Source organism: Paenibacillus sp. W4I10, from assembly GCF_030816325.1.
In the GTDB taxonomy this organism is placed as follows: domain Bacteria; phylum Bacillota; class Bacilli; order Paenibacillales; family Paenibacillaceae; genus Paenibacillus; species Paenibacillus amylolyticus_B.
Genome location: NZ_JAUSXX010000001.1, coordinates 6,632,221 through 6,862,906, shown reverse-complemented (window position 1 = coordinate 6,862,906; position 230,686 = coordinate 6,632,221). Strand labels below are relative to the sequence as shown.

General features: G+C 46.3%; 201 protein-coding genes, 9 tRNA genes, 3 rRNA genes, 4 pseudogenes, 2 riboswitches and 1 other annotated feature (2 of these 220 running past the window's edge). Of the genes and pseudogenes, 34 read left to right on the top strand and 183 right to left on the bottom strand.

The genetic code is table 11. The features are described 5' to 3' along the window. Positions 1–696, top strand: the 3' portion of a protein-coding gene (locus QF049_RS30805) for an SDR family NAD(P)-dependent oxidoreductase (protein ID WP_307542856.1). 183 nt of this gene lie to the left of the window's left edge; the window shows 696 of its 879 coding nt (coding positions 184–879); its start codon lies beyond the left edge, outside the window; its stop codon occupies positions 694–696. Between the two features lie 71 nt (positions 697–767). Here QF049_RS30805 and QF049_RS30800 read toward each other — a convergent pair whose 3' ends face one another. From QF049_RS30800 to QF049_RS30760, 9 genes are all read right to left on the bottom strand, one after another. Then, on the bottom strand, positions 768–1,595 hold the full coding sequence (locus QF049_RS30800; RefSeq protein ID WP_307542854.1) for a sugar phosphate isomerase/epimerase family protein: 828 nt from the start codon (positions 1,593–1,595) through the stop codon (positions 768–770). Between the two features lie 146 nt (positions 1,596–1,741). Next, positions 1,742–3,064: an LLM class flavin-dependent oxidoreductase gene (locus tag QF049_RS30795; RefSeq protein ID WP_307542852.1), complete on the bottom strand. Its 1,323-nt coding sequence runs from the start codon at positions 3,062–3,064 to the stop codon at positions 1,742–1,744. A gap of 33 nt (positions 3,065–3,097) precedes the next feature. Next, positions 3,098–4,282 (bottom strand): MFS transporter, encoded by a 1,185-nt coding sequence (locus QF049_RS30790; RefSeq protein ID WP_307542850.1) that lies wholly within the window; start codon positions 4,280–4,282, stop codon positions 3,098–3,100. Between the two features lie 335 nt (positions 4,283–4,617). After that, positions 4,618–5,058 (bottom strand): GNAT family N-acetyltransferase, encoded by a 441-nt coding sequence (locus QF049_RS30785; RefSeq protein ID WP_307542848.1) that lies wholly within the window; start codon positions 5,056–5,058, stop codon positions 4,618–4,620. Positions 5,059–5,311: 253 nt separating this feature from the next. Continuing rightward, entirely contained in the window at positions 5,312–6,211 is a 900-nt protein-coding gene (locus tag QF049_RS30780) for an ROK family protein (RefSeq protein WP_307542846.1), read from the bottom strand. A 28-nt stretch (positions 6,212–6,239) separates the two neighbouring features. Beyond that, on the bottom strand, positions 6,240–7,712 hold the full coding sequence (locus tag QF049_RS30775) for a glycoside hydrolase family 32 protein (protein WP_307542844.1): 1,473 nt from the start codon (positions 7,710–7,712) through the stop codon (positions 6,240–6,242). A 25-nt stretch (positions 7,713–7,737) separates the two neighbouring features. After that, positions 7,738–9,345 (bottom strand): ABC transporter substrate-binding protein, encoded by a 1,608-nt coding sequence (locus tag QF049_RS30770; RefSeq protein ID WP_307542842.1) that lies wholly within the window; start codon positions 9,343–9,345, stop codon positions 7,738–7,740. A 55-nt stretch (positions 9,346–9,400) separates the two neighbouring features. After that, on the bottom strand, positions 9,401–10,282 hold the full coding sequence (locus QF049_RS30765; RefSeq protein WP_036617174.1) for a carbohydrate ABC transporter permease: 882 nt from the start codon (positions 10,280–10,282) through the stop codon (positions 9,401–9,403). Between the two features lie 16 nt (positions 10,283–10,298). Further along, positions 10,299–11,159 (bottom strand): ABC transporter permease, encoded by an 861-nt coding sequence (locus QF049_RS30760; RefSeq protein ID WP_223200008.1) that lies wholly within the window; start codon positions 11,157–11,159, stop codon positions 10,299–10,301. A 539-nt stretch (positions 11,160–11,698) separates the two neighbouring features. Here QF049_RS30760 and QF049_RS30755 point away from each other — a divergent pair. Beyond that, positions 11,699–12,775, top strand: coding sequence for a LacI family DNA-binding transcriptional regulator (locus QF049_RS30755; protein WP_307542840.1), 1,077 nt, complete (start codon positions 11,699–11,701; stop codon positions 12,773–12,775). Between the two features lie 119 nt (positions 12,776–12,894). Here QF049_RS30755 and QF049_RS30750 read toward each other — a convergent pair whose 3' ends face one another. From QF049_RS30750 to QF049_RS30685, 14 genes are all read right to left on the bottom strand, one after another. Then, entirely contained in the window at positions 12,895–13,713 is an 819-nt protein-coding gene (locus tag QF049_RS30750) for a purine-nucleoside phosphorylase (RefSeq protein ID WP_307542838.1), read from the bottom strand. Between the two features lie 165 nt (positions 13,714–13,878). Then, positions 13,879–14,049: a hypothetical protein gene (locus QF049_RS30745; protein ID WP_167483657.1), complete on the bottom strand. Its 171-nt coding sequence runs from the start codon at positions 14,047–14,049 to the stop codon at positions 13,879–13,881. Between the two features lie 199 nt (positions 14,050–14,248). Continuing rightward, the gene (locus QF049_RS30740) at positions 14,249–15,250 is read right to left on the bottom strand and encodes an endo-1,4-beta-xylanase (RefSeq protein WP_307542836.1); all 1,002 of its coding nucleotides are present in this window, start codon (positions 15,248–15,250) and stop codon (positions 14,249–14,251) included. A gap of 241 nt (positions 15,251–15,491) precedes the next feature. After that, entirely contained in the window at positions 15,492–15,839 is a 348-nt protein-coding gene (locus QF049_RS30735) for a hypothetical protein (RefSeq protein WP_307542834.1), read from the bottom strand. A 65-nt stretch (positions 15,840–15,904) separates the two neighbouring features. After that, the gene (locus tag QF049_RS30730; RefSeq protein ID WP_307542833.1) at positions 15,905–16,801 is read right to left on the bottom strand and encodes an aminoglycoside phosphotransferase family protein; all 897 of its coding nucleotides are present in this window, start codon (positions 16,799–16,801) and stop codon (positions 15,905–15,907) included. A gap of 19 nt (positions 16,802–16,820) precedes the next feature. Further along, positions 16,821–17,300 carry a DinB family protein gene (locus QF049_RS30725; protein ID WP_307542831.1) on the bottom strand — a complete coding sequence of 160 codons (480 nt, stop codon included), beginning with the start codon at positions 17,298–17,300 and terminating at the stop codon, positions 16,821–16,823. 29 nt (positions 17,301–17,329) lie between these two features. Then, complete coding sequence (locus QF049_RS30720) at positions 17,330–17,866, bottom strand: GNAT family N-acetyltransferase (protein WP_307542829.1); 537 nt, start codon at positions 17,864–17,866, stop codon at positions 17,330–17,332. A gap of 209 nt (positions 17,867–18,075) precedes the next feature. Further along, complete coding sequence (locus QF049_RS30715; RefSeq protein WP_307542827.1) at positions 18,076–18,354, bottom strand: hypothetical protein; 279 nt, start codon at positions 18,352–18,354, stop codon at positions 18,076–18,078. Between the two features lie 12 nt (positions 18,355–18,366). Continuing rightward, positions 18,367–18,849, bottom strand: coding sequence for a hypothetical protein (locus QF049_RS30710; RefSeq protein WP_307542825.1), 483 nt, complete (start codon positions 18,847–18,849; stop codon positions 18,367–18,369). Beyond that, complete coding sequence (locus QF049_RS30705) at positions 18,849–19,370, bottom strand: cysteine hydrolase family protein (RefSeq protein ID WP_307542823.1); 522 nt, start codon at positions 19,368–19,370, stop codon at positions 18,849–18,851. The genes QF049_RS30710 and QF049_RS30705 overlap by 1 nt, the downstream gene beginning before the upstream one ends. A 30-nt stretch (positions 19,371–19,400) precedes the next feature. Continuing rightward, positions 19,401–19,823 (bottom strand): hypothetical protein, encoded by a 423-nt coding sequence (locus tag QF049_RS30700; RefSeq protein ID WP_307542821.1) that lies wholly within the window; start codon positions 19,821–19,823, stop codon positions 19,401–19,403. Between the two features lie 41 nt (positions 19,824–19,864). Then, entirely contained in the window at positions 19,865–20,410 is a 546-nt protein-coding gene (locus QF049_RS30695) for a GrpB family protein (RefSeq protein ID WP_307542819.1), read from the bottom strand. 98 nt (positions 20,411–20,508) lie between these two features. Beyond that, entirely contained in the window at positions 20,509–21,063 is a 555-nt protein-coding gene (locus QF049_RS30690) for a hypothetical protein (RefSeq protein ID WP_307542817.1), read from the bottom strand. Between the two features lie 116 nt (positions 21,064–21,179). Continuing rightward, positions 21,180–22,670: a glycoside hydrolase family 43 protein gene (locus QF049_RS30685; protein ID WP_307542815.1), complete on the bottom strand. Its 1,491-nt coding sequence runs from the start codon at positions 22,668–22,670 to the stop codon at positions 21,180–21,182. A gap of 180 nt (positions 22,671–22,850) precedes the next feature. Here QF049_RS30685 and QF049_RS30680 point away from each other — a divergent pair, with 180 nt between their 5' ends. Beyond that, on the top strand, positions 22,851–23,756 hold the full coding sequence (locus QF049_RS30680) for an ArsR/SmtB family transcription factor (RefSeq protein WP_307542813.1): 906 nt from the start codon (positions 22,851–22,853) through the stop codon (positions 23,754–23,756). Between the two features lie 65 nt (positions 23,757–23,821). Here QF049_RS30680 and QF049_RS30675 read toward each other — a convergent pair whose 3' ends face one another. From QF049_RS30675 to QF049_RS30625, 12 genes are all read right to left on the bottom strand, one after another. Next, the gene (locus QF049_RS30675; RefSeq protein ID WP_307542811.1) at positions 23,822–24,349 is read right to left on the bottom strand and encodes a DinB family protein; all 528 of its coding nucleotides are present in this window, start codon (positions 24,347–24,349) and stop codon (positions 23,822–23,824) included. A 15-nt stretch (positions 24,350–24,364) separates the two neighbouring features. Next, on the bottom strand, positions 24,365–24,514 hold the full coding sequence (locus tag QF049_RS30670) for a hypothetical protein (RefSeq protein WP_165790026.1): 150 nt from the start codon (positions 24,512–24,514) through the stop codon (positions 24,365–24,367). A 33-nt stretch (positions 24,515–24,547) separates the two neighbouring features. After that, positions 24,548–25,297: a metallophosphoesterase family protein gene (locus tag QF049_RS30665; protein ID WP_307542810.1), complete on the bottom strand. Its 750-nt coding sequence runs from the start codon at positions 25,295–25,297 to the stop codon at positions 24,548–24,550. Continuing rightward, the gene (locus tag QF049_RS30660; protein WP_307542808.1) at positions 25,294–26,238 is read right to left on the bottom strand and encodes a GNAT family N-acetyltransferase; all 945 of its coding nucleotides are present in this window, start codon (positions 26,236–26,238) and stop codon (positions 25,294–25,296) included. Before QF049_RS30660 ends, QF049_RS30665 begins: the two co-directional genes overlap by 4 nt. Positions 26,239–26,445: 207 nt before the next feature. Then, the gene (locus QF049_RS30655; RefSeq protein WP_307542806.1) at positions 26,446–26,610 is read right to left on the bottom strand and encodes a hypothetical protein; all 165 of its coding nucleotides are present in this window, start codon (positions 26,608–26,610) and stop codon (positions 26,446–26,448) included. 4 nt (positions 26,611–26,614) lie between these two features. Next, positions 26,615–27,205 carry a DUF1361 domain-containing protein gene (locus QF049_RS31455; RefSeq protein ID WP_373428382.1) on the bottom strand — a complete coding sequence of 197 codons (591 nt, stop codon included), beginning with the start codon at positions 27,203–27,205 and terminating at the stop codon, positions 26,615–26,617. A gap of 179 nt (positions 27,206–27,384) precedes the next feature. Beyond that, positions 27,385–27,813, bottom strand: coding sequence for a GNAT family N-acetyltransferase (locus QF049_RS30650; RefSeq protein ID WP_307542804.1), 429 nt, complete (start codon positions 27,811–27,813; stop codon positions 27,385–27,387). Between the two features lie 17 nt (positions 27,814–27,830). Beyond that, a complete protein-coding gene (locus QF049_RS30645) occupies positions 27,831–28,055 on the bottom strand; it encodes a GNAT family N-acetyltransferase (RefSeq protein WP_307542802.1) in 225 nt (74 codons plus the stop codon). A 69-nt stretch (positions 28,056–28,124) separates the two neighbouring features. Then, the gene (locus QF049_RS30640) at positions 28,125–28,535 is read right to left on the bottom strand and encodes a GNAT family N-acetyltransferase (RefSeq protein ID WP_307542800.1); all 411 of its coding nucleotides are present in this window, start codon (positions 28,533–28,535) and stop codon (positions 28,125–28,127) included. Positions 28,536–28,663: 128 nt separating this feature from the next. After that, positions 28,664–29,890, bottom strand: a complete 1,227-nt coding sequence (locus QF049_RS30635) for an amidohydrolase (protein WP_307543496.1) — start codon at positions 29,888–29,890, stop codon at positions 28,664–28,666. Between the two features lie 219 nt (positions 29,891–30,109). Next, positions 30,110–30,664, bottom strand: coding sequence for a methylated-DNA--[protein]-cysteine S-methyltransferase (locus tag QF049_RS30630; RefSeq protein ID WP_307542798.1), 555 nt, complete (start codon positions 30,662–30,664; stop codon positions 30,110–30,112). Between the two features lie 42 nt (positions 30,665–30,706). Next, a complete protein-coding gene (locus tag QF049_RS30625; RefSeq protein ID WP_307542795.1) occupies positions 30,707–31,411 on the bottom strand; it encodes a DNA alkylation repair protein in 705 nt (234 codons plus the stop codon). A gap of 190 nt (positions 31,412–31,601) precedes the next feature. Between QF049_RS30625 and mgtE the strand changes: the two genes are divergently transcribed. After that, positions 31,602–32,972, top strand: coding sequence for a magnesium transporter (gene mgtE / locus QF049_RS30620; RefSeq protein ID WP_307542793.1), 1,371 nt, complete (start codon positions 31,602–31,604; stop codon positions 32,970–32,972). 69 nt (positions 32,973–33,041) lie between these two features. Here mgtE and mmsB read toward each other — a convergent pair whose 3' ends face one another. The 6 genes and pseudogenes from mmsB to QF049_RS30590 form a co-directional block, all read right to left on the bottom strand. Next, complete coding sequence (gene mmsB / locus QF049_RS30615; protein WP_091020326.1) at positions 33,042–34,205, bottom strand: multiple monosaccharide ABC transporter permease; 1,164 nt, start codon at positions 34,203–34,205, stop codon at positions 33,042–33,044. Continuing rightward, positions 34,174–35,739 carry a multiple monosaccharide ABC transporter ATP-binding protein gene (gene mmsA / locus QF049_RS30610; protein ID WP_047844003.1) on the bottom strand — a complete coding sequence of 522 codons (1,566 nt, stop codon included), beginning with the start codon at positions 35,737–35,739 and terminating at the stop codon, positions 34,174–34,176. The genes mmsB and mmsA overlap by 32 nt, the downstream gene beginning before the upstream one ends. A gap of 21 nt (positions 35,740–35,760) precedes the next feature. Further along, entirely contained in the window at positions 35,761–36,846 is a 1,086-nt protein-coding gene (gene chvE, locus QF049_RS30605; RefSeq protein WP_307542790.1) for a multiple monosaccharide ABC transporter substrate-binding protein, read from the bottom strand. A 318-nt stretch (positions 36,847–37,164) separates the two neighbouring features. Further along, positions 37,165–38,463, bottom strand: coding sequence for a response regulator (locus QF049_RS30600; protein ID WP_373428380.1), 1,299 nt, complete (start codon positions 38,461–38,463; stop codon positions 37,165–37,167). Between the two features lie 8 nt (positions 38,464–38,471). After that, a pseudogene (locus QF049_RS30595) lies at positions 38,472–40,341 on the bottom strand (cache domain-containing sensor histidine kinase). 91 nt (positions 40,342–40,432) lie between these two features. After that, positions 40,433–41,440: a substrate-binding domain-containing protein gene (locus tag QF049_RS30590; RefSeq protein ID WP_124116413.1), complete on the bottom strand. Its 1,008-nt coding sequence runs from the start codon at positions 41,438–41,440 to the stop codon at positions 40,433–40,435. 206 nt (positions 41,441–41,646) lie between these two features. On the opposite strand from QF049_RS30590, the gene QF049_RS30585 reads away from it, so the two are divergent. Further along, on the top strand, positions 41,647–42,228 hold the full coding sequence (locus QF049_RS30585) for a LysE family translocator (RefSeq protein ID WP_307542788.1): 582 nt from the start codon (positions 41,647–41,649) through the stop codon (positions 42,226–42,228). A 19-nt stretch (positions 42,229–42,247) separates the two neighbouring features. Then, positions 42,248–43,033, top strand: coding sequence for an AraC family transcriptional regulator (locus QF049_RS30580; RefSeq protein ID WP_307542786.1), 786 nt, complete (start codon positions 42,248–42,250; stop codon positions 43,031–43,033). 328 nt (positions 43,034–43,361) lie between these two features. Here QF049_RS30580 and QF049_RS30575 read toward each other — a convergent pair whose 3' ends face one another. Further along, a complete protein-coding gene (locus tag QF049_RS30575; protein WP_307542784.1) occupies positions 43,362–43,952 on the bottom strand; it encodes a hypothetical protein in 591 nt (196 codons plus the stop codon). 169 nt (positions 43,953–44,121) lie between these two features. Between QF049_RS30575 and QF049_RS30570 the strand changes: the two genes are divergently transcribed. Then, positions 44,122–44,790, top strand: coding sequence for a phosphatase PAP2 family protein (locus tag QF049_RS30570; protein WP_307542782.1), 669 nt, complete (start codon positions 44,122–44,124; stop codon positions 44,788–44,790). 87 nt (positions 44,791–44,877) lie between these two features. Here the strand turns inward: QF049_RS30570 and QF049_RS30565 are convergent, their stop codons facing one another. The 4 genes from QF049_RS30565 to QF049_RS30550 all read right to left on the bottom strand — a co-directional run bounded on the left by QF049_RS30565 (position 44,878) and on the right by QF049_RS30550 (position 50,250). Then, entirely contained in the window at positions 44,878–45,984 is a 1,107-nt protein-coding gene (locus QF049_RS30565; RefSeq protein ID WP_307542780.1) for a Ger(x)C family spore germination protein, read from the bottom strand. 6 nt (positions 45,985–45,990) lie between these two features. Then, positions 45,991–47,490 carry a spore germination protein gene (locus QF049_RS30560; RefSeq protein ID WP_307542778.1) on the bottom strand — a complete coding sequence of 500 codons (1,500 nt, stop codon included), beginning with the start codon at positions 47,488–47,490 and terminating at the stop codon, positions 45,991–45,993. Further along, on the bottom strand, positions 47,487–48,605 hold the full coding sequence (locus tag QF049_RS30555) for a GerAB/ArcD/ProY family transporter (RefSeq protein WP_307542776.1): 1,119 nt from the start codon (positions 48,603–48,605) through the stop codon (positions 47,487–47,489). Before QF049_RS30555 ends, QF049_RS30560 begins: the two co-directional genes overlap by 4 nt. Positions 48,606–48,816: 211 nt before the next feature. Further along, a complete protein-coding gene (locus tag QF049_RS30550) occupies positions 48,817–50,250 on the bottom strand; it encodes a glycoside hydrolase family 1 protein (RefSeq protein ID WP_036617092.1) in 1,434 nt (477 codons plus the stop codon). 88 nt (positions 50,251–50,338) lie between these two features. Between QF049_RS30550 and QF049_RS30545 the strand changes: the two genes are divergently transcribed. The 3 genes from QF049_RS30545 to QF049_RS30535 all read left to right on the top strand — a co-directional run bounded on the left by QF049_RS30545 (position 50,339) and on the right by QF049_RS30535 (position 52,170). Beyond that, on the top strand, positions 50,339–50,989 hold the full coding sequence (locus QF049_RS30545; RefSeq protein WP_307542774.1) for a helix-turn-helix transcriptional regulator: 651 nt from the start codon (positions 50,339–50,341) through the stop codon (positions 50,987–50,989). A 19-nt stretch (positions 50,990–51,008) separates the two neighbouring features. Next, positions 51,009–51,281 (top strand): WCX domain-containing protein, encoded by a 273-nt coding sequence (locus tag QF049_RS30540; RefSeq protein ID WP_483874763.1) that lies wholly within the window; start codon positions 51,009–51,011, stop codon positions 51,279–51,281. A 73-nt stretch (positions 51,282–51,354) separates the two neighbouring features. Then, positions 51,355–52,170 (top strand): class I SAM-dependent methyltransferase, encoded by an 816-nt coding sequence (locus QF049_RS30535; RefSeq protein ID WP_307542770.1) that lies wholly within the window; start codon positions 51,355–51,357, stop codon positions 52,168–52,170. A gap of 99 nt (positions 52,171–52,269) precedes the next feature. Here the strand turns inward: QF049_RS30535 and QF049_RS30530 are convergent, their stop codons facing one another. The 3 genes from QF049_RS30530 to QF049_RS30520 all read right to left on the bottom strand — a co-directional run bounded on the left by QF049_RS30530 (position 52,270) and on the right by QF049_RS30520 (position 54,135). Then, complete coding sequence (locus QF049_RS30530) at positions 52,270–53,064, bottom strand: hypothetical protein (protein WP_307543492.1); 795 nt, start codon at positions 53,062–53,064, stop codon at positions 52,270–52,272. Positions 53,065–53,187: 123 nt separating this feature from the next. Then, complete coding sequence (locus QF049_RS30525; protein ID WP_036674484.1) at positions 53,188–53,604, bottom strand: hypothetical protein; 417 nt, start codon at positions 53,602–53,604, stop codon at positions 53,188–53,190. Between the two features lie 297 nt (positions 53,605–53,901). Beyond that, a complete protein-coding gene (locus QF049_RS30520) occupies positions 53,902–54,135 on the bottom strand; it encodes an XRE family transcriptional regulator (protein WP_307542767.1) in 234 nt (77 codons plus the stop codon). Positions 54,136–54,314: 179 nt separating this feature from the next. On the opposite strand from QF049_RS30520, the pseudogene QF049_RS31520 reads away from it, so the two are divergent. Next, positions 54,315–54,407: pseudogene (locus QF049_RS31520) on the top strand (DUF3626 domain-containing protein); the annotation flags it as partial. 67 nt (positions 54,408–54,474) lie between these two features. Here QF049_RS31520 and QF049_RS30515 read toward each other — a convergent pair. Further along, a complete protein-coding gene (locus QF049_RS30515; RefSeq protein WP_307542765.1) occupies positions 54,475–55,695 on the bottom strand; it encodes an XRE family transcriptional regulator in 1,221 nt (406 codons plus the stop codon). Between the two features lie 264 nt (positions 55,696–55,959). On the opposite strand from QF049_RS30515, the gene fabV reads away from it, so the two are divergent. Continuing rightward, positions 55,960–57,153, top strand: a complete 1,194-nt coding sequence (fabV, locus tag QF049_RS30510; protein ID WP_307542763.1) for an enoyl-ACP reductase FabV — start codon at positions 55,960–55,962, stop codon at positions 57,151–57,153. 179 nt (positions 57,154–57,332) lie between these two features. On the opposite strand, the gene QF049_RS30505 is transcribed toward fabV, so the two are convergent. The 3 genes from QF049_RS30505 to QF049_RS30495 all read right to left on the bottom strand — a co-directional run bounded on the left by QF049_RS30505 (position 57,333) and on the right by QF049_RS30495 (position 60,317). Beyond that, the gene (locus tag QF049_RS30505; protein WP_124116410.1) at positions 57,333–58,562 is read right to left on the bottom strand and encodes a DNA glycosylase AlkZ-like family protein; all 1,230 of its coding nucleotides are present in this window, start codon (positions 58,560–58,562) and stop codon (positions 57,333–57,335) included. A gap of 131 nt (positions 58,563–58,693) precedes the next feature. Further along, positions 58,694–58,921: a hypothetical protein gene (locus tag QF049_RS30500; RefSeq protein WP_124115668.1), complete on the bottom strand. Its 228-nt coding sequence runs from the start codon at positions 58,919–58,921 to the stop codon at positions 58,694–58,696. A 277-nt stretch (positions 58,922–59,198) separates the two neighbouring features. Beyond that, complete coding sequence (locus QF049_RS30495) at positions 59,199–60,317, bottom strand: NADH-dependent flavin oxidoreductase (RefSeq protein WP_105601763.1); 1,119 nt, start codon at positions 60,315–60,317, stop codon at positions 59,199–59,201. Positions 60,318–60,542: 225 nt separating this feature from the next. Here QF049_RS30495 and QF049_RS30490 point away from each other — a divergent pair, with 225 nt between their 5' ends. Next, positions 60,543–61,010 (top strand): MerR family transcriptional regulator, encoded by a 468-nt coding sequence (locus QF049_RS30490; protein WP_307542759.1) that lies wholly within the window; start codon positions 60,543–60,545, stop codon positions 61,008–61,010. A gap of 210 nt (positions 61,011–61,220) precedes the next feature. Here the strand turns inward: QF049_RS30490 and QF049_RS30485 are convergent, their stop codons facing one another. Beyond that, positions 61,221–61,817 (bottom strand): restriction endonuclease, encoded by a 597-nt coding sequence (locus QF049_RS30485; RefSeq protein WP_036617077.1) that lies wholly within the window; start codon positions 61,815–61,817, stop codon positions 61,221–61,223. 270 nt (positions 61,818–62,087) lie between these two features. On the opposite strand from QF049_RS30485, the gene QF049_RS30480 reads away from it, so the two are divergent. Together QF049_RS30480 and QF049_RS30475 are read left to right on the top strand one after the other, a co-directional pair. Continuing rightward, positions 62,088–63,347 carry a hypothetical protein gene (locus tag QF049_RS30480; RefSeq protein WP_307542756.1) on the top strand — a complete coding sequence of 420 codons (1,260 nt, stop codon included), beginning with the start codon at positions 62,088–62,090 and terminating at the stop codon, positions 63,345–63,347. A gap of 284 nt (positions 63,348–63,631) precedes the next feature. Continuing rightward, the gene (locus QF049_RS30475; RefSeq protein ID WP_373428323.1) at positions 63,632–64,513 is read left to right on the top strand and encodes a putative RNA methyltransferase; all 882 of its coding nucleotides are present in this window, start codon (positions 63,632–63,634) and stop codon (positions 64,511–64,513) included. Between the two features lie 89 nt (positions 64,514–64,602). Here the strand turns inward: QF049_RS30475 and msrA are convergent, their stop codons facing one another. The 6 genes from msrA to QF049_RS30445 form a co-directional block, all read right to left on the bottom strand. After that, on the bottom strand, positions 64,603–65,118 hold the full coding sequence (gene msrA / locus QF049_RS30470; protein ID WP_124115665.1) for a peptide-methionine (S)-S-oxide reductase MsrA: 516 nt from the start codon (positions 65,116–65,118) through the stop codon (positions 64,603–64,605). A 337-nt stretch (positions 65,119–65,455) separates the two neighbouring features. Next, positions 65,456–65,713: a GlsB/YeaQ/YmgE family stress response membrane protein gene (locus QF049_RS30465; protein WP_017686880.1), complete on the bottom strand. Its 258-nt coding sequence runs from the start codon at positions 65,711–65,713 to the stop codon at positions 65,456–65,458. A 310-nt stretch (positions 65,714–66,023) separates the two neighbouring features. Then, positions 66,024–67,328, bottom strand: a complete 1,305-nt coding sequence (locus QF049_RS30460; RefSeq protein ID WP_307542752.1) for an AAA family ATPase — start codon at positions 67,326–67,328, stop codon at positions 66,024–66,026. Then, the gene (locus QF049_RS30455; RefSeq protein WP_307542750.1) at positions 67,328–68,791 is read right to left on the bottom strand and encodes an RtcB family protein; all 1,464 of its coding nucleotides are present in this window, start codon (positions 68,789–68,791) and stop codon (positions 67,328–67,330) included. The genes QF049_RS30460 and QF049_RS30455 overlap by 1 nt, the downstream gene beginning before the upstream one ends. Positions 68,792–69,293: 502 nt before the next feature. Then, complete coding sequence (locus tag QF049_RS30450) at positions 69,294–70,115, bottom strand: TerC family protein (RefSeq protein WP_083657153.1); 822 nt, start codon at positions 70,113–70,115, stop codon at positions 69,294–69,296. Positions 70,116–70,389: 274 nt separating this feature from the next. Then, complete coding sequence (locus QF049_RS30445; protein WP_036617062.1) at positions 70,390–70,701, bottom strand: DUF3817 domain-containing protein; 312 nt, start codon at positions 70,699–70,701, stop codon at positions 70,390–70,392. 215 nt (positions 70,702–70,916) lie between these two features. On the opposite strand from QF049_RS30445, the gene QF049_RS30440 reads away from it, so the two are divergent. Beyond that, positions 70,917–72,020: a glycosyltransferase family 4 protein gene (locus QF049_RS30440; protein ID WP_150364636.1), complete on the top strand. Its 1,104-nt coding sequence runs from the start codon at positions 70,917–70,919 to the stop codon at positions 72,018–72,020. Positions 72,021–72,041: 21 nt separating this feature from the next. Here QF049_RS30440 and QF049_RS30435 read toward each other — a convergent pair whose 3' ends face one another. From QF049_RS30435 to QF049_RS30370, 14 genes are all read right to left on the bottom strand, one after another. Then, the gene (locus QF049_RS30435; RefSeq protein WP_307542746.1) at positions 72,042–72,404 is read right to left on the bottom strand and encodes an HIRAN domain-containing protein; all 363 of its coding nucleotides are present in this window, start codon (positions 72,402–72,404) and stop codon (positions 72,042–72,044) included. Positions 72,405–72,446: 42 nt separating this feature from the next. Further along, a complete protein-coding gene (locus QF049_RS30430; RefSeq protein WP_307542745.1) occupies positions 72,447–73,418 on the bottom strand; it encodes a helix-turn-helix transcriptional regulator in 972 nt (323 codons plus the stop codon). Between the two features lie 273 nt (positions 73,419–73,691). Further along, complete coding sequence (locus tag QF049_RS30425) at positions 73,692–74,213, bottom strand: hypothetical protein (protein WP_307542742.1); 522 nt, start codon at positions 74,211–74,213, stop codon at positions 73,692–73,694. A 167-nt stretch (positions 74,214–74,380) separates the two neighbouring features. Next, on the bottom strand, positions 74,381–75,010 hold the full coding sequence (locus QF049_RS30420) for a 50S ribosomal protein L25 (protein WP_307542740.1): 630 nt from the start codon (positions 75,008–75,010) through the stop codon (positions 74,381–74,383). A 280-nt stretch (positions 75,011–75,290) separates the two neighbouring features. Then, a complete protein-coding gene (gene pulA / locus QF049_RS30415) occupies positions 75,291–78,167 on the bottom strand; it encodes a type I pullulanase (RefSeq protein ID WP_307542738.1) in 2,877 nt (958 codons plus the stop codon). Between the two features lie 480 nt (positions 78,168–78,647). Further along, a complete protein-coding gene (gene pulA / locus QF049_RS30410; RefSeq protein ID WP_307542736.1) occupies positions 78,648–80,696 on the bottom strand; it encodes a type I pullulanase in 2,049 nt (682 codons plus the stop codon). 171 nt (positions 80,697–80,867) lie between these two features. Continuing rightward, on the bottom strand, positions 80,868–84,539 hold the full coding sequence (locus QF049_RS30405; RefSeq protein ID WP_483874757.1) for a DUF5704 domain-containing protein: 3,672 nt from the start codon (positions 84,537–84,539) through the stop codon (positions 80,868–80,870). Positions 84,540–84,566: 27 nt separating this feature from the next. Beyond that, positions 84,567–85,826 carry an S-layer homology domain-containing protein gene (locus QF049_RS30400; RefSeq protein WP_307542732.1) on the bottom strand — a complete coding sequence of 420 codons (1,260 nt, stop codon included), beginning with the start codon at positions 85,824–85,826 and terminating at the stop codon, positions 84,567–84,569. Between the two features lie 346 nt (positions 85,827–86,172). Then, positions 86,173–87,684 carry an extracellular solute-binding protein gene (locus QF049_RS30395; RefSeq protein ID WP_307542730.1) on the bottom strand — a complete coding sequence of 504 codons (1,512 nt, stop codon included), beginning with the start codon at positions 87,682–87,684 and terminating at the stop codon, positions 86,173–86,175. A 108-nt stretch (positions 87,685–87,792) separates the two neighbouring features. Further along, complete coding sequence (locus QF049_RS30390; protein WP_307542728.1) at positions 87,793–88,896, bottom strand: glycoside hydrolase family 88/105 protein; 1,104 nt, start codon at positions 88,894–88,896, stop codon at positions 87,793–87,795. A 24-nt stretch (positions 88,897–88,920) separates the two neighbouring features. Continuing rightward, complete coding sequence (locus QF049_RS30385; protein ID WP_124115653.1) at positions 88,921–90,420, bottom strand: extracellular solute-binding protein; 1,500 nt, start codon at positions 90,418–90,420, stop codon at positions 88,921–88,923. A 62-nt stretch (positions 90,421–90,482) separates the two neighbouring features. After that, positions 90,483–91,355, bottom strand: coding sequence for a carbohydrate ABC transporter permease (locus QF049_RS30380; RefSeq protein WP_062835838.1), 873 nt, complete (start codon positions 91,353–91,355; stop codon positions 90,483–90,485). A 45-nt stretch (positions 91,356–91,400) separates the two neighbouring features. After that, positions 91,401–92,354, bottom strand: coding sequence for an ABC transporter permease (locus QF049_RS30375; protein ID WP_017686861.1), 954 nt, complete (start codon positions 92,352–92,354; stop codon positions 91,401–91,403). A gap of 282 nt (positions 92,355–92,636) precedes the next feature. After that, a complete protein-coding gene (locus QF049_RS30370) occupies positions 92,637–94,973 on the bottom strand; it encodes an AraC family transcriptional regulator (RefSeq protein WP_307542724.1) in 2,337 nt (778 codons plus the stop codon). A gap of 525 nt (positions 94,974–95,498) precedes the next feature. On the opposite strand from QF049_RS30370, the gene QF049_RS30365 reads away from it, so the two are divergent. After that, positions 95,499–97,502 carry an endonuclease MutS2 gene (locus tag QF049_RS30365; RefSeq protein WP_307542722.1) on the top strand — a complete coding sequence of 668 codons (2,004 nt, stop codon included), beginning with the start codon at positions 95,499–95,501 and terminating at the stop codon, positions 97,500–97,502. 139 nt (positions 97,503–97,641) lie between these two features. Further along, on the top strand, positions 97,642–97,899 hold the full coding sequence (locus tag QF049_RS30360; RefSeq protein ID WP_307542720.1) for a cysteine-rich CWC family protein: 258 nt from the start codon (positions 97,642–97,644) through the stop codon (positions 97,897–97,899). Between the two features lie 61 nt (positions 97,900–97,960). Here the strand turns inward: QF049_RS30360 and QF049_RS30355 are convergent, their stop codons facing one another. From QF049_RS30355 to gcvH, 5 genes are all read right to left on the bottom strand, one after another. Then, entirely contained in the window at positions 97,961–99,106 is a 1,146-nt protein-coding gene (locus QF049_RS30355) for a mannitol-1-phosphate 5-dehydrogenase (protein WP_307542718.1), read from the bottom strand. After that, complete coding sequence (locus QF049_RS30350; protein ID WP_017686856.1) at positions 99,103–99,537, bottom strand: PTS mannitol transporter subunit IIA; 435 nt, start codon at positions 99,535–99,537, stop codon at positions 99,103–99,105. Before QF049_RS30350 ends, QF049_RS30355 begins: the two co-directional genes overlap by 4 nt. After that, positions 99,534–101,636, bottom strand: coding sequence for a BglG family transcription antiterminator (locus QF049_RS30345; protein ID WP_307542715.1), 2,103 nt, complete (start codon positions 101,634–101,636; stop codon positions 99,534–99,536). The genes QF049_RS30350 and QF049_RS30345 overlap by 4 nt, the downstream gene beginning before the upstream one ends. Before the next feature lie 38 nt (positions 101,637–101,674). Further along, the gene (locus tag QF049_RS30340; RefSeq protein WP_307542713.1) at positions 101,675–103,129 is read right to left on the bottom strand and encodes a PTS mannitol transporter subunit IIBC; all 1,455 of its coding nucleotides are present in this window, start codon (positions 103,127–103,129) and stop codon (positions 101,675–101,677) included. 421 nt (positions 103,130–103,550) lie between these two features. Then, positions 103,551–103,943 carry a glycine cleavage system protein GcvH gene (gene gcvH, locus QF049_RS30335; protein ID WP_047844042.1) on the bottom strand — a complete coding sequence of 131 codons (393 nt, stop codon included), beginning with the start codon at positions 103,941–103,943 and terminating at the stop codon, positions 103,551–103,553. Positions 103,944–104,286: 343 nt separating this feature from the next. Then, a riboswitch (glycine riboswitch) is annotated at positions 104,287–104,409 on the top strand. Between the two features lie 3 nt (positions 104,410–104,412). Further along, a riboswitch (glycine riboswitch) is annotated at positions 104,413–104,513 on the top strand. Positions 104,514–104,729: 216 nt separating this feature from the next. Between gcvH and gcvT the strand changes: the two genes are divergently transcribed. The 3 genes from gcvT (at position 104,730) to gcvPB (ending at position 108,795) form a co-directional block, all read left to right on the top strand. Then, on the top strand, positions 104,730–105,866 hold the full coding sequence (gene gcvT, locus QF049_RS30330; RefSeq protein WP_307542711.1) for a glycine cleavage system aminomethyltransferase GcvT: 1,137 nt from the start codon (positions 104,730–104,732) through the stop codon (positions 105,864–105,866). Further along, positions 105,863–107,218 (top strand): aminomethyl-transferring glycine dehydrogenase subunit GcvPA, encoded by a 1,356-nt coding sequence (gene gcvPA, locus QF049_RS30325; protein WP_307542709.1) that lies wholly within the window; start codon positions 105,863–105,865, stop codon positions 107,216–107,218. Before gcvT ends, gcvPA begins: the two co-directional genes overlap by 4 nt. A 137-nt stretch (positions 107,219–107,355) precedes the next feature. Then, positions 107,356–108,795, top strand: a complete 1,440-nt coding sequence (gene gcvPB / locus QF049_RS30320; RefSeq protein ID WP_307543490.1) for an aminomethyl-transferring glycine dehydrogenase subunit GcvPB — start codon at positions 107,356–107,358, stop codon at positions 108,793–108,795. 234 nt (positions 108,796–109,029) lie between these two features. Here the strand turns inward: gcvPB and ptsP are convergent, their stop codons facing one another. The 11 genes and pseudogenes from ptsP to QF049_RS30265 all read right to left on the bottom strand — a co-directional run bounded on the left by ptsP (position 109,030) and on the right by QF049_RS30265 (position 122,655). Further along, positions 109,030–110,742: a phosphoenolpyruvate--protein phosphotransferase gene (gene ptsP / locus QF049_RS30315; protein WP_307542707.1), complete on the bottom strand. Its 1,713-nt coding sequence runs from the start codon at positions 110,740–110,742 to the stop codon at positions 109,030–109,032. Next, positions 110,735–111,010 (bottom strand): HPr family phosphocarrier protein, encoded by a 276-nt coding sequence (locus QF049_RS30310; RefSeq protein WP_036617010.1) that lies wholly within the window; start codon positions 111,008–111,010, stop codon positions 110,735–110,737. Before QF049_RS30310 ends, ptsP begins: the two co-directional genes overlap by 8 nt. Before the next feature lie 77 nt (positions 111,011–111,087). Continuing rightward, positions 111,088–113,139, bottom strand: coding sequence for a glucose-specific PTS transporter subunit IIBC (gene ptsG / locus QF049_RS30305; RefSeq protein WP_307542706.1), 2,052 nt, complete (start codon positions 113,137–113,139; stop codon positions 111,088–111,090). 286 nt (positions 113,140–113,425) lie between these two features. Beyond that, positions 113,426–114,280, bottom strand: coding sequence for a glucose PTS transporter transcription antiterminator GlcT (glcT, locus tag QF049_RS30300; RefSeq protein WP_307542704.1), 855 nt, complete (start codon positions 114,278–114,280; stop codon positions 113,426–113,428). A gap of 164 nt (positions 114,281–114,444) precedes the next feature. Next, positions 114,445–115,995, bottom strand: coding sequence for a flotillin lipid rafts scaffold protein FloT (locus tag QF049_RS30295; protein ID WP_124115635.1), 1,551 nt, complete (start codon positions 115,993–115,995; stop codon positions 114,445–114,447). Between the two features lie 63 nt (positions 115,996–116,058). Beyond that, entirely contained in the window at positions 116,059–116,595 is a 537-nt protein-coding gene (locus QF049_RS30290) for an NfeD family membrane protein (protein WP_307542702.1), read from the bottom strand. Between the two features lie 279 nt (positions 116,596–116,874). Next, complete coding sequence (locus QF049_RS30285) at positions 116,875–118,038, bottom strand: iron-containing alcohol dehydrogenase (protein ID WP_047844049.1); 1,164 nt, start codon at positions 118,036–118,038, stop codon at positions 116,875–116,877. 93 nt (positions 118,039–118,131) lie between these two features. Beyond that, positions 118,132–118,719, bottom strand: a complete 588-nt coding sequence (locus QF049_RS30280; RefSeq protein ID WP_307542700.1) for an MSMEG_1061 family FMN-dependent PPOX-type flavoprotein — start codon at positions 118,717–118,719, stop codon at positions 118,132–118,134. 149 nt (positions 118,720–118,868) lie between these two features. Continuing rightward, positions 118,869–120,468: pseudogene (locus tag QF049_RS30275) on the bottom strand (UDP-glucose--hexose-1-phosphate uridylyltransferase). A 14-nt stretch (positions 120,469–120,482) separates the two neighbouring features. Continuing rightward, positions 120,483–121,472, bottom strand: coding sequence for a UDP-glucose 4-epimerase GalE (gene galE, locus QF049_RS30270; RefSeq protein ID WP_017686840.1), 990 nt, complete (start codon positions 121,470–121,472; stop codon positions 120,483–120,485). 1 nt (position 121,473) lies between these two features. Beyond that, positions 121,474–122,655, bottom strand: coding sequence for a galactokinase (locus QF049_RS30265; RefSeq protein ID WP_307542697.1), 1,182 nt, complete (start codon positions 122,653–122,655; stop codon positions 121,474–121,476). A gap of 153 nt (positions 122,656–122,808) precedes the next feature. Between QF049_RS30265 and QF049_RS30260 the strand changes: the two genes are divergently transcribed. Further along, positions 122,809–123,783 (top strand): AraC family transcriptional regulator, encoded by a 975-nt coding sequence (locus tag QF049_RS30260; RefSeq protein WP_307542695.1) that lies wholly within the window; start codon positions 122,809–122,811, stop codon positions 123,781–123,783. An 83-nt stretch (positions 123,784–123,866) separates the two neighbouring features. On the opposite strand, the gene mgrA is transcribed toward QF049_RS30260, so the two are convergent. From mgrA to QF049_RS30230, 6 genes are all read right to left on the bottom strand, one after another. After that, positions 123,867–124,874, bottom strand: a complete 1,008-nt coding sequence (gene mgrA, locus QF049_RS30255) for an L-glyceraldehyde 3-phosphate reductase (protein ID WP_307542693.1) — start codon at positions 124,872–124,874, stop codon at positions 123,867–123,869. A 78-nt stretch (positions 124,875–124,952) separates the two neighbouring features. Next, positions 124,953–125,693: an NAD-dependent protein deacylase gene (locus QF049_RS30250; RefSeq protein ID WP_307542691.1), complete on the bottom strand. Its 741-nt coding sequence runs from the start codon at positions 125,691–125,693 to the stop codon at positions 124,953–124,955. Between the two features lie 28 nt (positions 125,694–125,721). Further along, positions 125,722–126,489 (bottom strand): HAD family hydrolase, encoded by a 768-nt coding sequence (locus QF049_RS30245; protein ID WP_307542689.1) that lies wholly within the window; start codon positions 126,487–126,489, stop codon positions 125,722–125,724. Between the two features lie 64 nt (positions 126,490–126,553). Then, positions 126,554–127,321, bottom strand: coding sequence for an alpha/beta fold hydrolase (locus tag QF049_RS30240; RefSeq protein WP_307542687.1), 768 nt, complete (start codon positions 127,319–127,321; stop codon positions 126,554–126,556). Positions 127,322–127,411: 90 nt separating this feature from the next. Beyond that, positions 127,412–128,077: a bifunctional 2-keto-4-hydroxyglutarate aldolase/2-keto-3-deoxy-6-phosphogluconate aldolase gene (locus QF049_RS30235; protein ID WP_017686833.1), complete on the bottom strand. Its 666-nt coding sequence runs from the start codon at positions 128,075–128,077 to the stop codon at positions 127,412–127,414. Positions 128,078–128,165: 88 nt separating this feature from the next. Beyond that, positions 128,166–129,131, bottom strand: a complete 966-nt coding sequence (locus QF049_RS30230; protein WP_307542685.1) for a sugar kinase — start codon at positions 129,129–129,131, stop codon at positions 128,166–128,168. Between the two features lie 222 nt (positions 129,132–129,353). Between QF049_RS30230 and QF049_RS30225 the strand changes: the two genes are divergently transcribed. From QF049_RS30225 to ilvD, 3 genes and pseudogenes are all read left to right on the top strand, one after another. Next, positions 129,354–130,394 (top strand): acyltransferase family protein, encoded by a 1,041-nt coding sequence (locus QF049_RS30225; protein ID WP_307542683.1) that lies wholly within the window; start codon positions 129,354–129,356, stop codon positions 130,392–130,394. A gap of 123 nt (positions 130,395–130,517) precedes the next feature. Then, positions 130,518–130,760, top strand: a pseudogene (locus tag QF049_RS30220) (KGG domain-containing protein); the annotation flags it as partial. A gap of 317 nt (positions 130,761–131,077) precedes the next feature. Further along, positions 131,078–132,763 (top strand): dihydroxy-acid dehydratase, encoded by a 1,686-nt coding sequence (gene ilvD, locus QF049_RS30215; protein ID WP_074096200.1) that lies wholly within the window; start codon positions 131,078–131,080, stop codon positions 132,761–132,763. A 116-nt stretch (positions 132,764–132,879) separates the two neighbouring features. On the opposite strand, the gene QF049_RS30210 is transcribed toward ilvD, so the two are convergent. Continuing rightward, entirely contained in the window at positions 132,880–134,283 is a 1,404-nt protein-coding gene (locus QF049_RS30210) for a polysaccharide deacetylase family protein (protein WP_307542681.1), read from the bottom strand. A gap of 174 nt (positions 134,284–134,457) precedes the next feature. On the opposite strand from QF049_RS30210, the gene QF049_RS30205 reads away from it, so the two are divergent. Next, complete coding sequence (locus QF049_RS30205; RefSeq protein WP_091020423.1) at positions 134,458–135,654, top strand: AI-2E family transporter; 1,197 nt, start codon at positions 134,458–134,460, stop codon at positions 135,652–135,654. Here QF049_RS30205 and QF049_RS30200 read toward each other — a convergent pair. From QF049_RS30200 to cymR, 15 genes are all read right to left on the bottom strand, one after another. Next, positions 135,633–137,330: a peptidoglycan D,D-transpeptidase FtsI family protein gene (locus tag QF049_RS30200; RefSeq protein ID WP_307542678.1), complete on the bottom strand. Its 1,698-nt coding sequence runs from the start codon at positions 137,328–137,330 to the stop codon at positions 135,633–135,635. The two genes, QF049_RS30205 and QF049_RS30200, sit on opposite strands and share 22 nt — an antisense overlap. A 237-nt stretch (positions 137,331–137,567) precedes the next feature. Next, the gene (locus QF049_RS30195) at positions 137,568–139,856 is read right to left on the bottom strand and encodes a methyl-accepting chemotaxis protein (protein ID WP_373428321.1); all 2,289 of its coding nucleotides are present in this window, start codon (positions 139,854–139,856) and stop codon (positions 137,568–137,570) included. A 235-nt stretch (positions 139,857–140,091) separates the two neighbouring features. Then, entirely contained in the window at positions 140,092–141,420 is a 1,329-nt protein-coding gene (locus QF049_RS30190) for a peptidase U32 family protein (protein WP_076252944.1), read from the bottom strand. A 17-nt stretch (positions 141,421–141,437) separates the two neighbouring features. Continuing rightward, on the bottom strand, positions 141,438–142,367 hold the full coding sequence (locus QF049_RS30185; RefSeq protein WP_307542673.1) for a peptidase U32 family protein: 930 nt from the start codon (positions 142,365–142,367) through the stop codon (positions 141,438–141,440). A gap of 14 nt (positions 142,368–142,381) precedes the next feature. After that, positions 142,382–143,422, bottom strand: coding sequence for an endolytic transglycosylase MltG (mltG, locus tag QF049_RS30180; protein ID WP_307542671.1), 1,041 nt, complete (start codon positions 143,420–143,422; stop codon positions 142,382–142,384). A gap of 76 nt (positions 143,423–143,498) precedes the next feature. Continuing rightward, positions 143,499–143,813, bottom strand: coding sequence for a DUF1292 domain-containing protein (locus QF049_RS30175; protein ID WP_307542669.1), 315 nt, complete (start codon positions 143,811–143,813; stop codon positions 143,499–143,501). After that, positions 143,814–144,113, bottom strand: coding sequence for a DUF1292 domain-containing protein (locus QF049_RS30170; protein ID WP_017686820.1), 300 nt, complete (start codon positions 144,111–144,113; stop codon positions 143,814–143,816). 12 nt (positions 144,114–144,125) lie between these two features. Further along, positions 144,126–144,542, bottom strand: a complete 417-nt coding sequence (ruvX, locus tag QF049_RS30165) for a Holliday junction resolvase RuvX (protein WP_062835871.1) — start codon at positions 144,540–144,542, stop codon at positions 144,126–144,128. A 128-nt stretch (positions 144,543–144,670) separates the two neighbouring features. Continuing rightward, the gene (locus QF049_RS30160; protein WP_036616950.1) at positions 144,671–144,931 is read right to left on the bottom strand and encodes an IreB family regulatory phosphoprotein; all 261 of its coding nucleotides are present in this window, start codon (positions 144,929–144,931) and stop codon (positions 144,671–144,673) included. Between the two features lie 277 nt (positions 144,932–145,208). Next, complete coding sequence (alaS, locus tag QF049_RS30155) at positions 145,209–147,839, bottom strand: alanine--tRNA ligase (protein ID WP_307542667.1); 2,631 nt, start codon at positions 147,837–147,839, stop codon at positions 145,209–145,211. Positions 147,840–148,273: 434 nt separating this feature from the next. Beyond that, positions 148,274–149,341, bottom strand: coding sequence for an AI-2E family transporter (locus tag QF049_RS30150; protein WP_124115619.1), 1,068 nt, complete (start codon positions 149,339–149,341; stop codon positions 148,274–148,276). Positions 149,342–149,635: 294 nt separating this feature from the next. Continuing rightward, positions 149,636–149,845, bottom strand: coding sequence for a hypothetical protein (locus QF049_RS30145; RefSeq protein WP_017686815.1), 210 nt, complete (start codon positions 149,843–149,845; stop codon positions 149,636–149,638). 10 nt (positions 149,846–149,855) lie between these two features. Beyond that, positions 149,856–150,377 (bottom strand): PRC-barrel domain-containing protein, encoded by a 522-nt coding sequence (locus tag QF049_RS30140; protein WP_017686814.1) that lies wholly within the window; start codon positions 150,375–150,377, stop codon positions 149,856–149,858. A gap of 164 nt (positions 150,378–150,541) precedes the next feature. After that, entirely contained in the window at positions 150,542–151,693 is a 1,152-nt protein-coding gene (locus tag QF049_RS30135) for a cysteine desulfurase family protein (protein WP_307542663.1), read from the bottom strand. A 174-nt stretch (positions 151,694–151,867) separates the two neighbouring features. Next, positions 151,868–152,287 carry a cysteine metabolism transcriptional regulator CymR gene (gene cymR, locus QF049_RS30130; protein WP_062835876.1) on the bottom strand — a complete coding sequence of 140 codons (420 nt, stop codon included), beginning with the start codon at positions 152,285–152,287 and terminating at the stop codon, positions 151,868–151,870. Between the two features lie 320 nt (positions 152,288–152,607). Between cymR and mnmA the strand changes: the two genes are divergently transcribed. Beyond that, a complete protein-coding gene (gene mnmA / locus QF049_RS30125; protein ID WP_307542661.1) occupies positions 152,608–153,732 on the top strand; it encodes a tRNA 2-thiouridine(34) synthase MnmA in 1,125 nt (374 codons plus the stop codon). 130 nt (positions 153,733–153,862) lie between these two features. Here mnmA and crcB read toward each other — a convergent pair whose 3' ends face one another. From crcB to QF049_RS30105, 4 genes are read right to left on the bottom strand one after another with little or no spacing between them, the layout of a single operon-like run. Continuing rightward, positions 153,863–154,222 (bottom strand): fluoride efflux transporter CrcB, encoded by a 360-nt coding sequence (gene crcB, locus QF049_RS30120; protein WP_307542659.1) that lies wholly within the window; start codon positions 154,220–154,222, stop codon positions 153,863–153,865. Beyond that, on the bottom strand, positions 154,219–154,620 hold the full coding sequence (locus tag QF049_RS30115) for a fluoride efflux transporter FluC (protein WP_307542657.1): 402 nt from the start codon (positions 154,618–154,620) through the stop codon (positions 154,219–154,221). Before QF049_RS30115 ends, crcB begins: the two co-directional genes overlap by 4 nt. 32 nt (positions 154,621–154,652) lie before the next feature. Then, on the bottom strand, positions 154,653–155,960 hold the full coding sequence (locus tag QF049_RS30110; RefSeq protein ID WP_307542655.1) for a replication-associated recombination protein A: 1,308 nt from the start codon (positions 155,958–155,960) through the stop codon (positions 154,653–154,655). 42 nt (positions 155,961–156,002) lie between these two features. After that, positions 156,003–156,893, bottom strand: a complete 891-nt coding sequence (locus QF049_RS30105) for a LysR family transcriptional regulator (RefSeq protein ID WP_307542653.1) — start codon at positions 156,891–156,893, stop codon at positions 156,003–156,005. Positions 156,894–157,029: 136 nt separating this feature from the next. Between QF049_RS30105 and QF049_RS30100 the strand changes: the two genes are divergently transcribed. Then, positions 157,030–157,773 carry an SDR family NAD(P)-dependent oxidoreductase gene (locus QF049_RS30100; protein ID WP_307542651.1) on the top strand — a complete coding sequence of 248 codons (744 nt, stop codon included), beginning with the start codon at positions 157,030–157,032 and terminating at the stop codon, positions 157,771–157,773. Next, positions 157,770–158,672 (top strand): DMT family transporter, encoded by a 903-nt coding sequence (locus QF049_RS30095; RefSeq protein ID WP_307542649.1) that lies wholly within the window; start codon positions 157,770–157,772, stop codon positions 158,670–158,672. Before QF049_RS30100 ends, QF049_RS30095 begins: the two co-directional genes overlap by 4 nt. 125 nt (positions 158,673–158,797) lie before the next feature. Here the strand turns inward: QF049_RS30095 and QF049_RS30090 are convergent, their stop codons facing one another. From QF049_RS30090 to QF049_RS30060, 7 genes are all read right to left on the bottom strand, one after another. Continuing rightward, positions 158,798–160,978 carry a HelD family protein gene (locus tag QF049_RS30090; RefSeq protein WP_307542647.1) on the bottom strand — a complete coding sequence of 727 codons (2,181 nt, stop codon included), beginning with the start codon at positions 160,976–160,978 and terminating at the stop codon, positions 158,798–158,800. Between the two features lie 227 nt (positions 160,979–161,205). Beyond that, the gene (locus QF049_RS30085; RefSeq protein ID WP_307543487.1) at positions 161,206–162,984 is read right to left on the bottom strand and encodes an ABC transporter ATP-binding protein; all 1,779 of its coding nucleotides are present in this window, start codon (positions 162,982–162,984) and stop codon (positions 161,206–161,208) included. Positions 162,985–163,069: 85 nt separating this feature from the next. Continuing rightward, positions 163,070–164,368: an NCS2 family permease gene (locus QF049_RS30080; protein WP_307542645.1), complete on the bottom strand. Its 1,299-nt coding sequence runs from the start codon at positions 164,366–164,368 to the stop codon at positions 163,070–163,072. A 434-nt stretch (positions 164,369–164,802) separates the two neighbouring features. Beyond that, positions 164,803–165,561, bottom strand: a complete 759-nt coding sequence (locus QF049_RS30075; RefSeq protein WP_307542643.1) for a tRNA threonylcarbamoyladenosine dehydratase — start codon at positions 165,559–165,561, stop codon at positions 164,803–164,805. 18 nt (positions 165,562–165,579) lie between these two features. Then, positions 165,580–167,358, bottom strand: coding sequence for an aspartate--tRNA ligase (aspS, locus tag QF049_RS30070; RefSeq protein ID WP_091027644.1), 1,779 nt, complete (start codon positions 167,356–167,358; stop codon positions 165,580–165,582). 213 nt (positions 167,359–167,571) lie between these two features. Then, positions 167,572–168,825 carry a histidine--tRNA ligase gene (hisS, locus tag QF049_RS30065; protein ID WP_307542640.1) on the bottom strand — a complete coding sequence of 418 codons (1,254 nt, stop codon included), beginning with the start codon at positions 168,823–168,825 and terminating at the stop codon, positions 167,572–167,574. A 943-nt stretch (positions 168,826–169,768) separates the two neighbouring features. Then, entirely contained in the window at positions 169,769–171,760 is a 1,992-nt protein-coding gene (locus QF049_RS30060) for a serine hydrolase domain-containing protein (protein ID WP_307542638.1), read from the bottom strand. 202 nt (positions 171,761–171,962) lie between these two features. On the opposite strand from QF049_RS30060, the gene QF049_RS30055 reads away from it, so the two are divergent. Both QF049_RS30055 and QF049_RS30050 read left to right on the top strand, forming a co-directional pair. Next, positions 171,963–172,550 carry a sensor domain-containing protein gene (locus QF049_RS30055; RefSeq protein WP_307542636.1) on the top strand — a complete coding sequence of 196 codons (588 nt, stop codon included), beginning with the start codon at positions 171,963–171,965 and terminating at the stop codon, positions 172,548–172,550. A gap of 110 nt (positions 172,551–172,660) precedes the next feature. Beyond that, positions 172,661–174,460 carry a helix-turn-helix transcriptional regulator gene (locus QF049_RS30050; protein WP_307542633.1) on the top strand — a complete coding sequence of 600 codons (1,800 nt, stop codon included), beginning with the start codon at positions 172,661–172,663 and terminating at the stop codon, positions 174,458–174,460. A gap of 32 nt (positions 174,461–174,492) precedes the next feature. Here QF049_RS30050 and QF049_RS30045 read toward each other — a convergent pair whose 3' ends face one another. The 7 genes from QF049_RS30045 to QF049_RS30015 form a co-directional block, all read right to left on the bottom strand. Continuing rightward, positions 174,493–175,428 (bottom strand): tetratricopeptide repeat protein, encoded by a 936-nt coding sequence (locus tag QF049_RS30045; protein WP_307542631.1) that lies wholly within the window; start codon positions 175,426–175,428, stop codon positions 174,493–174,495. Beyond that, a complete protein-coding gene (locus tag QF049_RS30040; protein ID WP_307542629.1) occupies positions 175,394–175,762 on the bottom strand; it encodes an SEC-C metal-binding domain-containing protein in 369 nt (122 codons plus the stop codon). The genes QF049_RS30045 and QF049_RS30040 overlap by 35 nt, the downstream gene beginning before the upstream one ends. A 662-nt stretch (positions 175,763–176,424) precedes the next feature. Then, complete coding sequence (locus QF049_RS30035; RefSeq protein ID WP_091020461.1) at positions 176,425–176,871, bottom strand: hypothetical protein; 447 nt, start codon at positions 176,869–176,871, stop codon at positions 176,425–176,427. A 106-nt stretch (positions 176,872–176,977) separates the two neighbouring features. Continuing rightward, complete coding sequence (locus QF049_RS30030; RefSeq protein ID WP_105601829.1) at positions 176,978–177,484, bottom strand: type 1 glutamine amidotransferase domain-containing protein; 507 nt, start codon at positions 177,482–177,484, stop codon at positions 176,978–176,980. A gap of 267 nt (positions 177,485–177,751) precedes the next feature. Then, positions 177,752–177,919: a hypothetical protein gene (locus tag QF049_RS30025; RefSeq protein WP_017686784.1), complete on the bottom strand. Its 168-nt coding sequence runs from the start codon at positions 177,917–177,919 to the stop codon at positions 177,752–177,754. A gap of 75 nt (positions 177,920–177,994) precedes the next feature. Then, positions 177,995–178,456, bottom strand: a complete 462-nt coding sequence (gene dtd, locus QF049_RS30020; RefSeq protein ID WP_091020464.1) for a D-aminoacyl-tRNA deacylase — start codon at positions 178,454–178,456, stop codon at positions 177,995–177,997. A gap of 12 nt (positions 178,457–178,468) precedes the next feature. Next, positions 178,469–180,646, bottom strand: coding sequence for a RelA/SpoT family protein (locus QF049_RS30015; RefSeq protein ID WP_036616894.1), 2,178 nt, complete (start codon positions 180,644–180,646; stop codon positions 178,469–178,471). Between the two features lie 372 nt (positions 180,647–181,018). Here QF049_RS30015 and uraA point away from each other — a divergent pair, with 372 nt between their 5' ends. Next, on the top strand, positions 181,019–182,335 hold the full coding sequence (gene uraA / locus QF049_RS30010) for a uracil permease (protein WP_307416356.1): 1,317 nt from the start codon (positions 181,019–181,021) through the stop codon (positions 182,333–182,335). A 154-nt stretch (positions 182,336–182,489) separates the two neighbouring features. Here uraA and QF049_RS30005 read toward each other — a convergent pair whose 3' ends face one another. From QF049_RS30005 to QF049_RS29980, 6 genes are all read right to left on the bottom strand, one after another. Next, positions 182,490–183,002 (bottom strand): adenine phosphoribosyltransferase, encoded by a 513-nt coding sequence (locus QF049_RS30005; protein WP_307542624.1) that lies wholly within the window; start codon positions 183,000–183,002, stop codon positions 182,490–182,492. Positions 183,003–183,039: 37 nt separating this feature from the next. Then, a complete protein-coding gene (recJ, locus tag QF049_RS30000) occupies positions 183,040–185,448 on the bottom strand; it encodes a single-stranded-DNA-specific exonuclease RecJ (protein WP_307542622.1) in 2,409 nt (802 codons plus the stop codon). A gap of 40 nt (positions 185,449–185,488) precedes the next feature. After that, positions 185,489–186,448: a cation diffusion facilitator family transporter gene (locus QF049_RS29995; protein WP_150364586.1), complete on the bottom strand. Its 960-nt coding sequence runs from the start codon at positions 186,446–186,448 to the stop codon at positions 185,489–185,491. 73 nt (positions 186,449–186,521) lie between these two features. Then, on the bottom strand, positions 186,522–187,430 hold the full coding sequence (gene secF, locus QF049_RS29990) for a protein translocase subunit SecF (RefSeq protein ID WP_307542618.1): 909 nt from the start codon (positions 187,428–187,430) through the stop codon (positions 186,522–186,524). Further along, positions 187,420–188,670: a protein translocase subunit SecD gene (secD, locus tag QF049_RS29985; protein WP_307542616.1), complete on the bottom strand. Its 1,251-nt coding sequence runs from the start codon at positions 188,668–188,670 to the stop codon at positions 187,420–187,422. Before secD ends, secF begins: the two co-directional genes overlap by 11 nt. A 91-nt stretch (positions 188,671–188,761) precedes the next feature. Next, positions 188,762–189,001 (bottom strand): post-transcriptional regulator, encoded by a 240-nt coding sequence (locus tag QF049_RS29980; RefSeq protein ID WP_036617497.1) that lies wholly within the window; start codon positions 188,999–189,001, stop codon positions 188,762–188,764. A 227-nt stretch (positions 189,002–189,228) separates the two neighbouring features. On the opposite strand from QF049_RS29980, the gene spoVB reads away from it, so the two are divergent. Beyond that, entirely contained in the window at positions 189,229–190,836 is a 1,608-nt protein-coding gene (gene spoVB, locus QF049_RS29975) for a stage V sporulation protein B (protein ID WP_307542614.1), read from the top strand. Between the two features lie 3 nt (positions 190,837–190,839). On the opposite strand, the gene QF049_RS29970 is transcribed toward spoVB, so the two are convergent. Continuing rightward, positions 190,840–191,568, bottom strand: a complete 729-nt coding sequence (locus QF049_RS29970; RefSeq protein WP_373428379.1) for a YetF domain-containing protein — start codon at positions 191,566–191,568, stop codon at positions 190,840–190,842. A gap of 227 nt (positions 191,569–191,795) precedes the next feature. Here QF049_RS29970 and QF049_RS29965 point away from each other — a divergent pair, with 227 nt between their 5' ends. Continuing rightward, positions 191,796–192,188, top strand: a complete 393-nt coding sequence (locus QF049_RS29965) for a TIGR04086 family membrane protein (protein ID WP_105407174.1) — start codon at positions 191,796–191,798, stop codon at positions 192,186–192,188. 125 nt (positions 192,189–192,313) lie between these two features. Here QF049_RS29965 and yajC read toward each other — a convergent pair whose 3' ends face one another. The 46 genes from yajC to QF049_RS29735 form a co-directional block, all read right to left on the bottom strand. After that, a complete protein-coding gene (yajC, locus tag QF049_RS29960; protein ID WP_036616875.1) occupies positions 192,314–192,625 on the bottom strand; it encodes a preprotein translocase subunit YajC in 312 nt (103 codons plus the stop codon). Positions 192,626–192,693: 68 nt separating this feature from the next. After that, positions 192,694–193,830, bottom strand: a complete 1,137-nt coding sequence (tgt, locus tag QF049_RS29955; RefSeq protein ID WP_036616872.1) for a tRNA guanosine(34) transglycosylase Tgt — start codon at positions 193,828–193,830, stop codon at positions 192,694–192,696. Between the two features lie 43 nt (positions 193,831–193,873). Beyond that, positions 193,874–194,902: a tRNA preQ1(34) S-adenosylmethionine ribosyltransferase-isomerase QueA gene (gene queA / locus QF049_RS29950; protein ID WP_307542610.1), complete on the bottom strand. Its 1,029-nt coding sequence runs from the start codon at positions 194,900–194,902 to the stop codon at positions 193,874–193,876. Between the two features lie 6 nt (positions 194,903–194,908). Then, positions 194,909–197,014: a SpoIID/LytB domain-containing protein gene (locus QF049_RS29945; RefSeq protein WP_373428319.1), complete on the bottom strand. Its 2,106-nt coding sequence runs from the start codon at positions 197,012–197,014 to the stop codon at positions 194,909–194,911. A gap of 73 nt (positions 197,015–197,087) precedes the next feature. Further along, complete coding sequence (ruvB, locus tag QF049_RS29940; RefSeq protein WP_091020485.1) at positions 197,088–198,098, bottom strand: Holliday junction branch migration DNA helicase RuvB; 1,011 nt, start codon at positions 198,096–198,098, stop codon at positions 197,088–197,090. A 55-nt stretch (positions 198,099–198,153) separates the two neighbouring features. Further along, positions 198,154–198,768, bottom strand: coding sequence for a Holliday junction branch migration protein RuvA (gene ruvA, locus QF049_RS29935; protein ID WP_036616866.1), 615 nt, complete (start codon positions 198,766–198,768; stop codon positions 198,154–198,156). Next, complete coding sequence (ruvC, locus tag QF049_RS29930; RefSeq protein WP_017686765.1) at positions 198,765–199,268, bottom strand: crossover junction endodeoxyribonuclease RuvC; 504 nt, start codon at positions 199,266–199,268, stop codon at positions 198,765–198,767. Before ruvC ends, ruvA begins: the two co-directional genes overlap by 4 nt. 316 nt (positions 199,269–199,584) lie before the next feature. Further along, a complete protein-coding gene (locus tag QF049_RS29925; protein ID WP_307542604.1) occupies positions 199,585–200,277 on the bottom strand; it encodes a BofC C-terminal domain-containing protein in 693 nt (230 codons plus the stop codon). 204 nt (positions 200,278–200,481) lie between these two features. Further along, a tRNA-Pro gene (locus QF049_RS29920) sits at positions 200,482–200,555 on the bottom strand. A 7-nt stretch (positions 200,556–200,562) separates the two neighbouring features. Then, positions 200,563–200,641: transfer RNA gene (locus tag QF049_RS29915), tRNA-Leu, on the bottom strand. 16 nt (positions 200,642–200,657) lie between these two features. Further along, positions 200,658–200,734: transfer RNA gene (locus QF049_RS29910), tRNA-Arg, on the bottom strand. A gap of 6 nt (positions 200,735–200,740) precedes the next feature. Then, positions 200,741–200,815, bottom strand: a tRNA-Gly gene (locus tag QF049_RS29905). A gap of 23 nt (positions 200,816–200,838) precedes the next feature. Then, positions 200,839–200,916 (bottom strand) — tRNA-Asp (locus QF049_RS29900). 28 nt (positions 200,917–200,944) lie between these two features. Beyond that, positions 200,945–201,017, bottom strand: a tRNA-Met gene (locus tag QF049_RS29895). 18 nt (positions 201,018–201,035) lie between these two features. Next, positions 201,036–201,111: transfer RNA gene (locus QF049_RS29890), tRNA-Val, on the bottom strand. 6 nt (positions 201,112–201,117) lie between these two features. Further along, positions 201,118–201,189 (bottom strand) — tRNA-Glu (locus QF049_RS29885). A gap of 4 nt (positions 201,190–201,193) precedes the next feature. After that, positions 201,194–201,269: transfer RNA gene (locus QF049_RS29880), tRNA-Asn, on the bottom strand. A gap of 84 nt (positions 201,270–201,353) precedes the next feature. Further along, positions 201,354–201,470: ribosomal RNA gene (gene rrf / locus QF049_RS29875) — 5S ribosomal RNA — on the bottom strand. Positions 201,471–201,550: 80 nt separating this feature from the next. Continuing rightward, positions 201,551–204,479: ribosomal RNA gene (locus tag QF049_RS29870) — 23S ribosomal RNA — on the bottom strand. A gap of 309 nt (positions 204,480–204,788) precedes the next feature. Continuing rightward, positions 204,789–206,341, bottom strand: a 16S ribosomal RNA gene (locus QF049_RS29865). Together the 16S, 23S and 5S rRNA genes with 9 tRNA genes alongside form the textbook arrangement of a ribosomal RNA operon. A 547-nt stretch (positions 206,342–206,888) precedes the next feature. Then, positions 206,889–208,517 (bottom strand): LysM peptidoglycan-binding domain-containing protein, encoded by a 1,629-nt coding sequence (locus QF049_RS29860; protein ID WP_307542602.1) that lies wholly within the window; start codon positions 208,515–208,517, stop codon positions 206,889–206,891. A gap of 195 nt (positions 208,518–208,712) precedes the next feature. Next, complete coding sequence (gene ilvE / locus QF049_RS29855; protein ID WP_017692630.1) at positions 208,713–209,597, bottom strand: branched-chain-amino-acid transaminase; 885 nt, start codon at positions 209,595–209,597, stop codon at positions 208,713–208,715. Between the two features lie 148 nt (positions 209,598–209,745). Further along, on the bottom strand, positions 209,746–210,618 hold the full coding sequence (gene pheA, locus QF049_RS29850) for a prephenate dehydratase (protein ID WP_307542600.1): 873 nt from the start codon (positions 210,616–210,618) through the stop codon (positions 209,746–209,748). After that, positions 210,615–211,583, bottom strand: coding sequence for a homoserine kinase (gene thrB / locus QF049_RS29845; protein ID WP_307542598.1), 969 nt, complete (start codon positions 211,581–211,583; stop codon positions 210,615–210,617). The genes pheA and thrB overlap by 4 nt, the downstream gene beginning before the upstream one ends. Next, positions 211,580–212,650 (bottom strand): threonine synthase, encoded by a 1,071-nt coding sequence (gene thrC, locus QF049_RS29840; protein WP_036673546.1) that lies wholly within the window; start codon positions 212,648–212,650, stop codon positions 211,580–211,582. The genes thrB and thrC overlap by 4 nt, the downstream gene beginning before the upstream one ends. Positions 212,651–212,762: 112 nt before the next feature. Next, positions 212,763–214,049, bottom strand: coding sequence for a homoserine dehydrogenase (locus tag QF049_RS29835; RefSeq protein ID WP_133387123.1), 1,287 nt, complete (start codon positions 214,047–214,049; stop codon positions 212,763–212,765). 58 nt (positions 214,050–214,107) lie between these two features. Continuing rightward, positions 214,108–214,545, bottom strand: coding sequence for an ACT domain-containing protein (locus QF049_RS29830; RefSeq protein ID WP_017692625.1), 438 nt, complete (start codon positions 214,543–214,545; stop codon positions 214,108–214,110). A gap of 230 nt (positions 214,546–214,775) precedes the next feature. Next, complete coding sequence (gene obgE, locus QF049_RS29825) at positions 214,776–216,086, bottom strand: GTPase ObgE (protein WP_076216952.1); 1,311 nt, start codon at positions 216,084–216,086, stop codon at positions 214,776–214,778. A gap of 17 nt (positions 216,087–216,103) precedes the next feature. Beyond that, the gene (locus QF049_RS29820) at positions 216,104–216,901 is read right to left on the bottom strand and encodes a Spo0B domain-containing protein (protein WP_307542595.1); all 798 of its coding nucleotides are present in this window, start codon (positions 216,899–216,901) and stop codon (positions 216,104–216,106) included. A 90-nt stretch (positions 216,902–216,991) separates the two neighbouring features. Continuing rightward, positions 216,992–217,303 carry a 50S ribosomal protein L27 gene (rpmA, locus tag QF049_RS29815; RefSeq protein ID WP_017692622.1) on the bottom strand — a complete coding sequence of 104 codons (312 nt, stop codon included), beginning with the start codon at positions 217,301–217,303 and terminating at the stop codon, positions 216,992–216,994. Between the two features lie 23 nt (positions 217,304–217,326). Further along, the gene (locus QF049_RS29810) at positions 217,327–217,656 is read right to left on the bottom strand and encodes a ribosomal-processing cysteine protease Prp (RefSeq protein WP_036605912.1); all 330 of its coding nucleotides are present in this window, start codon (positions 217,654–217,656) and stop codon (positions 217,327–217,329) included. Between the two features lie 14 nt (positions 217,657–217,670). Continuing rightward, entirely contained in the window at positions 217,671–217,982 is a 312-nt protein-coding gene (gene rplU, locus QF049_RS29805; protein ID WP_017692620.1) for a 50S ribosomal protein L21, read from the bottom strand. Between the two features lie 14 nt (positions 217,983–217,996). Then, positions 217,997–218,081, bottom strand: a sequence feature (ribosomal protein L21 leader region). A gap of 56 nt (positions 218,082–218,137) precedes the next feature. Further along, positions 218,138–219,388 carry an Rne/Rng family ribonuclease gene (locus QF049_RS29800; RefSeq protein WP_091037546.1) on the bottom strand — a complete coding sequence of 417 codons (1,251 nt, stop codon included), beginning with the start codon at positions 219,386–219,388 and terminating at the stop codon, positions 218,138–218,140. Between the two features lie 106 nt (positions 219,389–219,494). Further along, positions 219,495–220,355, bottom strand: coding sequence for a M50 family metallopeptidase (locus QF049_RS29795; RefSeq protein ID WP_307542592.1), 861 nt, complete (start codon positions 220,353–220,355; stop codon positions 219,495–219,497). Continuing rightward, positions 220,348–221,196 (bottom strand): M23 family metallopeptidase, encoded by an 849-nt coding sequence (locus QF049_RS29790; protein WP_307542590.1) that lies wholly within the window; start codon positions 221,194–221,196, stop codon positions 220,348–220,350. The genes QF049_RS29795 and QF049_RS29790 overlap by 8 nt, the downstream gene beginning before the upstream one ends. Positions 221,197–221,344: 148 nt before the next feature. Beyond that, the gene (minD, locus tag QF049_RS29785; protein ID WP_053783092.1) at positions 221,345–222,139 is read right to left on the bottom strand and encodes a septum site-determining protein MinD; all 795 of its coding nucleotides are present in this window, start codon (positions 222,137–222,139) and stop codon (positions 221,345–221,347) included. 3 nt (positions 222,140–222,142) lie between these two features. Beyond that, entirely contained in the window at positions 222,143–222,805 is a 663-nt protein-coding gene (minC, locus tag QF049_RS29780; protein ID WP_124117732.1) for a septum site-determining protein MinC, read from the bottom strand. 74 nt (positions 222,806–222,879) lie between these two features. Continuing rightward, positions 222,880–223,413 (bottom strand): rod shape-determining protein MreD, encoded by a 534-nt coding sequence (gene mreD, locus QF049_RS29775; protein WP_036605906.1) that lies wholly within the window; start codon positions 223,411–223,413, stop codon positions 222,880–222,882. After that, complete coding sequence (gene mreC / locus QF049_RS29770; protein ID WP_307542587.1) at positions 223,413–224,285, bottom strand: rod shape-determining protein MreC; 873 nt, start codon at positions 224,283–224,285, stop codon at positions 223,413–223,415. The genes mreD and mreC overlap by 1 nt, the downstream gene beginning before the upstream one ends. 185 nt (positions 224,286–224,470) lie before the next feature. Beyond that, positions 224,471–225,505 (bottom strand): rod shape-determining protein, encoded by a 1,035-nt coding sequence (locus QF049_RS29765; protein WP_017692612.1) that lies wholly within the window; start codon positions 225,503–225,505, stop codon positions 224,471–224,473. Between the two features lie 183 nt (positions 225,506–225,688). Continuing rightward, on the bottom strand, positions 225,689–226,378 hold the full coding sequence (radC, locus tag QF049_RS29760; RefSeq protein WP_036673540.1) for a RadC family protein: 690 nt from the start codon (positions 226,376–226,378) through the stop codon (positions 225,689–225,691). Between the two features lie 37 nt (positions 226,379–226,415). Continuing rightward, positions 226,416–227,027, bottom strand: coding sequence for a Maf family protein (locus QF049_RS29755; protein WP_036673538.1), 612 nt, complete (start codon positions 227,025–227,027; stop codon positions 226,416–226,418). Between the two features lie 94 nt (positions 227,028–227,121). Then, the gene (locus QF049_RS29750; protein WP_047841183.1) at positions 227,122–227,364 is read right to left on the bottom strand and encodes a DUF4321 domain-containing protein; all 243 of its coding nucleotides are present in this window, start codon (positions 227,362–227,364) and stop codon (positions 227,122–227,124) included. A 145-nt stretch (positions 227,365–227,509) separates the two neighbouring features. Then, on the bottom strand, positions 227,510–228,739 hold the full coding sequence (locus QF049_RS29745; protein ID WP_307542583.1) for an SPOR domain-containing protein: 1,230 nt from the start codon (positions 228,737–228,739) through the stop codon (positions 227,510–227,512). A 120-nt stretch (positions 228,740–228,859) separates the two neighbouring features. Continuing rightward, the gene (murC, locus tag QF049_RS29740; RefSeq protein WP_253442774.1) at positions 228,860–230,179 is read right to left on the bottom strand and encodes a UDP-N-acetylmuramate--L-alanine ligase; all 1,320 of its coding nucleotides are present in this window, start codon (positions 230,177–230,179) and stop codon (positions 228,860–228,862) included. A 56-nt stretch (positions 230,180–230,235) separates the two neighbouring features. Then, positions 230,236–230,686: the final stretch of a bifunctional folylpolyglutamate synthase/dihydrofolate synthase gene (locus QF049_RS29735; RefSeq protein ID WP_036673600.1), read on the bottom strand. Its footprint extends 926 nt past the window's final position; 451 of the gene's 1,377 nt are visible here — the last part of the coding sequence; its start codon lies off the right edge, out of view; the stop codon is at positions 230,236–230,238.

Here is a 230,686-nt window from a genome sequence, read left to right as displayed (position 1 = left end):
TATGGAGACTTGTCCTTACTGAGTGATGTTAAACGTATTGGGTTAGAGATTGCAGCCGCTTATCCGCGTATAGACGTACTTGTGAATAATGCCGGACTTCATGCTTTTGAACAGAGAGTCACGTCCGAAGGATATGCCGAGATGATTGCCGTGAATTATTTAGCGCCTTGGCTGCTAACGCACACATTGCAATCTTCCCTGATCCAATCCGGCCATGCCCGAGTCGTCAATGTTGCTTCTGAAGCTTCGCGGAATCACGGCACCCTGGTGTTGCCAGATGACTTAACGGATATCACTCCTTTTACTGCACGCGGTTCCTCTCCAAACTATGGCAAAACCAAACTGCTCAATATTATGTTTACTGGTGAACTAGCCAGACAATGGCGTGGAACCGGAATTCGCGTAAATGCCCTGAATCCTGGCTTTAATGTTACAGGGCTTGGACGAGAACTATGGTTTGCAAGTGTGCTTGAACGCATGTTAACCTTTTTGCACATTGGCGACCCGCGCCGGGGTGCGGATATCATTACTCGGTTGGCTGTGGATTCGAAGTATGGCGAGGTTTCGGGAGGATATTTCAATGTGGGAACTGGAGCATCTATTGTTCCTATACATCCTGGCGGAGATGAGGCCATGCAAAACAGACTGTGGATCGTTACAAAACAACTGATGAAAGATCACGGCGTACTGGATTAATTGAACAAGAACAGGGGTGTTCCATAAGCCATAAACACAGCTAGGAACACCCCCTCCTTTTTTTCAGTAACTTAGATTGTCGCAAATACCTTGTCAAAACCTGCTTTCGTCTTAGCGAACAGTTCACTCGAACTTAGGGTCGGCGCTGGAGTTAGTACTTCCTGAGCCACCACACCATTGTAGCCAATCGCCTGCAGGTTTCTCAGAAATCCACCCAGATCAATGACCCCTTCGCCCGGGTATAAACGCTCATAATCCAGCAATTCTTCAACGGGTAGATCATAGGCATCATTAATATGAACATGAACAATCTGCTCTTTCTTCAGTTTCAGCAGATCTTCCATCGGTAAACCATTTGTATGCCAGTGATAGGAATCTACCAGTAAACCTACGTTAGGCGCATGGATCGTCTCGATCCAGTCCAGCGTATCTTCCACACGCCAGATAAACGGATTCTTCCATTGCGTCCGCAAATGGTGGCAGCCAACAAACTCCAGACCTAACTTAATCCCGTAAGCATCCAAGATATCTGCACAGAGTCTCAAACGTTTCGTAGCCGCCGCCATAAATTGCGCTGCCGGTTGATCCGTTGAGGGTAGAATATACGTGCAACAGCTATAACAGTTCAGCGCAGCAGAAGCTTCGGCCATAGCGACCAACGATTGCAATCCCTCACGAAACTGCTCATCTGTCGTCCGCCACTCTACCGTCAGGCCCGATGAACCGATGATCACCTGATTGCTTTCCAGCAGATGTTGCGCCCGTTCTTTGCCATACGTTTCAATCAATGAGAGCGGATTCAAATCTACAGATCCGAATCCGTGCTTGGCCGCTTCTGTGATATATTGTTCATCAGACTCGATATTGCCCAGTCCCGCATTCGTTAACCCTCTAATCATCCCAATCTCCTCCTGTGACTCGTCTGGAATTGCAGCTTGTGTATCATTTTCTTTATCATTTTATAATAGCAGTACTCTCCGAAAAAGAAACCATCAAAAAAGAGCCGCAACAACGTTACATTAACGTCATTACCGTTCTAACATCTCTATCTCACACTCTCCAGCGCATACCGGTTACGTGGAATCTCAAGACCCAGATTCTCCCTTAGCGTCTCATGTTCATACTCTGTACGGAACAGCCCTCGTTCTTGCAGAACCGGAACAACGAGCTCCACGAAATCTTCCAATCCATTGGGTACTACTGTACGAACATTGAATCCGTCTGCCGCTTCGCCTTCAAACCATGCCTGAATCTGATCTGCGATCTGATCCGGTGTACCAATGAACGATGTACGTGGGGTAGACGCTAACAACGCCACTTGGCGCAGGGTCAGCCCCTGTTCGCGTGCCTGCTGCTTGATCTTGTCCGTTGTACTGCGGAAGCTGTTGCTGCCGATCTCCCCAATCTCGGGAAAAGGTTCGTCCAGCGGGAATTGGGAGAAGTCATAATGATCGAAGTACCGCCCCAGATAGTTCAGCGCCTGATCAATACTAACAAATTCGGCAATTTCCTGATACTTCTGCTCCGCCTCTTCCGCAGTTCTACCCACAATCGGGCCAATGCCCGGGAAGATCAGGATATCTTCTGTCTGACGTCCATATGCCACCGCTCTTGCCTTCACATCCCGGTAGAACTCCCTTGCTTCCTCCAGCGTCTCGTGTCCTGTGTAGACGGCATCCGCCGATCGGGCGGCCAGATCTTTACCAGATTCAGATGAGCCCGCCTGGAAAATCACCGGATGGCCCTGCTTCGAACGCCCCACATTAAGTGGACCCTGTACCGAGAAGTGAGCTCCCTTGTGATTCAGCGTATGTAGCTTGGCAGGATCGAAAAATACGCCCTGCTCTTTGTCTCCGACAAAGGCATCGTCCTCCCAGGAATCCCAAAGGCCTTTGACCACATTCAAATGTTCTTCCGCAATCTCGTAGCGCAGCGCATGGTTGGGATGTTCTCCTTTGCCAAAGTTAAGGGCCGAACCTTCCAGAGGTGAAGTAACCACATTCCATCCGGCTCTCCCACCGCTTAATTGATCCAACGAGGCAAATTGCCTCGCAACCGTGAAGGGTTCACTATAGGAAGTAGACAATGTAGCAACCAGCCCGATGTGGGAAGTTGCCCCGGCGAGTGCGGACAGAAGCGTGAGAGGTTCGAAGCGATTGAGAAAATGAGGATTGGACTTCTCGTTAATGAAGAGGCCATCTGCAATAAAGAGCAGATCAAACTTGCCTTTTTCCGCGATACGCACCTGCTTCTTGTAGAATTCCAGACTAACGCTCGCGTTAATTGGAATATCCGGGTGACGCCAAAAGGAAATGCTGTTACCCACTCCGTTCAGATTAGCTCCCAACTTCAATTGCCGTTGTGACATATATATTCCTCCCTATGTTGTGGTGATGACCATTCAGTTCGAGTCCGCCTGTTTCACATTACTAACTCTGAGTGCCCAAGCCGCTCCAAGCAACACAATCCCTGTGAAGAGAAAAATAAACGGAATGCCGATCCATCCACCGAGTAAACCACCGATTAACGGTCCAAGCACAATACCGAACTGACTCGCCGTCTGACTCAGACTGACAGCCCTCCCACGAAAGTCTTGATCAGCATATTTGATGATCAGCGCATTAAGCGCCGGATAGACTGCGGCAAAGAACAAACCATAGACAAATCGCAGGCTGCCAAAATAAATCAGATTCGTTGCTGTCATCTGCAGCAGACTGCCAATTCCACCGCCAATCAGACCAATAAATAGTGTTTTCTCGTATCCGATCCTTCCACCAATCTTCCCCCATCGCGGCCCCATAATGACGGTTGCCACACCAATCGCCGAGAAGACAATCCCTGCACTGAGTGTTGCACTGCCAACATCTCCGCCAATCTGGACGACATAGAGCGTCAGCATCGGTTCGATGATGAGCACGGAGGTCGAGACTAAGAGAATCAAACCGTAGATTCGCATCAAACCCGGCGTGGAAGCCGCTCTTTTCAAATCCCCTATGATCTTCGTTGGAACGATCGTACGAGTTTGTCGTGACTCCTTAACACCGAGGACCATCAGAGCCGCGAGCAATGTAATTACAGCGGATGCAATGAAACATCCCCGCAGTCCGATCCAGTGACTCAATACACCACCGGCAAGAGGACCAAGAATCCCACCCGCAGCGCTGGCCGTGGAGATCACGCCAAGTGCATAACCCACCTGTTTCTCCGGAGTATTGGTACCGATCAGTGTAATCGAGGCGGGATGAAAACCAGCCATGAGTCCCTGAAAGACCCTCACCGCGATAAACGTATACGGATCATACACAAAGAAGTTAGCCAGATGTGCAATGCCTAGCCCCACTCCGGAACGGACCAGCATCAGTTTGCTGCCATATTTATCAGCCAGTGATCCCCAGAAGGGTGCGCATAATCCACTGATCAGAAAGCTTATGGAGATAGAAATACCGGACCAAGCTTCCAGGCCGCTCTGGATACCGAGATCATTTTGCAGGAATATAGGAAAGAACGGAACGGATAGCGAGTACGCCATATGATTAAAAAACAGGCCGAACCACAGAATATACAGATTTCTCTTCCATTGTGGCATCTTGGCATTCTCCATACTATATAATTCCTATATAAAAAGTAGGTTATTGTCCATATTAGGGTAACGTCATCGGAAAGTATAATAGAAAAGTTCAATAGACCCATTCAAGAATTAAATGAATGGGTCTGTTATATAACTTGAACTAAAGATTTTACACTGAATACTCTGATGACAGAACAACCTTCCAATCGCTGTTATCCCCAGATTTTTTGATTCCCTTTTCTCAAGGGTAAAATCCGCTGATAAAGGCGAACGCTTCGCTTTTCCAGGTTTTTTCTGCCCTCTCCGTTTCTGTGTAAAAGAATAGTTCAACTTATATAGATGTACAGTAAAAATTACTGCAATTGAACCGACATAAACACATCGACTTCATCTTCACTGTCCAATATAAATCCAAATCGTTCATACAATCGCCGAGCAGGGCTTCCCTGCAAAACATTTAAAATAACCCGTTTTCCCTGAACTTCATCCTGTTCCAGCAGCATGTTCAGTACCTGAGTTCCAATTCTTTGGCCTTGATAATCGGGATGTATGTAGAAGTGTTCCAATAGAAATTCCTCAGACTTGGGCTTCAACGCTACACAACCTACCATTGAACCCTCCACTTCAATAATCCGCGTATGGACAGGGTCGAAGGTATTTCGGAAACGTTCACGCACCTTCACATCATCGTACCTTCCTAGCCTGGTTAGATCATCGTACAGTACCAAGGCTCGCAAATCAGCGAGTTGCTCTTGGTCTGCTTGTACAGCTTGACGCATTGTTATTGGGTTCATTTGTTGAATTCCTTTCCATATAGAGACACGTTAATTTTTGAATGTCTTATCGCACTTTTTAGGGGTAGAACACTAAAAATCATACCTTTGGCAGCTCACTTGAGCAATATCGGATTTTAGAACGCACTATTTTTTTCAAACATATTAAACTCCTCAAAAAATAAAAAAAGCCCAAAAAGGACGGTGCAGTCTTGCTTATACAAATAAGCGAACCAGCAGCCATCCCTTCTGGGATGTAGATTATTATAGAAAACTATGAAACATGTGAAGCTTGTGCTGCATGTTGCAATGCTTCCAGTCCCAATGCTAGCGCACCACACAAACCTGCATGCTGGCCCAATCCGGGCTGCACAATATATTGGTCGATATGTTGCGTGATTGGGGCTGCATTCACATAACCATTGAGATTCCGCACTACCTGCTCCCGGATCAGTGGAAACAGATGATCTTGCTGCATCACACCACCGCCCAAGATGATTTTCTGCGGCGAATGAAGTAAGATGGCCGTTGTAATCGACTCCGCAATGTAAAAGGATTCGATCTCCCACGCCGGATGATCTGCCGGCAGTTCACTGCCAGGGATCTGCCAGCGAGCTTCAATGGCTGGTCCTGCAGCCATCCCCTCCAGGCAATCGCCATGATACGGGCATAATCCGGCAAAGTGATCGTCTGGATGGCGTCTTGTGCGAATATGTCCACCCTCGGGATGTAACAATCCGTGGACTCGTTTGCCCCCTGCCACAAGTCCGACACCAACTCCTGTGCCAATCGTGTAATATACACAGTTATCCAGCCCTTGCGCTGCTCCCCACGTCACTTCACCGAGCGCGGCAGCATTCACATCCGTATCCCATCCAAAAGGAACTGGAAATTCATGCTTCAAGGTTCCAATCACATTACAGTTTCCCCACCCAGGCTTAGGTGTGGTCGTAATATAACCATAGGTGGGACTATCCTGTTGCAGATCAATCGGACCAAAGGAGCCGATCCCTATGGCTTCCACATCTTTATCCCTGAAATAGTCGATTACCTTGGCAAGAGTGGTCTCCGGATGTTCTGTTGGAAAGCTGATACGATCTTCAATCTGTCCATGCTCATTACCTACACCACATACAAACTTCGTTCCGCCCGCTTCTATAGCTCCAATACGCATCGTTTTGGGCTCCTTTCCTTCATTACAATTAACCTTTAGCCTTGGTTGATGATATCTCATAGATATGAAGTGAAGAGAAGACCAGATCGGTATTTTCCGCATGAGCAGAGATGCCCTTGGAATCCACATCCGGATAGATCAGATCCGTGATAACCGCCTGACCATCATTTGCAAATACCTCCACAGATGATTGATCTACAAAGATACGCAAACTTTGATTCGCATTTACATCTTTTAACTCAGCTGTATGGCGGCTCAGGAAGTTTTCATGAAAATCGCCGATACCCGATCCACTACGATCGATATACACTTCCCCTCGGTTGGCGTCTACACCAACGAGCGTTTCGTTACCAGCTCCGCTTCTTAAGGCAAAATGGAACGACTGATCTGGAGTCCACTCTGCATGGATCTCATAGTTCACTAGTTGCAAAGCGTTCAACTGCTCACTCACTTGCCTAATCGAAGCATCCTGTAGGGACAATAATGGCGTACGTGCTTGATCAAGTTCACGCGCAGGACGTTGAATCAGTATTACTTCTCCGGCTCTTGTCTCCAGTGACAGCTCCCGCGCAATGGTCATTGCTCCACGATAATCATTGGTTGGCGTCTGATTGGCATACATCCAGTTGCTCATCCACCCCATGAACAAGCGTCTGCCGTCTTCAGCCGGAATGTCAGACCAACTAACTCCCGCGTAGTTATCCCGGCCATGATCAATCCAGCGAATCGCATGGGATGCTTCATCTGGGACAAATGTACTTCCATCAAAATCTCCGGTAAAATATTGTGTTCTGGACCCTTCTATGAATGCAGGATCTGCACCGATGCTAACGAGCATCACCCATTTCACCTGTCCTGAGCTTCCATCCACTGCAAGCGGGAACAGGTCGGGGCATTCCCACACGCCATCGTGTGAACCGATCCCTTCGCCAAATTCACTTCCTAGCGTCCAATCCTTCAGATTGGGAGATCGGTACAGACATACCGTTTGACCACAAGCGATAATCATAATCCATTCCTTGGTCTGCTCATGCCAGAACACTTTGGGATCACGGAAATCAACAAAGGACTCATGCTTTAATACCGGATTACCCTCGTATTTAGTCCAGGTTCTGCCGTTGTCTTTGCTATACGCCAGACTTTGACGCTGTACAGGATGATCATTTGGTACTTCCAGATGATGTGTAAAAATGGCTACCAACCCCGGCTCATCTTCGAAAAATCCGGAAGTATTATTCCAATCCACCACCGCACTGCCGGAGAAGATCATGCCATGTTCATCCGGTGCCAAAGCTACAGGAAGTTCCTCCCAAGTGACGAGATCTCGGGTTACCGCGTGACCCCAATGCATCGGTCCCCATGTCGTACCAAACGGATGATACTGATAGAACAAATGATACTCTCCATTGAAAAACACCATGCCGTTCGGGTCGTTCATCCACTTCTCTTTCGGTGAAAAATGGTATTCATTTCGGTAATCTTGTTGTTGAATCGTCGACATTATGGTTTCTCCTCCGTACTTTTCTTTATTGGTTATTACGGTCATATCCCGCTTGTTTAATCTGCAGCCATTCTTGCAATCCAAGGCGATCCAGCTCTTTCAGGTAAGCATCCCATTCCTGATCTACTTTCCCGTTCTGATACCATTCTGTACGCAGACGCAGCACATAGGCGAACAAATCAGTCTCAATGGTGGAAAGGCGGTCGAGTTCATCGATTGAGAAGAACACGCTTGGATAGACGTTATCTGCTTTCATGTGTGGAACCATATATTTATCGAGCAGTTCCATACGCCATGCAGCATCTTCCGGTTTGGTGGTGTATTTGTCATAATAACTGTCGAGAATGGCCAATGGTCCCGCGATACTTGTCTTTTGTCTGAGTTCTACAGGTGCAGAGCCTTCCAGCGGAAGATGCTTCAACATGCCCTTGGCTTCATCGAATTCGAATATATTTTGCTGACTCTCGTCTCCATACGTACCCCAGTTGTTCTGCACAGATTGGAGTGGATCGTACAGTTGGTCTACCCACTTCGCTGTGGATTCCAGGTTTTTATTGCTGCTGGTAATGACCATACGACCACGATCAAGTCCTATTCCGTTTGTTCTTGTGACATTGACCTCTCCGTTAGGCCCGGCAACCGGAGGCAGAACATCATACGTATCATTCATGCCTGTAATGTTAGCCTTATCCCATGTGAAGTACATGCCGTACTTATTATCCTTGCCTTTCGCAAGATACGTGTTCCAATCCTGCTGGTACGATTCGACATCGACCAGACCTTCCTGAACCAACTCATGAATGTATTTAACCGCTTCCTTGTAGCCTTCATCAGCTGCCGTGAAGACCACTTTCCCATCATTGGTTACTACGGTATGATCCCAGTTCTCTCCTAGTCCAAATGCCGCAAAGAGAAATGTCAGATCTTCTCCGCCCGGTTTGTTAATGAAAGATAACGGAATTTCGTCGGCCTTACCGTTGCCGTTCGGGTCTTGGGTTTTGAACGCGATCAATACTTCTTTCAGTTCTTCCGTTGTCGTTGGCATCTTCAGTCCAAGCTTGTTCAACCATTCCACATTAATCCAGGGCAAGTTATCCACTGCCTGAATCCGTTGTTTGCCACTTCCGAGTTCTTCAATCCATGGGAATGAATAGATATGTCCGTCTGGAGCCGTGATCATGCTCTTGTATTCGGGAGCTTCCTCCAGCACCTTTTTCAGATTGGGCATGTGTTGTTCAATCATGTCCTCAAGTGGAATGATCGCCCCGTCCTTCGCCAGTTTCAGGAGATCATAATCCCCGTAACCTGCATCAAAAATGGCATCCGGCAAATCACCGCTGGCAACTGCCAGATTTCTTTTTTCTGCAAACACATCACTCGTATAGTTCTTCCAGTTGATATGCACATTGGTTTTCTCTTCGAGTCGCTTGTTAATCAACTTGTCGTTTGGATCAGCTGGAGCCAGCGGAGAGCTCTGTGTTATAAAATTCAATGTCACCTTGCCATCAGGTGATTGTGCCTCACTTGCCGCGCCGCCTCCACCCCCGCCACAGGCGGTTAGAAAGAGCATTGCAGATAACATGGAAATGGATGCCGTTGTAACGGCTTTTCTGGATTTGTTCACTTTTTTCATAATAATGACCTCCATGAGTTGGATTGGATCAACTTACTGTATCGCAGGCTGTTCACTATTTGAGGGAACCGACCATGACACCTTTTTCGAAATACTTCTGGAAGAACGGGTACATGATGATGAGTGGCAGACTCGAAATGACAATCGCTGAGTATTTAATCATCTCGGAGAGCCGTTTCAGTTCTGCCATCGCGAGCTGATCACTGATCATGCCCGGTGCAGCCTGATTCTGAATCAGAATGGAACGCAGAACGAGCTGTAACGGATGCAGGTTCGGATTATCGAGATAGATCATTGCATCAAAATAGGAATTCCATTGCCCAACGAACGCATAAAGTGCAAGTACAAAAATGATCGGTTTCGACAACGGAATGACGATCTGGAAGAAAATTTTCATCTCAGAGGCGCCATCCACGTTTGCAGCTTCTTTTAGTTCTCGAGGAACTCCTTTGAAAAAGGTTCTGGAGAGAATGATGTTCCAGACGTTAACGGCTCCAGGGATGATGATCGCCCACACCGTATCAAGCATGCCGAGATTACGTATGAGTAGATAAGTAGGGATTAATCCCCCGCCGAAGAACATTGTAATGATAAAGATAATCATGAAAAATCCACGTCCCGCGAGCCTATCATCCGACAATGCATAACCTGCAAATATGGATACGGTCACGGTGATCAGTGCAAAGGAAACCGAGTACAATACCGCATTTGCAAACCCCCGGATCATGGCTGGATTGGACAAAATCATCTGATATCCGTCCAGACTCCAGTCCGATACATTAAAGGACAGTCCACGATTCAGTAGCACCGTGGGGTCCATGAATGAGGCGATAACAATATAAATCAGGGGAACAACCACAACCAGTACAGCACAGGTGAGAAAGATGGCATTAAGTGTGAGGATCAACCGATCCATTCCCGTGTGTTTAACAACCATGGATAATACTCCTTTCCTAATAGAGGCCTTCGCCTTCATTCAATTTCTTCACAATCAGATTCACCGTCACCAGCAAAATCACATTGATAACCGAGTTGAACAATCCAACTGCCGCAGAATAAGCGTAATCTCCAGACTGTAACCCCACCTTGTAGACATATGTGGCAATAATCTCGGAGGAAGGCAGGTTCATGGACGTCTGCATCAGATAGGCCTTCTCAAATCCAATGGACATAATCCCGCCAGCTGCAAGGATAAAGACGATGGCCATAATCGGGCGAATCGTTGGAAGATCAATGTGGCGAATACGCTGAAGGAGATTGGCTCCATCCAGATTAGCCGCATTGTGAAGCTCCGGATCAACATTGGCCAAAGCCGCAACGTATATGATGGAAGCCCAACCGGCTCCGGTCCAGATATCGGACAAAATGTAAATCCAGCGGAAATATTCCGGTTCAGACATGAACATAATCGGCTGACCTGTAATCCATGTGGCTAATTGATTAATTGGCCCTGTCGGTGAGAGGAAGATGAACAACATACCCACAACAACAACAACCGAGATGAAATTGGGTGCGTACAGAAACAATTGAATATTTTTCTTGATGCCAGCTTTGCGTACCTGATTCAGCATGAGTGCCAGTAAAATGGGCACCGGGAAACTGAATATCAATCCCAAAAAGCTGAGTTTAAGCGTATTCATTAAAATGATATCGAAATTGGGTGAAGCTATAAATTTCTCAAAATGCTTCAGTCCTACCCAATCACTTCCCATGATGCCTTTGATCGGACTGAAATCCTTAAACGCAATGATGGCTCCGTACATCGGAATGTACTTGAAGATAAGAGTCAAAATTAAGGCTGGTGCAAGCAACATATATAAAAAGTAATTTTTTTTGAGCTGCTGTAACCTATGACCGCTTGTCGTCCTCACTTTCAGTACCCTTCCTTCGCCCTTTTTGCTGTCGGCTATGTTATCCAACACGATACCCCCGTTCATTCTAGAAGTTGACAATTGTTTTCGGTAAGGGCTTTCAACATTTACAATTGCCTATTTAATAATTTACAATTTATCAGGTTTTAACGGATTTAGTCAATACGTTTTGTAAAAAATATTTGTGCATTTGATCATTTTATCTTTGCATTAATGTAACTAAAGAGAATTAAATTTGCATATATACAGCACTAAATCGTTAATACTTGCGTAGATATTTCTATATCATTACTGTAATAGATTATCATTGTTACACTAATTAACAAAACTTCTGGAACAATTATGAAAATAGAATTCGACAATCTAAATGTAAAGACAATTGTGCATTTGTAAATCAGAGATTGCTATTTGTCCCGTTCTATTATACATTTGACTTAGAGAAGAATATGGATGACTATTGAGGATTAGAGGTGAAGCATTAGATGGCAAAGGAAAAAGTCACGATACAAGACATCGCTGATGCTTTGGGGATCTCCAGAAATACGGCTTCCAAAGCATTAAATGATAGCGGAAACATCCCGGATGAGACCCGAAATCGTGTAATTAAAAAAGCAATTGAACTTAAATATAAACAGTTTGCCTATATGGACAATGAGCATGTTCTAACCAAGCCTCCGGGCAATATCGCCCTGTTAACTGAAAACCTGCCTAATACATCTCACTTTGGTTCGTTGTTAATCAGTGGTTTGGAGAAAAGAATCAGTGCGGAGGGATACAATCTCTCGATTCATATCGTGCGTGAAGACGATCAAGATACACTTACACTTCCCAACAATTTTGATATAGCCAAAGTAGACGGCATTATTTGCATTGAATTATTTGATCTGGAATATACAAAGCTGATTACCGATCTGGGCATTCCCACCATCTTTATCGATTGCGCTTCCAACATATGTTATCCCGAATTCCAAGCAGATTTGCTACTCATGGAGAATGAACATAGCATCTATCAGTTAACCACAAAATTGATTGAGAGCGGCTACACAAGTATTGGATTCGTCGGAGATTACAATCACTGCAAGAGCTTTAATGAACGATGGGTTGGATATCAGCGTGCCATGCTGGAGGCGGGGTTGCAGGTCGACCTGTCCCATTGCATCGTAGATAATGATCGCCTGTGTTTCTCCAAGCCAGGATGGTTGAACCAGCGAGTGGCAGAGCTGGCCTCCCTACCTTCCGCTTACGTATGCGCTAATGACTTTATAGCAGTTGATCTGATTAGGGCGTTAAAAGACAGAAATGTTGCCGTTCCGCAGGATGTTGCGATATGCGGATTCGATAATGCACCCCAATCTCGAATTATTGAGCCAGCATTAACAACGGTTCATATTTATAGCAATGAGATGGGCATTAAGACTGCAGAGATGCTGTTATCCCGGATTAATAGCCCGACACAACCATATCAGGTCTCACACATTGTGACCAAACCCATCATCAGGGAGTCCACACCAGCAATCATGCCCGATAATTCTCAAATGGTTCATAGTTCTGCAAAATAAAAAAAACGTATGTCTCACGAGTAACAGCTCGTGAAGCATACGTTTTTTTGTGGTTTCGATTTGGTTGGATGAAAACTCTATCCTATCCATCGTGGCCTAGATAAAAAATCATCTCGCAATTAAATCTCTTTCAAAATGCCTTTTACAAGTCCGATAAAGGTTGTTTTCGCTTGCGCAGCCACTTCAATAACTTCATCATGACTTAACGGCTGATCCAGAATACCACAGGCCATGTTGGTCAGACAGGAAATGCCTAGTACCTTCATCCCGCCATGAATAGCAACAATGGCTTCAGGTACCGTGGACATACCCACTGCATCCGCACCCATCGTACGAATCATGCGAATCTCCGCTGGTGTCTCATATGCCGGACCACTCCACCATGCATAGACACCTTGCTGCAGACCAACATTCTGCTCTTCTGCAACCTTAAGGGCAATGCTGCGCAGTTCGCGATTGTATACCTGTGATACGTCTGGGAAGCGCACACCCAGTTCGGCGTTATTCGGTCCCATCAACGGGTTATTACCTACCAGGTTAATATGATCTGTAATGAGCATCAGTTGACCCGGCTCAAAGCTTGTGTTGATGGCTCCGCAGGCATTGGTGATAAGCAATTGCTCGACACCCAGCGCCTTCATGATCCGAACGGGGAAAGTCACTTCGTCCAATGTAAAACCTTCATAATAATGAAGGCGGCCTTTCATCGCTACAACCGTTTTGCCCATGAGTTCACCAATAACCAATTCATTGGCATGACCGATAGCCTCCGATTGAGCGAAATACGGAATATCTGTATACGGGATAACTGTCGCATTTTCAATCTCGTCCGCGAGCGCTCCCAGTCCCGAACCCAGAATCATGCCTACGGCAGGTTTGGTATGGATTCGGTTTAATATGTAATCTCTTGCTTCCTGAATATGTGCGGATTGATGCATAATGATATCCTCCTGATGATCTGAATTGAGTTAACGAAAACTGAGTTAATGAGGTACTACTCATCAAGTGTAATGAACAATGGTCTTGATGTAAATGGAAGCTGTTTTATATACAATAAAAAAACGACCCTATGCTCCAGAATCGTTTAAAAACATGGACATACCCTAATCCAATGTATATTTATTTCTACTTTTCATGTAATCGATTGTCATAATCAGCAACAGCATGAATGTAGCAAACATCAGCGGTTTGGCAAAAGTACCTTCTTCAAAGATATAATAACTAAATGCAAAATTTCCGGCAAAAGTAATTAAATAGTTTCGGATGCAATCCATCTTCTCATCTCATTTCAGGAAAGAATTTGGTTCACCATTTCTTCAACCCTATCACATAATTCCATTTAATACCATATCTTTATCATCCACACCAATCAACGCCTCTAATCATGCACGAGATAGCCGTACTGTATAATCTATATTAAGTACAGCAAAAAATCGGCCACATCGTGACCGATTCTCTCCACTTCCCTGATGTTCAAGACATAGGGTTAATGATACGCCAAAATGATTCCTTTGGCTGCAACTGCTGATCAAAAACAAAGGGCCAATTTTTGCGTCCGCGTACCGGGAAATGGTCTAACCAAGTATAATTGTCGGCCACTCCCCAGAATGTCACAGAGGTAATGGATGATTTATACTCACGGAACAAATTGAAGATTTCTTCATATCGACGCTCCTGTAGCTCAGCCATCTCCGAAGTTGGCGCGGTGAGGTCCGTTCGACGATCCTCATAACGAAACACGGACATATCCAGCTCCGTAACATGCAACTGCACATCCAGTGAAGCATAACGCTCAATAGCCATTCGGATCTCCTCAATCGAAGGACCATGAATATTCCAATGCCCCTGCAACCCAATCCCGTGTACAGGCGCTCCCTTGTCCAGCAAAGAACGAACCAGATTGTAGATCTTCTCCCGTTTGACCGGATCCGTCTCATTGTAGTCATTATAGAAAAGAAGCGCATTTGGATCAGTTTCATGAGCCATACTGAACGCTTGTAGCAAGTAATCTTCCCCTACCAGCTCTAACCACTTCGTGTCCCGCATGAACAGGTCGGTCTTATCTTCAACAGCTTCATTAACGACATCCCACGCATATATTTGCCCCTTATACCGACCTACTACCGTATCAATATGTTGCTTCAATCGAGATAATAGCAGCTCTCTGGAAGCGGGAGCACCTGAGGTATCCTCAAAGACCCATTTCGATGTTTGATTATGCCAGACCAAAGTATGTCCTCGAACCCCAATCCCTTGGGCAACAGCAAAATCAACAATTTTATCCGCCGCCTCAAATGTATAACGATCCTCTTTCGGGTGAATTTCTTCGAATTTCATCTGATTTTCAGCCGTGATGCTATTGAAGTGTTTGGCGATGAAATCCCCTTCGGACTGCAACATTCTGGTATGTACAGCAGCACCTATTTTGAACGTATTGGCGTAAGCAGCATGTAGTGATGGAATTTCGGTTGGCATTTACAATTCCTCCCTGCCATTTTTTATCCATCATATCGTTTGTTGAATACGCTTACAATGAACAAATTATACTTCTTACCCCTCATATTTAACTATTTATGATCCCAGCCCTGTTCGCACAACAACAACAACACCTCCACGTTTGTTCCACTGCTCATCGCAACAGAACATTTCTTCGAAGGTGTTTTGTGATCGGCAGGTTCAGTTAAATTCAACACATGTACAAAGAGGGTATGAAGCGTTACAGCTTGTCTACCTGTAGCAAGGTCACCTGTTTCACTGTGCATGCCGGGTTAATATGCTCCTCGGACAGAATGTTTAGCTTAATCAGGCTTTTCAGCTTATGGCTGTCTACCTTGGACAACAGTCGCCAGATGTCCGGGTCTGGAAGAGAAGCATACAGCTTCTGATCATCGTATTCCTTCCGGTACTGCAGCACTGTTTTCACGGTGTAGCCACCAACCTGCGTCTCATAGACCCCTTGTTCTGCACAATACGCGACAATCTCATCTCGTAGTACAGACAACTGCTGCTCAATATCTTTTTGCTGCTGCTTCAGGTCAAAGTAGGTTTGTACTTTCTGCTCCATATCAATCACGCTCCTCTACTATCATAGGTATGCGAGGATCGCTAGTTTAGGACTGGCTGTTTATTTTATTTAAACAGCAGGTGTTCATTCAAATACGGATTATGGACAGCCATACTGTGAACCCTTTCCATTACATCTGGCCCCATGGGTACATCCCCAACTCGCCTTAACAGAATCCAGCGCAGGCAAGCTATCGCTCTAAAAACCTGCTCCTCTTCCAGCGTGTACACATAACTTGCAGAACGTGCAAATTGAGCGTGATACATCTCGCCGTAACTTTCCCCATTATAGATGGTGATCAGAAACACAGACCATGCCATATCGTACCTTGGATCACCGTACTGCCCATTAGTCCAATCGATAATGGTGTAACGGTCGTCCATCTCAAGAATGTTTCCCAGATTATAATCGCCATGGATCAAGCGGTCCTGTCTGATCTGGACCTGCTGGATCAAGTTTGCCAGAAGAACATTTATATCGTCATGTAATTCAATTTGAGGAAAAAAGTATTGAACAAAATCGTACCTGAATATGTATTCTTCATCTTCTCCAGTACTCACTTCATTCAACGGATAACGATGGACCTCCATTAATCGCTCAGCCAAATGTGTCAGTTTGGTTTGTGTTAATTGGTTAACCGGCTTTCCATCATAGCTCGTTAACAGCACTTGATTCTCTTGCTCGTCTAATCCCCAACCGTAGGGTTTGGAAACACGAATTCCACTTTGATAAAGCTTGGACAATAATCGATATTGTTTGGCGATATCCGGTTTGGAATCCTTGTCCCAGACTTTCAATACGTACTGCTGATCTTCCATTTCAATTCTCATCACACTCGCTTCCAGTCCAGGTGGCAAGGGAATGATCTGAACCTCCTGTTCAATCACCTGCTGGATACGTTCATCCAGTTCTATCCAATTCATCTGGCTAAGTTGAATTGTCATCGTTTCCCCTTCTTTCATGATATGACCGCCTCTCCGGTTATTCAGGTATAATCAGGCCTTTGCCAATGAAATTAGCGGATACTGGCTGTTTGCCCAATTCTCTGGCCCATACCGAGAGCTGTCCCATATGGTGAATCTCATGGGCGATCACATGTCGCATAACTTCTCCCCATGAATCTGTACTGGCCTTGCCAGCTGAGCGATGATCAATAAAAGCTCTTTTTTCCATACTCGAATCCCATGCTGTAACAAATGCCTCCACATCAGGACGTAACTTGCGATCGAGTCGCCTTACCGCCTCAAGATTCTGGTAGTTTGCAAAATTTTCCGCATCATCCGGTTTGCCCTGAAGTAACTGAAGCCAGCTCCACTCTACATCAATGATATGAAATAATGTTTGTAATATGTTGCCTACTCCGCCCGTGCGATGCCGAAGCAATTCTTCAAGCGGTACATCTTCACACCACACATACCATTGCTCACGTACCATCCAGTTATAACGAAAGAATGTTTCCATTGGTATATTCCCCTTTATCAGCATATTTTTCAGAGAGATTTGATCAATTCTGTATTGGCAAAGGTATCCTCCGAATGTTGAAGATCACCATAAATTCCGCTAATCTGATTGAATCCGGATTTGATCCAGAAGCGTAATGCAGGCCAATTTTTGAGTGCCACGTTAATTCGAATTTCCTTGTAACCAAGCTCAGAAAAGTGAAGAGTCAGTGCCTGAATTAATTCTTGTCCATATCCCTGCTTCTGGATCTCGCTCTGGATATATAGAAATTCGAGATAGATTGAATCCTCGGAGGGATACCCATGGTATACACTTAACAAACCAATATAGCGGTCATCCTCATTCGTGCGAATGGATTGAATTCGATAATTCTCCAGCCTGCCTCCCGGCGGAAGGTGGCCTTCTTCAAAACATTCTTTTACATAGTTCCGATCGTGCTCTTGTCCATCCCATTGATGCAAGTACCGACTGGTCTCATATATGGACTCAAGTTCAGGAATATCGGATTCTTCCACATTTGAGATAATAAGTCGGTCTGACTTCCATTCTACTGGAAGTTGTTTCATCGTAATCACTCCATCTTTATATTCTATATAAAGTTGCACTATTGAATATTTACACTTACCACTCCGATGACAGAACCACCTTCCGATCGCTGTTATCCCCAGATTTTTTTGATTCCTTTTATAAAGTTAAAATCCGGGGATAAAGGCGAACACTCCGCTTCTTCAGGTCCTTTCTGTCCTCTCCGTTTTGTGTAAATACTCAGTTCAATTTATTTAGTTAATTTCTTTTTTATATACAAGATTACATGAATACCTGCATAAATAAACAGGACATTGAACAAATATAGAAGTACATTTAAAGAGATGCCAGATATAAACCAGATTGTTCCGTCCGAGTTGGCATAATGATAATCCGTAAAGAATCGGATTGGGAAACCATACTCTGTTCGGAGCGGTCCATCTTCAGTATATAAAGTTCCAGGAATACATAGGATGGCTAATACAGCAAGCCAGGCTGATAGATTCATTATTCTTTTGTTAATCGTCAATACCTCTCCTCCTTATTCAACACTAACGGTATCTTCACCAAAATACGTCCCTTCCAACTTTTGATCCATAAAGTCTCTTAAGTCCTTTTGATCAAGTATATATTTCGTATCTTTATTAAATCTGCTTTTTGTGGATACTATAATCTGTTTCCGATTGTATTGAATCGTAACTTTAGCGTTATGCTTTAATTTTAAAGCAATTCCTGCACTAATGCTTCCTGTGACATCATCTACTGGTATTTTGGCTGATTCCGGGGCTGCATTCAGCCAGCCGACTATACGGCTAATGTCTTCTTTACTTAACGTAACATTGTCAATGCTAACGTGTGCTCCACCGTCGCCTGTCCTGGTGTACACAACTATGCTCATCTCTGTGCTTATCACTTGATTTCTCGAAATCGGCTTATTTGGATCTGGATTACTCGTGATTAGAAAATACAAAAACATGATTGCCGCACCTATGAAAAACCAGAATCGCCTACGTTTTCCTAGCATTACAGCGCATTCTCCGTATCCACCACGTTGGCAAACAGTCTCAGTACCGTATTGTGATGTGCAATAATCTGCTCTGCTTGAAGCGTCTTTGAATTCCATGTGCTGTGCGCATCTTGAACCAGATTGACCGTGTAACCCAGACTGAACGCTCTGCGGCAAGTCGTGTCTACACATACCTCAGTCTGCATACCCGCGAGAATCAACTCCTTCACGCCATTATCTTGCAATTTCAGATGCAGATTGGTTTTGTGAAACGAATCCGGTGTCTCCTTTTCAATAACGAGGTCACCAGCTATAGGTGCAATGGACGGATGAATGGCCCACCCCGGAGTTCCTCGTTCCAGTGGACTGCCTGCCCCTTCGCTGTGCTGGATATATATGATGGCATGCCCTGCTTCACGGGCCCTGGCAATTAATACCTGGATCTCCTGAAGCAATCGTTCCCCCTGATAGACGGGATCTGCTTCATCAAACATCGCTACCTGTACGTCAATGATTAGAAGTGCACAATGCGTTGTCATTTTGCTTTCCTCCTGACAAATCAATTTAATTCAAATCTTTCTTCTTCGTACCTTTAACAAAACTTCCAATCCCATATCAATCAGTACAAATAGGATAGCGGCAAGAACACCAAATAAGGTCAGAACTAACGTCTCTTTGAAATCCAAGATTGCTTCTCCTGCGCCCATGACCAGATAATAAATATACATGCCTAAAACTCCAGCACATGCATAGCCTAATATCCTCGTACTTAGATACAACACATGATTAGGGAATTGTATTCGGCTGAGCAGATAGTCTAGCAATATCGATAAAGGTAGCCCGATCAACAGGATCAAGGGAGTCGCGTATACCAGATAAATAACAATGTAAAAATCAAAACTGTAGGATTCATTCATCGATATGAGACTTGCAGCCAAAGTAAAACCAATGATGGTTAGAACGGTTGTTATCAGCTTTCTTCCCATGTTCATCTCATCACTCCAATACAGTTATCTCTATTCATTGGATGTGCTCATGTGTCAGATTTTGCCGGCTGCCATCCGATTTCTTGAGACCAACTATGTGCTCTCTGTAATATGCTCCACACCATTGGTCCTTTTCCTTCAACATATTTGGGACGCTCATCTTTATACAGTGACATGAGTCTGTGCTTTTCTTCCGCATAGTTCAAACAATCTTCTGGGTGCTCCCTTAAATAGTCTCTGAACAGCAAGGTCATCTGCTCGGAGAAACTGCCTACCTGTCTAACGTGTATATGTATCCTTCTGTTTCCGGGTTCTTCACGAAAGTAACGTTTAGTCTTATCCGGATTTTCTGCTCTGAATACAAATCCGACGGTTTCGATCTCACGTTTGTAGTCCAACAAATTTTCATACTGCGAAACAGATATTTGTATATCTATGATGGGTTTGGCGTCTATTCCCACAATTGAAGTGGACCCAACATGATCAATCCGCACGGCCTTTTCTCCTAACGCTTCTCTTAATTTCGAACCCGTTTCGAGAAACAAATCACGCCATGCCGGATCATACTTTGCAATTCTCCATTGATCCTCCATACAACTCCTCCTTGGTTATCCAATCAAGCTATATAATTAAATAACACGTTCTTTAACCTTTTGTTACATGTAGATTATTTATTGATGCCATATTGATATCATGCAAAATCATCATTGTTTATCCCTAGTTCTATTTGTTTTTTGGATTCAATCATGTATTCGTACACATCATCAATTTCTGTTATCCCTTTAATATTCTCTTTTAACAGTTCAATAATTAAATTATAATCACTCTCTCTCATCCTTATATCTTTCAAATAGTTATCGTTATAGTCATTCATAAAATCTAATTTGTTCTTATAAAATCGAAATCTCTCCAAAACATATACTTCCTTAAGATTAATAAATAATGCTACAAAATCCTTAAAGTTTCTGGCCACTAAAGTTACTTGATTACCAAACGCCGTAGGTTGGATAAAGATAACCGGAGCTTCTTCCAAATCACTAATGGATCTGTTAAACGTGAAAAAAGCAAAATGGTCACCATCTGCCCCTGTTCTTCCAAATATAATGGCATCATCTGGCGTACAATAGTATCTATCATCATCATTGTTAAAACTAATATAAAACCCCACATAATCATGAAGGGTCGCATCATGTTCTTTACGTAATTCCTTATCTATTCGAACGATGCCTTCTAATGATTCCGGCATTTTATAATGTACTCCCAAGTTTAAATACCTCTCTTCTGTTAGCTTTTATTAATATATTTATATTTTGACACAAATTCACAAAAAGAGAAGGACCCTGAGGCCCTCCCCTTAACTTCTTAATGATAGTCACACTTGAAGTTTGTAAACTCAGCTACAGCATTTTCACCCGTCGCGTATAGACCAATGAGTACGCCTGTAAAACCTCCTGCCACCTCCGAGGATAGGTATCTCGTCTGTGCCGTGCCCAGCAGAATCTCTTCACCATCTGCTTGAAACAGGAAACTGTAGCTTTCTTGGCTTGAGCGGATCACCAGCGTTGCATACTGTTTATTTCCCAGTTCCACTTCATGTTCTATCGATTTGATATCACCGATATTTAGACGCTCGACCACCTTATAACCGTCCTGCTGCCCACGAATAGCCACTTCATAATGATGATTCTCGTCCATGTAGATCGTGATACCGGCTTCTCCACTCGTTACACTGACATCAACTGAAATTGTTGCATTAAAGTCTTTTTGACGTAACCCGATGAACGTTGGCGATGCCGGAACGTCCAGCGTTACATCGGTTCCTGTTAGCGTAAGCTTATCTGATTCAAGCTGATAATGCTTTGTATTTGGATGACGAAGGTAACACCAGTCGAGGTTCCAGTCTGTATTTGCAAACGTATAATTCTTCTTATCCTGCTGGATCACCGTGTCGGGAATGCGATTCGTCTCAAAACTCGTCAGTGTTGTGCCTTCATGCCCGGCTGTAAACCATCCGTCTTCACCAAACGTAATTGGAGTCAGAAATACTTCTCGACCCAAATGATGGTACGTAGCCCATTTGCCAATCTGTCGGAATCCTAGGTGAAAGAGCCACCAGTTCCCCCGATCATCCTGAACCAGATCACCATGCCCTACTCCCTGCAACTCATAACCTCCCATATTGCGGTTGGTCAGAACTGGATTGTGCGCATAGGCTTCGAACGGTCCCGAAGAAGAAGTGCCCCGAGCATACGTAACCATATGACCATATTCGGTGCCGCCTTCAGCTGCAAGCAGGTAATAATAACCGTTTATTTTATAGAGATGCGGACTTTCCAGATATCGTCCACCTGTTCCGTTCCATATTGAACGACTCGGGGTCAATTTGCGGCCAGTTTCAATTTCAAGCTCGCACTGGACAATTCCACCAACGCCTTCATCATCCACCCCGTTACTCATAAACAAGGTCTTTCCATCTTCAAAATACAAATCGGGATCAATTCCGCCTTGATCCACATAGATAGGCTCAGACCATTCTCCGTAGATATTATCCGTCCAGACATAGAAATTTTGATGCGTCGTATCATTGGTTGTGACCATATAAAAACGCCCGTCATTATGCCTGATGGTTGGGGCAAATACACCCCCGGAGCTATTCACCGTCTCGAGTTGAATCTGGCTTTTACGAGTCAGGCAGTGACCAATCTGCTTCCAATTCAGCAAATCCTTGCTTTCAAAGAGCGGTACGCCCGGAAAATATTGAAAAGAACTACACACCATATAGTAGGTATCGTGCACCTTAATCACACTAGGGTCTGGATAAAAACCTTTTACAACAGGGTTATTGTATTTCATTACTTCACTCCACCTCCTAATATAAAATTCACATATATAAGAATTCAACTTTGTAACAACTACAAAAATTAAACACCATTGGGCGTAAACTTGCAATGAATCTGAATTGCATCTTGGAGCTAATTTTATTAAATTAATATATATGTGATTTTAAAAGAGAGAAGGTAGGGAGTTGTGCAGATGATCAAAGCAAATGGAGAGCCCCAGTTCCTTCCTTTATATGAGGCGTTGGCAAGCGAAGTCAGATGGAGAATCATGGATATGATTGCAGTTCGCGAAATGAATGTGAAAGATATTGCCGCAGCATTAGAGCTTAGCCCCTCCATTGTCACGATGCATATTCGCAAACTGGAGGATGCGGGTCTAATTGGCAGCAGACGAGTTCGGATCAACGGAGGCACGCACAAATTATGTTACCTCAAGCAAAATCAGATTGAGATCGAGCTGCCATCCGCAAGCCAAACTTCACGAACCAGAGAACAGACGATAGCCGTGGGACACTACACTGCTTTTGATATTCACCCTACCTGTGGGCTAGGAACACTTGAGAAAGAAATCGGCGTATGGGACGATCCACGTTACTTCCTTGATCCTGAGCGTGTACACGCCGCGATCTTGTGGTTTGGGAAGGGCTATGTTGAATATAAAACACCGAACTTTGTCCTTCCTGACCAGACAACCGATGCTATTGAAATTTCGATGGAACTGGCGTCTGAAGCTCCGGGATTGCGAGATCATTGGCCTTCGGATATTCGCTTCACCTTCAATGGCATTTCACTTGGTACGTGGACAAGCCCTGCCGACTTTGGCAGAGCAGCACGCGGCAAATATACGCCAGAATGGTGGCATCGCAATGTGAATCAGTATGGATTGTTGAAGACTATTCGTATTGATGCCTACGGTACCTATATGGATGGTGAGCGGATGTCAGACGTTACTCTCGCGGATATTAAGCTTAGCGAACCGTTCTGGACGCTACGTTTCACGGTTGACGAGGAAAGTCCCAACGTTGGCGGATTAACGATCTACGGTGCCGGTTTTGGTAACCATGATCAGGATATTGTTATACGTGTACTTCAGATCTGAAGTAACCGCATAGGGTAGGTGTGATATCATCAGATCTGGCATTAGAAGAATGACCTGCCTATGTGTTAGCAATCATTCTGTGTTTGGAACCACTTTCTTAGCTGATTAATATGAGCTTGATGATACCGGTTATGGTCAGCCATATGCCATAATCCCCAACGGATAGTAGCTTTCTTCTCATTCTGATGTCCAAAAGTAACTACTCGATCTAGATCAGAAACTGCTAAATGTGTGCATGTTTCTTTTAGAAGTGTTAATACACCCTCATATTGAGAAATAAGTGTGTCACGTGACACACCTTGAATCAGCGGAAGTCTATTATTTTCATCAATCATGGGACCATATTGCTCTATTAATGGCTGCGGAAGGACAACTCCCTTTATTCTATAAACCCAATTCATATCAACAAACGTAATATGTCGTATTAATTGAGCAGTACTATTAAACTGGTTCTGTTTCCCTTTGTAATCTACCTCTTCTTGCGACATCCCCTCAGTAATCGATTTAAGTCGCTGACTATTCTCTGTTACTGCGGAAAATAACATTCCAACAATAGGCTCCATATTGGCTTCACCTTGTAAATCGTAAATCATAGTCATCCCTCCTCTTTACCCTCGTTCTTTCAACAGGTCCTTAATTTCCCTTAACTCTGATAATATTTCTTTGGTGTGCTGGCTATTTTTTGAGTTATCTATTCCAACTTTCACAACATAAATACCGAGGAACAGATAAACCACCAACATAATGATCATTCCCATGTACATCGCTCCTTTCCAAAGCAACAACACGTTCTACGAACGTTCACTGTCGTCTATATGCTCTCTCTCCAACTGATTCCCATGGAATGCCTGCAAAAGAAAAGCCCGATCCGGAACGTTCAACCGTTCATACGATTTCAGATACTCCCTGTTGTCATATGGTACTCCAATGAATCTCACATCCAGTTTACCCTCTTGAAGATCCACGATCCCATATCTGGCAATGGCAAGATCGTTACAGCCTAAAGCTCCCGGATTCAGATAGATTCGTTGATCTGTCTTATAATAATGAAGAATGTGATGATGACCAAAACAAACCAAATCATGGGCCGTCCCCTGATACTTCGCGTCTAATTTGGTTCCGGATGTTTCTTTGTCGATGACATCCAACTTGTCGTTGCTCATATGATAGTGAGTCAAAAGGAACCGATGTCCTTCTACCTCTTTTTCAACGAATTTCGGTAGAGCTTGAATTTTCTTGATCGATTCTGCACTTAGATGTTGACCAATCCATTCGTGGTGCTCAGCTATGCCTTTATGCCCTTCTAATGGACCCTTATTTTGGAGCAAACTCAATACGGCTTCTTCGTGATTCCCTGAAATCGCTATCATATTCTCACGACTGTACAACATCTCGATCACTTCATTGGAGAAAGGGCCAATACCGATCATATCCCCCAAACAAAATGTATGTTCAATGTCTTCTCTGGAATCGATATCAGCCAATACCGCTTGCAGCGCAGGAAAATTCCCATGAATATCGGTTAAGATGGCAACCTTCATTGTGATTCCTCCTCAGGAATATACATCGTCTGAATCTCCTGCACACCCGGAATAAAGCCCAAATTCAGATACACAGACTCCGCATCATTTCCTTGCATCACATATAATCGTAGAACGGGATACTTACCTTTAAGTTCATTTAATGCTCTCTGTAACATCAGTGTAGCAAGACCTCTGCCTCTATATGCCGGCCGAACCCCTATGCTATATACGGCAGCCTGATTATCCTGCAGACAAAGACGACAGTTGGCAATAAGCTGCCCCGTCTCCTTATCGTAGACAAGTGTAGATGCCTGAGTTAGAATCTCATTCGTATAATTAGGGTCATCGCTTGGGATAAAATCTGCAAGCGTGGTATGTTTTCTTCGTGTAGCTTCAAGACTTCCTGCAAAACTCTCCAGGTCACATTGAGCAATCTCATCTTCATTCACATATGTTCTAGTGCCGGTTTCACTTTCAATAATCTCTGGACTCTTCACGGTTACCCTGCTGTCCCATTCGATTTCAAAATGATCTGTAGGCCGCTGCATCCAGCGACATCTGAACTCCACTGGCCAGAATCCAGCTCTTGCGTATAGATCGACTTGGTCTGGAAGAATCTCAAAGGTCAGAATGCGTTTGGTGCGATCCGACCACTGTAGTAATTTATGCTTTAGAAGCTTCAATACCTCAAAGCACTGCTGGAATGGCGGGATAAAAAACAAATGATACATCCGGTTAGGCTCCATTCTCACGCCACCTATTTTGCTTTCCCCCTTGTAAATCCAGTAGGCACTGATCTTGGAAGAACTGAACTCTTCTTCCCTGAAAAATCCGACATAACCCATATCATAATAAACCGTGCAAAATAATCCCCATTCGGCAAAATCAGCTCTGCGAATCGAATATTCATCCGACAGATCATATTGAAGTATATCTATGGACCATTCTGTTAAACTCATACGTAATTCCTCCTCAATTCTAATTAAACGGCAAACAATCAAATCACTTTTCTATACGCCACCCCGTGAACATGAATTAACACATGCTGTGTCTCCATACGTTCGAAGAAATCCAACATGTCCTTAAACGGATTCTCGAAATACGAAGTCAGGTATGCAAGCTCTGGCGTTGTTTTTATGAAATTGTAAAAAAAGTAGGGGTCCATGTTACCCACATCTGGACAATAAATGGTACGCCCCTGCGAGAATTTCCGTCCGATCAGGCTGATCGGTTTCCAATATCAGTTGGTCGATTAATTGCCGTGCGATTCTTTGGTACATATCCATCACAGCCAACAATTCTTCCGTAATTTCCTGCGTTATCGCCTTCATAATTTCAGATCCTTGCCCTTTCAAATGAAGATGAACTGCTAGACCTTGCGGTTAGCAAAGATAAAATAACGTATCCAAAAAGTTGAACCGTAAATACAATGGCGACAAACTCAACCATTATGCTGTTCGCTGCATTAAAATCATTCACAAGATCCACAAAGATCTTCCAAGGTCGGGATAATATATCCCACGAATTCCACCGATTAAATCTACCAATGTAGACCCCTATACTGCTCAATAGCAAAATAACACCGACAACCATCATACTAATGTACTTATTTATTAATTGGTTTAACATTCCGTGGATTTGAATGATCGAACAAGTCGAGAGCAGCAATCCGATGATCGCTACGGCAAACGTCAGGGTGAGTCCATACCAAAAATCAATATTAACCCAAAATCTAACCTCCCCTTGAGCATCAAAATATCTGAATGAATGCAGAATCTCCGTAAAAAGGTAGGCCGCATTGGGCAGAAAAAAGAGCCAAACTGCACACATCAACCACATACATATAACGCTCGTTGTGGTTACTTTCTTATGAAATATGTATCTAATGCAGGATGATATGATGAATGGCACCCATGCCAGGAACATATCCCAACTTAAAAAGCGATACATATTCGTATCAGTTTGGGCCCGAAAATACATCACAACACCTAAACAACAACAAGTAGCCACGAACAAGGTAACGATGAGTCGGGGATCTTGCACCGGATGTTTGTTATCTTTCATTTCTTTGCTTCTACGTCCTTTTCCTTGATGAATGTTATAAGTTATAGATACTTTTTAAATGCCTTGCTGGATTCTCCGTCGTACCCCAATTTCGTATAAAAGTGATGTGCTTCATGTCTGGATGATCCACTGGTAAGAAACACCTTCATACAATTTTTCTGCACACACACATGTTCTATATGTTTCATCAATTTAGATCCATATCCCTTGCTCTGCACATGTTCCGTAATGATAACCCGCTCAACTACGCCGAATGGTCTATTTTCCACCAAAGCATCCAGACAAATATGTAAATGAGCCGTGCCGATCACCTGATTACCCATTTCATACACAAACAAGAAACTGTTTGGATTATTCCGAACCTCTTCAATCCGTTCTGCCAGTACCTTTGTGTTTAAGTTGTTAGGCAATAATTCTGTATACAGTCTTTCGATAACCGCTGCATCCCTAGCTTCTGCCTCTCTTATCATCAAGCTTGCCCTCCCTGTTACCTCACTTGATAACTTAAAATGATATCACCGTTGTCCTCGAATTCACCCGTGTCCTGAAATCCGCAACGTTTGTACAGCGCATTTGCCGAAATGTTATGCGGAACATGGGATACCCTGATTTGCTGGCAGTCACTTCTCTCTTGCAACATACGAACCACTTCTTGAATAGCAAGTTTGCCGTAACCCTTCCCCTGGTTTAAGGTGGATGCACTCGAGTTCATTTTCTTTGGTTATGGGTTGTAGGGTTACTTTCTTCACATCCACAATCCTCTCTCCTTGCAGCTTATTTACTAGATTTTCTTGATCAACATAATCTCCAGAGGTTGTGTATCCAGCAACAGAGCCCCTGCATCAACATACCCCAGCTTTCGATAGAAATGTTGGGCATGTTCGTCTGATTGCGTTGAAGTCATCACCGTATCAAAGCCTTGTTGCTTCATTAAACTTTCCCAGTGAAGCACCACTTTTTTGCCATATCCGCCGTTTCGATAGGGTTCATCAATCCAGATCAAATTCATGAAGGGAAGGTTGTCCCAAAAGTAACCGTACCTCATCCATCCAACTCTTGATCCCTCGTCCTCGTCCCATAGGATGAATATTTCTTTCTCACTAATCTTTGTTTTCACAAGTGGCTTATGGATATGCCGATCTCTTTCAATGATATAGTCGTAGTCAGCTTCAGTTGCATACTCAATCTTCATTTATATTACTCCCTTCATTAACTACGTCCATCATAACCCAAAATGTGGTAGTTGCGAACAGTTCTTTCCTCTTTTTCTCCCATGCCAAAAAACCACGGTTTCCCGTGGCTGCACCCGCTCTATTTTCCTCAATCCGCTGTTGATCCGCTGACCAATTCCCCCTTGTACCATACGGCCTGCCGCGCAGATCGCCGAGCAACGGCTTCCGCCGAACAACTCGCATGCACCAACACAAAACTCGCGGTGTCGCCTACCTTCGGCCAGACTTGTTCCCCTTGTGAATCCAGCGGTGTAATACCGCCTGTTACCCATGCCAAAGATTGAGACAAGGACAGTTCGTCACTATATCCGTACAGTTCTGCGAATCGTCCCGCTTTCTCAAGCAGATCCCCATTGCCAAAAGGAGACCAATGATCTGTCAGACTGTCTGTGGCCAGCTTCACGTCCACGCCCATACGATGGAGCATGGGAAGTGGCATCATCGTTCTGCCAATGGGCACCGTGGAAGCAATGCTCATCCCGAGCGAGGTCATTCGCTGCGCCATTTCTTCTGCTTCCTGCTGCTCTGCGTGGGCGAACCAGAACGCATGACTTACCGTAACTTTACCCTGAAGCCCTGCTGCTTCGGTCAGATTCGCGAGCTCCTGCAGCGTTTGTTTGCCGCCCTGCCCACCATCATGCAGATGAATATCTATGCCCGCTTGGTGCTGAACAGCCAGTTCAACCATGGCGTTCAGTGATTTCTCGATCTGTTCGTCCACCGTATGAGGATCAAGTCCGCCCACATGCGTTGCACCTTCCTTCATCGCTTGGCCCATAAGCTCCACTGAATGGGAGCGAAGCAGTCCATGCTGCGGGAAAGCCACGATCTCCGAAGAGATTTTGCCCGAAAATGATTCCAGAGCCTGCCGCGTCGCTTCCAGTCTTTTCAAGCCACTGACAGGTTCAATATTGCAATGGCTACGTACATGAGTGGAACCGTACCCCTGGATCAAGGTCAGAATACTCTCCGCTTGACGCTTGGCATCTGGCAGCAGCTTGGGTAACAGAACCTTCTCTTCTTCAATACGTTCGAAAATACTGGAGATACGCTTAACGGCTGTCCACGGCCCATCGTAGTAGGTTTTATCCAGATGAATATGTGCCTCCTCGAACGAAGGTAACAGCAGAAGTCCCTTGCCATCTACTTGTGGGAGATCGCTAGACAGCGGGTTGTTTCCTTCCACAATCTCCGCGATCACTCCATCTTTAATCCGCAGATGAGCGGGGCTTGTCCGTGTTCCCGTCACCTGTTCTCCCTCCCGAACATACCCCCGCTCCACAGTCACGTTTGTTAACCAATAAGCCTGCTTCATCATATCATCCCTCTTTTCTTACCCGGCATTACGTCCCCCGGATACCGATTGATCTATGATCCATGGTACCATACGGTTTCACCGGGCAAAAATACGTAAAACGTTGGTGTTCCATATGCGAAACGTTTGCATTACGCTACCTTAATACATGCAAAAAACAGGCACAATACGTGCCTGCCCCGTCCAATCACCTTAATCTTCTTGATTACGCGAGTCCTATTAAAAATGAAATCGCGCATGCCCTCCATCGGTCACGCCTTCAATCTGTTCGATATCCAGCAGTCTACGCTTCATATCCAGGCCTCCACGGAACCCGGTCAGCTTGCGATTAGCCCCGATAATGCGGTGGCATGGTAGCAGAACCGGAATTGGATTGGCCCCATTTGCAGCCCCAACTGCTCGCACAGCCGAAGGTCTTCCAATCGCCGCAGCTATATCACCATAGGTCCGAATTTCACCGTAAGGCACACGCCCTAGCTCTCTCCATACCTCCTGTTGGAAGTTCGTTCCTATCAAGTCCAGTGGGATCGCATCTGTATAAGCCATGGATTCTCCTGCAAAATAGGACTGTAACCAGTCCATCATACCTGTTTGTTTCAGAGCGTGTTCGTTCTCTTCCAGTTCCACGCCAGGTGCAACTTTTTGTATCCAGCCGTTCCAGTCCTCCAGTGTTTCGTTGGGCATGACCACTCGGCACAATCCCTGTTCCGTAGCGAGCAGCACCCATGGACGACCGTCCAACTGCATCGTGGTGTACATCAACTTTTTTCTCATTCGTTTATCGCCCTCTCCCCGGTGGAATGCTTAATGCTAGAACTAGGAGGTAACCTGCTTCTTCACCTTACGTTTCATACTGCGGATGATCTGCTTGCTCTCTGGATCCACGCGATAAGATTCCGTGATTTTCTGAAGTGCCTTATTATACGTAAAATCGTCCAGGGTATTATGGTTCAGATAACGCATGGTCACCTCAGGTTGTTTCACATAAGCCATTGAGATGGCCCAAGCAACTGCCATTTTCACATAATACGCCTCGTGCCTAATCTGATCCAATGCGGATAGAACCTGTTCGATATATCTCTCATTCAGATAAAAATTCAACAGCATTACCACACCAAACCGGATTTCATATTCCTGATCTGATCTCAGATACGGCTGCAAGAACGCCCACATGGGCTCCGAATGGACCTTCGTATATTTCAGTCCCGCACAGAAGCTGTCACACACCGACCAGTTGTCAATCTTCGGTACAAATGTTTCAATAGCCTTTAACAGCTCGTCCAGATCAGCCTGTACATGTCCAATGACCATTGCTTGCAACATCACTTCTTCAAAATATTCATCCTCTGCCGTTTCCAGATACGTGCGCCAGTCCCCGGCGGCAAGCTGCTTGGCAATTTTTCGTAAGGCTGGCAACCTTACACCAAGTACATTCGTGATGTTGGGAATAAGTGCAGCCGAGAATTTCTGATACTCCGGCTCAACCATGCTGAGCAATTGTGTTCTGATATCTACTTCCACTAGCGCATGTCCTCCTCGTCTGTTGCTGTACAACAAGTATATCCTTGCAGCGGCTGTTTGTAAGCCCATATCGAATGTTTGAGCAAGATTACAATATCATTTTGGGTACTCTCTTTTTTCTCCATTTGTTTAATTGCCAACCCATTTCGTTTAAAAATATGAAGCTGACCGAATAGAAAGGAGTGTCGATATGAACGGACCTCATATCAAGAAAGATTTCTCCGTAGAGGAGATCACCGAACAACTCGTGCAACATGTACAATCCCGGAACCTTCCCGATTTTTATAAATTGGTGAAAGAACTGCATCCCTACGACCTCTCACTTGTATATAAAAAGTTCCCTGAAGAAGAAACCAATCGGTTTCTGCTCCTGTTCAAACCCGATGCTCTGGCGGATCTCGCCGAGACCTTGAAGCTGCACGAACAGATTCAACTGTTTGAACGACTTGGGCCGGAACGAACACTTGAAGTCATGCAGCAGATGGACAAAAGTGATTTGATCCGGTTCATGCACGATTTGCCTGCCAAACGCAGAGAAGAATTGCTGTCCAACATGAACCTGGATCACTCTGCTATTATCCGATCCGTGCTTAATTACCCGCCGGAGACGGCAGGACGCATCATGACAGATCAATATCGGACCCTGCTCGCTCATGAGACAGCCAAAGAGGCCTTACGACAATCGCAAGGTACCATGCATATCTCAGCCTCCAGTTATCTCTATGTAACCGATAATGAAGGCAAACTGGTCGGTGTCGTGAGTTATCGATCCCTTGCCTTGGCTGACGATAAGACCCAGGTTGAAGAACTGATGACCCGGCGGGTGATCCATGCAACGGTAGATATGGACCAGGAAGAAGCAGCACAGCTTCTACAGCGTTATGAGTTTATTGCACTTCCGGTGGTGGATGAAAATCACAGGTTATGCGGTATCATTCAGATGGATGATGTCATCGATATTATTATGGATGAAGCAAGTGAAGATTTGGCCAAGATGGGGGGCGGCAGCAAGGATATCGACTTTGATACCAAACCACTCGTGGCCGTCAGACGCAGGCTTCCCTGGCTCATTCTATTACTGCTGATTGGTCTAATCTCGGGAAGTATTGTGGATTTCTTCGAGGATACACTCAATCAGGTTGTGGCATTGGCATTTTTCATGCCGATGATCGCAGGTATGACCGGTAACACAGGAACGCAGTCTCTGGCTGTTGTGGTACGCGGACTGATCGGACGCAAACTCGACAAAGCCACCGTACTCGCACTGATTGGTCGGGAGATCAAAGTAGGCACCATGATTGGCTTGGTATGTGGATTACTGATCACTGTCATCGCTTATTTCTGGCAAGGGGACTGGCTACTGGGCGCCATTATTGGGGTATCTCTGTTCCTCACTCTTGTCATTGGTACACTGACCGGTACATGCATCCCGCTTCTACTTAGTCGTTTCAAAGTCGACCCAGCTGTTGCCTCTGGCCCACTAATCACCACATTGAATGATATCTTGTCCCTGTTTATCTATTTTGGCATCGCCACACGTTTCCTCGATGCCTTGATGTAACTAAGTTGTGCATACAGCAAAACAGACCTGATCCTGAGATCAAGGTCTGTTTTTTCATTTTATCAAGTGTTACGCTGATCTTTTATTTTTATTATAGATATCAAATGCTACAGCCAGCAGCAGTACCAATCCCTTAATCCCCTGTTGCCAGTCAATACCGAGACCAATCAGGGACATCCCGTTATTCAGCACACCCATAACCAAACCACCGATGATGGCACCAAATACCGTACCTATACCCCCTGAAGCGGAAGCACCACCGATGAAGCAGGCCGCAATGGCATCCAGCTCAAAGTTGGTACCTGCTCTTGGCGTAGCCGCATTCAGACGTGCGGCGAAGATCAACCCGGATACCGCGGCAAGTGTACCCATGTTCACGAAAACCCAGAAGGTTACCTTTTTCGTTTTGACTCCGGACAGACCTGCGGCCTTCTCATTACCTCCAAGCGCATACACATGCCGTCCCATAACGGTACGGTTCATCACGAAGGAGTATACAACGATCAGGACAAACAGCAGGACCAGGATATTCGGAATCCCCGCGTAACTCGCGAGTACAAATGTAAACAGATTCGTCACGGCAGCCACCACAATCAACTTGAGCAAGAACAGCCCCTGTGACACAACCTCGAAGCCATATTTTCGCTGGGAACGGCGTTCCCGCAGTTCATTGACAATGTACCAGACGGTGAGTACAAGACCCACAATAATGGATACCAGACCGAAGCCTGAGAAGTGAATGTCTGGAAGGAAACCCGAGCTTATTTTCTGGAATCCACCCGGAAAAGGAGAGATCGACTGTCCCTCCAGCACGATCATCGTCAAGCCGCGGAACAGCAACATACCTGCCAGCGTCACGATAAATGCCGGAATTCGCACATAGGCGATCCAGAAGCCTTGCCATGCACCGATCAAAGCGCCAACCAGTAAGGATGCGATGACCGCAAGCCAAGCCGGAAGCTGCCAATCTACCATCATAATTGCCGCAACAGCACCGACAAAGGCTGCAATGGAACCAACAGACAAGTCAATATGTCCGGTAATGATGACCAGCACCATTCCAATCGCCAGCACCAGAATGTAGCTGTTCTGCAAAATCAAATTCGTAATATTAATCGGCTTGAGCAACAGCCCGCCTGTAAGTACCTCGAACAAGAGCATAATCACTACCAAGGCAATAATCATGCCGTATTGACGGATATTATTTTTGAACAGTTTTGTTATCATTTCCATGCTTGCCGCCTCCAGACTTGGTCATATATCTCATCAACGTTTCCTGCGATGCTTGCTCCCGGCTGACTTCACCGGTGATTCGTCCGGCATTCATCACATAGATCCGGTCACACAAGCCAAGAACCTCCGGAAGCTCGGATGAGATTACCAGTACGCCCTTGCCTTCAGCAGCAAGCCGATGAATAATCGTATAGATTTCGAATTTCGCTCCCACATCAATACCGCGGGTAGGTTCATCCAGGATAAGAATATCTGGTCCGGCAAAAATCCATTTGCTGAGCACCACTTTTTGCTGGTTGCCTCCACTCAGATTACCGGTCTTCTGCAAAATACTTGGTGCTTTGATGTTCATGCTTTTCTTCATCTTTTCCGCCACCAGTACTTCTTCACGCTCGTTCACTACTGCGTTTCGCGTCAGCTTGCTCAGACCCGTTAAGGAAATATTGCGCTTGATGTCATCCATCAGAATGAGTCCGTATTCCTTGCGGTCTTCTGTCACATAAGCAAAACCGTTCTGAATAGCCTCTGTGACGGTATTGTTGTGGATCGGTTTACCATTCTTAATGAGTTGACCCGAAATATTCCGTCCATAGGATTTGCCAAAGATACTCATGGCAAGCTCGGTACGCCCAGCGCCCATCAGCCCGGCAATACCGACAATCTCACCACGTCTGATATTCATATGGATCTGATCCAGTACTTTCCGCTCGGCATGATGTTCGTGATATACCGTCCAGTCCTTTACCTCAAGGATAACTTCACCAATGGTGGCATGACGCTCCGGATAACGGCTGGTGAGATCACGTCCTACCATTCCGCTAATAATCCGGTCCTCCGTCACTTTTTCCTTCTTCATATCCAACGTCTCAATTGTCTTGCCATCTCGTAAAATGGTCACTGAATCGGATACCTTGGATACCTCATTCAGCTTGTGTGAGATTAGGATACAGGCGATGCCCTGTTTCTTGAATTCCAGCATCAATTGCAACAGATTTTCACTGTCGTCCTCGTTCAGCGCAGCGGTTGGCTCATCCAAAATAAGCAGCCGAACCTTTTTGGAGAGCGCCTTCGCAATTTCGACCAGTTGCTGCTTGCCTACCCCGATGCTGGATACCAGCGTGTTTGGATTTTCGCTCAGTCCCACCTTCGAGAGCAGTTCTCGTGTACCTACAAAAGTTTCCTTCCAGTTGACAATTCCTCTGCTGGCACGCTCATTGCCCAGATATATATTTTCCGCGATCGAAAGGTAGGGAATCAGGGCCAACTCCTGATGGATAATGACGATTCCCAGATCCTCGCTCTGCTTAATATCTTTGAACTCACAATTTTTGCCCTGAAATAAAATGTCGCCTTCATACGTGCCATGTGGATATACACCACTCAGTACCTTCATCAATGTAGATTTACCTGCGCCATTTTCACCACATATGGAATGAATTTCGCCTTCACGGACTTTCAGATTGACATTTTCCAGCGCTTTGACACCAGGAAAGGTTTTGGTGATATTTTTCATTTCCAGAATGATTCCGGCCATGGGATGTGCTCCTTTCATTTATTATTTCAGTCCAATTTCTTCCTTCGTGTAATACTGTGTACCAACGATATCCTGCTCCACATTTGTACGGTCCACGGAGATAGGATCCAAGAGATACGCTGGGATAACCTTAATCCCGTTGTTATATGATTTTTCATCATTAACTTCCGCCTGTTTTCCTTGCAAAATACTATTGGCCATCTCTACCGTCTTCTCCGCTAGCTTCCGTGTATCCTTGAACACCGTCTGCGTCTGCTCCCCGGCCACAATCGACTTGATTGAGGCAAGTTCAGCATCCTGTCCTGTAATAACGGGCAGCGGTTTGTTCGAAGTACCGTAACCAATTCCTTTCAAGGATGAGATGATACCAATACTAATTCCATCATAAGGAGATAATACTGCATCCAGATTATCACCCGAGTAATAGGCACTCAGCAGGTTATCCATCCGTGACTGGGCCAGTGCCCCGTCCCAGCGCAAGGTTGCAATCTGGGCCATCGTCATCTGCTTGCTGCGTACCACCAGTTTGCCGGAATCGATGTACGGCTTTAGGACAGACATCGCACCGTCGAAGAAGAAGTAGGCGTTATTATCATCAGGAGAGCCGCCAAACAGCTCAATGTTATACGGTCCTTTTCCATCCTTGAGCCCAAGCTTTTGTTCGATGTAGGAGGCTTGAAGCACACCCACCTTAAAATTGTCGAACGTGGCATAATAGGTTAAATAAGGCGTATTGCGAATGAGCCGATCATACGAGATCACTTGTATCCCTTCGTCATGCGCTTTCTTGATTACATCCGTTAATGTATTGCCATCCACGGACGCGATGACCATCACATCCACACCTTTGGTGATCATGTTTTCAATCTGTGAAATCTGATTTTCAACCACATCCTCAGCATACTGAAGATCGGTTTTGTACCCCTGCTCCTGAAACAGACGGACCATGTTCTCCCCGTCTCCCACCCATCGCTCTGATGATTTGGTTGGCATCGAAATACCGACATATCCCTTTTCTTTGCTGCCTGGGCCACTCTCTGCCAGATTACAGGCCGAGAGCATCAAGGTCATCACCAAAAGCCAGATGAGCATTGCTCCTTTTTTCATATGAAGTTCCCCTTTCCTCACGTCATACGGTTCTGAATGAGTTCTAAGATAACGCTTACAATGCATGCAGTGCATCCTGTTGCTTGGTGTTCCTGTCTAGACCAATGGTAGCATTCGAGAAGCCGTAAGGTCTTTGCACGTTTTGAACCTTTTTTATAAAAATTTAACTTTTGATGGAAACGCTTAAAATACAAGTGTGACCCATGAGATACCATACCCGAGTCAAAAAAAAAGGACATGCTCCACCTCGCTTCACACGAAGTAGAACACATCCATCTCATTTATCACACGTCTGAATGAACAACTGTAATACGATATTTAATTCGCAGAAGGATGATAAGCCGTTCCCCCGTTCTTTCGATACTGCACTGGCGAAATGCCCATTGTTTTCTTAAATGCAGTGCTGAAATAATGCTGGGTATCATAACCTACACGCTCAGCTATGGTGTGGATCGGCAGTGTTGTTGAGTCTAAAAGCTGTATAGCCTTGCGAATGCGAGCATGCGTGACAAGCGTGACAAAGGAATCATTCAACTCTTTCTTCAGCACACGGCTAAGATATACGGCAGATACTTGTAGACGGGAAGCGAGCGATTCCAGGGTCAGTTCCCGCTCGGCATATTCTTCGTGAATAAGTTGTCTTGCCCGGCGAACCAGAGGCGACAACTGCACTTCTCCGTATACCCGTTCACGGCAATGACGGTACGTATCCGGCGTTTCTTCCAGTGTCCCTGCATGTGTCGCCACATGAGCATGAATGGCAATATTCAGGCAAGAACTAATCTGTTGTTCCAGAAGGGACTCAATTTCTTCAGGGGCTTCCTGCCACAGACACATGCCGATCAACCCGCTTACGTCCCGAAACAGGACATGTGGCACGTCCCCCAGCAGTTCACTGATTATATTTTCCACTGCATACAGAAACAACTGACGATCATTCTCTCTCAGTATCGTCTGACGAGCTTCAGCGGCAGGCCAGCGTACGACCCCGACCTGCACAGGTGGGACGGCGGGTAACCGCAAAAACACAAGCTGCTCGGTCAGATCCCTCCCTTCAGCCTGCCCCTCCAGCCACTCCAGCATAAATCGCTGGCGAAGCAACGGGATATTACGTTCAATCTGATGGGCTGCCTGTTGTACATATGCCGTCCTCTGGTGCTCTTCAGTAAGTCGCTGATGTAATCGCTCAAGCGCAGCATGTAATTGTTCTGCTTGCACAGGTTTTAAGATGTAATCCTCTACGCCAAGACGAACCGCCTCCTGCGCATATGCAAATTCATCATGTCCCGAGATGATCAGGTAACGACAGCCCGGGCACTTCTGCTGAAGGGCACGGATTAGTTCGATTCCGTTCAGGAATGGCATATTCATATCAACGAGAACAATATCCACACCCAAATCAGCCGCCCGTTCCAGCGCTTCCTCGCCATCTTCCGCTTCACCAACAACCTCCATCCCGAGAGTTGTCCAGTCAATGGCATCCCGAATCCCCTCACGAATGATCGGTTCATCATCAGCGATGAGCACGCGGTATTTCTTCGCCACATGGCTATCCGGCGTAATCTCCATTACTGTAGTCAATCCGGATGTCTCATCTGTTTCAGTGGAAGTTGTCACGGTCGACTTCATGAATTTTCCCATTCACTCTCCTGCCTCTCTTCGTTATTGATTTGCTTGGTTGCCGGGAGCTCTCGCATCAACGGATGAATAATGGTCACATTAGTTCCTTCCCCTTCCTGGCTCTCCAGCACAATACCGTACTCATCGCCAAAGGACAGCCGGAGACGGGCCTGCACATTCAACATTCCATAACTTTTGCCTGTCATCCCAGGCGTAGACGCTTCCAAACTTGCCAAAGGAGCTTCGAGCAGCTGCTGCATCTCGGCAAGCCGTTCGTTGGACATGCCTGCTCCATTATCCTGAACGGTCAGCAGCAGTCTGTTATGTTCCAATCTGGCCTCCACCCGAATGTGTCCCGGCCCACGCCTGCCCTTGATTCCATGATAGATTGCATTCTCTATCAGGGGCTGAAGTAGCAGCTTTAACACAAAAAGATCCCGCAGTTCCTCTGGAACATTCAATGTATACTGAAGACGATCGCGGGTATCGTGTCTGCTGAATTTGCATATAGCTGGTCATATGCTCAATCTCGGAATGCAGCGGAATGTAATCCTGTCCTTTACTAAGCCCTATACGAAATAATCGAGATAACGCACCAACCATGCCGGATACATCTTTTGCACCCTCTTTGCGTGCCATCCAATGAATTGTATCCAAGGTATTGTACAAAAAGTGTGGTTTGATATGCTCCTGCAAACTTCGCATTTCAGCGTCGCGTTTCTGCCGCTCCCGCAATTCATTTAGTGATATCAGTTGTTGAATCTGTACCAGCATTCGGTTATAACTGTTGCCAAGCATGCCAATCTCGTCAGCCCGGTCGCTCCAGCGACCTGGGCTGAGATTGCCGGTCTCCGCCCTGCGCATATAGGACATGAGCCGGAAAATAGGCTGAGCAATGGAACGGGAGAACCATAAAGAGGCGCTCAGGCCAAACAAACACACCACAAATACAAAGCTAACCACGTAAAACTGGATTTGGCGTACTTCGGATATCGAGTCTCTCGTGGGAAATACCCCTACCGTTCTCCAACCCGTAAAGGTAGATGACTGATACATGAATAATAACGTTCCACCTTCTGTATCGGCGGTAAATGTTCCACTCTCACCGGAGGGGAACCAGTCTGTGGGAATGTGTTCTATTAGCGGGTGCTCCGGCTTGTATACACTTTGACCTTCTGCATCCGTCACCATCACATAACCGGATTTCCCCAAGGTTACATTACGGGCAGCCTGAGAGACGGACCTTAGTTTAAGATCAATCATAATAACACCCCGCACACGTCCTGACGCTTCATCCGTTATGGAACGTGCAACCGATACAATCTCATCATCCTTGTACCGTACATGTGTCGTGAGATTACGCTCTTTCGGCTGACCCAACACCATGAAGATGCCCGGATTGGCCGAAGCTTTTTGATACCAATTTTCCTGAATCAGGCTCTGTTCCGCTCGGGGATACATCTCGTTGCTAATATAGTCACCACTTGCATTGACGAGAACAATCCCGGCGATTTCAGGATACAATGTTGTGAATCCCTGCAAGGTTTGTTTGATGCCATATAACCGATTTTGCTCCATTTCGGTGATTGTGTCCATGTTCATCGGTTCGATGCCTGCATCATCATTCGGTGGCATTTTGTCGTCCATAAAAGCATCAATATCCGGGTCAAATGCAATCAGATAGGTCATGTTTTGCAAATTCTCCATTTTGCTGTTCAGAGCTTCATTCACTTTGCCAATCAGTTGCATGGTATGCCCTTCAACCTGTCGCTCAACTACCCGCTCCACCGTCCAGTTCACAAGCAACCCAAGCCCTACGGAAGGTACAATGGCAAATAGCAGAAAAAGCAGCATCAGCTGGTACCGAAGGGGCATATTACGCAAGCGTAAACGCCGAATCCCATTCTTAAAAGTGGAGAGAATTGCTCTCCTGCTCCAAGGCCTTGGACTCTTGAAATCCTCCTTGTTATTTGGCATAGTAATCATCCACATCCGAGCGTGTCACCACAGAGATCCCTGTGTCCACCATCACGGGAAGCGGTGCATTTTCACCGGATGAGGATGGGGCAGGAACCGTTAACTGGTGATGCAGATGGAACAAATATTGGAGTGACCAATATCCCATATTCCAGGTTCCCTGTGCAATTGTAGCTGAGATCGTACCGTTCTTGATCATATCCAATGTGGCCTTATTTGTATCAAACGAAATAATCTGCAATGGATGTCTGTCCCCGGCAGTTTGAACGGCTTCCCCCGCCCCTGCTCCTCCGGTGGCTTCAGTCACAAAAATACCCGCCAGCTCGGGATGTTCCTTCATCATTCTCTGTGTTTCGTCTCTGGATACCATCGCATCACCGTGTCCGTCTGCAACTTCAACGATCTGCATGGAAGGGTATCTCTCCTTGATCGTATCGCGGAAGCCCTTCGTCCGCTCTTCATGATTTTGTTGCCCAGGCAAGGTTAATACCGCGACCTCTCCCTCACGACCCAGTAGTTCAGCCATTTTATCGGCAGCCATTACACCCGACTTGTAATTATCTGTCCCAAGAAAAGAATAGGCCTGGCTATCAGGTGCATCCGCGTCAAATAATACAACAGGGATATCTGCGTCGATTGCCTTGTTAATCGCTGGAACTAACGATTGAGGATCGATTGCAGATATAGCAATGCCTGCGGGCTTACGAGCGATAGCCTGCTCGATTACCATGGTCTGCTCCTTCGCATCATACCGGGTAGCCCCGCGATATTCTACGGTCACGCCAAGCGCATCTGCGGCATCCTCGAAGCCTTTGAGCGGGCTCTTCCAATACTCCAGCCCGGACTGGAATGTAATCATGATATACGTCTCTCCGATATCGCCGCGTAGCCCACGGTCCTCCCATGAACTGTTTACCTGGCTGGTGTATTCGAATCTCAACACATACAACGCAAATGCTGAGATTAGCAAAATATAGACTAGCAGCATTTTCTTCATTCCGTCACTTCCTCAAGTTGTCTGATTACCTTGTACTTCGTTTAAATTGTAAACGCAATCATTCAAAAAGAAAACTCCCCCTTATCTTTTTAAAAGGAAGCTCCTGTTGCTCACGGTGTACCTGCTGCAATAATGTACTATATGGTTTCTCCCTCTGGACGTATGATCATGGAACTAAACTACAACTAGAGGAGAGCATCATCATTATGAATCTTGCATCTTTTTTAATCTACTGCATCGTCGTTACATTCACCCCTGGCCCCAGCAATATCGTAATTCTTTCTTCTATACAGATCGTTGGCGCACGAAAAACAATGCGCTATGTCTGGGGAGCTACGTTGGCATTTGGTCTGCTGCTTACCGCTTCAGCTTTTCTTAATCAGCTTCTTGCAGGAGTGTTACCCGGAATTCTGAAGGTGATGCAGATTGTCGGAGGCCTTTACATGGTGTATCTGGCGTACCAAATCTACAAGATGGGTACCACCGAGGATGCACCGAAACAAGTTACCGGATTCTGGAACGGTTTCATCATGCAATTTGTGAATCCAAAGGTGGTCTTGTTTACTTTCACTGTCATTCCAAGTTATGTATTGCCCTTTTATCAAAGTTCATTCTCATCGTTTCTGTTCGTGCTGATAATTACCTTCATTGGTTTTCTGGCCTATTCCAGTTGGGTTGTTTTTGGCACGGTTTTCAGAACGTTGCTGAATCGCCACCAAAAATTACTGAGTATTCTCATGGCACTTTTTTTGTTATACTCAGCCATTATAGTATCCGGATTAATCTAAAGCTTGGGAGGTGTGCTGCATGGAACGGTTTAACTATAAAAAGTCACAAGACGTGCTGGCACTATCCGCCAGCTTTACTGATTTTGCATACAAAAAACATTGCCACGAAGAGTATGCGGTTGGCGTAACCCTGCGTGGCATTCAACAATACAACCTGGACGGACAATATCAGGCGTCTCACCAAAATGGTGTCATGTTGTTTAACCGTGAACAGTCCCATGATGGAAGTTCCTATGATAAGGCTGGGATTGACTATGTGATGCTGTATTTGAAGCCTGAATTGGTAGAGGAGATTATAGGTAAAAAGGAATTGCGTTTTGGAAGTCCCATCGTCTATGACCCCGAGCTTGCACGTAACATTCTGATGCTGAACGATGCCGTTCAACTCAGACAGGACGAAGCCGAGTGCAGCGAACGGGTCTTCGATCTGGTTCACCTTCTGGCTCAGAAGGAAATGGACACCAAGCTCTGGTTGCCTCAGGACAACCTGGTCCGCAAAGCTAAGGAAATCATGTTTTGCAGCACCGAAGATGTACTCAAGCTGGACAATCTGAGCTCCGAATTTGGCATGTCCAAGTTTCAATTTATCCGTGAATTCAAGTCACAAGCAGGTATTTCCCCTTACCAGTTTTTCTTAAACTGCAAGGTGGAGCGTGCCCGTCAATCCATCGAAAAGCAGAAGGACGTATATACTGCTGTTGCCGATTGCGGATTTGTTGATCTGACCCATCTGAACCGTCATTTCAAACGGGTATTTGGTGTCACAGCTTATGAATACATGTTGCAGCTAAACTATAAAAATTGAACTACAGAATATTTACACTGGCCACTCCGATGACAGAATAACCTTCTGATCGCTGTTATCCCCAGATTTTTTTGATCCCTTTTTATAAAGGTAAAATCCGGGGATAAAGGCGAACGCTACGCTTCTTCAGGTTCTTTCTGTCCTCTCCGTTTTGTGTAAATATTTAATTTATATAGTTCCACCGGATCGATAATCTCGACTCCAATTGGATACAGTTTTGACGTCACTCCTGAAAATCCCCGTATAGAACGTCAAAGTTTTCTTAACGCTCTGTACGGGGATTGGCTTCTTTTTCGTCATACAAAACTTATGTTATACAATCCAACTTTCAATTTACATTAGACCTACAATCAGATTCTTTTCTTTCGTTTCCATATCCACACGACTTCCAATGCTGCCAATAAAATGACTGCACCGTATAAGATAAGATAGAAAGGCCCACTTCGCCCACCAGTTCTCCAAAATCTTCTTTACTTATAACATTGCCCGCACCCAGCAATTTCAAATCGTCTCCGGCTTGTTCAATTGGAACATTGCGACTGCACAGATTCGTATGTAGCTTATAATCCACTTCATATTGATAAGCATAGATCAGGTAGGACTGATTCTTTTCAAATTGAATGCCACAGGATTCAGACCCACCGTCACTCGCAAGGATTTTCATCTTTTTGGCATTAACCCCCTTCCATGCCGTATCTACATCAAAGGTATACTCTCTTAATAAGCCATCATGCTTCGACTGTTGAGAACGTCCCTTCTTCACCACTTCTCCTGTAAATACAGTTGTGTTTGTCTTCAATCTCTCTTGAACATCACTCTCGACACAACTGCAAGCATACACCCTCTCTTCGGGAAATAGAGCTAGTCCAGATGTAACCAACAGTAAGATCAACATGCACACCACCAAATGTCGTTTCATTCCGACCGCTCCCCTCCTACATTCTCTGCTTGGACAAACGTTGTTAAGGTTACATATTTTTATTGCTGCTATATTTATTGTAAAATTATAGCACAATATAAATATCGTTATGTCCGACATACGCAAGGACACAACATACGAAATCAACCATCACGGAGGAACTCAACATTTGATACACAACTGGAAAAAGAATATCTCATTCCCGCTGCTCGTTGCGGCGTTATGCATGATCGTCTTTATAAGCATCGCCCTGTCCATCAGCGACAACCAGATTCATCGATTTGATGATACCTTAATCGGCTGGATTCAGGGGTTGGAATCCCCTGGTATGACACAATTCATGCACCTTTTTACCTGGATCGGCAGCGAAATGCCAGTGGTCTTCATTACCATCATCGCCATGATTGTGTTATACGTTTGCCTGCGACACAAACGCGAACTGCTCTTCCTGGCTTGCGTGCTCGCAGGTTCAACCCTGTTAAATGCATTGCTCAAGCTGGTATTCCAGCGTGCCAGACCTACCATTAACCGGATCATTGAAGTGAGCGGCTATAGCTTCCCCAGTGGGCATTCCATGGCAGCATTTAGCCTGTACGGTGGACTGGGCTTTCTAATCTGGAAACATGTACCCACCGTCACAGGACGTGTGCTGATGATTGTTGCCAGCGCTGTATTTATACTGACCATTGGTACAAGTCGTATCTACTTGGGGGTGCATTATCCAAGTGATATCGTAGGCGGATACTTCTTGAGTGGTTGCTGGCTCTCCACATGCATATGGTTTTATCGGCGGCATTTGGAGCGCATGTCCCAACTGCAAAGCAGAAGGCTGGCCTAGGCGGCCCGCTATTGTACTACATAAAAAATACCCGGCTTTCCTTAACTGAAGGATAGCCGGGTATTTCTTGGTGTTAAATGTCCTATCTTATTCTTGAATCCCATCCTGTACGAGGTGCAAATCCACATGTAAGCGAATATCCATGGCAGAATAGTTCTTGTAGAATGTCTGGCTATTCCATTTACGGGTACGGCTTTTCACATAATCTCCGAAGCCTACAGGGTCCACATGTTCGGATTGAAATTTCTGAACCAGTCGATTGATTTTTGCTTCCATATGTTGTTGGATCTCACGCTCCAGATCTTTCATATCTTTGCCTGATAAGAGAAAGTCATTTTGTGAGTCTTTAATGATGGAAGCACTGATCCGAATGCTCGTATCCAAAGTCTCGGACTGTGGATCAGAAGACCGATGCTTTACGGATGAAGACAAAATTTTAAGCAATGCATAGTGAGGTTCTTTCGGAACGGATTGTGTCAAGTTAGGAACATCTGTGACAGGCACCAGAAACTTGCCGTTTTTAGCGTTCGCTGTCAGCAATTTCAAGCATAATCCCTCATCCCCATTGATCTGAAGCGTTGCGATTTCACCCCTAAATATGACCAACCCATCCAGTTCAATTTTCTGTTGTTCATTAAGGGCGAGCCTTGGAAGATAAATATCCTGACCCTTGCTAAAATACTGAAACAACGTCTGATGCAAGCTTGAATGAGGTAGATTTGCATAATTGGCATTTTGCTCGATCAATTTCATCAGATATAACGGATCGTGAAAAGGCATGGATGCTTTAATAATATCCAGCGCCTTGCCTTCAGCAACCGCAAGCTGCATCCGTCTGGACACCTTTGTATTGTGAGACAGAATATGCAAAATATTCCCAATCCCATGGCGTGCATATGTTTCCCCGAGTACCATCACTCTCAACTGACCGTATTCAATAGGTTCCTTCGACTGCATATTCATCCTTGACACAACGTCAAAGTTATTTGATGAATCGATCTCCATCAATCTAACATCACTTTTGTCTTTGTCGCTATACTCCCCAATCAGCACACTGTTATGGATGTGGTTGTCTTGCAGATCGTATGCGGAAGTCAGAACAAGACTGATCTTGTTAATGATACTGGTATCTTTACAGGAACTGAGAAGAAATATGACCATTAAAATTAACAGGATTCTGCCTATACGGTTCATACCTAATCACTCCTCGTCCAGACGATTTGTTCGATGCATTTTACCTGGCTTATAACGAATGAAAGAGAGTGGCCTCAAATAACTCGGACGGGTATTCGTCTGTTCATAGGATGCCCGAATTAGACTGTCTTTGAGATCATTGAACCGCATCGGGAAGAATGGCGACATGTATGGTGAACCTAAGGACTTCAAACGCGACAGATGAACCAGCAGAAAACAAAGTCCAATTGCAATGCCTAACGCCCCCCAGAGTGAAGCTAGCAGAATAATTGGAAATCGTAAAAAGCGAATGGCATTCGACATTTTATAGATCGGTGTGACAAATGAAGCTAGCGCAGACAAGGACACAATAATAATTAATACATTACTTGTGAGAGCAGCTTCTACAGCAGCTTGTCCCAGAATAATGCCACCCACTACGCCTAGTGTTTGTCCGATACGATTAGGTAGTCTCGCTCCGGCTTCCCGCAAAAATTCAATCGTCGTTTCCAGAAATATTGCTTCAAAAAGAGGCGGAAAAGGTACACTTTGCCTGGTCGAAATCAATTTGCCCAAAAGCTCTTTAGGCACAACTTCGTAGTGAAATGTCATTAAGGCAACATATAGCGCCGAGGCGAATAGGGAGAAAATTACCCCAAAGATGCGGATCAGGCGAAAAAAGGAACCCAGCGCCCAAGGCAGATAATAATCCTCCGGAGAGACAAAGAAATCAAACAACGTCGATGGGCCTGTTATAAAAGAGGGAGAGCCATCACTAATCACCGCCACCTGGCCTGTTATGAGGGCATAGATAACTCTGTCCCTGCGTTCCGTTGTCGTAAATAGCGGAAAAGGCGTGAACGAATTATCTGCAATCAATTGATCCAATTGTGAGGTATCAAATACAACATCAAAATCAATAGCCTTCAGTCTTTCTTCCATCCTCGTCACGTTGTCAGGATTGACGATGCCTTCTACATAGAGAATGGCCACTTTGGACTGGGACAAGGACCCGACCGTTATTTCCTTTACAATCAGATTGGTTGTTCGCAGCTGCATGCGAATCAAATGCAGATTCACTGGCATAGATTCCACAAAACCGACTTTGGGACCTATTACACTGAACTCATTCTCTGTATCATTATTACTCCGAATCCCCTCCTTGCCTGTCATGGGAATGAGAATGGTTTCCTGTTCCTGAGTAAGGCATCGAATCAGCAGACTGCCTTGAAGAAGAGCTTGCAATACTTCATCACTCTGATCCGAAACTTTCAGTTCCTCCAGAGGGATATGAGTTATCAGATCGTGCAGATTCACTACTGTGTCAATAGCAGTGTGCTCTTGCAACGCATGAATTACAATTTCCAGCAAATGACTGTCTACCAGCGTTTTATAATAGCAAAATTCGAGTGGCAAACTGCCGATGGTTATATCACGGGTCATGAAATCATCGGAACGACCACAGGCTGCAAGCACATCCGTAACGGACTCCAATCTTTGCTCTTGAGTATGGGCAGATAAGTTCATTCTTCATCTCCTTTGTCCGCGCTATTTGTGGTGTCCTTCGTGGGGGAGAACTGACCCTGATTGATTCGGAACAAGGAGAATAGAAAAAGAAGCGGAAGATACATATAGATCAACACTTCTCCGATTCGCATATACACCTCTGTCATCATCTCAATCTGGTTGGTATCTCTTATGATCAAGATTAAAATCACGAAGATTACCACAGCGAACTTCAGACCCAGGGTGGGTCTGATCGACCTCTCTAATTTCAGACAATGACAGGCCGCCCATAGCCCCAGCGTAATAATCGCTAACATTTTCAATAACCAGAAAGACAAGACCAGATACTCCATGCGTTGGATCAAGGGCATTTCGATAATACTGATCAGATTGAGTGTGGGCCACAGATGCTCTTTCATTTGTCCGTGACTGAAGAACATAAAGGCAAATGTGAAAAAAACCAAGTACACCACTGTGGCGGTAATGACTGCAGCATAAGCCCATTTAATCGAACGTTCGGGTGTTCGGATAAAGGGATAAACGGCCAGCAGAATACCGCAACCGATAAATTCGTGGAGCATATCCCGTGTTGAAAGCCAGATGGAGGAGGCATCATGATCCAAAATCGGCAGCAAATTGCGAGGATGTAAATAGGATGACACCAGAAAAATTTGTGGAAAAACAAGCACGAGAATGAACAGGGTTCCCCAAAGACACATACCTGTTACCGACTGTATCCCGCCAGCCACGCAATAGTAGGCTATTACCAATATTGCCAGACTGATTAACCAGGTATTTTGGGTAGGCAGAACCCATAATTGAACAATATGAACATAGGAAAGGAAGGCCACAGAAGAACCCAGCACAAAGTACAAAATAAAAATCCAGTTGATGATGGAGCCTGCGTACCTGCCCCAATAGCGTTGATTGATGTGTACAAGCGTAGCTTGGGTCGGGGATTGGCGTCCCAGCAAAACATACATCATTTTAATAACTCCGGCTACAATAAAAGAGGCAATCACAATGCTGATCCAACCATCGTTCTCTGCCCCGTGAAGCATCTTATATTGAAAATTCATCAAACCAACACTGACCAAACTGACATATAACACAAAAAATATATGAATGGGCGACATATTGTAGCGGTTCCCAGACGCGTCCACAGAAATCTCACCTTTCTAAAATCAGTTATCAACGATTCCACTGTGTCCGTAAAGTAGATTTAAAATATCATAGTTAAGTTAGTCACTTTAGTTCAGTATGTAAATAAATCTGCATTTTATGCACCACAATACAAAACCCGCCTGTCCCATGCATAGGAACAAGAGGGTATTGATTTATACCAAATTACAACTCTTCACCATTGGATTCGATGACTTTTTTGTACCAGTGGAAGCTCTTCTTCGGTGTTCTGCTCAAGTCTCCGTTACCATCATTGTCCTTGTTGACATGAATGAAGCCATAACGCTTCTTCATCTCTCCAGTGGACGCACTAACCAGGTCAATGCATCCCCACATCGTGTAGGCAATCAGATCCACACCATCCGCTACCGCTTCTTTCATCTGTTCAATGTGACCTTTCAGATAATCAATGCGATAGTCATCCTGAATGGAGCCATCTTCCTCAACCACATCGACAGCACCCAGGCCATTCTCAACGACCATCAGTGGAATCTGGTAACGATCATACAGATGATTCAGCGTATATCGCAATCCTTTTGGATCGATCTGCCAACCCCAGTCGGAAGCTTCGAGATATGGATTTTTGATACCGCCCAGCAGATTACCTTCTGCTCTCTCAAGGGACTCGTCCGCACTTTCAACCAAAGACATATAATAACTGAAGGAATAGAAGTCTACGCAGCCTTCACGCAAGGTCTGCTCGTCTCCCGGTTGCATCTCGATCTGGATACCTTCTTCAGCGAAGAAACGTTTGGCGAATCCAGGATATGCTCCACGAACCTGTACATCACCGCAGATCATATTGGAGATTTGGTCTTTCTTCTGTGCAAGCAACATGTCGTCCGGGTTACATGTGTTTGGATAGGTGGTCATGAAAGCGACCATACAGCCGATCTGGAAATCAGGGTTAATCTCATGTCCCAGCTTCACCGCTTTGGCACTCGCAACGAATTGGTGATGTAATGCCTGGAAACGAGTCTGTGGATCATCCACTCCGTCGACCAGTGTCTCTTTACCTTCAAACAGAATACCTGCAGCCATATAAGCACCCATCGGCATCGTCAGACAGTTGATTTCGTTGAACGTCAGCCAGTATTTGACCTGATCCTTGTATCGATTAAAGAGGGTTGTACAATAACGGATATAACAGTCGATGACTTCACGGGAAGCCCAGCCATTATACTTCTGTGTCAGACCGAATGGTGTTTCATAATGGGAGATCGTTACGAGCGGCTCAATATTGTACTTTTTCAACTCGGCAAAAACATTATCGTAGAACTGCAATCCCTCTTCGTTTGGCTCCAGATCGTAACCGTTCGGATAGATGCGGGACCAGTTGATGGACATGCGGAACATTTTGAAGCCCATCTCTGCCATCATGGCAATATCTTCTTTGTAATGTCCGTAAAAATCAACCGCTTCATGGCTCGGATAATACGTGCCCTCTTCCAGTACAGGCGTAATCCGGCGTGGAATCGTGTGGGTTCCTCCTGTCATCATGTCAGACGTGCTTGGCCCCTTGCCACCTTGGTTCCATCCACCTTCGAATTGATTGGCAGCCGTTGCGCCACCCCAGTAAAATCCTTCTTTCATTGTCATGACCAGTTCCTCCTTCATATCTCAACAAGACTATGTAACCAGTGTACCACCCATACCCTGACACCTATTGTCATGGTATAATCAGAGCATGGAAAATAACCGATTATTTCGAATGTTGCTTTTGTTATTGGAGAAAAAGAAGGCCACTGCACCCGAACTCGCCCGTATGTTCGAGATTTCTGTACGTACGGTGTACCGCGATATCGATCGGCTAAGCGCTGCGGGCATCCCCGTCTATACCACGACCGGAAAGCATGGCGGTATTCATCTGATGGACAACTATGTCATGGACAAGTCCCTGCTGTCGGAAGAAGACCAGAATGAAATTTTGATGGGACTATACAGCATCAGTGCGATCCCACACCTTAATAGTGCTCATATGCTGCAACGGCTGACCGCTCTGTTTGATCACAAGCTGGATTGGATCGAATTCAATTTCTCACCATGGGGCAGCATCCCTCTGCAGGAGAGAGAACTGTTCAATCAGGTGAAACAAGCCATATTAACGAATCAACTGATTACGTTTCATTATGTTAATTCGGATGGAGAGAAGAGCATTCCAACGGTGGAGCCACAGAAACTTATATTCAAAAACAGTACATGGTACTTCAAAGGATATATCCATGATGACCCTGACCGGAGAGAATTCGAGACATTTAAGATGAAACGGATCACCCAGTTGACTTTTCTGGCGAGAAAAACACGATCACTCTGTTACTGCCGGATCAAACGACCCTGAATCAGAAGCAGCTCCTGTCCTGACTCCTCTGACACTCTCGTTCTCCAGCAATATTGCATACCGAGTGTATGATTTTTTCGAACCTTCCCTCATTAAAAAAGAGCCTGATGGCAGGCTCCGTGTGTCTCTCGAATTAAATGTAGGGGAATGGCTCTACTCCTTCCTGCTGTCGTTTGGTTCCGAGCTGACCGTAATCGAGCCTGTTCATGTTGGACAGGAATTGCTCAGACGTCATATCAAAGCCGTTGAACATTTGCAGAACGTCATGAACAAACTTCCCAACAATGAATGATATAATATAGGCCTATACAACTTTTGATCACAGCTGACTCTCCGTCATCCACCTGACCGAAGGAGGTTTATCCATGCAAAACATTAGACGCAACAATGTGGAACGTTTCAAAGGTTTTGGTACGTTATACGATCAGAACCGACCAGCTGCTCCCACTGAAGTGGTGGATATTCTAACGACATATCTTGGCAGCACACCGCGCATGGTCGCAGATGTTGGCTGTGGCACCGGCTTATCTTCGTGGATCTGGCTTAATGAGGCAGAACGTATCATCGGCTTCGAACCCAGCGATGACATGAGGTCTGTAGCAGAATCCAAGTGGGAATCTGCCGGGAAGCCGGATAACTTGCGGTTTGTGTCCGGCTTGTCTCACGACCTCGGACTACCAGATGGCAGTGTGGATGTGCTGACCTGCTCGCAATCGTTTCACTGGATGGAGCCGCAACCCACACTACGCGAGTTTGCACGTGTACTTCGTACAGGCGGCATATTTGCAGCCTACGATTGCGACTGGCCGCCAATGTTATACTGGCAGTTAGAACAAGCCTATCTGCAGCTGAATAAGGAAGCAGATCAACGAGCAGCCAGTCTGGCTCCCCAGGATAGTCACGCACACAAATGGAGCAAGGATGGGCATTTGCAGCAGATTCAGCAGTCCGGGCTGTTCCGATATGTCCGGGAAATCGTGTTTCATCACCACGAGACATTTACTGCTGATCGATACGTCAATCTCGCCCTGAGCCAAGGCGGCCTGCAAACGGCGTTGAAGCTCGGAGCGGATGATCTATTAACAGCTGCTGACGAGTTCAGAGCACTGGCTAATCGTGTATTTGACGGAGAATCCAGAAAAGTACTCTTTTCTTATCGCATGCGCCTTGGTATTGTTTGAAAACAGTCCGTTGCTTGCATCTCTCCTACCTACCAAATGCAATAAGGAGGTCGTACACGTCATAACCATGACCTGCACGACCTCCTTTTGTCTATATCCTCAGGAAGAGAATAAGTCACTTAATTGTCGCTCCTGTACATTCAATGCCAACACCAATTTTGTCGGGTCTTGTCTTGAATAAATGACGTTAATTATATGGCCTTGCTGCACCTGTGGCAGCGCAGATGACAAAATTTCTTTTTGCGTTGTCACATTGAAGGTTTCACCGTTCGTTTTCGTTATGCTGAGCTTGAGCTGAAGCTTGATCTTATTACTGCCTCCACTCCCAAGTGGAGTGACATCAAGGATCTTGGCCATCGCTTTTTCGCCTGTTCTTGCAATATCCATCATCTCAGGGGATACTCCTTGCTGTACCATCTTTTCATCCAGCAATTGCTGCATATCCTCCTGTGATAATTGCCCTTTCATATCAAGCCCTACCTTGCGCTCATCTTTCACAGAGACCACTAAAGGAATGAAACTGCCTGGCTGGAACTGCGCCATGGAGGTCAGTGGAATAACGGTTTTCATCTCCGTATCGTATTTCTCGCGCCCCTTACGTGAAACTGTCAGACCCAATCGAACCTCCGGTTGTTCATTAATATACGTCCCCGTCTGTTGTATAGTCTTAATGACCCCAACTGCTGGTAAACCTGTCTTCACTCGACCTACGCCAAAAATATTGCTCAAAATCGCAGGAACAAAGATCAGTGCAAACCCGGCAAAAATCGCCGGAGTATACCACCATGCCTGCATAATCATAAACGGATCGTCCCACATCTTCTGTGCCAGAAATGGGGAGAACCCCACTCCGAACACAGTTAATACGCCAATGAATCTCAGGAAACCTACCATATGATCCACCCTCTCTTCATCCTTCTCTTACTATCTCTATCCATACCTCTAATGATATATCTATTTATCGTTGTTATACGTATTATATATATGGGGTATCACTGTCTTATAAGCAAAGACCATCTAGATGGAAACCAGTCCCATATAGATCAGTTCGGACGGATTCGCTGGATTCTGACCCAATCCCACCCGATCTCCAACTCGTGGAATCTGCATTTTGGACACCAGTGTCTCCAAGGTTCGCTGATACTGGTTACCGTTTGTCTCTGTCACATCCAATACAAGCACAACAATCGGATCAAAGTTGATCAGTTTGCCTGTATCGGTGATTGTCACCACCGTTGCTGTTGCCGTTAATGGAAGCGAACCACTCGCGGCCAATTGTGCCTGCTTTGCCGAATCCAGACTTTGGTTGATCGCATCCCGATGTTCCTTTGATACAAAGCCTTTCATCATCATGCCAGTGAGTCCTTTATTCATCATTTTATCCGCTTTAGCAATTGCATCTTCCTGTTTGTTCTTTTTACCGAACCATCCCATAGTAAACACCTCATTGTTTTTATTTATGATTATAGTTAAATTATATACACCGTGACTTGTCCTTGAATACCCTTCTGGCGGCATACAAAAAAAACGAAAAATCCGGCAATTGAATTACGGGATGATCGTTTCTTTGGTAAGGATTCAAGCCGATTTCGCAAAAAAAGATCTCTTTATCCGATCTTCATTTCACGATTGACTGCTATATTTTGTGCCTAAACGTGTTCTGTTAGATATGACTTAGTCACTCATCTACCATCGGATCAAACAAAAAAGGAGCAACCTACACTCATTCCATCACACTCTCTTTACTTCATTATCGTTTGGTATTAATTCATACAGGGTACGAACATCACAACCGATAGAATCGGCGATCGATATGGCAATTTTGAGTGGCATCACTCTTTTGTTTTCAATAAAGTCGTAAACTCGTTCCGGTTTAAAAAGTAAGTCTTTTGCCAACCATTCCGCTGACTTTCCGGATTCCATCAATCGTTCATTCAGTAAGCAACGTCCTAGTTCAAATTTCAAGAAGTGATCCTCCCGCATATGATGATATTTAACTTTAAGCGTGGTCCATTGCAAGCATGAATATACTTCATAAAGCGAGCCATAACGATGAACCGCCAAGAAAAGGTGCAGAAGTGGCCGATCATAATGTTCAGCTTCTTCCTTGTTTTTATCGGGCTAACGTTTCCCGTTATGCAAGTATTGCGCTACACTTCCACCCAGATCGATTAGATCCGACCATGAAAAGTATTGCTGAAGCACTACTTGAGCAGAGAATAAAGTCAGCCACGTTTTGGATCATATTTCCTTGCTTGTTGCCGCCCCATCATTTAAGGTCACCCATCTAGGCCGATCCTCACTCTATTTTTTGCGTAACAAATATACCAGCTTCCGATAATACATGGCTGCTTCCTTGTATTTGCGCTGATCCTCGGATACTACGGCCATCCCCTCATATAACGGTTCAAGTCGCATGACATGCTGTGCGGATTCAAAATAAGGCAGACACGCAAGCGCCTGCTCCATGAAAGCTTCGCGTTCTCCATGCGCAAGAGCCAGATGGCTCTGGTAGAAGGTTGCGCTCATCTGCTGGTCCTGTGTTATTGCACATTTCAAGAGTTGATCTACACTCTGCGCGAGCACGCCCCAGTTCTTCCGTGCCAGAGCTACTTCGCATCGATATACACCGATGAGCGGCTGCATCGCGAGCTGAGTTTCTTCCGTTTCCTGCTGCAATAACGATTCAAATCGTTCAATCTCTGCCTGTGCCTGATCCAGTTCACCTGTCATCGTCAGCATGACAATCCGATTGTTGGCAATCGCCGTCACCAGATCTCCCTGATTGCCCGCATACACGAGGTTTGCCTCCGCCATTGTCAATGCAGAGAGTGCCTCCTGAACCAGCCCCATCGCAAAACAATAGCCACTATATGCCACATATAACCCAGACAACCGATGGAACATCCGCTGATCATAGACATGACGCATTGTAAGCTCGAATACCTGTTTTGCCTCTTCATACTGTTTGACCTGAATGTAGGCTTCCATCTTGATATTTTGCACAGACAACCAGAATTCACTGCCAGGAAGCGCCAGCTCACTGAGCCTGGTTGCATGAGTTAATACATCCACAAAAGCCATTTTGGAGCGATAATATTGTATTTTATAGAATAAAAGTGCCTTGACTAACGGACGTGGCAGATCAATATCGTCTGGACGACCGTATTTCTCCAGGTAAAAATTGAGGTAGGACGTATGTATATACTCATGAGCCGTTGCATCGTTTAATTGTTGATAATAGACCGCCTTCATCAAGGCCGTTGTCAACTCTACGGTCAACGTGTCATCCCGATCTGCCAGAGCATGCACCGTATCTTCGGATATCGCTGACGCTGGAACAGACATTTGTTCGAAGATGGCCTCTGCCCGTTCGAGTGTTTCCTCGTCCTGTGCCGCAGCTTTTAAAATATAGGAAGGGGATACCACAAGACGCCCGGCGATGGCTTCTGCCAAGTCCTCAGGTAGAGGATAACGATCCGCCAGGATATTGGCAAAGTGGGCCTGCGTGACCAGACCTTCCACAAGGTCTTTACGGGAGATTTGTTTTTCTTTTGCTTAGCAGTTCAATGCGTTCCTTCAGCATGGTATCCCTATCCTTTCTATCCTAACAAGCGAGTACATTCTATTCACATCATCGCAAAATTAGAGATATAACGCCACCCTTCCGGCGAAATCAAACGAAACGGTTTCCGTTTCCGAGGTAATTGTTTTACAATAAGAAAGTATGTGTAAGAGCATTTTATCGAAATGCTGAAACATGAGCTGAATATGAAAGGATGCAAATAAATGATTATTAAACCAAGAACACGTGGTTTTATTTGTACCACTTCCCATCCTGTAGGTTGCGCTGCGCAAGTGCAGGAACAGATTGATTATGTGAAATCCCAGCCTGAGCTGAAAGGACCGCGTAATGTGCTCGTGATCGGTGCTTCCACCGGATACGGTCTGGCGTCACGCGTCGTTTCTGCTTTTGGAGCGGGAGCGAATACAGTCGGCATTTACCGTCCGAGCAGTTCTACAGAAAAACGTACGGCGTCAGCAGGTTGGTACAACTCCGCTGCATTCGAAAAAGCCGCTGAGGAAGCAGGCCTGAAATCGTACAGCATTACAGGTGATGCATTCGCAAACGAAACACGAGACAAAGCCGTTGAACTGATTCGCAGTGAACTCGGTCAAGTGGATCTGGTTGTATATAGCGTAGCCTCGGCACGCCGTACCGATCCGAACACGGGTGAAGTATTTAACTCTGTGCTGAAGCCAATCGGACAATCCTATACGAACAAAACGGTAAACTTCCACACAGGCGAAATCAGCTCCGTTACTCTGGAACCGGCAAACGAAGAAGAAATTCGTCAGACGGTAACCGTAATGGGTGGAGACGATTGGGAACTATGGATGGATGCCCTGCAACAAGGCGGCGTGCTAGCTGACGATGCAACAACAATCGCTTTCTCCTACATCGGTCCTGAACTTACACATGCCATTTATCGTGATGGTTCCATCGGTCAAGCCAAGAATCATCTGGAAGCGACTGCAAATAAGCTGAATGATCGTCTGAGTGCCAAAGGTGGACGTGCGTACGTAACTGTAGCCAAAGCGCTGGTCACTCAATCCAGTTCGGCAATTCCAGTGGTGCCGTTGTATATCTCAGCATTGTACAAAGTCATGAAAGAAAAAGGCTTGCACGAAGGCTGCATCGAGCAATTGCAACGTTTGTTCGCTGATCGCCTGTATGCGGGGGGAGAAGTTCCAACCGACGCTGAAGGTCGCATTCGCATTGACGATTGGGAGATGAGAGCTGATGTTCAGGAAGAAGTGGCGAAGCTCTGGAATGAGTTGACCACAGAGAACATCTACGATCTGTCCGATCTGGAAGGTTACCGTCGCGAATTCTTCCAGCTGTTTGGTTTTGAAACCGATGGTGTGGATTATGAAGCAGATGTTGATCCAAACGTTGAAGTGCCTCATCTGGTGAACTAAAGAAGTTTTTGCGTGGACGTGAGCTTAGGTTTCCGTTAGAGCTAACTTGCGGATAACATGTTAAAAATATGATTTTAAAATCAAGGAGGAGCCAATTGGCTCCTCCTTTTTTGTCCTTTTTAAAATCCCCTCAACAATTCCAATTTCCGTATCCATACATTCTTTCGTATATCCCCTAATCAAATCGATTTAAGCAGCTTTTTCAGCTCTTTTGGTACCGTCTTCTCGATAGTAATGGAACGTGCTCCATGCATGGACGCAAAGAATTGGAGTCCCTCCCGAAAATCCGCCATCCATTCCTCCACAGGTGGAGCAGTCTCTTCCATAGATAACAAACGAACGGTAAGTACTCCAGTTTTGCGATCAAGTCGTGGGTCCATACGCCCAATCAACCGATCACCGTGAAGAATAGGCATGGCATAATAACCGTAGGTTCTCTTCACCTCTGGGGTATAAATCTCCCATTTATAATGAAAATCGAATAAATCAACAATACGCTCTCTTCTCCATAACAGGTTGTCCAGCGGCGGCAGGAAACGGACCGGGCCTGACGGATCATAGTGCGGCTCTTCCCTTTCCATATGCATTAGCAAATCCTCATCTTCAGCACGAATATAATAAGGCGTGGCCACGTCCTCCACCTTAAGCGGGATCATTCGCCCATCTGACACACGGGCAGCAATATCGGCGCGTCGTTCAGCCGCTGTAGATTTCAGCCAACCGAGACGGGGATCACGGGCATCTACGACACGATACGCATAAATGTATTTATCCAGCAGAGCCTGTCTCTGGGCCAACACATCCATGTCTTCTTTCATCGGAAGTCCCTGTTGCTGCAATCCGGATTCGGTGATATGGAAATAACGTTCATTCCCCTGCCTCGCCACCACACGAATTACAGCGGAGTCTAACAGTAAATTCAGAGCAAGTGTGGTATCCTTCGTCTTTGGCACATCCGCACTGTCCCAATAACCACTTACCCGCTCAACAGCACGAAAGGCTCTTGAAGGTAAAGGTCCTTCTTCCTTCAAACGCTGTAACACATGCTGCACTGTTTTCTCCAAACCTTGCAAGGACGGAGCCAGACGCTCCCTTAATCGGGCACGCACAGGTTCAAAGAGAGCATAGTCTTCCATCGGAATGACACAGGCAGCATTTGCAAAATATTCAAACACCTTGTGATCACTCAGCAGCGTATTTAAGCTGTCAGCCGTATAACCAGGATCACGAGCCCCCAACACCAAATGCTGGTTTCCGGTTACAGCAGCCACAGGATCGATCTGCACGCAACCAAGGGAGCGAATCAAACTCAAAACTTGGTCGGGTCCCGAAGGTAAGGAAACTGCAGGCCACCGTCCCAGTAAAGCTTGCGTTTGCAGCAAAAAACGCCGAACGTTTTTTTTATTCATGTGCAGCGCTGTTGTCATATGTATAGGTTCTCCCCTTCATTATATGTACAGAATTTATAGCCAATTTATAAGATTGATTCTAACAGTCCACATGATTACTTTCCAACCAAAGAAAGAATCTACCTTCTTACTTATCCAGCAATCCGTTCCTCATAGACAAAATAAAAAGAAGCACCACCATCCTGGATGATCTGCTTCTTGTGTTTGACCTTTTGCAATTTTTCCTGCTTCGTAGGCATGAGCCGTACATGCTGGGATAACGCACCATAATCTCCGTTAACTCTTCGGCTCTGTTCCGAGCACCACTTGCCTGACCGCTCTGCTTTGCGTAATGCTTTTTGTGTTTGTGTACGTGCCATAATGGATCACACACTCCTTTGGTTGATATACACTCAATATATCATGTGCAGCTATGCAAGTGAAGGTGAAGCTTTTTTGTTGAAGAGGATAAGTAAACCATGTCATCCAAATTATAATTATTTAAGCTATGGCTATGGCAAAGGGAAACTGCAACGTAAATTGCCCATTTTCCTCAAGAAGAGTGAATAAAACCTGTTGCAATATAATTAATACAAAAGTTCTTGAAATCAAAAAAGGCCGCTATTATTAGCGTCCTTTTTTGATCTTTCATCTTCTTTATTGTTCAACTTTAAACCATGGACCTGCATTTTGTATGACACCCCATAGTTTCGCTGGCAACACAAGATCTCTAACGTTAGATGATTTAATCACGTTTTGGATTTCCGCCTCCCTTCCTTGTTGAACTTTTTCAACCCACTCTGGATCGGAGATTAATACACGTCCAATTACCGCTAAAGAGAGTCCTTTCTCCATGCTTTCAGAGACATCCTCTGGGCTTTCCAAGGAACCCGCTGCAATTACAAAAATCCGATTGTTGGCATGTTCAACAATCAGCTCAAGATACGTTTTTTTGTTATCTTGGTTATATTTTGGTTTTGATGTAAGGGCTTGTACCAAGGAACCATGAACATAATCAACATTTTCTTCAATCAGTTTATCAATCAGTGCGTAAGTATCTTTCATTCTAAGGGCATCTTGTTGATGTTCCTCTGGGGAAATGCGGTAACCTAAAATAAATGGTTTTGTCGAATATCTCTCAATAGCTTTTTTCACCTCTCGAATAACAGCTATTGGAAAACTCAGACGTTTTTCCAGTGATCCCCCCCATTGGTCTTGACGTTTGTTGAAGAATGGAGATAAAAAGCTTTGAAGTAAAAAACCGTGGGCTCCATGGAGTTCAACACCGTCAAAACCAGCTTCAATTGCACGTCTTGTAGCTTCACCGAACGCATGTATAATTTCCAGAATTTCTTCATGCTTGAGTTCTCTAGGGGATACTGCTTCAGTCAGAGCAACACCGCTCGGACTTACCACGTCACCATTAGGAACTAATTCAGCAATCGCTTTATCTCCAGCATGGAACAATTGAAGAATTGCTGGAGCTCCTCCACTCTTAGCAGCATCTGCCAATTTTTTTAGACTAGGGATAAATGAATCATTATATGCGGCGAATTCATGTGTAAATCCAATCCCATTGGGTAGGACATGAGTACAGCCCGTGATAACTAAACCTACACCATTCACTCTTTTTTTATAATATGCAACTTCCTCATCGGAAATCGTGTAATCATCATTACTTGACCATGTCGTCATCGGAGACATAACCACTCTATTCTTTAAGGTAATCCCTTTATTGAATATAAAGGGTTCAAACAAGTTATTAAATTTACTCATTGTACGTTCTCCTTTGTATTTTGATTTCTAAGTACTTATTTATGGAACAGATGAAGGTAACCCTATCTCATCCATCTCAACCACAAGTTCTACTCAAGAATATCAGGTTAACCTAAGGGGAAGTAAAGCAGGGATTTGATACGTAATTTAAAAGGATTTACTTTTAATAATTTTCTATTTTGATAAAATAACAGTTACAGTAACTGTAACTATGGAGGCGATCAGATGTTTTTTTCAATGAAATATGTGGTGGAGAATTATAATATAACTGCAAAGACACTTCGATTTTATGAAGAGCAAGGGATATTACCGAATATTTCACGCGACGAAAAAGGGAATAGAGTTTATACCGAACAACAAATCGATTGGATTTCTTTTATTCTTTGTCTCAAAGAAACAGGAATGCCAATTTCTAAAATTAAAGACTACAAGGAATCTTATGAGATGGGGAACTCCACCTATTTAGAAAGAGAGGAAATGTTAAAGAAACATAAAATTGAATTACAAAAGAAAATCGAAGAAAGTTTGAAACATATGGAAGAAATAAATTATAAATTAGCTATGTATGAACTTCAAAAAGATGAGGTTAGGAAAAATCCTAACCACAATTTTAAATGTCACGGTCTTGAGGTGAACATTGTCGATACCAGGGGGGGAGAATCAAATATTCGGAATGCTACAACCAACAGATGAACAAACGGAGCTCTAAATATCTATCCAGAAAAATAACCAGTCGCCTATATTTACCTAGCGATTGGTTATAATTGTTTTAAAATCTGCATCTGTCGCATCATCCATTTTTTTTGAGGGAGCCTCCACGGTTTAAAACGTTAATCCTGACTACATTACTACTTTCGATTATATTTAAAAAATCTACATTAAAGCACAGTAGCACAATGCAACCTAGCGGGATTGCCGCTTTCGCCGGGACTGCCACGTCTCGATTGGTTCGTGATCATCTTCTTCGATCAGTTCCAATGCTTCTTCCACTCTTCTGGCTTTGAATAACAGGATTAATTCCATCAGGTCTTCCCGGTCTAGCAGTTTCACTCCATTAACCGCTGCAAGCGTCCGACAGGCTTCGGTGTAACGAGCGGACGTTAATACAATTGACCGGTCGGCTTCATAATAACGCATGGATGTATATATCTCCTGCACTGCACTCAATCCTACGGGATGGTTCGCACCATATCGCTTTGCTTGTATCACACTTCGTCTGCCGAGTCTATCAACAAACACCAGATCTGCCCCAAAATCCCGGCTGCTCGTTGTCTTATGCACCTCATCGTACCCGAGCTCTTCGAATAAATGATAGAGATATAATTCAAATTCCGAACCATCCTCCATCTTGTCGATGTCCTTTATTGTGATTTTGCGAGGATTGGCTTCACTTCGGATCCGCTGCCCGCGCCCGATAACTCGCCGAATAATCCAGGCCAGCAGCAACAATATGATGATACATCCAATGACCCATAGGGTCACATTTTCACTCCAGTTCATAGCTATTCTCCTTGTTTCATTTCCTATGTTCTATCCAACGTCTTACGCTGATATGGCTTGTCACCGCACTAAATATATCAGACTTCCACCTTCATCGAAAGAAAATGAATTCCCTGTAACCGTTAGACTTCCCCAAACATGGTTATTTCGATAAACCAATGATAAAAGGTTACAGTTCGTTCGGTTGAATTCAGCTTGACTTTAATGGTAAAATTCAACAATCGGTTCTTTTTGAACCGAAGAAGAAAGGTGGTTTATCACTTGCATACATTGACCAAACACAAGTCCAAAACATGGGCTGCCCTCATTCTCAGCGGCATGCTCCTCTTCACCATGAATACAACAGGTTACGCCGCTGCTTCAACCGAATCCATGCCCAAACCGGCGTGGACGTCATCTTCCCTGATGTTATCTGAGGCTAATACAGAGAAAGATGTCCTGATCAAGGGAATCCATGCCGTGCCATCCAAAAATCTTGTATATGTACATGCCTCCCAGCCCGTGACCAAAACAAGCAGCAAAACAACACTCGACTGGCAACTGGACTCTCTCCAAGCATTCGATGCTACAACTGGACAATTGAAGTGGAATACGATATTCCATGAGAAAAGTGGTCCTTATACCACCTACTCTGATTCGGTATATGCCAGCAACGGTACAGCTTATGTGTATATGGAATATTCAGACAAAACCAAAAAATTGTACTCATTCAATACATCCGGTAAAACCAACTGGATCAAAACGGTGAATTCACCTGCAAGCATATCCCTATTGGATAACGATACGCTGATGGTTGCTTCAAGTCAGGGCGTACAATCGAATGGTTCGGTTCGCTCCGCCATCTCGTTATATGACAAAAAGGGCACGCTGATTACCGAAAAGACCATCAACGGCAACGTGCTTAAGGCTGATCATGGTCGAATTGTAGTGGATGCCAGTAAACAAACCAAGGTAGGCAACTTCTGGCAGCAAGCTGCGAATCCCAAAGTGGAGATCTATGATCGTACGTTGAATCGTCTGTCCTTTTACCAATTCCCAGCCAATGCGAATACATTAGGGGATGGAGGCGGTGAATCACTGGCCATTCTCGACGATGGTTCCATCATTATGCGTGCCAATTTTGAGAAAACCGGTAACCGACTGATGGGCTTTGGCATCGATGGCAAGCTTGCTTGGGGACGTGCCATTGCTGGTGATGCCTACATTCAGACGGCTGGCAACGGTTATACAGTCTTTACAGGGCAGAAGCTGGAACTGTACACGATGAAAGGCAAAGTGACTGAGCGTACGTTCAAGGACGCACAGCCTGCATTGATGCATGTCGACCAGACACAGGATGGTCAGTATCAGCTTGATTTTGCCAAAACAGGATACATTCTTGATCCACAGACGCTGGAAGACGTGCATATCTACACTACCAGTGCCTCGGTTCCTTCATTAGAAGGTGTTTCAACCTATGTGGATGATGTCATCTATTCCATGAACGATGAGACATTGTCCAAATATGTATTAAAGGCTGCTGCAAAATAATGAACAGAGCGCTTCTGTATGACCGTCTAAACGGTTGACAGGGCGCTCTTTTATTTCAAATTCGCCTGGCTCCCCTCACTTGTCATTTCTTCTCATCCTGTTATACTAGTAACGTTCTCTTGCTTCACCCTAATCTTGATAGGCAAAAGGAGCTTAACCTTCCTATGATTATTCAGTTCATTCGATATAGATAACTTGGGGCATAGCCATAAACCTCTTTTTTTGAATTTCGTGCAGAGGTTTATTTGTTATGCCCTTTTCTTCAGTTATCCAAATCTGAATGAATGGGGTGTTATTCCATGTCAGTCCATCGCAGAGAACGTAGCGCTGCGCTTATTAATCCATACATCCATATGTTGAACTGTCCCATCTGTCATAGCCCTATGGCAACCATTAACTCAGGGAGCATTCAATGTGTGTCCAGGCATAGCTTTGATTTTGCAAGACAAGGCTATATCAATTTCATGACACGTTTTTTCAAGGGCAACTATGACAAACGTTTATTTACTGCCAAAAGGAATATCTTATCGGAAACCGGTATTTATGCTCCTTTGACCGAAGTACTACGCAGGTGGATCTCACGTTATTCGGTTGACATCAGCTATCCCGTGCATATTCTGGATGCAGGCACAGGAGAGGGAACATTTCTGCAGCAGGTTACGCAGAATACTCCAGCCGTTGGCTGGGGCATCGACATTGCCAAAGAAGGCATTGCCATGGCTTCCTCTGCCTACAACCAGCAAATTTGGTTTGTCGGCGATCTGGCATGCAGTCCGTTTGCAGAAGGTCAGCTGGACATCATCCTGAATATATTTTCTCCTTCCAACTATGAAGAGTTTGGACGAATTCTGAAGGATGGGGGATGGATCATCAAAGTCATCCCCCGTGAACGATATTTAATTGAACTAAGAGAAATGCTGTTCCTGAATCGACCTGATCGAGCAGACGGCCGGGAACTTACGCTGGACCGATTCCGCAAACATCATCATCTCATCGCCAGCATTCCGCTGACCTACACGCTCCCCGTCACCGCAAACATGCTGGATTCACTCGTTCATATGACACCACTTTCCTGGCATCGGTCGGGATCATCCCTGGTGAGCATTCAAACTTCCTTGTCGAAGATTACCATTGACGTAGAAATATTGGTGGGAACAATCAGATAACCGTTATGGCTGATTTCAGCCTCCATACAGCCAAAAAGCCGGGCGAGTTCCAACTGGAACTCGCCCGGCTTTTCATGTGATCTGATGCATTATTTCCAGTTCTGCTCGATAAATTCGTCCCGTCCGGATAACGCACGGTCTTCCTTATAATGTTTCTCGTTTTTCTTGTGGTAATCCTGATGATAGTCTTCAGCCGGATAGAACACGACGGCATCCCGAATTTCCGTAACAATCGGTTGAGTGAATCGTCCGCTGGCTGCCAGTTCCTGTTTGGACTGTTCAGCAAGCTCACGTTGACGTTCATTATGCACAAAGATTGCCGTACGGTACTGTGTCCCCCGATCCTGGAACTGACCTCCGTCATCCGTGGGATCAATCTGCGGCCAGTATAGCTCCAGCAGTCGTTCATAAGGGAATACATCTGGATCAAATGTAATCTCAACCACTTCGACATGACCGGTCTCCCCGGTTTTGACCTGCTCATATGTTGGATTCTCGACGTGACCGCCGGCATAACCCGATATAATCCCATGAATGCCCGGTTGTTCTTCAAACGGTGTAACCATACACCAGAAACATCCGCCGGCGAATGTAGCTTTTTCCATTCCGTTCATCCCCTCTTATCTAAACTACCTTCTACACTTACCACTCCGATGACAGAACAACCTTCTGATCGCTGTTATCCCCAGATCTTTTATATTTGGCTTTACAAGGAGAAAATCTGGTGATAAAGGCGAACGCTCCGCTTCTTCAGGTTATTTCTGTCCTCTACGTTCTCGTGTAAATGTTTAGTCCAATTTATATAGATAGCTATTACGCATATCTTTATATATTTTAAAACAACAAGAGGTTGATTGAAAGCCATGGTTATGGCTCTCAATCAACCTCTTCATTGGTAAAACATTTAGCTGACAACTAATTCAAGAAATTATCTTGATTAAGTTACCCGCGACTACGTCCCATCGAACGGAAGATCAAGCTTACGATGGCTACAAGAACGATCGCACCAATCAATGCAGGTACAATGTAGAATCCGCCCATCTCAGGACCCATATCGCCCAAGATTACTCCACCTAACCATCCACCGATGAAACCCGCAATGATGTTACCAATAACACCACCTGGAATGTCACGACCAACGATCAAACCTGCCAACCAACCAATGATACCACCGATAATTAATGACCATAACCAACCCATATCATTCACCTCTAATTAAAGTTTTTGTTGTTGTCTGTCTACTATTAACCGCTACAGAAGCATTTAAACAATTGGCATAAATTTTTTTTGCATATTACCTTTTGTCCCCATGCATCTTTCTCTGCAAAACAAGCCTTAGTCAGGTATGGAAACAGATCGCGTTACTTTCCGGCATCTCACCAGCTCAGGGCTGCGTTATGTACCTCCCGAAAGTCATTGTATGTTAGAGCAGACAAGGTTAGTATCACCAATTGAGGTAGGATTATTTATAAAATTGCGTCATATTATAGGATGGATGGGTTAGATCTGATCAATAAAAGCCTGCACGGCCCTTACCTGGCTGTGCCAGCCAAGTATGTTTGTGGCTCTTATCCAGCTCGCCACGCATCGACTGAATGACTTTCACAATGTCTGTCTGTCCATTCTGATGCCATTCCAGCGCAGCGCTCACATACAACTCACCTAGCTGTGCAAGAGAAAACGTGTCGGTCAAACGAGCTGCTTCTATCGTGCCTTCTTCACCCGCGAATACGGTGAAGCCTCGTTGGCGCAAGTATTGCAAGCGGAGCGCTTCATCTGGCAACGGAATTTCGTAAGCCCGGTCAAACCGTCCAGCACGGTTCATGAGGCCAGGGTCTATTTTCTCAGGATAATTCGTTGTCCCAATCAGGAAAATGCCTTCTTTGGACGTAGCTCCATCCAGTGTATTCAGAAAAAAGGAACGGACTTCATCCGGCATCGAATCGATGTCCTCAATGATCAGTACCATCGGTGCCAACCGCTTGGCAGCCTCGAACACTTCACGCACCGATTCACTGTTGGTATACTCCGTAATCTGCCAATACGCAGCCGGTCCCGGAATACTTCCCGCAATGGATTTTACCAACGTGGTCTTACCATTCCCCGGATGCCCATACAATAAAATGCCCCGTTTGTACGGGATATCATAATCTCTGTAAAAAGAACGATCCGCTTCGAAAAACTGATCCAGCGAGCGGAAAATATCCTGCTTGATCTGTGGCGAGAGAACAACATCCTCTCGTCCCACGGAGCGAGTGATCGATTCCACATGGCGATCGCTGCCATTCCGGGCATCGGTATACACCGTTACTTTTTTCATATTTTGCTGACGTTCCCGCTCCCGTACACTTCCCAGAAATTGCTTCATCTCCTCATCACCGACGGCAAAGACAAAGTCTTCACTGTAGATCCCGTTCTCTCGGAAAAATGGAACCCGGACAAGTGCTACGCCCCATTTCGGATAAGCAAATACGTTATTGCGAATGGAGTAATGCACACCATAAGTGGGTATATCTCCATCATCGTCGTAGTGCAACGTCTGAAGCTCCAAATCCTCGAATATACGGGCTACCAATTCCACTTCGTCACTGCCATTTTGCAAGTCTTCCCGGAGTAACTCCCAATATTCATTGTTCGGGTCAGAACTGGCATACAGCTTGTACTCAACTCCATAGCGCTTATGGAGCGCCTCACTGATTCCACGAATCAGCCTTGAATAGATGGCGTACCCTTCCACTCGAATTCGGGTATCATGTTGTTCGTCATAGGTATAGATCGCCTGGGTTGGATCTGTTTGTTTTTCGTTTATTGTCATTATTTCGCTCCCTTTACCGCTACAAGCGGTTTGCATTTGGCTACAACTTGAGCCAGGCCTGCGCCGGTAACACTGTCTATAATTTCATCTACATTTTTATAAGCCTGAGGTGATTCATCAATAATGGATTCAAGTGAGCGTTGGTTTACCACGATCTCATCTTCTGTACCCACACCCAGTGCCTTAGCAAAATCTTCCACGCTAATCAATCGTTTTGTTGCCGTCCGTGAACGGATGCGACCCGCACCGTGACATATTGAATAATAATTATCAGCACCCTGCGGCTGACCTACCATGATATATGAAGCAGTTCCCATGGACCCCGGAATAAGCGCCGGATGTCCTGTTGCCAGATAAGGCTTTGGATTGTCCGCGTGACCTGCCCGCAATGCACGTGTCGCCCCTTTGCGATGCACAAAAACGGAATCTTGGTCTGCATGGGATTCCTCCCAGGCATAGTTGTGCATCAGATCGTATAACGTACGGAATTCACATTTGGAGCCAAACACATCCCGGAATGCTTCGCGAATAGCATACGCAATCAGGTGCCGATTGACAACAGCGTAATTCAATGCAGAATACATCATGTTCACATAATGACGACCTTCCGTATGCTCCAGTGGAGCAAATACCAGTCTGGGATCGGATGTACCCAGGTTAAGCCGCTGCATGACTTTGGCAATCGCTGACGAGCTCGTCTGACTTACATAACCACCCCATGCACGAGAGCCGGAATGAATCATGACCACGACCTGTCCATCATACAATCCCCAAGCTTCAGCGATTTCACGATTCTCTTCAGCGATCTCAATCGCCTGGATCTCGGCAAAATGATTTCCCCCACCCAGTGTTCCGAGCTGACGATGCGAACGATGCCACGTCATATCAGGAACGTGGTTTAACACGTCCTCATCGTAACTGAACTTACTGCTTTCCACATGTGTCAACGCGGTTGATTTTTTCGGTGTATAGCTGTCCGGAACATACTTTTTGGGTAAACCATGCAGTCCTTTACGAACAATATGCTCCAGTCTTATATCCGAGTAATGACCTCGCTGGTTCGCCTCCATCGGCAATACTTTCTTAATGGCCTTGACGAGTTTGCGGCGAAGCTTGATGTCTTTCAATTCGTCCTTGTGCAAGTTTGTCATATGCACTCGCATGCCACAGCCGATGTCACTGCCCACGATGGAGGGAGAAACGTATCCGCTCTGCGCATCCCACACGGCTGTCGTTCCAATGCATGTACCTACACCGACGTGTACGTCTGGCGTGTAACTCATATAAGAGATTCCCGGAATCTGCAGATTATTGTTGGCCATCTCGAATACCTTGTAATCGAGCGAGGAGAAAAGCTGTTGCGCCGCATATACGGTTAGGTCGCCTGCAGGCAATTTTACTTCATGCCGGTAGCCACCTGCGATTTCATTTGGATTAGTAAATAAATTAAATTCTGTATTCATAAAAGTGTATTATTCCTTCCTGTACGTTCAGCAAATTCGGTTTGCTGATTCATCTGTAAAATAAATATAAAAAAAGCCATAGGCTAATCGCCCATGACTTCTACTGAATGACAATAACGGAGAACAGAGCAGCATAAACATGCTGTGTGTCTGTCATCCATCGCTATAATATAAGCGAAGAACGCATATCGATTATAAAAACCGCTAAACGATATGCCTATCCCCTATGTCGACCGTATGAGGCCAATGAAACGATGAGCCGGATATGCTATTGTGTCTACGTTGCGCCCTGTTTGAATCAAATCATAACCAAGCATCATGTCTCTCGGCCTCCCTTCGTTAATGTTAGTCTTATATTAAGGGGACTAGAATTCATGTGTCAACCCTTTTCTTGGAAATTGGACCCTGTTGCATATTGCATATGTAAACAAAAACAGGAGATTGTCCTAGGACAATCTCCTGTTTTCCAAATAATAATGATGTTGTTAGCGTAACATGATTATTACAGTCCTGCTTGTTTTTCCAACTCTTCAACCGGATTTTCGTCTTCTTTTTCAGGAACTTTGGAAGACAGGAACCAACCACATACCGCAATGGTGATCAGTACAATATAGAATCCGAATTTCCAAATTTTATTTTCGGGGAAATGCTCATCCAGAACACCCAATGAAGGGTGCGCGAGTGTAATAACTGCTAGCTTAACCCCTACCCAACCTACGATGACAAAGGCCGCAACTTCAAGTCCTGGACGGGAATGAAGCAATTTCACAAAGTATGAGGCTGCAAAACGCATGATCACAAGCCCGATGAATCCACCGAGGAAGATAACGATAAACTGTCCACCGTCGAGTCCGCCGATTGCAGGCAATCCACTTGGTGGCAACGCCACGGCCAAAGCAACAGCAGCCAGAATGGAATCAACTGCAAATGCGATATCCGCTACTTCGACCTTGAAAACGGTCATCCAGAAACCGGATTGTTTTTTCGGTTTCTTAGGCGTTGAATCAGCTGCTTCATCTGTCTTATTGCGACTACCCAGTATCTTTTTAACGATGTGGTTAATCGAAATGTACAGGAGATACAAGGCACCGATCGCTTGCACCTGCCATACATCGACGAGGAAAGAGATCAGGAACAACGAACCTAAACGGAAAACAAATGCACCCATCAAACCATAGAACAACGCTTTTTTGCGCTTATCTTCAGGCAAGTGTTTAACCATGATTGCGAGTACCAATGCATTATCTGCTGCGAGTAATCCTTCAAGGACCACTAAGACAGCAAGCACCCACCCATATTCTAATAATAATGAAACATCCAACATTGACTCCTCCTTAATATTCTTATGATGTACAAAAAAAAGGACCTTTACCATCACTGGTAAGGTCCTTTTATATCCACAAAAAGAGACCTTTACCGAGCATGAAAACTTGGTAAAGGTCTCGCTAACAACAAAATTGCTGCCAATAAAGCCGGGGATATGATCCCGAATTGACGACTTTACTGTAAAAGCTACTCCCCTTTAACAGGAATATGTAGTTTTAGTTGGAACGGGTTGTTTAACCTGTACTCATCATATTTCATAACGTTAAATAAAGTCAAGCTTTATTTAGTTGACGATACAGCTTACGGAATACGACAACATCGTAGATCATATTCCCCAGTGGAATGAAAGAAACAAAGAACAGAGCAATTGGACGGCGCAGACGCCATTTCTGTGAGGTGTACATAGTCACCATAAATAACAAATACATTAAAAACAAAAAACCGTACAGATTCCCAAACCATGTGACAGCCTGCGGCATAACCCCGGCATCTCTCAACGGAAAAGCAACAAACAGTAGCAACACGTACGAAATGCCCTGCAACCACAACATCAGCCGGAAGCGCCCCAGCGTAGAATGTAACATTATTTTCCTCCTGCTTTTATACATGTAACGAATTCAATTGTTCCGTTACAGTATATCACAAAAGCTGAATATCTCGCTTAATGCCATGCAGCAGATTTTTCCTGCATACTTATATGGGTGGTTCATCTACCATTTCGCAGGAGCCAAATGCATTAACTTCTCATAAGATATATGACGAAGATTGTTACAGATGTCGGACAAGGAGGAGCCTGATCATGAAAATAGCTATGGTTGCACCCGAGAAATTGCCTTTGCCCGGTAATGGTTCCGTGGAAATCTGTATCCTGGGCATCGCTCGTGAACTAGCCCATCGCCATCAGGTGACCATTATAAGTCGTCAAATGCAAGGTCTCGCCGCCACAGAACAGATCGACGGGATCACCATCCAACGTGTCCCTGCATCGAGTCCTGTCATGTACACCAAAGCAGTTATACGTCTGTTATCCAAACAACCCTACGATGTAATTCAAGTGGATAACAGGCCACGAAGTATGGCTACCATCAAACGAGCTTTTCCACACACTCCCGTTGTACTCTATCTTCACTCGTTAACATTTGCTCAGCCCGGACCTTCCAAACTCACATTAATGAAAAAAGCTGATTGGATTGCCGTCAATAGCAAATCCCTCAGACAAAGGTTAGGCCGCAGATTTCCGTTGGTAAAACACCGGATGAGTGTTATTCCATTGGGTGCAGATCTAAGCCGCTTCAGACCTGTTGAATCCAGCGAAGAACAGATTCATCTGCGTACACAATTTGGAGTAACTAAACCATTCTCTATTCTGTATGTCGGCAGGCTGATCCCTGGAAAAGGTGTAGACGTATTAATTCGTGCGACTGCCCTCCTTCAGCAACAGATGCCTGTTCAACTGGTTGTTGCAGGCAAAGGACCTCCGTATTACATGCGTAAACTTCGTGAACTTGCCCAAAAACAAAAAGTCCATGTTTCCTTCCGTGGTCAGATAAACCATGAGCATATCGATCAGTTGTATCGGGCAGTCGATTGTCTGGTCTGTCCGTCTCAAGAACATGAAGCTTTTGGCCTGGTTAATGTTGAGGCGATGGCTTCAGGATTACCCGTCATTGCATCGGATAACGGAGGTATTCGTGAGATTATTGAATCAGGTATCAATGGATACCTTGTCACTGCTTATAAGCGTCCCCAACGTTTCACCTCTTACCTGTACAAACTTGCAAGCAATCCCACTTTTGCCGAGATGTTAGGGAAGGCTGGCCGAGACAGCGCAAGGGCACATTTCAGTTGGGCAAGAACAGCCATGCATCTGGAAGCCACCTATACCAGGCTCATCCGTAAATGAGCCTTTCTTCTGTTACGATGATCAAGCTTTTTCACGAAATTGCCATCCCTTAATCAAAGAATCCATCTGCGGAACAGGAATGTGACTCATCTCAATTAACTCCATAATAACCATATCTCTCATCATGAATCGTACTTTGGCACACGTTAGTTGATGAAATACATCGTAGAATGCCTTCCCGGTCCAACATCCATGAGGTACGACAAGTGGATCATTAACGATATAACCTACGACTCCAATCGGGGGAATAACAACCTTAATCGCTTGATGGTCCAACCGATTATCTGGATCTTTGACGAGATACACGGTATCCCCCACTTGTAAAACCTGTACTCCATGGTAGTGGTTCATCCCATACATAGCTGCGAATAATTTGGTGCTCATATTACCTGCTCCTTTTCCTGTATTTCTCCATGATTAAAATTTTTACAAAGATATATCGGTTTCATAACGTTCCAACCACTCGACAAGTTGCCTGCGTATCTCTCTACGAAACTCACGAGGTTCAAGTACTTCTGCCTCGGGTCCAAATTGATACAACCATTTCAAAAATTCTCTGCTGCTATTCAGTGTCACTTCAAATAACAATCCCCCATCCGACATATTCGTCATTCGCGGGCGAACAAACATTTCTTCTTCTTTTATGTAGGGGGCCACTTTCTCAGAGAATCTTACCTTGAAATGGATATTTTCGTCACCACGGTCAATAGACCATGTGTTCTTCATGTACTGCGTTATGTTGAAATCACCCTTATCAAAACCGGTATTTGTTCGTGTCACATCCAAAAAACGGCTGATCCGAAACAATCGAACTTTTTGCAGCAAATGGCAGTATCCGATCAAATAAAAACGTTGATCACGTGGAATGAGATAATAGGGATCGATATCCCGGACTGTGATCTCATTTCTTGTCAGCGTATGATATTGAGTACGAATGGTTTGCTGGCTTAGAATAGCTTCGATGATGGGAATCAGCAGATTCGGGTCTTTTCCTTCCTCACGATAAGCTGGCGTGCCCATCCGAATAATTCCCGCAATATTCTCTACAATGTCACTGTTTCTTGATTTTAATTTGGTATGAGCCGACATAACCTTGTCAAACGCTGAATCGAACTCAGCAGGTAACTTGGAGGTATCAACTACGGACGGAAGCATGGAGAAGACCATTGCTTCCTGTTCAGTAAAATCTAATGGATACATCGCAAACTCACCAATAAATCGGTAACCCTTGCCGTATCCTTCATTCATAATCGGGGCGACCCTATCCAAAATCCGGAGATCACGATAAATCGTGCGTACAGTCGTACCGCATTTCAGCGCCAACTCCTTGGCCGAAATTCCAGGATTTGCTTGTATAGCCTGAAGTATACGCAGCAGACGAATTAATTTCTCTGTCATGTAGTTTCTCCCCTTCGATATTTTATCGGCAAGGAAAACTAGTTCCTTTAGTACAGAACTAAATCTTTAGTCCCAATGTTATTTTTCGCAATTTCACCATTTTTGTATAGTCCAATTGCACTCTTACCCCCTTTTAATATACATTCTCTTACTTGCTTGCGTAAAACATTAACGCAAAAGACCTTAAACCTAAGCCTGAAAGCCTATACAATTTTCTAAAAATAATACAAAAAAAGCCCTGATCTCTACAAAGAGACAAGGCTTTTCTCGGAATTACTGGTTATGCAACTGTAATAATTGATTCATCACATTTGCCATATGCTCACAGAGTTCAGCAATGTCCCCCATCTGGTCTTCATTCACACTGCGGTCAAAATAAACGTGAGCCGTGACGTTATACATGATTGGCTGTTCATCAAAGATATATCGGATGTTCTGGCACATCCTCTGCTCAGGCCAGCTCTTCTGTAATATCGGACGAATAACCGAGCACTGCTTCTCAGGTTCCTTCACAACCATACTAAACCGTAGTTCCAAGCGGCAACCTGGATTCGCACCAGGCGTCTCCAGGATCTCCGCTGCAAGCTCCTCAAGGGAACTACTTAATACAACTTCCCCTGTTACTTCCGGGCGATCCCTAAGACAGAATTGTAATGTGAACTCTCTAGACATCACCCCCATCTCCAGCCGATCTTTACGTCCCGTAATCTGAATACGTTCGTCAAGGTTATCCATATCATAAAGATAATTCTCAAACCCGACTTTCAGATTGTCATACACCGTTGGATCAAACATTGAATTAAACCTACTTTCTTACCCTTTAACATGTATTGTAGTACATTCTCATTTTTCATGCGAACGATGTGCCTATTGAACTCTCTTGCTCGGAAAATAAAAAAAGCCCAGTCACGAGGACTGGGCTTTGGTTAAGCATGAGATCTGGCAAGATCCCTGAGCTTCGCTTATTCTTCTGTAGCTTTTTCTTCAGCTGCCGGTTCAGCTTCCTCAGCAGAAGCTGTTGGTTCTTCCTCAGCCGCTTGTGGCGGCATGACGGACGCGATGATGGACTCAGGTGATGTTACGAGCGTCAAACCTTTATCCAGTTTGATATCCGCAGCAGTCAAGCGATCACCAATGTCCAACCCGCTGACATCCACCTCAATGGACGTTGGCAGATCCGCAGGCAATCCTTCTACTTCCAGCTGTGTCTCCTGTGTCTGGAATACACCGCCAGCTTTCGAGCCGGCCGCTGTTCCCTGGAAGTCGATCGATACACTTACGCTGATCGGCTTGTTCTTGGAAATTTGCAGGAAGTCTACATGCAGCAAACGTCCGTTACGCTCTTGCTGATCCTTGATCAGCACCGGAACCGTTTTACCGCCCTCCACATTCAGGTTGAACATTTCGGAGCGGCCTGTGCGTGCCACTTTCAGCATTTCTTTTTCATCTACATGTATTGAAGCACCTTCAAGTCCCGGGCCGTAAACAACTGCGGGAACTCGTCCGCCTTGTCTTAACAGGCGCAGTGCTGCACCTTTCTTTTCCGTTCTTGGCGTTGCTGTAAGTTGAGCCATTTTTCCGTTGGATTTCATGATTGAACATCCTCCTTCAAGGGATCACTACATTATATTTGTTGGAAAGCGCTGAGGCTTATCTCATAGACCATGATGGTCTTTTTTCCTTTGGCCGAATCGTGGGCCATATCTATATTTACCCCAATGATAGAGGATCTCAAACACGAAACAGGACAATTCTTTATTTTCTGGCAAGTTATGCGGCTTATATTCAGACCAAAAAAGCAGTCGGAATCTCTTCCAACTGCTGGTTTAACAAGGTTTTGACGAACTACATTCGAAATTATAAATAAAGAAACTATGCGCTATTGCGATCCTCTGTTTTTTCGCTTTCACGAATGATCTGCATCTCGTCTGATCCGCTACGGACAATAATGTGTACATCCCCGTCTTCAGGTACAATGTCCACGTAACGGTCTCCGCACGTATCTTTAGCTTCCCATTCGTTCAATCGAATGATCAATCCCAGGTGATGCAGACCTGGAGCAACGCGGAAGCGGGCTTCGGCGGCATTTCCGACTTGTTCCAGCCGTACTGCTCCGTCCTCCATACCTGTGCCCCATACCCAGACATCCCAACCTTCATAATGCTGGTCTTCCCGTTCGTAACGAAGCGTGACAGTTCGCGAAACCTGTTTATGAATCGTTACGCCAAGCGTTGCCCGGATTCCTCCAGCTTCAGCAATAATCCGGGTTACTCCAGGTGTCATCGCACGTACGATCCCTGCTGCACTCACCGCTGCAATTTCTGGATGAGAAGAGCTCCAGCGTATATTTGAATCCTGAAGCGGCTGACCAAATTGATCCAAAACCAAAGCACGGAAGCGACTGATTCGAGTCATGTACATGACAGGTTCGCCCACAATTTCGATTCGTTCAGCATGACGATAGTCCACTTGTAACATACAGCTTGCCGTTATGTCCCCACAGTGGACTGTGATCGAAGCTTCCCCTCGTTCCAGTGCATGGATTGTACCATCAGGCTGGATCTGAATAATATCCGGATCAGAAGAGGTCCAGGTAACTGGAACTTTTTCTACCACATTGCCAATGCTGTCCCGTACGATCGCTCGCAGTTGAGTGGTCTCCTTCGAACTATATACCTGGCGAGGAAAACTAATCTCCACTGTTGATGGTTCAGCGCCTCCAGCATGCTCTGTGTCATACAGTACCATTAAAGACCATCGTTCTACCTGAACAGTACCACGAACAGTCTCGATCACGTCTGTGCCTGCCTGATGATCATTAACTACAACATGCCAGTCCCCTTCCCTCAGGTCGACATGCTGCTCATGTTCCGTTCCGTTATAGATGACCATAATCTGATTCCAGGTGTCCTGATTCGCACCATCCTGAAGTATAAAGGCAACTACATTGCCATCCGCACGAATAACACGAAGGTGATTTCGTACCTGTTCAGCATCAATCATACGAAAAGCGGGATGTGTTCTCCGCAAATGAATAAGACCACGATAGTAGTCGAACACCGGTCTGAAGCGTGATTTGTTGGCCCATGTGATGGCGTTCACCGCATCCCCGCTCCGATAACTGTTATGATCACCGGCTTTGGATCTGAGCATCTCATCCCCTGAATGCAGAAACGGAATTCCCTGAGAAGTAAGCAGAATGCCGGAAGACAGTAAAGAGCGACGAACCATCTCATGATTCAAAACATCATCTGCATCCACATACCGATATGGATCTGCTGCTTTTACCGCCGACTCAGCACTTCCGCCTCCCACCGGCTGTCCGTCCTTCCATACGGGAAATCCTAATTCATGTCTAAGGTTCATTGTTGTCGCAATTTTATCCCACAGATTGAGATTGTCATGGGCAGTTACATAGTTGACAACTTCCACAGGTGAAGATGTGAAATCATCCAATGCTCCTGCTAATCCCCTAATAAGCTCATATTCCTGCCCTCCGGCACCCGTGACAAACCCTCTGCCACTGCCATCACTATCGCCCTTGATTGCACTGCGAAAATGATCATTAAATACAGCAAATCCCTGACCACGCTGGGTTCCTTTTAATGTTTTGCGGTCCAAAGGTGAGTCTCCACCCATCCAGGGTTCCCCATAGATCAGAAACGCCGGATCGATCTGCTCCCGCAATTCACGTGTCAATTCATTCATCGTTTCCGTATCAATCAGGGCCATAAGGTCAAATCGAAATCCGTCCACATGATATTCTTCTGCCCAATATCGGAGAGAATCCAGAATATATTTTCGCACCATTGGACGTTCGGTTGCCAATTCATTGCCTACACCAGAACCATTACTGAGGGTGCCATCCTCCCGATAACGGTAATAATAGCCTGGTACAACTCGTTCAAAAGGCCCCTCTTCCACGCTATACGTGTGATTATAGACAACATCGAGTACAACGCGAATGCCTTGTCTGTGCAGCGATTGAACGAGTGATTTGAGCTCCCGAATTCGAACTGCAGGATCACGAGGATCTGTCGCATACGAACCTTCAGGAACGTTATAATGCTGGGGATCATACCCCCAGTTGTATGGTGCTCTGACATTTGAACCCACATCTGCCGTAGCGAGTTCATTCACCGTCTGATAATCCGCCACAGGCAGAAGATGTACATGAGTGACTCCCAGTTCGGCAAGATGGTCTACGCCAATACTATTGCCTGCTCTATCCGTCAGACCGGATGCCGTGAATGCCAGATATTTTCCCTTATACGGAATGTCTGCATGTGGGTCTGAGGAGAAATCACGGACATGCAACTCATATAACACGGCATCAACAGGACGCAGAAATGCAGGTTTGACATCCAGGTCCCAATCGACTGGATTGGTGGTCTCCGGATCTATAATAGCCGTTCGTTGCCCATTAGCCGTTACCGCTCTGGCATAAGGATCAACAACCACTTCAATCCGCTGATTATCATGGATAATTCGGTACATATAATAATGTCCTGCCCAATCGCCGCTGAGCTTCAGACTCCATATTCCGTCCGCATCGCGCGTCAGAGTATGTTCCTGCCCATTTTCATGATCTTGTACTTTACCATCCTCGTTGTAGTGCCCTTCATCGTCAAAAACCAATATATAAACCCGTTGTGCCGTAGGTGCCCACAATTTAAAAGTACTTGCTGCACGAGTATATGTTAAGCCAAGATCGTTGCCTTCGTAACGAAAAGAAGTCCATTCCGGCATCGTTCCCACCGCCTTTATATCCATTGATTTCGTGTTGTCCCGATGTTACGGAGCGGGACGTGTTTTGTCAACCCGGGGTTGTCTGTACTCATCATATCGGTACAATTTGCGTATTCAATTAGCAATCGCTTTCAAAATATAGGATATGAAAACAAGCGCCATAGATTGACAGCATTTGTACCTGTCCTGACAAAAAAAGTTTGGAATATACAAGAATATAATGCAGGATGTCATTTGGTTTCCAAACAAAGCTATACTTAACTACACATTGAACTGGCGGATGTTCTAGTACTTCCGAGTATAAGAAACTCCTGTTATGGTCGAGCCATCACTCTTTAACTCTACAAAAAATCGCCCTTCCGATTGGAAGGGCGACTCATTTTCATTTTTCACCCAAGCTATAGGAAATTGGACATGCCCTTGTAAGCACTCATTCTCTTACTAGCACACTACATTTCCTTGCCTGGCAAGTAGGGTCGATCAGGAATTGGAATACATCACCGTTATGGATATCGCATTCACATGTACCTGTCTGTCCTGTATGGTACGTATCGTATCAACGCCTGCTTGTCCTTTCTCTACAATCACATTCCATGTCCCTGTGGGAACAGCGATTTCACGGTTTTCTTTCGCAGCGTTATAGATGACAACAATGCGTTCCCATGAATCGCTGGCTGCTGTACCGTTCAGTTCATAGGCTAGCAGCCCATTGCCTTTTTTTATCAGACGAACATGCTTCTCGATCTCTTCCCGTGTACGAAGCCGAAAAGCTGGATGTTCTCGCCGAAGACGGATCAGCCCACGATAATAATCAAATACCGGCTTGAACAGCTTCTTCTGCTCCCAATGTATGGCATTGACTGCGTCCCCACTCTGATGGCTGTTGGCATCCCCATATTTGCTGCGAAGCAGCTCATCTCCAGCCGCGATCAGGGGAACACCCTGGGAGGTTAGAACGATACCATTGGCAAGAAGACAACGCCTAACGGTCTCATTCTCCAGAATGTGTTCCGGATCAATCTGTAGGTAAGGCTTAGCCTTCTCTACACCCTCTTCCACACTTTCGCAACCACGAATACGTCCATCATCGTCATAGGTGAGGAAATTCAATGTATCGTGGAGTCCTTGTGTACGTGCGACTTTGTCCCACAGGTTGAGATTATCGTGCACCGTTACATAGTTGATCGTCTCGGATGGACCATCCGTAAAATCCTGAATGGCTCCCCGGACGCCAGTCCACAATTCGTCTTCTTTCCCGTCCGCCCCCGTCGCAAATCCCGTACCCATTCCATCGCTGTCTCCCTTGATCACTCCGCGGAAATTATCGTTAAACACAGCAAAACCCGCCCCGTGTTGCGTTCCTTTTAGGGTCATATCATCCCCAAGCGGCGAATCCAGTGCGCCCCATGGTTCACCATATAACAATATGGAAGGTGACACTTCGGTGTGTAATTCCGCTGCAAGCTGTTTCATCGTTGTGGTGTCGATCAGGCCCATCAGATCAAAGCGAAAACCGTCCACATGGTACTCCTCTGCCCAGTAGCGGACCGAGTCGATGATAAACTTGCGAACCATGGCGCGTTCAGTAGCCACCTCATTGCCTGTACCTGAACCATTGCTATAGGTTCCATCGGCGTTTTGACGATAGTAGTACCCTGGTACAAGTTTTTCAAAAGAGCTGCCTGCCGTATCAAACGTATGATTATATACCACATCCATAATGACACCTATTCCCTTGTTATGAAGGGCAAGCACCATGGATTTGAACTCACGGATTCGTGTCTCCGGGTCATCTGCACGTGATGCATAGGAACCTTCCGGGACATTATAATGGAGCGGGTCATATCCCCAGTTATAGTTGGAGGCATCCGTCGTATCACCATCTACTCTGGATTCATCCACCGTCGCAAAATCAAACACGGGGAGCAAATGCACATGGGTAATCCCGAGTTCAACCAAATGATCAATCCCCAGTGTGTTGCCCTCCGAATCACGCAGACCCGTCTCGGTGAAAGCCATGTATTTGCCTTTATTCGTTATACCAGATGATGGATGAATGGAAAAATCACGTACATGCAGTTCGTACAAGACTGCATCTACAGGACTGGTCAATTGCGGGCGAATATCCTCACTCCATCCATTCGGATGTGTCTGCTCCATCCTCACAATTACACCCATTTCTCCATTCATGGTCACTGCTCGTGCATAGGGATCTACAGCATGGGTTGAATGTCCATCTTCGAAAGTAGGCTTGTACATGTAACGGTAGCTACTTAAATCACCCTCCAGTTCCAGAACCCAGATGCCTTGTTCTTTCTTTTGCATAGGTAACGTCTGCTGTTTCCGTTGATTGGGCTCTTCCTCCGGGGTTCCCCCTGTCAAAGGTGGATACAAAAGTAGTTCCATCTGAACAGCTAACGGTGACCAGACTTTGAAGTGACAGGTTTGTGCTTCTAATGTGACACCTAAATCTCTTCCTTTGTATGTATCTTCTGAAATCAATAGTTCCTGCTTATCCTCTTCAATCATGTGTGTTGTTCCCCTCTCGTTGAGAAAATTGATGAACATGGATGGTACGAGTGCTCCTTACCCTTTATACCCGTTCTGCTGCCCAACCATAATCCGAATTACACAAAAGAAGACAAACGTCATGTAGGTTCACATTACGCCTGCCTTCTTTATGGGTAAAACGATATCTCTCTAATGCGGTACCTGGGATTGGAAATCATTCCGGCTAGATTGATCCGCGTGGTACAAAACCACGTCCCCATCTTTCATCGGCCAGCTTCTTCCCTGACCATCTACCGGGCTGTTATCGAAACCTTCCATTTGCCACTGATTCATCAACGGTGCATGAATATATTGCAGATGTGGTGCATTCGTATTGCCACTGCGCAAAGTTTCAATATTAAAATTTACTACAATATAACCGTCCCTCAGAAATACCGTTGCCTTCTCATCCAACCGGTTTTGTCTGGCAAGCGACTCGAGATCGGTTTCTTTGGGCACTGCATATACATCCGCTGGCAAGCTATATTCCCCATACCAACGCTGAATCGCTGCATTCGCCCGATCCACATTAACACTGGAGGGAATATCTGTTTTTGGGCCAATGAGTGTGCGGATCTGTGGAGGAAGAATCATCCAGTCATAACGACCTACCCACGTTTTATGATGAGAGGTCTGATCCACGAAACGAACCATATGTTCAGCCATTGTACCCTGATTTCGTTCCTCCGCCGACAGTTCATAGGTATACTGATAACGCGCTGTATCACCTAACTCCGTACCGGGGACATTCCGCAACCGTGAGTTAAGGACAACAAAGCGTTTTTCTAAATCTTGCGCCGATCCGATACGAATGAGTCGTTCCTGTCCTCGATGGTAGTATAAATCCACTTCTTGCCGGGTGGTGCCATCTTTACTCACAAAAGAGAACGTCGGCGTGATTCGGATACCATCTTGTTTCCCAAACATATTACCCATGGTTTTCAGATCAAACTTGAAATGGTAACCCGTCTTCACTGCAGCATTTCGGAACCCCTGTACCGGATGACTGCCGGGACGAATGGGAAGTACAAAGGGAGCCAAATTACCTCGGGGATCTCCGTCTATACTGTTTCCTCCGGTCCAGTAACTCACACCTGTTGGTTCGGGGCTGCCCATCCGCTTGCGGAATACATTCTCCCAGTTGTAGTCTGAAATATCGGTGATGTGAAAATCATACAACCGTCCGATAACCTCTACAGCAACGGTATCTGCTGCGACATGATGGGTCAGATTTGTGTTGCCATCCTGTTGTTCTGTCAAGTTTGCAGGTGCATTTTCGGCGATATTACGGAACTCTATCTGGTAATTCCCTTCATCTACCCATACAGGAAGATAAAAAGGGGTGTCCAACTGATTTACCGGAATATCCACCCAAGTCAGGGACGGGATGAACTGGCTTCTGGCAGCGTTATACACATCGAATGGAAAACGAACCTGTTTGATCCGGAAATATTTCGCATAATCACGGTTTCCATAACCAGGGTAACTCCCTACATCCAAATGTTGACCTGAAGTTGGGATTCGTACAATGAATGGACGCTCTAGAATAAGTGCAGCTCTGGTCGGATCGGGTGTAGTCTTCTGATTATGCGGCTGATCATCTGATACCCAGGCATAGTTCACAACTGGAGTATGTACTGTCACCGAGTTGATGCCCAGAATGGGGAACTTCTGATCCTGCCCACCGTTAACATTGCCAGGGAGCAGTCCATACGTAATCTCACCCGTGGTGGGCTGGTTAGCTTTGTTCATCAATGTGTTCTTGATCGTCAGACGGTTCTGGTACAGAACATCGTCTCCAATCATGCCAGGTTGCGGGATCGTCCCAGGTCTTGGAGCGGTTTTCTCCAATGGGGCAGGATCCATAATTGTCGCTCCATTAAAGGTCACCTTGTCGTTATTAACAGTGTTCTCTCTAACCTTCGCTTCAGCTTCAGATTGAAACAATGACGTTTCATCTGGCGTAGGCGGTTCTGTGGAACCACCCGGAACCCCTTTGATGCCAAGATCAATTTCTTGACATGGCGCAGGTTTCACATGATTGGTAACCGCAGTATCCATAGCTGATTGCAGAGTCGGTGGTGTATATGCATTGGGCATCAGGGTCACGGTGTCACCATAACCGCCTAGTGCATAGTTAGATACTTTGGCCTCATTTAACTTGTATACCTCCAAGTTATCGATCTGCCAATAGCTATATGTCCTTGTTACTTGCATGGTTTTATCCCCAGGGACGTCAAGTTCTCTGGGCTCAGGAGGTGTTCCTGGATCCCCCTCACCACTAGACGCTCTTCCCGGAATCGTCCAGGTTTTATGATAAACCCTTTTCACAGGAACCGTGTAAGTCACCGTTCCTGTCATGTTAACCCAACGGTGCTGAAACAGATATTCCTTGGCCAAGACATTGGCATAGAGATCTTCCGAAGTTGGAATACCACGGGTAACATCGAACTTCTCAGATCCACGCTCGTCTGCCTTCAACACACCTCGAACAAATGGGTCTATAACCGATGCTTCGATAACCGTGCCTCTACTAGGTGGGCTGATGGTCACAGGGCAAGCGTTCGCAGGGTCGCCCCCCGGATCTCCATCATTACCACCTTCCCCATTATCCGTGCAGTCCTTCACCTCAAGCACCTGAGTCCCTTGTTCATCCAGTTGCTGAGCAGAATCAAGAAAATGAGCTTTGATGGTAGTGCTACCCACGATCCCTTTTGTCGTAATTTTGCCATCAGCACCAATCGTGGCTATTGTTGGATTCGAGCTCTGCCACGTCAATTTGGGATGAGCTGTCAGTTTATGAACAGAGCGATCTGGTTTGGTTAGAATTGCTTCTGCCTGTAGAGGTGTCGTATTGGATTTACAAGCATTCGGCAGATTCACAACGAGTCCTGGCTCAGACGTAACTGTTATGGTAGCGGTATCCGAGATCAGATATGTACCATTGTTCCAGATCGCACGCACAGTGACCGTGCCAGGACTTTCGGCCGTTAACATCCCTGTTTTGAGCTCTACACTCGCAATTGTCTCGTCAGAAGAAAACCATTTGATCTCTGCTTCCCTGCGGGATACGTCGATGCCCCCATTAAAATCTGTTTCGCCATAATTTTTGGTCTTCACCTTGGCTATCATCTGCTGGGTTTTTCCTATGGTAAGGGTAGAATCCTCTTCTACAGTTATCTCTTTTTCTTCTTCCAAATCACCTTCCCAGATGATATCCATGGGTGTAAAATAAGAAGCATTGTATTTAGGACAGCCCGCAGTTGTTTGCCCACCATTTGCGAAAGGGCTCTTCTCGGTTGGTATATGGTACCCTCCAGTAATTGTTCTTATTGCAACAATTGTTGAAGGAAAAGGTGGGGTTGGGTCTCCCACACCAGTATATGAATCTTGATCTGATCTCCCCTGATAATTAACATCATGGATTCGGACATTAAAGATACTTGAGACTTCTATTCGTCTGGAATTATAATCAGGCCAGTTTTCTGCAGGCCATCTACTGAAATCTACACTATCTGGAACTTCTGTAGCAGCAGGAAATGGACTGGAGCAACTCCCTGCATTATTCGCATAAGTTGGTCCCCCAGCATGGTCAGCTCTAAATTGTCCGCTATCCACTTGGTACCAATATACCCCTGGCCTCCCTACAGTAGGAGTGGCTAATATTGTAACCTTCCGAGGGTTTTTCATAGATTTAGGTCCATACTCATCTGTAGCAGCATAAACAACGTTCATAGGTAAGTACAATACTAACAATACTAATATTTGTGAAATAAATATACTCACTAAAATAATAGCAGAAAAATAATTAAGCTTTTTCATTACAACTTGCTCACCATCCTGATAAGGCTACCTTTGAATTTTAAATTCTCCTTCTGTATCTGATTTCAGAAAATAAGACCAAGATTTATTCCTTAAAGTCGATGTAGTCCAAAATCTTTTCTGTAATCCTTTTTTTATAAGTTCTCCTGAGTCCATAGGAATTGTCACATTACTCTGTTTCTTAGCCAAATCTAAATCAAGACGATTAAATTGTATTAACGAATCCGAAAGACCTTGGTTAAATGTAATTAAATTCGAGGTTTCTAAGTTAGATGTAAATGACACATCTGCAAAAGTCCTATAGGAGCCACTTGCGTATTTATCCGGAAGAAAGAGCTTCGCGTAAATACCCTTCGGCTTATTTTGAGTAGCGTCTACAACGATAAAACGATGAATTTTTAATACACCCGACTTATTGCTTAAATTGATATTTCCTTTCGATAAATCAGATATCATGACCGAACCTGAACTATATTCATAATTACTAATCGTCGTTAGATTCGTCCCCGTCGTACCAACCTCTCTCATCTCATTCAGATCATTGTACTTCCCGGCATCCGTGCCCTCCACATCCATATAACGCAGCAAAATGGCTGATACTTCTGCACGAGTGGTGGAATCTGCAGGTTTCAATGTGCCATCCTGGAATCCACCTACAATGCCTGTCCCACGCACGAGAGCAAGATACGGAATCTGCTCGGCACGAATGGTGCCGCGGTTCACTTCCGGTGTGGGAAGCAGTGTATTTTTTGTATCGTTAAAAGCATCCTGGAAGCTGCTCCCGGACTTGATCAGTCCATTTGCAATCCATTTCATCATCTCGTAACGCGTTAGCTCCGCATTTGGATTGAACCCTTTGGCGTAATCGCCAGCGTTAATGAATCCTTGTCCTACAAGTTGGCTAACCGCTGCTTCAGACCAATGTCCCTTGAGATCGGAAAACGGGTTTTGCCCCTCTACCTTCTCCAGTCCAGTCGCACGGGCAAGTATGGTCGCATATTCCCCACGCGTGATTTTGCCATTCGGACGAAACGTTCCGTCCTGGTAACCAGAGATCAGATTTTTTTCATAAGCTTTGGCAATTGTCGCTTGAGCCCAATGGCCCTTAATATCCTTGAACTTGCTAAGGGCAGTGTCACTTGTTCCCAATGCAGCATTCGCTGTTGAAGTCAAATGTACGGGGCCAATCGGTAATAGTGTTGCTGCCAATACAGCTGTCGTTAATAACCCGACGATCCAACCGTTCCGTTTTTTCTTCTTCCCATGGCCTTCAATTTGTTTCTTCAATCTACTCACGCTCCTATGTACCTTAGTATGGGGATGCTTTACTTGGTCAACCTAGTCACTTCTCTTCATAACCAAAACCTAAATTTGCCATAATAATCAATATTCTACCATGTTGTACTAGGCTATTGGTATTATTTTTCGTCCATCCCCATCACTTCAAGGCATGCAACTCTCCTTCCATAGACCCACTTCATTCGCCTAAAACACAAAAAAAGGCCATGAATCCGCAGATTCATAGCCTTATGCTTTAAGGGTGTGGTCTTTCTTATGATATTGGAAAATGAACTCACTCATAGGATAAACCATATCATTCCATTTGATCAACCTTTTTTTATTTCAGCCAGCTTTATTTCCCGTTTAATTCCTTGTAGGATGCTTCCAATTCCGTGATCAATTGATCACCACCAGCTTTTCTCCAGCTTGCGATTTCCTGCTCCCAACCTGCATCATCGATTTTGCCCATAATGTACTTGGTCTGCGCATCCCAGATCATCTGATCCAGCTCCTGACCACGCTCGGTATAGATCGCAGAAGACAAGGTGAGTGCCGGATTGGCAATGGCATACTGCTCATTCTCACGCGCCATCTTTGTACCTTTCATACCAATCGGAACATCGACCAGTTCAGGTACATTATAACCTTCAATGCTTAACAAATTATCCCGATATGGCTTCACTTCACGCTGATAAGCGTCAAAATCCTTAAGTTCGGTTTTCCCATCCGCAGTCTTCGTGTAGTGCACATCGAGCAATCCACGTAGCTGCAACGTGCTCAATTCCTCATCCATCAACTGATCCAGGAACGTAAGAACCTGCTTCAATTGCTCCTCATCCGTAACGGACGCCTTCGGGATAACAAGCATTCCGTAGTTTCCTGGCTCCCCGGCGATACGAATGCCGTCGGTTCCTTGGAACGGAGCCACATCAATCTCTCCATCCGGAGCATTAGGAGTAAGACGTTGCTGAGAGGACTTTCCGTTCTGAGCCACACCATTCAGCTTCATGCCAACCAGGCCCGAATCCATTTTTTTGTCCGCATCAGAAGGGTCCAGGGCAGGGAAATCACTATTAATCAGTCCCTCGCTGAACAGTCGCTTGAAGAGTTTCATTGTGTCCACATATTGAGTGGTCAAGAACTCCGGGGTCAGTTTCCCAGCATCATCCACACCCCATTTGTTGACACCGCCAATACTTACAGCAATCCGCGTCAGTGGGGAAGAGACACCCTCATTATACTTTTTGAAAAGCAGTGCACCGTACGTATCTTCCTTACCATTCCCGTCAGGGTCATCCTTACGAATAGAGCGCATCACTTCATACCAGTCATCCAGCGTTTTTGGTATATCCAGCTTCAATGTATCAAACCAGTCCTTGCGATATACGATCGCAGTCCGTCCAATATCCCGGAAGTTCGGAATACCGTAGACCTTGCCTTCAATTTTGATATTGTTAAAATAAGCTTCGGATTGAGCAGAAAGATTCTTATAATCCTTCAAGTAAGGCCCCAGTTCCCAGAACAGTCCCGTTTTGGCGGCATTAAATGTTGTCGGTACATAATTCACACGCATAATGGTAGGCATCTCTCCTGAAGCAACCATAACGTTCACTTTATCATCAAAAGCAGACTGTGGAATCCACTGTACATTGACATCCGTATTGGTATATTCCTCAATCTTCTGTTCAATCCCGTTCTCCTTGGCCGGTATATCACCTACCTGCATTAAAGAGATGGATATGGGAAGTTTACCTTCCCCTGCAGCAGGCGCTTTTTCTCCCCCGCAACCTGCAAGCAATCCAGCGGACATTGCACCAATTACAACGATTCCGCCTAAACGGGACATTGGACCTTTTGGACTCATGAACCATCTCTCCTTTTGGATAGCCAAATTGTTCAGCAATCTTGCCTCATTTCACTCCAACCAACCATGTATGCGCTATCATAAATGATCTAAAGAAAAGAACCAGCACTACGCCAGTTCAATCTCCACCCCTGCCAAAATGAACGGAGCAACCGACTTCGGATCATTGATCCGAATGGATTCGGTCACATAATATTCATAGGACCCGTCTCGATACGGGCTTCCTCCAAGACCGGCTCCGCCATTACACTGCGTCAAGGACAGCACGCCTTCACGATCCGTTTGCAGCAGATGCTGTAGCAGACCCTGATACCCTTTTTCCGCAACCGCTTTGAACTTGCCACTCAGATATCCTTTACGTACACCCTTGGCCAATGCATAGACAAACATCGAGGTCCCGGAAGCCTCCAGATAGTTCCGCTCACGTCCCGGCTGATCCAGTAGATGTGGCCATAATCCAGTCTGCTGGTCCTGCACATGCACAAGTGCGTTTGCTACCCGTTCGAAGATACCTACAATCTGTCCGCGCTGCGGATAATCTACTGGCAGATGATCCAATGTATCCACAACCGCCATCACATACCAGCCCATCGCCCGACTCCAGACATGTGGAGAACATCCGGTCTCTCCCGAACTCCAGCGCTGCTCTTTGCTCTCATCCCAGGCATGGTACAAGAGACCACTACGCGGATCACGTGTGCGTTGCTCCACCAGCAAGAGCTGCAGAGCCGCCTTGTCAAACCACTTCTCTTCACCTGTCACCGCGCCATACTGGGTCAGATACGGAGTAGCCATATACAATCCATCCAGCCACATCTGGAAAGGGTAAATCTTTTTGTGCCAGAACCCGCCTTCACTCGTATGTGGCTGTCCCTTAAGCTGAGTCATCAGCAAATCCGCAGCTTTGCGATACTTCTCTTCTCCCGTTTTCTCGTGCAGCAGGAACAACGATTTCCCCTGATTGATCTGATCCAAGTTATATTCCTCTACCGAATAGGAGCGAATAGAGCCATCCTCCTGAACAAAATGATCCATCAGCTCACGGATGTAGTCAAAATACTTTTGCTCCCCCGTGTGCGTATACAGCTCCTCCAGCGCTTTCAGCAAGCAGCCGTTTTCATAATGCCAAGTGGAGTACAGCTCATGGTTGCGATAACTTTCCATGAATTGCTGTGCCATGCGCACGGATGTGAATTGCATTGTTTCCTTCATGATCAAACCTCCGCTTCCGGCTCTTTATTGAGCCTGTTTTTTGTAATCTTCGGCATATTCCTCACGAATCTTGTTTCCACCCGCATTGCCCCAATTCTCGATTTCCTTTTCCCAGCCACTTCGATCGATCTTGCCCATGATGTATTTGGTCTGCGCATCGGCAATCACCTGATCCAGATCCGCACCACGGTCACCATACGTTGGAGAATACAAAGTCAGCGCAGGGTTTGGCACAGCGTGCTCCGCAAGTTCCTTGGCAAGTGCCGTACCTTTTTCACCCAGTTCGGTATCCTTCAATTTCGGTACGTTATACCCTTCGACATAAGGAAGGTTGTCACGGTAAGGTTTCACTTCACGCTGGAATGCATCGAAGTCACTCATCTCCACCTGATCTTCGCCCACTTTGGTGTAATGTTTGTCTTCCATACCACGCATCAACAGGGTAGCCATTTCAGGGTCCATCAGTTTATCCAGGAAGGAGAGCAGGTTCTTGAGTTCTTCTTCCGATTTCACCGTCGATTTAGGGAATGCCAGAATTCCCGAATTACCCGTCTGTCCTGCAACACGATCTCCGTTCGGCCCAAGCAAACCAGCGATGTCTACCACACCATCCGGATTGTTTTTGGACAGACGCTCTTGCTGACTTTTTCCATTCTGCGCAACACCAACACGGATACCCACAACGCCGGAATCATACTTTTTCTCCGCTTCTGTAGAGTCGAATACGGCAAAGTCCTGGTTCAGCAGTTTCTCGTCATACAAACGTTTCAGCAGATCCAGTACCTGCATATATTCCGGTGTCATGAATTCCGGCGTGAAGCTGCCATCCTCCTCGACCTTCCACTTGTTAGGTGCACCAAAACTTACGCCAAGACGCGTCGTGAAGGAATATTGGTCCTCATTATATTTTTTGAAAAGCATCAGTCCAAACGTATTATCCTGACCATCTCCATCCGGATCAGAGGTTGCCAGTGTTTTAATCGTCTCATACCATTCATCCGGTGTGGTTGGCACCTTAAGATTCAGCTTCTCGAACCAGTCCTTGCGATAGATCACGGTAGCTCGCGCAATATCGGAGAAAACAGGAACCCCATAGATTTTGCCCTCTACCTTGATGTTGTCAAAAAAACGCTCGTTCTGTGCCGACAGATTTTTGTAGTCTTTCAGCAATGGGCCCACTTCCCAGAACACGTCATTACGCATCGCGCTGGTCACCGTTGGGTTATATTGCACTTTCACAATTTTCGGCATATCACTTGAAGCGATCATCACGTTAATTTTGTCATTATAGGCCGAAGCCGGAATCCACTGGATATCCAGTTTGGTATTGGTATACGCTTCAATCTTTTGCTGAACTTCATTGCCTTTGCTTGGCACATCACCCACCTGTGCAATGGCTATGGACACATTTTGTACGCCGCCCTCGGCAGCCTGACCCTCGTCTGATCCGCATCCTGCCAGCAAACCTGTCACCAGTGCCAGTGTGCTTAAAACAGCTACGGCTTTCTTTTTTGTTGCTTTCATAACATGAAAACCTCCCTTTTTTTATGCAGTCATAGTGAACTGACTTTGAACCATGTGACGACTCAACCTTTCACCGAACCCAGCATCACTCCTTTTGCAAAGTGCTTTTGCAGGAATGGGTATACCAGCATAATCGGGATTGTGGAGAATACGATAACCGCCATGCGAATGGTAAGCGGCTGGATCTCGGTCTCTTCGATACTTGTGTCTCCGATTCGGCTCTGTGCCAGAATGACAATCTCACGCAGCCAGACTTGGACAGGCCACTTCTCACTATCGTTGATATAGATAACAGCGCTGAAAAAACTGTTCCAGTGGGCCACCGCGTAAAAGAGTGAAAAGGTTGCCATGGCTGGCATGGATAACGGCAGTACAATCCGGAACAATACGCTGACATCGTTACATCCATCAATTTTGGCTGCATCCTCCAGTTCGTCGGGAATGGCCTGGAAGAAGTTTTTCAGTACGATCAAGTTAAAAGCACTAATGGCAGTAGGCAGCATCAGCGACCACAACGTATCCGTCAGGTGCAAGGATTTCACGACAAAATATGTTGGAATCATCCCGCCACTGAAGAGCATCGTGAACAATACACCGAGCAAAATGGGCTGGCGTCCACGTAGGTATCTTCTGGAGAGCGGATAGGCCATAAGTGACGTAAACAGCAGGTTAATGAAAGTACCGATCACCGTAATATAGACCGATACACCCAGACTGCGAATCAAAGTATCTGTAGAGAAAATGTAACGGTATGCCGCCAGAGAGAACTCTTTTGGAAAAAGAATGAATCCTCCCTTAGCCACTTCATGCGGACTGGTAAACGAGACGGCCAAAATATAAATGAACGGGATGACCGTCACGATTCCAATCAACAGCAGCAAGCCATGATTCACAAAATCAAAGATCCGGTTGCCCCACGTTTTATCCTGTTGCATCTTAATGTTCACTCCTGTCTGGTGAAGAACGTCTAATCCCGAGGGTTAGTAGACGCCTTCCTCCCCGAATTTTTTGGCCAGCGTATTGGCACCAAGGACAAGCGCCAGCCCAACGACCGATTTGAACAACCCGACAGCAGCACTATAACTGTACTGTGCCTGTGTAAGACCCTTCGTGTACACGTAGGTATCGAATACCTCGCCCACATCCCGGTTCGTCGGAGTCAGCATCAGGAAGATCTGTTCAAAGCCAGTATCCAGGAAATTGCCCAGACGCAGAATGAGCAAAATGACGATTGTACTGCGAATGGCCGGCAACGTAATGTGCCAGGTTTGGCGCCACCGATTGGCGCCATCAATCCGGGCAGCCTCATAGAGCTGTGTATCAACACCGGAAAGTGCTGCCAGGAAGATAATTGTGCCCCAACCGACTTCTTTCCAGATGGATTGTCCGACAATCATCGTTCGGAACCAACCGGGTTCAAGCAGGAACGCCACTTTTTGTCCAGTCAGGTTATAGAGCAATTCATTAATTGCACCACCCTCAGTTGTGAACAGCATGTAGAACACACCGACAACAACAACCCAAGAAACAAAGTGTGGAACATAAACAAGCGTTTGTACAAATCGTTTGAAGCGTTCACGGCGAACTTCATTCATCATGAGTGCCAGTACAATCGGCAGAGGGAAAAAGAACACAATGTTATAAATGGCAAGTAAAAACGTATTCCGAAATAATGTCCAGAACTGCGGTTCTCCAAAGAAACGTTGGAAATGTTTGAATCCTACCCAGTCACTTCCCAAGATGCCTTTGTAAGGCGTGTAATCCTGAAAAGCCATCGTGATGCCATACATGGGTATGTATTTGAAGATAACAAAGTAAAGCACACCCGGTATTAACATGATATACAGCCACCGGTTTTTGATAATGTCCCTCCACAGCAGGTTTTTGTCACTGCGGGTAGCGGGCCGTGTTCGAGCCGCCGTTTCGGCTTTCATATTGTCTTCCTCCCCACATTGGAAACGATTACAAAATATCACTTCCTGAATTCATGTCTTCATTGTGGAGGATAAACCAATGACTGGCTATCATCTCCTTTTAGCCTTTTGTTTTTCCTTATGTAGCAAGGGTTTAGCTCATTTCCCTCATAGAATCTAACAACGCAATGAACTGCTTTCAACCTCTATATTCCTGTCTTAACTTCATGGAGAAAAGCGGTCTTCACCCTACACCTGGACATGAAAAAGCCTGCCTGCCATGGCGGGCAGAGCAGGTTTTTTTTATCGCTGCTGCTCCCGGTACTTGCCGGGGGTTGTTCCTGTGATTTTGCGAAACGTACGGATAAATGCGGTTGGATTGGTATAGTTTAATTTCTCGGCAATCTCCGATATTTTAAGATTTGTTGTTTGCAGCCAGGTCTTCGCTTTTTCCATACGATACTCTGCAAGATATTCCGTAAAATTGACTCCAGCTTCCTTCTTGAATACCCGACTTAGATAGACAGGATGAAAATTAAGCTCAGCGGCACAGGCTTCCAGCGATAATTCACGGTCATAACGTTCCTCGATCAAACGAATCATGCGTCTCGCAATGTTCATGTATTGGGATTCTTCCTGTTCTCGCCAGAAACGGATGACTGGCAGGAACAGTCGCTTGCGGAACCAATTGGTCATTTCGTCCAATGTGGACAACTTCAGCAAATGTGACATGGATGCTTTTTCACCCAGTACTTCAGCCACATCTCCACCTTGCTCCTGCACAAGCTGATATACACGAGACAATAACTGAACCATAATGACGGGGTATTCACTGAAATGAAGCTTCTTGTCTGCAAGCAGCCCCAAATATTGCTTAAAGTAGGTGTCCGTTTTCTCTTCATCTCCTTGCTTGAGCGCAGACGCGAGCTGATCCTCGATCATACGTAACTGGGTATACAACGCGGCCTCCATCTGACCACGTGGCTGTATATCCTCATAATGCAAAATAATACGGCTGCCCAGACTTACCCGGCCCTGCAGAGCCTCTCGGCTCTCTTGGACCGCTCTTGGTGTATCGCCGATACAAGCGTAGGAACGGCTGATACCGATACTTACGGGCAGATTCAGATAAGTCACGACACGTTCGCGAATCCAGTCTGCCTGGGTATGCATCCATTCCTTCAGCTTCACCTCATCCGTGAGTTCGGAGGCAAGTACGGTGACCTGAGCATCATCCAGCATGACCGGGGTGAACCGAACTGCCGAAGGAAGGAGCTCACCTACCATATTGTTGACAGCAAACAGCAGCAGATCGCGATCCTGTTCCTCATATCGGGTCCCTTCCAAGGTATCGATCTGGAGCATAAGTACACCAAGACTCGCCCACCCTGTCGGGAAATCGTACATTTCTCCCTGATATCTGAAATCTTCTTCCGAGATTTTACCTGTTAGCAGTTTGGTCATAAAAAACTCTTGAAGATGCACATGCTGCCCCTTCATCTGCTCACGCATCGTTTTCTCCGAACTGAACAAGGTTGACAATTGCTCCTCAATATAGATAAATTCATCCTGACGGCGTCCTGATGGAGTAACTGGAGAATCCAACCCCTTCGTAAATTGCAGCAGTCTGGAAATCGGTGAATACATCCGCCGACTGCCGTATATAGCGACTAATCCCGTTACACATAACATGACCAGTGTAGCAACACCGGTAACCAATGCAATTTTCTGTGACTGGGCCGTGATCTGTCCAAGAGATACAACGGACACGTATAACCAGCCATTGAGTGGAGATTGCCTATAGCTAACCGCCACTTGGTTACCTTCCACCTCTGCACTGAAGAAACCTTCTGGCTCCCCCGTCGTTTGCACCATTTCATGAATTTCCTTATTCAGCGCGTCATATTTCTCGCCTTGCTGCATATCGTTCAGAAAATACTTTTGCTCCCGATCCAGAACGTACATATCTCCAGAATTCTTATTTCGGCTCAAAAACGTACTCAGTTCCGTATCGGCGATATCAATCACAAGAAATCCCTTTGGTTTCACATTGGTTGGTATCATCGGAATTTTGAATACCATACTGACCACATTATCCGATGATATAAGGGCAGGTGCCTGTTCGGGTGTCAGTTCACCCATGCCAGCTGAAACGGGTACACTTTCTTTGGCTGAACTGGCATTCTGAGTAACCCAGAACAGGCTGTTAGTGTAGGTCAGATAAGAACCAATCCGGTCCCGAATGCTGAAATCATCCAATTTGCCAAAAGAACGCATCGAAACAACCCAATCTTCGTCTAGATTAACCAGATAGGCTTGGTCAATGTTCGTAACCGCTTGCAAGTTGTTAAAGCCTGACGTCAGGTCACGAATCTCTTGAAATTCGCTGCTGTCCAGCGGTTTCTTCATCGCTTGAAGTACCAAGGGCGAATTGACATACTGGATGGATGATAATTGCAGGCTGCGCAGAACTTGTTCTACCCGCATTTGGGTCTGATGCAATATCTGAAGGTTGCTTTCACGTACTTTCTGTTCAATGTCACGTGATGCAATCGTATACGAGACCGAACCAATAACAATGACTGGAAGGGCTCCGAGGATCAGGGTAAAGCAGAGCAAACGCAGTAAATACTTAGGCAAGAAGAGCATCCTCCTTTATACGTATGTTTATTAAATTAAATCGCTTTCATTGGATTATTTTACTATTGTTATTTTAAAACCCATTCTTATTCAAGTCCACTCATTTATTCTAAGGTTGACTTCAAACCAATTTCCAGTATATATTGGTTGCATATTCCTCAATCAAAGGAGAGATTTTTAATGTCGGTGAATGTTCTTAACTAACCAAGTTTCATATTCAGGAGTTTGGCCTTTCATTGCGCTTGTGCCCATATGGCATACGTGTATTTCATGATGCGCCAGATCCCTGTACTTAGTTAAGAACAGCGGATATCATAAATCGCCTCCGGGATTGTAATTGTCCGGGTCTATTTCCGCGCTGTGTTCAGCGCGGATTTTTTAATATAGACCTGTAGTGGACTTTGCTTTCCCATATGTTTAGGGCGGAGAATGACGTTTGTTCATTCTCCGCCCTTTTTGCGTTTTCCAGGAATATGTTTCGCGTGCTAACTGCAATCCCAATTCAAATTCAAGGAGAGATTACGCATGAATGAGAACACATTAAACAGTCTGGGTTATCCACAAATTCAAAAAAACGTTGCAGACTGCGCCCTGTCTTATCTGGGCAAACGTTATGCCAGAGAACTGAAACCGATGGTAGATGCTCACCTGATCCAAATTCGCCTGGAAGAAACAGCAGAAGCTGCTGCGTTGATTCGTTTTGGCGCCAGTATCCCCCTCCCTTCACTGGACGGAATGGAGACCATTATGGATCTGCTTGGCACCGGTTATCTATTCAGTGAACGTGACTTCAGTCATCTCGCTCAGTTCCTGCGGAGCTGTGCACAGCTTATGAAATACATGGAGGGCAAATCCGGGGCCGCTCCCACCGTCAGTCGTTATGCAGCATCCATGATTCTGATCGAACCTTTGCTGAGTGAGATCGAGCGTTGCATCCATAGTGGACGCATTCAGGATCAAGCAAGCAAGGAGCTGACTCGTATTCGCAAAAAAATGACCGTGAATGAGGAACGTATGAAACGAAAGCTTGATTCTCTGGTGAGTAAACATCGTTCCATTATGCAGGAGCATGTCATCAGCCAACGTGGAGGAAGAACCGTTCTGCCCATTAAGAAAGAGTTCCGTAAACAGGTGAAAGGCAATGTACTGGATGAATCCGGGAGCGGGCAAACCGTATATATCGAACCTGTTGAATTAGTAAGTTTACAGATGGAATTGGCCGCTCTACAAGCGGAGGAGTCTAGAGAGGAGATGAGAATTCTCGGTGATTTAACCTCCCTGGCCGAATCGTATAACCGTGAAATCGCCCTCAACACCGAAACGGTAGGTGTATTGGACTTCCTGTTTGCCAAAGCAAAATATGCGGCCACCATGGACGGACGTACCGTTCGAGTCAATACACAGGGCCACATCAGCCTTCAACGTGCACGTCATCCCTTCATGGGTTCATCCATGGTTCCACTTGATTTTGCCATCGGCAGAACGTACTCGTCGCTCATTATTACCGGCCCGAATACCGGTGGTAAAACGGTCACACTCAAAACGCTAGGTTTGCTCACCCTGATGATGCAATCGGGTTTGCTTATTCCGGTGGAGGAAGGTGGCGAGATGGCTGTTTATACCGAGGTAGCAGTTGATATTGGTGACGGGCAGAGTTTGGAACAGGCGCTCAGTACATTCTCTGCACATATTCGCAATATGATTGGCATCCTGGAACAGGCCAATACGTCAACTCTGGTGCTCATTGATGAGATGGCCTCCGGCACAGATCCCGGTGAAGGTGTCGGACTGTCCATCGCCATGCTGGAGGAACTGCACAGCCGCGGAGCAACCGTTGTGGCGACAACGCATTTTGGTGAAATCAAACATTTTGCTGCGGCCACGCCAGGATTCGAAAATGCTCGTATGGAATTTGACACTGTTTCTCTCCAGCCGCTGTATCGATTGCGTATCGGAGAAGCTGGTGAGAGCTATGCTTATTCCATCGCATTAAAGCTGGGCATGCCACAGCGAATTATCGAGCGATCCAAGTCCCTGTCGGATCAAAGTATTTCGAGAGATCGTACATTGGTGTTCACGTCACCTCCTTTGGAAACTCCGACCATGACGCCTGAGCGTTCCGTTACAAAAGCAGACGACCCAGTAGAGTTATCCAGGAAGAACCAGTCGAAGCATTCAAAGAATTCAATCGCTCTCCACAAAAAGACAACAACCAGAGAGTCGGATTCTCCTGCTCCTGCCAAAACTTTTCGCAAAGGAGATCGGGTATATGCAGCCTATCTTAATCAGTCGGGCATCGTCTGTGATGTGGAGGATAGTCGTGGAAATATCGGGGTCATGTTACGTGGACGCAAAGTAAAAATCCATAAGAAACGCCTGACCCTGCATATATCTGCCAATGAGCTTTATCCGGGTGACGATTATGACTTGGACATTGTGCTAGAAACAAAGGAAAATCGAAAGAAACGTAAGTTGATGGGACGCAAACATGTGGAAGGCCTACAGATCGAATTACCGTCTGAAGAATAGTCGATGGGAGAAACAGATGTGGTGAACTGGAAGTCATATATACAGAGTGAAATCCATAATCACCGGCACATTTCTGTTATACTGGGACCAGTATGTTTAACTTCAGCTCGTAGCTATTCCACAGGGAGGGAAGAACTGTATGTCTGCAGAAGCAGAACAAGACGATCAAGAGCACATCCATATCGATGTTCTTGTCTGCCCATTATGCGGGGAAGCTAATCGCTGTTCCTATGCCGCAGGACATCCTCATTCGGAATGCTGGTGTAACCGGGCTACTTTCCCCGAGGGTGTGTTTGACCGCATTCCGCCAGAGCAGCGCCGAAAATCGTGCATATGTCAACGCTGTTTGGATGACTATGCCGATAAACTCCAACAAAAAGAAGAGCCACACAGTTAACAACTGTATGGCTCTTCTTCCATTATGTCTCATCTATACTGTTAGCTGGCTACCACTGTTCTTACATTTGGTTATACTGGGCAACAGCCTGTTCAAGCACCGGATGATGCTCATCCATGGACGTATAATGGTGGAGGGTTGCTGTAATTCCCTTCTCGCGGATCATGTTCTGCAGTTCAACTGCTTCCGGATCATCGGAGACATCGAACTTGCAGGCTGCTGCCATACCCATAGCCAGATAAGTCGTATCAGTTCCATCCGCATATGCCTGAAGGGCCGGGCGAACCAGACGATCATTCGGAGACAACTTGCGCAGCGGGGAACGACCAACACGAGTAACCTCATCGGTAAGATACGGGTTGACAAACCGTCCCAATATTTTGACAATATACTGCTCATGCTCGTCAGGATTAAATCCAAAGCGCTTCACCAGAACTTTTCCAGTTTCCTGCAAAGCACCGTAGACAATCGATTTCACCTTCTCGTCGGCAATAGCCTTCTGAATCGTGTCATACCCGTGCACATTACCGATATATGCTGCAACGCAGTGTCCTGTATTAACCGTGAACAGCTTCCGTTCGATATACGGCTCCAGATCATCGACATATACAATGCCCTCAACCGGTTTGAATGCAGGAGCCATCTGGGAACGATCCACCACCCACTCGTAAAAAGGCTCCACCTGTACATGCAACGGGTCTTCATGATGCTGAATAGGCACAATCCGGTCTACGGCCGAGTCTGGAAAATAGACAAACTGATCTGCAAGGGAACGTACTTCTTTATTGAGCAGAGCATACACATGCTCTTTCAATTGTGTACTGGCTCCAATGGCGTTCTCGCAAGCGATAATGTGAAGCGGGTTTTGAGCAGGACCGGAATTCAGTCTTTTCTCGAGTCCCTTTGCAATCCCTGGTGCAATATGTTTCAGCACACCCACACCCACTGCGGTTGTAATCAGATCAGCTTCCACAACGGTTTGGGCAACCGTCTCCAGTTGGGTTCCATCGATTGCATTTACGCCTGTGACGGTCTCCTGATCCTTGCTCTCGTTAGCCAGTTCCACCGTATATTGCCCCCGTTGCTGAAGAGCGGTTACCAGGGTCTGATTCACGTCGGAGAAAACCACCTCATACCCTGCGCGGGACAGAATCAAGCCGATAAATCCGCGTCCAATGTTACCTGCGCCAAAGTGTAGGGCCCTCATAGCTCCATTTCACTTTCCAGAATAGCGATTACTTCTTCGGCTGTTTTCGCCAGACGCAGGGCCTCCATATTCTCATCCTCAGCACAGATCACCGCGATGCTAGTCAAGATTTCCATATGCTCCCCGCCTTGAGCCGCGATACCAATGACCATATAAGCCTTTTCTTCGCCAAAATCAACACCCTGTGGATACTGAATGACAGAGATACCTGTGGATAAAATGAAAGCTTTGGATTCCTTCGTACCATGAGGGATCGCAAGTCCGTTCCCTACATAGGTCGAGACAATCTCTTCTCGTTCAATCATCTTCTCAATGTAATCAGCGGTAATATGTCCCGCATCCTTCAGAATCTGCCCTGCCATACGAATCGCTTCGTATTTGTCCTGAGCCGTCGCATTCATGATGACTTTATCTGTTGTTAACATACTCATAATGGTTGACCTCCAATTTCGGTTTTACTGCGATAAAATCCAACAAGTTCCTGGGACAGGTAATGAATGAGTTCATCCCTGATTCCCTTTTCCAGCAATGTAATCATTTCTTCCTGTAATAACAGTGCGCTGATCTCACTGAGAACCTCCAGGCTTTCCTTGGATAATTCTCTAGGACCGAGCATCAAGAGGACATGGGTAACTCCTGCCGGATCATCCGGCGTACGAAGGAGTGGCTCAGTGAGCTGAAACAAGCTGATGGACGGCCTGTAGATCCCCTCACTGCGTGTATGAAACAGCGCAAGTCTTGTACCGGGAATCTTCTGACTCCCCACTGCCTCACGTGCCTCCAACCGTTTCGCGACCTCCTCCGGTTCCTTCAACACACCAGATCCATGGAGTACGTTGCACATCGCATACACCGTTTTATAGAATCCGATATCCTGATTATCCAGCGGGTAGACCTGAAACTTGCCAATAATTCGGACGATTTCAACTAAAATAGCTTCCATTCCATCAGGGTCCGAGTAACGACTTGTTGTCTGAACCTCTGTCTCCCGCGGCTTGTGATGCTGTCGTTGTAACGTTGTTGTCCTAATAAAATGACGCAGACGTTCGCTCTCTTCTGCCGTAAGCAGGGGACTCACTTTGTAATACTGATGCTCATCCATTGGGAGATCAACAGTGGATAAGACCAGATCATATTGATCTGTAGGTATCCGGGCAGCTTCATACCAGGACACACTATCCATGATCCGAATCTCGGGAATCTCCTTGGACAATCGGCTGGAAAGCATGCGTGATGATCCAATTCCGCTTGTACACACGATGATCGCCCGGATCTCCCGTTTCAATGCACGTAACCTCTCGATGGAAGCCCCAAAATGCATAACCAGGAAACCAATTTCCTCATCCGGAACGTCTGTACCTGGCCAAGCTTGATGCACGGATTGTTTGACCTCTTCGAAGAGGGAATCATAATCCTTGCGAATCTGCTGCAGTAACGGATTACGAATCATCTGTTGCCCTTCAATTCGCTCCATGACAGGTTGCATATGACCAAGCAGACCTTCACGAAGTAAACGATCCTCATGAAAGGCATAATGCGTTCTAGCTTGCATCTGATCAATCAGAGAATGTACCCTGTCCAGTAAAATCAAGTCGTCTATTGGCAACAGCCTCGAAGAGTGAATTCGCTGCTCTGTCTCAACTAATAGTCTATGAAAATAAGCTTGCTCATCTTGGGAGAATGTCAGCCCCAGCTGGGTGGATAACACACCACACAAGCGGGATGCCATATAAGGTGGAACCTTCATCTCATCCTGCTCTGCGACTTCATCTCCCTTGTTCTCCAGGGGAGGTATGCGGCCAATGCCAATGCCTTTACGAATACGTACAACCGCGACGGATAATTGAATAAGCAGCTTCATGTATTGCCGTTCCGGGATGTTCTCCAGCCATTCGATGTCTGGTTGCCATAACGCATTTTCGATCGTAAGCACATCATCATGTCCGATCATATCCAGCAATTTTTGGTTTACGATGGAGCCCCCTTGTTCAGGTTGTCTTCCGAACAGGTCGGACTCATCCAGAAATTCCAGAGCAAGTGCAGCTATGGCTGTGCGATGAATCGTCTCACTTCCGTTAATCTTGACGCCATATCCACGTCTACGAACCAGCTTTAGTCCCGCCTGACGAATCCGTGACTCCAGATCGTCCAGATCAGTGGTTACGGTGGATACGGTCACTTTAAGATCCGAAGCCAAGGCGAGTAACTTTACAGGCTCCGGTTCATCCAGCAGGATGCAAAGCATGAAGAGCTTACGCTCTTCTGGCGTAAACTCTACATATTCTTTACCCTCTAGTTGCTGGCGCAATACAGCCAGATCATCGGAACTGGCATCGATTCGAATACCGGTTCCCGATTTTTTTTCCAGCCTCATGCCCAAAGGTTCAAGCCATTGTTCAATCATTTGCAGCTCCCGGTGAACTGTTCTGGTACTGACCTTTACTTCAACGGCGATTTCGCCGGCAGTGACTTCATGTGGATGCTCCAGCAGAAACTCCACGATTTCACGTTGTCTTTTGGTAATACTCATATCTCAGCCTCCGGCTCAGGGAAAACGAATGCGGGCAATTACTTTAGACGTTCAACGAGCGCATCGTATTCCGGGCTTTTTAGGAAGTTGTCGATGGATATATGTTCTGCGTTCGGCGCAACGGAGCGAGCACGATCGGTTAATGTTTGTTGTGTGATCACCACATCTGCATCCGGCGGAATATCACTGATCGCCGTATTGGTCACAGTAACGTCAATCCCCTCTGCCTTCATCTTCTTGCGTAGAATGGATGCACCCATGGCACTCGACCCCATACCTGCATCACAGGAGAAGACAATCTTCTTCACATCTGTTTTCACTGTAGAAGGAGTCATATCTGCGGCTCTGCCTGCTTCACGATGATTAGCCGTAATGCCAGCATTTGGCACGGTTCCTTGACCCTTCATGTCTTTCATCCGACTGGATGCGGACTCCAGATCTTCGTCCTTTTGTTTACCCGTTTTCAGCAACACTGCTGCAACCAGGAAGGAAACGACTGCTGCTACAAGCACCCCTGCGAGCATCGGCAGGTATCCACCTTTTGGTGTTAAGAGGAAATACGCGATAATACTACCCGGTGATGGTGCCGAAACAAGTCCTGCTCCGGTTAGCATGAATGTTAATGTACCTGCGACGCCACCCGCGATTGCAGCAAGAATCAGAATCGGTCTCATCAGAATGTAAGGGAAGTAGATCTCATGAATTCCCCCGAAGAAATGAATGATAACCGCACCTGGTGCAGAAGATTTGGCCATTCCGCGTCCAAAGAAGCAGTAAGCAAGCAAGATACCAAGTCCCGGACCCGGGTTCGATTCAAGCATGTATAATACGGATTGCCCTAATTCTCTTGCTTGATCTGTTGCAATCGGTGTCAGAATCCCGTGGTTGATTGCATTGTTCAGGAACAATACTTTACCTGGTTCAATAATTAGGTTGACCAGCGGTAGCAAGCCCAGATTCATCAGACCTTGTACCCCGGCGGACAATACTTTGCTAATCGCTTCTACAGCAGGCCCGATGCCCAGTAGAGCAATAATCCCCAAGATCCCGCCAATAATACCGGCTGAGAAGTTGTTAACCAACATTTCAAATCCGGCTCTAATTTTACCTTCAATGGATTTATCGAACTTTTTGATGATCCATGCTGCCAGTGGTCCGGCAATCATGGCACCGAGGAACATCGGGATATCACTACCCACGATGACCCCGATGGTCATAATGGCACCCACCACACCACCACGCTGACCATGCACCATCGTACCCCCGGTGTAACCAATTAACAGTGGCAGCAAATATTTGATCATCGGATCGACTAGCTGTGCTAGTGTCTCGTTGGGGAACCAGCCTGTTGGAATGAACATGGCCGTTATTAATCCCCAGGCGATGAACGCTCCCATATTCGGCATGACCATACCACTCAGGAATCGGCCAAAACGCTGCACACCTACCCGTAGCCCACCTTTGGAATTGGACGATTGGTCCAAATTACTCATTGTATTATCCTCCTTGGATCAAGTGATTATGACTTATGAAAGGGGTATCATTTCTCCCCTGCTGTAATCCTAAGCGAGAATGCTCTCCTGTTCAATGAAATGAAAGCGTACTTTCGTCATGAACAATGATGACAACATTAGGTTATGTAATCGTTTCAATCAATGCATAATGGCTGAACCCATTGATACACAAGGCTTTTCCTGCCTATGACTTTTGTCATATCGAGAATCATTTTCTAACCTATAGCTTGGTCCAATCAGGTGATTTACATCCCCAATCTGCCTCTATTCGTATTCAAAACCATTCTTGGAAAGCACAAAAAACCTGTGCAAGCATCCGGCTTACACAGGTCAAAAAAAATATGAAACTCATTTCATTTTGGTTATAAAATATATGTTAATAAGTACAAGTTCGTTGATACTATTCTTCCGTATGTTTACGATACGCGTCTGCGTTCATCAATGTAGACAATGCTGCTGTCAGATCTCCCTCAACACGGATCTCAATCATCCAACCTTCCTCGTAAGGAGAGCTGTTCACAAGTTCAGGTGAGTCCTGCAACGAATCATTGACTGCAATAATTGAACCTGTGACGGGAGAGAACAAGTCCGAAACCGTTTTGACCGATTCGATCGTTCCAATGCTGTCCTCTGCTTTTACATTGGTTTCAAGGTCAGGCAATTCCACAAACACGATGTCACCCAGCTGATGCTGCGCGAACTCGGTAATGCCAATACGTACAGTATCCTCCCCTACGGTTTGCACCCATTCGTGCTCTTCACTGTACAGGAAATCACTTTTCAATTCGCTCATCGATATCCGCCTCGCTTTTCATTAATGAGTGCATGCGTTCTTTGACCTTAACCTTTTTCCCAGAATATAGCGTATGATATTTTTGATTCAAATGTCAAGATACCTCACAATTTATTTGCTGAACACCTCTAAATCCTGTAACCGGATTACACTCTTTCTTCATATACTGGTGAATATTAGAATAGTAAGCGTACTCTTTATAAATACACGAACAATAACATTAAATTTATATTAAACATTCGGTTTTAAATCAATATCTATGATATCGTTCTTGACATAGGTAGTGGATTCACGTTTTAATGAGAGGAGTAAATGTGTTTATTGGACCATGATATACCCGCGGATGAATGTAAAGGGAGAGATTACCCGTGACACCCGATTCGGGATGTACATGAGGTAACGCCGAAGGAGTAAACCACCGATAAGCGGAGGTGAATCTCTCAGGCAAAAGGACTTTTACGGGACGCAACTCTGGAGAGCATCTATTCGCCCTGTGCGGGCGTTATGATCACCCAAGGGGAAACCTGCTGCACATCGCGGCGGGGTAACTCTCAGGTACAAGGGACAGAGCCTTAGAATACAGCGTGCTACTTGGCATGCCGATTCTTTGGCCTGTCCTTTTCCTTTTTCCCAAAAAACGAAAAACAGGATGTAGAACGGCGCTGCCCTAGCTGCTTACCATACTTATGTGATGAAAATATCTAGCTGAAAAATTTAAAAATACCCTGCTTCATTGATCCACGATTATATTTCCGGCCGGTTGACGGTCCATGACGAGGTGATTTGATGTCCGATTTGCTTAGAACACCACTCTTCCCACTATATCAGCAATACGAAGGCGTACGGTGCATTGATTTTGGAGGCTGGGAGCTTCCGGTGCAATTTAGCGGAATTCAGAAAGAACATGAAGCGGTGCGTGAGCGTGCTGGACTATTCGATGTATCCCATATGGGCGAATTCACAGTACAGGGTGAGCAGGCTGAAGTTTTTTTGCAACAAATGACGACCAATGATGTGACCACGCTGGTTCCCGGTCAAGCCCAGTACACCCTGATGTGTTATCCAGATGGCGGTGTGGTGGACGATCTGCTCGTGTATAAGCTGGAAGATCAGCATTATATGCTCGTGGTTAACGCCTCCAACATCGACAAGGATTGGGCATGGCTGCAAGAGCACCTGATCCCCGGCGTAAGCATGACCAACGATTCGGAGCAGACGGCGCTGCTCGCCTTGCAAGGTCCACTGGCTGTAGACATTATCGGGAAAGTTACAGATACGGATGTAAGCTCGATTGAACCGTTTCGTTTTGTGCCGTATGCTGAAGTATGCGGAGTAAAATTACTGTTGTCCCGTACCGGTTATACCGGTGAAGATGGCTTTGAACTATATGTACCTGCGGACCAGGCTACTGTGATCTGGAGTGGATTATTGCAGGCTGGAGAAGAGCACGGGCTGGTTCCGGCTGGACTTGGAGCAAGGGATACGCTACGTTTTGAAGCCAAGCTGCCTCTGTATGGGCAGGAATTATCGGCAACGATCTCTCCGCTAGAAGCTGGCGTTGGTATGTTTGTGAAACTGAATGCCGGACCTTTTATCGGACACGAAGCCTTGTTACAGCAAAAAAATGACGGGCCTGCCCGCAAACTGGTCGGCATCGAAGTGCTGGAGCGCGGTATTCCTCGCCCCCACTATCCGATTTACGCCGAAGGCGTACAGATTGGTGAAGTGACAACAGGCACGCAATCACCTACATTGAAGCGTAATCTGGGGCTTGCCCTCATCGACAGCAACTACGCTGCGCTGGGAACCCCGCTTGAGATTGAGATCCGAGGGAAGAAATTCAAAGCCGAGGTCGTGAAGACCCCTTTTCATAAACGGACACGTACGTCAAAGACACCTACTCAAGGAGCTGATCAAGCATGAGCAAGCACCGTTATATTCCCATGACTGAGCAAGATCAGAATGCCATGCTCGCAACCATCGGTGTGGATACGCTGGAGGAACTGTTTCAGGACATTCCAAAAGAGATTCGTTATCAGGGCGAGCTGCCCGTATCCTCCAAACTTGATGAATATGCGCTGACACGGCACATGTCCAAACAAGCTGGTGCCAATGCCAATTTCGAAACACACGCCAGCTTCCTCGGCGCAGGTATATATGATCATCATGTTCCTTCCGTCATCAATCATGTCATTTCCCGTTCCGAGTTCTACACTGCCTACACACCTTATCAGCCTGAGATCAGCCAAGGTGAACTACAGGCCATTTTCGAATTTCAATCCTACATCTGTGAATTAACCGGTATGGCTGTAGCCAATGCCAGTATGTATGACGGTGCAACTGCCTTTGCGGAAGCAGGAAACCTGGCCGCAGCGGCAACTCGTCGCAAACAGCTTATCGTATCCCGTACCGTTCATCCGGAAGCCCGTCAGGTATTGCAGGCATATGCGCACGGACTCCGTCTGGAGATTGTCGAGATAGGTTATAAGGATGGCGTCACTGATTGGGATGCCTTGCAAGCCGCCATATCGGACGATACCGCTGCTGTCATGATCCAGAGTCCGAACTTCTTTGGTGCCGTGGAAAATGTGAAGCAGGCTGCCGACCTCGTGCATGCGCACAAGGGCCTGCTCGTTGTAAGTGCCAACCCGCTATCGCTGGGTCTGCTGGAAGCCCCAGGCAAGCTGGGTGCCGACATCGTTGTAGGTGATGCGCAGCCCCTTGGCATCGCCGCTTCACTCGGCGGCCCGACATGCGGATATTTCGCCGTATCCCAGCCTCATATGCGCCGAATTCCTGGCCGAATTGTAGGCCAGACCAAGGATCGCAACGGAAAACGTGGATTTGTACTCACACTGCAAGCACGTGAACAGCATATCCGCCGCGAAAAGGCGACATCCAACATCTGTTCCAACCAAGCTTTGCTTGCACTCAGCGCATCTGTGTATATGTCCATCATGGGTAAACAGGGTATGATCGATGTCGCGGATCTGAATTTGCAAAAGAGTCATTACACCCTGAATACATTAACTGCAATTCCTGGAGTTAGCCTTACTTTTAATGCACCAACATTTAATGAGTTTGTTATTAAACTTCCTGAAGGAACCGACTTGGATGCCCTTCAGTTGAAATTGCTGGATGCAGGCTTTATTGGTGGTTACGAACTCGGACGTGATTATCCGGAGCTTGCCGGACATATGCTGATTGCTGTTACCGAACGGCGCACTAAGGAAGAGATTGACGAATTCGCACGAGCATTGGAGGGATCGCTGTGACTCAGGAAACGACGACGACAACGACAACATCGGTACAAGGACAATTGGAAACAGGTACCTCTGTCTCCACTTCGGTTCAACCTGAGACGGATACAACATTTAGTGCACAGACCCTATCTCCTGCTTCGGAACAATCATTGATTTTTGAACTCAGCAGCCCTGGACGTGTCGCTTATTCCTTGCCAGAATGTGACGTTCCTCGTCAGGCTGCCGATACGTTGATTCCCCGGGAAATGCTCCGTTCGGAAGCAGCGGCACTGCCGGAAGTGTTCGAGGTAGATGTTATTCGACACTATACTGCGTTGTCCCGCCGCAACTTCGGCGTAGATAACGGATTCTATCCACTGGGCTCTTGTACGATGAAATACAATCCGAAGATCAATGAGGATGTTGCCCGTTACAATGGATTCGCCAAAATCCATCCGTACCAGCATGAATCCAGCATTCAAGGTGCACTAGAACTGTTATATACGTTGCAAAACGACCTTGCAGGTCTGACAGGGATGGACGCTGTGACCTTGCAACCCGCCGCTGGTGCCCATGGAGAATGGACTGGACTCATGATGATTCGTGCCTACCACGAAGGTCGTGGCGAACAACGTACCAAAGTCATCGTGCCCGATTCTTCGCATGGTACCAACCCGGCAAGTGCAACCGTTGCAGGGTTTGAAACTGTAACGATTCCATCCCGTGCAGACGGACTGGTCGATCTGGATGCACTCCGTGCAGCCGTTGGTACGGATACAGCAGCATTGATGCTGACAAACCCGAATACACTTGGTTTGTTCGAGAAAGACATTCAGGAGATTGCATCCATCGTACACCAGGCTGGTGGTTTGCTATATTACGATGGCGCGAACTCCAATGCCATTATGGGCATTACTCGTCCGGGTGATATGGGCTTTGACGTAGTGCATCTGAACTTGCACAAAACGATGAGTACGCCTCATGGCGGTGGTGGACCTGGCGCCGGACCTGTCGGCGTGAAGAGCCGTTTAATCCCGTTCCTGCCTAAACCGATGGTGATCAAAAATGATGATGGCGTGTATGCACTGGACCGCGAAGGAGATCAATCCATTGGACGGGTTAAAGCGTATTATGGCAACTTCGGTATTCTGGTACGTGCCTATGCCTACATTCGCACCTATGGACCGGAAGGCTTGCGCCGTGTATCTGAGTGTGCGGTACTGAATGCCAACTATATGATGGCCCGTCTCGCACCTTACTACGAGATTCCGTATCCAGGGGTATGCAAACACGAATTCGTCATGTCTGGTCGGGGATTGAAGCAGTATGGTGTGCGTACACTGGATGTTGCCAAACGATTACTTGATTTTGGATATCACCCGCCTACGGTATACTTCCCGCTCAACGTTGAGGAATGCATCATGATCGAGCCGACGGAAACCGAAAGCAAAGAAACACTGGATGGGTTTATTGATACGATGATACGGATTGCCAAAGAAGCGGAAGAGACACCGGAGTTGGTACTCAACGCACCTTACGGAACACCGGTTACTCGACTCGATGAGACTACCGCGGCCCGCAAACCTGTACTAAACTGCGCTTGCAGTTAAACACTAAGTGAGTTTCTAATCCATGCTCTTGCTGATGTTAACTTACCCCAGCAAGAGCATTTTTTTGCCTAGACATTACAGGGTCTTTCTCCTCGTACTCCCCTCCTATACATTCGCGCAACAAAAAAAGCCGATATCCACAATGAATCGCGGATACCGGCAAAATCGCTGCACGACTGCAGCTTTTTATCGGAAAAAGAAAAAACCTCAAATCCGGAGGAAACTCCGGCAAAATTACGCTTGAATGCTTTGAACCAATTCAACAACTTGTTCAGCCGTTTGCATATCCAGAGCTTTAGCAGCCAGTTCCTGCATATCCGCACGGGACAGCTTGGTGATCTGACTACGAGCTGGCAGAATGGATGTTGCGCTCATGCTGAACTCATCCAATCCAAGACCAAGCAACAATGGAATTGCTGTTTCGTCTCCTGCCATCTCACCACACATGCCAACCCATTTGCCTTCACGATGCGCTGCATCGATAACCATTTTAACCAAACGCAAAATGGCTGGGTTGTAAGGTTGATACAGATACGCCACTCGTTCGTTCATACGGTCAGCAGCCATCGTGTATTGAATTAGATCGTTCGTTCCGATACTGAAGAAATCCACTTCTTTGGCAAACTGATCCGCCAGAACTGCAGTCGAAGGAATTTCGACCATGATTCCGAGTTGAATGCTGTCAGAAACAGCAATCCCTTCAGCAACCAGCTTCTCTTTCTCTTCGAGCAAGACAGCTTTTGCTTCACGGAATTCACCGAGTGTTGCGATCATTGGGAACATGACACGCAGGTTTCCATGTACGCTTGCACGCAGCAATGCACGCAATTGTGTACGGAAGATATCCAGACGGTCCAGACACAGACGAACTGCGCGGAAGCCGAGGAATGGATTCATTTCTTTTGGCAGATCCAGATATGGAAGCTCTTTGTCTCCACCGATGTCGAGTGTACGAACAACAACAGGTTTGCCTTCCATTTTTTCCAGTACCGCTTTGTAAGCATTATACTGAATGTCTTCGGAAGGAAGCTTGTCTCTGCCCATGTAAAGGAACTCGGTACGGTACAGGCCTACAGCCTCGCCGCCGTTTTCCAGAACACCTGTTACATCATTTGGTGTACCGATGTTGGCTGCAAGTTCCACATGAACGTTGTCCACCGTTACCGTTGGCTCATCACGTAGTTTTCTCCACTCTGCACGTTGTGCATCATACTGTTCCTGCTTGGCACGGTATTCAGCAATAACTTCATCAGTAGGGTTAACCAGCACGTGACCATCCAGACCGTCAACAATGATCATATCGCCTTGTTTCGCTTGAGCCAAGATGTCCTTGGTTCCAACGACAGCAGGAATTTCAAGAGAGCGAGCCATGATCGCTGAGTGAGAAGTACGTCCACCAATGTTAGTTGCAAAACCTTTAACATATTGGCGGTTCAATTGAGCCGTATCGGAAGGCGTCAGATCCTCTGCAAGCACGATCACTTCTTCATTGATCTCAGCCGGGCTCATGAAGTCGATACCAAGCAAGTGATTTAGCACACGTTTGGTAACGTCACGCATATCTGCTGCACGTTCCTGCAGGTATGCACTCTTCATGTTCTCAAACATGGAGATAAATTGCGATGCCGTTTCGTTCAAAGCAAACTCTGCATTGATCATGTCATCTGCAATTCTAGCTTTAACCGGATCAATCAGTTCCGGGTCATTCAGAATGAGCAAATGCGAAGCAAAAATCTCAGCTTTTTTCTCGCCAAGCTCTTGTAAAGTACGCTCTTTGATCGCCTCAAGCTCAGCCTGGGATTTACCCAGAGCTGAGTCGAGTTTTGCGATCTCTGCGTCAACGTCGTTAATTTGGCGTTTTTCTACAGAGTAGTCAGGATGCTCCAAGATAAACGCCTTGGCGATAGCAATACCCGCCGAAGCCGCGATCCCGGAGACATTAAGCATTAATTTCGCCCAACCCTTCGTTAACCATAACGTCAGTCAAAGCTTGAAGAGCTTCAGCTTCGCCTTCGCCTTCAACGATGATGCTGATTGTGTCGCCTTGTTCCAATCCGAGGGAAAGAACACCCAGAATGGATTTCAACGTTACTTTTTTACCGTTAGCTTCTGCAAAGGATTCTGCACCTTTGAATTTGTTTGCTGTATTAACCAGGGCTGTCGCCGGACGTGCGTGGATACCATCTTCGTCTGTAATTCTGAATGTTTGTTGCATTACAATCATCTCACTTTCAGTAATTTGGTTTTGGCATTGCATATATTTACACTAGCTTGCCATCGTCGTAACACTTCTTATTTTATCTCAATGATTGGCTGATCGCCAACTTTCAGCACTCCACTCTTCTTCAGGGTTACCGTGGAGCCCTCTGGCAGGTTGGTGAAAATAACTGGCGAAATGATGGATGGAGCGTTTGCTTTGACATACTCCAGATCCACTTCCATAATCGGCTGACCTGCCGATACCAGATCACCTTCCTGTACCAGTACGTTAAAGCCTTGACCTTTCAGCTTCACCGTATTAACACCTATATGAACAAGCACTTCCTTGCCACCATCGGACATGATGCCCACGGCATGTTTGCTTGGAAATACATTAAACACTTTACCATACACAGGAGAAGTTATCGTACCATCATGTGGCAAAATTGCGAATCCATCACCTGTCATTTTCTCAGCAAAGACCGGATCAGGTACGTTTGTAATGTCCAGTAATTCACCATTAACTGGCATGACAATATCCTCAGCAACGATGCGCTCGCCTTGCTCACCTTGTGCCTTTTCCTCTTCAGGGGTTGGTTTGGCAGCTGCTGGCGTTGGTGCTGGTGTTCGTCCTGCAATAATATCCTGCATTTGAGATTTGATCGTGTCGGAACGTGTTCCGAAGATGGCTTGAACATTATTACCCACTTCAAGTACACCAGATGCACCCAATTGTTTCAAACGATCTTTTTTCACATTGGATTTCTCATTAACTTCAATCCGCAAACGAGTAATACAAGCGTCCAGATGTTTGATATTTTCCTTGCCACCAAAAGCTTCAAGAATGTTATGGGGCAGATCATCCGTTGAACCAGAGCCTCCGCCAGATTCGGTTTCAGGTGTTGCATCCTCTCGTCCAGGTGTTTTGAGATTGAATTTGCGAATGATAAACCGGAAACCGAAGTAATAGATCACCGCAAGAATCAATCCGACAATAATAACGTCCCACCAAGGTGTACGGTTCGGAATAATTCCGAAGATCAGGAAGTCAATGAACCCACCGGAGAAGGTCATACCGATCTTGACACCCAAAATTTGCATGGTCATGAAAGACAAACCTGCAAAGATACAGTGTACTGCAAACAGGATTGGTGCTACAAACAGGAACGAGAATTCAAGTGGTTCTGTGATACCTGTCAGGAACGAGGTCAGCGCAGCTGAACCCATGATACCTGCAACATACTTTTTGTGTTCCGGTCTTGCTTCATGGTACATCGCAAGTGCGGCCGCTGGCAAACCAAACATCATGAAAGGGAATTTACCAACTTGGAATGTTCCCGCTGTAAGGTTCACACCATCACGCAATTGATTGAAGAAGATTTGCTGGTCACCACGGATGACATCTCCTGCTTTGTTCACATACTCACCGAACTCAAACCAGAATGGGGAGTAGAAAATGTGGTGAAGACCAAACGGAATCAATGACCGTTCTACAACTCCGAAGATAAATGCCGACAATGTCGGGCTTGTATCTACCATGAAGTGAGATACAGCATTCAATCCATTTTGAATCGGTGGCCAGATAATCACCAAAAGCAACCCGATTAAGAGGGAAACAACCGAAGTGATAATCGGAACAAAACGTTTACCTGCAAAGAAACCGAGGTAAGACGGCAGTTCGATTTTGAAAAATCGATTGTAACACAGCGCGGCGGCAATACCTATGATTATACCTCCGAACACGCCTGTACTTAATGTTGGGATACCCAAGATGCTGGCATAACCCGGTACTTCACCGATCATGGCCGGAGTAACCCCTACTGCGGTACCCAGTGTGACGTTCATGACTAGATAACCGATGATCGCTGCGAGACCTGCAACCCCTTCGCCACCGGCCAATCCGACGGCTACACCGACGGCGAACAGCAATGCCAGATTATCGAATACGATCTGACCTGCGTTCATCATAATTGTTGCGATCGAGTTCACCCAAGGGGTGTCGAGCGCCGTTACATATTGCAAGAAATCTGGATTAACCAGCATGTTGCCAATTCCGAGCAGCAAACCTGCCGCAGGTAGAATGGCTACAGGCAGCATGAGAGCTTTACCTACTCTTTGCAATACACCAAATAGCTTTTTAAACATCGCGTCGTTTCTCCCTTTCGTCTAAGTTATATGTTGTGATGCAAGCAAGGGAACACAAAAAAGGCATGAATTAATAAAGTAAACTGTGCCAACCTTGGGGTATAGCATACCCTGTACAAGGAAAGAACAATCACACTTTAATTAACTCATGCCTGATCGAGTCAGTAACACGTCGCTTATGTTTATTCAGTTGCTTGATTACGGAAACCATTGTAGCACCAGTTCTAATCTATTGCAAGCCTTTACACCAAAAAAATAAATTCCGCATTCCATCACTGGAATGCTCTCACTTATTCTCTTCTTCCTTCCGCTGATTCAGCCTTTGCAGATGAATGGTCAGATAACCTACCTCCGCAGGATAAACCGGCAGTTTCAGTCTTTTCTCCATTACTTTGGTCAGTTTCCATGCAAGCGAGTACATTTCGGGATACTCCAACTTGAGCAGGGAATCCAACTTATGAAGCTCTTCCACTTTGTCTCCACGCCGAACACGCTCAAGGGCAAAACGAAGATGAGTCAGCAAACGAGAGTAATCCAGCGATTCCGTTTCAAACGAATAATCGAGTTGATCGGACACCAGGTTCACCAAATCAGTGATCAATTGTGAATGTTCACGTACCTGGGATATATTTTGATTGGTCATTGCACTATAGATATGGAGGGCAACAAAACCAATCTCGTCCATCCCCAAATCTACACCCATTTTCTCTTTGATCAGTCGAACAGCGTATTCTCCCATTCGATATTCTTCAGGATAAATCTCGCGGGTTTCATATAAAAATGGATTTTGTATGACAATGCCCTGCTCCTTGCGTTTTAACGCGAAAGAAATGTGATCGGTTAATGCAATATGGATATGTTCATTCAGAGGAACGTCCGTACGCTCTGCAATATACGTAATAACTTCGTTAATAATCTCGATCAGTGCTTCATCCACCTGTGGAAGAAGCTGTTTGTACTGCTCTTGCTCCTGCTGGTTTTTCAAAATGAACATTTTCTCCACAGCCATCAATGGAATGTGATCACTCGGTTTTCGGTTAAAGCCAATGCCTTTACCAATAACAACGACTTCCCCGTGTTCAGGATGCTGTGCAATGATTACATTATTATTTAGCGCTTTATCTACATGCAGGCTGCTCATTGTTTGCACCTCTTTTTCACACCATCTTAGGTGTGATAAGTCACACCCTATTACGAACGAAAAGACACCCGGAGCGGGCAAACCGCGCCGGACGTCTCGCTTAAAAAGTAACAAAAATTCGTCTTAAGGTCAATAGAGCAACCATGCAAGATTCGAAGTGCTTCTTACTCGTCGACTCCAGCTCTTTCCACAATCTTGTCGATTATAGAAGGAGTTGTAACAGCCTCGCTCTGTTGAATGGCAACTGGCGCAGGTGTTTTTGACTTCGTAAGGCCTTTAATCAGCTGCTCTACATCGATGCCGGATACACTCTTGAGCATCTCTGGAGCGGTCGCCATAAGTTCGGTAACATAGTTACTCACTCGCGCTGCACCTTCACCTTTACCTGTATCTACCACCGTCAGTTTATCAATGGATGCAATTGGCTCTGCAATTTTGCCAGCCAGTTCAGGCAGCATTTTGACAATAATATCGAGTACAGCCGCTTCGCCAAACTTCTGGAACGCCTCGGCGAGTTTTTCCTTCGCTTCCGCTTCGGCAAGACCACGCAAACGAATAACTTCTGCATCTGCTGTACCTTTGGCAAGTTCCGCATCCGCCATGGCCTGACCTTCAAGTCGCTTCTGTTCAGCTGTTGCTTTGGCATGTGTTTCGATGGAATACTGTACTGCATCAGCTTCACGCATTCTTTTGGCTTTATCCGCTTCGGCAGCCTGCTCTACCGCATAACGATCCGCTTCTGCCTTTTTCTTCACTTCGGCATCGTATTGCTTCTCGCGTACAACGATTTCTTTTTCCTGGAGATCGATCTCACGTTCTTTACGAACGAGTTCAACCTTCATTTCTTCTTCCACCACAGTCTGTCTCGCGCGCGCTTCATGGATATGGTAAGCCTGATCGGCTTCTGCTTTGGCTGTATCCTGATCCCGCTTAAACGTGGCTACTTTCAGTTCTTTCTCTTTGGCTGCCTCAGCGATATTGGTATCACGCAGCAACTCTGCTTTTTGACCCTGCTCTTCCGCATTGGCCTTCTGAATACGTGCATCACGCATCGCTTCCGCTTCAGCTATCTCGGCATCACGCTTCACTGCGGCAATTCTCGGTTTACCGAGAGCATCCAGGTAACCCTGTTTGTCACGCACATCCTTGATGGTAAATGAGACAATTTGAAGGCCCATTTTCTTCAGATCTCTAGCTGCTACGCCTTGAACCTCTTGCGCAAACCGATCCCGGTTCCGATATACTTCTTCCACCGTCATTGTACCGAGGATGGCCCGCAAATGCCCCTCCAGTACCTCCTGTGCTTCGCTTCTCAGCGCTTCTACAGGTTTACCGATGAATTGCTCAGCTGCCGTAGCAACGTCTTCTACAGCGCCTCCAACCTTGATAATAGCTACACCGTCAGCAATAACCGGAACCCCTTGCTCCGTGTACACTTCAGGTGTAGAGACATCCAGCTTGTGGGACAACAAGGAGATAAACTCCGATTGTTGGAATACCGGCAGGATAAATGCACCGCCACCACGAACAATCTTAATTTTTCGGCCAGAATCATCATCGGATATATTTTTACTACCCAGGAATGATCCCGTAACAATCATCGCTTCATCCGGTCCAACCGTTTTGTATCTCGCCCAGAAAGCCAGACCTAAAATTAGAATGACTCCGACTACAACTATGGGAATCAACAAAACATCCCAATCTAAATTTTCCATTCCACATCTCTCCCCTTATTCATTCATGAAGATTGCTTAAACTACTTAGGTGATAAGAAAACTTTATAAATCTTTAAGTACATTTTCATCCCATTCCGACACACGCAGTACACCATCTACAACATCCACTACGACAACACGGGCTCCCGCCGCAATGGGGAGGTGTTCAAAACTGGATGCCGTTTGAATCGTACTACCGGATGCAAAACGAATCATTACTTCGCCAAAACCTTTTTCCGGCACCGGAATGGTAATTTCCCCAATTTCCCCAGATAACTCTTTCATTGAAAATGCAATCGAGACATCGCTGTTACGCATCGGTTTGATATATGCGAAGAATACCAGCATGGCTGCAGCAATACCTATAAGCAGGGATAATATTAGACCCGACATCGAACTTAATGAACTATAACGTGTCAGCATAATGCCTGCCCCACCGAAGGTTGTAATGGAACCAGCTAGCACAACGGGTTTGAAAAAATCAAGTCCTGGCATTTCGAAGGCTCCGTCCAGCAAGCCGTCAATCAAGTCACCCAGCACAAGGCTGACAACTGCAAATATTGCTCCTCCGATCAGACACCCCCAATAAATTGTCTCCATCCCCTGTTCCTCCTCTCTCTGCCGCAAATTCATCCTAACTGGGCATTCCACATGTAAATAAATACGTAGCTGACATCAAAATGTTTCAAAATCTTTCCTCAAATGTATTCTGGAGCCGATAATGGATATTATCACGACATTCTTTAGTTCATGCTTCAAGATCCTCCCTCATTCATGCACGCATCCAAAACATAGAAAAACCGCAAGCCCCCATAAAGGGGACTTGCGGTTATTGGACAACAGAATGTGTCCGTTCACTTGTCAGTGATTATTATAGAATTACAGAGAAGCCTTGTAGATGGATACAACATCTTCCCGTTGCAGTTTCTTGAAGTTACCAAATGGGCCAAACAGCATAGCTTTATCAGCCATTACATCGATCTGGCTATCATCGATATCGTAATCAGCCAAACGGTTAGGGGCACCAATGGATGTCCAGAATTTGCTGAGCGCATCGATACCTTCTTCGGCAATCTGTCTGTCAGACTTGCCTTCAGGATTCACTTCGAATACATTAATTGCCAGACGTTTGAATCGATCCACATTGACATCCAGATTATGCTTCATCCAGTGCGGGAACAAGATGGCCAGTCCGCCACCATGCGGGATATCATACACTGCGGATACCGCGTGTTCGATATTATGTGTTGCCCAGTCTCCTGCGAGACCCATATTCAGCACACCATTCAATGCCATCGTTCCGCAATACAGAATCGTTTCGCGCAGTTCATAGTTCTCCAGATCCTCAACCAGACGAGGTGCTGCTTCCATTACGGTACGCAGAATCGTTTCACAGAAACCGAGTTGAACCGGTGTGTTGGCATCCAGATGGAAGTAATGCTCCAATACGTGGGACATCATATCCACCATACCATATACCGTTTGGTCCAGTGGAACAGTGTATGTATTCACCGGATCCAGGATGGAGAATGCAGGGAATGAATAAGCGCTACCCCAGCCCAATTTTTCTTGTGTATCCTGATTCGTAATAACCGAACCGGAGTTCATCTCCGAACCCGTTGCTGCCATCGTTAATACGGTACCAAGCGGAAGAGCGTCTTGTGCAACGGCTTTGCGCTGAGCAAAATCCCACATGTCGCCATCATATTTAGCACCTACAGCAATCGCTTTGGAGCAGTCCAGTACACTACCGCCACCTACAGCGAGAATCAGGTCAATGTTATTCGTTTTGCAAAGGTCTACCCCTTTATGCACCGTAGAAAGACGTGGGTTAGGTTCAACGCCTGCCAGTTCAGTCACTTCTGCTCCAGCTTCCTTAAGCAATCCGATCACTTGATCATACAGCCCACTGCGTTTGATACTACCGCCACCATATACAAGCAGAACCCGTTTACCGTATTTCGGCACTTCTGTCTTTAATGCTTCCAGTTGTCCTTTACCGAATATCAGACGGGTTGGATTATAGAATTGGAAAGATCTCATATCTATTGTCGCCTCCAAGGGAGTTTAGAATTTTTAGTGCAACTCCAATTATAGTACCCCGTTTATAGAAAAACAAATCGATAGTCACTCACTTTATAACAATCCGTTAATCTCCAAATGTGCTCTAAACATCTCGCTCGTTGAAGGCAAATCCTCAGCGTCCACCCATGTTTCATGGTCCCATAACCCAGCCTGTTTGAATGCCCGCGGACAATGGATAAAACACTCTTCCACATCTACAATGACAGCTGCACCTATGGTTTTACCACTCCAACCCATGCTGGCGATGAATTCCTCATCCTTGGTAATGGTTGCTGTGCCATTAATACGCAGCACTTCATTCATACCCGGAATCAAAAAGAGCATACCAATACCAGGGTTCGACAACATGTTCAACAACGAGTCTATTCGCCGATTGCCTGGGCGCTCGGGATAAACGAGCCGGTATGTATCGTACACTTTTACAAATCCCGCTCCATCACCCCGAGGTGACACATCACTTTTTCCATTATGATCGGACGTGGAGAGGAAAAATAATGGTGACATGGATAAAAAGTTCTGAACATGTGAATCCACAAATGAGATTGCCTTGTTACGCACATGTTCATGCGGTTCACCCACCATGCCTTGCAGTTCCTCAGCATCTGTAATCAACGGAATATCCAATGCCTGCTTTTCCAAGTTATTAACCCCATTTCCTCAATTCATTGCGGTACTCCAGGACTTCACTCCATTATAACTGGCTCGGAAGTTCATTCCAATGCACTCAAATGTCAAGAACAACAAGAACACCCGCTCATGATTGGGCGGGTGTTTTGGTTTGTTGACTGCTATTCCGTGTATCCCATGCTGCTTACAAAACGACGGAAAGCCTGGCGTCCTGCTTCATCATATTTGTAGACACCTGCATGTTCCAGAATCTCAGCAAATTTTAAGCCAACTTCCTGTTGGACAATGGCAACAGCTTGTTCTTTGTCCAGGTTAGGACCAAATCGTTCAACCAGCTCTTCGGCCCAGCCCAGATGTTTGTTCAACACATGATCAGAGGCTTTGGCGGCTTCAGCAAGTTTAACATCTCCAGCGAGAATATCCGCGATACTGTCCAGTTCTTCTTTCAAACGGCCTGGCAGGATGGCAAGCCCCATCACTTCGATTAGACCAATGTTTTCTTTCTTCAGATGGTGCATCTCACGGTGAGGATGGAAAATCCCTTCAGGATGCACATCATTCGTGCGATTGTTACGCAATACAAGATCCATCTCGTAGCCACCGTCTGCACTACGACGAACGATTGGTGTTACCGTATTGTGTGGTACCTGTTCACCGTCTACTTCACTGAATGCTTCGATATCCACAGCCGAATCACTGTAAACCTTCCACGCCTCATATACGGCGTTACCCGCTTCAAGCAGCTCTGCAGGATCGTGTGAAGCCAGACGCATTACGGACATTGGCCATTTCACAAGACTCAATGTAAGTCCAGGTGCATCCGCATGGCGGAATACCGCCTCTGGCTGTGCATTTTGAATCGCAAACGTATGACGTCCGCCCTGGAAATGGTCATGTGTAAGGATAGAACCGCCCACGATCGGCAGATCTGCATTAGACCCGATAAAGTAATGCGGGTACTCCCCAACAAAGGCAAGCAGCCTGCGCAGCGTATCTTTGGTCAGTTTCATCGGCACATGATCATGATGGAAAATGATGCAGTGCTCGTTGTAGTACACATACGGCGAGTATTGGAACAACCAAGGCTCGTTGTTAAGATCCAGCGGAATGACTCGCAGATTCTGGCGGGCCGGGTGATTCACTCGACCAGCGTAGCCTACATTTTCACGACACAGCTGGCACTTTGGATATACCGGCGGCGGAAGCAATTTCGCCATGGCAATTTCCTTTGGACTTTTCCTCCGGTTTTGACAGGTTGATGGTAATCTCCATGTCTCCATAGGCCGTATCCTGTGTCCAGTAAACGTTCTTCGCGATCCGATCCATCCGAATGTAGTTGGAGTTAATCGACAAGTCATAGAATTGAGATGTGGCCGCCTCAATACCCTCCGTCTGCTCGGTGTGGCGGAAGGCACGTACCACTTCCGATGGGCGTGCCATCAAATGACCCATGATTTTGGCATCCAGCAAATCACGGAACGTATCACTATTTTCAGGAATGAGTCCAATGGAAAATCCATAATCGATCAACGTATCCAGCATTGCCTGTGGACCATCGGGCACAGTCGTGTCCAACTCGCCGGCATAAGGCTCCGAGAATCCGAATTGTTCAAGCAGGAGGTTGCGGCTATAATCCCAATCCGCTTCCTCGATTAATTGTTTCTGCAAGGCAAATGCAACCAGACGTTCAATGGCATGCAGTGCTTCCTGCTGCTCCGGTGTCCGCTCTGTGGCACCTGCTGCAATATGAGTCTGTGACATAAGGTGTTCGCCTCCTAGTTTTTTCCGTAGCCGTCAGGACGTGATTGGTGCCAGCTCCAAGCGCTTTGAATGACATCTTCCAGATTGGTCCATTTCGGATTCCAACCCAGGACAGATCTCGCTTTTGCAGATGAAGCTACCAGCACAGCCGGGTCACCCGCACGACGTGGTTCCTGTACAACCGGAATATCGAGGCCGGTCACTTTTTTAGCTGTTTCGATCACTTGTTTTACCGAGAATCCTGTGCCGTTACCCAGGTTGAACACATTACTGTTCTCACCTTTGCGAAGATAATCTACTGCACGCAGATGTGCATCAGCCAAGTCGCTCACATGGATATAGTCACGGATACATGTTCCATCTTCTGTTGCATAGTCGTCACCAAACACGGCGATGTGCGGACGTTGTTTCAAAGCCGTTTGCAGCACCAGTGGAATCAAGTGACTCTCTGGTTGGTGATCTTCACCAATTTTGCCACTGTCATGAGCACCGGCTGCATTGAAGTAACGCAGGGAAACGTATTTGATATCCTGAACTTTATCGAACCATGACATCATGCGTTCCATCATCAGCTTTGTTTCGCCGTATACGTTGGTTGGCTCTGTACGATCACTCTCTTCGATTGGCACTTTCTCAGGCTCGCCGTAGGTAGCTGCTGTAGAGGAGAAGACGATGCGGCGTACGTTCGCTGCATTCATCGCTTCCAACAGACAGAGTGTACCAAACACGTTGTTGTCATAATATTTAACCGGGTCTTTCATACTTTCGCCTACGAGTGAGTTGGCTGCAAAGTGAATGACTGCATCGATTGAATTCTCAGCGAACAGCTTCGCCAGAATTTCTTTGTCACGCAGATCCCCTTCATACAACTTACCGCCGAGCAGCGCCTCACGATGCCCTGTCTGCAAGTTATCCAGTACAACAACCTCTTCTCCACGTTCCAACAAAGCCGCTACCGTATGAGATCCAATATACCCTGCTCCACCTGTCACCAAAATTGCCATTTTACTTCGCCTCCTTCAATTCTTTAACACCGTCGCCTACGCCGCACACATAAAAATCACCTTTGAGAGTGGTACGCGCTTCATAAGCAGCGCCCACTTCGCTTACAAAACGCTCGACATCATTTTCATGCACCAGCGATACGGTACAACCGCCAAATCCTGCGCCAGTCATTCGGGCACCAAGTGTGCCAGGAATCCGCTGAGCTTCTTCAACCATAACATCCAGCTCATCACAGCTTACTTCGTATAAGTCGCGAAGCGATTCATGAGAAGCGTTCATCAATTTGCCGAAGGTTTCCAGATCATTACGCTGCAATGCTTCGACTGATGCGAGCACACGCGCGTTCTCTTCCACAACATGTTGCGCACGCTGTCTTACTTTCTCATCCTTGATCTGATCCTGTAGTGTTACGAACTGCTCTGGCGTCAATTGAGCCAGGTAATTCAGTGCAGGCAGCTGTTCCTTTAAGATGGCAAGTGCCTGCTCGCATTGGGAGCGACGTTCATTGTATGCCGAATCTACCAGACCCCGGCGTTTGTTTGTGTTACCGATGACCAATTTGTAGGAGCCTGTACGGAAAGGAACCTTTTCGTACTCCAGTGTGTCACACATCAGCAGGATCGCGTGATCCTGAGCACCGTTTGCGACAGCGAACTGATCCATGATTCCACAGTTGACGCCTACAAACTCATTTTCCGCTTTCTGGGACAAAAGCGCCAGTTGAACCGTATCAATATCCGATACACCCTCCAGAGACTGAATCGCAAATCCGGTGAGTACCTCCAGAGATGCAGATGATGAAAGTCCTGCCCCGTTCGGAATCTCCCCGTGGTACAGGAAGTCGTAGCCTTTTGTTACATTTACGCCTTTGCCTTGCAATTCAACCATGACACCAACAGGATAGTCGGTCCATTCTCCGGTTTTCTCCTTACCGATGGAGGAAGTGTCCAGTACCCCTTCATAAGACATGTTCGTGGAAGCCAGTTGCAACTTGTTGTCCTGCCGCTCACGAATGATCAATGTTGTTCCGAATTCAAGTGCTGCCGGAAGTACGTATCCACCGTTATAGTCAATATGCTCACCGATCAGATTCACACGCCCAGGGGCATGAAATACACGGATGTCCGCTCCACTCTCTCCGTACTTCTCAATAAACTTTTGTTCCAATTCAGTTACGTTCACTGCTGGTGCACCTCGCCTCGTTGTTGTGGTTTTCTTAATGTTATTATATAAGAAAGCGGTGCCTCTTGTAATGCAACCATGTGTGTTTCATATGGATAAATGTGACCTTAAGGCGTATAATGATCGGAGCATCCCGGAAAGAAGGAAACGACCATGTCAGACCAATTCAACGCCAAGAAAGAATCCCATGCATCTTCTAACGAAAAAATACAGGAATCACCTTCCGGAAAAAGCGGAGCACTCAGTTATTCGGTTGCCTCCAATCCGGTCTATTATGAACAAGGGGCACTGCATGTCCTGTTTGCCGGAGCAAGCCAGACCCTACCGGGTCACGCCCTCGGACCTAAATTGTTTGATTATTATCTGCTGCATTATGTAGAAAAAGGAGCGGGTACGTTCCGTACCGAACTGCACACCTACGAGTTATCCGCAGGTGATTGTTTCCTCATTCATCCTGGACAACTGGTAAGCTACCAGTCACATGCCCGCAATCCATGGCAATACCGTTGGATCGCTTTCACGGGCAGCCAGGCTGCCCAATATACCGAAGAAGCCGGATTCCGCCCGGAAAAATCCGTTTTTCATGCCGGACCCTCTTGTGGAATTTCCGATTGGTTATCCGTGATGCAGGATGCTTTTGCCGAGCGCAAAGAAAGCTCCCATTTCACATCACTGGGTACGTTATATATGATTCTAGCCGAAGCACAGAATCACCTTTCGCAGGGCCAAACCTTAATTCCCGGTGAATCCTCCATCCGACGTACGGTGAAACAGATGATTCAATATATGTCTACCCAGTATGCCTATCCTGTCTCCATTGAACAAATGTCTGCGAGCCTTGGGTACAACCGGGCCTATCTATCCCGTATTTTCAAACAGGAAACCGGACTGTCGCCAGTCACGTATCTGCTAAAACTGCGGATCGACAAGTCGCGCCAACTCCTAAGAGAACGCCCAGATCTGTCCATCGAACAGGTATCTGCATCGGTTGGACTGCCAGACGCGCTGTATTTCTCCAAACAGTTCAAACGATTTCACGGTGAAGCGCCCAGCTTGTATCGAGAGAAGATACTGTCCCGTCCACTACATCAGGGGTTACAGCAGAATGCTCAGCAAAACAAACGGTGAGCAACATAACGGACGGAACCACGTACGACAAAAAAAAAGGTGCATTCCGCCATTATGGCTAAGATGCACCTTTTGCACTTTATTTATTTGTCATCAGGCTCCGGAGACAGAATGGATTCAATCCGTTCCAATTCCTCTGTAGAGAAATCCAATTGGCTGAGTGCAGCCACATTCTCTTCAATCTGGGAAGGACGACTTGCGCCAATCAGCGCGGAAGTTACCCTGCCATTACGCAGCACCCACGAGAGTGAAAATTGGGCCAAACTCTGACCACGGGCTGCTGCAATCTGGTTCAGCGCACGCACTTTGCGGAGCGTCTCTGGAGAGATGTTGTTTTCATTCAAGAATACCGACGGTCCTTTGGCACGTGAGTCTTCCGGGATACCATTCAAGTATTTGTTCGTGAGCACACCTTGTGCCAATGGACAGAATGCAATACTGCCTGTTCCATACTCATCCAGCACGTCCTGCAAACCACCTTCAATCCAGCGGTCCAGCAGCGAGTATTTCGGTTGATGGATTAACAGGGGCGTACCCAGACCTTTCAGAATTTCGGCAGCCTGTCTCGTCTGCTCTGCGGGATAGTTGGAGATCCCTACATACAGGGCTTTGCCCGAGCGAACAATATGATCCAGTGCCATCATCGTTTCTTCCAAAGGTGTTTCGGGATCATAACGATGTGAATAGAAAATATCCACATAATCCAGGCCCATACGCTTCAAGCTCTGATTCAGACTGGATACCAGATTTTTGCGTGAACCCCACTCGCCATACGGCCCGGGCCACATATAATAACCCGCTTTGGTGGAGATCACCAGTTCATCACGATAAGGTTTCAGATCCTGGGCCAATACCTGTCCAAATAACTGCTCTGCCGAACCTGCCGGTGGGCCATAATTGTTGGCAAGGTCAAAATGTGTAATACCCAGATCAAATGATCGGGTAATCATATTACGGCCATTCTCAGCGTTATTGATACCGCCAAAATTATGCCACAGCCCCAGTGAAATCGCTGGCAGTTTCAAACCTGAACGTCCAACGCGGTTATATTTCATCGTTTCATAGCGAGTATCGCTTGCTACGTAGACCATTATGAATCCCTTCTTTCCCCAGGTTCCGCCTCTTGTATCCGATCTATGCCGGAGAATGCGGTTATTCAGTCCATACGTTCAACCAAGAAGCTGGTCCACATTATTCATTACCTCGCCAATCGGCTCTGTAATCAGCAAATCAGCCCTGTGGTCGTAAGCGGTAGGTGTAGCGTTGAGCAGAACGGTATGTTTTCCCTGAAAATACGTAATTAACTGGGCCGCCGGATATACCGTCAGTGACGTGCCTCCCACGAGTAACAGATCTGCAGAAGACAGTGCATCAATGGAACGATACAATGTCGTCTGATCCAGCTCCTCTTCGTACAGCACCACATCCGGTTTGATTACACCACCACATGTGGTACAGCGAGGCACGGTATCTTGGGACTGTATAATATCATTCAGCGTATAAAACTGCTTGCAATCCATGCAGCCGTTACGATGAATTGAGCCGTGAAGCTCAAAGACATTGCTGCTACCTGCCTTCTGATGTAGTCCGTCGATATTTTGCGTGATCACTGCCTGAAGTTTTCCTTCCTGCTCTAGACGGGCTAATAGTCGATGGCACCCATTCGGTTCCGCATCTGGATGAAGCATTTTGCCACGATAAAAATCATAAAAAATATCGGCATGTTGATCAAAAAAATGTCGGCTTAACAATTCTTCCGGTGGATAAGGCGAATGCTGCTCCGTCTGATACAGACCCGCAGCCGAGCGGAAGTCGGGAATCCCGCTTTCCGTTGAAGTCCCGGCCCCTCCGAAAAAAACAATCCGGGAGCTTTCCTGAATCCAGGCAGCCAGTTGTTCTGTTGCGTTCATCCTCTCTCCTCCTTTTGGCCAGAGTGACTTATATAATCACGCTTAGCTCATTATAATGACGAATAATGGCATGGGCATCAACCAGGTACGATCCTTGATCTAACTGTGGACAGTAACCGAGCGTATAGGATACCTCTGCGTGACGCCCCATCTGCATATCCCCATTGCTGTCTCCAATTACAACGGCCTCCGCAGGATCGATATGTAATTCACGGCAAGCCAAGAGTGCTGCTTCTCCATCCGGTTTGCCCTGGGTCACCCGATCACAGCCCACAATGGAGGTGAAAAAGGAACGTATCCCCATCCAATCCAGATGTGTTTCTGCTGCCGCTGTACTGTCTGAAGTGACAACTGCCAGAGGTATGTCTGCTGCCCTGCAACTCTGTAAGAAAGCAAGTAATCCTGGCATCGGTTCAGCCGATTTGCGCTCTCTTACCGATTTCATGGCCACACTTGAAAATTGGCGTATCGTTGTGATCGCTTCATTCCATGGCATGCCTGCTGCATATAACTGCCCTGCAAGTAATCCCGTGCACTCATCCACAGTCGCAATGGCCAGCGGGCCTTGCGGATCATATCCAACAATATGACCTTGCGGATTATGGATGGTGCCCAGAACGTTCTCCCGTTCAACCGTAAATGAAGCTCCAAGTTCATTCATAAGTGATTGCAACTGATCCAGTAATGTCTCTGCCCACGGTCCCCATAGCTGGAGGAATTCCAGCAGTGTTCCATCTTTATCAAATAGGATACCTTTACATGGGATCTGCGCTCCATTCACTTGAAGGATAGCCATCCGTACCACCTCCATCAAGTTATGCTATAAATGCATACAGCCATTAGTGCAGAATAATCAAAACCTACTTGATGGTACTTAACCAAGCCAGTACCGTCTTGACCGTCTGATTCAGCTGTTCTTCTCCACTCACTTCCGGCTCGCCATCTCCTTTTTGATGACCATAATCACCGAACTGGGCGTGGTTTCCACCTTCAATGGTGTAGTATACCGTCTCCACGGGCAAATACATACGTCCACTCTGATACTTGATCATATTCACAACCTCATCTTTAGTACCCAAAATGGATAATGCAGGTATCCCCAGTGTCATTACACTCCCTTTTTCATCCGGGTAAGATGCCAAGAAGAAGATCCCGTGAAGTGCATCTGGATGTGCGGCTACATAACGTGCAGCCATGGACCCGCCGAGAGAGTGTCCACCCATAACGAATTGTTCGTCCGGATATGCGGCCAGAATCTCATCTGCCAAGTTTGGCTTAAGCACTGCCAGGTTAACTGGCATCTTGGCAATAATGGTGTGATGACCCGCAGCAGCCAGCTCATGGGCAAGTGGTGCATAACTTTCCGGTTTTACCAATCCACCAGGATAGAAAAGTACACTTTTCCCCGTTGGTTTGTCTGGCACAAAATCAATCCAGTTCTCTTGTTCACTCACCGTCACCTTATTGGCTGTTTCCATAGCTGTTTGAGCTGTCTCCTGTGGACCGTATGGTGTGAATAATTTCCACGCAACAAATCCACATCCAATGACAATGAGCGCCAGAAGTACGAGCAGGAATTTCCCGATGCCCCTCTTCTTGCGCCCTGTATTATACCGATTTCTCAACATTAATCACCTTTCTTCACTTCCGCAGGTGCCGCGGCTCACAGAATTGGGAGCCTTTGTTCATCAGGCTCCCCTTCTACGAATTAAAAAATATTATTCAGCCTTGGCCTTGCGGTAAGCATCCATATATTGTTCCGCTTTGCGACGGACATGACTCAGGTCACCCGTCTTCACAGCTTCCGATGTCAAGTCGGAGCCGATCCCTACAGCCACTGCTCCACCCTTGATCCAATCCCCCAGATTAGACAAGGATACCCCGCCAGTTGGCATAAAATTCGCCTGCGGCATAGGGCCCTTCATCGTTTTGATAATCGAAGGATCATACAGATTACCCGGGAACAACTTCACAATGTCCACACCGAGTTCCAATGCGCGTTGAACATCAGCAATCGTCATCACACCAGGCAGAATCGGAATTCGATACAGGTTGCATATCTGAACCGTATCCGGGTTCAGGGAAGGTCCAACGACAAACTCGGCACCCGACATGATAGCCGCTCTTGCCGTTTGCGGTTCAAGCACCGTTCCCGCACCAATAATCGCGAATTTCTCTGGATCTTGTGTGTTCCAATGGTATACACGGCTTAATTTTTCAATGGCTTTGAGTGCACTGGGTACTGTCATCGTAATCTCGATAACTTTAATGCCACCCGCAATCGCTTGCTCGGCCATGGCAATGACTTGATCAGCAGAATCTGCACGCAGAACTGCCACAACCCCATTGTCCGTAATCTTTTGCAACAGCTGAAGCTTCTTCATTTCATTCTCTCCCTTGTCAATGTGGTGGTTGTGTATACAAGCCTTACATTTAAGAACGAAGATGAGCCATATATGATTTCAGCAGCCACTAGCGCTCAACATGGGCAACATTGTTCAGTTTGGCCTCGACCTGCCCCCACGTCGGGAGCGCCTCCCAATCGCCAACAGCCTGTATAACCATGGAACCGGTCAAATTGCCGAGACGGGTTGCTTCCTGCGGGGAGTATCCTTTTAATATACCCGTTAAAAATCCCGCGCAGAATCCATCTCCTGCACCTACCGTATCCAGAACATGATCCGCCTTAAAGTACGGAACTTCAGTTAGGGTACCATTCGCCAATACGTAGGTCAAATCAGGGCCACCCTTCACAATGCACACAGCATTCATGGCAGATAAACGCTCAAGTACTTTTTGATCATTTTCTTCGTTATATAGAAGTTTCATCTCGTCCAGCCCCGGTAAAAAGTAGTCCGCCAGTTCAGCTATACGCAGTATAACCGGACGGGCCTCATCCGCAGACCATAGTTTGAGACGCAGATTCGGATCAAAGCTTACTTTCACCCCTGCCTGTTTGGCAATATGTATGGCAGCCTCTACCGTAGCAAGTCCCAACGGGCTTATCGCTGCCGTTATACCCGTAACGTGCAATATCTTCGCCCCGGCAATATAGTCGGGATCCAGATCATCAGGTGTGATCGCACTTGCAGCAGATAGCTTCCTATAATAATGCACCGAGGCTTTCCCGGAAGCGTTCTCACGAATCATCAAACCAGTGGGCTCGTGATCACTTAACCTTACCCGGGATACATCTACGCCTTCACCGCGAATGGCTTTCAGAATCATACTGCCGATCGGATCATTGCCCAAGCGTCCAAACCAACCACTAGTATGCCCCAGGCGGGATACGCCAATAGCCAGATTGCTCTCAGCACCCCCGAAAGACTTGTCCAATGTGGCTGCATATTCCAGCCCTCTTGTATCCTTGGCAGTCAGCAAACCCATACTCTCCCCAAACGTAATAATTTCCGGGCTTGGATAGGGACTCGTTGACATGATTTCTTCCCTCCTTATCGTTACATTCCCTCATCTTCTTTTTCTATTGTCATCCTCTATGCAACCGTTGTCAATCCCGTTGCGTTCATTTTGTTGTCACAGCTTTGAGAAAAGATAACGCTTACTAATGTGAATTAAATCACAATAGATAATACACATCCATATTACCCTTATTACAGATGCAAATGACCTGGCAACCAGGGTCTATAAGGGGGCTACACCATGAAAAATCAGACACTGATCCGGGATGATCAGGAATCTTTCTTTTACAATCTGCGCTTTATGCTTATCGTCTGTGTCCTAGCTGGTAATGCACTTGAACCACTCATCACACGCTTTGCAGGAGCGGAAGCTCTGTTCCTGTGGATATATACGTTTCACATGCCGCTCTTTGTATGGGTAACCGGGTATTTTGCGACACACTCACTCCAAGGTGCATCTGGGCGAAACGTCCTGAAGCAGATTGCACTACAGTATGTACTGTTTCAGTCCTTATACGCACTAATGGACTTTACCGTATTCCACACACCCCATATGCGGCTATCCTTCTTTGCACCTTACTTGCTGTTATGGTTTCTCGCGAGTCATTTCTGTTGGCGACTGTTGCTTCGTCTGACGATTTCCTGGAAACCGATATATCGGCTGATTGGATCGATTGCGCTTGGTATAATTGCCGGGTATTTGCCCATCGACGGGTTCTGGCTCAGCTTCAGCCGTACGTTTGTATTTCTGCCGTTCTTTGTCATCGGTTATGACTATGGAGCAACCATCCGTTCACGTTTATTATCCGGTTGGGGGCGAAAAACCGCAGCCATCCTCTCTGCTGCACTGTTGGTATGGATCGGGTATGGGGGTTTGAATGTTTCAACCGGATGGTTACTCGGCAGCATGACGTACGCCGAACTGGGTCACCACGAATGGTATGCCGGCATCTTCCGACTTGGAGTCTACCTATTGGAGATCGCATCGGCAGCACTGTTCTTGGCCTGGGTACCTTCCTTGACTTCCAGACTGACGGACCTTGGACGGCGCACACTCTATGTATTCCTGCTGCATGGGTTTCTCGTTCGTCTCGCGATCTGGTCCGGAGTCTACAGTTATATGGGAAGCTCGGCGTATATTCCAGTCATACTGGTCATTGCCATACTCTTCGCAGTCACACTGGCTCTGCCGGCTGTACGTCACACGTTCAAACCCTTAATTGAACCGGATATATCCCGATTTTCTTTCAATCGACATGAGGTGTTTAAACGATCGGCCTAACGCTCTGACGGATCTCTTCACCATCGATTCTATTCTGGTGTGTTGTTTCAGGCTGGAAATAAGGTGGTAAATTAGGGATACGCGCTACAAAAAACAACTTATCGTTGTAAGGAGTGATTTGTAATGGCACGTCAACCGACGTCAGAACGCAAGATGAGCCGTGAGGAAGCTGGCAGATTAGGTGGCAAAGCGACTTCCAAGAACCATGATCGAAGCTTCTACCAGATGATTGGAAAAAAGGGTGGAGAAGCGACTTCAGATGCCCATGACACTGACTTTTACAAGCAGATTGGTCGCAAGGGCGGCGAAGCAACCTCCGAAACTCATAATAAGGAATTCTATCGTGAGATTGGACGCAAAGGTGGAAGCAACTAATGAATTCCGCTCGCCACATCGAAACATGATCATAGCTTTCCCGTAAATCAAGAAGTCTAATTCCATGAAAATGGTTTGAGGCTTCTTTCTATTGATTGTAGAAATATGACGACGGTTGTGATAGACTCAATAGAAAAACCGGGTGTTCACGGGTTTAAAGCAGCAAAGAATTTCACAAACTACGGGGAGCTCGACACCGGCATGCCGGTCCTTTTTTTTAGAGTACGGATGAAATTAAACGACAGATGCACTGCCATTTACTTTTCCATTCATGTTGCTCAATATTATATATTTGGGGGGAATACACCATGTCAGCCAAGAAGATGCGTTCCGATATGATCAAAAAAGGTTTTGACCGTGCACCACACCGGAGTTTGCTCCGCGCAGCGGGCGTTAAAGAAGAGGATTTCGGCAAGCCGTTTATTGCCGTATGTAACTCATACATCGATATCGTGCCCGGCCACGTCCACCTTCAGGAATTCGGTAAAATTGTAAAGGATGCTATTCGTGAAGCCGGTGGCGTTCCATTCGAATTCAACACCATCGGAGTAGATGATGGTATTGCCATGGGACACATTGGTATGCGTTACTCGCTGCCAAGCCGTGACATTATCGCGGATTCCGTGGAAACGGTTGTATCTGCTCACTGGTTCGACGGCATGGTATGTATCCCGAACTGCGATAAAATTACACCCGGCATGATGATGGGTGCACTCCGCTGTAATATCCCTACCGTGTTTGTCAGCGGTGGACCGATGAAAGCCGGTCGTGACAGCAATGGTAAAGCTCTGTCCTTGACCTCTGTATTTGAAGGCGTAGGTGCTTACCAAGCAGGTAAAATCGATGATAAGAGCTTGCTTGAACTTGAACAGTTCGGCTGTCCAACATGTGGATCATGTTCCGGTATGTTTACTGCAAACTCCATGAACTGTCTGGCTGAAGCGATGGGACTGGCTATGCCAGGTAACGGAACCATCCTGGCTGTTGCTCCTGAGCGTCGTGAGTTTGTTAAACAATCTGCTAAACAACTGATGGAACTTATTAAAATGGATCTGAAACCACGTGATATCGTTACTGTAGAAGCGATCGATAACGCGTTTGCTCTGGATATGGCGATGGGTGGATCTACGAATACAGTACTGCACACGCTGGCACTGGCTCATGAAGCAGGCATCGAGTATCCAATCGAGCGTATCAATGAAGTAGCTAACCGCGTTCCTCATCTGGCGAAACTTGCACCTGCTTCCGATCTTCACATCGAAGACGTTCATAATGCAGGCGGCGTAAGCGCAGTGCTGAACGAATTGCTCAAGAAACCAGGCGCAATTCATGGTGACTGCATTACTGTAACGGGTAAAACGATCCGTGAGAACGTTGAAGGAAAAGAAATCCAGGATACAAATGTCATTCACCACTTGGATAACCCGCATTCCGAAAAAGGCGGCCTGGCTGTATTGTTTGGTAACCTTGCACCACAAGGCGCTATCATCAAAGTTGGTGCAGTTGATGCTTCGGTTGGCGGATACCACAAAGGTCCTGCCATCTGCTTTGACTCCCAGGAACAAGCGCTGGAAGGTATTGCTAACGGCAAAGTAAAAGAAGGACATGTTGTTGTTATCCGTTATGAAGGACCTAAAGGCGGACCAGGTATGCCTGAGATGCTGGCTCCTACTTCCCAGATCGTAGGTATGGGATTGGGCGCCAAAGTTGGTTTGATCACCGATGGACGCTTCTCTGGCGCATCCCGCGGAATCAGTATCGGACATATCTCTCCGGAAGCAGCTGAAGGTGGTCCAATCGCCTTTGTTGAAGAAGGAGACATCATCGAGCTGGATCTGAACAACCGTATCATCGAATTGCACATCAGTGACGAAGAGTTTGAACGTCGTCGCGCAGGTTGGAAAGGCTTTGAACCGAAAGTAAAAACCGGTTACCTGGCTCGTTATTCCAAACTGGTTACCAATGCAAGCAACGGTGGCGTACTGAGTATCTAATTTACGCTTTCCTTTACTTGACCTATCGGAAACAATCTAATAAATAAAGGGTTGCTCTTCTGCCAAATCTGGCGAAGGGCAACCCTTTTTTTTGCTGGTTGGTATGATTAGTCCGTTTAGTTCTGCTCTGGCAATATCTCTTGTTCAATTAACAACGATTCATCTCCGGATTCTTCTACCGTTGCTGCCACCTGCATCGTATGTTGACCGTAACGTTCCAACAGTAGATCCAGCGGCATGGCAATCATCTTGGGTACCAATTGTTCTGTACGCTGTTTCAGGCGTTTGGTTCCTGCCGGGTGTATTACACTTAACAGTAGCTTCAGGTATACTTTGGATGCAGCACTGAACGGTCCAGGGGGCAATTCTTGTACGGTAAATCCAAATTTTTCCGGACCTCTGTTAATCATACTCACACCGTATATGGCTTTGGCAGAGCGTAACTCCGGTTCGAGTGCCACCATGCGTGCCAGATCCGGCAATTGCTGTTCCATGGTCCGAATCATGCGAATAGCCAAATGCATACTGGAACGTGACGTCACTCCAAGTTCAAACAACTTCTGATTGTCAAAATGCAGTTCTATCACCGGATCTCCATTTTGAATGACATGGCCATCATTCATCTCCACCCGTGCTCCGTGATATACACGTGATCTGAAGTGCAGCATTGGGTCCTCTGGCGAAGCCGTCCGTAGATGATATACCCAGTGGAACAACTTTTCCCAGCCCAACCATAAGGCAACAACGATTCGTTTCCATAGCTTCAATGGTGTTTGTAATTGCGTTTTGTTCTGAGATTCGCTCACTGTGATACCTCCCATCAACGTATCAACGCGTACACTTTGCAGCCCAAGCCGTTCAGCTTCCTGCAAGACGACTTCCAGCGCCTGAAGCATCTGCTCCGGCGCGTGTGCATCTGCACCAAGGGTCGTTCCTCGATCATGTAGCAGCATGACCTCTCCGCCTCTCAGTTCCTTCAGCATCCGTTCAGTCAATCTCTGGGCACCTACTCGGCTTCTCCAGTCTTCAAACATAGAAGACCACAGTACAATCTTTCGTTCTTTCTTGCTGAAAAAATCAAACAGATTCATAATCCCCCACGGTGGACGATAATAACAAGTCTTCACGCCGGTTACTTCATGGATAATCTGACCTGTTCGCTGAATCTGATCACGAACAGTACGCGGCCGCATGAGCCAGTTCGTCTTGTGAATATAATTATGAATGCCAATAAGATGACCCTCGTCATGTATGCGTTGTATGAGTTCAGGATGACTCGCAGCATGTTCTCCAACGACAAAAAATGTGGCTTTTGCTTGATGCTGATGAAGCAGATCGAGCAATCTTGGCGTATAATGTGGATCTGGCCCATCGTCAAACGTTAATGCAAATTGTGTATCACTTCTTCCCCGTCGAAATACACGAAAACCAAAAAGCCTGCTAATCAAACTTGGAATAAAGGCGTAAAAAGATGAAAGATACAATAACCACAGTAGAATACTCTGAAGTATCATTGTCATGTTGCAAGCTCCCCACTTCTCCTGCTGAATTACGGTGCACTATGGCACTATCTAAAATAAACCGCCTTTAATTTTATCATAGTTCAGACTTTTCTTGAATCCTGTTTTCCCAAAAAGATAGCTATCGTGTACAATAAATACAATCTAATTATTGCCATCAAAGGAGCCATGTCCATGCTACCGCTTTACAAAAAATACGGGCGAACTGTCTTTGACATCGCGTTGCTCGTATTAACCGTGTATGTGATCATGTACGGTTTCAGTCAATTATACCATGTGGCTGCACCGGTTTTTCTCTCATTTATCGTGTACTGGATGATTGAGCCATTAGCCAAATTTCTACATCGCAAAGGACTGCCCAAGACGCTTGGAGCCGCCATCTCCGTCTTGTTGTTTCTTGCATTGATTGTCGCTGCCTTTTTTGGGGTAGGCTTGATTATCATTTCACAAATTTCCAATCTTCAAGATAACTTCCCTGTATACATTGAAATGATACAACGTGAATTCACCAATCTGGTGTTATTCATTCAGGACAAGTCAGACGCTCTCCCTGATGGAGTTATGGAAAAAGCGAATGATTATTTTGCAACACTGACCGGGTTCCTGTCCAAATGGGTAACGAGCGGAGCGCAATTCGTCGTAGGCTTCCTCAGTTCATTCTCTTCGTTTATTACGAACTTCGGAATTGCGATTATTCTGGCATTTTTCCTCAGTATTGAGATTGAATCCTGGCGCAAGTTCGCCCGTGCGAAGACGCCCAAAACATTAAAGTTAGCTATTGAATTCATGCGTAATCACGTGTTCAAGACAATCCGCTCGTATTTGAAGGCACAGATGATCATGATGCTCATTACGTTTGTATTGATTTATGCAGGTTTGTTGATTTTGGGAACCTCTAATGCCTTTACCATTGCAGCAGTCTGTGCGGTTTTTGATCTGGTACCATTGCTTGGCGTTCCTGTTGTGTTTATTCCATGGATCGTCTACTTATTCATTATTGGCAATAGCAGCCTGGCGATTGGCCTGATTGTGATTCTGGCAGTGACGATGCTGACACGGCAGTTGCTGGAACCGAAAATATCGGGTAACTCGATTGGTGTATCTTCGGCGTACTTGATGCTTTCGTTTATGCTGATCTCCCTTTCGATCTTTGGCCTGGCTGGTGTAGTGTTATCTCCAGTGCTCCTGATCCTTCTGAAAGAACTGTTACAACAAGGGTACCTGCAAAAGTGGATTCACCTGCCAAAAGATGAATTTGAGTCCTCTCCATTAGTAATGGACCCACCCGTTAATAAGGCCTCATCGAATTCTGCCGAATCTACTGTACAACGTCCCGTTCCTGCGAAGAATCATGAGGACTCAGCCAAGTAGTCCATCACCTTCCTGAAGAGTGCCGTCGCCTGATGTTGGCTGTCAGGAGAGACATTTTGAACAAGAACAGCTACAGCATATTTGGGTTGTTCTACCGGTCCATAACCAATGAACCATTGATTGTTGCGCTTCTCTCCATGTTTCTGTACCTGAGCTGTACCTGATTTCCCTGCAACATGCCACCGTGCACGCTGCAGGGATTTTCCTGTTCCCTCACGAACTACCTTATTCATCCAGGATAACAGTTTATGCGCTGTTGCGGGAGCAATCTGTCCTGATGCTGAAGGTGAATCATGCAAGGGCATCTCCAGCATGGTGCCACCATCCGCATATCGGATGCGCTTAACGAGACGTGGGGCACTAACCTTTCCATCATGTAACAATGTAACGATCAGATTGGCAGCTTGCAGCGGTGTGACCAAGACATCGCGCTGACCGATTGCTGTCTGTATTTTCGCACCTTCATCAGCACCAGTAACAGCCTCTGTTCTCACACGCCCTTGATCCTCATGATCAAAGTGTCGTAACACGGGCATTCCTGCCATCTGCTTCCCCTCCCAGCCAATCGGACGCGCGAGTCCCAGACGATCAGCCGTGTTCTCCAGTTGTTCCATACTAAGCCTGCGCGCCGTTTCAGCGAATACGATGTTGCAAGACTCAGCGAATCCTTGCTCCAGATTCAGGTCTCCATGCCCATGCTCCTTCCAGCAAGACAGCCCATATCTTCCGTACTCACCACCGCAATGGAATTCTTCTCCGTTAGAAACCGCATGATACTCCAAAGCAGCAGCGGCAGTGACAATTTTGAAAATGGAACCCGGTACGGCTCCCTGTACTGCACGATTCCCCCAGGCCGATTGCTTGGGGTCCACATGTTGTGGCTGATAGAAAGGGCGTGAGATCATGGCGCGAACATCTGCGTTAGCGGCATCTAACACAACAATGGCCCCTTCTTGTAATCCAGATTCTTGCGTCAACTCCTCCAACCCACGCTGTAACTCAGCATCCACTGTGGTTTCTACACGTAAAGGATAATGGCTATTGGTCGGTGCAATGACATGCGGCTGAATATCAGAGATAATCTCTCCACCACCCGAGACCATGCGTGATACAAGCGTAGGGCCAATTCCCCTTAATAGGGGTTCAAGTGTCCTCTCCAGTCCGGCTGCTCCTGATTTCATAGCAAATGGCTGTTTTACTTCATCCTGATGCCCAGTTAGAACTTTGGAGGACTCAGGCTGTTCAGCCAGATAACCTATCCACTGCATTCCTGTATACCCCTGAAGATACCTTGTCATCATCGGATAGATGCCAGCTCCTTGCAGGTGCAAACTACGTAGGCGCTCCACCTGAGCAGCGGTCAAATGAACAGGCTGATGTGTACCTGCTGTCCAGAAATGAGGAATACTTTCCTGAATCCATTCCTTCTTCAATTGATCCAGATCGGTATGTAATATAGCTGCTAACTCTGTCATCTTGGAGCCTTCTAATGTCCCATGCTTGCGTAATTTCGCTAATGGACCTGCCCGTGGAAAAAGAACCAATCCCCATTGCAGCTTACCAGTCAACGCTTCACCCTTGTAATCCGTAAATTGTCCCCGCCCCGGGTCAAGCATCACCCCGCGTTCACGCTGCAATACAGACATTTCACGTACCGTTCGGTGAAATCCAGGCATCGTCTGATTCACCTGAACAATCTGGACCCATCCCAATCGTAATATAAGGAATCCAAATACAAGAGTTAGAAGAATACAAGTTATATAGATTCGCCGTTTCGCAAGGAGATGCATCCCAATCTCACCTTTTTTCATTTTGACCATATTATTGCTGATATAACTTGGAATTATCCGGTAAACAAAAAGAAAACCTGTCCCATGTGCGGGACAGGTTATCCTCATTGCAATCTTCGCTTGTTACACCGTAAAGCGTGACAAGGTTTCTTTAAGTTCAGTAGACACATTCTCCAGTTTGCCAGACAGATTGACCAGCTGGTTACTGATATTTTGCTGTTCACTGCTCAAGGAAGCTACTTCTTGAGACGTTGCAGAAGATTCTTCAGCTACAGCGCTGACATTGCTCATGGCTTCAGACAACGTACCTTGGGATTGGTTTAATTCTCCAATAGAACCTGTCACCATGCCCAGACGTTCCACAAATGCACCCATCTGTTCCTGTACGGAAGCAAAGATGACGTTGGTATCTTTAACCGCATCCATCTGTTCCTTGAATAACGGATAAGCTGCAGACAAAGCATCCACGGTCTCATTCATTTCAGTCATGATTTTGTCTGTGATCTCTCCAACCATCTCAATGGATTGTCTGGATTGAGCCGCAAGCTGACGAACCTCATCTGCCACCACCATGAATCCACGTCCGGCTGCACCGGCACGTGCTGCTTCAATGGTCGCATTCAGGGAAAGGATATTTGTCTGTTTCGTTATGTTTTGCAGCACTTCAAGCACTTTCAGAACAGAAGACGTACTCTCTTTCAGCGAATCAACCTTATTCACTAGTGCACCAATCATTTCTTCTGTCTTCTGGGTTTTGGTCATCAACTGATTCAGATGTTGTGTTCCTGTCTGACTGGACTTCTCTACATGACGAGCAGAATCACCCATCTGTTCATTAGCAGCGATTACACTCTGCATCTGACGAGAGATATTGTCAGTTAATTCATTACCACGTTCCGCTTCGGTTGCCAAACTGCCTGCACCGCCTGCGATCTCCTCTGTAGCTACGGCGATCTCCGAAGCAGATACAGCCGTTTTCTTGGATGCACTGCTCAGCTCAGAGGCTGTATCCAATACTTCCTGCGCAGAACGATTGGTTTGTTCAACCAGCTTAGTAATCTGCTCCATCATCAGATTGAAGGCAGATGAGAGCTGACCGATTTCATCTTGGGAGCTGTAAGGTGTACGAACTTTAAGATTACCTTTCGCACCTTCCTGCATCAGGTCTTTCAATTTACCAAGTGGACGAGCGATCATACGCACCATCCAGACCCCGATCAATACTGCAATCCCCGCATCAATCAGCGCCATCCACAAGGTCAGGGTCAGAATGCCTTTTGCATCCTGAACCAAAACAGAGGTAGGTATCATACCAACCAGTTTCCAATTGGATGTATCCATCGTACTGTATACAGCCAACATTTCCGTAGATTTGCCATCTACCATATACTCCGTATTCGTACTACCTGCTGGTTCGGTCAACTCTTTGACAAATGCAAGCTCTGTATCTTGTCCCGTACCATCCGAGATGGAGGATGCCACCACTTTATTATCCGGAGCAATCAGTTGAAGAATAGCTCCCGGCCCCAGATCAAGCGATTTCAATTGTTCCTCCAGAACTTCCAGTTTCAGTTCAATAACCAGAACATATGACTGAGTAGTCCCTTGCAGGTTTTTCATGGAACGTGCAATGCTGAACGTTGGCGTTGAGCCATCTTCCTTGATCTCTGTTGGAAGCCAGCGATAACCGCCCGCCTCAATCAACTCACTGTACCATGCTTCCTGGCGAATGCTGCCCATGGATGAACTGTTGCTACCGGTACCCATAATGGACTTTGTATCGTCCGTAGGTACCAAATAAATCGCTTCCATGGATTTATTCGTAAATGCAATATTGGACAATTGTTTATTGATCGAACTTGAATTTATGAATGTATCATACGCAGTCAGATTTTGATCTGACATTTTTTGTAACAAGGACTGCATTTCCGGATCAAAGAAAATCTGTGTGGATGTATCCACAAATCTCTCCAAAATAATGTCCATTTTTTGTTTGGTCTGATCAATGGTCTCCTGATTGGCACGCGAAGCATTTTTCTCTATCGTACCCTTGGCTTTTGAATAGGATAATAGACCTAAACTCACTACAAAAATCATGATCCCCGCAAAAAAGATCAAGAACAGTTTAACCCCTACGGATTTAACCGGATTTGCCTTCCTAATTTGTTTGAAAGAAGACCCTCCAAGGTTTTTCCAATCCCGGTTTTTTAATTGTTTTTTTACCCAATCGGTCTTGATCCAGCCCAGCTTCAATTTACTACGGTCAAACTTAAGTAATTTTTTCCCATTCCCTTTAATTTTACTTTTACCTACTTTTTCTTTCTTCACTTTCTGAACCTGCTCAGGATTAACCTGCTCGGATTTTGTCACTTGCTCCCCACTGTCTTTCTGCTTCTTTTGAACCATTCCCATTCACCTGCCAGTTATTTACTTGTTGGATTTTTCTTTCTCTCCCCTATAAATATGTAGTATTCGACAGCTTTCTTCGTTCCCCTTTCATATCCCAGAAATATTTTACAACTTTATTCCTATTTTTCTATAAAAAAAAGACCCCCATATGCCGATAAGCGGAGGTCCTATATGTTGATTTCATAACATTATTTTGTTAAATCATAATACAATATTGTCACATTGTAGGTATTTTAACCTATTTCTTTTTTCTCATCATATCAAAATACGAAACCGGCTGATCCACCTTCATTTTAATCAGTTGCAACGGGTGACGAGCAGCATCGAGAACATTGCCCTCTTCATCCTGTATTTCACCAACGACCTGTTTGAAAAAGTGACCTCCCGGACCGAAAAATTCGATTTCCTGTCCTGGTTTGAAGTGATTGCGCTGTTGAATGGTTGCCATTCCTGTTTCAGCATCATACCCCATGACCAATCCAGCGAAGTCAAAAGGCACGGCCTTTTCTTCCGGCTCATAGATATGATCTTCATGGTCTGGTGTATCATAGAAAAACCCGGTATTCAGCGGGCGATTCGCAGCTTTGTTCATTTCTTCAACCCATTCAGGTTTCAGAACATAATTCTCCGGGTCGGCCATATAGGCATCAATAGCTTGACGGTACACGTTAACCACAGTTGCCACGTAGTGGATCGATTTCATACGTCCTTCGATCTTGAAACTGTCCACGCCCACATCAATCAACTCTGGGATATGACCAATCATGCACAGATCCTTAGATCCCATGGAGAATGAATTATCCTGTTCTTGGAACAGAGGAAGCTGATTCTCACCCAGTTTGAATGGCGCAGGTGCCTTCATCTGCATGTCCTCTTCGCTGACCCACACCGTATCTTCTCTGGCATCCTCGAACAGATCATACTTCCAGCGACAAGACTGGCAACAGCCACCCCGGTTGGAGTCCCGATCCGTAAAATGGTTGGAGAGCACGCAACGTCCGGAATACGAGGAACACATTGCCCCGTGAATAAAGGCTTCAATTTCAATATCCACATTGGCCTTGATCTCTTCAATCTCTTCGAAGCTGGTCTCACGTCCGAGAACAACTCGCGGGAGTCCTTCATCTTTCCAGAACTTCACGGCTTGCCAGTTGAGTGTGGATTGTTGAGTACTCAGATGTACCTCAAGGCCCGGCACAGCACGAAGGGCTACTTCAATAATAGCTGGATCAGCTACGATGATCGCAGAGATTCCCGCATTATAGAGGTTTTGCAGGTATGTTTCGATACCCTCAACATCCTCATTATGTGCATAGATGTTTGTCGCTACGAACACCTTAGCTCCATACTTTTTGGCAAACTCCACACCTTCACGCATCTCTTCAAAGCTAAAGTTATCCGCGTTGGAACGCAGTCCATAGGCCTGTCCACCGATATATACAGCATCTGCACCGTAATGAATTGCAAATTTCAGTTTTTCCAGATTACCCGCCGGAGCTAGCAGCTCCGGTTTGTCCAGACGGTTACGTTTACCCGAGAACTTCCGCTGTACCGCCACTGTTTCCATTCTGTTCACCTCATCTATTAATACACTTGTTCTTTATAGAAAAATCCAAACGACAATTCACGTTCAGGGTCCTGTAACTCCCGCACCTCAGCGAGCCACTCTTCAGAGAACGCATATGCATCAGCATCGGCTACATAACTGTCAATCGCTGTCCGATATGCACGTACAACAGCTTCATTGTAGGTAAGTGATTTTAACATACCTTCAATTTTGAAACTGTGCACACCCGCCTCCATCAACAGATGAAGATCTTCGAGGATACATATATCCTCTGAGCTCATAATGTGTGTACCATTTATGTCCTCATAGATCGGGAATTTCTCATCCCGGCGTTCAGCCTCAATCAGGAACAATCCACGTTCTTTGCCCAGATGTCCCTCAACCGGCCGCCCTTGATGAGCCATATAACTTTGCACCAGACTGCGCTTGGAATGATAAATATTCGTCATGCCATGCACCTGAACCTGAGCTTCCACCTTCAAAAAAGGAACCATTTCCGTCAACTCGTCCATATTCAACTCACGGGCAAGTACAACGCGACTCGCTCCCTTAGTTCCCCAATAGTTGGCTGTAGCATAGTTCGTTGAAGTCATCTCCGCATTCCAGTGCAGCTTCACATGTGGCGCGTATTCCTTCATGGTAGCCAGCACGGATGGATCATTAAACTCCACACCTTCAACACCGATTCTGCCAAGTGCTTGAACATATTCAGGCAATTCTTTCAACAGCTCGTTGGACATCAGATTAGTCATGGATACATACACACGTGCCTGATGCTTGGCTGCAATGGCAACCACCTCTGCTGTCTCTTCCACGCTAAAGCTGCCTGGGAGACGCATGCCGAATCGATCATCTCCAATGACCAGAGCATCTGCTCCTGCCTGGAGCAGCACTTCTGCCTCTTTCACATTCGCTGCTGTAACGAGCAGTTCATGTTTCTTACTCATATAATCCCCTCCGCTTATTGCGCAGCCTTACTTTTGGCTATATTTTGCTGGTGTTCCTTATACGTTTTTGCAAATAGATGTCCAGACGAGCCATCCTTTTTTGTCACATAGAACAGATACTCCGAAGCTTCCGGATTTAGCGCTGCCTCAATGGACGGAAGACTTGGACTGGCAATTGGACCTGGTGGCAAGCCTTTATTCAGATACGTATTATAGGGACTTTTCACCTTCAGATCCTTGTAGAACAATCGCTCCTTTGGCCTGTCGAGCAGATATTGCACGGTAGCATCAATCTCCAGCTTCATATCCTGATTGATCCGATTGTAGATTACACCTGCAACCAGAGCACGTTCCTCGTCCACTACAACTTCTTTCTCCACGAGTGACGCAATCGTCAGCAGTTCATGCAGGGAAAGGTTCTTTTCCTGGAGCTTTGCTTCCAAATCAGGAATGGAATTAATCTTGGTCTGGAATTCTTCCAGCATCCGTTGCATCACATCATGCGTGGAACTTCCCTTTTTCAGCTCGTAGGTCTCCGGGAATAGATACCCTTCCAATACGTAGCGAAGTTCTTCATCCACTGGAATATCTTTGATGATATCTACATCAAAGGCCGAAGGATCATTGGCCAGCTTGATGAATTCATCCCGATCTACAACATGCTCATAAGAAAGTTTACCCGCCATTTGCAGAACGTTATAACCCTCCGGAATCGTAAATTTCACCATTTCCTCCGGTACAACTTCACCACTACTCAGCTTGCTAACAATCTCATCATATGTCACGCCAGGATTCATAGAATATGTACCCGCCATGAAATTAGAACCTAGTTTCTTCCACTTTAAATACCCTTTGAAGGTTAACCCGCTTCGAATGAGGCCTTCTTCTTGAAGCTGATCCGCGATTTTCGAAGTTCCCGATCCGCTCTTAATCTCGAATACGACCGGTTCTGTAGAAGCTTCCACAGGACGCATCATACTCCATACGTATCCACCTGCGCCTCCGACAAGAACTACAATGATAAGCAGTATGACTACAATTGCTTTCCCTTTCAAAAAAGAAACAACTCCTTTACACAACCAAAAAGAGCGGACTTCTCCGCCCTCCCGGTTTCTTCAATTTGAAGCTGATTTAATCTTCGTCAATGGGGAGTGTACACTCATCATACAGTTCCGAGATGTTCTCCCACTCATCATCATCATCGATCGTAACTAACTCCGGCATGATCTGGTCTTCACTTCCAGGTGATACCCGCAGAAGTTCAACCTCGTCATAAGGTCGCAACGAACTGCGGAGCACCGCGTATTGCTGACCGCCGACTTCGAACTCAGCCAACAAGTCATACGGTTGTGATTTACCGTTCTCTTCTTCGAGCTCAACATGAGCACCGAATGCCAGACGCAGTGAATCTGTCCATTTCAGGTCTTTGCGGCTATAGTCCGTCATTTAGTTCGCTTCCTCTTCATCTTCAGCAAGAAATGTATTAAACGTCTCCTCGACGATATCCCATTCGGCATCATCTTGGATGACGAAAAGTTTAATATCGTCGCCCTCTTCTTCATAACGGAATGCATATACATCCGTTTCGCCATCTTCAGGTTCAACCGGAGCAACCATCATGTACTTGGCCTCCGAACCATCTACTTCAAACTTCATGATGACTTCGAATTCCTCTTCATTACCCTCGTCATCCGCAATGTAAATAATTTCCGCTTCTTCTTCCATACCCAGTTGATCTTCAGCCATTGTTGATCCCCCTCACCTTCTACTATTGGCATCCAAATAATTTTGCAAAATCAAGCTTGCGGCCATTTTGTCCACAACCTGCTTGCGTTTTTTCCGACTGACATCCGCTTCGATCAGCGTACGTTCTGCTGCCATGGTTGTCAGCCGTTCATCCCAAAGGTGAACAGGTAAATTCAGTTCATCCCGCAGGCGTTCGGCAAAAGCAATGCATATCTCACCGCGCGGTCCTACGGTGCCGTTCATGTTTTTGGGAAGTCCGACTACGATCTCACTAATCTCATGCTCACGCACAAGTTCGGCAATCCGAGCGAACTCGCCTTCATCACGGCGGCGTTCTAGCACTTCCAATCCCTGGGCAGTCCAACCGAAGGCGTCACTCGCGGCAACTCCGATTCTTCGGTCCCCATAGTCCAAACCTAATATTTTCATCCATGCTCTCCCATCCTGGGGCCTGCTCAGATCGATTACAAATAATCGCCTTCTCAAGCTTCAGGCTGTCTTCTGTCGGTTCATTTCCCGCTGTCTGCATGGCTGCAACACAGCGGAGGCGGCGTACATTACCGGTGATTGGCCAGATAGGAACGTACAAGCTCTTCAATCAGCTCATCGCGCTCCTTTTTACGGACCAGACTACGTGCGTTGTTGTGACGAGGAATGTATGCCGGGTCTCCGGAAATCAGATACCCAACAATCTGGTTGATCGGATTATACTCCTTATCGACCAATGCATCATATACCGTGAGAAGAATCTCTTTGGATGATGCTTCCTGTTCGTCACCTTTCACATTAAATTTAACCGTCTTATCCATGGAGTCCATTGATGACACCTCGCTCCCTGCATGAACATGGGGACCATGTCCTGCCGAATTGATTTCTGTTTATATAATAACATATTCTGACTGCCACAAGTAAACAAAGGATAAGGCAATTGTGTTTTTTGCTTGTCCTTTACTGGCTTCAGCATATTGCATCAGTCGATTCCACTCGCTCTCAGGTACAAAAGTTGGACGGGAAGAAGCATCCCGATCCAACCTCCGTATAAACGAACAGAACCTTTCGAACTATATTTTGGCCCTTTGAAAGCCCTCGTTCGATTTATGCAGTATGCCCGCTAACCAGCGAAACCGCCAGTTTCAGCGCTTCATCCAGCTTGGTCGCATCCTTACCTCCGGCTTGCGCCATATCTGGACGTCCACCGCCACCGCCGCCGCATACTGCTGCGACTTCTTTGACGATTTTACCTGCGTGTAATCCTTGTTTTACTTGTTCAGCAGGTACAGCTACAACAAAATTCACTTTGCCGTCCGCTGGAGCACCCAATACGAGTACCGCGTTAGGCAATTTTACTTTCAACTCATCTGCCACTGTACGCAGCGCATCCATATTCGGAGCATCTACGCGTGCTGCCAGCAATTGTGTATTTCCTGCTTGTACCACTTGATCCGTCAATTGACCCGCTTCCATGGCACTCAGCTTGCTTTGCAGGGATTCAGTCTCTCTGGCTGCTTCTTTCAGTTGTTGGTTCAGACCTTCGATCCGTTTAGGTACATCAGCCACATTTGCTTTGAGCAGTGCAGCTGATTGTTTGAGCAGTTCCAACTGGCTTTCCACATACAGATATGCGCCGCGGCCAGTTACAGCTTCGATCCGGCGTACGCCGGATCCAATTCCGCTCTCGCTCACCAGTTTGAAGATTCCGATCTCTGAAGTATTATTTACGTGACAGCCGCCACAAAGTTCCAAACTGTAGTCTCCGACTTGAACAACACGTACAATATCTCCATATTTTTCGCCAAACAGGGCCATTGCACCCATTTCTTTAGCTTCATCAATAGCTTTCAGCTCGATGTTCACGTTCAGACGGTTCCAGATCTGTTCGTTCACCTGACGCTCAATTTCTGTCAACTCTTCCGGCGTAATGCTGCCGAAGTGAGAGAAATCAAAACGTAGACGCTGTGGCTCTACGAGCGACCCTGCCTGGTTTACGTGAGTTCCGAGCACATCTTTGAGTGCCTTGTGCAGCAAGTGGGTTGCTGTATGGTTTTTGATAATGTCGCCACGTTTCGCTGAGTCTACTTCGGCGTTGATCACATCACCTACACGCAGTTCACCAGACTCCACAGTCACCAGATGTACATGTTGTCCGAGTGGAGCTTTGAACAAACCTTGTACTTTTGCTGTTACACCAGCACCTCGCAGCAAGCCCTGATCACTCACTTGACCGCCACTTTCCGCGTAGAACGGAGTCTTGTCCAGAACAACCTGACACGTTTGTCCTTCGCCTACAGATTCAACAAGGGCGTCACCAGCTACGATGGCTACCACTTTTGCTTCCGTCAACAGGTCAGTATAACCAACAAACTCGCTTTTAACCTCCAGGTCAGCAAGTGGTCCGCCTTGAACTTTCATGCTCTCGTTCTCTTGACGCCCAGCACGTCCAAGCTCACGTTGTTTCTGCATGGAAGCATCAAAACCTTCACGGTCCACAGTCAGACCATGCTCTGCAGCATAATCTTCTGTCAGGTCAAACGGGAAACCGTACGTATCATACAGTTTGAAAGCTTCAGGTCCGCTAATAACGGTGCGTCCTTCGGATTTGGCAGCGCCGCTGATATCAGCCAGAATAGCCAGACCATCTGTTAGTGTTTCGTGGAAACGCTCTTCCTCGGTTTTGATTACTTTGGCGATGAACTCTTGTTTGTCTACTACCTCAGGGTAGTACATGCCCATCACTTCACCAACGGTTGTTGTCAATTCATACAGGAATGGACGGTCAAGTCCAAGCACTTTTCCATAACGAACTGCACGGCGAAGCAAGCGGCGGATGACATATCCACGTCCTTCATTACTTGGCAGAACGCCATCACCTACTGCAAAGGCAACTGTACGGATATGATCGGCAATGACTTTCAATGCAACATCAATCTCTACGCTGTCGTTATATTTCACACCCGCAAGAGCGGCTGTTCTTTGAATCATCGGTTGGAACAGGTCTGTGTCGAAGTTGGAATCCACATTTTGCAGAATGGAAGCAAAACGCTCCAAACCTGCACCTGTATCAATATTTTTGTTAGGAAGCGGTGTGTAGCTGCCATCTTTGTTATGGTTGAACTGGGAGAATACCAGGTTCCATACTTCCAGATAACGTTCGTTTTCCCCGCCTGGATACATTTCAGGATCACTCATGTCGTTTCCGTAAGCTTCGCCGCGGTCATAGAAGATCTCGGTACAAGGTCCACATGGGCCTTCGCCGATATCCCAGAAGTTTTCATCCAATTTAATGATACGCTCAGCAGGCAGTCCTACTTTTTCGTTCCACAGTTTGAAAGCTTCTTCATCTTCCGGATATACCGTTACGGAAAGACGTTCCGGATCAAATCCGATCCACTCTTTGCTGGTCAAAAATTCCCAAGCCCATGTTACGGTCTCTTCCTTGAAGTAATCTCCAATGGAGAAGTTGCCGAGCATTTCGAAGAACGTATGGTGACGACGCGTTTTACCAACATTCTCGATATCATTGGTACGTATACATTTTTGGGAGTTCGCAAGACGCGGGTTCTCCGGCTTTTCACGTCCGTCAAAATATGGTTTGAGCGGTGCCATACCTGCATTGATCCACAAAAGAGAAGGATCGTTGTGAGGTACAAGCGATGCGCTCGGCTCGATTTTGTGACCTTTACTTGCAAAAAATTCTATCCATTTGGACCGGATTTCACTGGCTTTCATACTGGATGCCCCCATTAATTATAATAGTCCGTTGCGTATTCGCTCCGGTTGGTCAACATTGTTTTTGTAAAAATAAACACAAAAAACGCCCCTGAATAATCAGGGACGATGTTATCGCGGTACCACCCTGGTTATTGCTGTTCATCCCTTGCTGCACGGACAAACAAACAATCTCCTCGTTCATGCGAAATAACGGTCGCTCCCGGCAGGGTTGTCCTGCACTCCGAAATTAGCTTTCCGCCGCTTCATCTTTCAAGACTCTTCCAGCCATCAGTTCAGGCTCACCCTGATCCGATGAAGTCTATTCTCTGAGGAAAGGAACCCTCGGCGTACTTTATTTCATCATCGATTTCATGTTCTAAACATACACACTCATTATATCGGTAGCACAAGCGGGTGTCAACGCGGCCGCGTTGATGTTTTAACCCTGTTATTTAGTCGGTCCTTCGTTTGATGTAATAGGCGAAAAAGTGTTGCACAATCACCTTCAGCACGGCAAAAACAGGTACTGCCAGAATTAAACCTACAATGCCTGCCAGTTCACCTCCGACGAGCAGTGCAAATATAATCGACAGTGGATGCAGATGCAACGTACGTCCCACCACCTGAGGAGAAATAACATTACTCTCCAACACTTGGCACAGTGTGTTCACAATGACAACAAGTAGTACCATTTTAAACGATACGGTTGATGCCATGACGACAGCAGGAGCAGCTCCAAGGAACGGCCCCAGGTAGGGCACAATGTTAAACACAGCTACAATGCTTGCAAGCAGCAGGGCATACGGCATATCAATGACGATATAACCAATGTAGGCAAAGATACCAACAATGACACAGACAATAAACTGTCCCCGAATGTAGTTCCCCAGTGCAGTATCGATCTCTTTCATCACCGAGACAATCGCTTTACGACGTGAACGCGGAAGATACGCCACAATGGTGCGCTCAAATACCTCAAAGTCTTTTAACATATAAAAGATCAGAAATGGCACGATAAACACATTAAATAACACATTAATGGTCGCCCCGATATTGTCCATTAGTACGGTAATGCCCTGAGTTAGTCGATCCTCCATCTGAAAAAACCAACTGTTCATGCCTGTTCGCACACTTGGCGGCATTAATTTGTGATCCATATTGTTCATCAGGCTCTGTGCACGCATGGACAGTTCTGGCATATGCTCGTTGAGTTCCCCCAGCTGTTCAATCAATACCGGAATCACATTCATCAGTATGACACCGATGCAGGTCAGGAAAAAGGCATATATGAGTAGTACCGCAATCGTACGCGGCACCTTGCGCCCTCCCAGCATGCTGACAATCGGATTGAGTACATAAGATATGATAAGGGCTACGATAAAGGGTGCCAACACTGTTTTCAGGAACGCATATATGTGAAGCAGTAAAGGCCGCAGCAGCCATATAAAATATAAAATAATCAATCCGAGCAGCAGCCAGATCGCGTAACGGAACAGCTTGTTTTTGGTTAATTGCTCCACTTGCATCTCTCCTTTTGGACTGGCTCTGAGAGTCAGTATATGTAGGAAAGGTAATATTTATTAACACAGCGCAGAAGTGGAAAGGAGCAATCCAACATTTTTTCTTAAACCAAAAAATACGCCTCCTTCATCAGAGAAGGAAGCGCATTTTGCAGCACGGGTTAGCATATAATCATACATACACCAGCCGAACCACTATGTAACCGCATCTATATACATCTGCCAACAATTAACGACAGTCTCCCACGACAGACATTGTCATGAAACCGCATATAGAGGAAGTTATTCTGCTTATTAAGAAGAAGCGTGAAGATGAGGGAAGTCTTGTGGCAGCTCGTCCCCGAAAAACAAATCATCCAGGGAACTCAGCGTACCGTCTTCTTCCACCTGATATACAGACATTTTCTCACCGTTCACCGTTAATTCGATAAAGCATCCCCAGCAATAAAACTGGTGGGAACCAATTTTCCCGATATCTTTGGAACTACAGTTTGGACATTTCATATTCATTCACCTATCCATTAACAGAATGAATGGCATTTTCCAAGCGTTGTTCACTCAGAGACGGCACCATAATGGCACTTTCCCCGATGGACATATCGCTTGTACATGGCAGCCATTTGCGGCCCTCGATCAGATCGGACACAAAACCGTCCGTAATTTCAATCCCTATTATTGTATTTCCCAACTCTTGGTCAAAATAAACATCGGAGACACGCCCAAGCAGCAAACCTTCTTCGGTGAGCACGGACATCTCCTTCAATTTAGACCGACCGAGGAGGTACGTGTATTTTATGTCGTCGGCTCCCGTCTTGCGGACAGCCTGTTGATTACGGATCATGACGGCATCTTCGCCGTAGGCAACGATATCTTGCCACTGCACGATTTTGACATGATTGGTAAACAGACCTTTGTTCTCAAGCTCAATGCCTTCGATCTCCCAATCATCATTCACAATGAAATCCTGGATTTTACCGACCTGCTTCCCGTCCTCAACATCAAAAACGGCAAGTCCGATCATTTCCTGAAGCTTCATCGCTGGGTCCCCCTCATCTTCTTATCATTAAATAGGCGCGGCGCTATTGCTAGGTATGCCCAAAGTTGATGAGTGGCAATCAGACGCCGATCATCAAAACCGCTTCTATCCAACCGATGAAATGGAACTTCTTCCCTCCTTCTGTTCCATGTGTAAAGTTCCCCTTAGGGTCTATTACGCAGTCGTCCAAGAATGGTTCCAATTTTTTCGGCGGTTATCATGATTTCTTCCGTAGTATTACCCAATCCCCAGCTAAATCGAATCGCAGAGTGTAAAAATGTTTCAGGTAATTTCATCGCTTTCAGCACATGAGAGACTTCAAGTGACCCGGAAGTGCAGGCAGAACCGCTTGCAACAGCAATCCCTTCCATATCCAGATTCATTAACATCGTCTCAGTGGACACTTCCGGAAAGCTGATATTCAGGATGTTTGGCAGCGTATGCTCCAGGTGTCCATTCACGTGAAAGTTCTCCGTCCCCACATGAATTTCAAGCTGTTCCAACAAAAGTTTACGCAATTCCAAATCATGCTGACGATGCGCCTCCGTTTGTGCTGATGCAATCTTGAGAGCCTCTGCAAATCCGGTAATACCTGCGATATTTTCCGTACCAGCGCGACGCTGACGCTCTTGCAACCCACCGTGAGCTCTTGCTTCCAACACAATTCCTCGCCGTACATAGAGTGCACCCACGCCCTGAGGTCCGTTGATTTTATGCGCAGAGAAGCTGATCAGATCCACAGGCAACTCCTTACATGAAATATTCTGGCTGCCCAGAGCCTGAACTGCATCGGTATGGAAAAGGATATTATGCTGACGAGCAAGCTCACCCACCTCGCGAATAGGCTGAATCGTGCCCACTTCGTTGTTGGCATACATCATGGTAATCAGCACCGTATCCGGACGAATAGCCTCTCGCAACTCATCCAGATTTATTCGTCCGTATCGATCAACAGATAGATAGGTTACTTCATAACCTTGCCGCTCCAGTTCCTGACACGTATGCAACACAGCATGGTGCTCAATGGCCGTCGTAATGACGTGTTTCCCCTTATCCTGCCTGGATGAGACTGCTCCAAAGATTGCCAGATTGTCGCTCTCCGTGCCACCTCCGGTGAATACCAATTCGTCCGGGAAACAGCCCAAAGACGCCGCAATGACATCCCTTGCTCCGCTGACAGTCCGTTTGGCCTCACGCCCAAAGGCATGGATACTTGATGCATTGCCAAATTGTCCTGTCATGACGTTCATCATCGCTTCTGCGACTTGTGGATGCATAGGTGTCGATGCGGCGTGATCCAAATAAATTCGTTTCATTTATCTTCACCCCGTTATATGTTAAATTATCTTATTTTGCTGTTACGAAATATGTTTTACAGCCTCATAATGCTAACCAACCTCAAGCCTTTGTATGAACATATGTTAAGGCATGGATAAAGCCCCCAAATGGGGGCTCAAGTAAGTTGGCATGTCATGCTCGCACAGTCATTGTTAAATATAGAACATGTAGCTATCTTTTTTCTCTTGATCCTGGAATGTAATCAGGTCTTTCAGTGTTGTAGAGTCCAACACTTCGGCAATGCCGTCACGGATACGCAACCATAGGTCACGCTTCGCGGGATCATCTTCCTCTGTGAAGTCTACTGGAGAGATTGGCCCTTCCAGTACACGGATCACATCGCCTGCAGTTACGGTTGCAGGATCACCCGCAAGGATATAACCGCCGTAAGCACCTCTAATGCTCTTCACCAGTCCTGCATTACGCAGTGGAGCAATCAGTTGCTCCAGGTAATGCTCCGAGAGCTGGTTGCGCTCGGCAATGCTTTTAAGTGATGTAGGGCCTTCGCCTGTTCTGGCAGCAAGCTCCATCATGATTGTGAGGCCGTAACGGCCTTTTGTCGATATTTTCAAAGGAGTCACCTCTTTCAATTTTCAGAAACGATTGGAAACTTTATATTTAACCTGTGGTCCACGACCGTCTGTTTCACGATCTGTCCACAGCAGAGATTCATAGAACTAATCTTTAACTTTCTAATTCTCCGTATTCCGATCATAACCCTCAGCTAATGTTAACATATCTGCATGCTTTATGGAAAAGAAAGATTGACGATATTCCAAAATGTGCGTCTGTGGTGGACACTATCCAAAATTGGCCGGGTGTATCGTATCTTGAGTCCGGTTATGCTAGAATAAGAAACGAAACACATTTATATATAGAAATGGTGATAACGATGTCCAAAAAAATTGAAAATACACGGGTCGTCGTTGGCATGTCCGGAGGTGTCGATTCTTCCGTTACCGCGTTGCTGCTGAAAGAGCAAGGTTACGATGTCATCGGCATTTTCATGAAAAACTGGGATGACACCGACGAGTTCGGCCACTGTACCGCTGAAGAAGATTCAGAGGATGTACGCCGCGTATGTGAACAGATCGGCATTCCTTACTACACTGTCAACTTCGAGAAAGAGTATTTTGATAAAGTATTTACCTATTTCCTTGATGAATATAAGTCGGGCCGCACGCCAAATCCGGATGTCATGTGTAATCGTGAGATCAAATTTGGTGAATTCCTGAACAAAGCTCTGGATCTCGGCGCAGATTATGTAGCTACAGGACACTATGCTCGCCTGATTGAAGAAGATGGCACATTCAAGCTGCTGCGTGGTGTGGACAACAATAAGGATCAAACGTATTTCCTTAACGCACTCAATCAGAACCAGCTGTCCAAAGCCATGTTCCCGATTGGTCATCTGCCCAAACCGGAAGTACGCAAAATCGCAGAAGCGGCTGGTTTGTATACTGCCAAGAAAAAAGACAGCACAGGTGTCTGCTTCATCGGCGAGCGCAATTTCAAAGAGTTCCTGAGTAACTATCTGCCTGCCAAAGGTGGAGACATGGTTGATATCGTGACCGGTGAAGTCAAAGGTCGCCACGACGGTCTGATGTACTACACACTTGGACAGCGCCAAGGTCTTGGCATTGGTGGTTCCGGCAATGGTGAACCCTGGTTCGTGGCAGACAAGGATCTGGAGAAAAATCAACTGCTTGTTGTTCAGGGCGATGCCCATGCAAGCCTCTACTCCACTGGTCTAACCGCAACGGGTGTGAACTGGATTGCTGGTACAGAGCACATGCCTAATGTGCCATACCGTTGTACTGCCAAATTCCGCTATCGTCAGCCGGATCAAGGTGTTACACTGACCTGGCAGGAAGATGGAAGTGTGGATGTACAATTTGATCAGCAGCAAAAAGCCATTACGCCAGGACAAGCTGTTGTTTTCTACGACGGAGAAATCTGTCTGGGTGGGGGTACGATTGATCAGGTGCAAAAGGTACCTGTACCCGCAATGCAATAATAGAGCTTGTCCATTAAAATGCGGATTATACACAATACCGTGTATCCCTATTAAAAAAGCCGTCTTTCATGTATACCATGAAGGATGGCTTTTTTCCTGCTTTCTTTGCAAAAAAAATAAAAATAGTTCGTTATGCAGTCAACCAGACTCCTGCCAAGGAGGCCAACACCCCAACTACAACCGAACTGACGACGTAAAGCGCCGCGCTTGCGTATCGTTGTCGACCCATAAGTCCTAACGTCTCATAACCAAAGGTAGAGAACGTGGTGTACGCACCGCAAAATCCGGTTCCCCAAATCACCCAGATTGCATCCGAGATCATTGCAGATTGGTGCCATCCGTATAACAACCCAAGCAGCAGTGAACCACTGATGTTGATGATCCATGTTCCCCATGGAAAAGCCGTTCCCAGCAAGCCAGAGACCCATTTTCCCAGACTGTAACGCAGTACCGCACCCAGCACACCTGCAAAACCAATCCACAGAATCATGAGGCATCACCCTCTTGTCTTTGTGCTCCCAACATACGATGTCCAAGGCTCATTCCCAGCGCACAGAGCAACAACCCCGCCAACAGACTTACGATCATATAAATAGCGGCACTGATCCATTCGCCCCCTTCGGATAAACGAACAATATCCAGTGTAAACGTGGAGAATGTCGTAAATGCACCAGTAAAACCTGTGCCAATCGCCAGTCGAAGTTGTGGTGTTATTTTGCCTGGAACAGCTATGGTAAAAAACCACCCTAAAAAAAGGCTGCCCATCGCATTGATTAGCAGCACTGCCCAAGGGAACCCTCCGTGGACAGTTGGTATCGCTAACTGTATGGAATATCGGGTCACTGTACCGAGAAATCCACCCGCCCCTATATACAAAAGCTCTTTCATGTTATGTGCATCTCCCGAGTGATCTGTCTGTCTTACAGTTCTCTGCGCCGCTGTTGGTTCAGCCTGATCTTCGATTCATTGCCTTGCTCCGTTGCCTCATAGAATACTCTACGCGAGAGCTGCTTTGGTAAATATTCCTGCTTCACATAATGCCCCGGGTAATTGTGCGGATATTGGTAGCCCTCATGTCCAAGTTTCACGGCACCCGAATAATGCGTATCTCGCAAGTGAAGCGGAACTTCTGCCGATTTCACTTCATCAATAGCGTTCATGGCTTTGGAAATGGCGGTGTATACCGCATTGGATTTTGGACTTTCGACCGCGAACAAAATCGCTTGTGCGATGTTCAGCTTGGCTTCGGGCCAGCCGTTATTCCGGTACGCATCAAGTGCTCCAATAGCCTGTGTCATAGCTTGCGAGTTCGCAAGTCCAATATCTTCACTGCTCGCTGCAATCAGACGCCGAATGAAGGTCATCGGGTCCATGCCGAGCTTCTCCACCGCATATAAAAACCAGAACAATGCCGCATCACTGGAACCCCGAATACTCTTGTGAAATGCAGACAGCACATCATATTGGGTGGATTCATCCGCCTTCACAATGGGGCGCCGGATAGACTCTTCTGCTACACCAAGCGTAATATGAATCGATCCATCCGTCTCCGGTGGCGTCGTCAATGCAGCCAGTTCAAGTGCGTTAAGCGCACGCCGAATATCCCCGTTGGCCATCGTAGCAATGTGCTCAAGCGCCTCATCGTCCGCCTGCAGTTCCATGAACCCCAGACCTTTGTCCGCATCACTCAATGCTCTGCGCATTGCAATAAGGGAATGATCCTTGTTCAGCGATTCCAGCTGGAACAGAGTTGAACGGCTCATTAGGGCCCCATTGACATAATGAAAGGGATTCTCTGTTGTTGCGCCGATAAAAATAATCGTGCCCTTCTCTACCGCTGGCAATAGCGCATCCTGACGTGAACTGTTAAACCGATGTACCTCGTCGAGGAACAAAATGGTTTTTGTTCCATACAGCTGTTTGTTCGTTTGCGCCTGTTCGATGACTTCACGCACATCCTTGACGGAAGCTTCCACTGCATTCAGACGTACAAACTGTCCTTGCGTTTGCTGGGAAATAATATGTGCCAAGGTTGTCTTGCCACATCCCGGAGGGCCATATAACAAGATGGACGAAATCTGATCGGCCTCGATGGCACGCCGGAGTAATTTCCCCGGTCCAATAATATGTTCCTGTCCAATATATTCATCCAGATGCTCTGGCCGCATGCGGTCCGCAAGCAATCTGGCTTGTGGTTTTGAGTCTTGTTGAAACGAAAATAAATCCATTGCTCATCACTTCCTTAACGGATTGCCTTGCCTTGATTACAATTACACCTCTGATGGTTCTCCACTCTCTATCATATCATACTCTCGCGGTAACATAGCCATAAATGCATGTAGTGCACTGCTGACAAAGGCATCCTTGCGAATAATAAAATGAGTCATCATGCGATTCATACCTACGGGGAGTGTATGCGTGCGCAGTAATCCATTTTTGATCTGATGTCTAATCACAATCTCTGGTAATAAGGAAATTCCCATGCCGGACGTAACTCCACTAATAATCGCTTCAAGGGTTCCGAATTCCATAATTACTGGGCGGGTAACACCACCCACCTCTAACCATTCCTCCAAAATCTGACGATAGGAACACCCCATGCTGTAGACAAGAATGGGTTTACTCTTAAGATCTTCATCCGTAGGACCCATACCAGAATAGACAACAAATAGTTCCTCATCAAATACAGGAATAGAAACGATATCAGGATGATCACAGGGACAGCCTATAAATGCTCCTTCCAATTCATACCCAATAACCTGATCCATAAGTATCTGCGAATTGCCAGTAACCAGTGACAAGGAGACATCTGGATACTGTTTATAATATCTGACGAAAAGTTCAGGTAGTCGCACGGCCGCTGCGGTTTGTGTAGACCCTATTCGCATTGGACCCGATGGTGTGCTCGTCGCCCGAAGTGCCTTGGAAGCATCATTCAGCAAACCAATAATTTTATCTGCATAGGTCAGCAACATTTCTCCGGCTGGAGATAACGTCATGCCTCGGTTATGACGAATGAACAACGTTGTACCTACTTCTGCTTCCAGATGCCGGATTCGTGCCGTTACGTTGGATTGCACATACCCTAGTTTAGAAGCAGCTTTGGTTAGATTCCCTTCCTGTGCAACACACTGAAATATTCTAAGATCCCCGCTCTCCATGGTCCCCCCACTCTGACATCATTCAAAATGATATCCGCTTCATTACCAATCATTATACTTCATGTGTAAACCGGACTACAATTCATGTAGATCCCAAACCAGTCATCTGACTGGATGATGATAAGGAGTGTTCAGCATGACATACTGGAAAAATAGAGTTGCTCTGATAACAGGTGGTGGAACAGGTATAGGCCGTGCTGTAAGTGAGATGCTCGCTGAACGCGGAGCCTTGGTCGCTGTCAACTATTCCCGCTCACAAGATGCAGCAAGAGAGACTGTTCAACACATTTTGGATACGGGAGGCCATGCATTCGCCGTTCAAGCTAATGTTGCCAATGATCTTGATGTCCGGCAGATGGTCACTACAGTAACTGAAACCTATGGCCCGATCACTGCACTTGTAAATAACGCTGGAATCACGCACCATATCCCCATGCACGATCTGGAGTCTGTTACAGATGACATCTGGAATGAGCTGGTTGATGTGAATGTTAAAGGCATGTTTCATTGCGCTCGTGCGGTGACGGAAGGTATGAGACAGGCTGGCGGTGGTTCTATCGTAAATCTGGGCAGTATCGCAGGTAGTACGGGTTCGGGCTCCTCTCTCCCATACGCTGTCTCCAAAGCGGCAGTTCACGGTCTAACTTTATCACTTGCGCACGCACTCTCACCACATATTCGGGTGAATGCTATCGTCCCTGGCGCAGTTGCTACAAGGTGGTGGGCTGGAAATGAGGAGCGAATGTATCGTCTTGGTGGAGAGCTGTTGTTACAGCATATTGCCTCGCCTGAGGACATCGCACACATGATCTGTGCCGCGCTAGAACAGCAATCCATGACCGGACAGCTGATTACTGTAGATAGCGGACAGACGTTATGAGCTCCAGTCATGATAAAGATACCCGGATCATCAAACCATTGAAATATACACTATTGATCATTTTGACAACGTTAATCATGGGCACTTCTTTTCCGGTTGGCAAGATCGGCATGTTATATGCCCCACCTTTCCTGCTCATGGGCATACGTTATGTACTGGCTGGTGGATTGATGGCTTGGTTTCTACGCAAACGTCCTTTGCCTACCGAGTGGCAGTCTTGGTTGAAAATAATCCTCATTGGTCTGTTCCAATCCGCAGGAGTGATGGGTTGCGCCTACTACAGCATGAACTGGATTACATCCGGTGAATCCGCCATTATTACGTTTACCAATCCGTTACTGGTCATTATCCTCAGTGCTCTCTTATATAGCGTGACCTACCGTTTCAGTCAGTGGATCGGTGTTATACTCGGTTTCATCGGGATTATGTTAACCTTTGGATGGCAGATGAGCTTTAGTCCTGGAACCTGGATTGGATTTGGTGGTGCGATCTCCTTTGCAGTCTCCACATTGCTCATCAAACGCTGGGGCGATGGCTACGATACTTTTGTCTTAACAGCCTATCAGATGCTCGCGGGAGGTGCTGCGCTTCTTTTACTGAGCGTATGGACTGAACAGCCTCACTTCATGGTGAATACCACCTCGGTTATAGCGCTGCTCTGGTTAACGCTTGTTTGCTCCATCATTCAGTTCTCACTCTGGTTTTATCTGCTTCAGAATAGTGACCCAGCCCAAACCAGTTCGTATCTATTTCTGGCACCGTTCTTTGGTGTATTGTCGAGTTGGATTTTGCTAGGAGAACATGTCCAGTGGTTTGCATTGGCGGGCGGTTTATTCATTGGTGTTGGCATATTCCTGGTGAACCGTCGCTCGTCCAGAATGGGAAATAGCGTAACATAAACTTGAACTTCCTCCGTCGTTTTTTCTCGGAAAATTAAGCGATTCTCGCACAAAAGCAGAAAAAGGCATGCGCTTATGGGATTTCCCATGAACGTCATGCCTTTCTTTGGTTAAGCAAACTTTATTTACCCAATCTCAGGCCAACCCTGAATGGTTACAGGCTCGCCGTCGGGATTATGTGTTGCAGCCGCATAGATCGGCAGTACACCGTCATGGAACAACCACAATTCATGCAAGGCCCGTGTACAACCAACGTACAACAGCTTTGCATCACCTGCATTTGGCAAATAATGCTTCTGGTCTACGTCTGCCACAATAACGGCATCAAACTCCAACCCTTTAGACAGATAGACCGGTAAAACGGAGTGTCCACCCGTGTACTGCTTTTTGCCACCATCGATCAGGTTTAGATCCCAGCCTGCGTCCTGAAGTTCACGATGAAGTTCCTCTGCTTCATGCAGTGTACGGGTCAGGATGGAGACCGTTCGGTAGTCTTTGACGGTTAACACCTTCAAAGCCTGCTCCAGACTTGCCGTCCGCCCTTCGCCTCCATAAGCCAATGTCCGAACCGGATCACCACTACGGAAAACAGGAATCGCCGTAATTCCGCTCTTGACACCACGTTCCAGAATCGTATTGGCATAGTCGATAATTTCCATCGTCGAACGATAACTTCGGGTCAATGCAAAGTATGCATTCTGTTCCTCAGGAAATAGAGAACTCATCTCTTCCCACGCATGAACACCACGGTACTCATGAATCCCTTGGGACAAGTCACCAAGTATGGTGAAGGAATGCCCTTTGACGAAACGATCCAATAACGCCACATGGAAAGGTGAAAAGTCCTGGGCTTCATCGATCACAATATGGTCAAACCGCTCCGAGCCCTCAATATCATGGACCAATGTATGAATGTATACCAATGCAGGCAAATCCTCTTCACGGACGATATCCTGCTTCAGATCTGCTGCCGTTTGTTTCATGACTAGTTTTGGAATAAGCCCGCTGAGCGAAGCTGGCACAGCCCCCCCTTTTGCAGCTTTGAACAACTGTTTATATAACGTAAGCGGCTCGTATTGAGGCCATTTTTTGGCATAAGCTTTCTCACGAGTAGATGCTTTTTTCTTGCGTTCTTTGCGCACAGCTTCTGGCATCGGTTTCTTAAGTTCCATCTCAATCCAGCGGTGAACCCGCGCCATGACCCGTTCTTTGCGTTTGGCCAGCGGATAATGTTTGTACTCCTCACCGAACCAGTTCTCGATCTCCGTCTTGCTGAGCTCCTTACCATCCCATGGACTGAAGTCCATATCCGGTACGGAATCCGCTTCCATGCCCGACAGCCACTCTCGAATAAGCTCCATGAAACGGATCGATCCTTTGTAACGTCCAGGTACATCATCATTCAATTCAGGCCGTGCATCAGGTGTTTCGAACCAGGTGTTCAATGTATCCGACGTATTCGCCAAAGGCATCTCCAGCCCCAACAGGTTCATCGCCCAATCCGGGAATGTCCGCTGTTGAATGTCCCCTACTCCAAGTTCCGGAAGCACATCCGAGATGTAATCCAGGAACATATGGTTGGGTGCAAAAATAACCATTTTCTCCGCAGATACCTGCTCCTTATACTGATATAGCAAAAAGGCAAGCCGATGCAGGGCAACCGTTGTTTTCCCGGATCCAGCTACACCCTGAATGATCAATGCGGTATTTCGCGCCGCACGAATGATCAGATCCTGCTCCGCCTGAATTGTAGATACGATGTCACGGAGTTTGTTATCCTTGTTCTCTCCCAGACGATAAACGAGGAATTCATCCGATACCGCTGGCTGGTCGCTATCACGGTTATATGTATCCGCCACACGTTCCAATATCCGCTGCCGAATGACAACGTTTCGTTTCAGGTACACCAGACCTTCAATAAGCCCTTCCGGGGCTTCATACGTTGCGGAGGCTTCGCCTCCTGTAAATGAGTAAAACAGGCTCGCGACAGGAGCACGCCAGTCGATGACGAGCGGATGCTCTCCCACCTCTTCGCGGTCTACGCCGATTTTGCCAATATACAGCGGTTTCCGTGCACCACTGCCCTGTTCTTCGAAATCCAAGCGTCCGAAATAGGGTTGCTGCGCGCTCTTGGACAAGGCGGTGCGGCGCTCTTCGCGTCCAGCTTCCAGCACTTGTTCTGTGAAGTCGTGGCCGGTATACACCGGAATATTTTGCAGTCGTTCCAGCTGACTGTCCACTTCCTCCATCGTTCGCTCTAACCTGTACTCTTCTTCTTGATAGGCACTTTGAAAGCTGTCTGACATGTTTCAGTTACCTCCTAAGAATATGTTTTGCTCTGCATCGCCAATCACTGACGACGCAAAAGGATACCCACTATATCATATTGATGTGGAAAAAGCTACAGCAACCTGGATGAACTCATACAAGAAAACCGTTGCTCACGCTCGTACTGAACGAATGAACAACGGTCTTAAGTAAAACTATATTTGAACCTTATCTTTGAAAAACAGTAATTGATCTAGTTCTGATTTCAATTTTGACCTTCCTGTGCGACAAACTGCTTCTGCGCTAATTCACGATACACCGAATGACTGCTGATCAATTCCGCATGAGTTCCTGTTCCGGTAACATGTCCATGCTCCAATACAACAATCTGATCGGAATCCACCACTGTGGACAATCGGTGCGCGATCACGATCGTAGTTCTTCCTTCCATCAGGTTGGACAAAGCCTGTTGTACTTCATACTCCGAGGTGCTGTCCAGACTGGATGTGGCTTCATCCAACATAAGAATATCCGGACTGCGCAGTAAGGCACGAGCAATAGCAATCCGCTGACGTTGGCCCCCGGATAGCTTAATTCCTCTCTCGCCCACTTCCGTGTCATAACCCTGTGGTAGCTTGTCGATAAAATCGGCAGAATAGGCCATTTCAGCAGCTCGCCGGATCTCATCCATCGTGGCCTCACGACCTAATCCGTACGTGATGTTGTCTTTGATCGTACCCGCCATAAGTGGACTTTCCTGAGATACATACCCAATCTTGCTACGCCAGGAGGCCAAAGAATAATCCGTTATGGCTTGTCCCCCATATGAAATATGGCCTGAATCGGGCATATAGAACTGCTCCATCAAGGAGAACAGTGTTGATTTGCCACTACCGCTTGGGCCGACAATCGCTGTCACTTTTTGTGTAGGTACCGTCAGATTGATTCCGTGCAGCACTTCCTCACCTGTGACATAGGAAAAGTGTACATCATGGAATGCAATCGTCTCATTTCCTTTTGGAGCTACCTTGGTGCTGTGATGTGGCTCTTCCTCATCGGCAAGGATAGCTTGTATGCGCTCTGTTGCACCTACAACTTTCTGTAAACGGGAGTATAACGTCGTGAATTGTCCCATTGGCATAATGACCTGGAACAACAGCAATATGAACGCGACCAGTTCACCCGGTGACAGCATGCCAGACGCTACGCGCATTCCCCCCACACCCAGAATAACGACCAACACGGCAGTCATGACAAATGTAAACAAGGGACCGATCAGAGCGAGGATACGTGCTTCCTGCAAACCAAAAGCGAACATTTTACGAATCCGGGAATCTCCTGCTTCCACTTCCTGTTTCTCCGTGCCGTAGGCTTTGACCAAGCGAATCTCGCCAATAACCTGACTGAGCACGGACGTAAGACCTGCCATCTCATCCTGCTGTTTCTTGGAGATCTTGTACATTTTCTTACCCACCGGCAACAGAATCAACAACGTAAGTGGCACCAGACTCAAAATAATGAGCGACATCACCCAGTCCAAATAGAACAGTAACGCCACGCCACCCACAACGGCAACGATGTTCGACACAAAGGAAACCAGATAATCCGCGATCAACGTCATGATCTGGCTTGTATCATTGGTAATCCGGCTCATCGTATCGCCTGTCCGATTTCGGTCGAAATACGGCATTCTCAGCGACAAGACCTTGTTCCACAGCTTGGTGCGAAGCGTTGCGACCACGCGTTGTCCTGCGTAATTTAACATATAAATGCTAATACCTGAGGCAATCGCCTGAATCACAAATGCCCCAAGCAATAACAAAATCACAGATTTGTTCAATGCCGAAGTGGTAAGTCCATCAATCAGACCTTTGGTCATCAATGGCACGATCAGTCCGGCTGTTGTTTGAATCAGGGTTAAGATGAGGGCAAGAATCAAAATCAGTTTTGGCGGATTCGTGGAAGCGATAAGCTTGACGAAATCCCTAAATCCCTTTTTTCCTACCTTCGGTTCATTCTGCCCTGCTTGTTGCTGCTCTTCCATTGCCGTTCCTCCCGTTCTCCATCTGCTCACCAGAGATCATACGTATGAACTTACATGACGTTGCCTTTTGTTGTTTAACACAGCTTTACAAGATACCATGTAACACAAAATTGGCTAAAAAGAGGATGGAAATGCCATACATGACCACAGGTACCTGTTTACCTTGACCTGCTGCCAGCTTCGCTAATGGATAGGCAATAAATCCAAACGCCATACCGTCCACGATGCTATATGTAAATGGAATCATGACCATGATCAGAAATGCCGGGAATGCCTCTGTAAAGTCACCAAAATCCATATCTTTCACACCTTGCACCATCAGGCCACCAATAATGATCAAAATGGGTGCAATTGCACTGTCCGGAATGTAACCGAGCAGCGGGATGAAGAAAAAAGTAGCTCCGAATAACACGGCTGTAACGAGCGGAGTCAAACCTGTGCGACCGCCTGCAGCAATTCCGGCTGTAGTCTCGGCGGCGGCAACTGGAGGACTGCTTCCGAATATGCCTGCCAGCACGGTACTAATCGATAGTGCCCGCAGACTTCCCTTGAATCGCTCCGGACGACCAATCATCTGTGTCTGAGCTGTAATTAAACCGATATTTTCAAACACCACAATTAGCAGTAGCAAAAATACCGCGATCCAAAACGCGACATCAGCCAGCTTCATCAAAGACAATTCGCCAAACAACCCACCGTATTGACGCAGCGCATCCATCGCTGATACGGATTCACCCGGGTTCACTGCTCCAAGTACATAGGCAAGACCTGTCCCGACCAGAATACTGATCAGAAGTCCACCCTGTACGTTCCGTATAAATAAAATCAAGGCAAGCACCAGCGTAACGCAGGCTGTAATGACATTCGGATCATTGAAATGCCCAATCGCAACAAACGTAGTCTGATGCGCGATAACGATTCCACTTTTTTGCAAACCGATAAATGTCAGAAACAAACCAATCCCGACCGTAATGCCATGCTGCAGATTTTTCGGGATCGCTTCGCTGATCATTTTGTATAGTGACGTAAACGCAACAATGGCAAACAGTATACCTGTAACGGTTACAACGGCCAGCGCTTCTTGCCAGCTTAATTTCATGGAATGTACAAGTGTATACGTGAAAAATGCATTAATCCCCATTCCGGGTACCACGATAATCGGTGATTTTCCGCCAAATGCCATGAGCAAACAGCCTGCGATGGATGTCAGCAGGGTTCCAACCATAGCTGCCTGCAAGGGCATTCCGGCATCGGAAAGAATTGTAGCATTGACCATAACGATATAGACCACGGCAAAATAGGAAATGGCTCCCGCCACAATTTCCTTCTTCCACTGGTCTCCTGGCTCCATGCCAAGACGTCTGGTCATCCATCCGTGTTTCATTTCGTTCTATTCCCCTCTCTCTATAAATTCAACTAATGAATGTTTACACTTGCCACTCCGATGACAGAATAATCTTCCGATCGCTGTTATCCCCAGATTTTTTTAGCATTTCTTCTCCAGTGGGAAAATCCGGTGATAAAGGCGAACGCTTCGCTTCTCCAGCTTTTTTCTGTCCTCTCCGTTCTTGTGTAAAAAGTTAAGTTGAACCTATATGCCGCAAATTCGTTTATGTATGTATCATCATTTCGCGCAGCAGTGAATATCATACACGGTTTTGAGTATGAAGTACATGACGTAACTCTGACATTTCTCCGGTATGCATCGCGTCCATCATAGACGAGTGACGTCCCATCCGCTCCGGTCTTGCGAAGTATGATTACACAAAAAAAGCGCAGATGCCTTATGAGCATCCACGCTTCTTCAGTGGCAGCAAGTTAATGCTGCTTGTTCTCTGCAATCTCTAACAAATCCTTAATCGCAACACTGACCATAATCAGTCCGGCTACCGGAGGCACAAATGAGTTACTCGCAGGTGGCTGTTTAGCCTTACGAATTTCCGGAGCATTCTCGGGAACGATTTTTTGTGTTACGTCCTCACGCGGTTTCATCGGCTTTTCAGTCGAGAAGACCACTTTCACACCTTTTTTGATGCCGTCTTTGCGAAGTGTCGTACGTACAACACGGGCAATCGGGTCCATGGTCGTTTTCGAAATATCCGCAACCTGGAATTTCGTTGGGTCCATTTTATTCGCCGCACCCATGCTGGAGATCATCGGAATTTTACGTTTCAGGCACTCTTTAATGAGATGGATTTTGTAGATAATCGTGTCGGATGCATCCAGCACATAATCCAGTTCATATTTGAACAATTCCTCATACGTTTCTTCCGTGTAAAACATATTCAGGGCAATCGCATCACATTCCGGATTGATCAGTTTCACACGTTCCACCATCAGATCCGCTTTTTTCTGCCCTACTGTCGTGGTCAGAGCATGAATCTGGCGGTTAATATTGGTGATGTCCACTACGTCTTTATCAATCAGGATGATGCGCCCAACGCCGCTACGGGCAAGAGCTTCTACAGCAATTCCACCTACGCCGCCAATACCGAGCACAGCGACTGTACTATTCTTCAATGCGTCCAGACCTTCAGGTCCGATCGCAAGTTCTGTTCTTGAAAATTGATGGAGCATTGAGAATCGATGCCTCCTTTATTTCTTTTCCGCTACCGGTTTACGGGCTACGCGGATATGAAGTTGTTCCAATTGCGAGTCATCCACTTCAGAAGGTGCATTCATGAGCAGATCCGTTGCACTTGCCGTTTTCGGGAAGGCAATCGTTTCACGCAAGTTCGTGCGACCCGCCAGCAACATCACAAGACGGTCCAGACCAAAGGCAATACCACCATGCGGTGGAGTTCCATATTCGAATGCTTCCAACAGATAGCCGAATTTCTCATTCGCTACTTCTGGTGAGAGTCCAAGGGCAGCAAACATTTTTTCCTGAACATCACGTTTGTAGATACGCATCGAACCGCCACCTACTTCATAACCATTGAGAACAAGGTCATAGGCTTGAGCGCGGATTGCACCCGGATCAGTGTCGAACAGATGTACATCTTCATCTTTTGGACGTGTGAACGGATGGTGTTCTGCCACATAACGTTTCGCATCTTCATCATATCCGAGGAGTGGGAAGTCCACAACCCAAGCAAATTTGAATTTGCTGTCATCGATCAATCCAAGTTGACGGCCGATTTTCAGACGCAATGCGCCCAGAACGTCAGCAACCACTTTTTTGGTGTCTGCGGAGAAGAGCAACAAGTCGCCATCTTCAGCACCAGTACGTTCTTTGACAGCTTCGATTTCTTCAGGCGTGAAGAACTTCACGATAGGCCCTTTGAACTCGCCGTCTTTCACTTGAATCCAAGCCAGACCTTTCGCACCGTAACGTGCAGCAAATGGTCCGAGATCATCGATCTCTTTACGGCTCCATGTGCCACAGCCTTTAGCGTTCAGCACTTTCACTTCTCCACCTTTTTCGATGACAGAAGCAAATACTTTAACACCACTGTTTGCTACGATATCGTTCATTTCAACCAGTTCCATACCAAAGCGCAGATCTGGTTTGTCTGAACCGTATTTGCCCATTGCATCTGCATACGTAATCCGTTGGAAAGGTAATTCCAGCTCAATGCCTTTGGTTTCACGCAGTAATTTGGCCATCAGTTCTTCCATCATTGGCAGCAGGTCATCCTGTTGCAGGAAAGAAGTCTCGATGTCGACTTGAGTGAATTCTGGTTGACGGTCTGCACGCAGATCCTCATCCCGGAAACAACGAGCGATCTGATAGTAACGCTCAAGTCCGCCGACCATCAGCAATTGTTTGTATATTTGCGGTGATTGCGGCAAGGCGAAGAATTCACCTTCATGCACACGACTCGGTACGAGATAATCACGCGCACCTTCCGGGGAGCTCTTCGTCAAAATCGGTGTTTCCACTTCAACGAACTCTTCTCCATCCAGGTAGTCACGGAACACTTTGGATGCTTTGGAACGCAATTTCAGTGTTTCGAACATTTCCGGACGACGCAGGTCCAGGTAACGATATTTCAAACGAAGGGATTCATCAACTTCGACACCATCTTCAATGAAGAATGGAGGTGTTTTTGCTGCATTCAGCACTTCGATTTCTGTGATTTGAACTTCAATTTCGCCTGTAGGCAGGTTTTTGTTAACTGTTTCTGCATCACGTTTAACAACTTTACCCGTTACAGCGATAACATACTCGCTACGTACGCGATCTGCGATTTGCAGAGCTTCACCGGAATAAGCCGGGTTAAAGACAACTTGTACAATCCCGCTGCGGTCACGCAGATCGATAAAGAGTACGCCCCCCAGGTCACGGCGGGTTTGAACCCAACCGTTCAATGTTACTGTTTCACCGATGTGTGCGGGTGTTAATGCGCCGCAATGATGACTTCTTTTCATAACCAAACTCCTCATTATGTGAATTTCCGTTCTGTATGGGCAGTTAATACCTGCTCTTCAACAGCCCGGTTACGTGTAGACCATGTATTCGAAAAGGCATGTTACCTCTGGCTCGCCAACTTCCAATTCGTTGGAATCGTCGGTGAACCTCAGTAATTTTGCCGGATCAATTGTGTTACTCGAAAGTTTTAATCTTCATGTTACAGTTCGTGCTCATTTACCTTCGCGAATGGCTGCTACCAGATCATCAAGCTTCACGGTTTGTTGCTCTCCCGTATCCATCGACTTGAGGGCGATCTCACCACGCTCTAGCTCGTCATCACCAAGGATGGCGGTATAGCGGGATTTGAAACGGTCAGCTGATTTCATCTGTGCTTTCATCTTGCGGCCCAGATAATCACGTTCACCAGACAATCCAGACTGACGAAGTTTGAACAACAGACGGTTCACTTCACGATCAGCAGCCTCTCCCAGAGCAACAAAGTACACATCCAGTGGAACGAGCGTAGTAACCTCAATATTTTGGTGCTCCAGAATCAGTTGAATACGTTCCAGACCAATACCGAAGCCGATGCCCGGCTGATCAGGTCCACCGATATCTCCAACCAGTCCATTGTATCGACCACCGCCACCAACGGTATCAATCGCTCCAATACCTTGGGCTTTTAATTCAAACGCAGTCAGGGTGTAATAATCCAAGCCCCGTACCAGACGATTGTTCACAGCATAATCCACTCCGAAATCATCCAGGTATGCCTGCAGCTTGGCAAAATGATTCAAAGACTCTTCATCCAGGCTATCCAGTATGGACGGTGCCCCTACGAATTTGTCCTGATCGACTTTGCAGTCGAGTACACGCAGCGGATTACGCTCCATGCGTGACTGGCAGTCCTTGCACAGGCTGTCTTTCATCGGTCTAAGGAATCCAAGTAACGTCTCGCGATATTCTGCACGGCTGGTCGAGTTACCAACAGAGTTGATCTCCACTTTGACATCCTTCAAACCGAGCTCTACACACAACTGGTAGCCCAGTGCGATTACTTCGGCATCAATCGCCGGGTCCAGTGCACCGATGGCTTCTACACCAAACTGGTGAAACTGACGCTGACGGCCTGCCTGCGGACGCTCATACCGGAACATCGGACCGATGTAATACAACTTGCTCACATCCGGTTCCCCGTAGATTTTATTCTCTACATACGCACGGACAACACCCGCTGTTCCCTCCGGACGAAGAGTCATGCTGCGATTGCCTTTGTCATCAAAGGTATACATTTCTTTTTCAACGATATCGGTAGTCTCTCCTACACCGCGTACAAATAAAGAAGTCTGTTCGAAGATCGGTGTACGAATCTCGCGGTAATTAAACCGTCGACACAGATCTCGTGCTTTTTCTTCTACGTACTGCCATTTCTCGACAACTCCAGGAAGTAAGTCCTGCGTCCCCGTCGGTTTTTGAAAAGCCATCTTGATCCCTCCAGCATTGATTTTTTTCTGTAAAAGTTAAAAATTATACACGTGATCACTGCGCGGGCAGATCAACCTTACAATCGCTGTTATCCCCAGATTTTTTAAATTTTCATTCTCAATGTGGAAATCCGGTGATAAAGGCGAACGCTTCGCTTTTACAGGTTTTTTCTGCCCTCTCCGTTTTCGTGTATTTCTTTTAAATCAACTTATATAACAAAAAAATCCCTCGCCCTGTCGCTGTGTATACAGCAAACAAAGGGACGAGAGATTGTGTAATATACATTCACCCGTGGTACCACCCACATTCCGGAAACCTGACACTTTAGCCGTTCAGGTGATCTCTGATGATTCAGGATTGCCTAAGGCTTTCTGATCAAGCAGATATTCCGCTCTACGTGTAACGCACGTCCTGCGCAGGCCGGCTACTGGTCAACAGATCATCTCTGCTGTGTTCGCCGTCTGTTCTCGGGGAAGTCATTCGTCCGCTCATCAAGAGAATCCTTACAGCCTGGGGATTCCTCTCTGGTCATGTGGGCACGGAGTACTTGGTCCCGTCATCAAATCAGTAATATAGTTCAAAAACGCTTGTATTGACTATAGTCAACGTATTATTTTCTGATTGTAATGAACCGCAGTGCTAAAGTCAAGGATTAACACGAAAAGATATTACAAAAAATTTAATCACACTGACGAAAAAAGTATGGGCCAAAGCCCAACAACTGATAGATGCCAAACGGGCGGCCGCCTGCGCACGCGAAAATGGGCCAAAGTATTTCCTAAGATGAAAGATGCCAGCGAGCGTTAGGTGCTGCAAGTGGCCGTACCCATAACAGGGGACAGGGAGAAGGCTTCTCCCTGACGCCCACTCCGACACCGCTCCTTGGTGCATAAAAAAGTGAGGGCTGTTCCATCCAGCGCCTCACTTTTAATACGATTAAATTCAGGGCTTGATCGGTAAGGTGTAGTAATCAAAAGCTTTATCAAGCAGGGCGCTAGCTTCTTGGCGACTCAACGTTTGTGTGGACCGGAAATCAACAGTCCGATTCGAATTAATCTTCGTATCCGGGTCTACAATACCTTGAGAAACAAGCGCAATGATCGCATCAACCGCCCATGAATCCGTTTTGCCGATCAGTTTAACATTTGTTCCAGGCGCTGCATGCTTCAGATTTTGAATCATAACTGCCGCCATTTGTCTTGTAATTACGGACTTTGGTTGATAATGGGGGATTCCGGCTATCATCCGTTTCTTATTTTCACGGAATTCATCCGGAAACGTATGCATGCCATGGGCGCGCAGCAATACGTCCGCAAATTCTCCCTGTGTCATCTTTCCTTTAGGATCAAAGCGATTACCTGATTTGGCTCCCATAATGTCTAAGCTGTTTAGATTATCAATATACGATTTATATACACTGCCATTGGGCACATCGGAGAATCCTGTTTTCATCTTTACTTTTTGGGCATGCGCAACGAAATCCATACCTTGGGGATTCGTATAATAGAAATAAGTGATATCACCGGATTTATCTTTCTTGAATGCCATTTTATTACCGGCTTCATCTTCAAATAGAAGCGGATGAACCATTCTCAGCGGATGTTTGCCGGTAGTCCCCGTTTCCATCAACAAATTCCCATCCGCATAAGAAATTTTAGTCCTTACTCCATATAAACGCGTGTTTCTGTATAATCCAACGTAAGCTTGGGCGGTTTGTTTGCTTATTTTTGAATAGGTGGATGGCTGTGTTTTTACTGTCTTAGGAAAATAGTGATTCATAAATGCCTCGTACACACCTAAACTCATCATTGAATCGTTATTATAAGACAAGTAAAAGGCAGTATTCTTCTCTGGCAAGATGGCAATTAACGAGGAATGACCCGGAACATTTCCTCCCTTGAGTATTACATGCTGACCGTTCATGACATTGTTGAAATACCCTTCGAATCCAACGGTTGTGATAGGAATTGTAGGATCAGCGTAAAATTGATAGGTTTGCATCAAATCTACGCTTTGTTTGCTGACGATTTCCTTGCCTTCAAATTCACCTTTGTTTAAGTGCATAATCAAGTACTTAGCCATGTCTTCACCTGTTGAAGTCATACTTCCCTCAGGCTTCACGGAAGGCGCAGTTCCCATTGTCGGCTGAAGCTCACCGCTCGGTCCATAGTGTGCAGCCATATTGGATAGTACCTCAGGAGTTAATCTAACACTGGTCTTGTCCATTCCTAATGGTTTGAATATATTTTTCTCCATATATTGAGAATAAGGCATGCCGCTCACGTTCTCTACTGCATATCCCGCCAACATAAAACCAAAATTGTCATACGTATAAACTTCTCCCGGAGGTCTTACCACAGTTGGCATATTCTTATGGAGATACCGCTTCATTGAAATGTCCTTATTCAAATACTCCACCGAATAATCAGTGACGATATCCGGCAAGTCCACCCCGCTCGTATAGGTAAGCAGATCAAACATCGTCAGCGGTTTTCCGGTTATGTTTGGTACCTTCATTCCACCGAGATATTCTTGGATGTCATGCTTAAGATCAATTTTTCCTTGATCGACAAGCTGCATAGCCGCCAATGCTGTAAAAGACTTGGTAACAGATCCAATTTGGAAAACAGTATCTTTATCAACGAGTATCTTCTTTTCTCTATCTGCATAACCGTACCCTTTACTTAAAAGTACTTTCCCGTCCTTAACGACTACAAAATTGGAGCCCACGGTATTGAATTCCTTCATCTTATCCGCAAATACAGCGTTAGCGAACGCCTCTACTTCCTTTGAATCTTTTGGCCCTTCCAAGCTGACTTTCTCTATTGATTTCTGATTTGATGCAGCTACACCATTAGTAGCTGTACATGCTGTTACGATACTTGTAGATAATAGTAGAACTGCAAGACTGGCATTGCGAATTGCTTTTTTCATGGTTCCTCTCCCTTTATCATATTTGCCTATGACCACTAGGCCTACCCGAGTATTGCAAATTTCCTGTCATACGAACAAGTTGCATTTCGTCACTATCTTCTCTGGGTTCTCTAATCATGTCACATGACATTTTCACACTGGATGAAGTGACACGAGAATCGGTATGATACGTCTATTACATTGAAGGGACGATGGAACATTCATGAATAAAACGATCCGTTGCTTTTTCCAAAATGGGTACTTCTTACTGCTCACTTTTGCTACAGGATTATTTTACTTTTGCTTTTACTTGGTTACTCTGACATTAGGCATAGGCCTTTCTTTTACAGTTGCAGGCATTCCCCTGCTCACACAAGTATTGCGAACCACGCTAACCTTCGTGCAATTCGAACGTATACAAACGAAGATTTATACCGATATCACCACCCAGCCTTACGAACGGAGTATAAGAACAGACCAACCTTTATGGGCGCAAGCTAAAGAGGAACTTATGGATACACGTAACTGGGTCGCGATCTGTTGGTTGATGTTGAAGTTATGGATTGGTCTTCTATGTCTCCTTTGTGCTGCTTTGCTCTGCGTAATGCCTCTTTTGTTAGTGCTAACTCCGCTGTTCTTTCCTATCTTTGATATCCACCTTTTTGGGATGCAGATAGATACCTTCATGAAATCACTTTTTATTATGGCTATGGGAGTTGTTTTTGCTTTTATTAGTTCCGGGCTATTAAACGTTCTGGTTCGTCTAATTGGCGGCTATACGCGTCAAATGACAAAAAGGTTAAACCGATAGTTTCTGTGTTACAATTTACACTTGTCAAAACTTACTTGAGAAATTATCGTTTAATCGATTCATAATTGTAAGTAAAAAGATATAGAAGACTTTAGTAAGGAGAGAGTAACTTGTTTGAAACGGTAAAACAGTGGTTCTGGTATGACTGGATCATGTTCATATTTCGGCTTATTTTAAGTATTTCTCTCATGTTCACAACCGTACAGTTTCATGCTCAGATCTCCCTGCCGCTTTGGGCTTTGATTGTTTGGCAAATTTTCGCTTTTTCCGTTCCCTGGCTTTGTTTACAGCTCAGCTATAAATATTATCTGCTTACAGAAATTATTTTTTCGGGCGGACTATGCTTGTATTTAACATATTTTTTTCCGGAAGCTTATCTCGCGTTTCTGACCTATGCTTTCCTGATTGCGGTGAATAGCGCTCATAAATCCTATCGTTGGACAGGGCCCGTAACAATCCTGCTCTTGCCGATTTTGATTAATGTATTATCCAATCAGAGCAATTATTGGGTCATGATGATCCATATCGGACTCGCTTATGCCATTGGGTTTGCCTTTCATTTGCTGGTGGTCAATCATCGACAGAGTGAACTCATCCGGGAACAGAATACGATTCTACAACAGTATTTTTCCCAAATTGAACGTATCACGCTAGCCGAAGAACGTGACCGGCTGTCCAAGGATCTCCACGATACTGTCGGACATTCCTATACTTCTATCATCATGGGGTTAGAAACATTGCGTCCTGAACTTTCTACAGAGGCAGGGAAACAGAATGTCAGTTCTTTGTTGAATCTAGCCCGCAGAAGTCTAAAAGAAATCAGAGGATACTTGCATCAGGTAGAGTCCCCGCAGGAGATCCAGCCGATGCTTCAATCATTGCAGCAATTAGTTGAAGATTTTCAAGCACAAGCAAAAATAAACGTTCATTTCCGAACTTTTGGAGAGGAATACCCATTACCCAAAATGGCCAAGATGGCCTTCTATCGTTGTTTGCAGGAATCGTTAACTAACGCCGTACGGCATGGGGAGTCCACGGAAATCACCGCTACGCTAAAATTTGAGCAGCGTCAAGTTAGACTGGAAATACAGGACAATGGTAAAGGAATGGAAGAATGGCAGGATGGCTTTGGCTTGAACGCGATGAAAGAACGCGCCATGAATCTACAAGGGCAAGTGTCCGTTTATTCCGAGCCTGGGGAAGGAACGCTCGTGACTTGCACATTGCCAAGACAAGTGGAATTATCGGATGAGATTATTCGCTTACTGATCGTGGATGACCAAGCCTTCATTCGGGAAAGCCTACGGACCATTCTGGAGGGGCACAAGGATCTGAACGTGGTCGGATTGTCTGAGGATGGCTTACAAGCCATTGAAAGCTGTGAGCAGGATCAGCCCCAGGTGATACTCTTGGATTTGGACATGCCCAATATGGATGGAATTTCAGCTACCAAAATCATTAAACAAAAATGGCCGCACATTCGAATTCTAATTCTAACCACGTTTCAGGATACTGAACAGGCCCTAGAAGTTCTGCGAAGTGGAGCAGATGGCTACTTATCGAAATCTATTGAACCCCGTGAACTTGCTGAAACGATTCGTCTTGTCTATCGCGGGGGTACACTGATTGATCAAGAGATGTCGCATAAATTGTTTGAGAAGCTCGAAATGGACAACACTGGAACCGGAGTATTGAAACCAAAAAAAACGGAGAACTTCGGCCTGACTTCAAGGGAAATGGAAATATTACAGCTTGTTTGTAAAGGTCTACGCTATAAAACCATTGCCGCCAAATTATATTTATCTGATGGCACAGTGAGGAATTATGCCTCCACTGTCTATATGAAATTGGGCGTTCGTAACCGGGAAGAAGCTGTACAAAAGGCAATAGAAGCTGGATTCCTCGAATGAAGAATTCCAACTTCTATTGCCTTCTTATATCTCTATTGTTTCAGCATCCACTTCAGCAGATCAGGCATGCTCGCCCATAGACGGGAGTGCATAATGACATATTCAATCGCTTCGTTGGAGTCGCCCATTCCAACAAAGTCAGGGAGGTTATGCGGCAGCCGTTTCAAACCCAGCAGGTAATCCGGCACATGCTTGTTCATCCCCCGAGCCACACTGTACAGCTTGTTGAGCTGGGAGGTGATCCCATTCTTCTTATACTCCAGAATGATCTGGTCATAGGCAAAGGCAGTTGAGGCGCCACCTTTTCCATACTTAGTCATCAATTGTGCTGCCTGCTCCAATTGGTTGCTGTACAAATACACAGCAGCGAGCAGGTAACGTGCTCCGGTATTGTCTTCCGTATTAAGTTCCAGCATATGCTCCAGGGTTTGTGCCGCTTCTTGGGTATTTCCACCAAACCAGCAAGATTCCGCGTAGCTTTTGCATATCCGGATATATGGGCGAGTCTCTTGAAGCCCCCAGAAGTCCCCTTTGTTCTTCTCAAAAAACTGCTCACCCAGTTCGCGTTCACCAGCAGCGATTCCAGCCTTGAGGTACGCCCGTGCATCTGACTCATTGTCCGATTCCTCAGCCAGAATAAGATATGCATCCGAGCTGTCGGGATACACCTCCAGCACCGTTTTCGCCAGTTGTACTCTGCGTTTGGCAGAACTGGCTTCCCTCGCCTTATGTAGCAGAGCCTCCGCTTTGTCCTTCGGTGTGCCTGGACCGTTCAGCACCATTAGCTCGTCCGTTTCGCCGCCCATTCCGTATTCTTCAATGTAACTGAACATCTCATTGACCTTCCGGGAGATCGTACCTGTCGTTACCTCATATTTACTGGCCATTTCAGCTTTTGAGACATTGAAGCCGTACTCCTCGGACAGCAAATACTCAATTGCAGCACAGAAGGAGCCTGTCTTCTTCACAGTGGGGCGGGTCTGGCGGTGAATAACCGTTCCATAACATCAGAGCTTCCAAAATGAGCTCTCCCTCGTATTGGTTCCGCATGTTCTCAATCAGCTCCAGGGCCAGCTGTTCGTGAGCCTGATGTTCCCATTTCAGTTCTTGCGTTACCATCCTATTCAGTTTGGTCAGAGTCAGCTTGCTCTCAGGCTGAACTGTAGCTTCTTGGACAGGCTGCTCCGCTGATATCAGGCGCAGTATAGATTCTGCGGGTGAGGACTCCTTATTCAGACAACATTTCTTATATTTTTTCCCACTTCCGCATGGGCATAACTCATTTCTTCCAACCTTACTCAAAACTAATTCCCCCTTAAATCTGTCACTAGCCAGTTGTATGAGAACACAGTTGCATTAACATTTAGGTGCCATTTCTCGTACCAGGCATTCTATATAACTTACAGTTTCCAGCGAGCAAGCAGAACGGCTACCCCGCCCTTGTATAAGGACGGGGGCGTTTCTGCGAGTATTAGAAGGAATAAAGACTGACCTGAAACTCCTTTTATACTGTTCTTGTGGAATAAGACGGATTTCTCTGGCGTTGTGTTCCTCATACACACTGTCGTTGATTTGCATTCGCCTGAGCCCAAACGTTAAATGCTTGATGTACCATCCAATGAAGCTTAACTATGAAACAACTGGCTTTAATATATTCGAATCCATTCCTCTATTCTAGCAAAATTTATATAAAGGGGTAAGCTTTACACAAAACATATACATTTTCATCCCAAAAAAATAGCCTGCACACGGTGTGCAGGCTCAAAAGATATATAAAAAAAGGGGGTCATGTGTGTTATTATAAGCCCACTATGTTAAAGGCTTATGTAACTAATATTACAGTAATATTACAAAAATGATAGCGCTTTATATTCTAATTTTTTTAATATATTTATAATTAAAAGCCCTTGCACATTACTCGACTCTGTAGTCAAGCAGTGCAAGGGCAAAGAGGTATCTACACGTTAATTCAAATCTTCCACATAGGCATGGTTGGAACGAAGCTTATGAACAATTTCGTCATAATCCTCATCCCTTACTTTGGCAGACAGAACATAGTGCAGATCATCATAATCGGCCGAAGACACATCCGCCGCTTGCAGCAGGTCTCCATCCTCATTCACTCTGTCACGAGTATCCCGTTCTGCATCACGGTCCACATTGGCTACCACAGGGATCACATTTTCGCTGGCTGGAACACCAGGGGCTGCACCTACACCCATTGCTCCGTTGGTACCTACGCCACCTGCTGTATTATATGGCACCAGTGGTACCATAACACGCGTGTCTCTACCTATCGCACTATCGAGTTGACCTACTTCCAAATGCTCTGTACGGAACGTCTGAAGTGAAGTTCTTGCTCCCTCCGCCTCGTCTTCGGTTCGAAAATACGCCTGAATATGTTTTGTCATGTCAAACCCTCCTTTTTCGGAATGAAATGCAAACGTGAAGTTTATAGACGTCACGATGTAACGTAGTTTAAAATACTTAATGTATGTCAGTTAAAACCGGGTGAAGTTATATAACTTTTAGCAGTTCACGTACAAACGCTGGCTCATCTTCAGGCGTACGGGATGTAATATAGTTTCCATCCACAACCGCCTCATGATCCTTGAACTCTGCTCCTGCGTTTACCATGTCATCCTTAAGTGGTGGATAGGATGTAATGGTGCGGCCTTTCAACAGACCGGCACTAGCCAAAATCTGCGGACCATGGCATATCGCTGCGATTGGTTTCTTCGCACTGTTGATCTCAGTGACAAACTTCAAGATGTGCGCATCAGTTCGCAAATTCTCAGGGGATGATCCACCAGGGATCACAACTGCATCATAATCTGAAGCGGATGCATCACCAATCGCCTTATCTGTGGTATAGGAGGCCTTTCCTCCTTTACCTTTAAGGGTCTCACCGGCTTTTAATCCGATAATCTCCACTTCATGTCCAGCTTTTTTTACTTCGTCATACGGGACCTGCATCTCCGAATCTTCAAAGTCATTCGCCAATAAAAAAGCAACTTTACTCATAACGTATGTTCTCCTTTCCGTGTTCGAACTTTCTTTATAAAATCGGGTCTTGCAGTACATTGGCACTTCGTTGTGCCTCGTTTTGTTATTACCCTCACCAGAGCAATTTATAACAATTCAATGTAATTTCATTTTGTAAAGCAGTCGTCAAACGAATAGTTAAAATAGATCTACTCACGACAAAAAGTCCTGATTCGGTAAGGAATCAGGACTTTTTCAGAATCTGTATAATCCAAATATCGGATAATTATATACCTGTGTAAACATTCAAGATCGCGGAAGATGACTCTGCTTCCCTTTGTCCGAATCCTGAAGTGCCCAGATCGTTGCAACATACTCAGCAGCCGAACGGGCAAGGTGCAATGATTCATACAGGTTGCCAGGGAGTAACAGAGGTTCTGAACGGGTACGTGTTTCTTTCGCAGATTGGCGCATAATTGGATGGATGCTCCTTTGATCATGAAATAGTCATCAACGAATTATCCTAATTATGGCCTGAACCTCATGAAATTATGCACGTAGTTCCTGACGAACCGGACTTTCAAGCATCAAAGTCACGGGTCCCCAGTTGGTAAATGTTACATCCATCATCGCTCCGAAACGCCCGGTTTCAACCTGAATACCTTTATCCCGTAGTAGTTGATTAAACGTTTCATATAACAGTTCTGCCGCTTCAGGTCGGGCCGCAGCCGCAAAGCTCGGACGCTTTCCTTTGCGACAATCTCCGTACAGGGTGAACTGGGAAACAGACAATACAGCACCGCCTACATCAAGCAGGCTGAGATTCATCTTCTCCTGATCATCCTCAAATATCCTTAACCCACTAACTTTGTCAGCCAGATACTGGGCATCCTTCTCGGTATCCTCATGGGTAATGCCTACGAGCAGCATTAATCCGGATTCGATCTTACCTGTCAGCTCGTCTCCCACGGTCACCTGAGCCTCTTTACAGCGTTGTACAAGCACCCTCATCTTACAGGCTCCTTACTGCATAATCCGATGCACCGAATAGACATCTTTCACACGTTTGATCCGTTCTACAACGGATTGCAGATGATCCGTATTACGAATCAGAATTGTGACGTGCACCAATGCTAATTTATTTTTATCTGTCCGTCCTGTAACGGCAGATATATTGGTTTTACTTTCAGATACAGCCTGAAGCACCTCATTGAGCAAGCCATTCCGATCATGGCCTGTAATCTCAATATCCACACTGTAACTTGCTTCGATATTCTCTTCCCACTCGACCTCAATAACACGTGCTGCTTCTTCACCGTCTGCACTTGTCGGGATATTCGGACAGTCACTACGGTGTACGGAAACGCCGCGTCCGCGTGTAACGTATCCGATAATGTCATCCCCAGGTACAGGATTACAGCATCGTGCGAATCGAACAAGCAGATTATCGATGCCTTTGACACGAATACCGTTGGTTGGTCGATTTCTGCGCTCAGGCGCAGGTTTCAGCTCGCGCATCTCGGAATTTAATTCCAGCAAACTGGACTCTTCCTGCTCTTTACGCAGTTTTTCGGTAGCTTTGGTTACAATCTGTGCAGCAGTAATCCCACCGAATCCAACAGCCGCAAGCATGTCATCAATATCGTTAAACGCATATTTTTTGGCAGCTTCCATCAACTTGTCATCCGTCATCCACGCAGAAGGATCAAGCCCCATGCGTTTCAGTTCACGCTCACAGCTCTCCCGACCTTTTTCAACGTTTTCTTCACGGCGTTCCTTCTTGAACCATTGCTTGATCTTCGCTCGTGCATGAGAAGATTTCGCAATTTTCATCCAATCCTGGCTCGGTCCGTAAGAATGTTTGGACGTCAAAATTTCGATGATATCACCTGTCTTCAGATGATAATCGAGCGGAACAATCCGACCGTTTACTTTGGCACCAATGGTCCGATTACCAACCTCCGTATGGATTCGATAAGCAAAATCCAAAGGAACAGAGCCGATCGGCAATTCGATGACTTCTCCTTTTGGCGTAAATACAAATACCAGATCCGAGAAGAAATCCATTTTGAGTGACTCTACGAATTCTGATGCATCCTGTGCTTCGTTTTGAAGTTCAAGAATTTCACGGAAGAACGTAATCTTATCTTCAAAATGATTTCCGTTCGCAGCCCCTTCTTTGTAGGCCCAGTGGGCAGCAATACCAAATTCAGCAGTCCGGTGCATATCCCATGTCCGAATCTGTACTTCTGTTGGTTCGCCATTGGGACCAACTACCGTTGTATGCAGCGATTGATACATATTCGCCTTCGGCATCGCAATGTAGTCTTTAAAGCGTCCAGGCATCGGTTTCCATAGCGTGTGTATAATTCCCAGGGTAGCATAACAATCCTTGATATTATCCACAATAATACGAATGGCAAGCAGATCGTAAATTTCGTTAAACTGCTTGTTTTTGGTGGTCATTTTCTTGAACACGCTGTAGATATGTTTCGGGCGGCCCGAAAGGTCTGCCTGAATTCCCATCTCATCGAGCTTGTTCGTAATTCCATCCATAACCGTATCAATATATTGCTCACGTTCCGCACGTTTTTTGTGCATGAGGTTAGCAATTCGGTAATACTGCTGCGGATTCAAATAACGGAGGGCGATGTCCTCCATTTCCCATTTGATTGCAGAGATACCCAACCGGTTTGCAATCGGACAGAAAATTTCCAGCGTCTCATATGAAATCCGGCGCTGGCTTTCTTCCGACTGAAACTTGAGTGTCCGCATATTATGCAGACGGTCAGCCAATTTAATCACGATGACACGGATGTCCTGCGCCATGGCGATGAACATTTTGCGGTAGTTCTCGTTCTGCTGTTCTTCCTTGGAGCGAAACTGAATACGTTCCAGCTTCGTCAAGCCGTCAACAAGCATGGCACACGTATTGCCGAAATGATTGCGGATCTCTTCAAGTGAGACCGTAGTATCCTCTACTACATCATGAAGAAGCGCTGCTATTATGGAGATGGTGTCCATCTGCATGTTCACAACAATGTCGGCAACCGCAAGCGGATGCAGAATATACGGTTCTCCCGATTTTCGCGTCTGTCCATGGTGGGCCTGATCAGCAAATTCGTAAGCTTCTCGTATGCGCACCAGATCGGGTTCTTTGATATATGCCCCGGCCTTCTCGAGTAATTGCTCTATGCCCATTCTGATCTGTTCCGTGTCCTTTCTATACCAAATGGAACCCGTGACAGTGCTGCAACACAGGTTCCCCGTAAAAGTAATTTCCTATAATTATGACGCTTCGCCCGTTTCCCGTCAACTGCTGACGAATAAGAGCGCTTATCCAATTTTTATATTGGTGATCTGAATTACTTCTAACCCATTTCCCTATGACTCACAGGGGATTGATGTGTTTCTTATTTCTTATGTATTATTGCCTTTATTTGCTGAAATAGAAGGAAAATTCATGAAATTATAAATTCCATCGCTCTGCTACGTCAAAAATGTTATTGCTTAATTAAGAGAAACTCTGTAATCTATTGAAAGTTTGTGTTTCGGAAAAGGAGATGAAATTCATTGCAACGCGAAATTCAGGTTAATCAAAAGATGCCACTTGGCTCAGGTTCACTGCTTAGCCTTCAGCATTTGTTTGCCATGTTTGGCAGTACGGTGCTTGTACCTAACCTGTTCGGTGTCGATCCAAGTATGATCCTGCTGATGAACGGGATTGGAACACTGTTGTACATACTGATGTGTAAAGGAAAGATCCCAGCATATCTTGGTTCCAGTTTTGCCTTTATTGCTCCTGTCACTTCAGTATTGAAAACACATCCAGAGAACGGCTACTCCATGGCACTTGGAGCTTTTATCATTACAGGACTTGTGTTCTGCCTCGTGGCTCTTATTATCAAATATGCTGGAACAGGATGGATCAACGTGGTATTCCCACCAGCGGTTATGGGTGCCATTGTTGCCCTGATCGGTCTGGAGCTTGTACCTGTTGCAGCGCAAATGGCCGGATTGATTAATTCTGATCCTGTTGCTAACCCGAACTGGGTGCCTCAGGCCAAACCCATTATTTTATCCATGGCCACACTCGGTATCACTGTCATTGGAGCCGTAACGTTCCGTGGATTCCCCAAAATCATTCATATTCTAATCGGTATCGTAGTTGGTTATATCCTTGGCTATTCCATGGGTCTGGTTGATAAACAGGCTATTGGAAACGCTGATTTCCTCTCACTGCCAACCGTAACCACTCCTACATTTGACTGGTCTGTTGTCTTCACCATTTTACCTGTAGCACTCGTGGTTATTGTAGAACATATTGGACATTTGCTTGTAACGAGCAGCATTGTAGGCAAAGATCTTTCGAAAGACCCTGGGCTTCATCGTTCCCTGCTTGGTAATGGGGTCTCCACCATTCTGTCCGGGTTTGTTGGATCAACTCCAAATACAACCTATGGTGAGAACATCGGTGTTATGGCACTGACTCGTGTATACTCCACATATGTCATTGGTGGCGCAGCAGTCATTGCAATCGTACTCTCCTTCTCAGGAACATTCTCGGCGCTTGTAGCTAACATTCCTGTGCCTGTTATGGGTGGAGTATCCCTGCTTCTGTTCGGAGTTATTGCAGCATCCGGTCTGCGTATTCTGGTTGAACAGAAAGTCGATTTTGCCAAACCGACTAATCTGTTGCTTACTACACTTGTACTGGTCATCGGGTTAAGTGGTACAGAAGTTACCTTCTACGGTATTCATCTGAAAGGGATGGCACTGGCAACCATTGTCGGAATCCTGATGAGTTTGTTGTTCAAACTGTTTGAAGTCCTAGGTTGGTTGAATGACGATTCACAAAAACAGCCTATCACTGAAAAAACGCCCGATTAATTTCCATCGTATACACATCAAAAAGCCTGTTCTCCCTAACCTTACGGTTGGAAGAACAGGCTTTTTGATAATCATTAATGCTGTATATTATTTCCCGGGAAACGGAAAAAGCAATTCATGTTTCAATCACAGCGGTACATGTGGAGATTGCAGCTTAATAGTTCATCAATGTGAATACATCGATTTCAGGCAATTTAGCACGACCATTCAGATCAGACAGCTCGATCAAGAAGGCAGCACCGACAACTTTCCCACCTAATTGTTCAATCAAGTTGATGGAAGTTGCAATCGTTCCACCCGTTGCGAGCAGATCATCTGCGATCAGGACATTTTGACCTCTTTCAATCGCATCTGTGTGCATCGCGAGTGTATCCTTGCCATACTCGAGATCATAACCAACTTCAATCGTCTCTCCAGGCAATTTTCCACTTTTGCGAATCGGAGCAAAACCGACACCAAGAGCATATGCCAGAGGGGCGCCCACAACGAAACCACGTGCTTCAGGTCCAGCAATAACGTCAATTTTGAGATCAGAAACCATCACTTTCAGTTCATTGATCGCATTGCGGTACATTTCTCCATCCTTTAACAATGTTGTAATGTCCTTAAAGCTGATTCCCGGTTGTGGAAAGTCAGGAATGACACGAATATAATCTTTAAAATCCAAAATAATCTCCTCCTAAAATAAATACACAAACTTCCATCTAAGATACGCCCTTCATCCGGGATATCATCCATTGTGTCAGTTGCGGTGTGGCTGCATCCAGCATCACCTGTTCTATCTCGGCCATATTTTCGAGCGCTTGATAGTGACGTGAAGCGGTTAGTTCACGCTTAGGCGGGTTATCCACAAACGCAATTTTGCCGTTTTCACGGGTAATGAAGGATAACTCTTCGAATACATCCAACATCATCGTAATCATGCGCGGCGAACAACCACACTGACGACTGAGCACAGGAGTAATCTCTTGTTCCTCCACGGGTTCAGCTTTCCATTTCAACACCTGCATATAAATACGCTTAAAGAGTTCTCTGGAAGGCATCTGAAGGCGATCTCGGCGGTTGCCTGATCCGTGCAGAAGGATGATATTCTCAGCTCCACTGAACAAAGCCAGCATGGCATCAAGTTGTTCCGGGGTTTCCGGCGTATCAAACACAAATAACGTCCGGACTTGTTCCTGTCCATAATGCTGTGCAGCAGCATTACACGGAAATAACCCGACCTTTCTATCATATACCCAAAGGCAAGGTTCATACAATGAATTTCCCTCGGAAACATCTGTTTCTTTCCGAACAATAGCACCAACAGAACCAGATTTATATCGCAGATGCACCTCAAGTGAGCTCAAGAAATGCTTCATCGCATTTAATGGCTCGGCATTACCGCGCAAATCAAACACTTGGACCTGAGGAACATGAATGTCCTGAAGCATCAGTTGAGGTTTTCTCATCCCATTCCATTCATTGATGGACAGTTCCCCCATCACATCAATAACGGAACCTGGGAGAAGAAATTCTGCTAACGCTCCCTTGCCAAAAGCGACGGTTTCCAGTTGCTGACCATCCTGTTCCAGAACCAGTTTCAGATGGCGTTTCTCTCGTCCCATTGTTCTGGTTTCCTTCACAGTCACACTTCTCAACACAAACCGTGGCGAAGGATTACTCATCCCGAAAGGCTGCAATCTGTCGATCTCCTGGATCACTTTCAGCGGAACATCACTGATTCTGCATTCATCATCCGCAAGACGTTGAGGTACAAAGTCCTCTTCAGTTAATACAGATGCAGCAAACTTATTCAAACCAGCCTCAAGTTCTTCCAGCTGATCCCGATGCAAGGTCATACCTGCTGCAGCAGGATGTCCCCCGTAATGGTCCATAGTGTGTTTATTGACTGTGAGTGCCTCATAGATATCCAAGCCCTCAATCGAGCGCGCAGAGCCCTTGCAGACACCACTCTCTGGATCGATGCCAAGGATAAGTGTAGGTCGGTAATAACGCTCCAGCAATTTGGAAGCCACAATACCAACCACTCCGACGTTCCAGCCCTCCCCAGCCAATACGATTACATCTGGAACGGATCCTGAACGAAGCTGTATCTTTTGTTCCAACTGTGCTGTTGCTTCTTGTACTATGCCCTCTACAACTTGCTGCCGCTCCCGATTCAATAGATCAAGCTGGCCGGCAAGCGTATGAGCTTCATCCAGATTCTCGGTGGTGAGAAGTGATACTGCTCTCCCAGCATGATCCAAACGTCCACTGGCATTAATACGAGGTGCCATGGCAAAGGCAATATTAATCGAAGTCACCTGACTCTGATCCACCCCACTGATTTCCAGCAATGCACTTACACCGGGAAGACGAGAACCACGCATCGATTCTATTCCATAACTGACGATAACCCGGTTCTCCCCTTCCAAAGGCATCAGATCGGCCACGGTACCGATGGCGGCAATCTCCATCCATTCACCGGGTACTTCCCCGATTAGTGCCTGAGCAAGTTTCAGGGCTACTCCCGCTCCGGCCAACCCTTTAAAAGGATACGGACAGCCTGGAAGTTTTGGATTAATAAGAGTAAAGGCTTCTGGCAAAATTTCAGGCGGCTCGTGGTGGTCTGTCACAATGACTTCGATGCCCAGTGTTGCCGCATAGGCAATCTGTTCAACAGCACTGATTCCGGTATCCACGGTAATTATCAATGAAACGCCCTGTTGATGGGCCCAATCCAACGCATGGTTGTGCAATCCATACCCTTCATTCGAGCGATGAGGGATATATATATCGTACGAAGCCCCAAGATGACGCATCAAATGGATCATGAGCGATGTGCTGGATACGCCATCAGCGTCATAATCCCCGTAGATCAAAATATGTTCTTCCCGCTCCAATGCCAGCTTGATTCGTGGCACAGCTTCATTCATGCCGAGTAACAGATAAGGATCATGCATCTGATTCAGATCAGGATGCAAAAAACGTTCGGCCTCCTTCTCATTGTGCACTCCTCGACTCACAAGCAAACGTCCAACAAGGGGTGAAACGGAAAGCGCCTGCGAGAGTCCCGCAGCCGCCTCCAAATCGATATTTGGTGTATTCCACCGGTATTGCGAATAAAGCAATGATAACGCTCCTTTCCTGATCTACTGGACCCGCGCTTCACTACTGAATTAATGTCGCTTCGTGATCGGGCAGTTCATGATTGGATTTATAGGGATAGCCTGGATCATAAGGTACCGCTTGAATCTGTACCTCTTTCACATGACTGAAACGAGTTAGTAGTAGTGTCTTGGCCCGGTTTGCAATTTCCTGTGCTTCCAGTATGGAGATTCTCGGATTCACGCTAATGACCAACTCAATCGTAACGTCATGTTCCTGTTCACGAGCAACCAAATGCTCAATGGTAATGATGCCGTATACTCGCTGTACAGTCTCTTTGAAATCTGATGCGTCCTCCTGCTCCAGTTCCTGAACAAGTGAACCATATACTGTGTCCACAATCATTCGGTAACCCTTGTGAAGCACAAAACAGGAAGCAATCAACGCAGCCGTAGGGTCCAGGTAGAGCAGCATGCTCAAACCCGTCTCTTCACCAGCCATCGATCCTATAATGCCGATTAACACGGTGAGAGAGCAATAGAGCGCACGACGATGTTGCTGTGCATAGGCTAGCGCCTGAGACTGGTTTCGTTTACGAAAATATCTGTACTGAAATTGAAAAATCGCTTCTTTCACAGCCAGAGCTGCAACAGCCACCAAAAGTACCGACTTGCCGGGTGCTTCCGGTTCACTTCCGGAGAGACTACCCAATGCGGAGATGGCAAGCTGTAATCCACCCATGAGGATCAGCACAGATAACAATACTGAGATCCCGGGTCTAGCAACACGTGAATGTTCTTTAAACCGTTCCCTGTGAGCCTTGCTCTTATCACGTACAGACTTGGAGGGAAAGAGACCTGCCAGGGCAGAACCAGCTTCAGAAGCAGAATACAAGCCGTCAGCGAGCAATGATTTGCTATTTGCCATATAACCGACTCCCGCTTTGATTACCGCAAGTCCCATATTACCAGCAATACCACTCCATGTGGCAGCCTGAGCAGATGGTATATGTTCTCTGGTCATGTATATTCCCCCTTATTTCTGTACATAAAGTTGCAAAACCGCGCCTGGCAGACGCGGCTTCACAATACGATGTTTAGTTAGATTCTTTAGCCACTGTTTTTGGCTTGTTAACTTGTTTACCTTTGAGCGTGAACCATAAGGGTGCTGCAATAAAGATGGAAGAGTAGGCGCCGAACAGTGTTCCGATAACCATCGCAAGTGAGAACATACGAATGGATTCTCCGCCAAAAATAAACAAACAAAGTGAAGCAACAAAAACAGTAAAAGTTGTATTTAGTGAACGAGTCATTGTTTGTGACAAGCTGCGGTTGACTACCTCACGTAAGTCCGCTCTGCTTGACTTTTTGGCAAAACGCAAATTCTCACGAATCCGGTCAAAGATAACGATCGTATCGTTGATCGAGAACCCGACAATGGTCAATACGGCCGTAATAAAGGTCAAATCGACTTCCAAGCGGAATATCGAGAATATGCTTATTACGACAAATGCGTCATGGAACAGTGAAACCACCGCTGCCACAGCAAAGCGCCACTCAAACCGGATTGCAACATAGATCATGATCCCGATACTTGCAATGAGTACCGCGTAGATCGCGTTGCGCTCCAATTCTTTGGCCATCTCCGGATCAACGGTATTTACTTCATACGAAGCCGTTGCATCCAGTTTGGTGAATTCCTGTTTAAATTTGCTCTCTTGGGTCTCATCCAATTCATTGGAGAAACGAACATTTACACGGTCAGCCCCCGGTGTAATGGTAACATCACCCTCATCAACACCGATGTCCTTAACAATAGGTTTAATCTGCTCCGCTGTAATCGACTTGGATACGCTGATATCTACATTGGAGCCTGCACGGAAATCAACCGCATAATTCAACCCTAGAGACAAGAGACTAATAATACCCGCAATTGTCAGGATGATGGAAAACGTATAGGCAATCTTACTACCTTTAACATAATCAAAATTCCAATTAAAGCGCACGAATTTCACTCTCCTTCACTCCGAAGTACTTAGGCTTCTTCAACACGTTACCCCGTACAAGCAGGGTCAACAGGAAGCGGGAGAAGAAAATATTCGTGATAATACTGGTGACAATATCAAAAATCAGCACGAGTGCAAAACCTTTAACCGCACCTGTTCCCAAGAAGAACATAACAGCCGCAGCAATAATGGTTGTGATGTTGGAGTCAATGATTGTTCGGAAGGAATGTTTACCACCCGCTTTAACCGAAGACAAGATCGACTTACCACTGCGCATCTCTTCTTTAATCCGTTCGTACGTGATGATATTGGCATCCACCGCCATCCCTATACCCAGGATAAACGCCGCAATACCTGGAAGGGTAAGCACGAATTCTCCTAAATAGAAGATTGCAAGTACCAGCCACGTATGTGTAATCAAGGCAAAACTCGCGATAATACCAGGAATGCGATAGAGCCCAATCATGAACACTAGAATTATAACGGAACCAATCAATCCCGCTTTAATAGTCTGATCCAGAGAAAGCTTACCAAGTGTTGCACCAACACTTTGTGAATACTTCTCTGTAAGTTTCAGTGGCAATGCACCCAAGTTAATGGTGTCACGAAGCTGGTTTGCTTCATCACGTGTGTAGGCACCCGAAATCTGAGCGGAACCATCTGTCAACTGTTGTCTAACGGTTGGAGCAGAGAGCAACTCATCGTCCAAATAAATAGCGAGAGGTTGTCCGATCAAACGTTTGGTAATTTCAGAAAATTTGGCTTTGTCTTTCACTTGAATGTCAATCATAGGCTCATTCAATTGAGTGAACACAACTTTGGCTGCATTCTCCACAAATTCATTACCGCGAAGCTCAATCTTCGTGTATTCGCCTTCCTTGTCATTCTCAGCTTTACTACGGAAGGTCAAAACGGCTGGTTCTTTCATTTTGGCTCTAACTTCAGCCTCGTCCGTAACCCCTGCCAACTTCAAACGAATCCGGTTGCTTCCTTCAGTGGTTACCTCCGGTTCGCTTGTTCCGAGCGCATTGGCGCGGCTTTCAAGACTCTTGGCCGTTTGCACCAGTGATGCTTTGGTGACTTGTTGTCCCTCATCGAGCGGCTCTGCTTCATATAAGATCTCGTAGCCTCCCTTTAAATCAAGGCCCAAGCGTATATTTTTGAGCAGTTCCGGGCTTGTTCCCACCATTACCCCTGTGGTGACAAGCACGACCAGAATGAAACTGATAATTCTTTTCATGCCGTTCCTAGATCCCCTTTCGTTCTCAATATTCCTATTATAGCGATGCCGTAAAAAGCAGTCAATTTTCAACAAAAAAGATCCCTTTCGTCTAGAAAGAGGACCCCCGGTATGCAGACACGGTCATAAAGTTCATAAAGCTTGTTGCTTTCAGTGACAAAATGTCGTTCACCAGCTGGTGAAGCGGTGGAATGCCCTGTTTTTCATATTTATGACTGACGCAATTCCAGACATCTTTGCTGGTGACATATTCGTAACCGACAAGCCTTAATTCCTCTGCCTTGCTACGGCAGAGCATCTCTATTGACTGTTCCAACTCCACATCATTCATTTCTTCCAACGGGGAGCCTCCCTTCGTACATCCAAGCCTTTATGCGGCATCAATATTACATGATTCGACTTCGCCTGATCATATTCCTTCTTGCTGATTATGGTTCTTTTTGTTAATCGTGTCCAAGTTGTCATGAGAAGATGAAGGACTGGCATAGGATGAAGAACAACGGCTTTGTCCCGTTTATGTTGATAGCCTGTACTTTCAACCGGGAAAGAGGGGTAGTCTTGAAGAAACAGACATTTATCCAAGGGGCCATGATCCTGCTCGCGGCAGGCATAATTAATCGAATACTTGGTTTCATTCCGCGCATTGCGCTGCCACGAGTCATTGGTGCAGAAGGTGTTGGCATCTACCAATTGAGCTATCCCTTTTTTATCGTACTGGTGACATTAATTACGGGTGGTATTCCGCTCGCCGTAGCCAAGCTCGTAGCCGAAGCTGATACCGGTGCCAATCGTTATTCTCCCCAGCGAATCCTGCAAGTAAGCTTAAGCTTTACGTTGACCCTAGGTGTTGTATTCATGTTTTTGTGTATCCTATTTGCACCCTGGGTTACCAAGTACGTGCTCACAGATGAGCGGGTGTACCATACGTTCGTTAGTATGAGCCCCATGATTGCCATTATCGCCGTATCTGCTGTCTACAGAGGGTATTTCCAAGGTAAGCAAAACATGATGCCTACTGCCATTTCATCCATTGTTGAAACCATCATTCGTATCGTCTGTGTCATTTGGTTTGCCTGGCTTCTCCTCCCCCACGGTATTGCCCAAGCTGCTGCTGGTGCCATGCTGGGAGCGCTCGTTGGAGAATTCGGCGGTATGCTTGTACTCTTGTGGAAGTATAACAGGCAGAAGAAAGAGTTACCGCTCGCTAAGCAACAGAACATGTCCAACCTCACAACCAAACCTTCAGTTCTGAAAGAAACGGGTACTCCACAGCCCGGATTAATCCGGCGTTTGCTTGCAATCTCTATTCCTGTTACAGCAGGCCGATTGGTTGGCTCCTTATCTTATCTGGCCGAAACCATCGTTACTGCCCAGAGTCTGGCTCTGGCAGGCATATCCAAAGGCCTTGCTACAGCACAATATGGTGCATTACAAGGTATGATTATTCCTTTGCTGCTGCTGCCAGGGGCACTAACCTCATCGCTCGCGACATCACTTGTGCCTTCACTGTCTGAAGCTTCTGCTCAGGGAGATCGCGCACTGATTCACAAAAGAATGCATCAGGCCTTACGTTTGGCACTCGTGACAGGTGCTCCGTTTTCTGTGTTTATGTATGTGCTTGCCGAACCGATGTGTCTTGTTCTGTATAATGATGCATCGATCGGAAGCATGCTGAAACTAATGGCTCCTTTTGCTTTGTTCATTTATATTCAAGCTCCTCTTCAAGCTGCATTACAAGCTCTTGACCGTCCGGGTAAAGCATTGCTGAATACGTTTATCGGTGCTGTTATCAAAATCACGTTGATTTTAACGCTTGCTTCCCGGCCTGAATATGGCATCTTCGGTGCAGTCATCGCCATCTGTGTGAATTCTACGGTAGTTACGCTGTTACATGCCCAAAGCGTACGTAGCCTGCTACAGTTCCGCTTCAAAATTATGGATTGGGTCAAGACGGGTGCAGGAATGTTTATCATGGGTGCAGCGACCCTACTCGTATACGAAGAGACTGCCATGATATTGCCTTTTTGGGTGAGGATGCTTCTCGCTCCTTTTGCCGGACTTATCGTGTATTTCATCGTCATGGGCTGGACCAAAATGATTGACTTTCATGATCTGTCCCGTGCTCCTTTGATTGGTTCATGGTTCAAGCGCCGTTCAGGCAAATGATTTTCATTTTTTATCATCTTTTGGACTGACATATATCTTCCCATTGTGGTCAATGGAGCAAATAAATACATCCTTGAAATCCAAAATACCATTATGTTGAATTTGATTTTTCAGCCAAAATCTCGTTTTCTGAATGATCTCCAGATTCTGATCCTGGACCTTTCCGTCCATAATTAAGGGTAGTGGCAGACCTTCATATTTAATATTTGGAAATTTGATATTTGGAGATCCGTCAATCTGGTTTTTTCCCGTTTTGGATTTACTGGAAGAAAAATCTTCTGAGTCAGAACCGGAAGAATTGCTGTCGTTAGAAGTATTCTCATCCTTGGGAAACACGGTCAGCTTGCCTGTGGTCTCCAAAATAGCGAAATCAACCTCACCGATACTGTCTACATTCTGTTCACGGAGTTGTTGCAATAGATCATCCAGATTATAGCGTTGCTTCCGCATCTCATCTCGGTGAAGAACGCCTTTGGAGATCAAAACAGTAGGTTTGCCATCAATTATCAGGCGAAGACGCCGACTTTTAAGACCTATATAGGCCATTCCGATCTGTACAATGATCAAGGTAAGCATGGGGGCAATCCCATAAGAGAGTGGTTTATCAATATCTTCAATGACAAAAGCAGCCATTTCAGCGAGCATAATGGACACGACAAGATCAAACATGGATAGCTTACCAATCTCACGTTTACCCATAACCCTCATTGCACAGTACACCAGAAAGTACATGAGAATGGTTCGAAAGATATGTGATCCGACATCTGGGAAGTTCACAACAGGGTCCTCCTTCGAAACTGAGTTTTTAACAGTTAGCTGGGTAGTGCAATCCCTATTTTGACCTGAACCTTACATGCTCATGCAGAAATAATCCGTTCATTTAATGGAAAACAGTTCATAAGTCCGAAGGCTTGACCATACACTGTATTAACTTATAACTTGTACAAGGGGGTTGCTTCATGCAATTGATCCGCCGCTTGGTTTCGTTTCGAGTGTCCAATCCGATTCTGTCAGGCCTCTGTCAGGCTTTTGTATGGATGTTTATCGGGGCATTAATTCTCTCCTTGTTTCTCTGGATGAGCGGAATGCGGGAACAGGACCTCTCGTTGTATACCTATGTTGTTCATGGCTTGTCATTATTGGTTGGTGGTTTTGTGGCAGGCAAACGTTCTGGTGAAAAAGGATGGTACTACGGAGGGATTACCGGAATCGTATATGGACTCCTTGTGCTGTTGATCGGATTTCTCGCACTGGATGCTTCGTTTAATTGGAAGGATAGTTTACAACTGCTTAGCGCGTTCTTCATTTCAGCTCTCGGTGGCATATTCGGTGTTAATACGCATCGCTCCTAACTGACTGGTAAAGAACATCGACCTTCCCTCATAAATCAAAAAAGAGAACCGGGTCTCCAAGGAGATCCGGTTCTCTACTAGGGAATACGCCACAAAAGTACCCTCATTATTCTATGTTACAGTAACTATTCAACAGCCGTATCACGAGCTACGGCCGTGCTGATTGCATTACGGTCAAATGTAAGCTTAGTTACATCGTTTACACGCAATACAACCACATCGTCCGTAATCTCAGCGATCGTTCCGTGAAGGCCACCAATCGTTACAATTTTATCGCCTTTTTTCAACTGGCTCAGCATGGAATTCCGTTGCTTTTGCTTTTTGTTCTGTGGACGAATCATTAAGAAGTAGAAAATCGCAACCATGAGTACTAAAGGTACAATCAAAGATACGATTCCACCGCCTTGCGCTCCTGCTAGAGGCATTCCTTGAAACATTCAAAACTCCCCCTTATCGACTATACGTACAGATATTGCTTGTTACGCCGGTTTCCGCAAAACTTGAATCAGAAACCTTTGTCATTGTCATGAAGACCATATTGATCGAAAAATTCATCCCGGAAATCAAGCAAACGATCTTCCATAATGGCTTTACGTACGTTACGCATCAAATTCTGCAAGAAATGAAGATTATGGATCGTTGTCAAACGCAGGCCAAATGTTTCATCTGCTTTGATCAAATGACGCAGATAAGCTCTGGAATAGTTGCGACAAGTGTAGCAATCACATTCAGGATCTAATGGTCCAAAATCGGTTGCGAACTTGGCATTGCGAACTACCAGACGTCCCTGACTGGTCATCGTTGTTCCGTTACGGGCAATCCGAGTTGGCAGAACACAATCGAACATGTCCACTCCACGAATAGATCCCTCAATCAACGCATCGGGCGAACCTACCCCCATCAAATAACGTGGTTTATTGGAAGGCAACAAAGGTAGCGTATAATCCAATACACCATACATCAAATGTTTCGGTTCTCCAACACTCAGTCCACCAATAGCATACCCCGGGAAATCCATGGAAGTCAAATCTGCGGCGCTCTGACGGCGAAGATCTTCATGCATGCCTCCCTGTACGATGGCAAACAGACCTTGATCATGCGGACGAGCGTGACTTTCCAGACAACGTTCTGCCCAGCGGCTCGTTCTTTCGAGTGATTTTTTGACATATTCATATTCGGCCGGATATGGCGGACATTCATCAAACGCCATCATAATATCGGAGCCAAGTGCATTCTGGATTTCCATCGCCACTTCAGGAGAAAGGAACTTCTTGTCTCCATTCAGATGAGAACGGAAGTTAACGCCTTCTTCCGTAATTTTGCGCATCTCGCTAAGAGAAAACACTTGGAATCCGCCGCTGTCCGTCAGAATTGGACGATCCCAGTTCATGAATTTGTGCAACCCGCCAGCTTCACGGATGATTTCATGTCCTGGTCTCAGAAACAGGTGATAGGTATTACTCAAAATAATCTGAGCATCCATTTCTTTCAATTCTTCAGGGCTCATTGTTTTGACAGTCGCCTGTGTACCTACAGGCATAAAGGTTGGTGTTTCAATAATACCGTGAGGTGTATGTACACGTCCCAGACGTGCACCAGATTGTTTGCAAGTTTTGATATGTTCATACGTAATTGCTGCCATTGGTTTTAATCATCCTCTAAAAGTTAATCGTTATACCGTTATACTAATATATCAACATGGCATCGCCGAAGCTGAAGAACCGGTATTTCTCTTGGATGGCTTCCTCATATGCCTGCATAATATGTTCCCTGCCTGCTAGTGCACTAACCAACATAACCAACGTGGATTTTGGGAGATGGAAATTCGTAAGCATCCCATCGATCACTTTGAAGGAATAGCCTGGATAGATAAAAATACTGGTCCATCCGCTGCTCGCTTGCAGTATTCCATTTTCAAATTTGCTGCCTACCGTTTCCAAAGTCCGGCAGCTCGTTGTCCCAACCGCAAAAACACGGTGTCCATTCTCTTTGGTCTGGTTAATCAGATCAGCCGTTTCTTGTGATAAGGAGTAATACTCCTCATGCATGACATGATCTTCAACAACGTCAACCGACATCGGTCTGAATGTTCCCAGTCCTACATGAAGCGTGATGAAGGCGACATTAACGCCCTTGGCACGAATCTGATCCAACAATTCATCTGTAAAATGCAATCCCGCTGTGGGTGCAGCCGCCGATCCTTCATGCTTGGCATACACGGTCTGATACCGTTCGCGGTCATCCAATGTCTCTTTGATATAAGGTGGCAATGGCATCTCACCCAGACGGTCCAGAATCTCCTGGAAGATTCCATCATACGTAAACGTAAGTGTACGTGCACCCATCTCACCCTCTTCTTCAATGATTGCCTTCAGTTCATCACCGAATACAATAACCGAACCGGCTTTCAGCTTTTTACCCGGCTTAACTAGTGCTTCCCACCTGTCACCTTCCACATTTTTGAGCAATAACACTTCTGCTTTTGCTCCGGTATCTTCTTTTGTACCGAACAGACGGGCTGGTAGAACACGTGTATCATTCAGAATCAATGTATCGCCGGGATTCAGAAAATCGATAATATCGGGAAACGTTTGATGATTAATCTCACCACTATCTTTGTTCAAGGTAAGCAAACGGGAAGCCGTGCGATCAAGCAACGGCGTCTGTGCTATCAATTGCTCTGGTAATTCAAAATCATATAAGTTCACATTCATTTAGTTTCATTCCTTAACAATAGTCGCATTTTGATAATAGTGTTTCAATATTGCCTGGTAATCATACCCTTCATCTGCCATGCCTTTGGCTCCCCATTGGGACAAGCCCAATCCGTGGCCATTGCCCTGACCGATGAACATGAAGGTCTGACCCTGCGTTACCGCTCTCGCTTGACCATCACCACTCATCACCACAAGGGCATTACCGGATGATGTTCCTGCGCCAGAAGAAGACAATACAGAGGCACCATTTGAGCCGGTTTTACTGGCTGTTTTGCCGTCAGCGCCTAATACAGTATAACTTCCGGTCCCTGCAATATCAAATAAAGTGCTCGGTAATCCACCGAGTGCAGAGCGGTATGTATCGGCATATTTCACCGTCATAGTCTGTCCGTTGGCAGTGACTTCAAGTGCTCTTCCGGAAGGTCCACGCTTGCTCACTTCCAAGGTTGAGATTGAAGCAGGAACAGACGCTGTTGTTTTACCCTGAAGGGATTTAACCAACTGAGCTGACGTGAAAGGTCCTCTCACCCAGGCATAGTCATTAGATTGAGCCACTTTTGCCAGCACAACAGCTTCATTGCCTGGATTCATTTTGGCTACAGGTTCAACGGTGGATTGAATTAACGGAATGGCACGCACATTGGTATTCTGAGCCGTTACCGTCACTTTGGCCAGTCCCGCATTGGTCTTGGTTGTTAATTCTTTGATGTTATCCTCACGAATGTACCCGCTAACGCCTGAACTGAGCAGCACATGGTACCACGTATGTAATCCGGCCTGGGCCGATGTATCCCCCGAACTGACAACATTGGTAAACACACCAGCTCCGCCGTTCCATACTTCAGAAGGATGAGCCGTCTGGCCGCCCGCATTGGAGGAGAACACAGCTTCGATGATTTTCCCACCGCTCTTGACCACTTCTCCAGCAGTTGCATCCACTGCACTGGTTACTTTATCGTTCTCCGAACCAATCCCGTTATAAGCTTGGCTGAGCGTTGTATCCACAACATTCGCAATTTTGAAACGTTCACCCTGTTGAAGCGCGTAGGATCGAGCAGCAACGGCTTGAACTTTCAAAGCTTCAGCAGGCCAGGAGGAATACACCTCTGCTCCTACGACAGAATACAGGTATTGCTCCAGTGGAACGACGTTGACCAACGCCAGATCACCACTTACAATGCTGATTTCCATATCTCCACGATATGTTCGCTGGGAACGTTCCACTACTTTGATGCCATTGCCATTCCCTTGTACCAATGCTTTGGATTCAGTACCTGCAATCGTGTAATGCGGAGCTGTTTTGAGTGCATCCGTACTTAATCCTGCATCCTGGCGGATGATGAGCCCTGCACTATTGTTGACAGGTGAAAGGCTTACCCCCGGAGCTTTGGCTTCCACACTGTTCTTCAAAGCAGTTAATTCCGCATCCGTTGAAGCTTCACCCACCCATACCGCATATGCTTGGCTTCCTCCACTCAGTTGAAGGACTGGATAGACACTACTAACTCCTGTTGATAAAAGGTTGGCTTGTGCTGCCTCTGCTTCCTGAATCGAACCATAGGTTCCAGCAGACAGGCGTTTACTTCCCGTTACAGCTGGTTTTTGACCAGCCAATTGAGCCGCTGCTACCTTTTGTACTCGTGTAACAGCTTGTCCTGCCAGTGCCTCCGTTGCATAGTTACCTGTGTAGAGCTGATAAATGGCATTTCCATTCACAGCCGTTGTGAACAGCAACGGTTTATCTGCGGTTGCCTGCAACAATTTTGCTGCTGCAGATGCTGCCTTGAAATCCGCTGTTTCCAACACTTTCACTCGGAATCCATCTGCACTGAAACGGATCTGCCCTGCCGGAAGGCTTACATTTGCGCCACTCTCCGATTGGATGCTCCATTGTCCGGTCGATTCAAGCGTAATGAGTGGTGTAGTTGATTTATACGTACTGCCCAGATTTGCAAACATGGCTACCCGGATCGTCTGTCCATCATTTCCTGCTGCATATGCAGGCACTTGCAGACAACCCACTGTCAAAAGAGCTGCCGCCAGTACCTTCAATCGACGACTCCACTTCTTCGTTCGTATTGCTTTTCCCACAATCAGACTCCTCTCCATGCATTTCTTTCACTTTATATCGGGTTAACACGTGATTATTTCAATGTTTATGATGAATGTTCAACAGATTCGATTATTTCCCGTCTCTTGGTGGAACAGGCAGACCCAAGTGATGATAAGCGAGATCTGTTACAATCCTGCCCCTTGGTGTACGCTGAATCATACCAATCTGAAGCAGATACGGTTCATAGACATCCTCTATCGTCTGACTTTCTTCACCAATCGTAGCAGCAATGGTATCCAGCCCTACCGGGCCTCCCCGGAAGCTATTGATCATCGATTTGAGCATCTTGTGATCAATCTCATCCAGGCCACGCGGATCAATCTGGAGACGTTGCAGCGCTTCTTCCGCCAGTGTCTGCGTTATAATCCCATCACCACGCACCTGTGCAAAGTCACGTACTCGTTTTAATAAACGGTTCGCGATCCTCGGTGTCCCACGTGAGCGCAATGCAATCTCTTGCGCAGCATCTCCCACAATCTCCACACCCAAAATTTCGGTAGAGCGTGAGACGATATAAGCCAGCTCATCAACCGTGTAGAATTCCAATCGACTGATAACACCAAATCGGTCTCGAAGTGGAGCAGACAGCAAGCCAGCACGCGTTGTAGCCCCAATTAGAGTGAATGGCGGCAGATCCAGCCGAACGGAACGTGCACTTGGACCTTTACCAATCATAATGTCCAATGCGGAATCTTCCATAGCGGGGTACATGACTTCTTCAACTGTACGATGCAAACGATGAATCTCATCAATAAACAGGACATCGCCTTCCTGCAGATTGGTTAACAATGCTGCAAGATCACCCGGGCGTTCAATAGCCGGTCCTGACGTAGTTCGTAAATTAACACCCAATTCGTTGGCAATAATGTTGGCAAGTGTTGTTTTACCCAGACCAGGTGGGCCATATAACAAAACGTGATCCAATGCCTCATTACGGAATTTGGCAGCTTCAATATATATCTTTAAATTTTCCTTCACCTGATTCTGCCCGATATATTCATTCAGATACCGGGGACGAAGACTCAACTCAACATTTTGGTCCTCCATCATCAGGTTCGCGGAAATAATCCGATCATCCATGTTCATCCCTACCTTTTTTTGCAGGCTACAGCTATATTATAATATGCAATTTGTATTATCCCGTAAACAACATTTGCAGCGCCTTTTTCATCAACACATCAACGGAATCTGCTGTAGTAACATCCTTTTTCAATTTGAGCCACACTTTATCAAGCTCACTATCAGTATACCCAAGTGCCTTGAGACCTTCACGTGCCTCATCCCAGGCTGAACCACTTCCCGACTCTTCCGATGGAGGAGCGAACAACCCTGTTGCATACGCTGCCGCGCCAAAGCTATCCAGCTTATCCTTAAGATCCAGAATCATGCGTTGTGCAGTCTTCTTGCCGATCCCTGGCAATTTGGTCAAGAACGTAAGATTCTCCTGGTAAATCGCCGTAACCACATGTTCTGGTGTACCCCCAGCGAGTATGCCCAGAGCTACTTTTGGACCGATACCGGAAACTTCAATCAGTTTACGGAACAAACGCTGTTCATCCCGTGTAACAAATCCAAACAGCAACATCGCATCCTCACGCACATGATGGTGCGTATACACGGTAATTTCGCCTTCTTGCTTCGCAAACGCAAATGGATTTGGACAGAATACGCGATACCCTACACCATGAACATCCAGCACAATATAATCATTCTCTACATGAATGAACTGTCCTCTTAGAAAATCAATCATTTTCGCAATACCTCATTCAACTTGGAATTTAATGTATAAGAGTGTGCGTGGCACACGGCTACAGCCAATGCATCAGCTACGTCATCCGGCTTAGGAACGACCTGAAGACGCAAGAACATTTTGACCATCTCCTGTACTTGCTTCTTCTCCGCTTTACCGTACCCCACAACGGCCTGCTTGATCTGCATTGGCGTATACTCTGCAATAGGCAAACCCTTCTGTGCGGCAGCGAGTACCATAACTCCTCTCGCCTGACTGACAGACATTGCTGTTGTAACGTTCCGATTGAAAAAAAGTTTCTCCAGCGCTACTGCGTCTGGTTTGTATTTATCAATCAATTGCACCATACCTTCATATACGTGAAGCAACCGTTCCTCTTCAGGGGTATGAGCTTCCGTCTGAATACATCCATATTGTACGGGTACCACCTTACTGCCGATTTTATCCACAAAACCAAAACCAACAATCGCAATCCCCGGGTCAATTCCCAAAAAACGCAAAACCATCTCTCCCTCACAAAAGCGAACATATGTATCGTTCATTTCATTATAACAAAAGATAGACCCTGCGGCAGGAAAAACTTTGTCTAACTGATTACTCGTCTTTATTCGTGAATTTTCTACATGTTTATACGTATTTTCATGTATTTCAGTTCAAACGACAAAAAGGACATCTCTTCGATGTCCTTCATCATATTCCACATATTTTTGGGTCTAACGCTTGGTTCCCTAAACCATCAAAGTTATTGCTATTGCCACCATTTCACCATCGTTTCAGTACTTAACAATCTTAATATTGTAGGTGAGGACGTTTGGATTACCCACCATTACGGATTAAATGATGGTCTTCATCCACGGCATAGTCACTGAACGTAGAGATTACGCTATCATACTCATCCTTGTCCTGAATCCGAATCCCCTGCTGCAATTGATCCAGCACCCCTTCAGGCAAAGAACTTTCCAACGTCCCAACATCCAACTGAAAGAACGTACGAATAACCTTCTCTTCTGCCGGCTTACCCTCGTACAAATTAAGGTTCCCTACAGCATCTATGCTGATATAAGCCTGCTGTTTACAAAGCGGTGAAAGATCATCTACACGTTGCTTCAAATGCAACTCATCTGATGTTTCAACGGTAGCATCCCATTCCGGATGTTGAGCTAGTAACATCTTCAACTGCGGTCTAGCCATCTTGCCTAACTGCTCTGTCTCCACTCCGCAGATGTACTGTGTTTCCAAAACCACACTTGTTAAATGATCCGGTTCAGAATTAAGTTGCTCTACTAACGCCTGAATCTCCTGTTCAGATCTTGTTTCCTGCGTAACAGGCCCCAACACACTGGTTGCCTCACTAAAATTAGTTGTCAGCAAACGCTCAATCGCCGATGAGATGGACAACCCGCTATAAGCCAATATCGTAACTGCAAGCAGAGCCGCCGTCATCCATACTGTTCGTTTCCACCGTCGCCAGCGTCTCTTGAAATGTTTTCTGAAGTTAAACGTGTTCACATGAACCCCTTCTATCACTTTTTAAACCTATTGTGACCTAAAGACTGAGGCTTTATGCACAACTAACTTATCGTCTGAAGAAGGAACACACATGTGTTAGGTTAGAGAACTTGTCATAGTGAATACCGGAACCTGCATTTATAGAATCTTATATAGATAAATATAAAAAAAACACTATCTAATTATAGATAGTGTTTTTAGAGATCGGGATGACACGATTTGAACATGCGACCCCCTGGTCCCAAACCAGGTGCTCTACCAAGCTGAGCTACATCCCGTTATATATACCGGCGAGAGGACTCGAACCTCCACGGTTTCCCACTCGATTTTGAGTCGAGCGCGTCTGCCATTCCGCCACGCCGGCAAATTTGAAGTTATAATGGCGCGCCCTGAGAGATTCGAACTCCCGGCCTTTTGATTCGTAGTCAAACGCTCTATCCAGCTGAGCTAAGGGCGCAAATATTGGAGCGGAAGACGGGAATCGAACCCGCGACCCTCGCCTTGGCAAGGCGATGCTCTACCGCTGAGCCACTTCCGCACACGGTATTATTAATATAAAAATGGCGGAACCGACGGGATTCGAACCCGCGATCTCCTGCGTGACAGGCAGGCATGTTAGGCCAACTACACCACGGTTCCAGATCACTTTCTCAAAGGAAAGTATAATTGCGCGGGGCAGGATTTGAACCTGCGGCCTTCGGGTTATGAGCCCGACGAGCTACCGGGCTGCTCCACCCCGCGTCGTTATAAAGTTTATATGGTGGAGGCTGAGGGGATCGAACCCCCGACCCTCTGCTTGTAAGGCAGATGCTCTCCCAGCTGAGCTAAGCCTCCATATTATGACCCGTAGGGGATTCGAACCCCTGTTACCTCCGTGAAAGGGAGGTGTCTTAACCCCTTGACCAACGGGCCTTAATGGCTCCCCGAACAGGGCTCGAACCTGTGACAACTCGATTAACAGTCGAGTGCTCTACCAACTGAGCTATCAGGGAATAATATGCATTTGCACTGCAAATGCAATTCATCGTACAACATCAACATGCAGAGCCTGTTTTCTATGTATGATGAAAGAGTTCGCTTGGCGGCGTCCTACTCTCCCAGGACCCTGCGGTCCAAGTACCATCGGCGCTAGAGGGCTTAACGGTCGTGTTCGGGATGGGTACGTGTGGAACCCCTCCGCCATCGCCACCAAACGCATAGCTTAGCTTACATTTCAGAGTGTTGTTCTCTGAAAACTAGATTCGAAACGAAACATGCGAATTATCACTTGCTATTGGATAAGCCCTCGACCGATTAGTACTGGTCAGCTCCATGCATTGCTGCACTTCCACCCCCAGCCTATCTACCTCGTCGTCTTCAAGGGGTCTTACATACTGGGAAATCTCATCTTGAGGGGGGCTTCACGCTTAGATGCTTTCAGCGTTTATCCCGTCCGTACATAGCTACCCAGCGGTGCTCCTGGCGGAACAACTGGTACACCAGCGGTACGTCCATCCCGGTCCTCTCGTACTAAGGACAGCTCCTCTCAAATTTCCTACGCCCACGACAGATAGGGACCGAACTGTCTCACGACGTTCTGAACCCAGCTCGCGTACCGCTTTAATGGGCGAACAGCCCAACCCTTGGGACCTACTTCAGCCCCAGGATGCGATGAGCCGACATCGAGGTGCCAAACCTCCCCGTCGATGTGGACTCTTGGGGGAGATAAGCCTGTTATCCCCAGGGTAGCTTTTATCCGTTGAGCGATGGCCCTTCCATGCGGTACCACCGGATCACTAAGCCCGACTTTCGTCCCTGCTCGACTTGTAGGTCTCGCAGTCAAGCTCCCTTATGCCTTTGCACTCTTCGAATGATTTCCAACCATTCTGAGGGAACCTTTGGGCGCCTCCGTTACTCTTTAGGAGGCGACCGCCCCAGTCAAACTGCCCACCTGACACTGTCCCCGCACCGGATTACGGTACCAGGTTAGAACCTAGATACGATCAGGGTGGTATCCCAACGTTGCCTCCACGCAAGCTGGCGCTCACGTTTCAAAGGCTCCCACCTATCCTGTACAGATCGTACCCAAATTCAATATCAAGCTGCAGTAAAGCTCCATGGGGTCTTTCCGTCTTGTCGCGGGTAACCTGCATCTTCACAGGTATTAAAATTTCACCGGATCTCTCGTTGAGACAGCGCCCAAGTCGTTACGCCATTCGTGCGGGTCAGAATTTACCTGACAAGGAATTTCGCTACCTTAGGACCGTTATAGTTACGGCCGCCGTTTACTGGGGCTTCGGTTCACAGCTTCGGGATTACTCCCTAACCACTCCCCTTAACCTTCCAGCACCGGGCAGGCGTCAGCCCGTATACTTCGCCTTACGGCTTCGCACAGACCTGTGTTTTTGCTAAACAGTCGCTTGGGCCTTTTCACTGCGGCCCCCTCGTGCTATTCACACTACCGGGGCACCCCTTCTCCCGAAGTTACGGGGTCATTTTGCCGAGTTCCTTAACGAGAGTTCTTCCGCGCGCCTTAGAATACTCTTCTCGCCTACCTGTGTCGGTTTGCGGTACGGGCACCATCACCTGGCTAGAGGCTTTTCTTGGCAGTGTGAGATCATGACCTTCGCTACTATAATTTTCGCTCCCCATCACAGCTCAGCCTTACAATGTGCGGATTTGCCTACACATCAGCCTCACTGCTTAGACGGACATCCATCAGTCCGCGTCACTACCCTACTGCGTCCCCCCATTGCTCATAACGGCTTACGGTGGTACAGGAATTTCGACCTGTTGTCCTTCGACTACGCCTTTCGGCCTCGCCTTAGGTCCCGACTTACCCTGAGCGGACGAGCCTTCCTCAGGAACCCTTAGGCTTTCGGCGGATCAGATTCTCACTGATCTTTTCGTTACTCATACCGGCATTCTCACTTGTATAATGTCCAGCGCTCCTTACGGTACACCTTCAACCCTTATACAACGCTCCCCTACCCCTGATGCAAAGCATCAAGCCATAGCTTCGGTGGTGTGTTTAGCCCCGTTACATTTTCGGCGCAGAGTCACTCGACCAGTGAGCTATTACGCACTCTTTCAATGGTGGCTGCTTCTAAGCCAACATCCTGGTTGTCTGTGCAACTCCACATCCTTTCCCACTTAACACACACTTGGGGACCTTAGCTGATGGTCTGGGCTGTTTCCCTTTTGACAATGGATCTTAGCACTCACTGTCTGACTCCCGGAAGTAAGTCTATGGCATTCGGAGTTTGACTGAGCTTGGTAACCCTTGCGGGCCCCGCACCCAATCAGTGCTCTACCTCCACGACTCTGTTTTCCGAGGCTAGCCCTAAAGCTATTTCGGGGAGAACCAGCTATCTCCGAGTTCGATTGGAATTTCTCCGCTACCCCCACCTCATCCCCGCATTTTTCAACATGCGTGGGTTCGGGCCTCCAGTGCGTGTTACCGCACCTTCACCCTGGACAGGGGTAGATCACCCGGTTTCGGGTCTACGTCCACGTACTATGTCGCCCTATTCAGACTCGCTTTCGCTGCGGCTCCGGCTCTTCACCTTAACCTTGCACGGGAACGTAACTCGCCGGTTCATTCTACAAAAGGCACGCCATCACCCCTAAAACGGGCTCTGACTTTTTGTAAGCACACGGTTTCAGGTTCTATTTCACTCCCCTTCCGGGGTGCTTTTCACCTTTCCCTCACGGTACTGCTTCACTATCGGTCGCTAGGAAGTATTTAGCCTTGGCAGATGGTCCTGCCGGATTCATACGGGGTTTCACGTGCCCCGCACTACTCGGGATCCGTCTCGGAGGGAACAGACTTTCAATTACAGGGCTTTTACCTTCTTTGGCGGGCCTTTCCAGACCTCTTCGCTTAACCGGTTCCTTTGTAACTCCATGTGAGACGTCCCACAACCCCAAAGAGCAAGCTCTCTGGTTTGGGCTTCTCCGCGTTCGCTCGCCGCTACTGACGGAATCACTATTGTTTTCTCTTCCTCAGGGTACTTAGATGTTTCAGTTCCCCTGGTATGCCTCTACACAACCTATGTATTCAGTTGTGAGTAACTGGAAATTACCCCAGCTGGGTTTCCCCATTCGGACACCCCCGGATCAAAGCTTGCTTACAGCTCCCCGGGGCAGTTTCGTTGTTCGCCACGTCCTTCATCGGCTCCTAGCGCCTAGGCGATCCTCCGTGTGCTCTTAGTAGCTTAACCATTGCGCTCGTGTTCGAGCTGTCGCTCCGCTTGGTTTGGACTACGTCCAAATCCAAAAGTCGCTCCATTTCGATCACTCGCTCCAGCAATCTACCGTTTTTATTGAAACTTGTTTAACACAAGTTCAGCTAAAAAGGAATGTTCTAATTCGCGTTTGTTTCGTTTCGATATCTAGTTTTCAAAGAACAAGCTCCATGCAAAAGCAAGCTGTTTTGAGAGTTTGAGCTCTCAAAACTGAGCAACGAGTGAGTGTTTTGCAGCTAAGCTGCATATTTGAATGTTTCCGTTGCAGGAAACGATTCTCCATAGAAAGGAGGTGATCCAGCCGCACCTTCCGATACGGCTACCTTGTTACGACTTCACCCCAATCATCTATCCCACCTTCGGCGGCTGGCTCCTTGCGGTTACCCCACCGACTTCGGGTGTTATAAACTCTCGTGGTGTGACGGGCGGTGTGTACAAGACCCGGGAACGTATTCACCGCGGCATGCTGATCCGCGATTACTAGCAATTCCGACTTCATGCAGGCGAGTTGCAGCCTGCAATCCGAACTGAGACCGGCTTTGTTGGGATTGGCTCCATCTCGCGATTTCGCAGCCCGTTGTACCGGCCATTGTAGTACGTGTGTAGCCCAGGTCATAAGGGGCATGATGATTTGACGTCATCCCCACCTTCCTCCGGTTTGTCACCGGCAGTCTATCTAGAGTGCCCACCCGAAGTGCTGGCAACTAAATATAAGGGTTGCGCTCGTTGCGGGACTTAACCCAACATCTCACGACACGAGCTGACGACAACCATGCACCACCTGTCTCCTCTGTCCCGAAGGAAAGGTACATCTCTGTACCGGTCAGAGGGATGTCAAGACCTGGTAAGGTTCTTCGCGTTGCTTCGAATTAAACCACATACTCCACTGCTTGTGCGGGTCCCCGTCAATTCCTTTGAGTTTCAGTCTTGCGACCGTACTCCCCAGGCGGAGTGCTTAATGTGTTAACTTCGGCACCAAGGGTATCGAAACCCCTAACACCTAGCACTCATCGTTTACGGCGTGGACTACCAGGGTATCTAATCCTGTTTGCTCCCCACGCTTTCGCGCCTCAGCGTCAGTTACAGCCCAGAGAGTCGCCTTCGCCACTGGTGTTCCTCCACATATCTACGCATTTCACCGCTACACGTGGAATTCCACTCTCCTCTTCTGCACTCAAGTCACCCAGTTTCCAGTGCGATCCGGGGTTGAGCCCCGGGATTAAACACCAGACTTAAATGACCGCCTGCGCGCGCTTTACGCCCAATAATTCCGGACAACGCTTGCCCCCTACGTATTACCGCGGCTGCTGGCACGTAGTTAGCCGGGGCTTTCTTCTCAGGTACCGTCACCTTGAGAGCAGTTACTCTCCCAAGCGTTCTTCCCTGGCAACAGAGCTTTACGATCCGAAAACCTTCATCACTCACGCGGCATTGCTCCGTCAGGCTTTCGCCCATTGCGGAAGATTCCCTACTGCTGCCTCCCGTAGGAGTCTGGGCCGTGTCTCAGTCCCAGTGTGGCCGATCACCCTCTCAGGTCGGCTACGCATCGTCGCCTTGGTGAGCCGTTACCCCACCAACTAGCTAATGCGCCGCAGGCCCATCCCCAAGTGACAGATTACTCCGTCTTTCCAGTTTCCTTCAGGCGAAGAAAACAATTATTCGGTATTAGCTACCGTTTCCGGTAGTTGTCCCAAACTTGAGGGCAGGTTGCCTACGTGTTACTCACCCGTCCGCCGCTAACCATCAGAGAAGCAAGCTTCTCTTCAAGTCCGCTCGACTTGCATGTATTAGGCATGCCGCCAGCGTTCGTCCTGAGCCAGGATCAAACTCTCCAATAAAGTATTGAAAAGAGCGATAAGCTCATTTTGAATCTGACGAGATTAAAAATCTCATTTGTGCTCCAGTCGATCCAAGCCAAAGGCTTGTTTCAAACTTTTGCGTTCATTCTGCAAGCAGAATGTTTACTCACTCGTTGTTCAGTTTTCAAAGATCAAACTTGTTTCGTTATTTCTTTTGTTCCCCTTGTCAGCACTGTGTTTCAGCGGCGACTTAAATAATATATCATACGGCTGAATGTAATGCAACAGTTTTTTTCATTTCTTTTCTTTAGTAGTTTTGCAGTAGCTAAAGCTATCATTATCCGTTCCCTATCTTGTCCTATCATATTAGGTTGCGCTCATAGGGTACAAATATTTTAACACATTTATGAAAGGGTTTACAATAACTTCTTAATAAAATGCTCTTTATTATTTCCTGAGCAACTATCCCCGTTATTCGCAACTCAATGTTCACTCCAGGTAAGAGGGAAGCCAGCTCTCTATTACAGAGCTGGCTTCCCTCTGATATAACAGGTACCTCACTTATTCATCAATCGCAATTCCAAGGTTAGTTTTGTATCCATGGATTACGACGCTTTTTATCGGATTTCCGTTGGTTGGAAGTAGCTGCACCCTCTCTGGATGTTTTCCCGGACACAGATACCTTGGATTTATTTTTCAGAGGAGCCTTGCTTGTTCTGCGTTTTGCAGCTGCCGGCTTATTCCCTGCTTGTTTGGACTTCCCTTCCGAATCTGATCCAACCTCTTCAATGGCTACTTGACTTAAGTTAGCGTCTTCACGCCCCCCTTTTTTACCACCCTTGCCTTGCTCTTGAGGAGGATACATTTCACCAAATGCTCCAAGCGGGGACGGGGGAACCATGTTCTGAGTAGGGTACGGATTCTGATAAGCATACTCAATCGGCTGGTTTGGCATCGTTGATGTGGACATTTCAGGCGGCATACCGTACGAAGGACCATACATATTCCAAGCCGGATCCTGATAACCATGAGAAGGATAAGTATACTGAGGCATATGTGTATGTGAGCCACATCCGCATGGAGGGTACGGAAGCATTGAGTATGGAGATATGAAAGGCGGCTGATGATTCATATGACTAGGTGCTGCATACGTTGGGAATGGACTATTCACTTCGCCAGCTGGCGCAATCGGAAATGAGTTGTTTTGCATTTCTGCGGATAGATTCGGCATAACGTTATTGTGGTTATAACCCTGCTCCGCGCCAGTCCAAGGACTGTTAGGCAGATCACTGCCACTATAAGGACTAACTTCCGGAATCCCTGGAAACGACGCATTGTTACTCGCTCCTGCCGTGTACATGTCTTGCTGAGCACCATACACCTCTTGTACCGGAACCGGGATTTGAACATAAGGGTGCTCGGCTGGAGCATGATGCAACTTATTACCACAACCACAAGGCTTTTTCGTTGCTGGTGCAACCTCAGTTGGAGACTTTGTATTAGGCATTACAGGCAAAGGCATAATTTCAGGCGAAAGATTAGGCATTGTGTATTTCTTGGATTCTGCTACCGGTTTTACATGAACTTCGGGTTTAACCTCTTCTTTTTTGTGCGTTTCCTTTTCGGGTTTCACTTCAGGAAGCTCTGGTAACTGCGGCAGTACCTCCAGTTCTGGCTTCACATTTGGCTTCTCCGTATTGGCTGGTGGTGGAGCAGGAACTGGGACTGGAACAGGAACCTCTGCTACTGGAGCAGGAGGAGTTGGCGCTACTGGAGCCGGTGGTTCTGGTTCTTTGACTCCCGTGTATTCCTTACCTTCAGGTGACAACTTTTCATGAGCAGCAATGTTGCCGGCACCCGAATTAGATGTGCTGTTTCCTTGTGCGTGCATAGATGGAATATAAACTGTTTCCCCCACCAGCAGAGCGTTCGGATTTTTCAACTGTGGATTGGCATTGATCATATCTTTTAAAGGAACTCCCCAGGCTTGTGCCAACTTCCATAACGAATCTCCTTGCTGCACCTTGTGACTGTGGAGGACACCCTCCGGCTTCGGTGTTACTGGCTCTGCAGGAATTTTGACCTTCATGCCAATATCCAGCTTGTCGGGATTTGTGATTTGCGGATTAGCCGCAATCAATTTGTCCAGCGCTACATTGTATTTTTGGGACAGCAGATATAATGTGTCGCCTTTTTTCACCATGTGTATTTTCACAGGGAACTAACCTCCTAGACGTCATACTTGGGCAGTACATTCGCCCATACCGTTACTACATCCTATGCAGAAACCGGGCTAATGACATCAACTAAACAAAAAAAATCCTCCTGTCTCCAAAATCCCCATACACCAGGTATGCAGAATTTTATCGGACAAGGAGGATTCCTGTTCCCTATGTTATGCAATTCTAACTTAAGATTCCCACACTTTATATCCATCTTTGTCAACAATCTGACGGAATGCTTCCAGCAGTCTCAGCGTTACCGGACCTGCTACTCCCGTGCCAATTGTTCTTCCATCGACTTCATATGCAGCGATAACTTCTGCAGCTGTCCCGGTGAAAAAGACTTCGTCTGCGATATACACATCATGCAGGGTGAATGGCACTTCTTTTAATTCAAGCTCCAGTTCGCCACATAGATCAATAATCGCTTGACGTGTAATCCCTTCAAGTGCTCCGAGATAACAAGGCGGCGTGTACACTACACCATTTTTGATGATGAAGATGTTATCACTTGAACCCTCAGTTACGTAACCTTGGGAGTTCAGCATAATTGCTTCACCAGCACCTGAATAGTTAGACTGGATTTTAACCAGGATGTTATTCAGATAGTTCAATGATTTAATTTTTGGATTCAATGCGTCCGGAATGTTCCGGCGTTGGGATACGGACACGGCTTTCAATCCAGTAAGATACGCTTCCTCCGGATAGATCGCCAATTGTTCCACGATGATGATTACAGATGCCTTAGGGCAACGTAACGGGTCCAACCCCAGATTACCTGGGCCGCGCGATACAATAAGACGAATATAACCATTACGCATATCATTCCGGCGCACCGTTTCAGCCATGACTTCCAGCATCTCATCAATGGACAGCGGAATGTTCAAACTAATGGATTTTGCCGAATCATACAAACGATCCAAGTGGGCCTTACATCTGAAAATATTTCCGTTATAGATCCGAATACCTTCGAAAATCCCGTCTCCATACAAAAATCCATGATCATATACCGAAACGGTTGCGTTCTCCTTGGTCACATACTGACCATCCAAATAGATCCATTGTTCTGCCACCGATGACTGCACCTCCATAAAATATCCATTCACTGTACTCCGAAACGTTATTAACCCGTCCATTGTACACCAAATGACAAGCCATTACTCGCTCATTCTACCCCGACTTATGACAACCTTCTAACATTCCCAAACACCATCAGGTCAATTATATCGAAGGATATGTATAACAAGGATAGCTACCCAGAACACGCACCTGACAATTCAATGCTTCAATCTCTGCCATGGCTGCGGTAAGCAATACCGAATCGACCGTTTCCACAACATCAATGTAAAAATAGTAACTGCCCAATCGTTTCTTCGTTGGACGAGATTCGAGACGGGTCAAGTTCAGCTTCCGCCATGCAAAAGCCGACAATACCTGATGCAACGCACCCGGTGCATCTTCTGGCAACGTCACCAGCAAGCTGGTTTTTACATGATCCGGTTCACGTGGAATGTTCACAGGTTCATGGCCAATGAGCACAAAACGGGTGTAGTTGTTGTCATGATCTGTAACCCGTTCAGCCATAATGTCCAAGCCATGCTTCTGAGCAGCAAGCTTTGTACCGATCGCCACCCAGCCCTTACCCGGATTTTTTTTCACAATTTCTACAGCTTCAGCTGTACTGTTCACACCTTCAAGGTCCGCCCCAGGCGAATGTAGCCGAATAAAGTTCTGACACTGCGGAATAGCCACAGGATGAGACATAATCTTGGTGATTTTACTAAAATCATACTCGCCACTCTCTGTCTTAAATTCCGAGCCATGTCCAATCACATTCTGGATGGAGGGGTATACCCACTCTGCTTGCATCGGAATATCCACTTCATTTACAAGCCAGTCCATATGAAGACTAACGGAACCCTCAATGGTATTTTCAATCGGAATGACACTGTATTGTGCAATCCCGCTATCCGTTGCTCTAAACACATCCGAAATCAACTTGGAATGAAGCAAATCTAATGGTTCTCCGTTGAAAAGGAAATCAATTGCCTCATGAGAGACTGAGCCTTCAGGTAATACTGCAATTCGTTTCATGCATTAACTTCCCCTTTGATTCTGTCCAGAAAAGGACGTTCGTCTTGATCAGGCAGCACGGTTACACCGTCCAAATCCGGATCGAGCCACAGTGCAGAAGCAGATATACCCTCCCGCTCCATGGTGTCCAGCAAATATCGTTCCAATCCCGCTTTCCGGGTGTCATGACGATCTACCAAAGTCAATACGGTCGGACCAGCTCCGCTCAGGGCAGCTCCCAACGCTCCATGATCAACAGCATGTTCCAATATCTCAGCCATGCCTGGCACCAATGAGGCCCGATATGGTTGGTGAATTCGATCTGACATCGCCTTCTGAATCATATCCAGTCGTCCACTCGCCAAAGCGGCAACGAGTAGAGAGGATCTGCTAATATTATGCACCACATCAGACATGCCAAATTGCTCTGGAATTACATTCCTCGCTTTTGAAGTAGATAGCTGGAATTCAGGTACAATAACCAAAGCCTGCAGATCTTGGTGTGGTTCAATACGTATATGATCTACCTGTTGTCCATTCCATGCAGCCGTAATAATACCGCCATACAGAGATGCTCCCACATTATCAGGATGCTTCTCGAGAGATGTGGCCATATCTAGAAGCTTCGCATCGGATAAAGGAGCACCAATTAATGCATTCGCTGCTGCCAATGCACCAACGATGGCTGATGCACTGCTCCCGAGCCCTCGCGTAAGCGGAATATCGGAATACATGGAAATCTCCAATTCAGGGATGGATACCCCAGCTTCATTGAATACCATCTGTGCAACTTCGTAAATCAAATTCGATTTGTCTGTTGGCAGGCCTGTCAAATGATCGCCGTGAAGATGAAATGTCGTCTGCTTGGCAGGTTTCATTTCCAACCAGGCATACAAAGACAATGCCATGCCCAGGGTATCAAACCCCGGACCTAGATTGGCTGTGCTTGCAGGTATTTTTACAGTTACCTTTTCACGCAAACTCATACAGATTGCTGCTCCAGTTGTGCAATGGCCGCCATTACTGCTTCTTCCGTATCTTCAACAACAAGTGGCTCAGTCGCTACTGTTTTGATCGCAATATTAGGATCTTTCAGGCCATTACCTGTCAGTACACAAACTACAGTCTCTCCGCCTTTAAAGTACCCTTCACTCTTCAGTTTGTATACACCGGCAAGGGAAGCCGCAGAAGCAGGTTCAGCAAAAATCCCTTCCCGAGAAGCAAGTGTACGATACGCTGTCAGAATTTGTTCATCCGTTACATAGTTGATCTGTCCACCAGATTCCTCAGCTGCAGCTACTGCCGTTTTCCAGCTCGCCGGATTACCGATTCGAATCGCTGTTGCTACTGTTTCAGGTTCAAGGATCGGCTCACCTTTGACAATGGCCATCGCACCTTCTGCTTCGAACCCAACCATACGTGGAAGTGTGCTGGACTTACCTGCCTCTTTATATTCTTTGAAACCTTTCCAATAAGCCGAGATATTCCCCGCATTACCGACTGGAATAGCCAGAACGTCAGGCGCTTCGCCAAGTTGTTCAATGACTTCAAATGCTGCTGTCTTCTGACCTTCAATCCGGAACGGATTCACAGAGTTTACAAGCGTGATCGGATGTTTGGCTGTGATCTCACGCACAATCTCCAGTGCACGGTCAAAATTACCATTGATCGCAATCACCTTAGCTCCATAGATCATGGCTTGGGCCAGTTTACCCAGTGCAATGTTGTTATTCGGGATCAATACGATACAATTGAGGCCACCACGTGCGGCGTAGGCCGCTGCAGCTGCTGACGTATTACCTGTGGATGCACACATGATCGTACGGCTGCCCTCTTCCATAGCTTTGGCAACAGCCATAACCATACCGCGGTCTTTGAAAGATCCCGTAGGGTTCAAACCTTCATACTTGAAATAAACATTCAAACCGAGTTCCTCAGACAGATTCTCTGCATGAATCAACGGTGTATTTCCTTCCTGAAGCGTAAGCAGGGGTGTATTTTCATTAACTGGAAGGTGCTCTCTGTACGTTTGCAAAAGTCCTTGATATCTCATTGTGGGTAAACTCCTTTATGTTTTGATAATCTGAAATGATGACCTGTTGAACCAGATATGATTAAATTGGACGTTATAACTGAAATAATTGAGATGTATGGAGTACGGACAATTACCCTTCCACCCGATAGACACTCTTAATGCGGCGAATGACGCTGAGTGATTCAAAATGTTTTAACACTTTATCCATGCTTGCCTTACTTGCATTATGTGTAACGATAATGATCTCGGCATCCGGGTTGTGCTCATTCGGCTGTTGAACAACCGACGCCAGACTGACATCATACTCTGCGAAAATTTGTGTGATTTGTGCCAATACACCGGCTTTATCGTCTACGTGTAGTAAAATAAAGTTTTTCGACACAATCTGCTCGTCGCTTTGCAGTCGCTTCGTCTTATAAGGCACAATTGCTTTGAGACCGTTCACGCCAAGTTTAAGGTTTTTGGTAACCGCCACAATGTCAGCTACAACCGAAGTTGCCGTTGGGAGTTCTCCCGCACCTGCACCGTAGAACATCGTCTCCCCTACAGCTTCACCGTGTACATATACTGCGTTGAACACACCGTTGACTGAAGCAATCGGGTGATTTTGTCTAACCATCGTCGGCTGAACGCTGATCGTGATCTCATCGCCAATACGGTCCGCAATACCAAGTAACTTCATCTCATAGCCCAGTCTTTTGGCATACATAATGTCTTCACGGGTTACGGAGGATATTCCTTTAACGGTTACATCCTTCAACTCCACATTGGTACGGAAACCGAGTGTACTCAAGATCGCCATTTTGCGAGCTGCGTCAAGTCCCTCCACATCGGAAGTTGGATCCGATTCGGCATATCCCAGAGCCTGTGCTTCAGCCAGTACTTCTTCATAGGATGCACCTTCCTGACTCATTTTGGTCAGAATAAAGTTCGTTGTTCCGTTCACAATCCCCATAATGCGGGTAATCCGATCAGAAGAGAAACCTTCAATCAGCGTACGAATGATCGGAATCCCTCCAGCAACACTCGCCTCATAGAACACGTCACATTGTTTTTCCTGTGCCTTCGCCAAAATCTCTGTACCATGCAGTGCCATGAGATCTTTGTTTGCTGTTACGATATGTTTCCCACGTTCCAACGCTTCAAGAATATACTCCTTCGTCTGATCAATCCCGCCCATGACTTCAACGATGACATCAATATCCGGATGCCGAATGACTTCCCAAGGATCTTCCGTAAGCTTGGCACGGTCTACAGCAATAACACGTTCTTTCTCCGTATTTTTCACTGCGATCTTCTCGATGACAATCGGCGATCCAACCTGACTGCTCAGATCCTCCTGATTCCCTTCCACTATGCGAACGACTCCCGTTCCGACAGTTCCCAGACCCAACAATCCGACTTTTACTGGTTTCACTAACGATCTACCCCCTAATGTCTATTCTTGTCCGTCAGTCCTGTATGTAAAAGCCTAATTACCCTTGGCCTACAATACGTGTACGTCTTACTCCAGGCATATCTTGCATTCGATCCAGCATTTCACCAATTTCGCCATGAAGATGTGTTGTTTCCACCGAAATGACAACATTGGCTCTTCCTTGAAGCGGGATACTCTGATTAATCGTGAGTACATTAGCTCCATAACCAGCTACATGTCCAAGCACACGAGACAAGATACCCGACTGATGCTCCAGATCAATGGAGATCGTTACAATTCTCTCGCGCTCAAGCTGGTTAATCAGATGAATTCCATCTTTGTACTTGTAAAAGGCACTCCGGCTTAATCCGACCTGTTCAACCGCCTCATGCACTGTTTTAACATCACCAGAAGCCAGTAGTTCTTTTACCTGCATGGTCTTCACCACTGCCTCTGGTAAAATATCTTCCCGTACTAAGTAATAGCGTTCGTTCACAGAACGTCCTCTCCTCAAAGACTCATGTATTCATATAGTGGACATTATATAGGATCTATGACAAAAGGGCAATACATGACACGCCTATTTTTTGAAATACGTTCCTCACAGTATACAAGTTTATCCCTCTCCCATGTCAGGAAAAAACAAAAAAAAACGCAGAGTTGCGGGTCAACTTCCCACTTCTCTGCGTTCCTATATCGATCTGTCTCTCCACAGAAGACGGCTACTTAGTAGTAACTGCTGCCTTCCACGAATTCGAATTCAAAGTCTCCAATACGCACGATGGTACCTTCTACAGCTCCGCGCTTACGCAACTCAGCGTCGACACCCATATAACGCAGTGTACGTGCGAGTTTCAGTATGGCTTCATGTGAGTTCAATTGCATCCGTTTCATCATGCGGTCAATCTTGGCACTTTCGACAACGAACATTTCGTTCTCACGCACAATTTTGAAACCATCGTCTTCTTTTTTGTCCAGACTGTATACTTTACGTTCAGATACATCTGCTACCTCTTCAACCACTCGCTCGTCTGGAACCTGATCCAGCAGATCAGCCGCACGATACAGAAGTTCTTGAATCCCTTTCCGGGTCAAGGATGAAATTGGCATCACTTCAATATCAGGTTGAACTTCACGAACTTGCTGTAAAAATTGCTCCAGGTTCGCTTCAGAGTCTGGCATATCCATCTTGTTAGCTGCTACAATTTGCGTTCTCTCGGCGAGAAGCGGATTGTACAACTTCAATTCGTCATTGATTTTCTGCCAGTCTTCAAAAGGATCGCGTCCTTCTGAACCCGACATATCTACGACATGAACAATAATCCGAGTACGCTCGACATGACGCAGGAACTCATGTCCCAGTCCGACCCCTTCATGCGCACCTTCAATCAGTCCAGGCAAATCGGCCATGACGAAGCTCCGGCCTTCTCCTACACCGACTACACCCAGATTCGGTGTAATGGTTGTGAAATGGTATGCACCGATCTTTGGCTTGGCTGACGAAACGACAGAAAGCAATGTGGATTTCCCGACACTCGGGAAACCAACCAGACCAACATCTGCCATAACTTTCAGTTCGAGTACGATGTAACGCTCTTGTCCTTCTTCACCGTTCTCAGCAAGTTCAGGTGCAGGATTGTTCGGCGTGGCAAATCGGATGTTCCCTCGTCCGCCCCGTCCACCACGTGCAATAACAACCTGTTGACCGTGACGTGTCATATCCGCCAATACTTCTCCACTGTCTTCATCCAAGATGATAGTTCCTGGTGGAATGCGCACAATCATGTTCTCCGCGTTTGCACCATGCTGACTTTTATTACGTCCCTTCTCACCACGTGGGGCTTTGAAGTGACGCTGGTAACGGAAATCCATCAACGTCCGCAAACCTTCATCCACGCGGAAAATGATGTCAGCTCCTCTGCCTCCATCGCCCCCAGCAGGTCCGCCGTTTGGTACATACTTCTCACGACGGAACGAAATAATTCCGTCCCCTCCGTCTCCGGCTTTTACATAAATCTTCGCTTTATCTACAAACATTGGTTAACCCCTTCTTCCTATATTCCACACGGCATTCTGAATTGTATAAACGTATCCTCAGACGGAAACTGCTCCGTTCTGACTTTTTTTCCTTTGAGTACGGCAGTAAGCTGCCGCAGTGTTTCCGGATCGGGTGTTTGATCCCCGTCCAGTCGGACAACCACATCTCCATGATCCTGTCCGAAGTTCAAGGTCAGTTTGCGAACCTCTCCCCAAGAAGACCGGCCGCCGCCATATTGATAGGCCCTGATTGCATCAGCAATCGCCCCGGTAAGTGACTCGCCATCCTCGGGAGAGACCAGAGCACTAAGCTGCAACTCATCTTCTATTTCCACATGCAAGTCCAGTGCAATTCCACTGGCGCGAAAAGACTGAAGATAAAATACGAGGGAAGGAATGCCTAATCTGGAGATTCGGCTTTCTTCTGTAACCCGCTCTTTTATTCTTTCCACACATTGCAAGGATTTATCAAGTTTGCCCAGCCGAAGATATCCATATAACACCTGAAGGTCGTTCATCCAGTCGTGTCGATGATGATTTAATGAAGCAATTGCTGTTTTTTCCATGGATTGTATGATGGCTCTGCGTTCCGCCTCCGCCTGTTTCTTCATCGCATTCACAGAAATGAGCAATACTGCGACGGACCACAATGCGCACACGGCGCTTGAGATCATCGCCGGATACAACATAACGAAAACCAAAGGAATCAGAAGTGAACATGCCGCAATCCACGGCACTCTTTTCCAAGATTTCATGGCTTCTCCCCGTTCTACAAAACTCGGTTGGTCTACACCCACCGTAACCAAGTATAACATGTCTTTTCTGCCAGTTCATTATCGAATAACCGTTGAATACAAAAAACCTTCAGCAAAAATGCCGAAGGCTCCTTAGGCGGAATGCCGATATTACGCTTCTACTGCTGCTGCTACAGGAGCAACATTAACAGGATAGATGCTTACTTTTTTGCGATCGCGTCCCCAACGTTCGAATTTTACAACGCCGTCGATTTTCGCGAACAAAGTGTCATCTTTACCGATGCCAACGTTAGTTCCTGGGTGAATTTTCGTTCCGCGTTGGCGAACGAGAATGCTACCACCAGTTACAGTTTGACCATCAGCACGTTTAACACCCAGACGTTGAGCGTTACTGTCACGTCCGTTCTTCGTGGAACCTACACCTTTTTTCGATGCGAATAACTGAAGATTTAATTTCAACATGATTGGTTGTCCTCCTTCTTTGCTTATTTGAATTGCTGTATTTTAATATACTTCCCGTATGACTCTGCAATATTAGAGAGCATAACCACCATGGATTCGAGTAACAATTGTACCTGGGACCAGGTTTCCCCTCTCTCTAACAAAGGTAAAGAACCACTTAAAAAGCCATTCTTCATCTTGGCATCCATTTCGACACCGGTCAATGTTTCAATCGAGTTCACCGTACCCACTGTAACAGCGGATACCCCGGCACATACGATGTCTTCTCCCCGCTTGGCAAAATTAGCATGCCCTTCAATGGAAAAACGTTCGATGTTCCCGTCCTCATCACGAAAGATTTGAACGATAATCACTTATCGCACCTTCTTTACGCTTTGATTGTTTCGATAGTTACTTTAGTGTACGGTTGACGGTGACCTTGCTTCACATGGTAGTTCTTTTTAGGTTTGTATTTGTATACGATAACCTTTTGTCCTTTGCCATGTTTCTCCACTTTAGCCGTTACAGTAGCTCCGGAAATCAATGGTGTACCTGCTGTCAAACCTTGATCGTTAGATACAGCCAGGACACGGTCGAACGTTACGCTTTCGCCATCGTTCGCAGTCAATTTCTCGATGAACAGAACATCGCCCTCTTGGACTTTGTACTGTTTGCCGCCTGTTTCAATAATTGCGTACATTTGCCTTGCACCTCCTCATGTCTCAGACTCGCCCGTTCTCAGGTGACAGTATCCTTGCGGAACTGTTCTTATACCCGGCCAGTGCGGTTACAGCATGTGCAAGACCATTAGGCTAAACACATACTTGAAGATTATATCACGCAATATATCAAAAATCAATGCAAAGGTGAAATATATCTTTTTCCCGTACCATGGCAGGAAGAACACGGCTCCACATAGGGCAGCGTACTTTCTTCCCGCACTTTCTTACGGGTAAGTTCGAGCAAGCCCAGCTTGGTCCAACCCATTACAAACGCTTTGGTCCGATCCTTCTTGAGCTCACCCTCCAAGGTTGCCGCGACTTCATGCCGATTCGAGGCTTCCTCCATATCAATGAAGTCGACAATAATCATGCCACCGATATCCCGCAGGCGCATCAGACGGGCAATCTCGACTGCTGCCTGTATGTTGGTCTCTGTCACGGTCTCTTCCAGACTGTCACCGCCAGCTCCCGTATATTTACCCGTGTTCACATCCACTACAGTCAGAGCTTCGGTATGATCAATGACAATGTATCCGCCTCCGGGCAACCACACTTTCCGGGCAAAATCCTTATTCAACTGTTCCTGCACACCATAGGCGGCAAAGATGGATTCTGTTCCCCGATACACCTGTACTTTGGGTTGATGACCAGGACTAATCTCTTCCAGCAATGCTTTTACCTCACGGGCTTGTCCTTCACTATCAGTGATGACTTCGTCACTCCCTGGCGTATACACATCTCTGATGATTCGCTGTACCATGCTATGATCCCGATGCAAGAGGCTTGGTGAAGGCAAACTGTCCGCTTTTTCACGAATCAGATACCACTGCGCGCGTAATGTTTCCAAGTCCGACTTAATGGCTTCATGCTGCTCTTCTCCAGATACGGTCCGAATAATAAGTCCTTCTTCATCCCGCCTCAGTTGCTCCCCAAGTGCCTTAAGACGGGAACGATCCCCTTCACGGGCAATTTTCTTGGATACCGCTACATAGTCAGCAACAGGCATGTAGACAAGCCAACGGCCCGGGAGTGAATAATGAGTCGTCACCCGGGCTCCCTTGCCTCCTACCGGTTCTTTCAGAACCTGAACAATGACTTCCTGACCCGGACGAAGCAACTCCGAGATGGAAGGCTTCACCTTGGGCTGTTTCTCCAGATGGGGATGCAACACATCGTCCACATAAAGAAACGCATTCTTTTTCTGACCAATATCCACAAAAGCAGCCTGCATACCCGGTAACACATTCACGACCCGTCCCTTGAAAAAGGAACCCAGCAGTCCACGCTCGCGTGTACGCTCTGCCGTAAATTCCACAGCTTTGCCTTCTTCCAGAAGCGCCATTTGCATGAGGTTATGTTCATTATGTACTATCATTTGTTTCATGGCTTCACCTCTAGAAGACAATTCAATTCATCCACATCCATTTCAGTATCTTTGCAATTCTCATTGTACATGTATTAACCCATTTCAGAACAGGTCCACCAGAACTCTACAATTTATCACCATTTTGTTGAAAATAGGAACCGATAATCCGTTGCTCAGGCAAGACGGCCATAATTCGACCCTGTCTGTTCATCACGTATACCATATGGTATCTTTCTCTCTTTAATAGACGCAAAATAGTGTCCAAAGGTTTCGCCGGAAATGAGATTATTGGCTGCGCCAAACTGCCAGTAGCCGCGTGACGAGCGAACGCACCCTCTCGATTCATAAGAAAACGAATAAAGCGATAGGGCACATTTCGGTAATCCGTTACGTTGGAATAGAACAAAAAAAGGCCAATTAACAGAATGTTTAACGGTAAGCCATAGTCTCCAGTAAACCATCGGCTGATCGCATACAAAACAACCCCTACGCTACACAGGATGCTAATTCTGTAAGTCCACATTAAAGTTGTATAGTAAGGTGCCCACAGACTGACAAGTGCTTGAACAATTTTACCTCCGTCCAAAGGAAGTACAGGCAGCAGATTAAATAGGGCAATGAGCAGGTTCCCCTGAATGATATAGTTGAGAAATACCGGGTCGCCGAGATTGCTATACTGCAACAGCATAACCACGCCAACCATCAGCATGTTTTGTAATGGACCTGCGAGAGCAATCATGATTTCCCGGTAGGCCGTGATCGCACCTCCATCTTCAATAACGGCTACTCCTCCAAAAGGAAGCATCTGGATCGACAAGACACGATAGCCCAGAAGGGCAGCCGCAGCAGCATGTCCACATTCATGAATGAATACGATGGAAAACAACGTAATAAGTTCAATAAAATGTCCAGTCACGAGGGAGGCCATCATGATAATTACAAAGAACGGATGAAACGTAATACGGACTCCCCACACCCTAATCAAGGGCAACAACTTCCGCCGGGTCTACGTACTCCTCCCCCTCTTTGACTGCAAAATAGAGCGTGGCCGGTTGTTCACCACCCGTAGCCTTGAGACTCCCCACTGGATTCCCCGCTTCTACCCAATCGTTCACGCTCACTTCACTTTCGTTCAGCCGACCATATATTGCCGTGACATTGCCTGTATGTTGGATGACAACTGTGAATCCACTTGCTGCATCGCCGATAACCTCCATGACACGCCCAGCATCAGAACTTGCGACCTGTATAAGTTCTGCACCTGCGGCATCCGGAACGATCTCAATTCCCTTCATGCTCAGCGCGAATGGCTGAACCACTGTGCCTGAGATCGGTTTGCCCAGTAACTGCCTTACTTTCAATCCGTTCACTGCATCCGTCGTATGTCCGAGGACCGGAAGAAATGAAGGCGTTCCTCCAAAATGCCGTTCATACCAGGCCGCTGCTGAGGCAAAATCCATATCTCGATGGAGTGCATCCGCAATTACTGTTTTGGGTGATGTCGTCCACGATGTATCCAACTGAAACAGACCCCATACTCCGCCAAATATCATAGCGCTGATGGCCGTCCGTTTGAGAAGTGACTTGAACAGGTTGAATCTCGAATGCCCCCCTGGAACGAAATGACCATTCTCTTTTTTCCACAACCATTCCGGATCTCTTTCCTGTATCCCCTCACTAGGCGTAAATGGTTTTGGGTGTATGATCTCATTCTTGTCCAACAGCGAACCTAATTTCTGCTCCTGTAAGACCTCCACAGTGGCACCATCCATCAGTCGCCGAATGCGTTCTTCTCGTCTCTGCTTGATTCTGAGTTTCGTGTTCATGGAATGTCCTCCCGCCGAGGCTTGTTTACTACATCCTATGAAGAGGCGCTTGATAATATGAACAAGCCTGCCAGCAGGTAACAAAAAAAGCCGGGCTATGAGCCACGGCTGTCATGTAATTGCTTTATGAATAAGTTCGTTTAACGAGTTAACCCATTCCGAAGAACTTTTTGAAACGAGTAAAAGCGCCCTTTTTCTGCTCCAGCTGCATCAATGGGACCGTATCTCCCAGAATGCGTCGTGCGATATTCCGATACGCAATCGCCGCAAGTGAATCCGGATTCATGACCGTAGGTTCTCCTGAATTGGCAGCTTTGATGACCAGTTCATCATCAGGCACGATGCCAATCAGGTCAATATTAAGTACTTGTAAAATACCATCGATATCTAACATGTCACCCGATTTAACCATATTATTGCGAATTCGATTCACCACCAGCTTTGGTGATTGAATGTGTGAACTCTCCAGCAGGCCGATGACACGATCCGCATCACGCACTGCAGCATTTTCCGGTGTAGTGACCACGATGGCCTGATCTGCTCCTGCTACCGCATTTTTGAAACCCTGCTCTATGCCGGCTGGGCAATCAATAATGACGTATTCAAAATCTTTTTTCAATTCAAGGATAATATCCTTGACCTGCTCTGGTGATACTGAGTTTTTGTCTCTCGTCTGCGCCGCAGGCAACATGTATAATTCTTCGAAACGCTTGTCTTTAACCAAAGCCTGATTCAGACGGCAGCGGCCGTCCGCAACGTCGCACAGATCGTAAATAATACGGTTTTCGAGTCCCATCACGACATCCAAATTACGAAGGCCGATATCGGTATCTACCAGACAAACCTTTTTGCCGAGCAGCGCCAGCGCTGTCCCGATGTTTGCCGAGGTGGTTGTTTTACCCACGCCGCCTTTACCCGAAGTGATCACGATCGCCTCTCCCATGAGCTACACTCCTTTAAACACATTAAAATCTCGGCGTAACCGAACGATATTGCTCATTTTGTCTATCTGCATCTGATTGTCCTGTAAGTAAGCAAATTCCATTCCGGTCTCTCGGCTCTCCCATTCATCGGGAGGACGACTGATGATATCCGCAATCCGTAGCTGAGTCGGTGCAAATACCGAAGCGGCAATGATCGCTTCCTCGTCCCCGCCAATTCCGGCATGAGCCATACCTCTGAGTGAACCCAACACATATATATCTCCGGTACACGTCACTGTGCCCCCCGGATTGATATCCCCAAGAAACAGGAGATTTCCTTCATGATGAAGCACCTGACCTGAACGCACCATACCACACATGGTTACAATCGGCGGCGGTCCTTTAACCTCCGGTTGGAGTGCAGGTGAGTCGATGGATCGAATAAGCAGATTCCCTTTTTGTTTCAATATATCGAGAATTGCTTCTTTCTGGCCCTCTGTCACTTCGCGGGCACCCAACTTGATATCCACATGAACAATCGGTCCGGTCAAAATATTTTGATGGCTGTGTTCCAGCTTATAGCGGAGCTCATAGAGCAATTCCTCGAATTCACATTGATCGTCCAACAGGAAAACCAGGCCGTCTCGGATGCCTTTAATCGTTACGTGATTCGATTTTACCGTCATAAGCCTGTCCCTCCCATCTCATTACATTTCGTGCCCGGGGCCCCAAGTTCCTGCTTTGCGCTCCATAAATGTATTTAGGAAGCTTCTTCTGTCTTGCTCCGTCTCTTGCCGATCCGCTCCAGTTGTTTCCGAAGCGGGACATATATGATCAAGGCAAACACAAAATGAATGAACAAATTAGGAATCATGTATTCAATCAACGCCCAGTCAAAGGTCACGTGGTTAAGTTGGAAGAGCTTGTACAGGAAGAATAGCATGGTGTCATTAAGCAGACTTCCCAAAATGACAACCGATACCATAACCGGCAGTGGTGCACGAGGTGCTTGAAAAATGAGTCCCATCATATATGCCGATAATCCCATCGAGAATCCATAAGGTCCAATCATCTCGCCGTAGAATACAACGTCATGCAATAGTCCAAAAAATATACCGAGCACTAGTGCCGTGTGTCGATGATGATATACAGCAATAAACAAAATGACGATATAGACCAGATTGGCAGAAATACGCATCTGCCAGCCAGAAGGGATGAGCAGCGGCAAAATTGTGCCTTCTGCAATGAACAAAACGAATAGTAACAGGAACAAAACTTGCTTGCGCGTTACCATTATTCTTTTACCTCAGGCGGGATAATGACAATCAGCTCTTTCCAATCAAGGAAGCTTGCGTATGGATCAATTGTAGCTGTTTTTGTTAAACCATACTCACTTTTCTCGACACTCTTCACTTCACCAATCCGCATGTATTTCGGAAAGTTATTGATGATCCCGGATGAAATTATTTCATCACCCTCTTTGATGTTTGAATCCTCTGAGATCTTGGTCATCTTGAGCATGCCCGTCTTCGGATCGTAGCTTTCAATCATACCAAATACTTTCTCCTTACCTACTGCCGTTGCTGCAATGGCATTGGATGTCGGATCATTGGCGTCCATGGACGTTAACAGATTAACCGTTGATGTATATGAGCTGACATGACTGATCACGCCGACCAGCCCTTCCTGGGAGGTAACGGCCATCCCCGGCTTGATTCCCGCATTTTCACCGATATCAATGTTAATGGTTCTGCTATTTGGATCCGAATTGGCACTGATAACCTGAGCAATTCGTGAACCGTAATTATAGCGATTCTTCTGTTCTTCGGTGAAATTGAGCGCTTTCTGAAGCTGCTCATTCACTTGCTCCATATCATTGTACTTCAGTCGATCTCGGGTATAGTGTCCCATCGCGATGCGAAGCTCTTCATTCTCATCATATACCGTACGCATGTTCGCTACATCTTTGAAAAAGCCCGCTACATAGGAAGCGGGCTTGTAAAATACGTATTGTACAAATCCAACTGAATCCTTCAGGAATTTCTCCGGCCAGGATAGAGTGGTTCGCGGACTGAGCGTAAAGCCCATTAACGCGATAAATGTAACAAGGCCCACCAGCAAAACAAAAAGTCTTTTGTTGCCTAGCAGTTTAAACAGTTCGAACACCCTCTAACATCCATATTCTCTTCCGAGCCATGCCCGGCGGGGAGACTGTCAGACCTGTAGTCCCTGCGAGAATATCAGCCGATCCTCCCCTGTTAAGCGGGTAATAGCTCATCCCCGGGGTTAACCGGGTCCTCTATAAAGATATCTTGCCACTTGGTCGCTATGCCAAGTAAGGCAAATACCAATTAACGTTTGGAACGAACTGCCGAACTGCTTCTGCTTTTGAACAAATGAATATTCTCAAGCGCTTTACCTGTTCCGATCGCTACACAATCCAGCGGGTTCTCAGCCACAATGACAGGCATTCCTGTCTCACCAGCGAGAAGCTTGTCCAGGTTGCGAAGCAACGCCCCACCACCTGTAAGAACGATACCCCGATCCATGATATCGGCAGCAAGTTCAGGCGGGCATTTTTCCAGTGTTACTTTTACCGCTTCAACAATTGCATTCACGGTATCAGCCAGCGCTTCACTGATCTCGTCCGAAGTAATCGTAATTGTCTTCGGCAGACCTGTTACAAGGTCACGTCCACGAATTTCCATCGTTTCTACTTGTTCCAATGGCATAGCTGATCCGATGTCCATCTTCAATTGCTCCGATGTACGCTCACCGATCATGAGATTGTATTGGCGTTTGATGTACTGGATAACGGATTCATCCATCTCGTCACCTGCTACACGAACCGAACGGCTCGTTACAATACCACCAAGAGAGATAACAGCCACTTCCGTTGTACCGCCACCAATATCGACAACCATACTACCCGTTGGTTCCCATACAGGCAGATCTGCACCGATTGCAGCAGCAAAAGGCTCTTCAATCGTATAGGCTTCACGTGCTCCAGCCTGTTTGGTTGCATCTTCAACCGCACGTTGTTCTACTGCCGTGATCCCGGATGGTACACATACCATCACGTTTGGATGACGCTGGAACATGGAGCGTTGTTTTTGCGCCTCACGGATGAAATATTTGATCATCGTTGCCGTTGTATCAAAATCGGCAATAACGCCATCTTTCATTGGACGAATGGCACGAATGTTACCTGGTGTACGTCCAATCATTTTTTTGGCGGCTTCACCTACTGCCTCGATGCTATTTGTATCTGTCCGTATAGCGACAACCGAAGGTTCTCGCACCACAATTCCTTTTCCTCGTACATAAACCAACGTATTTGCTGTCCCCAAGTCAATACCCAAATCTTTCGTAAAACCACCAAACATAACATAATCTCCTTTTCTGCCTCATATAGCCGCTCCATTCTGATCCAGAGCGTAATAATTTTATTCCCACGCAATACGTGGAGCTAATATTCGCATTTGTTTTTTTGCATTTGTAAAGTGAACCTATCTTTTACGGACAACGCCGTTAACATTCATAGGAAAACATCAACGCCAACCATTATATTATACTAAGCCCTTCTCCTTCAAACTTACGTACGTTCCATCTCCGATAATAATATGATCAAGCACGTCAATGCCAACAATAGCGCCTGCTTCAATCAGTCTCTTGGTTATTTGGATATCCTCCGGACTGGGCGTAGGATCACCACTCGGGTGGTTGTGTGCGCACACAATCGATGCGCTGCTGCATTTGATGGCAGCTCGGAACACTTCACGTGGATGTACAATCGAAGCGTTAAGGCTGCCCATGGAGAGTGTTTCCTGGGCAATAATATGATTTTTGCTATTCAGAAAGAGACACACAAAATGTTCTTTTTGCAAGTAACGCAATTGTTCCATCAGGATATCAGCTGCATCACGCGGTGTACGAATTGAAGTCGACTGTGTGAGTCTGCTCTTGGCAATCCGATGACCCAGCTCAATGCCAGCTTTCAATTGCACAGCCTTGGCATTGCCGATCCCTTTCATCGCGGTCAGTTCTTCCAGACTCAAATCCATCAACGAGCGAATGCCACCCGCTTCGGCCAGAATCCGCTGTGCCATATGCACCGCGGATTCCTGTCTTGTGCCTGTTCGAAGTAAAATTGCCAGCAATTCAGCATGGCTTAAGGCGCCCGCCCCGTATTCCATCATGCGTTCTCTCGGGCGTTCTTCCTGGGGGATGTCGCGCATCATGTATTGAGGCGACTCCATATATTCCCTCTTTTCATTTCACAACATTTGGCTTCATTCATGTTCGTGGCAACACATGTACGCCGAACCCGTCCAACATATCACTTAGCAAGGATAGCGGCAAGCCAACCACATTAAAATAACATCCTTCAATGCGGTCGATCAGTGAAGCACCAATGCCCTGAATGGCATATGATCCTGCCTTATCTGAAGGCTCACCTGTCTGCACATAAGCACGGATGGTCGCATCCGACAGCTCTTTCATCGTTACATCGGTCTGGCGGTAATGAACTAACGACTGTCCATTGCCCGCATCAATACAAGCGACGCCCGTGAACACCCGATGTACGCGGCCCTGCAGCCGCGATAACATACGTTCAGCATCCGCTTCGTCCAAGGGTTTGCCTAGAATCTCACCATCCAGAACAACAACGGTGTCACTACCAACAATAATGGCTTCCTGCTCGCGGCCTTCAAGCCCGCGATACACGGCAAGCGCCTTGCGCAAAGCAAGTTCCTGTACCGTCTGTTCAGGTGTCCACTCTGGTGGTGTATCTTCATTGGCATGACTTGGTATTACATCAAACGCTAGGTGGAGTGATGCGATCAGTTCTTTGCGCCGAGGCGATGTGGAGGCCAGAATAATAGGGCGCTGTTGTGTGTTATCCAAAGTGAACGGCTCCTTATGCCACGGCAACATCCTGTCCGGATCACGATAATAGATGTCACTGGTTTAATTTTTTTCGTCATAACTCGTCATTCTCCTACAGTCTGCGATACAGCCACACAGCGGCAATCATACCGATCAGACTCAGAAGGCTCATTTGAAATTGAAGTGAAATATCATAACTGATAATATCCAGATCAGCCTGTGGCGACCAACGTATGGTCGTGGCTTTCGTAAGAAAGGCTACTGCCTTTACAGGCTGCAGTGCCTTGGCGATCCACGCTCCGGCCATCCAGCCGAGCAGCAGAAACAGCAATAACATGCCGAAGTTTTTTTTCATCGGTAATCTTCCCTCGCCATTTTTTGACACCCACATTATTATACGGGGTTTTGTACGTCAATACAAACACAAATCCGGCAAGGGGAACTATTTCCAGTTCCTTGCCGGATGGGTATTTCCAAGCGTTGTTATGGGAAAGAGCATGTTACTGCTTAATCGCTTCGAGCCATTTTTTCTGCTGTAGTACATATTCCATCAGATCGGACTGCACGGACCACATGTGCACATCATCCGGGTTCTTGTTGTACTCTGCAATAGCCGTTATTGCATCGTTCATTGATTTCTCCATTCCACCAACAATAGGTTGTATCTCCGCAGTCAGGCCGGGTGAGAGGCTATTCAAACCGGTTAACCACGACTGGTGCTTATTCTGAATCGCGGTCATCGTTTCTGCAGAGACTGCTGTCGGTGCGGATTGTCCCAACTGCTGAATGGACAAGGTAGACAATTGTTCGACCAGTGCAGAACTGTTTGTGAAGAAAAGCTGCACATCATCTTGCTTGCCACCGAATATAGCCGGATTGATCTCAGGGTTCACGATCTCCTTGACATACAGTTCGACTCCCTGAGCTTTTAGCCTGGAGCTAAGTAGCTTGGCCTCTTCACGATCAGCCGAAATGCCTGCATATACTCGATTGCCATCTTCAGGATCAGACCCTGCGGCTATACCAGCCTGAGCCAGCTCAAGCTTGGCCTGCTCAGCTCGTTCAGGAGAACTGAACACGCCGTATTGAAGTGCATAATACGTGCTGCCAGTAGCCGCTGTCTGTACCTGCTGTTCTGTACCTGCAGCCCCCTCCTGACCCGTCACAGTGGAAACTGCCTGATTGACGGGAAGAAGATCGCCTGGCTTGACAGCTCCTTCTTTATTAAAAAATGAAAGAATAACCATACCAAAGAGTGCTCCGGTAACAAGTGCCCCAGTGACAGAACCAATCATTTTCCATCCCCTTGGAGGGCGGTTGCGCTTATAGGAATAGTTCTCCGAATCTGCAAGCCAGTCGTGGCCTTGATCATCATGGGTATTGGACAGATCATGACGCTCTTCCTCCGGATTATCGGTGTGACTAACATAACCGTAACCGGAACGGTTTCCAAAATAATGAGCCTCATCCAAGTTCAAGTTCGAATCAGGGCTCACCCGCTCGTCAGGTTCAGGTACAGTAGAGCTTGTCAGCACCGTCTCTCCCCAGTCTCCGGGGATATCCTCAGGCGTCCATGATGGGGTTGTATCCATCTGCTTAGGCGTTAGCGGTTGATTATGCGGTAACTCTTCACTTAACGTCACCAATGGACTGGACGCGGATATCCTCTTGTTTTCAGGCTTGTCCGACTCATGATCCCCGAAGCGAAACGTCATTCTAGCATTGCTCACCCGTACCCTCTCCTTTGTCCCATTTATATCAGCTATATGCAGAGACTGGAGAATACATTCCATATAACGCAAAAAAAAAACGCCTGCTTCGTATCGAAGACAGGCGTTTTCTCAATTGATTTATTTCAAACCTTTGGCAAGTGTATCGCCGACTTTCCAAATATCACCTGCACCCATCGTAATCACAAGATCTCCTGGCTGCAAACGATGCTGCAGATCAGCTACAACTTCTTCTTTTGTAGGGAGGTAACGTGCAGAAGCATTACTGTTTTGAACAATCAGTTCAACCAGTTTGGCTGAGGTTACCCCTTCAATCTGTTTTTCGCCCGCAGGAGAATAGATATCCGTAATAAGCACCTCATCCGCTTCCGCGAAAGCACGGCTGAACGCATCCAGCAGGAAGAACGTACGCGTATAACGCTGTGGCTGGAATACCGCAATAATACGTTTGCCCGTTGCTTTGGCTGCACTAATGGTAGCTTCAATCTCAGTTGGGTGATGAGCATAATCATCGATGATCAGCATATCGCGCGCCTCGCCCAATACCTGGAATCTGCGTTTGGCTCCGTGGAACTGGATGATAGCTGCCACAATCTTCTCAAATGGAATGCCTGCTTCCAGACAGGTAATCACAGTAGCCATCGCATTATAAACGTTATGCTTACCCGGCACCGATAATTCCACCGTGCCCATAGCAGCACCCTGATGATTCATCGTAAAGGAGATACGGCGATCGCCCAATACAATATCCGTTGCCGTATAATCTGCAGCACGATCAATACCATAAGTTGTAATCCGTGACTTGAGTTCTGGCAAAATCGCTTGAACATTCTCGTCGTCAGAACACACAATCGCTGTTCCTTCCGGACGAATCTGGCTCAGGAACTGCACATAAGCCTTTTTGAGCTCCTCAAAATCACTGTTGTAATTCTCCAGATGATCTGCCTCAATATTGGTTACAATACCGAGCCATGGATGGTACTGCAAAAATGAACCATCGCTCTCGTCCGCCTCAGCGACTACCCAGTCGCCCTGGCCTGCCTTGGCGTTGGTGCCCACATTCATGATTTCTCCGCCAATGATATATGTCGGGTCCGTATCGCATTTATCCATAACAAGTGCAATCATGGATGAGGTGGTTGTTTTACCGTGAGCTCCAGCAACAGCCACACCTTTACGTTCGTTCAACAAACGTGCAAGCATCTGGGAACGATGCAAAATCGGAATGTTCAGCTCTGCAGCTGCTACCCGTTCCACATTATCAGCAGGCGCTGCCGTAGAGTAGACAACAAGGTCTGCTCCAGTGACGTGCTCTGCCGTATGTCCGATATATATTTTCGCTCCCTTGGCTGCCAACTTCTCGGTCAACTCCTGTGAAGCGACATCCGATCCGGTAACGGTGTATCCCATTTCCAACATAACTCTTGCGATGGCACTCATGCCATATCCGCCAATCCCTATAAAATGAACGTGTTCCGATGTATTTAACAAAACTTTCACCAACCTTTTTCAGAATCGGTTTGATGCAAAAGGGCTGCCCGCACATCCGCAATCAGGTACAGTGTGCCGGAGACCACCCCCAGATCTTCCGCTTCCGTCCGTGACTTCAATAGATCAAGTGCCTTTGCCCATTCGGGCTCGACGATGATTTCCAGTTCCTGCTTCGCAATGGCGGGACGTACCCGTTCAACAATCTGCAGCAATTCGGCTGCATCCATTTTGCGTCGGAAATCTGGCTCGGTCAGGATCAGCGTATCCACTAGTGGCAGTATATGCTGCAAATACGCTTCGTGATGCTTATTTGCCAACATACCCATCATCAAAATTAACTTGTTGTGCGGATAGACATCCATAATGCTCTTGGCCAGTGACTCTGCCCCTTCCGGATTATGTGCTCCATCAAGCACAATTCGGGGTTCATCGACGACTTTTTCGAATCTTCCTGCC

Bases quoted from the DNA above. Each gene is read 5' to 3' on its own strand.
- QF049_RS30800 (WP_307542854.1), bottom strand. From the start codon at position 1,595: ATGATTAGAGGGTTAACGAATGCGGGACTGGGCAATATCGAGTCTGAT.
- QF049_RS30795 (WP_307542852.1), bottom strand. From the start codon at position 3,064: ATGTCACAACGGCAATTGAAGTTGGGAGCTAATCTGAACGGAGTGGGT.
- QF049_RS30790 (WP_307542850.1), bottom strand. From the start codon at position 4,282: ATGCCACAATGGAAGAGAAATCTGTATATTCTGTGGTTCGGCCTGTTT.
- QF049_RS30785 (WP_307542848.1), bottom strand. From the start codon at position 5,058: ATGAACCCAATAACAATGCGTCAAGCTGTACAAGCAGACCAAGAGCAA.
- QF049_RS30780 (WP_307542846.1), bottom strand. From the start codon at position 6,211: ATGCGTATTGGAGCTATAGAAGCGGGCGGAACGAAGTTTGTATGTGGT.
- QF049_RS30775 (WP_307542844.1), bottom strand. From the start codon at position 7,712: ATGTCGACGATTCAACAACAAGATTACCGAAATGAATACCATTTTTCA.
- QF049_RS30770 (WP_307542842.1), bottom strand. From the start codon at position 9,345: ATGAAAAAAGTGAACAAATCCAGAAAAGCCGTTACAACGGCATCCATT.
- QF049_RS30765 (WP_036617174.1), bottom strand. From the start codon at position 10,282: ATGGTTGTTAAACACACGGGAATGGATCGGTTGATCCTCACACTTAAT.
- QF049_RS30760 (WP_223200008.1), bottom strand. From the start codon at position 11,159: ATGTTGCTTGCACCAGCCTTAATTTTGACTCTTATCTTCAAGTACATT.
- QF049_RS30755 (WP_307542840.1), top strand. From the start codon at position 11,699: ATGGCAAAGGAAAAAGTCACGATACAAGACATCGCTGATGCTTTGGGG.
- QF049_RS30750 (WP_307542838.1), bottom strand. From the start codon at position 13,713: ATGCATCAATCCGCACATATTCAGGAAGCAAGAGATTACATATTAAAC.
- QF049_RS30745 (WP_167483657.1), bottom strand. From the start codon at position 14,049: ATGGATTGCATCCGAAACTATTTAATTACTTTTGCCGGAAATTTTGCA.
- QF049_RS30740 (WP_307542836.1), bottom strand. From the start codon at position 15,250: ATGCCAACCGAAATTCCATCACTACATGCTGCTTACGCCAATACGTTC.
- QF049_RS30735 (WP_307542834.1), bottom strand. From the start codon at position 15,839: ATGGAGCAGAAAGTACAAACCTACTTTGACCTGAAGCAGCAGCAAAAA.
- QF049_RS30730 (WP_307542833.1), bottom strand. From the start codon at position 16,801: ATGAAAGAAGGGGAAACGATGACAATTCAACTTAGCCAGATGAATTGG.
- QF049_RS30725 (WP_307542831.1), bottom strand. From the start codon at position 17,300: ATGGAAACATTCTTTCGTTATAACTGGATGGTACGTGAGCAATGGTAT.
- QF049_RS30720 (WP_307542829.1), bottom strand. From the start codon at position 17,866: ATGAAACAACTTCCAGTAGAATGGAAGTCAGACCGACTTATTATCTCA.
- QF049_RS30710 (WP_307542825.1), bottom strand. From the start codon at position 18,849: ATGCTAGGAAAACGTAGGCGATTCTGGTTTTTCATAGGTGCGGCAATC.
- QF049_RS30705 (WP_307542823.1), bottom strand. From the start codon at position 19,370: ATGACAACGCATTGTGCACTTCTAATCATTGACGTACAGGTAGCGATG.
- QF049_RS30700 (WP_307542821.1), bottom strand. From the start codon at position 19,823: ATGAACATGGGAAGAAAGCTGATAACAACCGTTCTAACCATCATTGGT.
- QF049_RS30695 (WP_307542819.1), bottom strand. From the start codon at position 20,410: ATGGAGGATCAATGGAGAATTGCAAAGTATGATCCGGCATGGCGTGAT.
- QF049_RS30690 (WP_307542817.1), bottom strand. From the start codon at position 21,063: ATGCCGGAATCATTAGAAGGCATCGTTCGAATAGATAAGGAATTACGT.
- QF049_RS30685 (WP_307542815.1), bottom strand. From the start codon at position 22,670: ATGAAATACAATAACCCTGTTGTAAAAGGTTTTTATCCAGACCCTAGT.
- QF049_RS30680 (WP_307542813.1), top strand. From the start codon at position 22,851: ATGATCAAAGCAAATGGAGAGCCCCAGTTCCTTCCTTTATATGAGGCG.
- QF049_RS30675 (WP_307542811.1), bottom strand. From the start codon at position 24,349: ATGATTTACGATTTACAAGGTGAAGCCAATATGGAGCCTATTGTTGGA.
- QF049_RS30670 (WP_165790026.1), bottom strand. From the start codon at position 24,514: ATGGGAATGATCATTATGTTGGTGGTTTATCTGTTCCTCGGTATTTAT.
- QF049_RS30665 (WP_307542810.1), bottom strand. From the start codon at position 25,297: ATGAAGGTTGCCATCTTAACCGATATTCATGGGAATTTTCCTGCGCTG.
- QF049_RS30660 (WP_307542808.1), bottom strand. From the start codon at position 26,238: ATGAGTTTAACAGAATGGTCCATAGATATACTTCAATATGATCTGTCG.
- QF049_RS30655 (WP_307542806.1), bottom strand. From the start codon at position 26,610: ATGAAGGCGATAACGCAGGAAATTACGGAAGAATTGTTGGCTGTGATG.
- QF049_RS31455 (WP_373428382.1), bottom strand. From the start codon at position 27,205: ATGTTCCTGGCATGGGTGCCATTCATCATATCATCCTGCATTAGATAC.
- QF049_RS30650 (WP_307542804.1), bottom strand. From the start codon at position 27,813: ATGATAAGAGAGGCAGAAGCTAGGGATGCAGCGGTTATCGAAAGACTG.
- QF049_RS30645 (WP_307542802.1), bottom strand. From the start codon at position 28,055: ATGAACTCGAGTGCATCCACCTTAAACCAGGGGAAGGGTTACGGCAAA.
- QF049_RS30640 (WP_307542800.1), bottom strand. From the start codon at position 28,535: ATGAAGATTGAGTATGCAACTGAAGCTGACTACGACTATATCATTGAA.
- QF049_RS30635 (WP_307543496.1), bottom strand. From the start codon at position 29,890: ATGAAGCAGGCTTATTGGTTAACAAACGTGACTGTGGAGCGGGGGTAT.
- QF049_RS30630 (WP_307542798.1), bottom strand. From the start codon at position 30,664: ATGAGAAAAAAGTTGATGTACACCACGATGCAGTTGGACGGTCGTCCA.
- mgtE (WP_307542793.1), top strand. From the start codon at position 31,602: ATGAACGGACCTCATATCAAGAAAGATTTCTCCGTAGAGGAGATCACC.
- mmsB (WP_091020326.1), bottom strand. From the start codon at position 34,205: ATGGAAATGATAACAAAACTGTTCAAAAATAATATCCGTCAATACGGC.
- mmsA (WP_047844003.1), bottom strand. From the start codon at position 35,739: ATGGCCGGAATCATTCTGGAAATGAAAAATATCACCAAAACCTTTCCT.
- chvE (WP_307542790.1), bottom strand. From the start codon at position 36,846: ATGAAAAAAGGAGCAATGCTCATCTGGCTTTTGGTGATGACCTTGATG.
- QF049_RS30590 (WP_124116413.1), bottom strand. From the start codon at position 41,440: ATGAAGAAAATGCTGCTAGTCTATATTTTGCTAATCTCAGCATTTGCG.
- QF049_RS30585 (WP_307542788.1), top strand. From the start codon at position 41,647: ATGAATCTTGCATCTTTTTTAATCTACTGCATCGTCGTTACATTCACC.
- QF049_RS30580 (WP_307542786.1), top strand. From the start codon at position 42,248: ATGGAACGGTTTAACTATAAAAAGTCACAAGACGTGCTGGCACTATCC.
- QF049_RS30575 (WP_307542784.1), bottom strand. From the start codon at position 43,952: ATGAAACGACATTTGGTGGTGTGCATGTTGATCTTACTGTTGGTTACA.
- QF049_RS30565 (WP_307542780.1), bottom strand. From the start codon at position 45,984: ATGAACCGTATAGGCAGAATCCTGTTAATTTTAATGGTCATATTTCTT.
- QF049_RS30560 (WP_307542778.1), bottom strand. From the start codon at position 47,490: ATGAACTTATCTGCCCATACTCAAGAGCAAAGATTGGAGTCCGTTACG.
- QF049_RS30555 (WP_307542776.1), bottom strand. From the start codon at position 48,605: ATGTCGCCCATTCATATATTTTTTGTGTTATATGTCAGTTTGGTCAGT.
- QF049_RS30550 (WP_036617092.1), bottom strand. From the start codon at position 50,250: ATGACAATGAAAGAAGGATTTTACTGGGGTGGCGCAACGGCTGCCAAT.
- QF049_RS30545 (WP_307542774.1), top strand. From the start codon at position 50,339: ATGGAAAATAACCGATTATTTCGAATGTTGCTTTTGTTATTGGAGAAA.
- QF049_RS30535 (WP_307542770.1), top strand. From the start codon at position 51,355: ATGCAAAACATTAGACGCAACAATGTGGAACGTTTCAAAGGTTTTGGT.
- QF049_RS30530 (WP_307543492.1), bottom strand. From the start codon at position 53,064: ATGGTAGGTTTCCTGAGATTCATTGGCGTATTAACTGTGTTCGGAGTG.
- QF049_RS30525 (WP_036674484.1), bottom strand. From the start codon at position 53,604: ATGGGATGGTTCGGTAAAAAGAACAAACAGGAAGATGCAATTGCTAAA.
- fabV (WP_307542763.1), top strand. From the start codon at position 55,960: ATGATTATTAAACCAAGAACACGTGGTTTTATTTGTACCACTTCCCAT.
- QF049_RS30505 (WP_124116410.1), bottom strand. From the start codon at position 58,562: ATGAATAAAAAAAACGTTCGGCGTTTTTTGCTGCAAACGCAAGCTTTA.
- QF049_RS30500 (WP_124115668.1), bottom strand. From the start codon at position 58,921: ATGGCACGTACACAAACACAAAAAGCATTACGCAAAGCAGAGCGGTCA.
- QF049_RS30495 (WP_105601763.1), bottom strand. From the start codon at position 60,317: ATGAGTAAATTTAATAACTTGTTTGAACCCTTTATATTCAATAAAGGG.
- QF049_RS30490 (WP_307542759.1), top strand. From the start codon at position 60,543: ATGTTTTTTTCAATGAAATATGTGGTGGAGAATTATAATATAACTGCA.
- QF049_RS30485 (WP_036617077.1), bottom strand. From the start codon at position 61,817: ATGAACTGGAGTGAAAATGTGACCCTATGGGTCATTGGATGTATCATC.
- QF049_RS30475 (WP_373428323.1), top strand. From the start codon at position 63,632: ATGGGGTGTTATTCCATGTCAGTCCATCGCAGAGAACGTAGCGCTGCG.
- msrA (WP_124115665.1), bottom strand. From the start codon at position 65,118: ATGGAAAAAGCTACATTCGCCGGCGGATGTTTCTGGTGTATGGTTACA.
- QF049_RS30465 (WP_017686880.1), bottom strand. From the start codon at position 65,713: ATGGGTTGGTTATGGTCATTAATTATCGGTGGTATCATTGGTTGGTTG.
- QF049_RS30460 (WP_307542752.1), bottom strand. From the start codon at position 67,328: ATGACAATAAACGAAAAACAAACAGATCCAACCCAGGCGATCTATACC.
- QF049_RS30455 (WP_307542750.1), bottom strand. From the start codon at position 68,791: ATGAATACAGAATTTAATTTATTTACTAATCCAAATGAAATCGCAGGT.
- QF049_RS30450 (WP_083657153.1), bottom strand. From the start codon at position 70,115: ATGTTGGATGTTTCATTATTATTAGAATATGGGTGGGTGCTTGCTGTC.
- QF049_RS30445 (WP_036617062.1), bottom strand. From the start codon at position 70,701: ATGTTACATTCTACGCTGGGGCGCTTCCGGCTGATGTTGTGGTTGCAG.
- QF049_RS30440 (WP_150364636.1), top strand. From the start codon at position 70,917: ATGAAAATAGCTATGGTTGCACCCGAGAAATTGCCTTTGCCCGGTAAT.
- QF049_RS30435 (WP_307542746.1), bottom strand. From the start codon at position 72,404: ATGAGCACCAAATTATTCGCAGCTATGTATGGGATGAACCACTACCAT.
- QF049_RS30430 (WP_307542745.1), bottom strand. From the start codon at position 73,418: ATGACAGAGAAATTAATTCGTCTGCTGCGTATACTTCAGGCTATACAA.
- QF049_RS30425 (WP_307542742.1), bottom strand. From the start codon at position 74,213: ATGTTTGATCCAACGGTGTATGACAATCTGAAAGTCGGGTTTGAGAAT.
- QF049_RS30420 (WP_307542740.1), bottom strand. From the start codon at position 75,010: ATGAAATCCAACGGAAAAATGGCTCAACTTACAGCAACGCCAAGAACG.
- pulA (WP_307542738.1), bottom strand. From the start codon at position 78,167: ATGCCGGAATGGACTTCTTTTCGTTACGAAGGCAACGATCTTGGCTTA.
- pulA (WP_307542736.1), bottom strand. From the start codon at position 80,696: ATGATTGAAGAGGATAAGCAGGAACTATTGATTTCAGAAGATACATAC.
- QF049_RS30405 (WP_483874757.1), bottom strand. From the start codon at position 84,539: ATGAAAAAGCTTAATTATTTTTCTGCTATTATTTTAGTGAGTATATTT.
- QF049_RS30395 (WP_307542730.1), bottom strand. From the start codon at position 87,684: ATGAGTCCAAAAGGTCCAATGTCCCGTTTAGGCGGAATCGTTGTAATT.
- QF049_RS30390 (WP_307542728.1), bottom strand. From the start codon at position 88,896: ATGAAGGAAACAATGCAATTCACATCCGTGCGCATGGCACAGCAATTC.
- QF049_RS30385 (WP_124115653.1), bottom strand. From the start codon at position 90,420: ATGAAAGCAACAAAAAAGAAAGCCGTAGCTGTTTTAAGCACACTGGCA.
- QF049_RS30380 (WP_062835838.1), bottom strand. From the start codon at position 91,355: ATGCAACAGGATAAAACGTGGGGCAACCGGATCTTTGATTTTGTGAAT.
- QF049_RS30375 (WP_017686861.1), bottom strand. From the start codon at position 92,354: ATGAAAGCCGAAACGGCGGCTCGAACACGGCCCGCTACCCGCAGTGAC.
- QF049_RS30365 (WP_307542722.1), top strand. From the start codon at position 95,499: ATGAATGAGAACACATTAAACAGTCTGGGTTATCCACAAATTCAAAAA.
- QF049_RS30360 (WP_307542720.1), top strand. From the start codon at position 97,642: ATGTCTGCAGAAGCAGAACAAGACGATCAAGAGCACATCCATATCGAT.
- QF049_RS30355 (WP_307542718.1), bottom strand. From the start codon at position 99,106: ATGAGGGCCCTACACTTTGGCGCAGGTAACATTGGACGCGGATTTATC.
- QF049_RS30350 (WP_017686856.1), bottom strand. From the start codon at position 99,537: ATGAGTATGTTAACAACAGATAAAGTCATCATGAATGCGACGGCTCAG.
- QF049_RS30345 (WP_307542715.1), bottom strand. From the start codon at position 101,636: ATGAGTATTACCAAAAGACAACGTGAAATCGTGGAGTTTCTGCTGGAG.
- QF049_RS30340 (WP_307542713.1), bottom strand. From the start codon at position 103,129: ATGAGTAATTTGGACCAATCGTCCAATTCCAAAGGTGGGCTACGGGTA.
- gcvH (WP_047844042.1), bottom strand. From the start codon at position 103,943: ATGAGCGAATTGAAAAGTGATTTCCTGTACAGTGAAGAGCACGAATGG.
- gcvT (WP_307542711.1), top strand. From the start codon at position 104,730: ATGTCCGATTTGCTTAGAACACCACTCTTCCCACTATATCAGCAATAC.
- gcvPA (WP_307542709.1), top strand. From the start codon at position 105,863: ATGAGCAAGCACCGTTATATTCCCATGACTGAGCAAGATCAGAATGCC.
- ptsP (WP_307542707.1), bottom strand. From the start codon at position 110,742: ATGCTTAATGTCTCCGGGATCGCGGCTTCGGCGGGTATTGCTATCGCC.
- QF049_RS30310 (WP_036617010.1), bottom strand. From the start codon at position 111,010: ATGCAACAAACATTCAGAATTACAGACGAAGATGGTATCCACGCACGT.
- ptsG (WP_307542706.1), bottom strand. From the start codon at position 113,139: ATGTTTAAAAAGCTATTTGGTGTATTGCAAAGAGTAGGTAAAGCTCTC.
- glcT (WP_307542704.1), bottom strand. From the start codon at position 114,280: ATGAGCAGCCTGCATGTAGATAAAGCGCTAAATAATAATGTAATCATT.
- QF049_RS30295 (WP_124115635.1), bottom strand. From the start codon at position 115,995: ATGGAAAATTTAGATTGGGATGTTTTGTTGATTCCCATAGTTGTAGTC.
- QF049_RS30290 (WP_307542702.1), bottom strand. From the start codon at position 116,595: ATGGAGACAATTTATTGGGGGTGTCTGATCGGAGGAGCAATATTTGCA.
- QF049_RS30285 (WP_047844049.1), bottom strand. From the start codon at position 118,038: ATGAGATCTTTCCAATTCTATAATCCAACCCGTCTGATATTCGGTAAA.
- galE (WP_017686840.1), bottom strand. From the start codon at position 121,472: ATGGCAATTTTGGTGACAGGTGGAGCAGGGTATATTGGATCTCATACG.
- QF049_RS30260 (WP_307542695.1), top strand. From the start codon at position 122,809: ATGTCAGACCAATTCAACGCCAAGAAAGAATCCCATGCATCTTCTAAC.
- mgrA (WP_307542693.1), bottom strand. From the start codon at position 124,874: ATGGTCTACGTAGCAAGCGATACTCGCTATGAAACGATGAAATATAAC.
- QF049_RS30250 (WP_307542691.1), bottom strand. From the start codon at position 125,693: ATGAACGCAACAGAACAACTGGCTGCCTGGATTCAGGAAAGCTCCCGG.
- QF049_RS30245 (WP_307542689.1), bottom strand. From the start codon at position 126,489: ATGGCTATCCTTCAAGTGAATGGAGCGCAGATCCCATGTAAAGGTATC.
- QF049_RS30240 (WP_307542687.1), bottom strand. From the start codon at position 127,321: ATGTTGAGAAATCGGTATAATACAGGGCGCAAGAAGAGGGGCATCGGG.
- QF049_RS30235 (WP_017686833.1), bottom strand. From the start codon at position 128,077: ATGAAGAAGCTTCAGCTGTTGCAAAAGATTACGGACAATGGGGTTGTG.
- QF049_RS30230 (WP_307542685.1), bottom strand. From the start codon at position 129,131: ATGTCAACGAGTCCCTATCCAAGCCCGGAAATTATTACGTTTGGGGAG.
- QF049_RS30225 (WP_307542683.1), top strand. From the start codon at position 129,354: ATGAAAAATCAGACACTGATCCGGGATGATCAGGAATCTTTCTTTTAC.
- ilvD (WP_074096200.1), top strand. From the start codon at position 131,078: ATGTCAGCCAAGAAGATGCGTTCCGATATGATCAAAAAAGGTTTTGAC.
- QF049_RS30210 (WP_307542681.1), bottom strand. From the start codon at position 134,283: ATGACAATGATACTTCAGAGTATTCTACTGTGGTTATTGTATCTTTCA.
- QF049_RS30205 (WP_091020423.1), top strand. From the start codon at position 134,458: ATGCTACCGCTTTACAAAAAATACGGGCGAACTGTCTTTGACATCGCG.
- QF049_RS30200 (WP_307542678.1), bottom strand. From the start codon at position 137,330: ATGCCTGGATTTCACCGAACGGTACGTGAAATGTCTGTATTGCAGCGT.
- QF049_RS30195 (WP_373428321.1), bottom strand. From the start codon at position 139,856: ATGGGAATGGTTCAAAAGAAGCAGAAAGACAGTGGGGAGCAAGTGACA.
- QF049_RS30190 (WP_076252944.1), bottom strand. From the start codon at position 141,420: ATGGAAACAGTGGCGGTACAGCGGAAGTTCTCGGGTAAACGTAACCGT.
- QF049_RS30185 (WP_307542673.1), bottom strand. From the start codon at position 142,367: ATGAGTAAGAAACATGAACTGCTCGTTACAGCAGCGAATGTGAAAGAG.
- QF049_RS30175 (WP_307542669.1), bottom strand. From the start codon at position 143,813: ATGACGGACTATAGCCGCAAAGACCTGAAATGGACAGATTCACTGCGT.
- QF049_RS30170 (WP_017686820.1), bottom strand. From the start codon at position 144,113: ATGGCTGAAGATCAACTGGGTATGGAAGAAGAAGCGGAAATTATTTAC.
- ruvX (WP_062835871.1), bottom strand. From the start codon at position 144,542: ATGAAAATATTAGGTTTGGACTATGGGGACCGAAGAATCGGAGTTGCC.
- QF049_RS30160 (WP_036616950.1), bottom strand. From the start codon at position 144,931: ATGGACTCCATGGATAAGACGGTTAAATTTAATGTGAAAGGTGACGAA.
- alaS (WP_307542667.1), bottom strand. From the start codon at position 147,839: ATGAAAGCCAGTGAAATCCGGTCCAAATGGATAGAATTTTTTGCAAGT.
- QF049_RS30145 (WP_017686815.1), bottom strand. From the start codon at position 149,845: ATGAAATGTCCAAACTGTAGTTCCAAAGATATCGGGAAAATTGGTTCC.
- QF049_RS30140 (WP_017686814.1), bottom strand. From the start codon at position 150,377: ATGAAGCTTCAGGAAATGATCGGACTTGCCGTTTTTGATGTTGAGGAC.
- QF049_RS30135 (WP_307542663.1), bottom strand. From the start codon at position 151,693: ATGAAACGAATTTATTTGGATCACGCCGCATCGACACCTATGCATCCA.
- mnmA (WP_307542661.1), top strand. From the start codon at position 152,608: ATGTCCAAAAAAATTGAAAATACACGGGTCGTCGTTGGCATGTCCGGA.
- crcB (WP_307542659.1), bottom strand. From the start codon at position 154,222: ATGATTCTGTGGATTGGTTTTGCAGGTGTGCTGGGTGCGGTACTGCGT.
- QF049_RS30115 (WP_307542657.1), bottom strand. From the start codon at position 154,620: ATGAAAGAGCTTTTGTATATAGGGGCGGGTGGATTTCTCGGTACAGTG.
- QF049_RS30110 (WP_307542655.1), bottom strand. From the start codon at position 155,960: ATGGATTTATTTTCGTTTCAACAAGACTCAAAACCACAAGCCAGATTG.
- QF049_RS30105 (WP_307542653.1), bottom strand. From the start codon at position 156,893: ATGGAGAGCGGGGATCTTAGAATATTTCAGTGTGTTGCACAGGAAGGG.
- QF049_RS30100 (WP_307542651.1), top strand. From the start codon at position 157,030: ATGACATACTGGAAAAATAGAGTTGCTCTGATAACAGGTGGTGGAACA.
- QF049_RS30095 (WP_307542649.1), top strand. From the start codon at position 157,770: ATGAGCTCCAGTCATGATAAAGATACCCGGATCATCAAACCATTGAAA.
- QF049_RS30090 (WP_307542647.1), bottom strand. From the start codon at position 160,978: ATGTCAGACAGCTTTCAAAGTGCCTATCAAGAAGAAGAGTACAGGTTA.
- QF049_RS30085 (WP_307543487.1), bottom strand. From the start codon at position 162,984: ATGGAAGAGCAGCAACAAGCAGGGCAGAATGAACCGAAGGTAGGAAAA.
- QF049_RS30080 (WP_307542645.1), bottom strand. From the start codon at position 164,368: ATGAAACACGGATGGATGACCAGACGTCTTGGCATGGAGCCAGGAGAC.
- QF049_RS30075 (WP_307542643.1), bottom strand. From the start codon at position 165,561: ATGCTCCATCAATTTTCAAGAACAGAACTTGCGATCGGACCTGAAGGT.
- aspS (WP_091027644.1), bottom strand. From the start codon at position 167,358: ATGAAAAGAAGTCATCATTGCGGCGCATTAACACCCGCACACATCGGT.
- hisS (WP_307542640.1), bottom strand. From the start codon at position 168,825: ATGGCTTTTCAAAAACCGACGGGGACGCAGGACTTACTTCCTGGAGTT.
- QF049_RS30060 (WP_307542638.1), bottom strand. From the start codon at position 171,760: ATGAAAAAAGCAATTCGCAATGCCAGTCTTGCAGTTCTACTATTATCT.
- QF049_RS30055 (WP_307542636.1), top strand. From the start codon at position 171,963: ATGAATAAAACGATCCGTTGCTTTTTCCAAAATGGGTACTTCTTACTG.
- QF049_RS30035 (WP_091020461.1), bottom strand. From the start codon at position 176,871: ATGACAAAACATATTCAGGCGTATTTTCGAACCGAAGACGAGGCGGAG.
- QF049_RS30030 (WP_105601829.1), bottom strand. From the start codon at position 177,484: ATGAGTAAAGTTGCTTTTTTATTGGCGAATGACTTTGAAGATTCGGAG.
- QF049_RS30025 (WP_017686784.1), bottom strand. From the start codon at position 177,919: ATGCGCCAATCTGCGAAAGAAACACGTACCCGTTCAGAACCTCTGTTA.
- dtd (WP_091020464.1), bottom strand. From the start codon at position 178,456: ATGAGGGTGCTTGTACAACGCTGTAAAGAGGCTCAGGTGACCGTGGGA.
- QF049_RS30015 (WP_036616894.1), bottom strand. From the start codon at position 180,646: ATGGGCATAGAGCAATTACTCGAGAAGGCCGGGGCATATATCAAAGAA.
- QF049_RS29995 (WP_150364586.1), bottom strand. From the start codon at position 186,448: ATGACCAGAGAACATATACCATCTGCTCAGGCTGCCACATGGAGTGGT.
- secD (WP_307542616.1), bottom strand. From the start codon at position 188,670: ATGAAAAGAATTATCAGTTTCATTCTGGTCGTGCTTGTCACCACAGGG.
- QF049_RS29980 (WP_036617497.1), bottom strand. From the start codon at position 189,001: ATGAATGATGTGGAGTTGGAACAGTCAATAGAGATGCTCTGCCGTAGC.
- QF049_RS29970 (WP_373428379.1), bottom strand. From the start codon at position 191,568: ATGTACTTTCTGGTGTACTGTGCAATGAGGGTTATGGGTAAACGTGAG.
- QF049_RS29965 (WP_105407174.1), top strand. From the start codon at position 191,796: ATGCAATTGATCCGCCGCTTGGTTTCGTTTCGAGTGTCCAATCCGATT.
- yajC (WP_036616875.1), bottom strand. From the start codon at position 192,625: ATGTTTCAAGGAATGCCTCTAGCAGGAGCGCAAGGCGGTGGAATCGTA.
- tgt (WP_036616872.1), bottom strand. From the start codon at position 193,830: ATGGCAGCAATTACGTATGAACATATCAAAACTTGCAAACAATCTGGT.
- queA (WP_307542610.1), bottom strand. From the start codon at position 194,902: ATGAATGTGAACTTATATGATTTTGAATTACCAGAGCAATTGATAGCA.
- QF049_RS29945 (WP_373428319.1), bottom strand. From the start codon at position 197,014: ATGGAGAGGAGTCTGATTGTGGGAAAAGCAATACGAACGAAGAAGTGG.
- ruvB (WP_091020485.1), bottom strand. From the start codon at position 198,098: ATGGATGATCGGATTATTTCCGCGAACCTGATGATGGAGGACCAAAAT.
- ruvA (WP_036616866.1), bottom strand. From the start codon at position 198,768: ATGATTGATTTTCTAAGAGGACAGTTCATTCATGTAGAGAATGATTAT.
- pheA (WP_307542600.1), bottom strand. From the start codon at position 210,618: ATGAAACGAATTGCAGTATTACCTGAAGGCTCAGTCTCTCATGAGGCA.
- thrB (WP_307542598.1), bottom strand. From the start codon at position 211,583: ATGAGTTTGCGTGAAAAGGTAACTGTAAAAATACCTGCAAGCACAGCC.
- thrC (WP_036673546.1), bottom strand. From the start codon at position 212,650: ATGAGATATCAAGGACTTTTGCAAACGTACAGAGAGCACCTTCCAGTT.
- obgE (WP_076216952.1), bottom strand. From the start codon at position 216,086: ATGTTTGTAGATAAAGCGAAGATTTATGTAAAAGCCGGAGACGGAGGG.
- QF049_RS29820 (WP_307542595.1), bottom strand. From the start codon at position 216,901: ATGTTATACTTGGTTACGGTGGGTGTAGACCAACCGAGTTTTGTAGAA.
- rpmA (WP_017692622.1), bottom strand. From the start codon at position 217,303: ATGTTGAAATTAAATCTTCAGTTATTCGCATCGAAAAAAGGTGTAGGT.
- rplU (WP_017692620.1), bottom strand. From the start codon at position 217,982: ATGTACGCAATTATTGAAACAGGCGGCAAACAGTACAAAGTCCAAGAG.
- QF049_RS29800 (WP_091037546.1), bottom strand. From the start codon at position 219,388: ATGAAACAAATGATAGTACATAATGAACATAACCTCATGCAAATGGCG.
- QF049_RS29790 (WP_307542590.1), bottom strand. From the start codon at position 221,196: ATGAACACGAAACTCAGAATCAAGCAGAGACGAGAAGAACGCATTCGG.
- minD (WP_053783092.1), bottom strand. From the start codon at position 222,139: ATGGGAGAGGCGATCGTGATCACTTCGGGTAAAGGCGGCGTGGGTAAA.
- minC (WP_124117732.1), bottom strand. From the start codon at position 222,805: ATGACGGTAAAATCGAATCACGTAACGATTAAAGGCATCCGAGACGGC.
- mreD (WP_036605906.1), bottom strand. From the start codon at position 223,413: ATGGTAACGCGCAAGCAAGTTTTGTTCCTGTTACTATTCGTTTTGTTC.
- QF049_RS29765 (WP_017692612.1), bottom strand. From the start codon at position 225,505: ATGTTTGGTGGTTTTACGAAAGATTTGGGTATTGACTTGGGGACAGCA.
- radC (WP_036673540.1), bottom strand. From the start codon at position 226,378: ATGGAGTCGCCTCAATACATGATGCGCGACATCCCCCAGGAAGAACGC.
- QF049_RS29750 (WP_047841183.1), bottom strand. From the start codon at position 227,364: ATGAAAAAAAACTTCGGCATGTTATTGCTGTTTCTGCTGCTCGGCTGG.
- murC (WP_253442774.1), bottom strand. From the start codon at position 230,179: ATGAGTGCCATCGCAAGAGTTATGTTGGAAATGGGATACACCGTTACC.